This window comes from Sporocytophaga sp., assembly GCF_017745095.1.
GTDB lineage: Bacteria > Bacteroidota > Bacteroidia > Cytophagales > Cytophagaceae > Sporocytophaga.
Map to the genome: position 1 here is coordinate 173,015 of NZ_JAGHZZ010000003.1, position 230,686 is coordinate 403,700.

Consider the following 230,686-nt stretch of genomic DNA (forward strand, 5'->3'; position numbering starts at 1 on the left):
TTAATTGACCCACCGAACATTAAATGTTCGAATAAGTGTGCAAATCCGGTTTTTTCTTCCGACTCATCCCTTGAACCTACATTATACAAAATATTAATTACCGCCTGGGGACTGGATGGATCTTCATGCACAAAAACTTTCAATCCATTATCCAACACAAAACTCTTATATTCTATCATCTAACACTCCTGATTTTAAACAATAACCCTCTTTAATCATTAATGATCATATTTGGGGGCGAAAAATAAAAAAACCTTCCCATTTAATAACAGGAAAATTGCGAATACTTTATTTTTGCTAATCTACTTTTTAAAAATATGAATTTCAATAGGAAATTATATTCCGACGATTTACTGAAAAGCCTTTACTCAGGGCTTTTAAAACCCAGGCTTATAGAAGAAAAAATGCTTATTCTGCTTAGACAGAATGAAATAAGCAAATGGTTTTCGGGAATTGGCCAGGAAGCAATAGCTGTTGGTTCTGCAATGGCGATGGAAAAAGATGAATACATTCTTCCCCTTCATCGAAATCTTGGAATTTTCACCTCCAGGGAAGTGCCTTTGTTCAGACTATTTTCTCAATTCCAGGGAAAACTCTCCGGCTATACCAAAGGGAGGGACCGTTCCTTTCACTTTGGAACAAAAGAACATCACATCGTTGGAATGATTTCCCACCTTGGCCCTCAGCTCGCGGTGGCTGATGGTATTGCTCTGGCCGATTTGCTTGAAAACAAGAATAAAGCTACCCTTGTATTTAGCGGAGACGGAGGAACCAGCGAGGGAGACTTTCATGAAGCTCTAAATGTGGCTGCAGTCTGGAACCTGCCTGTAATTTTCATGATAGAAAACAATGGCTATGGTTTATCTACTCCCAATAACGAGCAATTCCGATTCAAAAGTTTTACGGATAAAGGTCCCGCATACGGTATCGATGCCTTGCAAATTGATGGGAATAACATTCTTGAAGTATATGATGCTGTAAAAAAGGCAACTGCCAGCATTCGCAGCAAACCTCGTCCGATCCTTATCGAAGCTCTTACTTTCAGAATGCGAGGCCATGAAGAAGCCTCTGGAACAAAGTATGTACCTCAAGAACTTTTTGAAAAATGGTCACAAAAAGATCCGGTAGAGAATTATGAAAAATACTTGCTTGAACAGAATGTTCTCACTTATTCTGAGTTACAGGAAGTTAGAAAAGAAATTAAAAAAGAGATTGATGAAGCCTGGGCTCAGGTAGCCAAAGCCCCTACAGCAAGTGCAGATACTGCTGTTGAATTAAGTGACGTCTATGCTCCCTTTGACCAAGTCGTGATCAAGCCATCTTCTGAAAAAAAAGTTAAAAGGAGATATGTAGATGCAATCTCCGACAGCATCAGGGAAAGCATGGAAAAGTATCCCAAACTAGTGCTCATGGGACAAGATGTAGCAGAATATGGAGGAGTATTTAAAGTTACCGAAGGCCTGGTTGAAAAATTCGGAAAAAAAAGAATCATCAATACTCCCCTTTGTGAGTCTGCAATTCTTGGTACAGGATTAGGTTTGTCAATCAATGATTACAAGGCAATTATAGAAATGCAGTTTGCCGACTTTGTAACAAGCGGTTTTAATCAGATAGTTAATAATTTTGCAAAAATTCATTACCGCTGGGGACAAAATGCTGATGTAGTAGTAAGAATGCCAACGGGAGCAGGAACGGCGGCGGGACCGTTTCATTCTCAGTCCAATGAAGCCTGGTTTGTTCATACGCCGGGGCTTAAAGTAGTTTTTCCATCTTCACCTCATGATGCAAAAGGTCTTCTGAATGCATCAATTGAGGATCCGAATCCTGTTCTTTTCTTTGAACACAAATTCCTATATCGTTCTGTTTCAGAAGAAATTCCGGAAAGTTATTATACAGAACCTATTGGTAAAGCCAGAATGGTAACTGAGGGAAATGATATATCCATAATTACTTATGGCCTTCCGGTAATATGGGCCAAAGAAATTGTTGCAAACCTGGGGAATTACACTGCGGACCTTATTGATTTAAGAACTTTATTGCCCTGGGACAAGGAAACTGTAGAAAACAGCGTTAAGAAAACCGGAAGGGCAATTGTTATTACTGAAGATACACTTACAGGAAGTATTGCTTCAGAAATAGCAGCATATATTGGAGAAAAATGTTTTCAATACTTGGATGCACCTGTGGTAAGGGTCGGTAGTCTGGATACACCCGTTCCATTTTCTCCGGCTTTGGAAGAAAACTTTCTGCCTAAAAAACGTATGAAAGAGAAGATCGAAGAGCTACTTCTTTACTAAAAGTGCTAAAGGGTTGCTTTTGAAAGATTTGATTCTTACTTTAGATTTCTTTATTTTATCCTATAATTAAATGGTGAAAAAATTACATTATTTCTCGTTAATAGTTCTTTTTGTCGGATTAATCCTTGGAACAGGATGTAGAAAAAAAGACTATCCATGCCCTGGTTTGGGTAAAAACAACGAGGCCGACTTCAGCATGTTTGATGAAAGCGGAGAAGTGAAAGATCCTAAGCTTGCCAAAAAGAAAAGAGGCAGAATCGATAAAACCACAGGCCTTGTAAACAAGAAAAAACATAAGAGACTTAACGCTCCAAGGAAAACGCATATTTAAATCTTCCTGCCTTGAACTTACTCCGCTCATACAAAATTCAAAAATATCCAAACAGGCGCCTTCTGGTATGCCTGTTTTCTTTGTTGCTGGCATTCAGCATTCCACATTTGGCCTCTTCCCAGAGCTCAGATGGAGGGCCAACAGTTAAAGTAAAACAAAGAACAGGAAAGGGTGATAAACAATCACTTAAGAAGTCGACCAAATCAAAGTCGATTGAAACCAGAGAACAAGGTCCGAGAAGTGGAAATGGGACAGTAAAGGCAAGAGATGGAGGCAAAAAAACCTCACAAAAGATCAATAAGAGTTCTGGAGGAGATGTGAAGCAGTCAGATTCCAGACAACAGGCACCAAGAAGCGGAGATGGAACTGTAAAGGCAAGGGATGGAGGCAAAAAAACCTCACAAAAGATCAATAAGGGGTCGGGTGGAGACGTTAAACCATCAGAATCCAGACAACAGGCTCCTAGAAGCGGCGATGGAACTGTAAAAGCTAGAGACGGAGGCAAAAAAACTTCGCAAGCTATAAATAAAGGGTCCGGAGGCGATGTAAGGCCAATGGAATCCAGACAACAGGCTCCTAGAAATACGGCAGGGACAACAGTTCTTGTTAATAATAAAAAAGACCGTAAGCTGAATAAGCAAATGGCTAAATACCAGGGAGATTTAGCACAACCTGAATCCAGAATGAAACCTCCTATTCATGATAACTATGTAGTAGTTAATCATAAAAAGGAGCGAAAGCTTAGCAAGCAAATGTCTAAATATCAAGGGGACATAGTTCCTGGAGAATCCAGAATGCAAGGACCAAGGAACTCAGATGCTTTAGTGGAAGTAAGAGAAATTGACAGAAAACAAGGTAAGCAGATTGCTAATTACAAAGGAGACCTTGCAAACAATTTTCTTGAGAAACGAACAGCCATGCGTGTGGAGAAGAGCAGGCAGATGTCAAACTATAAAGGCGATATCTTAGTTAGATCTTTAAACCAGAAGGCGAGAAAAATACGGAAGAAGCAAAAGGATATTGCTAACTACCAAGGAGACATTGTTGTAAGAGGAAAGAGAAAAGGAATGCATCCTAGCTCTGTGTACAGAGGCGGCAAGGTTAAAAATTCATACCAGGCCAAAGAAAGATACAGAAAACGCATGTTGAAAAAGTATGGAAGAAACAGTGGTGTTGAAGATGCAAATTACATGAAGAAGAAGGATAGAAAACCTAGACACGATAAAAAAGAAGGCGAAATTTGGTATTAATTATGGAATGGCAGGAATTAAAAGAAGAGCAGCAACTAAACCATATTAAGGATTTATCCTCCGGAGAGCCTGTGGTTATTTTCAAGCATAGTACCAGATGTTCAATAAGTTCAACAGCATTGAACAGACTGGAAAGATCCTGGAAACCAGAGGAAGTCAATGGAATTAAACCATTTTATCTTGACCTGATATCTTTTAGAAATATTTCTAATAAAATTGAGGATGTGTTTAAAGTAAGGCATGAATCACCGCAATTGCTGATTATTAAAAATGGCAACTGCGTGTACCATGCCTCACATATGGGAATAAATTACGAGGAAATTAAGAAACAGCTTTCCGCTTAGTAATTAAATGATACTATCTGCTTAATTGCAGGATCTAAGCTCAATGCAACCGGACAAGTATGAGCGGCGTGTTCAAGTTTTCCTTTGAATTCATCGCTCAGACTTAGGCCAGTAGGGAAAGTAAAGTTTACATGAATTTCGGAAATCTTTCTCGGATTGGCAGTCATAATCTTGGTTACCTCCGCTTCCACTCCATCAATAAGAAGGTTTTCCTTTCTTGCAGTAATTCCCATGATAGTCATCATGCAACTGCAAAGCGCAGCAGAAACCAAATCTGTGGGTGAAAAAGCTTCCCCTTTTCCGTTATTGTCAAGAGGAGCATCAGTAATAATCGTATTACCAGACTTCAGATGAACCGCTTCGGTTCTCAAATCTCCCAGATATTTATTTTTTATTGAAAACATCAGACCAAAACTTGATTTTTAAGTTAAGTTTAAAAATAGAAAATTAATTAAAATGAAATTTATAAAGGTTGTTTTTTATATCCTAATGCTTGTTTCTATCTGTATATCAGAAACAAAGGCTCAGGTGCTGGAACCACCCTATAAAAGGGAATTTCTTATTGGCTTGAATTTTAATACCAATGCCGGATTTATAGGTGGATTAAACGGAAGATATTCAAGATTAAAAAAGAACAATATTTACGAAACGTTCGGAGTCGAAATAGTAAATGTAAAACATCCCAAAGAAGCTAAGTATGCAAGCTCTAACGGCAGCCCTTACGTTCAGCAAAAGAAAAACTATCTCTTTCCTGTCAGATTGCAATATGGTCGAACTATAATTTTATTCCATAAAGCTCCTGAAGAAGGTGTGCAGGTTGATGCAGTTTTTGCCGGAGGACTAACTATTGGAATCCTTAAGCCATACACTATTGAATATGATTATGACTCCTATACTGCAATAGAACCCTATGATCCAGAGAAGCATACCAATACTAACAAAATTCTGGGCACAGGGGGCATTTTCTCCGGTTTTGATCAAATGAAAATAGTTCCTGGATTGAACGTGAAAGCAGGGATAAGCTTTGAGTTCGGAAGTTTTATAAGCAATGTATCCGGCATAGAAATAGGAACTTTGATTGAGGCTTATCCTCAGAAAATGGTCATCCTTGACGACATCAATCATTCCTATCAAAATAAATCTGTATTCACGTCTTTATACGTGACAATATTTTACGGAAGAAGAAAATAGTTACTTTTTACCAAATTAATTGATTCTCTGCATTGTTAGGGAGAAGCAGGTCTGTGCTTAGGATTTGGCAAAAATCTTTCTTATTTTTCGTAAATTTCAAATAGTAATAGAATGGCCGAAGAAGTTGTAAACAACTCAGAACCAACGAGAAAAAGCAAACCCGATTGGTTAAGGGTAAAGCTTCCTGTTGGAAAAGAGTATGCAAAAGTAAGGCAGCTTGTTGATGATCATAAACTTCATACAATCTGTCAGAGCGGAAATTGCCCAAATATGGGTGAATGCTGGGGAGCAGGAACAGCCACGTTTATGATCCTTGGTAACGTATGCACAAGAAGTTGTTCGTTTTGTGCTGTTGCAACAGGAAGACCCACCGAATATGATATCGATGAACCAAGAAGGGTTGCTGAAGCAGTAAAATTGATGACAGTAAAGCATTGCGTGATCACATCGGTTAACAGAGATGAGCTGAAAGATCGTGGTGCTGAGGTCTGGTATCAGACAGTAAAAGCCATTAAAGAAGTTTCTCCTCAAACGACCATCGAAACACTTATTCCAGATGTGAAAGGCAACTGGGAGGCGCTTGAAAGAATGATCAGTGCAGGCCAGGAAGTTGTATCTCATAACATGGAAACAGTAAAGAGGCTGTACAGACTTGTGAGACCACAAGCCAAATATGAAAGAAGCCTTGAGCAGATACACAGAATAAAGAACTTCGGAAAAAGAACCAAGTCTGGTATTATGTTGGGATTAGGCGAAACGGAAGAAGAAGTTTATGAAGCAATGGATGATCTTCTGGCTCATGGCCTGGACGTATTAACACTTGGTCAATATCTTCAGCCTACCAAGATGCACCTGGGTGTTGTTAACTTCATACATCCGGATCAATTCAAAAAATATAAAGAAGTAGGTCTTCAAAAAGGATTTAACTATGTTGAATCCGGACCATTGGTAAGGTCTTCTTACCATGCAGAAAGACATATTTGATGATTATATAAAATGAATGTTGATTTGCTTATTGATTTGTAAATCAACATTCATTTTATATAGATTTCAGCAAACTATTTTCTTATTTAAAGAGCCCTCCAATTTTTTCTGTCACAGAACCCACTCCTCCTATACCGACCTTATTCAATAAATCCCCGCTATCTTTTGCTTGTCCACCTTCTGAAGTAAACTTATCTAACAAAAACGGAATTACTGAATTGCCAATAGACTGAGCTTTAGATTCATCAATACCTAACTTGGAAGCTATAGAAGGAACGAATTTCTTCATAATTGAATTAGAGAAATTCTGTTTTCCTTCCTGATCGCTCTTGCCGTTAAATAAGTTCAACAGTTGATTGCCATTTCCTGATGAGGCCATACTTTGCAAACCTCCTTTAAAAGAGTCTCCCGCAACCTCCATTGTTTTATCCAGCTGTTGAGAATTCAAATTTTCCTTTTGTTGAAGAACCGGTCCTAAATTGTCCTTGGCTAACTTTAAAATCTGATCAATCATATTCTTTCTGCTTTATTATCTCTTCTAAGAAAAACCAGGCTTATTATAATTAGGTTCTTTTTAAGCATAAAGCACAAGGCACAAGGCAAAAAGCGGAAAGCTTATGTATCCTATTTTATACTTTTAGCTTTGTGGCCTTATGCTTTGAGCTTTCGGCTTTGAGCTTTACGCTTTAAAAAAAAAGAGCTACCCTTTCGAGCAGCTCTTCGTGTTTCACTAAAAAATTAACCTTACTGTAACCTACTTAAAAACACTAATTCTTTATAATCCTTGTCGTATAGCTATTCTCTTCATAGGTCACCGTAACAATATAAGTTCCTATTGCTAGCCCTTTACCTATTGGTAATAATTGGCCTTCAAACGTAGTCGTATAAACTGTTACTGGCTTTCCATATACATCATTAATACTAACTGTTGCCTCAGATACCCCATTACCAGCAAAAGGAATAGAAACTAATGTTTCATCATTAAATGGATTAGGCCCTGCAATGGTCATTCCAAGTGCTGCTCTGGCTGCAGAAGGCATAGCTATTTCTTCGCATATAGAGATATTTTTGACATAATTTACAAGCTGTTTATTTGGTTGTCCATTCCAGTTTAGTTTAAGTACCAGATAATAGCTTCCTGTTGAAAGAGCATTAAAGCTAACTGACTTATTTACAAAATCAGATGAAGTAAAATCTCCTTCAATCTTTGCTAATGGCTGCACATTTTCTGCACCATACCATTCAATTGACTTTGCAAACCCTGTTTCTATTGAAGCAATATTAACATCGGCATCATCTTTAAAATCAAATGAGATAGTATAAGATTTTCCTGCTTCCACAGAATGCTTTGCTCCGCTTTCTATGACGTACAGATATGATTGTCCCCATTGTCTCTGAGTTACCTTCAGAGCGTTATTTTCATTACTTGCACCAGCTCCAAGATATTGATCGGTAAACTGATTTCTTACCACAAATTTTGAAGCATCAGGAACTTCAGTAAGTTGACAAGCTCCGCTTGGCAGGCTTGGAGTTGATGCAGGATTGAACTCGACATAGTTAAGGTTAAACTCTGCTGAATCCAGTACTATCTTCATGGTCTGAAGACCAGCTGTAAGCTGAACATTAGAAATTTTCACAGTAGTATACTTCTGCCAATCACCTGTATTTGGTACTGTAACTGGCCCAGAAATATTCACACCATTCATTTCAACATGCAACGTTTTTCCTGAATTCGGAGAAGCAACTCTCACTCCCAGTTCATAGGTTCCTGTTTCTTTCACTTCTACTGAGTAGTTTAGCCACTCCCCAATATCCATGTACCCAATATCATAGCCACCTTCAGAACAACTTTCTATATCTACATATTCATCAGTTCTATACTGGCCTCCTTTATTATCCTTTGTATCGTCATAGTAAGCAATATTCAAACCTCCAAGGTCAAAATTCTCTGCTTCGATTTTTCCAGGGATTAAAGCTGGACTGCCTTTATAAGGAGAAGATACTGTCGGGGATGATGATGTCTTTTTAAATTCAACATAGTTTAAGTTAAACTCTGCTGAATCCATCACTATCTTCATAGTCTGTAGACCCGCTGCAAGTTGAACATTTGAAATCTTCAGAGTTGTATACTTCTGCCAATCGCCAGTATTAGGAATTGTTACAGATCCAGAAATATCCACACCGTTCATCTCAACATGCAATACTTTTCCTGAATTTGGAGAAGCAACTCTCACTCCCAGATCATAGGTACCTGTTTCTTTCACTTCTACTGAGTAGTTTAGCCATTCACCAATATCCATGAATCCGATATCATAGCCACCTTCAGAACAGGTTTCTATATCGACATATTCATCCGTTCTATATTGGCCGCCCTTATTATCCTTTGTATCATCATAGTAAGCAATATTCAATCCACCAAGATCAAAATTCTCTGCTTCGATTTTTCCAGGGATTAAAGCAGGAGTTCCTTTATATGGAGATGATACAGTCGGGGATGATGACTTTTTAAATTCTACATAATTAAGGTTAAATTCTGCTTCATCCATAACTATCTTCATAGTTTGTACACCTGCAGTAAGCTGAACATTAGAGATCTTTACTGTTTTATACTTCTGCCAGTCTCCTGTATTGGGTACTGTAACCGGTCCAGAAATATCTACACCATTCATCTCAATATGCAATACTTTTCCTGAATTCGGAGAAGCAACTCTCACTCCAAGTTCATAGACTCCTGTTTCCTTTACTTCTACCGAGTAGTTTAGCCATTCGCCGATATCCATATAACCAATGTTATAACCACCTTCTGAACAGGTTTCTATATCAACATATTCATCTGTTCTGTACTGACCGCCTTTATTATCCTTTGTATCATCATAGTAAGCAACATCCAATCCGCCAAGATCAAAATTCTCTGCTTCAATTTTCCCAGGAATTATGGCTGGAGTTCCTTTATAAGGAGAAGATACTGTCGGAGATGATATCTTCTTAAATTCAACATAGTTTAGATTAAACTCTGCGGAATCCATTACTATCTTCATAGTTTGTATACCAGCAGTAAGCTGAATATTGGAAACCTTTACTGTTGTATATTTCTGCCAGTCCCCTGTATTTGCTACTGTTACAGGACCAGAAATATCTACTCCATTCATCTCAACATGCAATACTTTCCCTGAATTCGGAGAGCCAACTCTCACTCCCAGTTCATATGTTCCGGTTTCCTTTACTTCTACAGTATAATCCAGCCATTCTCCAATGTCCATGTAACCGATATCATAACCTCCTTCAGAGCAGCTTTCAATATCAACATATTCATCTTTTCTATACTGGCCACCTTTATTATCCTTTGTATCATCATAATAAGCAACATCCAATCCTCCAAGATCAAAATTCTCTGCTTCAATTTTCCCAGGAATTATAGCTGGAGAACCTTTATAAGGTTCTTTTTGAGCAGTGTTTTCCGTAACAATGATTGTGATTGGGCCTGCCTCTGAAGACAAACCTGAATTATCAATTGCTTTTACAGTAACTGTATGAGTTCCTACTGACGCATTATTCCACAATAGCGAATATGGCTCAAGCAATTCCTCTCCGATTTTAACAGTGCCTTCATAATACTCTACCTTTGCAATTGTTCCATCAACATCAGAAGCATCTGCATTGATAGTTATCGTTTTACCTTTGACGAACGTCGCATTGTTAGCTGGCGAAGTTATGACAACTGTAGGAGCTTTCCCATCCAGAGCCTTAACGACAATATTAATCACAGAAGAAGTAGTCGCTGCCCCTTTATCATCAGTCGCTTTTGCTGTTATTGAATAATTTCCTGCAGCAACATTAGTCCAACTGAAAGAATATGGGCTTGATGCATCTTCTCCTATCTTCGTTGCTCCTTGATAAAACTCAACTTTAGCTACAGATCCATCGGCGTCAGATGCATTAGCGGAAAAGGTAATAGTAGCTCCTGCGTCAAATGAGGTATTGGTAAGAGGAGAAATAATTGAGACTGCAGGAGAAAGATTTTCTTTTGCCTGAACAAATATTGTGACGATAGAAGAAGTAGTCGAAGCTCCTTTGTCATCTGTTGCTTTAGCTGCAATTGAATAACTTCCTGCAGCTATACCTGTCCAGCTAAATGAATATGGGCTTGATGAAACTTCACCTATCTTGGTTGTTCCTTGATAAAATTCAACCTTTGAAATAGATCCATCCGGATCCGATGCATTTACGGAGATATTAATCACTTCTCCCTCTCCAAATACAGCATTAGGAACCGGGGTAACAATTGAAACAGTTGGCAATGCATTATCTTTAGCATTAACTGTAAAATTTATTGCAGTAGAAATTGTGGAAGCACCTTTATCATCAAATGCTTTTGCTGTAATGGTATAACCACCCACAGGCACATCGGTCCAACTTATGCTGAAAGGACTTGAAACATCTTCGCCTATTTTAAGGTCTCCAAGATAAAACTCAACTTTAGCTACAGATCCATCGGCGTCAGATGCGTTTGCGCTAATAATAACAGCTTCTCCAACCGTAAATACTTGATTGGAAGTCGGAGCTGTCAATGATACTGTTGGTGAAACATTGGTTTTTTCATTAACAGTAATTGCAACTGAAGATGAAGTCGTTGAAGCACCTTTATCATCTGTTGCTTTTGCTGTAATTACATAAGAACCTACTGCTGCATTTGTCCAGCTGAAAGAGTATGGACTTGTTACATCCTCTCCCAATTTGGTGTTTCCCTGATAAAACTCAACTTTAGCAACTGAGCCATCTGAATCGGCGGCATTAGCACTAATGGTGATCGTTTCTCCTGCTGTAAATACAGTATTAGCAGTCGGAGTTGTCAATGATATTGTTGGTGAAACGTTTGCTTTTTCATTCACCGTAATCATAACTGAAGAAGAAGTTGTTGAAGCACCTTTATCATCTGTGGCTTTTGCCGTGATTACATAAGAACCTGCTGCTGCATTTGTCCAGCTGAAAGAGTATGGACTTGTTGCATCCTCTCCTAATTTAGTTGCTCCCTGATAAAATTCTACTTTGGAAACTGAACCATCAACATCAGATGCATTAGCACTAATCGTAATCGTTTCTCCTACTGTAAAAACAGTATTAGCGGTCGGAGCTGTCAATGATACTGTCGGAGCTACATTTGCTTTTGCATTCACTGTGATCGTAACTGAAGCCGAGGTCGTTGAAGCACCTTTATCATCTGTGGCTTTTGCTGTGATTACATAAGAGCCTGCGGCTGCATTTGTCCAGCTGAATGAATATGGGCTTGTTGCATCCTCTCCTATTTTGGTTGTACCTTGGTAAAACTCCACTTTGGCAACTGAGCCATCGGAATCAGAAGCATTAGCATTAATGGTGATCGTTTCTCCTACTGTAAAAACAGTATTAGCGGTCGGAGCTGTCAATGATACTGTCGGAGCTACATTTGCTTTTGCATTCACTGTGATCGTAACTGAAGCCGAAGTAGTTGAAGCACCTTTATCATCTGTGGCTTTTGCTGTGATTACATAAGAACCTGCTGCTGCATTAGTCCAACTGAAGGAATATGGACTTGTTGCATCCTCTCCCAGTTTGATTGTTCCCTGATAAAACTCCACTTTGGAAACTGAGCCATCGGAATCAGAAGCATTAGCATTAATGGTAATCGTTTCTCCTACAGTAAATGCAGCATTAGAAGTCGGAGCAGTCAATGAAACTGTTGGTGAAACATTTGCACTTTCAGTGCTAAGAGGATTATAAAAATTTCCTGATAGCAGATAAAGATAAAGCGTTTTTAAAGTTTGATTGAAGTACCAGTTTGCTTCGTTAATTCCTTTTAAGTCGGAATAAGAATCATCCAGGTGAGATTGGTTCTCACCACCCATTGCAGCACATGCAAAGGTACCAACGAAGGTACAATTATGTGCAGTACCATAAGCAGAACCATTCTGGTTGTAGCCGTCTTTTACATTTTTGGTACCACCATTAGTTCTTATAAAATCTGAAGTCTTTTTAACATAGGCTTTTGCTTCCGGTGTACCAAACCATAAATAATCTACAGCAATCCTCCATGGCGTCCTAACTGCATCATAGTGGAATTTGGTTCCTCCTGAATAATATCCGCTTGCATTAGAGGAATATGTTCCGTCAGCTTTGCACCAGTCAGAAACAAAACCACCGGCAGCGTTATTTTTTGAAAGGTTTGCGTTGATGATCTCATAACACTTATCAGCTGCTGAGTTCCAGAAAGCTTCGTCATTGGTAAACTTTCCAAATACTCTGAAATATCCTGGAGTAAAGTAAGAAGGATTAGTCAGGTTACTTCCGCCAAACTGATCTCCTGGCTTTACTACTTTTGTACCACTCTCAAGTTCGTGAGTTTTAATTGCTGAGATAAGAGTTTTAGCATCGTTCTGATAGTTAATACTACCGGCACTTCCCCACTGACTATGAGCAACGATGAGTGCCATTGCGGCATCAAATTCCGCATCAGAAGCTCCGTTTGATCCTACGATTGAAGAACATTCGTTTATTTTCCAATGCATAACACCATTGGAATTTCTAAATGACTTATAATAATTCCAGAAACCATCGAAATAAGTTTTGTCGCCGGCATAAGCTGCCATCAACATTCCATAGCCAATACCTTCAGATACTGTTTGATTGGGGGTATCGAATTTCACTCTGTATCTACCATCTCCGCAGGCGGCTGTCCAATTGGACTTCCAGACACTATAGTTAGATGAAGCATCCGAAGCATTTCTGTTTGTTGGCATTATACCATTGGGGTAAATTTTATTTTGGGGGAAAGGCATATTCTGCCCATTTGCATTCCAGACATTCCCCAGAATGGCCAGCGATAAAAAGAGTAAAATTTTTCTTTTCATAGTTTATGTGTTTTTCATGCGGTAAAGAAACTATTACTTAAATGCAAAATCCGAAACCTGAATAAAGCTTATTTCGTATGCACCATCAAATCAAAAATATAAATATTTTGATAAAAAATTATAATTAAAAAACTCAACAATAACCTAAATTGTTAAAATTATAATTATAGCAATATTTTATTTTATTTTTTCAACAGCTTAAATAACTAGAAAAACATAGGGCAGCAGAGTCCTAATCCAGATTTTGTACAAAAATAAAATTCATTAAAAAGTACAACAAAAAAAATTTAGATGCTGTAACACTTATATTGAGATATCACTCAGAGAGGACTTAACATATAAATTACCTGCCATTTTTAAACACTTTGCATTTTTACAAAATCCAGTGCAAATTCAACTATAAACTATTGATTACAATTTCACCTGTAACTTCATGACAATATCATTTGATCTGGATGACACACTAATTCCCGGAACTAAACTATTTGAAACTGAAAAGCGAAATATCTTTCAAACGCTGACAGGCCAGGAAAAAATAAGGTTAGGAACGATCGCTCTATTTAAGGAATTACGCACGAGAGGACATACAATATGTATCTATACAACGTCATTACGGTCAATTGCAGGAATTAAACTAATGTTTTACTCTTATGGAATTCCTGTTGACAAAATAATTAACCAACAAAACATAATATGACACTTAAAGAAAGGCAAACAATGGCTTCAAAGTTTCCTCCTTCATTTGACATAGACATTCATGTAGATGACTCTCCAGGCTTGAAAATTGAAGGGGATAGATTTCAGTTTAAAACGATCATCATTCATGAAAGTGATAAGAATTGGGTGAATACCATTCTGAATAGCTTATAATATTTTTTCAGGGGTATCTTAAATTAAAAAGGGAGGTTATCCAATGGACAACCTCCCTTTATTTTATCTTTACCCTTCTCTTAAAAAGATCTAAATGATTTATTGAACCACTTCTTCATGTGAAGCATAATCTTCAACAGGAAGGCAAGTACAAACAAGATTTCTGTCACCATAAGCATTATCAATTCTGCTCACAGAAGGCCAGAATTTCCTGAGCCTGATCCAATCTATTGGGAATGCTGCTTTTTCTCTTGAATATGGTCTTGTCCATTTATCAGCCATGATTACCTCTGCTGTATGAGGAGCATGTTTAAGTACGTTATCTGCTTTATCAGCTTTTCCGTTTTCAATTTCTCTGATCTCTTCTCTTATCTGAATCATTGCTTCACAGAATCTGTCAAGTTCTTCTTTTGACTCGCTTTCAGTAGGCTCAATCATTAGAGTCCCCGGAACCGGGAATGAAACAGTCGGAGCATGGAAACCATAATCCATTAATCTTTTTGCTATGTCTTCTACCTCAATACCCACTGTGTGTTTGAATTCTCTGCAATCAAGAATAAATTCGTGAGCACAACGACCTTTGGTATTGGTATATAATATTGGATAGAACTTCTCTAGTCTTGCCTTTATATAATTTGCATTAAGAATTGCGTGCTGTGTCGAGCTCTTTAAGCCTTCAGCTCCCATCATCGCGATATATGCATATGAAATTGGCAATATGCTTGCACTACCCCAAGGTGCTGCAGAGACCGCATGAATAGCCTTTTCACCACCAGTTTTTACTATTGGATTTCCTGGAAGGAATGGTTTCAGATGAGCGGCCACTCCAATCGGTCCTACGCCTGGTCCACCACCACCATGCGGTATGCAGAATGTTTTATGAAGATTTAAATGACATACGTCTGCTCCGATATTTGCAGGACTGGTAAGCCCTACCTGTGCATTCATGTTTGCTCCATCCATGTATACCTGTCCGCCTGCGTCATGAATAATCTGGCAAATCTCCTTGATACCTTCTTCAAAAACGCCGTGAGTAGATGGGTAAGTCACCATCAGCACACAAAGATTATTCTTGTATTGCTCTGCCTTACTTCTTAAGTCCGAGATATCAATATTCCCTTTTTCATCACATTTCACAGTAACTACCTTCATTCCTGCCATTACAGCAGTAGCTGGGTTAGTACCATGAGCTGAGCTAGGAATCAATGCTACGTTTCTATGTGTTTCTCCTTTATTTTCATAATAAGCTCTCACTACCATCAGGCCTGCATATTCTCCCTGAGCACCGGAGTTTGGCTGCAAGGATACACCTGCAAATCCAGTAATTTCAGAAAGCCAGGTCTCTAGGTTTGTAAAGATCTTCTTATAACCTTCTGCCTGAGATGCTGGAACAAACGGATGTATCTGACCTATTTTTTCCCAGGTCACTGGAATCATCTCAGTAGTAGCATTTAGCTTCATAGTGCATGAACCTAATGAAATCATGGAATGAGCTAAAGAAAGATCTTTGTTTTCCAATCTCTTAAGATATCTCAGCATTTCATGCTCTGAATAGTAAGAGTTGAAGACAGGATGTTGAAGATAGGATGAAGTTCTTTCTAATCCAGGGAAAGTAATATCTACGTCTACAGAAAGTTTTGAAAGAACATCTTCAACCTTCTTCCCTTTTACTTCAGCAAATACAGAGATTATATCTTTTAATGCTGCAACATCTACAGTTTCGTCAAGCGTAATAAATGTGCTTGTTCCAGAATAACGGAAGTTGATTTCTTTGGTTTCTGCTATCTTCTTTACAGAATCAGTCAGGTTTCCTGTTTCAATCTTTAGCGTATCAAAGAATAACTTATTGGATTGATTGAACCCTAGATCTACAATGTTATTGTTCAGAACTTTAGTCAATCCTGCTACTTTCAACGCTATGTTTTTTAAGCCCTCAGGACCATGATAAACAGCATAGCTTCCTGCTATTACAGCAAGGAGTACCTGCGCTGTACAGATGTTGGAAGTTGCTTTTTCTCTTCTGATATGTTGCTCTCTTGTTTGCAAAGCCATACGAAAGGCATGCTTACCTTGAGCATCCACTGAAGCTCCGATAACTCTTCCCGGTATACTTCTTTTAAATTCATCTTTAGTAGCAAAATAAGCAGCATGCGGACCACCATATCCCATTGGTACGCCGAATCTTTGAGTTGAACCTACAACAACGTCCGCACCAAATTCACCCGGAGGTGTGAGAAGAGTAAGACTTAATAGATCTGCAGCAACACCAACCATTATGTCGTGTTTGTGCGCAGTATCAGTTAGATTTTTATAATTAATAACCTCACCATTGGCATCAGGATATTGAAGTAAAATACCGAAGATATCAGTACCTAAAGCTTCAGGTGTATTTATATCACCAACCTTAAGAGTTATTCCTAGAGGAATAGATCTAGTTTTAAGAACATCTAAGGTTTGCGGGAAGCAATTTTCTGAAACGAAAAAAGTATTTGCATTCTTTTTTGAACCTGCACGGCCCGAATGCATAAGGTTCATCGCTTCTGCAGCTGCCGTGCCTTCATCCAGAAGAGAAGCATTGGCAAGTTCCATTCCGGTCAGATCTGTAACCATTGTCTGATAGTTGATCAATGCTTCAAGTCTGCCTTGAGCGATCTCTGCCTGGTATGGAGTATAAGCAGTATACCATCCCGGATTTTCAAGAATATTTCTCAGAATAACCGGAGGTGTAATACAGCCATAATAACCTAATCCAATATATGATTTGTAGATTTTATTTTCATTTGCCAATGCACCGAAATGCTTAAGAAACTCAAATTCCGTTAGCGGCTCAGGAAGGCTAAGCTCTTTTTTCAGGCGAATAGACTCAGGGATGGTTTCGTTGATCAATTGATCCAGACTTTTAACGCCTATCAGATCCAGCATCTCCTTCTGATTATTTTTAGAAGGTCCTATATGTCTTTCGTTAAAGCCTGATTTTTGGTTAAGGTTAATTTTCATAAACAGGATTCCAATTATGCTTTTCTATGTTGCAAAAGTACTCAATTTTAAAGTGAGATAATAAGCAAAAGAAAAGGGTGTGGATAACTATTACAGGGCCACTTTCCTGATTTCTTACTGATTATCAATAACTAAATAATTACAATGATTTGAAAGAACCTTTTTAGCGTCCTTTCAATTATATTCATTAGTTTCTTTTTTTACGCCATGTCTATAATTAAATTTACCGAATGAACAGATTACTCATTATTTTCAGTCTTTTTACCTTCATGAACCAGGCCTTTGGCCAGGTTGCCACTTATGAAAAAACCATTACTGCCAATGACCTGTCCAAGCATCTTCACATTCTGGCATCTGACAGTCTCGAAGGAAGAGAAACCGGTATGGCAGGCCAAAAGAAGGCTGCTGAATATATTAGAAACCACTTTCAACAACTTGGACTACAAGCCCCGGTAACTACCGACAATGGCCAAAAATCTTATTTTCAGAAATTTATCCTGGTAAAGAGAACCTGGGGGGATGTATATCTGAAAGTTGGAAAGGAAAAGAAAGTCTTTCTTAAAGACTTCTATGCCTACGGAGATATAAAAGTTCCTAAAGAGATAAAAGTTCCCGTAATCTTCGGAGGTTATGGAATTAATACTCCTGAATATTCGGATTACAGGAATAAGGATCTAAAAGGCAAGGCTGTAATAATATTTATGGGAGAGCCTGTAAAAGATGGAAAATCATTGGTAACGGGTACAGCACAGGCTTCTGACTGGGGCAACGATTGGAGGAAAAAAGCTTCAGAGGCTAGAAAACTTGGAGCTCAGGAAGTTTTCATAATTGTAGGGAATAATTTCAGTGATTATGAGACAAGACTGAATCAGCTGAAAAGCCACATCGCTCAGCCGTATCTTAGTTTCTCAGATAAGTTAAGAGGCGGAAGCGCTCTGTTTATCAGCACCAAACTTGCTTCTGAAATGCTTAAAACAACTGAGGAAGAACTTCTGGCCCAGAAGGAAGAAATAGCAAAAGCAGGTAATGATTATAACCCTTCGTTTAAGTCTGCAAAATTTTCATACAAAGCCGATGTCATTGAGTCTGCGGTAGAGACAGAAAATGTACTTGGCTTTATAGAAGGAACCGACAAAAAAGATGAGGTTGTAATACTTACTGCTCACTATGACCACCTTGGCATTGAAGGTGGCAAGACATATTATGGAGCAGATGATGATGGAAGCGGAACTGCTGCACTACTTGAAATGGCAGAGGCTTTTGCACTCGCAAAGAAAAACGGACAAGGACCAAGAAGAAGTATTCTGATAATGCCTGTGACCGCAGAAGAGAAAGGGCTTATGGGGTCAGAGTTTTATACAGATCATCCTGTTTTCCCACTTAATAAAACCGTTGCAAATCTTAATGTAGACATGATCGGAAGGCTAGATGAAGATCATGCCAACAACGAAAACTATGTGTATATCATTGGTAGTGACCGCCTTTCAACTGACCTTCACACAATTAATGAAAATGCTAATAAAAACGGTGTTCAATTAGACCTGGACTATAAATTTAACAGATTTGATGACCCAAACAGATTTTACTACAGATCTGATCACTATAACTTTGCGAAAAATAACATTCCGGTGATATTCTATTTTAGTGGAGTGCACAAAGACTATCACCAGTCTACAGATACTGTAGATAAAATTCTTTTTGAAAAAGCTGCCAAAATTACAAGGTTAATCTTTGCAACTGCATGGGAACTTGCCAATAGAGAGGAAAAAATTAAAGTTGACGGAGGAAAGAAATAACCAATGACGCGAGCTTCATATTTAACAAACTTCAGCAATCCTTCCCTGGCCAGGAAAAGAGCGTCTTATATCAGAGAGATTACAGTCTCAAATCTAGAAAAGCATCTCAAAGACTTTGAAACGAATTTTTCAAAAAAAGGCGGTCATGTAATCTGGAGTACTACATATGATGATGCCCAGAATGAAATCATAAGGCTTGCAGAAAAATTTTCTCTCAAGAAGTTCAACATCTCTTCAAAAGCCGCAGCAAAGCTTCCTCAAAGCCTTTCAGGTAAGTTGGAGAATCTTGGTTTAGAAATAATCAGCAAAAAAAATCCGGTAACAGAAGAAAAACGGCTACTGAGTATTTCAGAAGCCAACTTTCTTATTTCTGAATCAGGAAATGCAATTATTACTGGTGATGCTATAAATTTCTTTGCAGCCGGTCAGGTTACTATACTTATAGCCGACATCAACAAAGTGATTCCTTCAGGAAAGGATCTTCCTCTTTTCCTTGATTTTTTCCATTCCCCTGAGAAGCCACAACCATTTCAAATATTGTCCGGCCCATTATCACCAGCCCAGAGACTTATAGTAATTCTGGTAGATGGTGGTAAAACAGATCTTTTGCCAGATCCTTTAAAAAGGCAGCTTACCTCTTGCATAGATTGCATGCAATGTGTTTCTGTCTGCCCGATAAATCAGGATGGTCAAGTAATACAGTTTCCTGTAAAGTCTATTATAACGCCTGACAAGGTAAATGTACAACATCCTGTTTATTCCTGCACACTTTGCGGAAATTGCAGCCTTGCATGTCCTGTTAAAATAGATCTTCAAACCTTGCTAATAATGAAAAGGAAAGATGTATTTGCGACAGAGTCCAAAAAGAAACATGTCATCGTTAATATATTCAGGTTTGCAATGCTTAAAAGCAATATCAATAATAAAATTGGAGGAAAATTGAAGAAGTTGCTTTTAGGATTCCTTATAAAGGAAACTTGGGGCAAGCGAGGAGGGCTCCCCGACTCAACCCCAAGATCTTTCAACCAGCTATGGAAAGTTGTTAATAATTATTCAACCAGAAAACTATAATACTAATATATGATATTGCCCGTTACAACGCTTTTTTTTTAGATTAATAAAAACATAATCTCGATTATTGTAAAATTTTATTAGTCAAAGTTAAAAGATCATTTTTTAAACTTCCCTTTTGGGGCAGTTTTACCTTTTGGTCCTGCTTTATCTCTCGGCCCTGCGGATTTGCCTTTAACATCTTTTTTCCCCTTCTGCATATTGCTTTTTTTAGCAGAATCCTTTTTTCCTGGAAATTCTTTTCTCGGATGTTTTTTCTCGTGAAATGCACCTTTAAATTCAGGATTGAGTCTCTTTTTAAGATCATCCAATTCCCGATCCATTGTCTGTTTCTCTTCGAATGGAGTTTCTTCTATTATAACTTTATCCGGAATTTCTTTGACAGAAATATTTTTACGTATGAGTTTTTCAATTTGCTCGATGTGGTAAGCTTCATTAGGCAAAGCAAATGTAATGGCAACGCCACTTTCACTCGCCCTTCCTGTTCTTCCTACCCTATGTACATAGTCTTCATAGATAAGAGGTACATCAAAATTGATTACATGGCTCACTTTGGAAACATCTATCCCCCTAGCAGCCACATCAGTCCCCACAAGTATCCTTACATTCCCTTCTTTAAATGCGTCTATTGAATTGATGCGGGTGTTCTGCCCTTTGTTTGCATGAATGACCCTGACTTCCGTGTAAATTTTCCTTTCAATAAATTTGAATACATTTTCTGCTGTTTCCTTTGTCTTCACGAAAATGATGACTCTGGTTAACTCCTGATTTCTTAATAAGTGCCCAAGAAGGTTTATTTTAGTTTTAAAATTGGGAACTTTATATAGTTCCTGTTCGATCGCTTCAACAGTAGTGGCCTGAGGAGCCACTTCTATTTTCATAGGATACTCCAGAAATTCTTCTGTCAATGCTTCAACCTTGGCAGGCATTGTTGCTGAAAACAATAAATTTTGCCGCTTGGTCGGCACCACTTCAAGGATTTGCCTGATCTGGGGCATAAATCCCATATCCATCATTTTATCGGCTTCATCCAGTATGAGCGTCTTAATTTCTTTTACAACAAGCTCTTTGGCCCTGTACAAATCCATAAACCTTCCCGGAGTACCTACGATAACGTCCACCCCTTTCCTGATTTCTTCAATTTGCTGCTTAGAACCAATTCCTCCGAAGACAGCCACTGTTCTGATGTCCGTATATTTTGCCAGCTTTTTAATCTCTTCATTGATCTGGATCCCCAGCTCCCTGGTCGGCGCCAGGATCAATGCTTTAGGATTCATTCCCTGCGCATATTTTATTTTCATCAGCAATGGCAACAGATAAGCAGCCGTTTTGCCAGTACCGGTCTGCGCAATGCCCAGAATATCATGTCCTGCCATAATCTGTGGAATCGCCTTCTCCTGGATTTCAGTCGGTTTTTCATAACCGGCATCTTCAATGGCGCTAAGTAGTTGCTTATTAAGCTTTAAATTTTCAAATAAATTGGACATGATCTATTATAGCAATATTATTGTTGCCCCAAGATGAAGCAGGTTGTATCTTGTGACAAATATTTTCAAGAATGAAAAAAATACTTATCCTCAATGCAAATATAGTAAATGAAGGGCGTATCTCTTCAGGTGATGTTTTTATAGAAAACGGATTTATAGCAGAAATTGGCAAAAACCTATCTTCCAAACCGGCAGATAAAGTAATCGATGCGAAGGGGAAGTATCTGATTCCAGGCGTTATAGATGACCAGGTTCATTTCAGAGAACCGGGTTTAACCCATAAAGCAACTATTTATTCTGAAGCTAAAGCAGCTGTTGCAGGCGGTATTACCTCTTTCATGGAAATGCCTAATACTGTTCCTAATACATTAACTCAGGAATTATTGGCAGAAAAATATGCAAGAGCTTCACAAACTTCCTTAGCCAATTATTCTTTTTTCATGGGTGTTTCAAATGACAACTTAAAGGAAGCTTTGAAAACAGATCCTAGAAATGTCTGCGGATTAAAAGTCTTTATGGGGTCTTCTACCGGCAATATGTTGGTTGACAATGAAAAGACGCTTGAAGAAATATTTAAAAATGCTGGCATGCTCATCGCTACACATTGTGAAGATGAACAAACGATTCTGAAAAACACTGCATTGGCAAAGGAAAAATATGGAGAAAATCCATCTGCTTTTATCCATCCTATTATAAGAAATGAAGAAGCTTGTTATAAATCTTCTTCTATGGCTGTTAGTTTGGCCAAAAAATTTAATTCAAGATTGCACATACTTCATATCTCTACAGAAGAAGAGATTAGCCTCTTTGACAATACCAAACCATTAAGTGAAAAAAGAATTACGGCTGAGGTCTGTGTGCATCATTTGTGGTTTGACAGCAGAGATTATGACAGACTTGGGACCAAGATAAAATGGAACCCTGCGGTAAAAGAAAAAAGGCACAAAGAAGCCCTTTTTAAGGCTATGCTTGATGATCATCTTGATATTATCGCTACAGACCACGCCCCTCACACAATAGAAGAGAAAAGTCAGAACTATTGGAAAGCACCGTCAGGTGGTCCTTTGGTTCAGCATAGTCTCAATGCAATGCTTGAATTTTACAAACAAGGTAAAATCAGTCTGGAAAAAATAGTTGAAAAGATGTCTCACAATCCTGCCATTTGCTTCCAGATAGAAAAGAGAGGATATATCAAGGAAGGTTATTGGGCAGATCTGGCCCTAGTGGACCTAGATACATCTTATGAAGTAGCCAAAAACAACATTTTATACCAATGCGGTTGGTCTCCTTTTGAGGGAGTAAATTTTCATTCTAAGGTTACTCATACCTTCGTAAGTGGAAATCTTGTGTATGAAGAGGGAAAATTTGACGAAAGTAACTTCGGCAAACGACTATCATTCAGCAGAGTATAATTTAATGAAATATTTTATTGGAAATTAAATTTCGTTCTTATATCTTTGCACACCTAAAGTAAAACGGTGGCCATAGTTCAGTTGGTTAGAACATCAGATTGTGGTTCTGAGGGTCGTGGGTTCGAGTCCCATTGGCCACCCTTAAAAAGTTAAAGCGACTCAAAAAGTCGCTTTTTTTATTTTAATCACTTTAAGAAACTAGAAAAGGGTTGCCATTGGCCACACACAAAAAAGCCTTCAATTTTTAAATTGAAGGCTTTTTTGTGTCTTTTTAGGCAAAAAAACAACTTATTTAATTCTCCATTTCATTTATACTTCCAATTTTTCTATTACATTTTGAAGAAACCAGGTAGGAAATTTTTTATCATGATAAGTCATTTCACCTTCAAAGAATTCTGCAACCAATTTATATTCTCTTCCAGAATTGTCAAATATATAGGCTCTTCTGACCAGTTTGATAGCATCAAATAATAAATCAAGAGAAGCAAAATACCGTGACTTAACTTTATCTTCGACAATATTATGCCCACCCTTTTCTACCCTATTATCAATTCTATCCTTATTAATAATGGGAGATTCCGTACATATATAGTATAAATAAGTCTTGTATCCTGCTTTGTTTGCTAAAATAATATCTTCCAATTGGAAGGATGTGACATTACTGTTTCAAACGAATAAGAAACTGCGGATTTAATAAATTCTTGTCTGATAAAAGCTGTAACAAATACTGCTTCATAGGAATTTGTTTCTTTAGGAAGGCTAACAAGAATATTATCTTTAAATTTTATATCAATCTTATACCCTTCCTTTTTTGCTTTCTTTTTAAATGTAGAACTTTTGTTAAAATCCTGAAATGACTTTTTATCTACTTCCAGATTTAATTCTGATAAATTTATAAATCCTTTTTCACGTAACTCTTTTTCTACATTATCAGCATTTAAAAAATAACCTACTTTAAAATCAGCTCTATTAGAAAAATCATGAAATAAAGATGACTTTCCTGAACCATTAGGTCCTGCAAAAATTCTCAGCCGCTTTGATTTAGAAGCCATTCAATCAAATCTCCCCAATAATATTTTTCTTTCCATTGGGTTCCTCCCTGATTATTTTACCTCCCTCCACATAAGTAATGGATAAGCCTAATGCCTTGGACTCTTTAATAGAACGTTCGGCACTTTGCTTACCAACTTCTTTTAAAAATTTTGTATATGAGGTATTAAACCCTTCACCTTTTTTAACAGAATTGCCTTTTTTAGATTTTGGTGCCATAGACTTTAAAACTAGTAAGCTTTGCTAATGTAACGAAAAATCTTCAAGAATGATCTAAGAATCTGCATCAAGTTAAAGAATGAAAAAATCATTATTGTAACTGGGCCTAACTGAAGGTTAAAGCTCGTCATTTACCAATAAGACATTCACATAATTGACGATCTGTATTAATTATTAAACTTTTTCAAAATATTTCCCCCCAAACTGAACGTCCACCCATTCCCCGTGTATCATCCTTCAAAACACTTACTTTTTATTTATGAAAAACTTAAAACTGACCTTTCTTTTACTTACGCTATTAATAAATTCTAAAGGATTTTCTCAATCCAAGCCTGAAAAAGTCCCAAGATACACTCAAGAGATCCATGATAAAAAATGGTATCAGACTCAAGCTGACCTTTGGGAAATTGAAGTAAAAAAAGACCCTAAAAGTGAAGACTCCTGGCTTAATCTTTACACAGCTTATCGTTCATTATGGGTTTTAAATATATATAGCGAAGCCTCAAATAAAAAGGTAACTGAGGTAGTAGACAGAATGGAAAAAGTCATCCCAGAATCTTTTACATTCAACCTAACCAAAGGATGGCTAATGGGATGTTGGGATCCTGCATCAATGAAGTATATACAAAAAGCCTATCAACTACAACCTGAAAATCCAGCTACGTATCACGAGCTCTCGGTCCGATACGAAGTTGAGTTGAACTATGAAAAGCGAAAAGAATTTCATATCAAAATGTTTGAGAAAAGTGATATTTCGCAAGGCTTGCTAAACTACAACTACAATGTTCTTGCATCACTTGAAAAAGATGCAATATTGTTCACAATTGGGGATAACGACACCTATCCTGCTTGGATGATTCAGGATGTGCTTGGATTCAGAACTGATGTAACCATTATCAATACCAGTCTAGCTGGAATAAATGATTACAGAGAAAAGCTTTTTAAAAAAGCAGGCATTTTACAAAACACAGCAAAAACAAATGCGCTGCAAGTCAAGGAACCATTTACTGCCGAAAGCAGAGAAGTCTGGGAAAAATTATTAATAAAAAGCGTGGTGGAAAATTCAGGAAGCAAGCCAGTCTATTTTGCGTTGACAATGGGTAACTCAGAATCCTTCAGTGGAATTAAAGACAAGCTTTATATTACAGGGCTTGCTCTTAAATACTCAGAAGAAAAAATTGATAACATTTCTTTCATAAGAAAGAATTATGAGAAGAAATTTTTACTGGATTATATAAAAGCTAATTTTCAAACAGATAAATCGAAGAACTTCGTTAACTTGATCAACCAGAATTATATTGCCCCATTTACACTTTTATACAAACATTATCGAACAACTGAAGAGGCTGAAAAAGCTGAAGAAGTGAAGCAACTTATTCTAAAAGTGGCCAAGGATGGCAACAGAGAAAAAGAAGTGTCGGAAATGTTAAAATAGCTTTCAATGCATTTTTTCAGAAGCACATATAAAAATCATTCGGATGAAGAGCTTATGCAGCTCATCAAGAAAGGCAAGGAAAAAGCCTTTGAAGAGCTTTTCGAGAGATATAAAAAGAAAATGCATTATTACTTTTATCGGATGCTTAATTATGATTCAGATCTCGCAGATGACTTTTTGCAAGATTTGTTTTTGAAAGTTATAGAAAAGCCCCACTCATTCGAAGAAGGAAGAAAGTTTTCTACCTGGATATACAGCTTAGGGTCAAACATGTGCAAGAATCAATACCGTCGATCCCTCACCAGAAAAGAGGTTAAAGCGGATGATCTTATCACCGAGATATATAAAGAAGATGAAGCTTTTTCATTTCAACTTGACAAAGACCTTTTGGAGAACAACCTGAATGAGGCTTTATCCTTGCTTGATGATGAGTTGCGTGAAATTATCATTCTTAGATTTCAGGAAAATTTATCTGTAAAAGATATAAGCCAGATAATTGGATGCCCCGAAGGCACTGTAAAATCAAGGATTTTCTATACCCTAAAAAAACTATCTGAAAGACTAAAAGTATTCAAGCCATAAAAATCCAGTAATATGAATCATAAAATAAGAGAGTCTGAACTATTGGAACCCTTAATCCAAAAAGACTTTAAAGAGTTAAGCCTCGAAGAAAAGTCATTAGTGCTTCAGCACATTACTGAGGAGGAATTTAATGCTCTTCGAAAAAGCTCAAAAGATTTAACTAGAAAATTTGATCAGGATAGACTACATATCAATCCCGATAAAGAAATAAAAGGCATCCTTATGGAAAAATTCAGAGAGAAAAAACAGAGGAAGTACCTTTTATTTTCTCTTGCTTCAATTCTGAATTACCGCATACCTGCATATCAACCTGCTTTAGCATTTTTAGCATTGCTGTTACTTTACTTCTTCATTAATCACAAGAGTCAGGATAAACTGATTGCTCAATCGCCGGCTCCAATACCTCAAGAGATTCAAGAAGTCAAGCAGACTGAAATTCTCGAAGATATAAAAGACACAATATTTAATACTTCTATTGGAAGAGAATTAGCAAAAACTTTTACACAAGTAAAGGATTCAGTTCATGAAGAAAAAACGATTCAAACAGTTCCACCTTTACCTTCAGCTTCTGCCATTGCTATCTATTCGTTGAAAGATGAAAAAACAGAAGGTTCTTCGTTGAATGAAGACACATTGCTAACTTCCTTTTTTACAATACCTAATTAGTCTCCTGCCAGTATTTCAGTTTTAATAATATAAGGACGGTTCAAATGAATCGTCCTTTATTGTCCCTTAAACTCCTTTATCCTGCTTATCCAATTATATAGTCTGGGCAACCCTGAAATCTAAATTATTGAATGAAAACCAGCCACATAATTGTTCTTATTTAAGTAACAAGAGCTTTAATATACAAGCATATAATATGTCAACATATAATGACATCCTAAATGCAATAAAAGACTCAGATCAATTTATTCTGCTATCAATTGACCAGCACTATCTGTGTACCCTCTGGTCAAGAGGACTCAGCAACTTAACTGGCAAGGAAGAGCATGCCTTTCTGGGAAAAAATATTTTTCAAAGCTTCCCTGAACTTATTTCTTCAGACCATTTTGAAAACTTTAAAAAATGTCTGACAGGTCAAAAGATTGTTCAGGTATTTAATCATCTATCACCTCTTGACATCGATTTCAAAGGTAGTTTTGAAGTTACATATTCTCCTACATATCATAAAAAAGACGAGGAAATTACCGGTTGTCTGGTCCGAATCAAAGTTTTGGATCAAATACTACCGCAAGAGAAGCAGGAATTAAACAAATACAAGACATTCTCCAATAATACAGATGTAGGAATATGGGAAATAGATACAGAAGGTTATACAAGATTTGCTAATCCTTCTATGTGCAAAATCCTGGGAATTAAATCTACGGATGATATTAAAAGAAAAACATATCATTCCTTCTTTACAAAAGAAAGTCTTGAACGAATAACTGAAGAACACGAAAAAAGAACTAGACATATATCGTCCAATTACGAGGCTGAAATAATCGCTAACAATGGAGAAAAAAGGATTGTACTGATAAACGGTGCTCCCTTGTATAATCATTCCGGTACATTCATAGGTTTAATCGGAGCCTTTATTGACATCACTGAAAAGAAAAAAATAGAAGCTGAGTTAATCAATTCAGAACATCGTTTCAGATATTTATTTGAGAAATCATATCGCGCCAACGCTATCTCCAGAGACTTTAAAATTCTGATAGCCAATGAAGCATTTGCTAAAATATTCGGGTATTCATCAATTGAAGAAATTATGAAAATTCCCGTCTATGAGTTATATACAGAGGAGAGTGTACAGATTATAAAAAAAAGAATTTCAAGAATAAAGGAAGGTAAACCAGTGCCCAGTTCTTATGTATCTCAAGGCAGACGAAAAGATGGCTCAATTTTTTATCTTGAAAATGATGTAACATTAATCGAGTTGTCTGACGGAAAGGCGTATTTCCTCTCCCTGAAAGATATTACAGACAAGATAAATGCTCGGAATGCCCTTATAGCAAGCGAAGCGAAGTTTAGTGGAATCTTCAATTCAAACCTTATCGGCATTGCATTTTCTGATGATGATCATAATATCATTGACGCAAATGAGCGTTTCCTGAACATTATTCAATATTCAAATGAAGATCTTAAAACAGAAAAAATCACATGGGATAAAATAACTCCGAATGATTTTAAATTTGATGATGAAATAACCAGTGAAGAATATGCGCAAGACAAATGGCAGGCTCCATATGAAAGGGAATATGTCTGTAAAGACGGAAGTAAAACACCTGTATTGGAAGGAGGAGCAAAGCTAAACGGAATGCTGAATCTCCATGTATCATTTGCTATTGATATTACAGAACTCAGGAAAAGTAAAGAAGAAACCTATAAATTAACCAAGGAATTATCTACATTCTTATACATGACCTCCCATGATTTAAAAGGACCATTGGCTACTATTATCGGGTTAACTATGATTGCAAAGCAGGATATAAAGGACTCCAAAGCTCTGGATTATTTCAAATTAATTGAACGCAGCACCCGTAAACTCGATAACTCATTAATGGGACTTTTGAGAATTATGCAGATCAAAAACAATGAATTTTATTATACTGAAGTGGATATGGGGCGACTTTTAAATGAAGTAATACATGGTTCATACGCTGCAGACTTCACCTATCATGCACAATTTCATTTAACTATTCCGGATGATTTAATAATCACTTCGGATAAAGAAATGTTGAAAACCATTTTTCAAAAGCTCATTGACAATGCACTAAAATACACTCAGCCTTCTCAAAATCCCGAAGTCGATATTTGTATTTACAATTTTGAAAAAAACATTCAAATAATCTTTGCAGACAGAGGTAAGGGAATAAACGAAAAAAATATAGATAAACTATTCGATATGTTCTATAGAGGTGATGTGAACTCCAAAGGCTCAGGACTCGGACTTTATATAGTAAAGAGCATTGTCGAAAAATTTAATGGAAAAATTAAAGCCGCCAACAGAATTAGAGGTGGCGCTGAATTCACAATTGACCTGCCTAAGTTTCGATAAATCAGCTAATTGATGATATCCTCCTACAATTAAACTGCTTTATTTTCAACATTTTTTAGAATGGCAGAAAGTGCAGTAAAATTGTCATTGCTGCCAAGATCCTTTTCCTCTATATTTGACTTATATATTAAAAATAAGAAAATATATGACTCCTGTAACCGGTATAAAAGAAAGACTTATTGCCATTGTTGCAATGCCTGATACAATGCTGATCGACATCGCAGGACCAGCAGATGTATTTAGCAGAGCCTCCATTTTCTTAAAATCTAATGTTCCCGGAAAAGAACCATACAAAGTAATAACCATTTCTCCAGAGCATGGGAGGAAAACGTGTACTTCCCTATCTGGAATCAGTATTAATACTCCTTTCAGCTATAAAGCTATCGAGGAGAAAATAGATACCTTGATCATTGCCGGATACGCTTCCAAAAGTCAGTTCAGACTTAGCAAGGACTTCTATAATTGGCTGGATCAAAACTCAGGAAAAATAAGAAGGATTGCCTCCATTTGCAGAGGTACCTTTGCTTTAGCGGAAGCCGGTCTTCTTAATGGAAAACGCGCCACAACTCACTGGATGGCTTGTAATGAGCTTCAGGCAAAGTACCCTGATATAATAGTAGATCCCGACCCAATATTTATAAAAGAAGGAAAGATATATACATCCGCAGGTGTGTCTTCAGGTATGGATCTGGCCCTTGCTATGGTAGAAGAAGATTATGGAAGAGATCTCGCGCTTACTGTTGCCAAAGAGCTTGTCCTGTTTCTTCAAAGACCAGGTAATCAATCTCAGTTCAGTACAGTGCTTGCTCAGCAGCATACCGAAAGCGGACCAATCAGGGATGTTCAGGAATACATCGCAGAGCATATTAAAGATGAGTTAAAAGTAGAACAACTTTCCGAGCATTGTGCTATGAGTCCAAGAAATTTTGCGAGGGTATTTCTCAAAGAAACAGGTATAACCCCTGGAAAATATGTAGAGAAGGTACGTCTTGAAAAAGCGAAAAGAAGTCTTGAAGACTCTAACCTTTCTCTTGACCAGATAGCAGATAGCTGCGGAATAGGTAGTCAGGATTCACTTAGAAGGCTTTTTCTGAAACATCTTAACATTACTCCTGGACATTACCGCAAAAGCTTTAAGACTGCTTTTAGAGATGCGGTTGCCTAAAAAAACAAAGATTTATTTTCAATATAAACATAAATGTTATGTCTAAGATAAAAATAGGAATCAACGGATTCGGAAGAATCGGAAGGCTTGTATTCAGAGCGGCTATTAAAAGATCTGATGTAGAAATCGTTGCCATCAACGATCTTATTGATGCAGATTACATGGCATATATGCTCAGATATGATTCCACACATGGAAAATTCGACGGAAGCATAGAAGTAAAAAATGGTCAGCTTGTTGTGAATGGTAAAACTATCCGTATCACGGCAGAGAAAGATCCTGCATCATTAAAATGGAACGAGGTAGATGCTGAATATGTAGTGGAATCTACAGGATTATTCCTGACTCAGGAAACAGCGCAAAAGCACATACAGGCCGGAGCCAAACGAGTAGTTCTCTCTGCACCTGCGAAAGATGACACGCCTACCTTCGTAATGGGCGTTAACCACGAAAGCTATACAAAAGATCTTAACATTATATCCAATGCGTCATGCACTACAAATGCGCTTGCACCTATTGCAAAAGTTCTGAATGATGCTTTTGGAATCGTTGAAGGGTTAATGACAACAGTACATGCTGTGACTGCGACACAGAAAACAGTTGACGGCCCTTCTGCCAAGGATTGGAGAGGCGGAAGAGGCGCTTACCAAAATATCATTCCCGCATCTACTGGAGCAGCAAAAGCAGTAGGTCTCGTAATACCTTCCCTCAAAGGGAAACTCACTGGTATGTCTTTCAGAGTACCGGTTGCAGATGTTTCTGTAGTAGACCTTACCTGCCGTCTTGAAAAACCTGCTTCTTATGAAGCAATCAAAAAAGCAGTAAAAGACGCATCAGAGGGTAAGCTTAAAGGCATCTTAGGATATACTGAAGATGAAATTGTTTCTACCGATATTCTTGGCGATGACAGGACCTCTGTTTTTGATGCCAAAGCAGGTATCTCACTTAATGATCATTTTGTAAAAGTAGTTAGCTGGTATGACAATGAGTGGGCATTCTCAAACAAACTCGTAGATTTGATTGCTTATACAAGTAAAGTTAAGTAAAGTATATTTTCTATCTGAATCTCCGGTTTTAATTGACCGGAGATTTATTATTTTTACATTAATTTTTTATCTAGTCTACAAACATGAAAATAGCATACATAATTTTTGAAGGCATTACCTGGCTTGATTTTATTGGCATCTACGATCCATTGAGCAGACTCAAATCACTTAAATATATTCCAGAATTGGAATGGGATATCTGCTCTTACACAGAAAGTAATAAAGATAACTTTGGCCTTGAAATAAAGGCTACTAAGATTAAGAATGACCTTGGAGTTTATGACATTATCATTGTTCCTGGTGGATTTGGAACAAGAAAACTTCAATTCGATACAGACTTTATCAATTGGCTAAAGACTTCAGAAAAAGTAAAAAATAAAATATCCATTTGCACAGGAAGCTTGCTTCTTGGTGCTGCAGGTTTCTTAAAAGATAAAATAGCCACTGTGAATATCCTGGAGTATGAAACCCTTGCTCCCTATTGTAAGACAGTAAGCAAAGAAAGAATTGTTGAAGATGATGACACGATTACCGCTGGAGCAGTTTCAGCATCCATAGACCTTGGCCTTTACCTTTGTAAAAAATGGGCAGGAGATGAAGCAGCCAAGGAGATAAGGAGAAAAATGGATTATCACGGTTGATTAAACCTGCTGCTGACAGAACCATTCTAAAAAGTTGTTTATACAAGAGTTAAACATCTTTAGCAAAAGCTTGTTTTACCGGATAAGATAAGAAATGCCTTGTCTTTTCCCGGGCTATGCTTAGAAAAGTAAGAAAAAAAATCTCGTCCCTTTTGGGCAAACCAGATGAGGAAAGCATTAATAAATTTGAAGAGAAGATCCTTGAAAGCCTTATCACCGCATACATAGATGCTTCTAAAAGAACCCGACAGATTTTTCTTATTCTCAATATCGCTGGTATTATCATTTTCATTGCGGAATTTAATAGGGTTTTCAGCTGGCTTCATTATTTCAGAGAAAACAAAAAGCTTATTAAAGATCCACAGCAGGAATCTTTTCAAAATATCATTTATGACAAATTTGAGCTTATAGAAATTCCTGTTATAGGTATTCAGTTTTCAGTCAGCGACATCATACTTGTTGGCATGCTTGGCTTTGTCGTAATAGCTACCTGGTATTACTTTTCAGCAAGAAGGCAACATCATGTTGTTTCAGAATTGCTGGAGAGATCAAGAAACTCAGACAATTTACATATCAAGAGATATCTTTATTTTGGAATAGTTAATCAATCTGTTTTTCTCACTGGTTCGGATGTTGATACAATAGACTTCAAAAAGAAATCTTCTTATAGAATTGTTGCTCAGATCTTACAGGCCTTTCTCATTATTCTTCCCTTTTCTCTTATCGCTTTTGAATTATTCAGATTATACAATTATGGTGGCTTTTACCCTGATGGCAAAATGTGTTGGGAAATGACTAAAGGTCAAAGGACTGACATTATAGTTCGTTTGGTAATAGGCTTAGCACTGGGATTGTACACTTTCAATATTTGGAATGATATAAGAAAACTGATGAATGCCACCAAGTGGAAATTAAGAGAAATGGGCAGAGAAGCAGAGGCTCCGGAAAAAGGATAATTACGTTACCCCTGCATTCATTACTTTTATTTATTTTCCAGTAACTTCTTCATTGAATCAAGTACCATACCCCAATTCTTTTCTGAATGCTCCCTGGCTTCTTCACTCTGTATATTGTCCTGACTAATAGTCAAACGAACGCTCGATTCTAACTCTTCCAGATCATAAGAGATATTGGCATAATTCTCTTCAACATCAGGAGTGCCTGACATGGAGCTCCAATAAGTATATTTAAAAGTTTCCTCTGGCTCAATGGCAGTAATAATTCCTCCATCTTCGTAAGGCTTACCTTCCCAGACACCTTTGAAAGAAATTCTACTACCCACTTTCCAGTCGGAAGAGGTGTCCGTTCCGAACAAGTATTCTTTAATGATTTTAGGATTAACGAGAGCATCCCAGACAGTTCTAATATCTGTCTTGATTTCAATGGAAGCTTGAGCTATAAGGTCAGTTTTCATTTTTTATTTTCTTTAATTAACTCTGTAAATAAAAAGTGGTTTAGTGACAACCTTATGTCAGCAGACCTCTCTTCCGAATAAAAAAAAGAGCTCCTATGATGGAGCTCCTATGATTTGACAAATACTTTAAAACTATTTCAGATAAGTCTCTGAGTTTTTCTCGAACTCCTTTTTACATGCTGTATTGCAAAAGCCATATATCTTTCCATTAAAATTCAAGGTATCAGAGAGATGACCTTCGATAGGCATTTTACAAACAGGGTCGGTATCCAAGGCTAATGATGATACTTCCATAGTAATTTTTTCCGCCTTCTTTTCAGGGGATGAGCATGAAGAAGTCAGTAAAACTCCTGCAAATAGGAAAAGAGATAGAGATATATTTTTTAACATGATTTTATTTAAAAATTTCAGTTTTGATTTTTAGTCACAATACTAACGAATTTATCAGGAAAAACTTTCATTCTGACTAAACTTCATTAAACCATTAATTATCTGACCATTGCAATAATTAAAGAATGATGTTTGCAATGTTCTAATTCGAAATCCATGAATTATTAAAACCTACCAACTATGGAGTAAAGTTGATATAGCGATGAATTTAATTTCCTTTTACAATTTGAACACAAATCCATCTTTGCTTTGTCAGTTGTACGAATTGATTCAACAGCATCTTGCATCACACAAAGAGTATTTTCACAATGATTCAATCCCAGATTATGTCCTAATTCATGGATTGAAACTTTCTTAATCCTTTCAACAAAAAGCTTCTTATATTTATTGCGTAATCTAAAACTAGAGATTATAGAACTTGAGCCAGGGCAATAGCCCAGTCCAAAGATTCCCCAATCGCCATACTTCTCTTTTGGGGCTTTAACATTTCCGAATACATCTTTTTTAGTTACTGATATATCCTGATCCGTCAATCCTATAATATAGTCAAGAGTATCAGCTTTATTCTCTTTCAAGTATTTTATTAAGACATCTGCTCTATATCTTGGAGATTTAATATTGGTGAATGCTTCTTGTGGTAATGGAGCTGTGGGCAATATGGAAGTCTTAAAGCCATATTTTCTTTGAATAGTTGTTGATATCGTATCAATTATTTTCGAATCAAAGTTGCCAAATGGCTGTATGCCTATTCGAATGCCTTTGTCTTTTGAGCAACTCACCAAAATAACCAATACAAAAACTATTAATTTAATTTTCATTTTTTTAAGACTTTGGTGTTGATAATATAACAAAGTAGAACATATCTCTACTATGGTTTAAGCGTGAAAATACTTGGAGCATGAAGAGAGCAGACGTTTCCTACATAATTATCAAGTTGAATAAATCTTGATCTTTCTCACTGCCAAAAACAATAATTCAACCATGAGCTATCTGATGAATTAATATCCTTTATTGAGAAAAAGCGTAAAAATAAACAATCTTCTTGTAAGATTTTATGGACTAATAAATCAATAAAATACAAATTAATAAGAATATTTTACACTTTCGTGCATTTTATGGTGAGGTACTCAAGCAATATTCTGAAGTTACGAATGGCAGAAAAACATTAAGAGGCACATAAAGTATTGAATATGAATCTGCATCAATATTGGATTATTACTTTTTTGCCAGCTTGATAACCCTTAAATACCATATCTGAACAAATTTTCAATTCAATTTTAGATTTAGTAAATTACAGCTTTAAACTTAAACCCATTTTTATGAAAAAAACATTTACAATTTTATCTTTGATTTTAGGTATCTATACCGTTCAAGCCCAACCTGAAATTAATTCTTTAGTTGTTGTTAAGCCTGGTACAACCATTAAAGCATATGCAAAAGAAGACGCTACTGTTACTCCTGGTAATGCCGGAGCCAATCAAGTTTGGGATTTTTCCGGAGTGACTTTTAACCCTGCGGATTCTGAAACGTCTACAGCATTGGATCCTTCTAAAACGCCTTATGCTTCATCTTTCCCAACAGCAACTTTAGCTGAAACATCTGACAATATAAATTACGCATATTACAAAATGTCAGCTACAGAACAAGTATTACTCGGTAATTATGGTGTTAACGATGAAGGCGAAGGAATGGCTTTAGCTTATACTGACCCATTAACCATAATTAAAACTCCTCTTACTTATGGCGGTACTCAAACAGATGACTATTTTGTTTCTGTGGATATGGGGCTCGGATTTACAATGGATATGTCTGGAAGTATAACTAATGTTTATGACGGATATGGAACATTAAAAACTGTTAACGGAACATACAACAATGTTGTACGCTTAAAATCAACTAAGGTAGATGTTACATCTTTCTTTGGTATTGAAACAACAATTAACTCTGTTACTTATGCATACTACATTCCAGGATATACCAATTCTTTATTCGCAATTTCTGAGATAAAAGTCACTGCAATGGATGAGGAGGAAACTACAAATGTTGTTTATTTATACGATCCATCATTCTTGACATCAAACAAAAATGCATACTTACAAGATCTTAAATTATCTGTAAGTCCAAACCCTGCAAATAACTTTGTAACTGTTGATTTCAAAGACCTTACTTCAGGAAATTACACTTTAAAAATCACTGAACAAAATGGTGCTTCAGTTATGGAAAACAATATGTATGTAATGCAAGGTGATGTACAAACTATAGATATCGCTGAGCTTAAAAGTGGCATGTATTTTCTAGAAGTTGCATCAGAGAATGGAAAGACAGTTAAAAAAATTGTAAAACAATAATTATAAAGAAAATGCCTGTTATTGCATTGTAACAGGCATTTTCCATTTTTCAGAAGAATGATAGTCTTCTATCTATTGAGCTTTTATAACCTTCCTTCGATCTGTATATCCATCGCCAACAAGCTCAACTAATACAACTCCTGGGGTCATATCAGAGATATCCACTTGAATCATATTTGCAGAAGCTGATATATCAATGGTTTTTATATGCTGGCCTAATTGGTTTTTGATTACAATTGAGCTATATTTTTTATTTACTTGGTTTAAGTCAACATTTAATGTATTTTCGATTACAGGATTGGGATACAGACTAACCATGCTTTCCCTTTGAGGACTATTGGTAGACATAATTATTATCTTTCCATCTTGCCTGCAGTCCTGGAACCTATCCAAAAAAATATCTTCAGAAAGCTTCTCAATCCAGAATTGAGGGGGTGCAATGCCAGGCCCACTTAAAAAGCCATACACGGTATCATTTCGTACCTCAAGCACTGTGCTCTCAGCAGTATTGATATCATAATAATTAATAAAACGATAATCCCCAACAACGTCCCAATCATTTATCTTTTCTGTAATTTTATTTACTGCAAAATAAATGGTATCATTTACGGAACCTAAATCTTTTGATTTATTCATCTCGATTTCAAAATCTGGAGAACATATTTTTATAAGTGTACCATCCCATACAGTTATAGTATCTCTTTGCTCTGATCCAATAAGGGTGGAAATCAATTTTATCTTTAAAGAGTGATCATGATTAGAAATAATCTTCCCTTTTGCAATAAACTCTCGATTCTGGATGGATTGACAAAATGAACGGAATTGTAAAGTACATCCTTTGACAGAGTAGTTAATAGTTAGAAGACAAGCAGCGAGAATGGTAAAAATTTTTTTCATACAAATATCAATTTACATTTATTAAAAAGAATCTGATATCTCTTAGACCTCAACTTCAGTTAAAAGTTCCCGCCAGCCACTTCCCTCTGCATATTTTTTAATCACTTGGTTCCGCTCAGCAAGTAATTTTTCCATATATGATTTCAAAAATAAAACATTTACAAATTTACCAAGGAATCCAAGTGGAGATTGAAATTCAAAACGGTCGGTCATTAACGTCTGGCCATTCTTTTTCTCAAAAATATGATCATGCCTGAACGAACTAAATGGACCGCTAACCATCTCATCAACAAAAAAATGGGGCGCATTGTATTCAGTAATCTTTGATGTGAGCTGGAGCCAGAATCCAAAATGTCTGGCCCTCCAGGTTACTGTTTCATGAAGCCCTATAAGACCAGACATTTTTCCTGCAATAACTTTCTCTTCAGATTTTTTTGTTGAAATCTGATGTAGCTCAATGCTCCTTGATAAGTTAAAGCAAACTTCAAGTGGAGCATTGATAGAAGTATGTAGAATAATTAAAGACAAACCTAAATGAATTATGCATCCATCCTCTTTTTGGCTTCAATGCACCATAACAGCTCGTTGATAAATGCGGTAGCTCTCTTATCTGTTCCAGCTTTGTCAACAGGATTACCTTGTTCATCAAATGATTTATCAATAGTTGGTACAGGGAACATGGCTGGAACAGTCCAGGCCCTTATTTTCCACAGAGAAAACTGCAAAGATGTAATTACCTGTGTACCCCCGAAGCTTCCTCCTGATACTGTAGAAATAGCTACAGGTTTTCTATGCCATTCATCATAAAGGAGATCTATAACATTTTTTAAACTTGAAGGATATCCACCGTTATATTCCGGTGTAACAATCAACACTCCGTCTGCATTTTTTACTTTGGAAGCAAAATCAAGCATTTGGGAAGTAGGATTTGGTTGAAACCTGAGACGCTCATCAAAGAGAGGAAAATTATATTCCAGTAAATCAAGTATTTCAACAGAGGCAAGACTATTTGACTCTATAAAATTTTTAAAGTAAAGTGCCGCGCGATGACTTTTTCTGTCTCTTCTTACGCTTGCAGAGATGATGATTATATGTGGCATGATTCAATATTAACAAAAAATATCATCCTTACAAGACTAAAATCTTCCAATAATGAGACGAAGTGACCTATTTAACTTACAATTTAAATGGTTGGTCGGAACCTGCAATATAACCTGAGATATTAGGATTTATCCAAGACTAAAATTCCCTTAACCTAACTCATTTTCAATTGGAAATCAGCCCGAAATTTCTTATTATTGCCTTCATCTATCTACAAAAAGCGCATGATTTTTAATAGCATTCACTTTTTAGAATTTATTCTAATATTTATACCATTATATTACTTTTTCAAGGGAAAGTTAAGATTATGGTTTACCCTGGGAGCAAGTTATTTCTTCTATGGGTATTGGGACTATCGCTTTCTGGCATTGGTCCTTGCATCGACAATATTCGAGTATAACCTTGCATTGTACCTGGAGAAAACGGAAGACGAGAAAAAGAGAAAAAGACTGCTCATTACCAGCATAGTATTCAATCTGATTACATTAGGTTTCTTCAAATACTTCAATTTCTTTATAGAATCAACCAATGGAATATTGGGGTTATTCGGAACGGGGACCATTCACAACACCCTTCATATTATTCTGCCTATTGGAATTTCATTTTATACCTTTCAGGCAATCAGCTACACAACAGACATTTACAAAAGAAAGATAAAAGCAGAAACAGACTTTGCGGCGTTTTCAGTGTACTCAATCTTCTTTGCGAAACTTACAGCGGGCCCGATATTGAGGGCCCACGACTTTTTACCTCAACTTAAAACAGATCAGAAATTCACCTGGGATAATTTTGAAACAGGATTGGCAAGAGTGCTTTTAGGATTTGCAAAAAAAATAATCATTGCTGATTCTCTTGGTTCTTTTGTGGGAACCGCATTTGCATTTCCTGAAAAATACTCATCCCTGTATCTCATCATTGGGATTATATTCTACTCTTTCCAGATATACTGTGACTTTTCCGGATATTCTGATATTGCAATTGGGCTCGCAAGAATACTGGGATATCGTTTTCCTCAAAACTTTAACTTCCCATACCTGGCTAAAAACTTTTCAGAATTCTGGAGCCGCTGGCACATGTCACTTTCCAGCTGGCTGAGAGAATATCTTTACATTCCGCTTGGTGGAAACCGTAATGGTAAATTCAACGCTTACAGAAACCTTATGATCACTATGCTACTTGGAGGCCTTTGGCATGGGGCCAACTGGACTTTCGTAGTCTGGGGCGGATTAAACGGAATATACCTAGTAGCCCAACGTCTTATTCTGCCAACGACCGACAGAATCGCGAAGTTAGTACCGAAACAATTATTCGTTCCTACTGCTATGATAATTGTATTTCTTCTTACTTGTTTTTCAAGGATATTTTTCAGAAGTAATAATTTTGAAGGAGCATTTGAAATGATAAAAGGAATATTTTCTTTCAATGATATGTCATTCAGTCATTTGCCTAATATGTTCGTTATCATCAAAAATATAGGACTGATATCTATCTTAATGGTTCTGGAGTATGTTCACCAAAGCAATGACTTTGAAGAGTTAGTATTAAAATCTCCAACTTTTAAAATAATCGCATTTTCAGTAATCCTTTGGATGATCGCTCTATTCGGTACATTCAGTGACTCTCAATTCATTTATATACAATTTTAAATCGGCATCGAGCAATGAAAGAATCTGTTATTGAAAATACTATCGAGATAAAAGCTCCTTCCATTGAAGTTGAGATAAAATCAGAAGTTGCAAAGAAAGAGAAGAACAGGCTTTGGCTCTATTTAGTGTTAATTCCTCTTATATTCCTGGGAGATCGCGGCATAGGTGCTTTCCTTGAATATCTTACCATGACAAGCAACCTTCGTTATTCTAAGTTATACAATGGCAAAGGTGAGGCAGATATAGTCATACTCGGGAACTCAAGAGGAAACGGCTATTATGAACCTGAGATAAGAAAGATCACTGGCATGACAACACTGAACTTAAGTTATAATGCTTTGCCTGGAGAGATCGGTCAGGCACTTATTGAAGACTATTTTGAAAGATATAAGGCAAAGCTTGTAATTGTTGATGTAAGCCTTGTCATGAAAACTGAAGATCAGGTGATCACTAGCTTCAGGCCCTATATGAGTAAGTCAGAAAAAATATCTGCTCTTATTCAAGACGTCTCCCCTGCAACAGCCAGAGGCTGCAAGATTTCAAGGCTTTATCAGTACAACTCGGAACTCTTCCACAGAGCATTATACTATCTTGGTAAGCAGGAAGGAGATTGGATCCTGAATAAACAAATAAAAGAAGAACTTCTAACACATGATAATCTGGCTGACAGTCTAGATGTAGTCATCAAGCAAGGAGGACTTGACAATTTGAAAGCTATAGCTGAAGTGGCTAAAAAGCATAATACAAAGGTAGAATTCGTGATAGCTCCGTATCATTCAATCTGGCTAAACAAAATCCATAACATCAAGGATTTTCTTGCTGCTATCAAAAATAATACTGGTGTTGAGGTGAGAGATTATTGCCGCTTTACCAATGACAAAACATGTTACTCAGATTACCTTCACCTGAATAAAAAAGGGAGCCTTCTGTACATGAAAAAATTGCAGGATGATGGAGTGTTTGCGCTGAAGTAGTATGTGAAGTCTAAAAATAAAAAAAGAACCTTTCTGCAATCATAATCCAGAAGGTTCTTTTTTATCTACCTCCTGCAATACCTATAAAAGTTCCGGTAGTATAAGATGCTTCTCCATAAAACAGCCAAAGAATTGCATTGGCAACCTCCTCAGGACTTCCAACTCTCAGCATTGGAATTGTTGATTTTATCCTAATCTATTCTCCTTGGTTCACCGCCGCTTTCATGAATATCAGTGTCTATAAACATGTCTTACCGCATTAACTCTTATTCCTTCAGCAGCTACCTCTTTGTAAAGATCAATTATAAAAGAATCAATTGCTCCCTTTGATGTTTCACCCTTTTATCTGGTGGAATTTCATTAATAATAACGTATGTACATCCACCTTGCCTGGAATTCTCTCAAGTGTATAGAGAGCATTAACGAGTGGTTTTTCTTTTTAATCTAGCCATCAACAGAAAGATTTAATGGGAGATAAAATACCTCATTACCAAAACTTCCACCAAGGCTTGCCTAAACTTGCTGAAGAAGGATTTATGATATTAGAGTATCTATAACCCTCCAGCCTTGTTTCAAATAAAAAATCATCGCAACGATCAAGTTGTTCACCAAGGTATTTGCCAGTTATTTCAAATACAAACTCTTCACCTACCTGATCTTCAGTCATTGGCTCATCAGGAAAGTCTTCAAAAAGGTAGGATCGCTTCCCATCTGCAGCAATATGTGATTTGGACAATAAATCAAGTTCCTCTTTCAATGGCTCACCAAATTCAACAAAAGTCCCGCTATCTGCGCTTCCTGCCCTTGAGCGTATCTTTTGCCCATCTTTGATAACAGCGTATCCCCAGAGGTTCACAACGCTATGCAAAACAATAGAACATATTTCGGCATTTGGGAATTTTTCTATCAATACTCTTTCAGCATGTCCCGGTGTTTCCTCGAAAAAATTCATGGGCATATCCGGGGCACATATTATAAGATTGTTTTTATATCTACCAATATATACTTCATTTTCATCCGGATTTATGACCTCTTCCACCGTCTTGTCTTTAATCTTTGACAAATTAGAAAAACCTAATTCAGACAATAAGGATTTATAATCTGTTTCCGTTTTTGAATGAATAATGATTGCAGATGCTTTCCATCCCATATTTTATTAAGTTTTGCTTGTATGAATTATCTTGAAAAATTATATACTCTCATATAAAAATTACGGTAAACAAACGGCAGAATAAATTCATTCTTTGAACCTTATCAATTCCTTTTCTTCGTGCGTGCAATCATATACATCAGTCCTGCTATATTTACCCAATTCTAATGCTAATTGCTTCATCTTTGTATATTTTCCTCTCGCAATTTCCAAACGGTTTTTATCAAGCTTAAGATTTACACTGACCTTAGTTTCTAAAAAAGAAAACATAGGAACGTTTAGCCTGGGTAATTGATATAAGTCATAATTCACTTCCCGATATAAACTTTTATTAAGAGTTAAAGTAACCAGGCTGAAGTTTTTTAATAGTCTCCATCTCCCAAAATTCACTTCTAAAATTTTATAATAACTGCGATATTTTCTATTGATAAAATCCACCTTAGCCCTTTCCTGTGCCAAGTGAAAACAAGAATAAAACAACTCCTATAATTTGTAAAAACAATTCGGGAACCATTATCAAACCTATTCCAATCATCATAGGAATAATAGATAAAACTTTAGTAACTGCTGGGAGTCCGTCTATTTTATTATCGATAACCATCAATCAAAAAAACAGCTATTTTATATCTTTCAAAACTGCTCCCAATCGGTCAAGGTTCTCTTCATTCTTATCGGTCACAAAACCTTTTAGTTTATTACATTCTTCCGGAGTCTTAAAGATCATCCTGAAATAGACTTTTGTTTCACTAACAGATATTGCTTCAAAAGTTGCTTCTATTTGGAACTTTGGTTGAGAGATATGATTCAATACGACCAGACCAGGCTCTTCAATTTTCACAAAAACACTTTCATTAGGGTAGTCCTTTTTATCAGGACCATGCATAACAAATGACCATTTACCTCCGGGTTGGAAATTAAATTCATTAAACGTATTGGCAAAACCTTCAGGTCCCCACCATCTCTTTAAATATTCAGGGTTGGACCAGGCTTTAAATACTTGCTCTCTAGATGCTTTTACAATTCTGACATTTAATACCTCTCTGTCGGGAGAAGACACATAAGTTTCCTGTAATTCTGCCATGTTATTCTGAATAAAGATTTATGTGAATTTAATTAAAAAAACTACAACTGATTTTTGGGGAATATTCATAACCAAATAAAAATAATTTCAGATGCAGCTTTTCAAAGAATTCTAAATTAAAGAAAGTGATTAATCTATGATGTTCCTAGCCAAAGGTTAATAATTGGATAGAATTAATTTGGCTTATTAAAATTTAATTCCAAAGAAAAGAAAAGCGGATGACATTATTATGTCTGTGGCATTACTGAAAAAATAATTTCACTTATTTAAGAGAACCTTAAATAAAAGATTGGATATCAGAACAAAGTTTAAACAACAATTCATTACAAAAAGCTAATAAAATATAACAGAGGAAAAGTCTTTTCAAAAAAATTCCAGATTGTAAAATATTTATTATCATTACGCAAAAAAAATACCTAACAGAAAATGGAAGCTATATCAAAGTTGTTAAAACCCTTTGTTGGAAAGCCCTTAACAGTGATCATCAATGATGAAGATGAAAACCTGCATGTTTTCGACTGGGCTAAATTAGAAAAAGAACACGACAAAATTATTGCAAAGACTAAGGGAATGACTGAAGCTCAGATGAGCGATTTTTTAAGTCATAACGGTAGCGACCTTATGGACATTTATGACTATTACATGGATGACGACTGCATTGAAAAAGTTGAGAATAAAGAATGGGTTCCTTTTGGAATTTTGGGTCTCTCTCACAACATCGATAGCTATGCAGAAATGGGGCATGCTGGTCTCCTTCTATTAGATGTGAGCGGAGATGAAGAAAGTCCTTCTGTTGTTTTATATCTTGATTCTGAAGGAGAGACTATCGCCGATAGCTTTGAAGAACTTGAAATTGCAGAAAGTGATGAAGATGCAGACGAGGACTTTGATGAAGATGAAGACTTTGATGAAGAAGATTTTGATGAAGAGGACTTCGATGATGAGGATTTCGAAGACGAAGATGATGTAAAAAAATAAACAAAATAAGCCGGGTGAATTAATCGATATTCATCCGGCTATTCATTACTGAACTGATAGCTTAACTCTTCTTTTATATATGGAAAAGCTTCTGTCAGTTTAAGTTTACCATTGATATATTGATATACTTTTCTTCTTGTTAATGTTTCGTAATACAAACCATCTTTCCTTACTGTATTAAACAAAGTAATTTCTTCCTTCATAACAATCTCATTTATATTATCTCCATTTAAATCCTTGATATCATCCAGATGAACCTCTTTTCCTAAAGTATCTCCACGAAGAGGATTGGTGAGATATTCGTCTTTAGCCTCAATCCTTGAAGCCAGCGACATAAGATCATTATAGGAATTATCATAGAAGAGTGTATTCAACTTGTAGTTTTGGAAATGAGCTATAACAGTAAGCCACTGACAAAGACCTTGATTACAGTAATCAATATTTACATGTATTTGATTAAGCTTGTTATTCTTATTAAATGATATAAGTTCAAGTCTTCCATAAAAATTCTCAACATATTTGAGTGCCCATTTATTATTTTGATACTTATAGACAAACAGCATCGCATAAGGAATTCCCCAGATAGGACCAGTTGGATAGCTATTTGCGGGGAAGATTAGAGCAAGGCATTCACGAGATAAAGTATCCATAAAATATCCGGGAAACTTCTGAATTGAAATCTGATCTGGCCTTAATGTATCTTCACTTTCATAATCAAATGAAACCATTTCCAAATCTTTGGTCTGATATACTTTAGGATCAAGAAACTGCTTTGAATAATACTTTCTAAAGAATATATTAAGATCTTTATGTATCCTTGATTCAGAAGGAAGGTCGTTATTATTCTGCCCGACAACCATTGATGCCTTTAAGCATACAATAAACAAAACCATAAGAAATTTCAATTCAGACATTCTTTATTTCTCTTCGGTTAAATGTGCATCAAGCTTATCCCCCATCGGCACTACAATTCTGTATTTACCACCATCCTTTAATATTATAGCATTGCTTAATACTTTTTTCTCACCCTTCAAATATACCTTCTTATCCTTTATTTCAAGATCCTTATAATAGTCATCGTTATAAGTGGAAATAAATGTAGAATAACCTATTCCTTGCGGCTCCGAAAATTCTTTAAGCTTACTTAATACAAGCAAAGAAGTAGACCATTCTATAACATTGTTTAAATGAGTAGCTTTAACAAACACAGATTTTTTTGCAGTTTCGGTAACGTATTTATAAATCACCTGCATCAAGTCACCTTTGGTATCGCTGTAGTCTGTAGTGTTCCAGGTAGCACCTCCAGGAGCCCAATGTTTGAGGTGAGCCATCAACCTTACGGATGATGCATTCCAGTTATCTTTATAAGTATTATTTTCCGTATCAACTACGTAAGAAGGATAATTAAATGCACCACTTGTTTGGAGCAGTTGCACCTGTGCATCTGCGACATCCTGACCATATTCTTTCTTTTCACCAAGCTCAATAAAAAAGCTTTGTAATCTTGCGTCAGATCGAATGAGTTGAGAAGCAGCATAAGCCTTTTTGGATTCATCGTTTGCCGTGACTTTTCTATCACTTCCGACCACCACAATGTCATTTCCTTTTATACCTATTCCCACCTGGAGGAAAATATTTTTATACTTTGGATCTTTGGCCAATATAATCTTAAGTAACTTTACAAGAGAACCGCCTGTTGCAAAACCACGGCCATAAGTAAATACCTGCCCATCCCAGGTATTGATGGAAGAATAACCACCTTCTCTCTTCAGCTCAGTATTTATAGAAGTTTTAACGTCTGTATCTTTTTCAGATGAACCTGTAACGGGCGAATCATATAGATTTTTACCTGTATACATATATCCCTTTCCGCTTTTGCTTAATACGTTCCCGCCACCTTTTCCATAAGTCTCAGTATCTGTCCTATCATTAACAGCGCTTCTGTTCGCCTCTATTTTTTTAAATGTCTCCTCATCAACTTCATCAATTGTTGTCCAATCAGTAATTTCAGTGAATGATGCAAAATTCTCTTCTGTGTCCTTAGGCTTATGGAGTAAGTCTTCTTTCTTTAGCCAGCCCCATTGAGTTGAGGAGACCTCAACCTTAACAAATTTCCCACAGGATTCGCGTATTTTAAGGTATTGGGTTTGCGTAAGTGAAACACTTACTCCTTTAGTACTGAATGGACTTGGATAAATTTTAGTACCATCCTTTGACACTCTGTATAACTGATCTTCTATTTCCAGCTTCACCTCAGCCATTTTAGATGTGGAAGTCCAAACTTCTTCTCCTGTACTTTGGATTTTCACTTTACCAATTCCTTTGTCATCTTTGCTTAAAAGTGTAAGCCTTTCACCTACTGGAATCTGTTTTCCTGTAGGCTTATGCGGCGGGGCTTCCTGAAGTACGTTGGCACCCCATGTACTTACTATATATTCAGGTTGTGATGGTTCAACCACTTTCTCTTCTTCTTCCGATTCGAGAGAATGAGCTGCCAGAAAACCAAGTTCATCAGCTTCATTTTCTAAAGCCGGATCATCATTTACAGAAGTGTCTTTTGCCTGTTTTGTCCCTTTTACTCTGCCTTCTCTCTGTTGCACTACATGAGCAAGCTCATGCCCAAGCAGCTCCTGACCACTTGTAGAATTTGGATTGTATTTTCCAGGGGCAAAGTGAATATCTTCCCCTTGCGCATAAGCCAGTGCACCCATAGATGCTGCTTTATTGCCTTCATGTATTTTAACATTGGAAAAATCCGCATTAAAGGCTGCTTCCATCTTACCTTTCACAGCGCGAGGCATTGGATTGCCCGATGTTTCAGAACGAGCAGCAACATTTGAAGTTTCGGCACCTTTCTTCATTTGTATCTCTTCTTCCTGCTCCGCTGACTCCATCATTTGTGCTGGACCTTTCTTCATCTGCAGCTCTTCTTCTTCCTGCTCCGGAGATTCCATCATCTGAACTGGGCCTTTCTTCATCTGCAACTCTTCTTCTTCCTGCTCCGCTGACTCCATCATTTGTGCAGGACCTTTCTTCATTTGAACTTCCTCTTCTTCCATCTCCGGAGATTCCATCATCTGAACTGGGCCTTTCTTCATCTGCAACTCTTCTTCTTCCTGCTCCGCTGACTCCATCATTTGTGCAGGACCTTTCTTCATTTGAACTTCCTCTTCTTCCATCTCCGGAGATTCCATCATCTGAACTGGGCCTTTCTTCATCTGCAACTCTTCTTCTTCCTGCTCTGATGACTCCATCATTTGAACAGGCCCCTTCTTCATTTGAAGTTCCTCTTCTTCCATCTCAGGAGATTCCATCATCTGAACTGGGCCTTTCTTCATCTGCAACTCTTCTTCTTCCTCTTCGGCTGATTCCATCATTTGAACAGGTCCCTTTTTCATCTGAACGTCCTCTTCTTCCATCTCAGGAGATTCCATCATCTGAACAGGCCCTTTCTTCATCTGAAGTTCGTCCTCTCCTTTAGCATCCATCTTCTGAACGGGAGCCATTTGAGCAGGTGACGATCCTTTGTTAGGACTCGCTTTATCCTGAAAAACTTGTTGAGTATTTTTCTTATGGATTTTCATCAGAAATAGTTAGATATCAAAAGAATAACAGTTGAAAATAATTATTTAAGGGGATTTAAGCCAATATACATGGAAATTAACTCCGTTTTCCATTCTGAAAGGTATTTTTCGCTAATGGATTTAGTTTTCATATTTTTTTAACTAAATTTATTGAGTTCAGCGTATAGCTAATTTTTAAAACACTTTTATGAGTATTCCAGGCATAGCGGAAAAAAGCAAACCACAGGCGGTATTGAATTGTGAGGTCCTTGAAAAGGAGTTGATGTGGTTTAAAACTTTTATAGAATACAGGGTTCGTGTACATATAGGTGAGTCCGGACTTGAAGCCTGTTTTCCCGAACCGCCGGAGTTGGAAGAGAGAACATCCTTTTATGTTAATTTTGTAAAGCATTTTAATTTCACTTTTAGTGAAAGGGTGCTCGTACTTCTTGCATTGGCTCCGCACCTGAAGCCTAACATTCTGGATGCTTTTTTCACTAAAAATTCTGACGGCAGGATATTTACTGAATTCGGAGGAAAAATTAGTCCCGCGAATAAGTTTCTGCCAACTGCTGAAACATATATTTTCCTTATTGCCGGAAATGAATTATACCACAGATTAAAAGCTATTGATATATTCAAACCTTCTTCAAGAATGAGGTTTGATAATATCATCAATTTCGTACCTGAATCTGAAGATTCTTTTTTAGATACAGAGGTCAAAATTTCTCAGGAGCAACTTTCCTTTATCCTTTCCGGAGGAGGATACAAGCCAAATTTCAATAGTTCATTTCCCGCAACGCTTTTAAAGACCGGAATGAACTGGGATGATTTGATCATTGCTCCTGAAGTACTTGAGGAAGTCAATGAAATAACAGCCTGGATCAGACATGGCGATGATTTACTAATGAATTATGGCCTCGGCAAAACTATTAAAAGAGGTTACAGAACCTTATTCTACGGACCTCCTGGAACCGGGAAGACACTTACTGCATCTCTATTAGGTAAATCAAATAAACTGGACGTATACAGGATCGACTTGTCAATGGTCGTTTCCAAGTACATTGGTGAGACTGAGAAAAACCTTGCTAATATCTTTGACCTTGCTGAAAATAAAAACTGGATATTATTCTTTGATGAGGCAGATGCTTTATTTGGCAAGCGTACTCAGACGAAGGACGCTAAGGACAGATATGCCAATCAGGAAGTTTCTTATCTTTTGCAAAGAATAGAAGACTTCCCTGGAGTTGTAATTCTCGCCACAAATCTTAAATCAAACATAGATGATGCTTTTTCAAGGCGTTTTCAATCCATGATATACTTCCCAATGCCAAGTCCTGAGCTAAGATTGAAGCTTTGGGAAAGTGCCTTTACTGATAAGTTTGAATTAAGCGAAAAAGTCAATCTTAAAAAGATAGCTTATGAATATGAGCTGGCTGGAGGTGCGATTATCAATATTGTCCGTTATTGCGCATTAATGGCTTTAAACAGAAATTCAAATTTGATCACTGCTGAAGATCTGATCAACGGGATAAGAAAAGAGTTTAGGAAAGATGGGAAGACGTCGTAGTCGTCCATATTAGATATAAAATTATAAAGCCCTCTAATGTTTAAGACATTGGAGGGCTTTATATTTAAATTGAATATGAGGTCGATACCTCCTATTTTTTCTTTCAATGATGAAACCCCGAAACCCCACCAGACACCACAAACTTCATAATCTCTGAACTCGGTGCTTGCACAATCGTAATATGCTCTTTCGGCACAATAAAAAGATTACCCGAGATATTATACGAATGAGGAAAATATACTGCTACTTTATCCGGTAAGTTAATTACATTAAGATCTGTTTGGGTAATAAATCCCAAACGGTAAAATTCAAAATCTTTATTTACTCTAACCATCACTGGTTGACTGAATTTTTTCTTATCTCCCACAAAAGCACCAACCACATCTTTCGTAGATGAATAAATAAGATTGATGAGAGGGAGTTTATAGAGGAAGTTTTCAAAAACAGTAAAGGCCGGTTTGGCAATCAGCGTGGAACCAAGATAGCCTATAATCGTCACTACTGAAACAACGATAACAATTCCCAATCCAGGGAAGAGGTGGGCCTCAAATAATGAAGGCACAAAGTTATCTACCCATCTGATGAATACTACCAATACGTAGACCGTGAAGAATAAGGGAATTACGAATAGTAAACCCTGCAGGAAATATCTAAGAAACTTTTTCATAAGGTCAGGAAGCTGTTCCTGTCTCAGCGAATATATTTTTTATAAAGGTGGCTACATTTTCCATAAGCCACATTGGGGTTGAGGTTGCTCCGCAGATTCCGACAGAATAAGAAGGTTTAAACCAGCTGGGATCCAGTTCAAGTTCGTTTTCTACGAAATAACTTTTATCGTTTTCAGCCTTGCATACGGAATATAAGGCTTTGCCGTTTGAGCTTTTTTTCCCGCTGACAAACACTATTACGTCATGTTCCTTGGAAAACTTCTGCAATTGAGGTTCTCTGTTTGACACTTGGCGACAGATGCTGTCATTGTAATCGTAGTTAACTACTTCTGCTCCCTTTTGTTCCTTCATTTTTTCCTCGATAAGGGCAGAAATCCTATAAAATCCTTTGGTACTTTTGGTGGTTTGGCTGAACAGCGTTACTGGGCGGGAAAAATCAATCTTTTCAAGATCCTCTTCTTTGGTAACAACTATGGCTTTATCCTTTGTTTGTCCGGTTAATCCTACCACTTCAGCATGACCTTCCTGACCGTAAATAACGATCTGGCCTTCCACTTCTTCCATTTTATCAAATGCAGATTTAACTCTGTTTTGAAGCTTTAAAACTACAGGGCAGGAAGCATCAACCAATTCTATATTGTTATTAAGTGCAAGCTGGTAAGTTTCCGGAGGTTCACCGTGCGCTCTGATAAGAACTTTACAATCGCGCAGTTCTTTTAACTGTTCACGGTTAATTACTTTCAGACCTTTTTTAGTGAGGCGCTCTACCTCCATAGCATTGTGTACGATATCTCCCAGGCAATAGAGTTCACCTCCCTGATCCATTTCATCCTCTGCCATCTGAATGGCAAATTCAACTCCAAAACAATAGCCCGAATTTTTATCTATCGTAACGTTCATGTATTTAATTAACTAATTATAATCGAGTTATGGCTTTCAATCATTTTTCCAACCGAAAGATTGATCACAAAATCTACTTGTTCATCAACAGTCATATGAGTGGTATCCAGCACGTAAGCTTCTTCCGCTTTTTTCAACGGGCCTTCTTCTCTGGTAGTATCAAGATGATCTCTTTTAGCGATATTTTCTATGATATCTTCTATTCCGACTACCTGTTTTTTCTCCAATAACTCTTGCTGACGGCGAAATGCTCTAACATGCATGTCTGCCTGCATAAATATCTTTAATTCTGCGGTAGGGAAAACAGCAGTTCCGATATCTCTTCCATCCATTACCAAGCCTTTCTTCTTTCCCATCTTTTGCTGAAGTGCAACCATGTATTTTCTGACTTCTTTGATGGCGCTTACTTCGCTTACATTTTCGGAAATATACATTTTACGGATTTCATCTTCCACATTTAAACCATTCAAATAAGTTTCGCTCCTGTTTGTTTTAGGATTGAAAACAAAAGTGATGTGGATATTTTCAAGCGCCTTATGGATCGCTTTCGGGTCCGTGATATTCACATAGTGTTCGTGAAAATACAGGGTAGTAGCTCTGTACATAGCACCCGTATCTATATAGGCATATCCTAATTTGGAAGCAACTATCTTAGCCGTAGTGCTTTTACCACAAGCAGAGTATCCATCTATTGCTATGATAATTTTCTTCATTTAGTAAATATAAAGTATTGTAGTCACTATGCAAATAGAATTTATCGGTGTTTTTTTACCTAAAATTCGGAACCTTTTAAATTACTATTCCAACAAAATAATTTGGATTTGAGTTTATAGCACCAAAACTAATAACAAACTGAATATCTAATATTTACAACTATATAACAATGTAAATATTTACAAAAAACAAGAGCGATCAACTCAACTCCACATACCATTTAAGCTTTCATTTTAACTGATATAAAACGAAACCATACATTGGCCTTTGAGCAAAATAATATACGATGTAAAATATTTATGAAATTAAACAGGCCAAATAAAATACTCGGTAGATGATTTTTAATAGAAAAGCCCCAGATATGTCTGAGGCTTTTTCCAAATTCATTTCTTTACTTGGTGATGAGAACTTTTTCTATTCCTTGAATTTCCCCTTTGGAATTTACGACTTTGAATATATAAAGACCTTCATTCCAATCTGCTGTAGTAATGGAAGTACATTTATTTTGCAGAATCATTTTTCCTGTGAAATCATAAACATAAACCTCTGATTCTTTATCTGTTCGGAAATAAACAATATCCTTGGCTGGATTTGGATATAAGAATTGTTCTTTTTCGAATTTTTCCTGAACTGAAGCAACTACAGGCACAGTAAAAGTATTGAAAACTGTATTGGTCAAAATCGGCGAATTTTTATCAAACACAATTCCTGCACTATTTTTAATTATATCCCCTTCTTTTAATTCTTTCTTAGGTTCGACCGAAAACCTTATAAAACCATGTCCTTTTTCCTTATCTGTTTTACTATCCGGAAGCATTATCTTTTCAAAATGAAAAGTCACGACTCCCTCTTTAGAAATTTCAGTGATAACTGGATGGGAAGATCCTAAAACTTTAAATGTTGATAGATTTAAATTTAAATCAAGTGTATCATACACTATAACAGTATAAGCTGTATCATTACCTGTATTCTCAAATCGAATCATATAACTCAATGGAGAGTTATTTTCAGTAAGGTGATCTTCACCAACACCTGCAGGTGTTACTGATTTATCGTTAGGGTCAAAAGAGCAGCGAACTATCGAGTTTATATTATCATAAGTTGTACTAACAACTGATTCGTTGGAATATATTTCGGTAATCAATTTAAAATTCAATATCTCTCCCACTTTGTCTCCTCCTGGAAAATGAATTTCAAAAGGTATTAATTTTAAATCAAGAGGTAACAATTCAGATATTTGAAATATGAGTGCATCGGATTTTTTGGATATAGCATCAAGGGAATTGATTTCAGTCAGCGGATCTCCAATTAGAGTCAGCCTTATCAGTTCTATCCCTTTAAAGCCAGTATTTTCAACCCTTATTGATCCCGTCCCTATAGTCTCACAGCGCGGCCATGGCGTAAAGAAATTCGTGCAAATCTCGGATATAGGATTAGCTACTGTAATACCTATTTTATTTTCTCCTGAATTTTGGAAAGTATAGGGTAGTGTTGTAGAAATGTAGTCAAATTCGCTTTGGGCCGGGATTTCCATTGTATATCTCTCCCCCACAGAACCAGCAAAAGAAAAGTTACCATTCCTGTCAGGAAAAACTGTAATGCCGGAAGGGTATATTTTTAAAGGGTATTTACTAACTCCGAACTCATAAGCATCCTGAATTCCATTCTTATTTGTATCATAGTAAATAATTCCTTTAATAATATTCTGGTCTCTGCGCATTCTCCAAATTGTAAAAATTGAATCTTTTCCCGTTGTACTTCTAAGCCAAATATAGTTGCTATCACCAGCGATTCCGTTCAAATTTTGAAGAGGGTTAGGCAAAGTAATGTGGATAGTGTCATCATCATTAATTACAACAACGCTAACAGGCATTGACTTTGTCTGATCAAACTCAATGTAATGATAAAGCTTTTGGCCCTCTGTTTTCTTATATAAGAAAGAGTAAAGGGAAGAGCTTCTTGTTTCTTCAAACTTCAGTTCGTCTTTCGTTAGAGAAAAGTAAATTGATTCGGTTGATGTTGCAGTTGTATATTTTAGTATCAATGTTCCATTGTCAAGAAAAGCATTATTAAGCGGACTTCTTTCATCAAATCTTAGGTTATAAGCTTCATTGTTCCCTGAAAAATCTGCAAAAAATCTTACAAATACTTTTCCGTTACTCACTAACACAAATCCCTTTGAATAACTGCCCTCCTAACGAAGCTATCGGCGCATCAAATGATTGAAGGGTATTGTCAGAATAACAATATACTTTATTCTTCCCGGCTAGATATAAAATTCCACTCGCTGGCAGTAAAGTACCCATGGGAGAATCTGCTGGTAACAGCTTTTCCCAATCGTCCTTAGTATCTTCAAAAACATAAGCTTCACCTTTGTTCATTAAAATAACACTGGCAGGATTGTTTTGCAGGAAAACAGGACCCATTAAAGTCGTCGAAAGCTGACTATCATTGCTAGGATAGAATTTACTGCTATTTGATTTATCAAACCTGATAAGTTTATCACCTTTGCCAATCCAGATATATTTGTTTGTTTGTCTAATCTGCCCAAATGCAGATGAGGAAACTGAATCCCCTCCAAAATATGCTTCAGAATAAAACACCAAATCAGTACCGTTATAAAAGCCAAGGTAATTTGTATATTTCATTGTTCCACCCTCATACCTATAGCCATAATAACTGAAAGCAACTTTTTCTCCGGTTATGGCAAGGGAGACTGCCATTGTATTTGAATTAGCAATTACCGGAAAGTTGGCATAACGGGTAGTATCTGTGCCTTTAATTTTTAGCAATGCATCTTTAGTTAAAGCCCAGACATTTCCATATATATCGGTTTGAGACTCTTCACTTTCCGATCGGGACTTAAACGGGTGAGCGACTTCATCAAATGTAAAGTTCATCCAGGCATTCTCCTGAGCCTTAGCTCCAAAAGCAATTAAAATTGCTAGTAAAAAGTAGATTTTTTTCATTTTAAATTTTAGTTAAAAAAGCATTAGAAAATTTATTCAGATCTAAAATTTTGGCATATTTTATAGATCATTTTTACAAATAATTTCTACCAATAGCCGATAATATGATAGAGCTTTTATACGGATTAATATATTTAGGTGAATGAATTCTCAAAAAAAATACCCCTCATGAGGGGTATTTAAGTTTCGCCATAAAAAGAACAAATATACAGTTACCTTCTATTATGTCCGCCTTTCATTTTTTTACCGCTTTTGGGAGCCCAGGTCTGACTCTTGTGTCCGGAAGAACACGAAATTGCGAAAAATGAAACTAAAAAAATTAATACGACTATTCTTTTCATAAGCCTGTAGTTATTTATGTCCTTTAATATGATTCATTGGTATTTTGTTTAAAACATCAGTCAATCCTTCTATTCAAGTTCAATAACCATATCATCTTGCTCCACCATTGTACCCTCGGGAAGGTGAATGTCTTTAATTTTTCCATTCATCTTTGAAGTAATGGTAGTTTCCATTTTCATAGCCTCAACCACAAACAGCGGTGCATTCTCTCTGACTGAATCACCAACCTTTACCATTACCTGTCCGATTTTGCCCTGCAACGGGGCCCCCACTTGTTTGATTGTTTCTACTTTCTTGTGGGTTGGTCTTGCTACTTTAATGGTATTATCCTTGACCTGCACATTTCTGGTCTGTCCGTTGAGTTCAAAAAATACAGTTCTCATTCCGTTTTCATCGGCTGCAGAACAATACATCATTTTCACAATAATTGTCTTACCCTTGCCCAGCTTGACAAGAATCTCCTGATTGTTTTTTAGTCCATAGAAGAAAGCAAGTGTTGGTATGTTGCTTACATCACCGTATTGCTCCCTATGTTTTGCATACCCTTCGAATACTTTTGGGTACATCTTATAGCTAAGGAAATCCAGGAAAGAGGATGTATTCCCAAACTGTAGTTGAAATGCCTCGAATTCCTTTTCAAAATCAACTGGGGCCAAATGATCATTAGGTCTCTCCGTAAATGGCTTTTCCCCTTTAAGAATGATAGACTGAAGTTTCTCAGGAAATCCACCATACGCCTGTCCTATTTCTCCTTTAAATAAACTTACTACTGACTCAGGGAAAGACAAATACTGACCTCTTTCCATAATGTCCTTTTCTGTCAGGTTATTTGATGTCATGAATAAAGCCATATCACCGACAACTTTTGAGCTTGGCGTTACTTTTATGATATCACCGAACATCTTGTTGACCAAAGCATAATTTTGCTTTACTTTTTCAAACTTCTCGCCCAAGCCCAATGACTCTGCTTGAGGTCTCAGGTTTGAATACTGTCCTCCGGGAATTTCATTTTCATATACTTCAGCTGTACCGGCTTTCAAATCGGATTCGAACGGATAATAAAACTCTCTGACATCTTCCCAATAACTTGAATACTGGTTCAATGCTGGCATGTTAAACTTAAGCTCACGTTCATGCCCTTTCAGCATAGATACTATTGAATTGAAGTTTGGCTGCGAAGTCAATCCTGACATCGATGCTATCGCCACATCAATGATGTCTACTCCTGCTTCCACAGCTTTAAGGTAAGTAGCTGCCTGGATAGCCGAGGTATCATGTGTATGGAGATGTATTGGAATGCTGACAGCTTTCTTCAGTTCTTTAATAAGCAATTCTGCGGAATAAGGCTTTAACAGACCTGCCATATCTTTAATACACAGAATATGTGCACCAAGGTCTTCAAGCTGTCTTGCCATATCAAGATAATACTGTAAAGTGTACTTCTTATTTTCCGGATCAAGAATATCGCCGGAATAACAAACTGCTGCTTCAGCAATACCTCCTGTCCTCTCTTTCACAGCTTTGATACTTACCTTCATCGCCTCTACCCAATTGAGCGAGTCGAAAATTCTGAAGATATCTACACCACTCTCCCAGGTTTTCTCTATAAATTTTTCAATCAGATTATCTGGATAAGCTTTATATCCAACAGCATTGGAACCTCTGATGAGCATCTGAAGCAGAATATTCGGAACCGCTTCTCGAATCAGCTGCAGTCTTTGCCATGGATCTTCATGAAGGAATCTCATCGCCACATCAAATGTTGCTCCTCCCCATACTTCCATGGAGAAAACCTGAGGATGATTTTTTGCAAAACTTTCCGCTACCTCCACCATATTTTTGGTACGTACCCTTGTTGCCAGCAATGACTGATGGGCATCTCTGAAAGTAGTATCGGTAATCTGAATAGCCTTCTGATCTTTCAGCCAATTGACAAGTCCTTGCGGACCACTGTTTGTCAGGATCTGCTTCGTTCCATCAGGATATGGACTGTATTTCTCATAAAATGGAATTTGTGGGGTTCTGAATGTTTTCTTTTCATCCACATACTTCACATCAGGATTTCCATTCACAATTACATTGGAAAGGAACTTAAGCGTCTTAGTACCTCTATCCTGAATATTTTTGATATTCAACAATTCAGGATGTTCTTCTATGAACTTTACAGTAGCATGTCCTTTGATAAATTCAGGATGAGAAATAACATTCTCTAAAAATCCTATGTTTGTTTTTACTCCTCTAATCCTGAATTCTCTAAGTGTGCGGTTCAGACGCTCACATGCTCCCCACATAGTCCGACCGGAAGCAGATACTTTCACCAATAGAGAATCAAAGAAAGGAGAAATTTTTACTCCCGGATAAGAACTTCCTTCATCAAGACGAATACCAAAACCTGCTGCATTTCTGTAGGCAATGATAGTACCATAATCAGGTTTAAAGCCATTGGCAGGATCTTCTGTTGTCACACGACACTGTATGGCAAAGCCATTGCATTTAACATCTTCCTGTCTGGATATATAGATGCAGGTATCTGACAACTTATGTCCTTTGGCAATCAAGATCTGAGAGCGGACGATATCTATTCCTGTTATTTCCTCAGTAATCGTATGCTCAACCTGGATACGAGGGTTTACTTCTATAAAGTATACCTTTTCATCCTGATCCACAAGAAACTCGACGGTACCAACATTATTATACTTTACATGTCGTGCAATTGTAAGGGCATAATTGTAGATCTTTTGTTTAGTTTCCTCTTTCAAAACAGGACATGGAGCCACCTCTACAACTTTCTGAAATCTTCTTTGCACAGAGCAATCTCTTTCATACAAGTGAACAATATTCCCATGGTTATCTCCCATGAGCTGCACTTCTATGTGCTTCGGCCTGTCTATAAACTTTTCAAGGAAAACCGTATCATCTCCAAATGCCTTCAGCGATTCGGCTCTGGCTTCATTGTAAGCCCGTTCAAGCTGACTTTCATCACGGATAACGCGCATCCCTCTTCCACCTCCTCCGGCCGCTGCTTTCATCATTAAAGGATATCCTATACGATGGGCTTCTTTCTGGGCAATTTCAAGAGATAATAAATCTTGCTTACTGTCTTCTATGATCGGTACACCCGCGCTGATAGCAATTTCCTTGGCAGAGACTTTATCTCCCAAAGCTTCCATCACCTCTGGTTCCGGGCCAATAAAGATAATTCCCTCTTCTTTACATCTCCTTGCAAGATTTACATTTTCTGATAAAAAGCCATAGCCAGGATGTATGGCATCTACACTATGTCTTTTCGCAAGTTGAATGATTTGTTCAATGTCAAGGTATGGTTTTAGCGGTTCATTATCTCTTCCGATCTGATAAGCTTCATCCGCTTTATAACGATGCAAAGAATAACGATCCTCATAAGTATAAATCGCTACGGTTTTTATTTTCAGCTCAGAGGCAGCGCGCAAGACACGGATAGCGATTTCACCACGATTGGCAACCAGTAACTTTTCTAATTTCTTTAGTTGACTCATTGAACAGGAAGATTAATAAGTTTGAAAAATTTTAAACTTCTGAATTGACCAGGACAGAAAGAGCAAGCGTCCTTGTTGGGTCATTCAAAAATAATAAAAAAACAATATCAATGCGGACTTAAAATGCTTTTCTTTATAATGATCGAGCTCTTAATAAGGTTTCTTTATAAAAAAAATATGCTGAACTACGAAAAGAATTAATCTTTTTATAATTCAGCATAAACAACTAGTAATATTTCTTTTGAAGAATTTATCTCGCCATTGCAGAAAGCAAATCTGCCTGAGTGATAATTCTCACATCATTCTTTTCATCGCGAACCAGAAGGGCTGTGTTCTCTTTCGTTATTAAGGATGAAAGCACGTCTATTGTATTGTCCAATCCTACAAAAGTAAATGGTGCTTCCATTACCTCGCCTACTGTTAGATCTTTCAATCCAGGGTTTTCAATTAATTTCTTCAGTACCTTAGAATCCGTAAGACTTCCAACGAAAGCATCGCCGTCTATTACAGGGATCTGAGAAATGCCTTTTCCGTTCAGAATTTTCACCGCCTCTCCTACTTTGTCATTTTTAGCTATCGTAATAAGTTTTCCGTTTTTCTGTTCTGCAATGATATCTTTTGCTGTGGCAAAACTACGGCTTTCAAGATATCCGTGATCTTTCATCCACACGTCATTGTAAATCTTAGCCAGATACCTTGTACCATGATCTGGTAGGATTACCACCATCACATCATTATCGGTAAAATGCTCTTTTGCATACTCCAATGCTCCATAGACCGCAGAACCACTAGACCAGCCAACAAACAATCCTTCTTCTCGTGCTAGTTTTCTTGTCATTACAGCTGCATCCTTATCAGTAACTTTAATAAACTGATCGATCAGACTGAAGTCAACATTTTTCGGAAGGATGTCTTCACCTATACCTTCTGTTCCGTAGGGGAAAATTTCATTTTCATCAAACACTCCTGTTTCCTTGTATTTTTTAAATACAGAGCCATAAGTATCAATACCTATTGATTTGATTGAAGAATTCTTTTCCTTCAGGAATTTAGACACACCGCACATCGTACCGCCCGTTCCTACACCGGCAGCAAAATGCGTTACCTTTCCTTCTGTCTGACTCCAGATCTCAGGACCAGTTGTTTCATAGTGAGCTGCTGTATTAGAAAGGTTATCGTACTGATTTGGATAAAACGAATTTGGTATTTCTTTATTCAATTTTGCGGCAACACAATAATAAGATCTAGGATCAGAAGGAGCTACGTTTGTTGGACAAATGATAACTTCTGCTCCAAGTGCACGCAATACGTCAACTTTCTCTTTTGACTGTTTATCAGTAGTGGTAAAAATACACTTGTATCCTTTTGCAATAGCAGCCAGCGCAAGTCCCATTCCTGTGTTTCCGGAAGTTCCTTCTATAATGGTTCCTCCTGGTTTCAGAATACCTGCTTTCTCTGCATCTTCAACCATTTTTAAAGCCATTCTGTCTTTTACAGAATTTCCGGGATTAAAATATTCGACTTTAACGAGTATTGTCCCTTTTATTCCTTTGGTTACTTTGTTAAGCTTTACCAATGGAGTATTTCCTATCGCCTGAATAATTGAAGAGTAGTACATAAAAACTTAAAGTTTGCCTTTGTCAAAATTAGAAATAAGATCTTTGAAACAAAATTTCAGACCCGTATTTCAACAAAGTTTAGGGAAGTTAAGTTTGGGGAAAGCGAAAAGCTTAAAGCGGAAAGCTTAAAGTTAAAAGTGGAAAGTTAAAAGTTTTAGGTAATAAGTTTTATGAATTGGCGGAGTGACTTTCAAATAAATTCGGAATAGATATTTTGTTGCAGTAACTCAACCCGTACTATTTTATTCTACCAGGAAAATCAGCTATTATGTTTAAAGTAAACTTTTATTTCACTTTTTGCTTTAAGCTTTTCGCTTTCAGCTTTATTACTCTGTAGCGCCAGCCAGAAGATAAAGCACTGCCATTCTCACCGCCACACCATTTTCTACCTGATTCAGGATCACAGAATGATGGGAATCTGCTACATCACTTGACAACTCCACTCCCCTATTAATAGGTCCAGGGTGCATGATCATTATTTCTTTGTTAAGAGAATCTAACAAAGATTTATTAATCCCATAATATAAAGAGTACTCCCTCAAAGAAGGGAAATATTTGATGGTCTGTCTTTCAAGCTGGATTCTCAAAACGTTTGCTACATCGCACCACTCCAAAGCTTTCTTAAGATCCAGTTCTACTTTTACATTAAGATCTTTGATGTATTTTGGAAGGAGAGTGATTGGACCACAAACCATTACTTCGGCTCCTAGCTTCTGTAATGCAAAAATATTTGAAAGCGCTACTCTTGAATGCAGGATGTCTCCGAAAATACAAACCTTCTTCCCCTCCACATGACCGAATTTCTCTTTTATCGTAAATGCGTCTAGCAAAGCCTGAGTAGGATGTTCATGAGTTCCATCGCCGGCATTGACAATCTTTGCTTTGATATGCTTTGAAAGATAATGAGGAGAGCCTACGCTGCTGTGTCTCATCACTATCATATCCACTTTCATTGCAAGGATATTATTGACGGTGTCCAGTAATGTTTCGCCTTTCTTCACAGAACTTGATGATGATGAAAAATTTATAACATCAGCAGATAATCTTTTTTCTGCAAGCTCAAAAGATAATCTTGTTCTGGTAGAATTTTCGAAAAATATATTGGCAATAGTGATATCCCTCAGAGAAGGTACTTTTTTGATAGGTCGGTTAATTACTTCTTTAAAATTTCCCGCAGTATCTAAAATTAAATTAATGTCCTCTCTGGTGAGGTCTTTTATTCCAAGAAGGTGCTTAACACTTAAATGCTGCATTGTTAGGTTTTATTAATCAACCAAATATTATCGTCTTTCAATCCTTCTTCCTTTAATTCAACCAATACTTTTTCGGATTCAAGGCAATCGACCTCTACACCGATATAATTAGGCTGAATTGGAAGATCTCTGCTGTATTTTCTGTCTACAAGTACAAGTAGTTCAACTTTTCTCGGTCTTCCGAAAGCAGTCATGGCATCCATAGCTGCGCGGATAGTCCTTCCTGTATAAAGAACATCATCTACAAGAATTACGTTTTTATCCTCAATCAGGAATGGAACCTTTGTAGCATTGGCTTTTAAAGGATTATCCTTTCTCCTGAAATCATCACGGAAGAAAGTAACATCCAGATAACCAATCTTTACATCTTTTTGAAGAATGTCCTGAAGTTTTCTCTGAATACGTTCGGAAAAGCTTACACCTCTTGGCTGTATCCCAAGAATAACAGAGTTGGAAAAATCACCGTGAAGTTCAATCAACTGATGACAAAGCCTGTCGATCGTTATTGAAAGACGTTCGGTACCGATGATGAGTCTTTTTTCCATTTAAAAATTTTTCAAAGATAATAATGAACTGATTTTATTCGAAAAATTATAAGATTTTTATTTCTCGGATAATTCAAGAATTCTGTCAAACTCTTCTTTCTTTACGGGCGTTACAGAAAGCCTTGACTGTTTCACTAAGCTCATGTTTCCCAGTATCTTATCCGCCTTTATCGTTTCAAGGGTAACAGGAGTCTTCAACTTTTTATGAGGACCAAGATCCACTACTACCCAATTGGTATCATCCGTTGTCGGATCCTGATAAAATTCCTTAAGCACTTTTGCGATCCCTACCACTTCCTTACCCTCATTACTGTGATAAAAAAGGACAAGATCTCCTTTTTTCATGGCTTTCAAATTGTTACGAGCCTGATAATTTCTTACCCCGTCCCAGAATGTTGATTTATCCTTCTGAAGCTGTTCAAAGGGATATTTGAATGGTTCTGATTTTACTAGCCAGTGATTCATTTAGTTCACAAATTTCCATTCAAAATTAATCTTTTCCTTTAAACCCAAAAGAAAATCTTTTGAATGGAACCCTAATTCCTTTAAAAACATTTATGAGCGTAAACCTTCATTGGTTTCTCCTCATTTTTATTTTAATTTTGAATTAATGGGCAATCAGGAAATTATCAACATCTTCAAACTCACGGCTTCATTAATGGAGCTTCATGAGGAAAATCCTTTCAAGATCAGAACATATCAAAATGCGGTATATAATCTTGATAAAATCTCCAGCGATTTAGCCGGACTTTCATTAGAAGAACTTGCTTCTCTTGAAGGTGTCGGAAAAAGTATTGCCGGAAAAATTCAGGATTTGAATGCTACGGGTACATTCCCCGAATTATCTTCTTTATTAGCTCAAACTCCAAAAGGGGTCATTGATATCCTGAACATAAAAGGCATAGGCCCTAAAAAAGTACGCAGCATCTGGAAAGAACTTGATATTGTTTCCACAGATGCACTGCTTGAAGCTTGTAATGAAAATAAAATTGCCAGTCTGAAAGGCTTCGGTGAAAAAACCCAGGAAAGCATAAAGAAGGAGTTGCTTTTTGCTTCTGCCCAAAAAGACAGATGGATGTACGCTGAAGCCGAAGCTACTGCTTTGAAGCTTGAAAAAGACCTTGCTGCACTAAATCTGAAAGTATCCCTAGCAGGAGATATTCAAAGAAAAGCTGAAACATTGGACACCATTCAGCTTATTGTGGGAGAAAACCAACCTCAGAAAGTATTTAGTGCATTGAGTGGAATTAAATCACTTGAGCAAAATATAAAGTCATCAGGACCATTTGTATGGAGAGGCAAAGATTTTTTAACCGAGGTAAAGGTTGAAATAAAAATCTGTCCGGAAGAACGCTTCGGTAACTTTGTATATCTGAATTCTTCATCTCCTTCGCATCTTAAAACTGATCTGGGAAATTCTACCAATTTATTTCAGCTTCTGACTTCCAAAGACTTTAAAAATGAACAGGAGATTTTCAGCCACTTGAATTTTCCATTTATCGTTCCTGAGCTTCGTGAAGGATACGATGAAATAGAAAAAGCTAGAGAAAACAGACTTCCAGAACTCATCTCCTACAATGATCTGAAAGGCACACTGCATAATCATAGCACCTATAGTGACGGTGTTCATACGCTTGAACAAATGGCCATGTATTGCAAGGAGCTTGGATTTGAATACCTTGGAATCAGCGACCACTCCAAATCCGCTTTTTATGCTAACGGATTACAAGAGTTCCGCATTACCGAGCAGCATGCAGAGATCGATGCGCTGAATAAAAAATTAGCACCATTCAAAATATTCAAAGGCATAGAGTCTGACATATTAAATGATGGCAGCCTTGATTATGAAGATTCGGTGTTAGCATCTTTTGATTTTATTGTTGCTTCTATCCACTCCAATTTGAAAATGGATAAAGCCAAAGCAACCGAAAGACTGATAAAAGCGATAGAGAATCCTTATACAACAATGCTAGGCCACCCGACAGGCAGATTGTTACTTAAAAGAGAAGGCTATCCCATAGATCATAAGAAAGTAATCGATGCCTGTGCAGAGAATAATGTGATCATTGAAATCAATGCACATCCTAGAAGATTGGATATGGAATGGAAATGGGTAAGATATGCATTGGAGAAAGGCATCATGATCAGCATTAATCCTGATGCACATGAAATGGAAGGATATCTGGATATGCATTATGGAGTGCATGTAGGAAGAAAAGCAGGCCTGACAAAGGAAATGACTTTTAATGCTCTCAGTGTGCAAGAAGCAGAACAATATTTCAATAAAAAGAAAAGTAGCTCTAAGATTTCAACGAATGCCTAAAGTACTGGTTTTACGATTTTCTTCTATAGGCGATATAGTGCTTACTACCCCGGTAGTGAGAAATTTAAAGCAACAACTTTCCGGAGCAGAAGTACATTACTGTACCAAAAGTCAATTCAGAATCCTCTTTGAAGACAACCCCTATATAGACAAGGTATTTTACCTTGATAAATCGTTAAACAACCTGATCGAAGAACTGAAGAGAGAGAATTATGATTATGTCATTGATCTTCACAACAATCTTCGTACGTCCATCATTAAATGGAGACTAGGGAAAAAGTCATTTACTTTTGATAAACTCAACTTCAAAAAATGGCTATTGGTAAATCTCAAAGTGGATGTCTTGCCTCCTGTACACATTGTTGACAGGTACATGTCGACGGTTAAAAAGCTAGGTATAACCAATGATGCAAAAGGACTTGATTATTTCGTTCCATCCAAAGACATTGTCAACCTTCAGAATTATGGACTGGAACCTGACAAGTATATTGCATTTGCGATAGGTGCACAACATGCGACCAAGAGACTTCCTCTTCACAAACTTGTAGAAGCATGCTCTCTCCAAAATATGCCTCTCATTCTTTTAGGGGGAAAAGAGGATAAAACAATGGGAGATTCAGTTGCTGAAGCCTGCAAAGATTTGCCATTTTCAGTTATTAATCTGAGTGGACAACTTTCCTTAAACCAGTCAGCTTCTTTCCTTCAACAATCAAAATTTGTAATAAGTCATGATACCGGATTGATGCATATAGCATCTGCCTTCAAAAAGGAGATTTATTCAATCTGGGGGAATACGGTTCCACAATTCGGAATGTATCCTTATCAAACTAAATATCATGTTCTTGAAAATAATTCTATAAACTGTAGACCTTGTTCAAAAATTGGCTACAAAAATTGCCCTAAGGGACATTTTAAATGCATGAATGAATTGAATCTCAAATATGGATTTGAAGAAATAAAAAAACAGGAAAACCCGGTTTCCCGAGCCTTCCCGAATTAATAACCTTAACTTTCGGCTGCGCACAACCAATTATATAACGGCTGAGAAGTATAAATAATTCACTTACAGTGACAATTTTTATTTTACAAATAAAAAGAGCCTTTGATCTGAAAATCAAAGGCTCTTTCTGCTTTTAAGAATTAAAGGACTTATTGCTTTATAATATTTCCTGAATTAATCATCTTTCCATCATGGAAGAGAACCACATGGTAGAAGCCTGGTGTCAGATATTCTCCAAATGCAGTTTTTCCATTAGAATTTGATTCAAATGCCATTCTTCCCAGCTCATCATAAACCCTAATCATTGAATTCTCCGGTGCGTCAATTACAAACTCAGAAGCCGAAGGATTAGGGAATATCATAAGTTTATTTGAAACAGAGCCTTCGATTGACGCAACAACCTGGCACTTAACATTCTGAGCGTCGATAACTGCATAAACCGGTGTTCTCGCACAAGCATTACCAGCCTGAATCTTAATATCAAAAATACCAGGGAAAGAATTTGTTTTGTCATCCCTTGTATCATCTGTGATATCCATCACTCCAGCGGCATCCATTGTTGAGAAGTTTGCTCCATTGTCAAACCATACCATTTGATTACCAGCAGAAGGAGTGAGCTCATAGTTTCCAGCGCCTGGGACTTCAATTGGTGTTGAGAAATTAAAAGTATAATAAGTATTAAATGGTGTACCACTTTGAGCACCTGTACATGCTACACCTGCAGGAGTATAACTTTTTATAGTAGTTCCATTTTGTTTCAGGTCAAATGTTATTGTAACTAAATCCCCACTATTGCAGCTATAGACAAAAGGTAATACTTTGAGCTGCGTTATTGTGAAGGCTTTTGCAGCAGTAAATCTGATCCCTACAGCTCCTGCATTTTGAGGAGACGTAAGAGTATTGGATGTCGACGACGGGCCAGCGGTAGCTGATACGGAATTGCCATCCTGAACATAATATGTTTTTGATGAAGTAATACTAGGACTATAAGTTAATCCTGTAGCCAGTGAGCTTCCTCCTGTTGAAGCCGCATACCAGTCATAAACACCACTTGTTGCGTTTACTTTAAGATTGGCATTTCCTGATTCGCAAATTGTATCACTTACTACACTCAGCAGTTTGGATGTGATTACAACATTATCTGATTTTGATGTACAACCTGTTGCACTGATTGTTCCGACATATGTTCCTGCCTCAGTTGCAGTATATTTCTGAGCAGTAGCTCCACCGATTGTTTTTCCATCTTTTGTCCAACTATAAGTTATTCCAGCTCCGGAAGTGCCGAGATCCAATATTACAGATGTTTGGCTGCATAGTTCCTGATCAGCGCCAAGAGTGATTGTCGGGAGGACTCCAAGAACTTCAACACTGCCTTCTGTAAACCATGATGTAAGGGAATCAAGTCTGCACTTATAGACCCCAGCCTGAGTGACAGTTAACTTGTTTTGAGTTTTTGATGCAGCTGAGATAACTGTCCCATCCTTGTACCAGGTGAATGTTTTTACATTGTCTACTGCCACTTTTGAGTCAAGCACAATATTTGTCTTGCCGCAGATAGATTGATTTGCACCAAGATCAGGAGTAGTTTTACCAAACTTTGCAGTATTTACAGGATCAAGTTTTGAATTGATAAAAGCAAGGACACCCACAAGGCAAGCATTGTAATCTATCCCACCTTCTGTATGAAGAACATTAACAAGATCATCACTGAAGCTGCCCGCATTTCTGGTTCCTCCCACCATATAGCCAGCTTGTTTGTTTTTTGCAGGAATTGGTAATGTCATTTTTATTGCATCAGTGGGATTATCATCTCTTAAAAATAGATTTCGATGATGTGGATGCAATGGCGATTTTGCTCCAAAACCAACTATAAATGACAAATTAGCTGAATTCTTTCCTAATATATAGTCGATATTATCATATATAAATTTGTGAGGAGTAGCATCTGTTCCGTTCAATTTCTGCCAAAGAGCCACCATAAGGGCAGTGTTAGCATTATAACGAAGGGGCCCCCAACTTGTATTTCCTCCGGCAAACTGGCCATCGGCTTGCACATTTGTAAGGTAACTATTAACAATTGTTCCAAACGTAGATTTTGCATTTGTTCGACCTAACAAGGCTAAATTATAAATAGCTATGTCTCCGTTATTTTCGTAGTCAAAGCCATAAGTTTTTCCTGAAATATCATAGCCAGAGGCATTGTTGGCTGCAATAGTAAATGCAAATGCTTCTGTCTTATAGCTTTCAGTATTGGTTACCCAAAATAATTCAGCACACATAGTAGCATAGTCATCTTTCCAAGTTGCGTTAGCTCCATAAAATCCTCCTTCTCCTGTTGCAGCTGTTCCCGGGTGTGCCTTTGCATAGGTATAAGCAAATAGGGCATGCTGAAAACACAAATCTGCATAAGCAGGATCAAAAGGGCGGTACATTCTTGACATCAAAGCCAGTGTGGCTCCACAAAAAGAGGCCATTGAAGCGTCATTTGGATTTTTATAAACTGGTCTTTGCTGGCCACCTTTATTTACTGCAGAAGTCTGCATTTTAACTGCTGTGACCCATTCTGTATGATCATAATTACTATTGCCCACCTGATAATAAAATGTAGTAGCATTTCTAGTACATTTAATAAAGTAGTCCGTTGCATGTTTTACTTCATCAAGAATATCCGGTATACCATTCGGATCATGCTTTTTTCCTTCCCATGACCAGTCTCCAGCCGTTTTGTATCCGTTATATGTATAGGAATAATAATCATCATACCCTGTTGGAAACTCTGCATATGCCTTAAGCAACATATATGCTGAATAAAACTGAGTCTGACCATATTTTACGTGATCACCGCAATCATGCCAGCCCCCAGATAGGTCATATCCATCGGTATCTTTGTCTTCTGAAAAGCATTTTCCTCTCAGGCTTTCTGAAACTCCTGAAGGCAAATGACCAGAAACAAGCCAGTTGTTCTCACCAGATCTTTGCCCTCCATACATTCTGGTAGTCATCCATAAGGCCTTTTTATAATCCTGAGTAGTAAAACCCTGAGCCTTTACGCTAAGGTTTACCGCAAAGAGGGAAATTGAAATTAATAATACTAATAAAGGTCTATTCATTTCCAAAATTGGTTTTAGTATATAGAATCTAGGCAAAATACCATATTGTATATACTATTTCAATAGGAATTGTAACCTACCGGAAAATAATTGTAAAATTTATATTTATTAATTGATAATTAAGATCTTATCAGAAGGGTCTATCAAAAAAATGAAAATAAAAAACCCGCGTTGCCACGGGTTAAGTTCTTTTGTCTGTGTAAATAAAATAATTTATATTTTCTTTACATTCACCGCGCTAAGGCCTTTTTTGCCATCTACTACCTTGAAAGCAACTTTATCATTTTGCTTTACTTTGTCCTCAAGACCTGTCACATGAACAAAAATTTCCTGGTTTGAACTTTCATCTTTAATGAAACCATAACCTTTGCTCTCATTGAAGAATTTGATTGTACCTGTATTCATAAAATAAGTAATTAATTTCCCTAAAGTTAAAAAAATATTTAATAGATCCCTACAAATCGACAAAAAAATTACATCAAAAAAAATATTTTTAAAGGAGAGACTTTTTTTAATCCCCTCCTTTATTCAGCTTATTTTCAAGCAAAAAGATAATTTTTTCCTTATCTGACAGCTGCTGTTTTAGTAGATCAACCTCCTTTTTCATACGCTCATTTTCCTGTATCAATTGCTCATTGAGATTTTTCTGATCTGATAAAGCCTTCATAATATCCTCTTTTTCAGAAGATTCAGCTCTCCATTTAAAGATATCTTCAACAGTAACTTCTAAAATGGAAGCTATTTTTTCCAGACGATCAACAGTTAGAGAGATCGCTCCGCGTTCAATTTTACCATAAGTTGAATAGTCAATTCCTAGTTGATAGGCTAGATACTCCTGACTTATTCCCTTTTGCTTCCGAATTGATTTTATATTTAGTACAACACCGCTCACTGAATAACAAATTTAAATAATGGAATTATCCTATAACAGGGCATAAAAAGACTAATACAAGAGTTTAAATACCTGAGAGAGTTGCCTTGTAGGCTTTTTAAGCTTCTGATTTCTTTTTATTCCTGTGCTGAATAAAGAACAAATAGTTAAAAATTAAAATTCAGTTAAAAAGCATTGAGGATGATATAGATAAAAAAACGGGTAGATTTCCATCAGAAATTTACCCGTCCTTGTAAAATATGTTAAATCTTTGTAAAAATTACATTGATTTTAGTAAATAAGATTTCAAATTAGAGAAGTCAGAAGTTAATGGAAATGCTTCTTTTTTCTTGTTAACAACCGCCTGAAGACGCTCAGGAAGTTCTATTTTTTTATTAATAATATCTTCAACAACCTCAATAAATTTGCTTGGGTGGGCAGTGGCCAGAAATACACCTGCAAATTTTTCTCCCGTTGTTTTAGCATATTCTTTTAATCCAAGATAAGCAACCGCCCCGTGAGGGTCCATAATATAACCACCAGCTTTATAGACTTTCTCAATTGCCTGAGCAGTTTCCTCATCATTGTATCTTGTTCCAAAGATATCTTTCTTAATCGCCTCAAGATCCTTCCCGTAAAGCTCCACAAGTCTTGCGTAGTTGCTAGGATTTCCGACATCCATTGCATTTGAAATAGTAGCTACAGAAGGACGAGCTTTGAAAATTCCCGTTTCAAGGAATTCCGGTACTACATCATTTGCATTGGTGGAAGCAATATACTTTTGAACAGGTAAGCCCATTCTCTTTGCAATCAGTCCACCACAAAGGTTACCAAAGTTTCCGCTAGGTGTAGAGAATACAACTGGAAGACCTAATGATTTCAGTTTTGCATAAGCATAAAAATAGTAAAATGACTGAGGGATCAATCTGCTTATGTTTATGCTATTTGCTGAAGATAGATTTATTTTGCTGTTAAGTTCTTTATCTAAAAAGGCTTCTTTAACCAGTCTTTGACAGTCATCAAATGTACCATCGACTTCAAGTGCAGTAATATTCTGCCCTAAAGTCGTTAATTGTTTTTCCTGTATATCGCTTACTTTTTTGCTTGGGTACAAAATAGTAACTTTAATTCCTGGCATTCCAAGAAATCCTTGAGCTACAGCGCTACCAGTATCGCCTGAAGTTGCTACCAATATGTGAATTTCCTTTTTTTCCTTTTGAAGGAAATAAGACATGATCTTAGCCATGAATCTTGCTCCAAAATCTTTGAATGCAAGAGAAGGACCATGAAATAATTCAAGAACGAAAATATTATCCTCTACCTTAACAAGTGGAGCGTCGAATGATAGTACATCGTCAATAATCTTTTTCAGATCTGCATCAGGAATTTCATCTCCGATCAAAGTTTTTGTAACCTGAAAAGCAATTTCCTGAAAGGAAAGCTTATCTATGGTATCAAAAAAAGATGATGGCAACTGAGGAATAGATACCGGCATAAATAGACCGTTATCATCAGGCAAACCTTTAAATACAGCTTCTTTAAAAGATACTTCAGCTGCAGAACGATTGGTACTGTATAATCTCATTTTATATTGACAATTTTAGTCCAGTATTTGTGGACCTGAATTATTGATTTTAGAAATATAAACTTCGCTCCCTATATTGATTGAGTTAAGCACTTTTTGCATCTCATTACCTACTTTATGAGCGATTTCTTCTGAAGTACTAAGCGCAAATATTGATGGGCCGGAACCTGAGATTCCACAACCTAGCGCTCCCGCACTTAAAGCTGCTTGCTTCACATCTTCAAAACCAGGAATTAAGATTGCTCTTATCGGCTCTACGATCACATCTTTCATGGATCTTCCTATTAGCTGGTAATCAGAGAGCATTAGGCCTGCAATTAGTCCTCCTACGTTTCCCCACTGAGTAACAGCATCTCTTAGAGGAATCTGTTTCTTCAGTATTTCACGGGCATCTTTCGTCTGAACTTCCACCTGAGGGTGAATGATGGTAGAATATAAATTTGCAGGAGTTGGAATTTTGATCACATCCAGAGGATCATAACTTCTGATCAAGACAAAACCACCCAGCAATGAAGGAGCAACGTTATCCGCATGTGCGCTACCACAGGCAATTCTTTCTCCTTCCATGGCGAATGGGAGCAATTCCTGCTGGTTAAGTGGCATGCCTAATAATTGATTCACTGCAAACACCCCAGCCACTGCACTTGCTGCGCTTGAGCCAAGTCCGCTTCCAAGAGGCATTTTTTTATGCAAGGTAATTTCAATACCTGCATCTGACTGAAGATGGTTTAGAAAACGAGATACAGCAACACCAACGGTATTTTTATCTGCATCTTTCGTTAGTCTCCCTTCGTCACCAGTAATAGTTGTAATCTTTACGCCCGGTGTAGATTTTTTAGTAAGTACTACTTCGTCACCTGGGTTCTCGACCGCAAAGCCAAGCACATCAAACCCACAAGCCACATTTGCCACTGTAGCAGGGGCAAATACTTTTATACTATCTTTCATACTAGACAAAACTTTTCAAATAATTGCTTATGCTGATGATTTCAGCAAAAACGCCGGCAGCAGTTACTTCTGCCCCTGCTCCTGGACCTTTAATAACTAAAGGTCTGTCCTTATATCGCTCTGTTGTAAAAGCGATCATATTATCACTTCCACTTAAGGAGTAGAATGGATGAGTCGTTCCAACAGATTCAAGACTTACTCTTGCTTTACCGTTTTCAAGAGTAGCGATAAACCTTAAAACGTTACCTTTTTTTGCAGCCTCATCTCTTCTTGCGGAGAAAACATCATTGTTCTTCTCAAGTTGAACAAAGAAATCTTCGATGGTCTTAGCCTTTCTGCAAGGCTCAGGAAGGATATTCTCCACATTCACATCAGCAATTTCCAGCTCGTAATTTGCTTCTCTTGCCAATATTAGAATCTTTCTTGCTACGTCCATACCGTTAAGATCATCTCTTGGGTCTGGCTCTGTATATCCTTTTTCCTTAGCTTCTTTAACTACTTCACTGAATTTTGTACCTTCCTTGAATGTGTTAAAGATAAATGAAAGCGTACCAGAAAGGATACCTTCAATTTTCAAGATCTTATCTCCACTGTATTTAAGATCCTTCAGTGTATTGATGACCGGAAGCCCTGCTCCCACGTTTGTTTCATAAAGGAATTTTACCCCATGCTTAAAGGCAGCAGACTGAATCTTTTGATAATCTTTATATAATCCAGAGTTTGCCAGTTTATTAGGAGTAACGATGGAAATGCTTGTATTGAGTATATCTTCATAATGCTCTACAACATCTTTGCTGGATGTAGAGTCCACGAATACTGAATTCTGAAGGTTCAGATTTTTCATTTTCTCAACAAAAGCAGACATCTTCATCTTCTCTCCGTCTTTCTCAAGCTTGCCATTCCAGTCTTTCAGATTAATCCCATTTTCATCTATCAACATCTTCTTGCTGTTCGCAATTCCAATGATATTGATCTTTAAAAGTCTTTCTTTAAGCAATTGAGAAGATTGCTTTTGTATCTGTTTCAAAAGAGTACTTCCTATCAGTCCCAGACCTACCACAAACACATTTAATGTGCGGATGTCAGACAAGAAGAATGATTCGTGCAGAGAGTTTAATGCTTTAGATAAATCATGCTCGCCGATAACAACAGAAAGATTTAACTCCGAAGAGCCCTGAGCAATTGCACGAATGTTAACACCGTTTTTACCAAGTGATGCAAAGAATTTCCCCGCTATACCTGGAGTATTTCTCATATTTTCACCGATAATCGCAATAATAGACAAGTCATATTCCACTATTGCATTATCAATTTTCTTTGCCTGAATTTCGTTGGCAAATTCTTCATTGATCAACTCAGCTGCGTATTCTGCCTCTTTAGGTTCTACTGCAAAACAGATAGAATACTCAGAAGAAGCCTGCGTAATCAATATTACGTTGATTTTTTTCTTAGCTAATGAACCAAACAAACGAGCAGAAACACCTGGCACACCCATCATACCGCTGCCTTGAAGACTTATCAATGCGATCTCACGAATTGAGCTGATTCCTTTAATCAGAAAATCGTTGGCTTTGGTTTTAGCGCTTATGTACGTTCCTTCAAATTCCGGATTGAAAGTATTTTTGATCCAGATAGCAATTTTTTTATTAAAGGCAGGCTGTAATGTCGGAGGATAAATAACCTTAGCACCGAAATGTGACATTTCCATTGCTTCCACATAAGAAATCGCGGGAAGCGTAAATGCTCCTTTAACTTTCTTAGGATCTGCAGTCATGACACCATCAACATCTGTCCAGATTTCAATTTCTTCGGCTCCCAGAGCAGCGCCAAATACAGAAGCTGTATAGTCCGAGCCTCCGCGACCTAATGTTGTAGTTTCCCCTTTAACAGTGGAACTGATGAAACCTGTAATGGCTTGGATTTTTTTCGTAGCCTTAAAATGCTCTTTTATATTTTTATCTGTTGCTTTGAAGTCAATTATCGCAGCACCAAAATTATTATCCGTAACAATCAGTTTACGCGCATCACAAAACTCAGTATCAAGGCCTGATTGTTTCATAAACTCGGAAACAATGTAGGTCGACATTCTCTCTCCGAAGCTTGCAACAAGATCAGTTGTTCTTGGCGAAAGTTCTTTCAGAAGAAATACACCATGCAGAAGGTCTTCAAGCTCATTGGTGAGCATTTTGATATGGGCCACCACTTTGCTCTGTACTTTTATATCGATAAGCGACTTTACCGCATTGATATGCTTATTCTCAATGGATTTAAGAATTGCATGATAGTCTTCATCACTTTCAGCAGCTTTTTTGCTTACCTCAATCAGCTGATTGGTAATTCCCGACATTGCCGAAAAAACTACGGAAAATTCCTGCTTCTTTTTTTTATAAGAAAGTAGAATATCTACTACTTTTCTGATACTATCTGCAGTTCCAACTGAAGTCCCGCCAAACTTTAAAATTTTCATTACCTCTAGATTCCGAATTACAATTTATCCAATAAATAATCGGGCAAAGTTAAGATTTTGAACCTCCCATCCCAAGTTTTTAGTTTTTTTAATTCAAATTCCTGCCAGCCAACTAATAAAATATTTCTTGTAATCAAAAAAATCTCTCTGGGCCACTATATATCGGTGTAGTTTTCAATACTATACAATACGCCTTAACATTAATTATTTTTTTAGAGTTCTTCTATAAGGAGGAAGAATGCGATTGGTCATTTTTAATAGTTATGGAAAAAAAAATACAGCTTTATTTATACATATTTTTTGTAATATCAAATATTGTGGGCTTTAGTGGTTGTCACAGAAAACCGGAAGATGTCGTTAAAAACTATCTTGACTTAACCTACATTGGGTCTGAGCCTGATGATGCTTACGAGCTTATTTCATCTGAAGATCAAAAACTTAAAACAAGAGAGTTATTCATAAGAGAAATAAATAGAAAAAATTATCTAAAGAAAAAACTCCCAAAAAATGTAAGGAAGCAATACAAATATGAAATTCTAAGAACTGAGAAAAAAGCAGACACATTAATAGTATTCACAAAACTATACAAGCCCGATGCAGAGGAAATTATGAGAGAACTAGGCTTTTTTATGTTAAACTCTATCAGTGGAAATGAGGAAAAAATGCCAGATCCTGAAAATGCGCTTTTTAGCCTGATGGAAGAAAAACCGGTAGTAGTTACTTCAGAAGAAAAGATTTTTAAAGTTGTACCTGAAAAAAACGATTATAAAATCTGTCTGAATTTCAGCAAAAAGAAATCAACGAAAAAAAATTGGGTAAAAAATCAAAAACTTGAGGAAAAGATTTCAAAAGCGATCAAAGAATTGCGCTTTGAGGAAGCTCTTTCGCTGCTGAAAATTAAAGATTCTGCTGAAGGTAAGCATATTTCCAAACAGGTATCTGACATTCAAAACATTATGCAACAAACTCTTATGCTGGGACAAACCATGAAGATGGGGAATCTTGAAATAACAGCACTGTCAGCACAGATCAGACCTGTAAAATTTTTATTGGATCACACGCCTGGAGAAAAGTCGAGAGAATTAACCAGTGATGAACAATACTTTATTCTTACTTGCAAAATTGCCAACCAATGTAACCAGGAATTCTTTTGTCCGAAGGAAAAGTTGTCATTAAAAGGAGACATAAGCGTACAAGATAATTTTGGAAACCAGATGCATGAATTGGCCATCCCGGATGGAATTACCACAATTGATGGAAATAACTATAAAAGCCTGCGTCCCGGAGAGACCAGAACCATGGAGTTTATTTGTGAAGTACCCTTAGTCTCACAAGCGGAGCGATTTCTTTGGAAAATTAAATTGAACACAGATAACAGGAACACAGCAATGAATGCATATGTCCTTGTATCTAAAAAAGAGATTCTGAGAAAATAACAGCAAGATGGAAAATTTGAAGAAATCATTAAAGGAAATAAAAATTTAACCAGCTTTTAGGAACTTCAGGTAAAGCAACATTGATAGGTGTTGATTCCAGAGCAACCTTTGTTCATTTTACCAAAGGTATATCGCTTATCATCCTTAGTATACAATTTATACCATTGAAGCTTTATAAAAGACTCGATAGTCCGCAAGAAGAAAGTAATTGATAATGAGAGGATCGTTATTGCTAAAATGTTAATATAAACAGTATTGCGATATTTAGCGTTATATTTTTGTAGATTTTCATTGAACTCTTTTTGAAAAATCTGCATTTTAACTTAAATTCGTGCTTTCTTTCATTAATAAGAAATGGTAAATACTTTTATATATTCTAACCTCATCTCTACTCCCACAACCATGGGTGCAGGAAGAATTTTACCATTCAGGAACCCCAGGCCTTAGGCCGGTATACCTCTTGAATTACCCATGTGGTAATTCTGCTCTCAATTCACTTTACTCATTTTAAAATTTAAAAAGGGCTTTGTAATAATAAGCCAGGGTTAGTTTTATTAATTTATTTATCTGAGCAGAAAAAATGGCTGATTTTATTGTAACTATTGCTGGGGAAAAACATAAAGTTCTTGCAGAGGCAATCTGTAAAGAAATGGAAGAAAGTGCCAAGGCGCGTGGTACCGGTATAGCTAAGAGAAATCCTGAATATATAAAGAAAAAAATGGAAGAAGGCAAAGCCGTTATCGCCACCACTAAAGATGGTAGATTTGCCGGCTTTTGCTATATAGAAACCTGGTCTCATAATAAATATGTAGCCAATTCTGGTCTTATCGTATCGCCGGAATTCAGAAAAGAAGGCCTTGCGACCAAGATCAAAGAGAAGGCATTTGAGCTATCCAGAAAAAAATATCCTGACGCAAAGCTTTTCGGCCTTACGACAAGTGCTGCTGTCATGAAAATCAACTCTGAATTAGGTTACCGTCCGGTTACATTTTCAGAGCTTACAGATGATGAAACCTTCTGGAAAGGTTGTCAAAGCTGCGTAAACTTTCAAATACTGGAAAGCAAGAATTACAAAAACTGTCTTTGCACAGGAATGCTTTACGATCCGGAAGAAAAGAATAAGAAAAAATGGGATTTTGTAAAAAAATCCAAACTCTACGAGCGTTTTCAAAGCCTAAAAAATCATAAGCTTCTCAAAGCTTTAAAGATGTCTTCAAAAGTATTGACTCTTTTTTCTACAGCAAAGGCGACAAATTAATGTCGCCTTTGTCCTGTTTTTAAAATTTATCTTTAAATTTAAAGCTCAATTAAGCATTTTCACTAATGAGTAAGAAAGTAGTACTGGCTTTTAGCGGAGGGCTCGACACCTCCTATTGTGTAAAATATCTTTCAGAAGAGAAAGGTCTTGAGATTCATTCCGCCATCGTCAATACAGGTGGTTTCACAAAGGAAGAGCTTAAAGAAATAGAAGCTAAAGCTTACAAATTGGGCGTAAAAACCCACGTTACCCTTGATGTGGTTGACAAATTCTACAAAGATTGTGTTAAGTACCTCATATTCGGTAACATCCTAAAAAATAATACCTACCCTCTTTCAGTAAGTGCTGAACGTGTATTTCAGGCAACTGCAATAGCCGATTATTGCAAGCAGGTAAATGCTGACTTTGTAGCTCATGGCAGTACGGGAGCAGGAAATGATCAGGTACGTTTTGACATGATCTTTAATATTCTGATTCCTAACGTAGGTATCATCACTCCTATCAGAGACATGAAGCTTTCAAGAGAGGCTGAAATCGAATATCTGAAATCAAAAGGTGTTGTTTCTGACTGGACCAAAGCCGCTTACTCTATCAATAAAGGAATCTGGGGAACAAGTGTTGGAGGAAAAGAGACTCTTACATCAGGTCAATATCTTCCTGAAGCTGCATTCCCTACTCAGGTTACAAAAACTGCTGCAGAAGAAGTAGAGTTAACTTTTGAAAAAGGTGAACTTGTTGGTATTAATGGCCAGAAGCTTTCTCCTGTAGATGCTATTCTTAAATTGAATGACATCGCCGCTCCATTTGGAATCGGTAGAGATATTCACGTTGGTGACACTATCATCGGTATAAAAGGACGTGTTGGCTTTGAAGCTGCAGCTCCAATGGTAATCATCAAAGCTCACCATACGCTTGAGAAGCATACTTTAACAAAATGGCAGACCTATTGGAAAGAGCAACTTTCCGGCTGGTATGGAAACTTTGTTCACGAAGGCCAATTCCTGGAGCCGGTTATGAGAAACATCGAGCAATTCCTTGATGATTCTCAAAAATTTGTTTCTGGTAAAGTGAAAGTATACCTTGCTCCATACAGATTCCATGTTATCGGTATAGAGTCTTCTCATGACCTTATGTCTTCTAAATTCGGAAGCTACGGTGAAATGAACAATGCATGGTCTGGTGAAGATGTGAAAGGTTTCTCTAAAATCTTCGGAAATCAGACGATGATTTTCCACAAAGTGAATAATTAAGCTGGAAGCGAAAAGCTTAAAGCCGAAAGGTAAAAGCTAATAGTGCCTGTGGTGTCGGCTCTTTCGAGCCGACACTTCGTTCCATAACGAAAGAGATGGGATTGAATCAGGTAATCAGATTTAAACGTGTCATGTCGAAAGACCTGACACCACATAAAGTCAGAGGTCATTTATAATAAATCATTTTAAAGCTTAAAGCTAAAACTGAATAAAAACTCTTTCAGCTTTTTGCTTTAAGCTTTACGTTTTTAAAATCATGAAAAAGATTAAAGTAGGAATTGTCGGTGCTGCCGGATACACAGGTGGTGAACTTTTAAGAATCCTTGTCTTCCATCCTTCTGTTGAAATTGCTTTTGTACACAGCAACAGTAACGCTGGAAATCTGATCTCTCAGGTTCATACTGACCTTCTAGGCGTTACTGATCTGAAATTTTCTTCTACACTATCTGACGCAATTGATGTTTTATTTCTTTGCGTGGGTCATGGCGACGCATCCAAATTCCTTGCAGAAAACAAGATTGCATCAACAATCAAAATAATTGACCTTAGCCAGGATTTCCGTATCGCTAAAGAAGGCAACGACTTTATCTACGGATTACCAGAACTTCAGAGAGAGAAGATCAAAAAAGGACATCATATTGCGAACCCAGGCTGCTTCGCAACATGTATTCAGCTTGGTCTCCTTCCTCTTGCTTTAAAAGGTTTGATTCAGGACGAAGTTCATATTTCTGCTATAACAGGTTCTACAGGAGCAGGCCAAAGTCTTTCTGCAACTTCTCACTTTAGCTGGAGAAACAACAACATGTCTATTTACAAGGCTTTTAATCACCAGCATTTAAAAGAAATCAAACAGAGCTTAAGAATACTTCAGCCAGGAATGGATAAGGCGATCAACTTTATTCCTTTCCGTGGTGACTTTACAAGAGGCATATTCGCCACACTTCATGTGAAGTCAACTTTGACTCAGGAAGAAGCTTATGCTATATATGAGAACTATTATGCCTCACATCCCTTTACTCATGTAAGCAAAGTAAATCCGGATCTAAAACAAGTTGTGAACACTAACAATACAATCATCTACATCGAAAAGCATGATAACTATCTGCTGATCGTGAGCATGATTGACAATCTTCTAAAGGGGGCTTCAGGACAAGCAGTTCAGAATATGAACTTATTGTTTGGGCTGGACGAAACGGAAGGATTAAGACTAAAGGCAGCAGCCTTCTGAGTTTTAAGTTATAAGTTGTAAGTTATAAGTAATTATGCAAGACTATAAGGAATTAATAGTGTGGCAAAAAGCTCATAGTTTAACGCTTAAAATCTATAAAGCTACTGAAGTCTTTCCCAAATCGGAATTATTCAATCTTGTAAGTCAATTGAGGCGAGCTGGGGCATCAATTCCTTGTAATATAGCGGAAGGCTGTGGAAGGCGCACCAATGCTGACTTCGCAAATTTTCTGCAAATATCTTTGGGATCTGCTAATGAAACTGAATATTTATTACTCCTTTCAAAGGATTTGAAATACCTGACTCAAGATTTATTTGAAGAATTGAACCAGGAAGTTAATGAGGTAAAAGCCATGCTTATTTCTTTTATTAAAAAGGTAAGGCAAACTACTTAATACTTATAACTTATAACTTACAACTTAAGTATGAAACTATTCGACGTCTATCCTCTCCTTAATGTGGAGCCTGTAAAAGCTCAGGGAATCAAGCTTTGGGACAAACAAGGTAACGAATACCTGGACCTTTATGGCGGTCATGCCGTTATTTCTATCGGTCATACGCATCCACATTATGTAAAAAAGATTACTGAACAGTTAAATAACATTGCCTTTTATTCCAACTCTGTTGTAATATCTGTGCAACGTGAACTTGCTGAAAAACTAGGTAAGCTTTCTGGATACGACAATTACGACCTTTTCCTTGTAAACTCAGGAGCGGAGGCAAATGAGAACGCTTTGAAACTTGCTTCTTTCCATACAGGAAGAAAAAAAATCATCAGCTTCAGCAAGAGCTTCCATGGTAGAACTTCTCTTGCAGTTGCTGCTACTGACGGTAGCTCTATGCAAGCTCCGGTAAATAAAACTGAAAATATTCAATTCCTTCCTTTCAATGATATTGAGGCATTTGAAAAGAACATGAATGAAGATGTTGCAGCTGTTATCATCGAAGGAATACAAGGTGTTGGAGGCGTGCAGATTCCAAGTACTCCTTTCCTTAAAAAGATAGATGAACTTTGTAAAAAATTCAAAGCCGTTTTAATCCTTGATGAAGTGCAGTCTGGATACGGAAGAAGCGGTAAATTCTTCGCACATCAGTATTCAGGAGTAAAAGCGGACCTTATCACAGTTGCCAAAGGAATGGGTAATGGATTCCCTATCGCAGGTGTATTGATCAGTCCTGAATTCAAAGCTGTACATGGAATGCTTGGCACAACTTTCGGTGGAAATCATTTAGCATGTGCGGCTGGTATTGCAGTGCTGGATGTGATTAAAGATGAAAACCTTCTTTCAAATTCAGAAAACATAGGTAATTACCTTATGACTGAATTGAAAAAGGTATCCGGAGTAAAAGAAATAAGAGGTCTTGGATTAATGATTGGTGTTGAACTTGAAATTCCTTGCGCTGGCGTGAGAAATTCACTTCTTGACGATCACAAAATATTCACAGGATCATCTTCTGACAAAAATACGATGAGAATACTTCCTGCTTTAAATATCACTAAAGAAGAAGCAGACTTATTCTTAAAAGCTTTCAAATCTGTAATGTCTAAAATGCTTGTTAAATAAATGAGAAATTTTACCTCTGTTCATGATGTAGATGATGTAACAGCTCTTGTCAACCTTGCACTTGAACTTAAGCACGATCCATTAAAGCATGCGAATCTCGGTCGGAATAAAACCCTTGGCCTGATATTCTTCAACCCAAGTCTAAGAACACGTTTGAGCACTCAAAAGGCTGCTCATAACCTTACTCTAAGGGTTATGGACATGAACGTTGGTCAGGATAGCTGGAATCTTGAGATCAGAGATAATGTGGTGATGGACGGAGATACTAGCGAGCATATTAAAGAAGCAGCTGCTGTAATAGGTCAATATTGCGATATTATTGGTATCAGATCATTCCCAAGCCTTAATGATAAGGATACAGATTACAAAGAAGAAGTTATACAGAAATTTATAACCTATTCAGGAGTTCCAGTAGTAAGCCTTGAATCTGCAACGCGTCATCCGTTGCAGTCTCTTGCTGATTTGATCACGATTAATGAACTTAAAAAAACAGCAAGACCAAAAGTAGTGCTTACATGGGCAGCTCATCCTAAGGCGCTTCCTCAAGCAGTTCCTAATTCATTTGCGGAATGGATGAATCATCCGGCTGCCAATGTAGACCTTGTAATTACACATCCCGAGGGGTATGAGCTAGATCCTAAATTTACACAAGGAGCTAAGATTACCTATAATCAAAATGAGGCTCTTGAAGGTGCAGACTTTGTATATGCAAAGAACTGGTCTTCATATAAGTACTATGGTAATATCATTTCCAAAGATAAAAGCTGGATGATCAGCCCTGAGAAAATGAAGCTTACCAATCAGGCTAAATTCATGCACTGCCTGCCTGTAAGAAGAAATGTCATTGTTTCTGATGCGGTAATAGATAGCCCGAACTCCGTTGTGATCCAGCAGGCTGGCAACAGGGTATGGTCTGCGCAGGCTGTACTGAAAAAAATATTAGAGGATAATTTTTAAAAGTAATAAGCTGAGTTCTTAAAACTTACAACTTATCACTTAAAACTTAACGATGGATAAACTTTACATCATAAAAATAGGTGGCAATGTCATTGACGATGATAAGACACTTCAAAAATTTCTTAGAGATCTTTCTTCATTGAAGGCGAATAAAATCCTTGTCCATGGTGGAGGAAAAGTAGCTACTGAAATAAGTAAGGGTCTTGGTATCGAAGCTCAAATGGTCGATGGCAGAAGGATCACAGATGCGGAGACTTTGAAAATTGTCACTATGGTTTATGGCGGATTGATCAATAAAAAGGTTGTAAGCCAACTTCAGTCAATGGGAACCAATGCAATAGGTCTTACGGGTGCTGATGCAAACATCATGCTTGCCAGCAAGCGCCCTGTTAAAAATGACATAGACTATGGTTTTGTCGGAGACGTTGAAAAAATTGACGCTGCACCTTTGGCAACTTTGATTTCTTCCGGCCTGACTCCAGTTATAGCTCCTCTTACTCATGATGGTAAAGGAAACATGCTGAACACCAATGCTGATACAGTTGCTTCTACACTTGCTGTTGCACTTTCCAAGTCTTTTGATGTAAGCCTAGTTTATTGTTTTGAATTAAAAGGTGTCCTTCAGGATATAAACGACAAAAACTCTGTAATTTCATCTATTGATACTGAGAAATACAGTCAATTGAAGCAAGATGGTGTTATTGCAAAAGGCATGATTCCAAAAATGGATAACTCCTTTGATGCTATTAAAGCAGGTGTTAAGTCTGTAATCATTTGTCATGCCGATGATATTGTTTCTATAGTGAATCAGTCTGTGCAAGCGGGAACGGTTTTGAAAGCTTAAAGCTGAAAGCTGAAAGTTTAAAGTCGAAAGTTTAAAGTCGAAAGTTGAAAGAGCAATTAGCGTTCCTTTGTCATCCTGAGCTCTGCGAAGGATCTGAGTCATGCGGAAACATGCTCCGTGGCCTGTCCCCTGACAGGACACAATTCAGAGCTCATAATTAATTAACGACTATAAGTTTAGTTTAAACAAATAGTAAAGTAGATAACATTAGTGATAGCCTGTCGAGGGACAGGCCACAGTATAGAGAATAAATCATTTAATAAATAAAGTAAAGGCACAATTCCTTTACATTTTAAACTACAAATTTTTATGTTTGATAGGGATAAATTAAAAAAAGACGCTCTGGAGCTACTAAAGGGACTGATAAGAATAGAGTCCTTCAGCAAGCAGGAAGACAAAACTGCGGAATTGTTAAACCGTTTTTTTGAAGACAGAGGAGTCCCGACTCACAGAAAGAAGAACAATGTTTGGGCATTTAATAAAAACTATGATCCAAACAAGCCTACGATTCTTCTTAATTCTCACCACGATACTGTTAAGCCAAATCCCGGCTATACAAACGATCCTTTCGATCCAATTGTAAAAGATGGGAAGTTATTTGGTTTAGGAAGCAATGATGCAGGGGGGTGCCTGGTTTCGCTTATGGCGACATTCATGCATTTTTACGACAAAGAAAACCTGAAATACAATTTTGTTGTAGCTGCTACTGCAGAAGAAGAAATTTCAGGCTTTGACGGACTAGAGCTTGTTTATCCTGACCTTGGCCCTATTGATTTTGCTATAGTTGGAGAACCAACATTGATGGACATTGCTGTTGCTGAAAAAGGTCTTATGGTTCTTGACTGTGTTGCCAAAGGAAAAGCAGGTCATGCTGCCCGTGAAGAAGGTGACAATGCAATCTATAAAGCATTAAAAGACATTGAATGGATCAGAAATTACAAGTTTGAGAAAGTGTCTCCTCACCTTGGTCCGATGAAAATGTCTGTAACAATCATCAATGCAGGTTATCAGCACAATGTAGTTCCTGAAAACTGTACATTCACCATTGATGTCCGTATCACGGAAGAATATAAAAATGAAGATGTACTTCGCATTATAGAAGAAAACATTGAGTCTGAAGTGAAACCAAGATCTGTAAGATTGAGACCATCTTTCATTGATCCTGAACATCCTTTGGTGCACGCTGCTATAAAATATGGCGCGAAACCATACGGTTCTCCTACTACTTCAGATCAGGCCTTGGTTCCAGTTCCTTCTGTTAAAATGGGACCAGGAAATTCAGGAAGATCTCATACAGCGAATGAATTCATCTGGCTGGCTGAAATCGAAGAAGGTATCGACAGATACATTGCTGTTCTAAGTGAATTGGTTGTTTGATTCTAATTATCTGATATTAAAATTTCGTTACCATGAAATTGTGGCAAAAAAGTACAGAAGTAAATAAAAGCATTGAGAAATTCACTGTTGGCAAAGATCGCGAGATGGATATGCTTCTGGCTGAGTTTGACGTACTGGGATCTATTGCACATACACAGATGCTTGAAAGCATCGGGCTGTTAGAGAAGAGTGAATTAAATATCCTTCACAAAGAATTAAAAAATATCTATAGAGAAATACAGAAAGGCCAATTCACTATTGAAGACGGTGTGGAAGATGTACACTCTCAGGTAGAATTAATCCTTACAAGAAGACTTGGCGATGTAGGCAAGAAAATACACAGCGGAAGATCCAGAAATGACCAGGTCCTTCTAGACCTTAAGCTTTATATAAGAGATCAGATCAGGGTTACTGTAGAAAATGTAAAGACATTGTTTGAGCTCTTAATTTCTTTGAGCGAAAAACATAAAAACGATTTACTTCCAGGCTATACGCATTTGCAAATAGCAATGCCATCTTCTTTCGGATTATGGTTTGGTGCGTATGCTGAAAGCCTTGCAGATGACCTTAATATGATGCTGGCAGCTTATAAGATTGCCAATAAGAACCCATTAGGTTCGGCTGCTGGTTATGGTTCTTCTTTTCCTCTTAACAGACAAATGACAACGGATCTTTTAGGCTTTGAAAGCTTAAATTACAATGTTGTTTATGCTCAGATGGGAAGAGGCAAAACAGAAAAGAACGTTGCAGCTGCAATGTCCTCAATAGCATCTTCACTTGGGAGACTTGCGATGGATGTTTGTCTGTATATGAATCAGAATTTCGGTTTCATAACATTCCCTGATGAATTGACAACTGGTTCAAGCATCATGCCTCATAAGAAAAATCCTGATGTATTCGAACTGATAAGAGCCCGATGCAACAGAATTCAGTCATTACCAAATGAGATTAGTCTGATTACTTCTAATCTGCCTTCAGGTTATCACAGGGATCTTCAGATCATCAAAGAAAACTTCCTGCCTGCATTTGAGGACCTTAATAATTGTCTTCAGATTGCAGCCTACATGCTTGGACAAATCAAAGTAAAGAGCAACTTACTTAAAGATGAAAAGTACAAGTATCTTTTCAGTGTGGAGGTAGTCAATCAAATGGTATTGGATGGAACACCATTCAGAGATGCATACAAGCAAGTAGGAGCTCTTATTGAAGAGAATAAATTTAAAGCTCCTGAAACCATTAACCATACGCACGAAGGAAGTATAGGTAATCTTATGAATGAAGAGATTACAGCTTCATTTGACAACATATTTGACCAGTTTCATTTCGAACTTGTGGAGCAGGCATATGAGAAGCTTGTGAAGTAATAAAAGATTTAAAAAAGACTTGAAAGCCCCCGAAATCGGGGCTTTTTAGTTTTGCCCCCTACTTTTTTTCGCCTTCTTTACAACATGTGTTATTACTTACTAATTTTGACTTAATTATAACCTTTACTACTTTTAAAATCTGAATTTTAATCAGAGCTTTTTTACCAGCAACTTTAAACAATTATAAAATGAACAATCAGCTATCCATGAGGTTGGCATTAATATGCCTAAGTCTAATCTTCTTTGCCTCTTGTAAAAGACATTTCACCTTCTAAAGAGGACAATACACAAACAAAACCTGCCTAAAAAATTGTATTAGGACGGAAATTGGAAAACCCTACACTGCCGAAAATATGAGACTCGCATTTTCTAATGTTGCATCTTCATCCAACTCAAGAATTAGTTTGGACGATTCTCCTGTTAGGACAACACACTTGTATTTACGCTTTCTGCCAAAGAACTCGGCAGAATATGATCTTTTGAAATCGGAGGCTTTATCAGATCCCTCCGGATTATGAGATAGAAACTTATGGCAATACATATCAAGATCCTACTATTCCGGAAGGAAATCCAACCTGGCAATATGTGGCGATTGAATATGATTATAATTTCAATAAGGATATCCGGCATGAGATACTTGTTGAGCTCTATTTGCCGGAATCTGACAATAACATTAACCAGAGTATGTCCAATCTACGGATAAATGGAAAAGAATTCGTCGATGCTTTGGTAGATGAAGCAATGATTCATACAAACAACTATGATGATACGCTGCAAACGAATAGTGCTAATAGATCGGCATTTAATCCCAATGGGACTGTAAGAGTTTATGATACCAGATTAGGCAGAATGATTCCCCTTCAAGGTGTAAGAATGAGAGCCAGAAGATGGTTTGACGTAAACGAAGCAGTGACGGATCAGAATGGGTGGTACAAGACAGCAGGATTTAAAAGACCAGCCAATTATTCACTGGTATTTGAGACAGGAAACTTTGATATCCAAAGTGGTACATTCGGGCAAGCAATGATAGATGGTCCAAAGCAGGGTATACTCTTTCTGGTTTCGAAGCTGGATTTCTTAAACATGTTTATGGAAAATCTTCATTACGAGAACAACTAAAAAAGAATAAACCGGCAGGAGTTACGGATAGTCAAATCGATATACTTTTAAATATTTTTTGAAACCATGAAATTCTTTAAACTATTATTTGCTTCTTTAATTTTACTTTTTTCAAATTGTCAAAAAGAAGAAGCTACTTTCAATAAATTCAAAATAACAAACAATTCAGGAGCTGTCATCAGGATTGTTCCAACATCATCATCTAAAGATTCATTAGTCCTTTTAAACAATGAAACAAAGGAAATCGACCTGCCATTTACCAGAGGAATTGGTACCGGCCATAAATTATGCAAAATTTGCAGATGGCAACCCGGTAATTGTAATATTCAATGATACTGATTCAATTACGCATTACAATGACACATTAGGCCATCCTTCAAAGTCCTACAACTTAAATTCTGAAAGATGTTTTTATAATAAAGCCAGCTATCAAAAAGATATTGTAAACAATTCAAAACATCTGAGAACTGTCACATTAAACTATTCATTCAAACAACAAGATTATCTCGATGCAAAAAACAAATAAGGTAAACTAATGACCAAATACCAATAAATGGAGAAGCCCCGAAAATAGGGGCTTCCTTTATTTATCATTTCATAAAGTAATCCATCACTTCAACTCTATCACCCGCTCAACTCCTATTTGCTCCAGGAAATACTCATCATGTGAAACAACAATAAGTGTACCTTCATACTCATTGATAGCTGCTGTCATGATTTCTACGTTTTGAATATCAAGGTTATTGGTTGGCTCATCCAAGACAATTATATCAGGCACTTGACTACTTATAGTCAAACAACAAAGCAAAAGACGCATCTTCTCTCCTCCGCTGAGGACGCCACATGGCTTATCCCAATCATCTTTTGTAAAAAGAAATCTGTTTAGCCTGATTTTGACTTCATGCTCCTGAAGATTCGCCGTATTAAACTTCTGGGCTTGTTCATAGACACTCAAATCATTGCTTATGATGGAATACTCCTGATCGATATAGATAGTTTTACATTCTGCTCTCTGTAAAGTTCCTGTTAAAGGTCTTATTTCTCCTAAAATAATTTTTATAAGAGTTGATTTACCTTTCCCGTTTAGTCCTTTCACCACAAGTCTTTCACCACTTGTTATTTGAAAGCTCAAAGCTTCTTCCCACAAAAGCTTTTGCTCATAACTATGATTGATTTCTTTAGCAGCACAAAGGATTTTCCCTTTATGCAAAGCAGAATTATCAAAGCCAAATTTAATCTTATCGGCCTCAGGCAATTCTTTTCTAAGATCACTTAGCTCTTGTGAGAGCGTACCTGTCTTTTCTGAATGAACACCTTTCGTTCTGGCTGTACTGTTTTCGGCTTTGTTTTTAAATGTGTTCATGGATATCCTTGGAAGGCCAGCTTTTTCCTGCTTTTTCTTTCCTCTTGCATCTGCCCTTTGCTGACGCTCCATAGCTTCCCGCTCTGTTTCTTTTGCTTTCCTTAACTCCTTTTCTTTGCTTTTCAAATCATGATCCAACGCCTGTCTTTCAGAGAGTTTCTGCTCTTTATAGAATTCATAATTTCCACCATATACAGATAAGCCTTTTGCGCTCAACTCTACAACAGTATCAAGCATATTCAACAGCTTCCTGTCGTGGCTTATCACTAATAAAGTTGCTGTACATGATTGAATAAACTCATATAAGAGTGTTCTTCCACTTACATCTAAATGGTTACTTGGTTCGTCCATCAATATAATATCTGGCTGATGGATCAATATTCCTGCGAGAAAAACTTTCGTCTTCTGCCCTCCGCTTAAAGTACCAATCTGCTCTGTGAGTTCTAATCCCTGAATTCCCCAGTGAGCAAGAGCTCCATAAGACCTCTCTTCTATAGTCCAGTCGTCGTTTAGTATGGAGAAATTCAAATCAGTTGCATTTCCTTTGAGAATTTCACTTAAAGCATTCAGCTTGTCTTCAATCTGAAGAGCCTGAGCTATCGTCTGATCATTAAACTGGCCAAAGATCTGAGGAACATAATATGGCTTTGAACTTGTATTCACAAGTCCGGCAGATGGTTGAACAAGACCGGCCATAATCTTCATCAATGTGGATTTACCGGAACCGTTATTGCCAATCAGGGCAATTTTTTCATAGTTGTTTACTGCAAGATTTATTTCATCAAACAATAAATCTTTATTGGGATGTATATATGTGAGATTCTGAAGAATAATCATAACTTCTTTCGTTAAAAGTGGATAATGAGTACCAGGCAGATGCCGGTAGCTATTCGTTTTCCTGAAAGAAATTAATTTTACATAGAGGACTTTATACTTCTTTTATTTCTGCAAATATAATCTTTTAAAAAATTAGGTAAGTATTCCTTCTCAAAATTTTTCAAAAGTGTTATTATTTACGTGCTTTTTATTTCAAGGTTAACGTAATAAATTCCAAGACAGTTCCTCAATTCATTTATTTCAAGAAGAATTATAAATCACTTCATTTGAAGCATTACTCCTCATATAAACATTAATTTCTTCATCCAGTTTTAAGTTTCAATAATGAAATTACTTCCTATGAACAAACGTGATATAAAAGTAAAAGCCGAAGGACAAAAGTCTTCACCTGCGGAATTAGTTGGAGCATTACATGCAGCTTTTGGCGAACATCATGCAAGGGCCGTTCATGCCAAAGGAATAATACTTGAAGGAACTTTTAAACCATCCAGAGAAGCCTCTGAGATAACCAAAGCCTTTCACCTTCAAAAAGAAACAAGTAAGGTAATTGTGAGATTTTCCGACTTCACTGGAATACCTTCTATATCAGACAGCTCACCACTTGCCAATCCGCGTGGTTTTGCAATTAAATTCCAGATGAATGATGGAAGGAGTACAGATATAGTAGGCCATAGTTTTAATGGATTTCCCACAGCCAACTCTGACCAGTTCAAAGAACTTCTCTTAGCAATAGCAACAAGTGGAGAGGGAGCTGAATCCCCCACAGCCTTGGACAAATTCCTTGAAAGCCATCCAATTGCAAAAACATTTTTGACAACACAAAAAAATCCTTCAAGTTATGCGTCTATGAATTACTTTGGAGTAAACTCCTTTAAGTTTACCAACAATGATAATGAATCTGTTTTTGTCAGATATCAATTCCTTCCTGAAAATGGAGAAGATTTTTTATCAAAAGATCAAATGACTCAAATGGGTAATGATTATCTTCAAGATGAGATAAGAAAACGTATTTCTAAAGGAGCATTCCGCTTTCAATTTTATGCGCAATTAGCAGCAGAAAGTGATAAAATCGAAGATCCTTCTATTGCCTGGCCTTCGACAAGGAAAGTAGTACAATTAGGAATTATAGAAATTGAAAAAATCTCCGACAACTCAACAGTTGCAGACAATACACTTGTATTTATCCCCAGCAATCTCCCCGAAGGTATTGAAACTGCCGACCCAATGCTTGACCTGAGAGGGGCTGCGTATCCTATTTCATTCAAAGAAAGAAATTAAGATGTCATACTATTGACATTTAAGAATTTAGATTCTCCCAAAACAAAGAGGCAGCCCATTTGGACTGCCTCTTCCAGTAATGTATCAAGTAAGATGATTAACGGATATCAATATACCATATTTTCAATTTGGCATTGATTGCGTTGTTCATACCGTTGTTATACTTAGCTAACATACTTTTCTTTTGGTTTGCATCACCTGTAAGTTCAGGAACGAAATCATAAATAAGAATTTTTCCATCCACATTTGAAGATGACACTCTTGTATTCAATGAACGACTACGGAAATCATGAGGACTGTGAGAGCCTTTCATGTAATAGGTATTCTGAATATCGGATCCAGATGCTTTGTCAAGCTTCTTAGAAAGGGCTCCTAACTTGCCCATTTTCTGAGATGAAGATGCATCAAGTTCCTGCTCAACTTTCATGACTGAATTTGTGATTTCTATCGCATTAGTATCAACTGTAGCCGCATTTAACTTTGTGAAAAACAGTTTCTCTTTGAAAAGTTTCTCATAAGTAAATTGATACACCAATACTTTCTCTCCGTTTTTCTGTGCAGTAAAACGATATGGGAAATAACCTCTGTTGTTAAGGATATTTGCAAGGTTTAAGCCTTTAGCCTGCCCAACATAAGGCTGATCATTTGGATCAGCAGCAGATCTGATAACAGTTACAGATTCTGGCTTATTTAACTTACGAACATCAGAAAGGACATTGTCTTTTGAAAAATCGAACAACACAAATTCAGAAACAGTAACTGCTTCATCTGAAGATTCACCATTTGACATGTTGCTCACTTTAGTAAGAGTACCAAGCGTTTTGTTTTTTCCACCTGCTAATGCCTCATCACCTCTTCTGAAGTTTTCTGCGATCAATGAGAAGCTACCATCTGCATTTACAGCGATATCCTGAACAAAAGTCTTTGTTTTACCGCCCCAGATTCCATTTGTTGAGTTACCTGCTTTTACTTTAGCTTCAACATCTTTCCAGGTTTTGTACTGATAATTCAATTTTCCAGCCTTATCCACTACTGCAGTAAACAGACCATCAGAAGTTGCATTGTCTTCTCTTGGACCATTGAAATACATACCACCTGTAACTACTTTCCCTTCAGCTCCTAAACGCAGGAATGTTGCATAACCATAAGCCTTATCATCAGCGCTCTTCAGGTGATTGTTAAACAATTGCTTTCCATTAGCCATGCTAAAACCGGCTACGTGATATTCAAAGTAATCAGAATAGTCAGCTGCCAAAAATTCTAAGACATAAAGAACATCTCCCGACACAAGATAGTCAACAGGATAAAGTTTCTTCTTCTCAGGCTCATATGTTTCCATATATTTGCTTTCAAGCTTATCATTGAAACGCTCGATGCTATAACCTACTTTTTTATCTTTGGTATAGTTGATCACTAAAAAGTCTGTTTGCTCTAAAGGAGAGATCATTGCGGGCTTATACAAAAGACGTGCAGGTACATCCTTTTGCTCTTTCGTAGCAAGTTCTTTCCCTTGTCTGTCTAGAATCTTAAAAGTACGAGACTTCTCTTTTGAGTTTGATTTTACAAACATAAAGTTACCGCCATTGTATGCAAGATCTTCAAGTTTGTCTTCCGGTTTCAATTCCAGCTTAATTTCATTTGTGGCTACCAGGTTGTTGTCAAGGATTATCAGCTTTACAACACGTGGCTTTACATTGGTTTCTTCATACTGAACATAATAACCTTGATCATCCAGTTTTTGAACACCTTTAAATCCTGCTCTTCCTACTTTATCTAATTCAATAGATTGTGCATTTAAGGAAAGCGAACTAAAAAATAATAACACAGCGCAACATGCAAGTTGCATTGATTTTAAAAACATTTTTTTCATAAAAAATTAAGTTAAACTTTTATTTTGGTGCAGCAATTTATACAATAAAGTGGTAATATTTAAATTCTCTCAGCTATTCTTTTTTAAAATCAAAAATGCAATAAACAACTACATATCAATACATTAAACAATAAAAAGTTTCAAAACAAACCTTTGCACCTGGTAAATAAAAATTTAAAATTTTTTTTTACTTAAAAATTAGACCAAGCTCTTAAGATTACGTTTAGGCATGTAATTTATTCTCCAATTTAGAAAAACAATAAAACATTCTATTTCTTCCTTCAATAGTCAAAATTTAAAAGGCCATTTTTATTTTTATGGCTTTAAAGTATCCAAATCAATTAATATTAATTCATTAGAAGTACTATCACTATGCTTTGCAAGCACAGGCTCTTTCATTTCCAAATACTCTATAAATTTTAGGTTGTGCTCCATATTATAAGCCTTTGTCAACTCTTCATCTTTTTTAAAAATATCATCCGAATACTTAAATACAAGATATAATGGATAATTAACATAAATATAACCTCCCTTATCCGCAGGCTCGAATATCAGTTCATGAAAGACGACTTCATATATCCCGTCATAGTCCAGATCTTTTATATCCGTCAATTCATTTTGAGTATGCCACATTTCTTTAATTTCATTATCAGAAACTCCAAATAAACTATAACAAGGTCCGGCAAAGTCTCCCATATCTTTTAACAATAAAAATTTTTTATCATCTGCATTTATAAAGATAAATGCTTTGTCTCTTACAAGCTTGTGATGTATAGCTATGGAATCGTCAAAATCAGTAAAAACGGAACATCTACTTGTGAAAACATATTTTTTATCATTCAATAACACTTCGAAAGTATCAACATCATACGTTCCTTTGAGTGTAAAAATATCCTGCTTACCATTTTTGTCCATATCATAGGACGTTTTCGCAAAGACTTTTGATGGAGGTTCAGGAAATTCATCATTCTTTACTTTTGTTGATTGCTTCTCAACTTGCTTTTCCTTTGCGCGATCTCCTGAGCATCCATATGATGCTAAAATCAACAGAACCAAAAGTACATTTTTCATATCTTAAATCAGGACATCTACTACTTAAATTTAATCCCTGACAACTGCTTGATATCACTGATCTCTAAAACATGTTTAGAATAACCTTTCGTAACTGCATTGATCATTGCCTGGCCCACCTGTTCCATCGTTAAAGAAGCTTTTGGGAAAAATATTGGAATAATTGGGATGATAACTTTAAAAATACTTTTCACATTCTTTTGCCCTTTGAATGGTTTCATAAATCCGGGACGGAAATTATAAACAGCTTTAAAAGGAAGCCTCCTTAAATCATTCTCTGTTTTTCCTTTAACCCTTGCCCACATTATCCTGCCCTTTTCAGAACTGTCTGTATGGCCTCCTGAAACAAAATTGAATACTAAATTAGGATTTACACTTACCAGTACTTTGGCAAAATGCATGGTGGTATCATAAGTAATATAAGTATACTTTTCTTCACTCATACCGATTGAGCTTATTCCTGCACAATAAAAGCAACCATCATAGCCAGACAGACTATCCTTGTAATTTTCAAGCTTCATAAAATCAGGCACAATCAGCTCTTCCAGCTTGGCATGTTTTATAGGTGATGGCTTCCGATTGATCATCAACACTTTCTTTACTTCAGCATTTTCAAGACATTCTAGCAGAACACCCTCTCCTACCATACCTGTGGCACCAGTTATAATTACTTTCATAGAATTAATTTGAGATTGAAAGGTTTGTCAAGTTTAAATTACTCATAACTTTTACATTCTTATCATATGACGGACAAAGAAAAAAATTATTTTAAGCAAAGTCCTTTTTGAAAATTTAGTCATTTTAACCCAAACCACTGAATGGAGGTGAAGTTTGAAAAATACTTAAAATATGTAATCTATATAATTAACTCCTCTTTAAGCAAATGGAAAGGCATTTTAAAAAAACGTCACCTCTTGTGCTAAAAAGGTGACGCAAAAACAATTACGTTAATTCAATATTTACTCTACAATTATTTTCTCAGTCAAAATATCTTTGTCTGTTCTTACATTCATAATGTATATTCCCGGAGCTAAATCCTCATGATTTATTTCACTTGAAAAAATAGTACCTGATCTTTTCTCTACAAGGTCAAGAACCGTTTGCCCTATTGTATTTGTCAATTCCAGATTAACATAATCAGAATCTTCAATTCCCGTAACTATTAGATTAAACTTTCCTTTGCTAGGGTTTGGCCAGATCTTTATACTGCCTGCATTTCCTGACTTTATACTTTTTATCTGAGTTTTATAAACAGTGCCATCATTATCTATTTCATTTACTCTGTAATAAACTTCTCCTTCTGTTTTAATATCGGGAAATGTATATGTCAATGGAGTTGAGCTTTCTCCTGCTGCGTTAAGTGTTCCTATCGCATAGAAATCGATACCATTAAATGATTTCTCAACAACAAACTGATTTGTATTCTTTTCAAATGCAGTGATCCAGGTTAAAAGTATTTTTTTATCAGGGCCTTGTTTTACTCCAAAATAAATAAATTCAAGAGGCTGTGTGCAATCCGGAGTAGCCTTTACAGGAATTCTTTCGCAATTAAGATTATATAATATTTTCCAGTTATATAGTCCTCCATAAAAAGCGGATCCAACAGGATTCCCACCTTCTGATGTCCCTGTTATTGTAGCAATAGTACCACCAGCGCCGTCAGCGATGGGATAAGGCGCAGTTGTGGGATTCTCAATTTGTGCATTTCCTGTCGCCCCATTTTTTGCTGTCAGCCTATAAGTACCTGCGGCAGGCACTGTGATTTTAACCGGTACTCTTACTGCATAGATTTGTACTCCGGCTGTCGGATACTTGGGAGTTATGATTCCCATTGCCTGGGCGGCGCTATTAGTTGTACTAAATGCTACACCAGAAGCTAATACACTCGGAGCAGTTGTTCCTCCTGGATTATCCGTCAACTGTATCTGCACTGTTATAGGATCATTAGGATTACTGGTATTCATCCACCAGTAAACTGTAACACTATCTATGATGAAACCTTGCTTAGCTGTGAATGCCGTTTTATATTGATCCAATGATCTGTTGCCATAAGTGCCACTGATTGCAGCTTTTCCCATCGTTGTGTTGTACACAGTTGCATCTTCCACATAATAAGTCATCGCAGTCGAAATCGAAGGGGTTGTATAAGAGGTACCTGTCTGAAGTACAGAAGTACTGGTTGGAGATGCGTACCATTTATAAATAGAAGTAGAAGGACCGGTAACAGACAATTTAGCTGTTCCTGGCGCACAGAAATAAGCGTCTTTAGGGACAGCCGTTTGCAGTGTAGTGATCTGAGATACGTTGGAGATTACTTCACCACAGCCAGGAGTGGGATCATTTGCTATTACTTTATAATATTTGGCAGAGTTTGCTGTATATGTTGGCGCAACCCCAAGAGTTCCTTTAATAGTATCCCATTTGGTACCATTATCTGAAGAAAGCCATTTAAATGTGACTCCTGGTCCATTAAAGCCAGGGTTAAGAGTTATTGAAGGTGGATCACATAATTTAACAGGATTAGGCAATGCCAAAGTATAATTCCCAGTAATCGTAATTACATCAGATTTTAAACATCCGCCTGATCCATTTTTAACACATACAACATAAGTTCCTGCGCTTGTAGCCTTATATGTTGAAGAGGTAGACAACTGAGTCCCTGCACTGTTTTTCCATTCATAGATATAACTTGAAGGTGTTCCGGGATTAAGCGTCAATCCAGCCCCGCCTGTACCACACAAAGTACCAGTAGAAGACAATGCTGGCTGCTGAGTAGAAGCATCTGCAAACGCGCATCCTGGAGTAAAAGTAATGTCATCAAGACCAAAATCTACACCCGTGTTACATGCAGAACCGGTAGTTGTGTTCTGAATACTGATGGATGCAGACGTCACCCCCGGAGGACATTGCCATGTTGCTGTTACTACTTGCCATATCCCCTGAGTGGAAGAAGTTGTAAAAGTACTTCCACCGGTAGTTAGTGTAAGATTATCACCATTGATATCAAAGTTCAATATAGCAAGGTCAGTTGAACTTCCTGACCTATTCAGATTTGTAACATAACATTCGAAATAATACCATGTACCTGGAACCACCGTCACTTGCTGACTCCAGGCATTGATGCCCAGCTGACAAACACCATCTACCATCAGAAAATTATTATCAGAAGTAGGCGAATGATCTTTAATTGGATTTCCGAAACCACTGGCTCCTACATTAAACGCCTGATTAAACCAGTCTGAACTTGGACCTACCCATATCTTTCCCGGATTAGAATAGCACGAAGAAGAAGGGAAAGCATCCGCGCAAGTGAAGTATGTATATCCTCCTGCACCTGCGGGAGTGAAAGTGAAAGAGCCATCATTGCCAGCAGTAAAATCACCGTTTTTAGTGAGGTTCTGCCCATTTTGAATGGTTGTTCCACATGATTGAGTAACCTGAGCCTTTACTGTAATATTTAACAATATTATGCCTGCGGTTACAGCCATTATCAAATAATATAGTTTGAACATAAGTTTGTTTTTCCTTCTAAATTAATATTTTTTCTTTTAAAAACAACAAAATCAATACTTTACAAATGTTCAATATATTTTTAACTTCTTTGTCACCTCTCTTTTTGGCCAGTCATTATTTTTAAAATGTCTCCTTCAGGATTTAAATTACTAACATGAAATTCGCGAGTTTCAATATAATTTTCGTTTAATGAATATGCACGCCCCCTGTAAATCCAATATAGATAATTGCTCCACGAGGCCCTGCTCCTGTCTCAAAAATAAAATGTCTTTCTACAGAATTATGGGATAGAAAATATGCGTTACATTGTCTTCCTGGAAATGATGTTATAACAACTGGTGCTTTAATCAAAAAGTCAAAATTAAATCTTCACCATGAACAGTTTATCGGGGAAAAGAATCCTGAGCATTTTCAAACCTGATGATGAATTTGCTGCGAATTGAAAAAGATGCGAATGAGTGAATTTGCTAAAGTTATGGGTCACTAAAGCAATCTATTAATTAAAAAAGAAAACCCGGGAGTCACTTCCAGGGCTTTCCTTTTTTACCTCGAAATCAGACCAGCATAATCAGGCTCATCAAACTCCAGCTCAACTTCCTTTTGTGAAGGGCAATAATTTACTATAATCGGTACAGTTTTAAATTTGGTCGCATCAATCATGAAATAATACTCTTTATCTATTTCATCATAAATATCTTCAAACACAGCAATGCCCTTCTTCTGATCAATAAGATGCATCACCAGCCTTCTGTCATTGTGAATAGCCCCTGTGAGTTTAAACTCAAATGTTTTATCATTAATCTTTTTGAAACTTAAAATTTTGCTTGCCAGAGGCCCCTCTCCTGTCCAATCAATAAAAGTTGAATCATTAATAGATACCTGATAATGAAACAAAAAATCAGAAGGCTTGTAGACATAAAATTGTCCTTTATACTGCTTCAATGTAATCCATTTCTTAGGAATATCTTTAACATACATCTTAGTCATGGCAATTTTATTTTCTTTAAACCATTCCAGAGAGTTCTCATACGATTCCTTGTCATAAGTGCAAAAATTAAAAACATTGATCTTATCATAATAAATACTATTAATATTTCGATCTATAAAAATTGTATGAAAACCTCTATTTCGTTTCTCTTTTAAGATAAAAATTGTATCTGACTTTGAGTTTTGGGCGAATAGATAAAATGGTAATCCAATAAAAAGATATAGACAAAAAAACTTAAGTAACTTCATATCAGGTGAAACTTGTTGTGTGTTGTAATACTCGTAGTGTTTTTCTTTTAAATCTCAAGAGCTCCAGCCAAAATGTAAAATATAATAACCTCGTTTTTTTTGAATTAAGGTGTCGTCATTAAAATGATCATTTCCGAAACAATAGAATGTATCTACACCTTTGACTTCATAAATATTAAGAATTACCTCATCATTCAGATATAAATTAATTCTCTTTTTAAATTCCATCTTCAAAAGATGGATAAAGTTCAGTCATACTTTCTCTCGAATCTAAACCTGTTTTGTAATTTCTTCAGTATGTCAGCTTTTCTTCCAATACATCATCAAAATTAATTAATGGCTCCAGTACAAGATTTTTCGGATCTCTCAATTTCAAATAATAATTTTCTCCTTTGCTTTCATCTAAATAATAAGGGGTCTGACACTCTTTGAAACGCAGCATATATTCTCTTACACTGTCCGAAATCTCCGAACAAAAAGGTAAATCAATTTGAGTAAAATGATAATATCCTCCACCATTTGGACTTTCATTTGCAACTGCTGCAAACTTCTGTTAATATCTGTTGACAAGGGATTCATATCTTTACTTAAAATTAATTCTTTTCAGGGTAACCATTACTTTGTTTCATAAAATTATTCGGGCTAATATATAATCAAACAGCCATGTTAAAAGTATTAGAGTGATGATCATTGTCTTACTATAATACTTATTAATAAGAACAATAGAAACAATAAAAGTTATTATATAAAATGAAGATTGAATAATATGTGGCCTTAGTAATTCTTGAACTACATATTCAGGGATTAAAGGGTTTTGTAAATTATTATAATGTTCAACTATTCTGGTTAAATGAAAGGATAAACCAATACATAGGATTAAAATTTGTATTCCAATTAACCCTTTGTCGATTGGGCCTTTCTGCCCTCTACGACTCTTTTGATTCAAATACCAAATTATTTTATTTCGGAACTGCATTAAGTATTGATGCCAATTCTATTTTCATTAAAAATCCCGAAAGCATTTCCGGGATTTTTAAACATATTGATTATTCAGAATTGAAAAAGGTAAGTAATAAACAGCCATTAAGCCTTCTTCACAAATTCTGATTTCAAGGCCATTGAGCCAAATCCATCTATCTTGCAATCAATGTTATGATCACCTTCCACTAACTTGATGTTTTTCACCTTAGTACCTGCCTTTACAGGCTGCGGAGATCCTTTTACCGGCAAATTTTTTATTACCACTACAGAGTCTCCGTCTTTTAGAATATTTCCATTCGCATCTTTAACAACAAGGCCCGTTTCTTCTATTTCATTAGGATCCCACTCATGTCCACATTCAGGGCACATCATCAACGATCCACTTAAATACCCATAAGGCGACTTACATTGTGGGCATGGTTTGTTTTCTTCTGTCATTACTTTATTTGATTAAAGTATTGAAGCTAATAAAAAGAATTGAAAGCATCTATTCTTTTTATTTTTTTCACAAGCCTACCCTTCCTTAGGACCATAGCCTTTAGAACGGATCACCTTTTTAAAAGCATTTCACACAAAAGCCTCATACATAATTGTCTCATTATTCTTTTAAAAAATATACCATAGCACATTTATGAAGGATGATATACAAAGGAAGTTCAGAAGCAATAAATTCAACTTACTCACTCTAACTGGCAAGTAATTTCACTCCTTAAATCATCATTTTTCTCTTTAAAATACGGGATTAAATTGCTATTCTTATATCCTGATTAAAGTAATCTAATGCGTAGGGTTTTCATTTTAATTCTTATTTCTTTTACAATAATCTCTTGTTCTGATTCACCGAAAGAAGAAAGAACAATTCCTTCATTTTACTATTGGAAAACGATATTCAAACTAGACGCAGAAGAGGAGAAAGCCATTCGCGCACTTGGCATTAAAAAAATCTACCTTCGTCTTTTTGATGTAGACTGGACGGATAGACCTGAGCCGAAAGGACATCTTATATTAAATGATTCAATCCCCCGATCATTACAGATTGTACCGGTTGTATTCGTCACTAATAAAACTTTATTAAATATTCAGCCGCAAGCTCTTGAAATACTTGCAGATAATATCACAACAAGCATTCAAATTTTCACCAAAAGAAATCATATCACTTTCACAGAACTACAAATAGACTGTGACTGGTCAGATAAAACACGAGACACATATTTCGATCTTCTAAGACTGATAAAAATAAAATTACCCCAGTCCTGCATCCTCTCAGCGACCATTCGTCTGCATCAGGTTAAGTACCGCCAGATCACTGGTGTTCCACCTGTTGACCGAGGAATGCTCATGTTCTATAACATGGGACATCTCAAGCCAAAAGCAAATCAAAACAGCATTTGGAATAAAGAAGATGCCGAATTATATGTTGGTTATATAAAGAAATATCCTCTGGATCTTGACTGCGCCTTACCTATATTCGGTTGGGCTTTGCAGATCAGAGGCGATAAAATTATCGAATTATTAACCAAAGAAACTTTGCCGGACTTTGCCACTCTTGATGGATTTAAGATGAACGATGACAAAACTGTAATTGCTGAAAAATCATTTTATCATCATAACAAATACATTAAAAAAGGAGATATTTTCAGAATGGAAAAACTTAACAGTGAAGATCTGGAAGCAGCAGCAGACATGCTTTCAGGACATCTGAACCAAGCTCATACATCCGTCACACTTTTCGATTTAGACTCTAAAAATCTTATAGATCATGATATTGAACAACTGGAAGAAATTTTTAATTATTTCAATTAGCATAATTACACTTGTTATTATTAATTATCGCTATTTGACTGGTTGTGCGGGAGGAGACTTCTGGGAAATTACCGATAGCTTCTTTGCTCCGGAAGTCATTGAAAACAAGAAATTCCATTCCTTCTTCAGAAGTATGAATCCCATATATGATGGTTATGGTGGCTATCATAAAGTAGATTATATACAACAGTTTGACACTTTGAATGTAGAAGAATGGAAAACCTTTCTAGGTGCGCCAGTGCAAGATAGAGACATACATTTTCTGTTATACAATGCAAAACTGGGTGCAATTGATACGCTAATTTTTTATACAAAAAAATCCGACTTTCCGATTTCCTCCAGACTGAAAGCTAACTCTATAACAAGTGTTTCTGATAAAAATAAGGTAAAAGAATTCCTTTATTATCTTGGCTTTGCTAAAAGGTGCGCAGAATACTGTACCCAAGAAATAACTTGGTACGACGACGATGAAACTCCTGAACCTGACAAGCAAAAGCTGGAAACATTAATCGCCGGAGGAATAAAGCAAGCAAGGCAGGTAAAAAATCAATTTGTGAAGGAACGCTATTTCTTCCAGATAACAAGACTCCATTTTTTCAATTCTGATTTTGGAGAATGCGCTCTTTATTTTGAAGATCATAAAGATTCCTTTACCGTGAGTCCAAGTATGAAGTATAGATCTATGTGCTATGCTGCAGGGGCTTATAGAAAACTTGATCGTCCGGCTGACGCTAACTATTTATATTCCATTGCATATGATCAATGGGATCCGATAAAAGAAACAGCCTTTATGAGTTTTATGCCCAGCGAAGAGTCAGATTGGAATGGTTCCCTGGCACTTTCCAAAAATAAAAGACAAACTGCCGCTCTCTGGCATTTGCTCGGTGTCAAAGAAGATGCCTTAAGGGCTATGAAAATGATTTATATTCTTGATCCTAAATCCGATTTACTGGAGTTATTGCTAGCCAGAGCTATTAACATAGAAGAAGAAAAAATTCTTCCCACCTCCGCTTACTCATTGGATTCTACAGGATACAAAATCGTAGAAGCTAAAATGGATAAGGAATTGCTCAAATTCGTTACCGATATAGCTAATAAGGGCAATACATCCAAACCATGGCTTTGGAACATGTCTGCAGCTTATCTTAACATACTTGAAGGAGATACAAAAAAAGGAGACTCATTTCTAAAAACGGCATCAACACAGGTAAAAAGCGACGATCAGATGGTTATGGATCAGATCAGTGTCATTCGTATCATTTCAAAAATTCAGATATATAGTCCCACAGATAAAAATGAAGAAACTATAACACGCGAACTAAACTGGCTAAGAAATGCCCAAACCAATAATGAAAGACTTCGCAGTTCCAACGCCTATTATTGGGCGATCCGTCGTTTGGCTGAAATTTATGATTTATGGGGAAACAAGGTAGTTGCTTACAGTCTTGACCAATCCAGAACTCCTGAATATCTACGAGATAATGAATTTCTGGAGCAGATGATTACATATCTTAACAAACCGTCTAAAACACCTTTCGATAGCCTGGTGCAGAAAACATATGGACACAAAGTAGATGTTCTATATGATATGCAGGGAGTAAACATACTGTACAGCAACTATAACTTTGAAGAGGCCAAAAAGAAATTCACATTGGCCGGAGCAAAATACCTGGAGTCTGATCCTTTTACAATCCGACTTAAAGATTGCAGGGACTGCGATCAGGCTGAATATGATGGCTCATATGATAACATTAAGTTCATCAATGCAATGATCGATCTTGAACAAAAAGCCAAATCAAATCCTTCAAACGCCTTTGATATTTACTTTAAACTTGCCAATGGTTATTACAATATGACCTATTTTGGAAATTGCAGAAACATATATATCAATGGCACCTTTGATGTGGGCTTGATGTATTTTTACTGGGATTCTGAAAAAGTTATTATAAATAATAATAAAAACATTTTCGACTGCACTAAAGCAGAAGAATACTACATCAAAGCTATGAATGCCACAACTAACAAAGAGCTTAAAGCTAAATGTGCTTTTATGGCTGCCAAGTGTGAGCAGAATGCATTCTTTATTTCAGGTTCATTAAAATACGACAAACAATTCAAAGCAGGAAAATACTTTAAACTACTAAAAGACCAGTATGCATCCACTCAATACTATAAAGAGATTATCAACGAATGTGGGTATTTCAGGTCTTACCTAGAGAGGAAACAAGATTAAGCTAAAAGTGGAAAGCTAAAGTGATTATGCTTTGGAGGTAAAGAATTCTTTCTAATAATTAAAACACAGAGATATACAGAGAACGCTCAACAAACTAAACATAAGCATCGGGATAAATGTAGCATCGCTGAACATGGTCTCTGTATATCTCTGTGCCTTCTTTTTATAACAATTAATAATCAGAAGCACAAAGTGACAACTCACTCCTCATGAATTTCTAACCTCTTTAATTTTAAACACCTTCGTGCCAGCCGGTACCTCCCACTCTACTAAATCTCCCTTCCTATAACCGATAATCGCCGAACCCAGCGGAGCTAATATAGACAGCTTATTTTCTTTAAGATTAGAAACAGAAGGAGGGACAAGTTTAAATGTCATGGTCTTCTTTTCCTTTTCATCAAATATATCAACTTCGGAATTTACTCTTATAACATCTGCAGGAAGACGCTCACCTTCCACTACTTTAGCAGATTTCAACTCAGTACTAAGTTTCCTTAAACTATACTGAGAAAAATCTGATGGAGTATTTTTGATAAGACTTGTAATAAGATCGTAGTCTTGTCTGGATAAAATAATTTCCTTTTTCATAAAAGTCTATTAGTTTAAATTAAAATGTTTAATTGATGCAGATGAAAAGCCCCCTGCTGTTTGAAAATATAAATTGTGGAGGGATTCATGTTTGCCTTTGATATCTCTTTTGTATAAGGAATAAGGCTCTATTTGCCATGTCTCAGTATATCCTCCGAGTTTCATAAATTCAAAACAACTATTTAACAACTCTTCTCTCGCTATGTACTTATCTGAAGTAATATATTTAGCATTCATTAATCTGGAATAAAGCCCTGACGTCTGGAACCATGCGGAAATACCCAGTGCAAAAGATTTATAAAGATCAAATCCTGATGCAATAGTTCCTTCGGCAATAACCTTAACCTCTTCATCCAGCTTGTGCATCCTTAAAACCTTATTAACATTGGCAAAAAAATCATCCCTTTGTTTCCCTTCATTCGCGGGATGGGATAGGAACGACCTATAAAACTCTTCTGAAAGAGTAATAAAATCAGGAATAGTTAATGACTTATTTATTTCATTACAAAGATTTGACAAACAACCTCTACTATATTTTGTAAGCTTAATTCCCACAGGTTTCCCCATAGTAATTCGTCTGATCTTCCAGATAAAGCTTAGTAAATCTTTAAGATTTTGGATACGCATATCCTCACATGAAAAACATGTTAACATTGAAGAAAGATCAATCTCAATCATCTTCACATTAGGCTTCGATGCCGATTGAAGAAATAGTGCCTCATTAAATATTTCATACGACATAAAAGGGCTACTTTTCTTTATTTCCAGCACAATATCATTCCTGTCAACAACCTTCGTAGAAACAGAATTATTTAATTCGAGTTGAAAATAAAAATTACTACTTCTGAAATGGATTACATTCATGAAATATGGCTGCATGCATTGACTGCTTCCGATATGCACTCTTAAATCTTTTTTGCTCACGGCGGAACTATGTCCGGAAACTAACATAAACTCATCAGGCACTGAATCCATGTTTCCAACAGCATCGGGATCAGTGGCTACTACAACTGGAACATCCTTAATTTTCAGATAAGATAACCAGTAATACTTATTTCTCTTATCGGAAAGAAGGCGGAAAGTTAAAGCTTTAACACCACGACTCCACCAATCAGACTTCTTTACAATCAGCTCATGAATATCAGCTTTCCTGAAATACCAGCTTTCAGACATGATGATCCTCTGCATCACCATAACAAGCACTGTTAACAGAACACTAATAACAACAAGTATATCACTTGATATATAAATAGCAATAAAAATGGTAAAAGCTGTAAGGCATACGGCAGCCAGGAAAATAATTTTTTCGACCGGCTCAAGAAATATTTTTTTTAACATAGCTAAAGACGATTAATTAATAATAGAAACAGAAACTCAAACAAGTAACCGAATTCCCCGAACCCTTGTAATAAAAAGAATGGGTCGGGGATTAATTAATAAAGTCTTTAGAAGGCAGGGATAGAAGAAGATTAAATATAATGGCATCATTACATATCGAATCTGCAGGAAAAGCAAGGTGCTTCCCCGTGGCATATTGCGGCAGATTATATGTTTTTAAAAGACCCTCCATTATTAATCAAATCTAGTATATATATTCAAAAGAGGCACACTGTATTTTTACCTATTCATACTCTATGAAAATACTGACCCAATAATAAATAAAAGTGAAAAAATATATTTAGGGAACTATTGAAATGAATGAGGGGCAAAAAGATATTGACAAAAAGAAAACAGGTTCAGATAATAATATCTGAACCCGCAGAAACTATTAACTTAAAAATCTTACTCCTTTATCAATTTTTTCTGAGACATTAACGATCCATCTTCAGAGTAAATCAAAATAGTATATATGCCTTTATTCAGCATTTCCACATTAATTGAAGAACTCCCTAAGCCTTCCATACATATTTGACCTGTACTATTAATGATCATGAATCGATAATTCATGATTCCTTCAACGTTAATTAAACTTTTAACAGGATTAGGAAAAACATCAACGGAAGTATAACCACGACCTCTAATAGATGTAGTAAATGAGTTAACCTTAAATGTACAAGTTCGAATATTATGAAATTTATCCGTTGTCTTAATAGTAACAGTCATACCATCAGCAAAAACTGTTCCTGCAGCAGGAGTTTGCTCTAGCAAAGGATTCTCATCAGTATTATCCGTAACTTCAATATTCTCTCTATAGTCTGGCAATATAGCTGCATCCAGCTTCTGATCTCCCGGACATGTAAATATTGGAGCCTCTGTATCAGGCAATGTTTTTACATCATCAAGCTTATATATCTGTCCGACATTTTCGGATTCATCTTCTTGGTAAAGATATATATCATACGAAGTATTTACTTCAAGACCTGCAATTACTTTGCTTATAACTTGATTAGTTATATTTATATCAATATTACCAAAAGCAATAGAATTTGTTCCTTCAAGGATTATATTGGCATCTGTGATAGTATTTGGATTGCCTTTATAGATGGCATAATGCACTACACCTTTTTCAGATGCTTTCACTTCCAGGTTAAACCCTTGGAAAGTTATATTTGATGCAAGTGGATAGGAAGCAATTAAAGGCTGAGTATAATGATCACCACCGAAAACAACATAAACTGTACCTCCCTCTTCTGTTCCACCGCTACCTACTGCAAAATCCGAATGACCATCACCATTAAAATCCTGATCCCCGCTTATTTGTCTACCTATATTGCTTTGTGAAAGATTCTGAATTCTGAAACCATTTACTCCATTCAGAGCTGCAGGATCAAAGGTTGCATTAGTTGTCTCTTTAGTCCCATAGATAGCCCATACTTCATTACTTTTAGCCACAGCAATAAAATCTCCAATGCCGTCAAAGTTAAGATCTCCTGCAGCTGCTGCAGTTTGACTTATTCCTGGTACCATAAAGCCTTTTACACCATCCAGTGAATTGTCTTTGGTAACCACTGCCGGGAATGGTTTTGAAGAGCCATAAAGGATATTCTGAAACGAAAACAAATCATCAATGCCATCCCCATTGATATCTCCAAGCTTACCAACCCATTTTAAAAAAGATGGTAATTCATAATTGATAATGGCAAATCCATCTGTACCATTTACTTTATTAATATCAATCAAAGGGCTGTAGGGGCCTGGCTTACCAAAAAATACATAAGTTTTCGAAGGTGCATCTGTAGTAAAAGAATTAGCCCATAATCCTACTATGATATCATCATAACCGTCATTATTAATATCACCAGCAGGTCCGACGAGATAAGCAGATCTGGAAGCGTAAGAAATCTCACTTAATCTGAATCCTCTTGTTCCATCTAAAAAAGATTCATCTATTGAAGCAGGAAAATTTCCGTTTTTTCCAAAAAACACCAATGTTTCCCCACTCCAATGAGGGTGGCCAAGCAACATATCTTCTATTCCGTCTCCATTAATATCTCCTGCTCCCCAACATTCATTAACCCCATCAATATCTATGATAAAACCATTATTCCCGTTAATATCATTAACTGTCATAGTTGCCGGAAATGAACCGGCTTTGCCATACAGAATCATTACCTTTTCTTGTTCAGTACCGATTACTAAATCACCAATCCCATCATTATTGATGTCACCAAGTCCTTTCACAAATTTCCCTCTTCTTTCATCTTCAGCAATTCCCTCCACTTTAAATCCGTTGGATCCATTAAGTGTATTAAGATCAAAGGTTGAAGCAAAAGGTTTATCGGACCCAAAAATAATATATGCCGTTCCACCGAGATAAAATCCATTCTTATTTGCATATTCGGATGTCACACAAAGATCGTCAAATCCATCATTATTGATATCTCCAATGAATGCTAGCTCTTCGCCAAGTCTGTCACCTTTGGTGAGACCTTTTATAGAAAAGCCATTATGTCCATTAAGAGACTTCAGATCAAATACTGAAGGATAGTTTTGAGCAACAACATTACTTGTAAAAAATAATAAACAAAGAATGCTTAAATAGGCTTTAAAACGTTTCAAAAACATGATAAAATAAATTAAAATTTAATAAGAAATACAATTTATAATATTAGTTACAGTGAATCAAAGAATACACAAACAATAAAACCACTCTAGACCTAGCCAGCCATTCAATAAGAGTTTAAGTAAAGATTTTTCACTCGACTAATAGGCATAAAACATTATAAATTAAAGAATAATAATCAAAGTATTATTCCTGATTAATAAACAATACAAATACCAATAGGAACGTCAATTATGAATTGAAATTCGTACCAATTCACTCGGACTGAACGGAAAACTGAAAACCTCGGTAATTCAACTAATTGCCTATTAAAAATAAAAAAGGGAAGAATATTAATATTCTCCCCTTTCAATCTAACAATGTACTGAATTATTCCTTCACAATTTTTTGAATATAAATAACGCCTGACTGGCTAGTCGCTTTAAGTAAATATAATCCAGAAGGAATATCTTCAATAGAGATATTCCCCTTTCCTTGAGGAATTAATGAAGATAAGACCGGATGATTGTTCATATCAAACAAAGACACTTCCATATCCTCTTTACTTACATTTTCAATATTCAAAGTATTTTTACATGGATTTGGATAAGCCATTGGTATCATTGAAAAAGCAGGGGATTGACCTAACGAGGTGACTTCACCATATCCTTCATAAATAATCCTGGACTTATAATTCCTCCCAGTTTGACCAATTTCTATTGCACCAACCTCCTTACCTTCCTTAATTGTCTCGGTTAAACTACCATTTGAATTATATGTATTGTATGTCAATTCAGAAGTTATAAACTTCCATGTATTATTCTGCAAAACCTCTATCAAATAACCTGTATCATTGCCTTTTGCATCCACCGGAAAAATATATCTAGTAAAAATCAAAGGCCCACCGCCATAATCTCCCTGTATAATCATGGTAGTATTACCTTGAGCATCAATTGTATAAACTTCATCAACTGAATAATACCACGATTTCGTACTGGTATTATATCCTTCTACTCTTCCTTTTTTTATTCCCTCATTATCTGTCGTGTAAGTAATCCTTTGATCGGATCCATTTTCAATTAGGCCAGAAGAAAATTTTTCTTTTTCAAAATCTATCCAAACCATATTTGAATATTTCTGGTCTAAATGCCATGAATTAGATTGCCATGTATACTTTTCTACCATATTCGGATATTCAAGTGTACTATTAGAACGGGAATAAACGGTTCTTTCAATATTTCCCCAACTAACTCCATCACTTGAGCTGAAGCTCTCAAACTTGGCTAGATATCCTTTAGAATCATAAGTCCGGATTTCTTTATGTGAGGGAATAAAGACATGATTCTTATACAGGTAAGAATAATATTCTGTTTCTTTTCCAAAACTATTATAAGAATACACTTTCTTAGATGCAGTATCTCCAGCGGAATTAAAGTATAGTTCCAAAATCAGGTTATTATTATCATCATATTCAAATTCCATCAAACCATTATACTCCCAACTTCCTGAAGTATAATTCCAATTATAATAATTCCCCTTTCTCGGTTGTCCATCAATTGCCTTTGATATTCCAGCTTTAGCACCTTCTCTCTGGAAAACCAATAATATCAATAGCAAGAGCATTAATAGATTCTTCATTTTTATAAAAATTTGTTTTAAAAAGATATAAATATTTTAAAGTGTAATTTATCACATGCGCCATTGGCTTTCGCCCTTGACAATTATTCTATTAATGTAATCAATAAGGTCAACTTTCTGTCCTTCATAAGAATCAGAGTGGGTTTGAGAAAGCAGAAAAAACTCAGCTATTTGTTCTGCCCCCAATCTTCCTTTAAAATGTAGATAAAGAACTTGTTCAATAAGATCCTCCAAATATTTTTCATAGTGAGCAGCTCTTTCCAAAGCATCAGGATTGCCATTGATAAACAATCTTCTTTCTATCTCTGAAAGATTGTTAACCAAATATGTAGCATCAACCGCAACTTTAGTTTCCATCTTTGAATCTACCTTACCAGTCCCATTACAATAAGCACAACTACCGGGAATCCATTTCAGCTCCTGGTTTAACCTTTTAATATCATCCCAATCTACATGACCTTTTCCAAAACAACGAGGACATTCCATTTGTGATAATCCTCTTTTAAAAATCCGATCTAAAAAATTCATACCATTATTTAGAATTAAAACTTCAGGAATCTAATTTACAATATTTTTAAGGAAAGTTCCAGTATTCCTGAGTACAACACTCATGATTACTTTCTTCCCAAGCGTACAATTACCAGAAAAGCTTCTTTGTTAAACTATTGCACACTTGAATCATTAGATATTTCTACAAATACTTTATCGCATTATTTTTACACGTGTAAAGTTTTATTAACTTACAATCAATGCGTTAAACTCCCACGAAAACCAAAGAGCTCAATCAACAATGAGGCTTTATCTGACAAATCATTTATAAGATGAAAACACTGGAAAAAAATACAATTTCGTTAGAAGGAGATTCCAGTCGATGATCTATTTCCCTATTCCCGCACCTGATATGCGTACTGAACTTTGGACCAAAGCTTTTGGAAAGGATTTTGAGCTTGCCCCCTCCGTGAATATAAAAAAGATAGCAAAAGAGTATGAATTATCAGGAGGTGCCATCACCAATGTGCTTAGATATTGTGGGCTCAAGGCAATCAGTAAACAAGAAAAAATGATTGAAGAAGAAGATATTTATGCTGGGATAAGAAAAGAACTTATTAAAGAAGGGAAAACAATTTGAGTTTAAAAGAAAACCGTTAGACATTATGTGGTTTAAGAAACTCACAGGCCTTGAAGAAACGTCACCGGAAGTTGTAAGGAACAATATCATCGTTAAAGGTAACAACCTTTATTCCAAGGCAAATGGAAGATCATTCCAATTTGGCTCCTTGCAAATACCTTCTCTCAAAACACTAAAAGAGGAAGCTCCGCCAAGGGAAGTATTCAAAGGAAAAATCTCCGTATCTGAAGTAGTTGCCAACGTTCAACAACTTCATTGCGATAGTAATAACCAAAATGCCTTATTCCAGGCAGCATCACAGTTTAATTTATTGGAGATGGTGGGTCCTCATATCACTCCTGAACGCGGTATTGATATTTATGAAAAGGATAACACACAAGGTCCTGCATGTGCAATTGCTTGTGGTGCAGGAACAATCTACAGAAATTATTTTGTACCAGTTAATGGACAAACAGGACAATCTGCCAACTTCCAGATAGACTGTTTGGATCTCATCGGTGAAGCCCTGAACTATAAAGAACTTGAGCTATGGAAAATGAGGAATGGGTATGCTTTATTAACTCAAGATGGACTGTTGCAAATCAACCGTCAAATCAATGAAATGAGCAATTCGGAAAGAGAAAATTTAAAAGAAAAACTCAAAATCGGAATACAATGGGATACAGAAGTAACACTTACTGAACAAAACCAAATTGTATCTCAGGCATACTGTTCCGCTCTTCCTGTTGCGTATTCACACATAGAATCTTTTTATTGGGAAAGCTTTGCAAGAATTATCCTGGAAGCTACCTACGAGGCTACATTATATGCAGCTTTAATAAACCTTGAGAGGACAGATTCCAACAAAGTATTTCTCACTCTTATTGGGGGTGGTGCATTTGGGAATGCACTTAACTGGATACTTGAATCACTTGCTGTTGCTTTAAAAAAATTTATCAGTACCCCATTGGATGTGAAGATTGTTAGCTACGGCAATTCAAATCCATTGATTCAGAAATCACTGCATGAGATCTAATCTGATATTGACTAAAATATTTTTACAATTGCCTTCAAACTGGAAACTAACAACAAACCTTTTCGGGAACGTTTCACCGAAATAGAGTCTAAATAATTAGTACATTTTTCACTTATAAAAATAAAAAACTATGTTTAGGACATTTATTCTTTCACTATTATTCATCGCCCTCACTTTTTTATCCGTTCAAGCCCAGTTTTCACAAACTTATTATACCGATCAATTTTATGAAATTTTTGTGAGTAGCAAAGGAGAGATAGCATCTATTCATGCTGACCTAGATTTTCGTAATGTATTAAGAACAAAGTTTTTAAAATTCAATTCAAACGGCGAAATAACTGACAGAATAGATGTTACAGGTGTCCCTACTCAATTACCTTACTATTGTGTGACAAAAGATGATGAGATAATCTTTAGTACACCGGAAGGAATCAAAATATATAACTTTGACGGAGAACTAGTAAGAAATATTGGTTACAGTACAGTTGGGTATATATTCAAGGATAATGAAGACAATTTCCTAATTGCTAATCCTCAGGAGTTTGATTGTAATTTTATAAAGCTTGACAATTCGGGTAATGTAGTATGGAATAAATTTCTTGAAAACTGCAAACAGATCAGATCAGTAGATACTGAAGATGGATATGTAGTTGCATTACACAAAATAAATGAAGCAAAAACAGACCCCATTCAGTTTATAAAATATGACAAAGATGGTAATGTAGTAGCAACTAAGGAATATAATATTAATGCAGACTTTACAGGCTTCCATTATACTAGTAATGGATTATTTGCTACAACTTTCAATTTACTGATTGCTCTTGACAACAACCTAGACACCCTATGGACAAAATCAATTACTCCAACAATACCAACAAGGTGGATTCAAAGTAAAGCAAATGCAAATGGCATTTACATTCTTTATGATAGTTATAATCCTGCTCCTGAACCTAATTTGATACAAAAACTCGTAAAATATGATTTCAAAGGAAATGTATTAAACGAATATATAAAAGGCTCTACCTTTGCAGAAGAAGTAAGATCTTACACAGTGACGGAAACTGATGATGTATTCATTGTCTTCAGAGCTGCAAGCCCATCTAAGACTCTGCTATTGAAAGGAGATATCGTTACAGGTACAACTTCCCTATCTGAAATATCATTCAAAATGTATCCTAACCCTGTTGCTGAGAACTCAGCTCTCATTATTAATACACCAATCAGTGATGCGACTTTAACAATTTTCGATGTAAAAGGGAACAAACTGAGAGAAGGAATCAAGCTATCAGATAACATTTCAGTAGATCATTCCTTAAAAAGTGGAATGTATTTTTATCAGGTATTAAAAGATTCATCCGTATTAACCTCAGGAAAAATTATAGTAGAGTAGAAAAAGCAATTGGGGCATGCAATGCTATGCCCCAACTACTTTTAATTCTTCTTTAGATAAATCCCCCTACTGAAACTTCTCATACAACTTAGGACAAATCTTTTTCATGCTTTCCTGACTTCCTTCATTCCAATTAAGCTTCAACTGATCATCTGCATCATAAGCATTTAAACCAGCATAGTCTAAATAATCATATATTTCCTTCCCTGTCTTTTGATTAAATGCTATAACAGCCACATTCAAAAGACCTTCAAATTCATATATCTTAATCTCTGAAATCAAATCTCCGGTATTGGCTTCATTTATCAGGTAATCAGGATTTGCCTTTGAGTTATAATATATATCCCTTCCTCTTGATATGATCCAGCATCTGAAATATTCAAAACAATCGTCAGAGCAGCCTCCATTCATTATATAGCCTGCACACCACAAATCTGAATTGTAAGAATCAATAAGTAACTGATGCGTCCTTAGTTTAAAGCCAATAATCTTTTCTGTTGATAGTTTACTAAGTTCAGATATCAGCCACTTTTCCTGGTCGTCCAGACTGGTTGAAGCCTTTATTGATCGGCTTATTATTTTCCAATATAAATTCTCATCAAGCATCTTAGAAGTCTTTGATAGCTTTGTAGAATCATAGCGTATTTCTATAATTTCATTGAACTCTATCTCAGATTCAAGTGAACTTCCTTCTCCTCTCTCCTCTATAACTGCGGGGTTGGTGCACGCAGTTATCGTTGATAATACTGTTATAAAAACATTTATGAAATAAATACCTCTTTTCAAAATTCTGGTCATAAAACTCAATTTTAAAAATAAAGGTATAAAAAAAGCCCTGAAGTAAAACTTCAAGGCTTCATTGTTAAACTTATCACTTACTACCTATTACTTATTCTTGTTAGAATCTACTTCTTCGTAGTCTACGTCAGTAACTCCTCCTGTATCAGTTGGGCCTTGTCCGGCAGCACCACCACCAGCTTCAGGACCAGCTCCCTGAGTTGCACTGTACATTTCCTGAGAAGCAGCTTCCCATGCTTTGTTCAATGATGCAAGAGCAGTATCTATAGCATCTGCATTTCTTGAACCGTGAGCAGTTTTAAGCTCAGCAAGAGCGCTTTCTATAGCAGATTTATTTCCTGCAGAAAGTTTATCTCCGTATTCTTTCAATTGCTTTTCAGTCTGGAAGATCAAAGAGTCAGCAGCATTGATTTTCTCAGCACTTTCTTTCTCCTTCTTATCTGCCTCTTCGTTTGCTTTAGCTTCAGCTTTCATTTTCTCGATCTCAGCATCTGTTAAGCCTGAAGAAGCTTCAATTCTGATCTTCTGCTCTTTGCCTGTTCCTCTGTCTTTTGCAGATACGTGAAGAATACCGTTAGCATCGATATCGAATGTTACTTCAATTTGAGGAACTCCTCTTGGTGCTGGTGGTATTCCGTCAAGATGGAAACGTCCGATTGTTCTATTATCTCTAGACATCGGTCTTTCACCTTGTAATACGTGAATTTCTACAGACGGCTGGCTATCTGAAGCCGTAGAGAACACTTCCGATTTCTTTGAAGGAATAGTTGTGTTAGACTCTATCAGTTTAGTGAACACACCACCCATAGTTTCGATACCAAGAGAAAGAGGAGTAACATCTAGAAGAAGTACATCTTTTACTTCACCTGTCAATACACCACCTTGGATCGCAGCTCCTACAGCAACTACCTCATCAGGGTTAACTCCTTTAGAAGGTTTCTTTCCGAAGAATTTCTCAACTTCTTCCTGAATTCTTGGAATTCTGGTAGACCCCCCTACAAGGATTACTTCATTAATTTTATCTATTGAAAGGCCAGCATCTTTAAGCGCTTTTTTACAAGGCTCAAGCGTTCTCTTGATAAGAGAATCTGCAAGCTGCTCAAATTTAGCTCTTGTCAATTGTCTTACAAGGTGCTTAGGAACACCGTCAACAGGCATAATATATGGCAAGTTGATCTCGGTAGAAGTAGAGCTTGAAAGTTCAACTTTAGCTTTCTCAGCAGCTTCTTTCAATCTTTGAAGTGCCATTGGGTCTTTTCTAAGATCCAAACCTTCGTCTTTTTTAAATTCTTCTGCCAACCAGTCGATGATAACCTGGTCAAAGTCATCACCTCCAAGGTGGGTATCACCGTTAGTAGATTTAACTTCAAATACACCATCACCTAATTCAAGAATTGAAATATCAAAAGTACCGCCACCAAGGTCAAATACTGCGATAACCATATCCTGATGTTTCTTATCAAGTCCATATGCAAGGGCTGCTGCTGTAGGCTCGTTGATAATACGCTTCACTTCAAGACCTGCAATCTGACCTGCTTCTTTAGTAGCCTGTCTTTCTGCATCGTTAAAATAAGCTGGTACAGTAATTACGGCTTCTTTTACTTCCTGACCCAGATAATCTTCTGCAGTAGCTTTCATTTTCTGAAGGATCATCGCTGAAAGCTCCTGTGGAGTATAGTGTCTGTCTCCTATTTTCACTCTTGGAGTATCATTAGGTCCTTTTTCCACAGTATAAGTAACATTTGAAGCTTCTTTAGTCACTTCAGAATATTTCTTACCCATGAATCTTTTGATAGACATAATGGTATTCTTCGGATTGATAATCGCCTGACGTTTTGCAGGATCTCCGACTTTTCTTTCCCCATTGTCAAGGAAAGCAACAATAGATGGAGTTGTTCTCCTACCTTCGCTGTTGGCAATTACAACCGGTTCATTTCCCTCCATAACAGACACGCAGGAGTTCGTTGTACCTAAGTCTATACCAATAATTTTTCCCATAAATAAATATTTTTAAAAGGTTTTTAATTTTCTCTGTTGCTTGGTACTATAACAATGGTTATGCCAACAGGAATTCCGAACTGACAGTATGCCATTCTGACATAAACCTATAAGAAAGGGAAAAAAAAGATGAAAAAAAGGCAAAGAATGTTTCCTTTGCCTGACAAAAAGCTTATTAATGAATTATTTTATTGATGCAGTAGGAACAGAAACCGGTGCAGGAACAAAATCCACCTGAATATCGTGCACTTTTTCATTTCCCATTTTTTTCATATTTATTAATACTTCAGGAGTCTGCCATATTGCATTTTTATCGGTACTGGTTTTAGGCTCACCATTTTTATCAGTTAGAAAAGCCTTTAATTCATCAAAATACCGTATTTGAGATGGCTGGTCCTCCGGATACACATTAAGCTGTATCTTATTTATTTTCAAGTCTTTACCATAAAAATAAGATACTTCTGCTTCTTCAAGCTCATTTACTTCAAAAAGGTAATCAAGATAAGTATCCTCGGTAGAATCTCTTTTGGTATCAGCCTCCAAAGCAATAACCTCATCTTTAGTCATTCCAAAATTTACACCTCTGAAAACCCCGCTATCTGCTTTAAGGATTTTTACCATTTCCGTTCTCAGTGTATCTATACCAGATACAATGGTATCTGTTTGTTCTGGCTGTTCGACTGCCTGCTCCTCTGTTTGAGGTTTATCTTCTGAGCAGGAGAAAAGACAAGTAACGATCAACAATACCCCTACAATACTTCTATAATTCATTTTCTCTAAATTAAATACCCTAAATATTAATACACTGCTATATTAATAAAACTTTGCCAACCGTTAAAGTTTTTGAACGTTAATGAACTAAATCGAACAAATTTTACCATTGTAATGAAATTAACTATCTTTAACCAGTATGTGACTTTTTTAAACTCAATGAAATCAGGACGCTTTTTGTTTATTATTCTTTTATTTCTCTTCTCATGCAATGTAAAACAAGACCATGAACTGGAACCCGATTGGGACGCCCAGATTCTGGGACCACTGGTCAAAGAGGATCTCACAATTAATGAAATTCCCGACATAGACAGTTTTGCCTATGTAAAGACTTTCAAACTTGCGGATTTCGGAATTCCCAACCCTTCAATTGCAGTGAATATCCCTGCGATTCCTTCAACCAATCTCGGCCCCTTTGACCTGGACCTTACAGAAACATTCAAATCTGCAGAAGTCGAATCAGGTGAGATATATTTCGTCCTGACCAATAATCTCCAAGTGGATGTGAACTCAGGCGTAAACGTAGTTATTAGTCAACCTGGCGGAACAACACCAATATTGGTAAATCAAACCCTTAACACTGGTTTACCATCCAATGGGGGTGTCTATAGAATGACTCCTCTGAACCTGAATAACAGGCAACTTTTGCCTAACATGCAGTTGCAAATCAATAATTTTTCCACCAAAAACAGCAATGGAAAAGTTATTATAGACCCTGAAAGGTCATTTAAAATTGAAATTTATATACATAAGTTGAAGTTCAAATCAATCACACTCTCCAAGGGAAATACTTTTAATGTTGAAGAAACTGTAGATTTAAACCTTAAGGGAACAGATATCAATGCTGAATCTCTTTCCGGAAAGTTGTTTACTTTTGCCAACAATGGCATGCCACTAAAATTCAGCCTTCAGTTGTATTTCCTTGATGGCTCCTATACTGTCCTTGACTCCCTATTCAATACCGATCCTTCTATTCAGGAGCCTGTGATTGCGGGCGGAGTGACTGTGACGCCAAGAGAAACCAAAATTACAACTGAGCTTAACGAAGCCAAAGCAAATAAAATAATCAACGCGCAATTCCTTCGAATCAAATTCAATGCTGCCAATCCTCCCGATGTCATCATCAACAAGGATAATCTTTTGAAATTTCAGCTCACCGGGGATCTAAATGTTGCAATAAAAAAATAATTTTTCATGAGAAATCTTTTAACAGCACTGTTTATTTTTTCAACAGGATTATTTGCTTCGGCTCAAAATAATATGGGTACGAGGTATTGCAATTACAATGACCTTAACGCATCCAAATATTCTCCGTCTGAACTTGACCTTGGAAACAAACATGCCCAGATTGGGATCAATAGTTATGTCTGGCTAGGTAATACAGCTTTTGATTATAAGACCGCTAAAGAAATTTATCAAAAAGGATTAATACAGAATCAGGACGTCAATAAAGTTTTATCGAAACTGAATAGTGAAAACCTTTTTGGTGCAGGGCTTGACTTTCAATTGCTGGGAGTTGCAGTCCAATTTAAGACTAAGTCTGAGAAAAAATTGGCCTTTTCTCTAGGCGTAAATGAAAGATCAGGTACAAGCTTTCTATTTGGCGAAAACTTCTTAAAGCTTGCTTTAAAAGGTAACAAGCAATTTGCCGGACAACGTGTAAACCTTGGTCCTGCAAGTTTAAACATAAACTACCTTAGAGAATATGCACTCGGTGCAGCTATTCCGGTCTTTGGAAAGGAAGATGGATTTGGAATAAGAGCAGGTGTGCGGTTAAAGTATCTTACCGGCATAGGATCCATATATATGCGCCCTGCTAACGGTTCAATGTATACGGATCCGGAAGGACGCTTCATAGATTTTGATTTTAACTATAAAGTACAAACCTCCGGTATCGATAATATAAACCTATGGAACTCCAATGGCAAGGGCTATGGTGCGGATGCTGGAGTAACTGTTTTTGTAAATAAATACCTTCAATTTACCACCAGCATATTAGACATCGGAGCTGTGAAATACGATAAAGATGTTACAAGCTATGAGCGGTCAGGACAGGTGAAATATGAAGGATTGATTATAAGCAGGTTTTTCGGAAGCCAAAAATATAGCACAGATACACTTGCCCAGATTTTTGATCCGATAAAAACCAAAGGGGGATCATATAAAACTCCGCTTAGCACAAGGCTTGTTATTGAAGGAAAAATCAAAACTCCAAGAACTTCTAAAAAAGATGAGTCAACATACAATTCTAACACCATCTTCTTTACTTATATTCAGGGATTCCAGAACCTTCCCGGCTCCACAACAAAGTCTTTTTTCAGCATAGGCTACAATCATGACTTTCATAGAGTATTTAACGGTGGTGTTTTACTCTCAGCAGGGGGATATAATAAACAAGCTATTGGAGCTTTCTTCAGCTTCAAATTAGGACAAAGCTTTAAATGGGGATTTAGCTCGGACAACCTTACTGGTTTTATTTTCCCTAATCATGGAAAAGGAGCAGATATCGCAACCAATATTTCAGTTGCCTTTTAAAACACTCAGGCAACTGATCCTGGTTTTTCTTTTATTGCAAGTTGACCGCAGGCAGCATCTATGTCTTTGCCTCTGCTTCTCCTTACATTTACGGTAACACCTTTAGCTTCCAGAAATGCTCTGAATTTCTCGATCCTATCCTCCTTTGCATTCACATAATCTGCTTCAGCAATCGGATTGTATTCTATAATATTGATTTTGCAAGGTATAATTTTACTGAATTCATAAAGCTCACGAGCATCCTCAATCTGATCATTCACATCATGGAATACAATATATTCATATGTGACGCGAGTACCAGTTTTTTTGTAAAAGTATCTTAGCGCTTCCCCTAACGCTTCAAGACTATTGGTTTCGTTGATTGGCATGATCTCATTTCTCTTCACATCATTTGCAGCATGCAGAGATAATGCAAGGTTAAACTTCACCTCATCATCAGCAAGTTTTTTGATCATTTTAGCGACACCTGCAGTGGAAAGCGTTATCCTTTTGGAAGCCATATTTAAGCCTTCCGGAGAAGTAATCATTTCTATTCCCTTCAATACATTTGCATAATTGAGCAAAGGCTCACCCATGCCCATGAATACAATATTCGTTAAAGGAGTATTGTAATGTTCCTCCGCCAGTTGTCTTATCAAAACCACCTGATCATATATTTCCCCGGGCTCGAGGTTTCTCTTCCTTTCCATATAACCTGTAGCGCAGAATTTACAAGTCAGGGAACAACCTACCTGAGAAGAAACACAAGCGGTCATACGATCGTCGGCTGGGATCAAAACCCCTTCAACCAAATTGCCATCAAAAAGCCTGAAACCAACTTTGATAGTTTTATCAGAACTTACCTGTTTTTGAGCAATCGTAACCTTTTGAAATGCAAAACTTTCTTTTAACAAATCACGAGTTTTTATGGAAAGGTTGGTCATTTCATCAAAAGAAGACGCACTTTTATTCCAAATCCATTCATAAATCTGTTTTGCACGAAATCCCTTCTCTCCCTTCTCTTCCAGAAAGATTTTCAGATCCTGAATAGTTTGCTTGCGAATGTCTTTTAAAACCTGAGTATTCATAGGTGCAAAGGTACAAATAATCCCTCTAATTAATTGATCCCAGTTAAAACATATATGGACGATATAAAATTCATATCGAAATTTCAAACAGTTCTACCCAAGAATCCGTTAGAGCCATGTTTTTTCCGAGAATCGAATTGGATTTTTTCTTACTTTTGTATTACCAAATTAAGTCATATGAAAAAAGCATTACTTTTCCTCGCATTTTTATTTTGCGTATCTGCTTCATTTGCACAGGTTACGCTGGGAGTTTATTACTTCCCTTCCAAAACCGGTATTCTGACCAATAACTATGACCCTCAATATGATAGCAAAAACACATTTGCAGGTGGAGCGGGTCTTAATGTGGATTTTAGGCTTGACAGAGCTACAACATTCCAGACAGGTGTATTTTATGCCTCTCATAATCAAAAATTTACATCAGAACTTCAATTTCAACCAACTGATACCGCACGTGTATTAAGTGGAAAAAGAAGACTTGATTATATCAAAGTACCTTTATTTTTAAGAGCATCTCATAAGTTGACTAAAAAAACCGACTTCGTAGTTTATGGAGGTCCTCAATTGGGATATCTTATTAAAGGTGCCGGAGGAAACGTGATATATACAAGAAGAGAAGATGATCCTAATTTGACTAAGTTTTATGATCTGCCTCCTTCTAAAAATGATTACTATAATAAGTTTATCATAGATGCAGCCATTGGAGCGGGGCTTGATGTATATCTTAATCAGCATTTTACATTTAACACAAGTGCAAAATTTGATTTCGGTATTACCAATACCTTAAATAAGAAAGCAAAAACCAATGCGGACGTTCCGGTTACTACCTACGATAATTATAAGCAATTTTATCACAACTATACCTTCGCTCTTTTACTTGGAGTAACTTATCATTTCGGGAATGACCATTTATTGTCGCCTACAATGAGAGGTAGAAGATAGTCAAAGAAGAACTTTCATTGCAAAAGCCGGAATTCATTGATTTGAATTTCGGCTTTTGCCATTTTTACCGCAAGCAAAATCTCAAGACCGCCAAATTAAGACAAATTGTCACAATAAACATCAAAAAAATAAACCGACAAATGACATTTTTTCCTATTCTATAAATTATGCACCAATGGACAAAAGTTTGATGTTTTGGATTTAGAATAAAAGTTAGTTAACCTATGAACTTTAACAATTATACAATAAAGGCCCAGGAAGTCATTCAAAGGGCTACAGAAATCGCCGGAAGCCATCAGCAACAGGGGGTTGAATCCGGACATATCTTAAAGGCCATCCTCGAATCTGACGAGAATATGATTGCCTTTCTTTTAAAGAAACTGAATGTTAACAAAAATCTTTTTGAGACCAAACTGGAGGAGATCATCCGCTCCTACCCTAAAATGAGCGGAGGCAGTCCATTTCTTTCTAATGATGCTAATCAGGCTTTGGTAAAAGCAAGCTCTTTTTTGAAGGAATTTGGCGATCAGTATGTCGCTGTAGAACACCTTTTACTAGGTATTCTCGGCGGAAGAGATAAAACCGCCACCTTGATGAAAGATGCAGGTTTTTCAGAAAAACATCTGAAAGCCGCTATTCATGAACTTAGAGGTGGATCAAAAGTAACAGACCAAAATGCGGAAGCAAAATACAGGTCATTGGAAAGATATTCCAAAAACCTTAACGAACTGGCTAAAGCAGGTAAAATAGATCCCGTAATCGGTAGAGACGAAGAGATCAGGAGAGTACTTCAGATACTTTCAAGAAGAACTAAAAACAACCCTGTCCTTCTTGGCGAACCAGGGGTTGGTAAAACCGCAATAGTTGAAGGACTGGCGCAGAGAATCGTGAATGGTGATGTTCCTGAAAATTTGAAGTCGAAAACTGTCGTATCCCTGGACATGGGACTTCTTGTAGCAGGCGCTAAGTATAAAGGTGAGTTTGAAGAAAGGTTAAAATCTGTAATCAAGGAAGTAACTGATTCTGATGGAGAAATTGTACTCTTTATTGATGAAATCCATACACTGATCGGAGCTGGCGGAGGTGGTGAAGGTGCAATGGATGCTGCAAACCTATTGAAACCAGCTCTTGCGAGAGGAGAGCTGCACGCAATCGGAGCAACTACATTAAAGGAATATCAAAAGTATATAGAAAAAGATAAAGCACTTGAAAGAAGGTTTCAGGCTGTGATGGTGGATGAGCCGGATCTTCAGGATGCTATTTCTATATTAAGAGGTATCAAGGAAAAATATGAAGTGCATCATGGTGTGCGAATAAAAGATGATGCCATCATTGCTGCTGTAGAGCTTTCTAACAGATATATATCAGATCGCTTCCTTCCTGATAAAGCGATTGACCTTATGGATGAAGCAGCTTCAAAGCTTAGAATAGAAATTGACTCTTTGCCTGAAGAACTGGATGAGGTACAAAGAAAAATAATGCAGCTTGAAATTGAGCGCGAAGCTATACGTAGAGAGAATGATAAAGAGAAAGAAGCACAGCTTTCTAAAGATATTGCAGAGCTAACGGATAAGCGAAATGAACTGAAGGCACAATGGCAAAATGAAAAAACACTCATAGAATCCATTCAGAAGGAAAAGGAAAATATTGAGAAATATAAAAATGAAGCTGAACAGGCTGAACGTTCCGGTGACTACGGAAGAGTGGCTGAAATAAGATATGGGAAAATAAAGGAGAGCGAAAAGAATCTTCAGGACCTTCAAAAGCAAATTCAAGAAACGCAGGCGGATGGAAGCTCTATGCTGAAAGAAGAAGTGACTGCTGAAGACATTGCTGAAGTAGTAGCCAAATGGACTGGAATTCCTGTAGCAAAAATGCTACAGAGCGACCGTGAAAAACTGCTTCATCTTGAAGAAGAACTTGGAAAAAGAGTTGCAGGGCAGACAGAGGCTATCCAGGCAATATCAGATGCGGTAAGAAGGAGCCGTGCCGGTTTGCAGGATCCGAAAAGACCTATTGGTTCTTTTATTTTCTTAGGAACAACCGGTGTAGGTAAAACAGAGCTGGCCAAAGCTTTGGCAGAATTCTTATTCAACGATGAAAATGCAATGGTCAGAATTGATATGTCTGAGTATCAGGAAAGGCATTCTGTAAGCAGACTTATAGGAGCTCCTCCTGGGTATGTCGGTTATGAAGAAGGAGGACAGCTCACCGAGACAGTAAGAAGAAAGCCATACTCTGTAGTTCTGCTGGATGAAATTGAAAAAGCACATCCGGATGTATTCAATATACTGCTTCAGGTCCTTGATGATGGAAGGCTTACTGATAATAAAGGTCGTGTTGCAAATTTCAAAAACACAATTATTATCATGACTTCAAATATCGGAGCAAATCTTATTCAGGAAAACTTTGCCGAGATAAATGAATACAATGAAGAAGAAGTAGTTGAAAGAACAAAGATTGAGGTTATAGAACAGTTGAAGAAGTCAGTTCGTCCGGAGTTCCTTAACAGGGTAGATGAGATCATTATGTTCAAACCTCTTTCCAGAAAAGAAATCCGGAAAATCGTAGATATTCAATTTAAAGGTATTCAAAGAAGACTTGAAGAAAGTGGTATTAGAATAGAAGCTTCACCGGAAGTATTGGAGAAACTTGGTGAATTGGGATTTGATCCACAATTCGGAGCCAGACCGCTGAAACGTGTCCTTCAGCGTCATATCTTAAATGAGCTATCTAAAGAAATACTTGCAGGAGCTATTAAGAAAGATGAAGTTGTCGGAATTACTTTGGATGAAAACGGCAATATCCAGTTTCTGAATCTTGAATCTGTAAAACTTTAATTTGTTAAAGAATAGAAATCAAAAAGGCTGCTTACATTTTAAGCAGCCTTTTTGATTTCTATCTAATTTTTAAGAAAGATTAGGTTTACTACTGATTTGCTATCAATTTGAAACAGAAGGCCATTCTCATCCAAATCAAACCTTGGTTTAACATAAATCGTATAAAGCAAAAGCAAGATAAACCTTTGACCTATGTCAGATTTTCCACACTATTTCAGTTTGGGATTTATCAAAATAGCCTACCTGGATGTATTCGTACACATTCTTTTTATAATCGCTTTGTGTGGAATTTATACATTCAAATCGGTTCGCCTTATTGCCACTTATGCGGCTTGTTTTGTTTTGGGATACCTGATTACTTTCATTTTATCCGCATTTGGAATTATAAATGCCCCAGCAAAATTGCTCCCATTCCTTCTTCCTTTGACGACAATAATTGTTTCTGTCTCCAACTTCTTTCTTAAAAAGAACGCATTTACTAACAAATATTCCCCACATAACTACAGATATTTTCTCGCTCTAGCGGGTGGATTGCTCCATGGCCTGGATTTTCCTGCGGTTCTGGGATCAGCATTAGAATCTGATAAATTGTTTCTACCAGTTCTTGCTTTCAACATGGGAATTTTATCTGCTTTGATTTTGACAATTTCATTCTTGCTAATCACAGCATTCATTCTTACTTATTTATTAAGAGTAAATATCAGGGAGTGGAATTTAATACTATCAGGCGCTTGTGCTGGTATTTCAATTTATATTATAATGAATGCTTTTTTCTATACTCTGGTTTTGAAATAGCACAAAATAGAAAGCGTAACTGGGAAGGAATCAATTATTTTCTTTTTGTTTTCAAAACCAACTTAAAAATACAATAATCTAAGAATCAACCTAAATCTAAAAATTAAAATATACATTTTAGCCCTTTACAAGGAATTTCAGAAATCCTCATTTCCATATTTCCCATACTTTTCATTTTCTTCCTTCTTCTTATTTCTAAGACCACCATTACGGGCTGAGTTCAAAAACTGAGACCAGGCAAAAGGGTTCAGCAGACTTAAAGTAGGTTGGAAAAATCTGTTTTCCACTTTTGTAGTTTGCTGCTGCATATAATAATTGTGATTGTTTTTGCTGCTTGCTTCCTGAGTGTAAAGCATTCTTCTCATTACCTGCTCATTCAGATTTTTATGCATGTTATCATAAGAATTGTCATCCAATTTCAGTGAGAGAAAAGCTTCTTTAAATATTTTTTCTGTAGGCCATGGAAAAACTTCGACAGTGGGCAAAATGGAGGTATCTCCTAAAAGCTCGATTACGAGACTCAACTTATTTGTGTCTTTGGGAACAATAAATGACTTTTCTTTAAATCCCAGTGATTTGATTACGATACTATCCCCTCCTAAAGCGGGCATTGAGAAATAACCGAGATAGTTCGTGATGGTCCCCCTTCCGGATTTTGGAGTGTAGATAGTGACTCCAGGAATTCCATATGCACTGTCGCCACCAATTACAAGACCAGAAAGCTGAACAATATTTTTCCCATTTTGCCCCTGTGAAATAAGGGAATAGGATACAAAAAGCAGGATAAATAAAATTCTTCTCATAATTCAAGACACTAAAGGTAACGGAATTTTGCCTGAATAATTATTGCCTAAGGGGAAAATTATCGAACGTTACCCTGCCAACTAACTCTGCTCTTCCAGTATAAATGCGGCAAAGATACAAATAATCGTAGCACAAATCCCGATAACGCCAAGAACATCAAAATTGCATAGCAGGTTTTCCTCAGTGTAAATTATTTTACCGCTTATAGCTGTTGCGGCGCTTCCTGCCAATAGTTGAATAGAAGAATTAATTGTGATAAACCGGCCTCGGTGTTCGCTGGGGAATAGTGAATTTACGAGAGTAAGACCAGACATTTGTCTTGCAGTGGAAAGACACCAGAAAAGAGTGGTCACTAGCAAGGTTGCATTTTTTTCTGTAAACGGAAAAGTAGTTAGCAACAATAAAGGAATTATTGAAACAAAATTAAGAAGCAGAAACACATTCTGTTTCCCAAATTTATCTATAAGATACCCCACAATTGGATTTACAAACAAAGCTGCAAGCCCCCCATAGAAGAACATTAATGCTATTTCTTCTGTAGAAAAATAAAAATTTGTAGAAACAAATGCACTCAGAAACGGCAAAATTGTAGCTCCTCCTGCAAAAGTCAACAAAGACATAAAGATTACCGGCCAAATAAAATTTGCGCTTAATACAACAGATCTTAACTTTCCTGAAACATTTGATCTTGTAATCGTGGATGACTTCTGAGTTTTAGGAAGAAAGAAATATGTAAGAATAATAACTATAAAGTTAATGCACAAAAGCACCATGAAAGGGAATTTCCATCCATAATGATCCGAGAAATATACTGCAGCTGGCACGCCTGCAATTGTAGCCATGCCATTAGCAATCATTACAAAGCTAGTTGCAACACCGAGTTTTTTCAATGAAAATTTCTCTCCAAGATAGATCATCACTAGCGAAGACATTACCCCCCCGAAAGCTCCTGTAAACATCCTTGCCAACATGAAGAAATAATATGTATTCGCGATATAACTTAATATTGATCCTGTTAGGAAATAAAACAAACAAAACAACAAAGCCTGTTTCCTGTCAAACCGATCTATAAAAAATGAAGAAAAGAAGCCTGCGATTGCAGCAGTCAGTGTATATGCGGAAATGATCAAACCGTATTCATCCGGACGAATCTGAAATGATTTCATGATTTCAGGACCAAGGGGCAAAATCACTATGTAGTCTATTACAAAAGTGAATTGAATACACGCCAAAAGGAAGATTAGCGCAATTTCCTTGAGAGTCGTAGAACTCTCATCTTTAGTTGAAAAATCATTTAATGCTACTGGAGAAGACATACTTCAAATTTACATTCAACATTTACGATAAAATGAGGTGATGAGTTAACAGAATTACCCTAATAGATCTCGTCCTTTTTCCTTTTTCTTAATTGAATCCTGTTAACCTTTTCCGGAACAAAAGTACTCATCCAGATATACCTATCTTCGGACTTTAAAAATAAAGAATATCTACCTGATTCCCACGCATTAAATTTAAATTTACCATCTTTATCCGTCTTTATTATTTCTTCTTCCCCGGTAAGTTCATTGGACAAGATTAAAGAATCCTTAGAAGATGGATGATCCAGTGTATCAAGCAATATACCTTCACAATCCTTGTATTTCAAAGGGGCAAGCTCAAGGGTAATGTAAGTCAACACTGAACCCTTTCGTTTTCGTTGAACTGGTTCAAGCTTATATATGCCCTTCACTCCTTTATATTCAGCATAAAAAATATTGGTGGTATCCTTATTAATTTCACACGAGAATTCTCCCATATTATTTGTCTTTATAACTTCAACAGAATCATTGGAAAAATCAAAGACTTTCACCATACAATTCTTTACCATTGAAGTATCTTTTATCACTCGCCCCTTAACAAAGGATTTTTTAACCTTCTCCATTGTTATTTTATTTCTTACAAGATTCTCATACCTCGAAGAAAAATAAAGTTCCGTTTGCGATACCTTATAATCATCCTTTACAGCCTCCACCATATAATGCCTCCCGGGCATGAGGTAGCAAGAGAATGTCCCCTTATTAGAACTCTTAACAACCCATTCAACTTTTCCGGTTTCTGTATCAGAAATTTTTATAGTTACTCCTTTTAAAGGAAGAGCTTTTAGTTTATCAAGCATTACGCCTTCATATTTTATCTTATGAATAATAATCCTGTATATATCATCTCCTCCTGATTTTTTCCTGTTACTGGAGAAAAATCCTGTAGAAGTATTATCAGTAAGTATAAGGGAAAAGTCGTCTTTTGAGCTATTTAAAGGGGCTCCAAGGTTTATAGGTTTGGAGGCATGATGCTTCAAATCAACAAAAAATAGATCAAGTCCTCCGATGCCTGGCAATCCATTAGATGAAAAATACAAGCAACTATCCTTTGACACAAAAGGAAACATTTCATTTCCTGAGGTATTGATGGCTGTACCCATATTTTCTGGCATCATCCATGCTCCATTATGGAAGATACTTCTGTAAATATCAGTTCCTCCGTAGCCTCCAGGCATGTCTGACACAAAATAAAGGCAACTTGTATTTTTATCAAAGAAAGGATGACTTACTGAATAGCTTGGATTATTAAATGGTAGACCTTCAGGTTTAGTCCATTTTCCATTCTGATCCTTTTCAGCATAAAACAATTGTAGTCGCTTAGTATCTTTTCCAACTGCCTTTTCATTTTTGGAAAAGACAGCTCTTCTTCCATTTTCAAAAAATGTAATCGGACCTTCGTTTAGACCGGTATTAAAGTCTGTAAATTTTTGCAGCTTCCCAAATCCCGAATCGCCTGCAAATTCAACATAGTACAAATCAAGAAAGTTACCCTGATCGGCTGCATCAACATTCTTTACAAGCTCAATAGTTTTTCTGTTAGAGACAAACACAAGACCTTTCTGATAAAATGATGGGCAATATTCTGATGCATTTGAATTTATAGGAAGTTCCTTTACACTGTAAAATAAAGAATCTCTAAAGAAAGTATCATAAGCATCAAGGCCTCTCCTTTTGGATTCAGCTATTGCCCTCTTACTCAGACTTTCTTTACTATACAGATCATACCAAATTTTTGCCTCATCCTTTTTTCCATTGATTACCAATGCTTCTGCAAGATGCAGCTTGTAATCGGCTAGGTTAATAATGGCGTTATTTCTTTTAAACCCTTCTTTATACCAAAATTCAGCATCAGTAGTATTGTTAAGTTTCCAATAACACTCGCCTATCTTAAATCTAATATCAGCATTTCCAGTGTCCTTCTTAGCAATACGCTGAAACATCTCTCCGGCTTTTAAATAAGCTTGCTTCGCATAAAGATCTTCTGCCAGCTTCAGGTCATTTTTAAAGTGTGCAACTATGTTTTTGTCCTGACTATAAAGGAGTGATGTTTTTGATAGCAATACAACAGCAACAATCAACTTCAGAAAAGCCTTCATCATTAAAAATATCTTGGTGTAACGACTTTAGTTTTTGTATATGAAAAAAGATAACTAATCATAATTTCATGTGAGCCAGTGTTAAATCCGGACAATTTGGAAAGGCTATGATCATAAGAGTACCCGAAGCTAAGCTGGTCATTAGCATAAACCTGAGCCAGGAATATTAACGAAGTTTTACTTCTGTATGAAACCCCAAGCCAAAGAAATTCCTTGTAAAGAAAATTAGCATTATAATCTATCTGAACAGGAGCGCCTTCTATATATTTTATAAGTGTACTAGGTTTAAACTTCAGGTTCTCATTGATGTCAGTAACATAACCTGCTGTAAAAAAGTAATGATTCTTTAATTCCATTCGATTGGCGACATATTTTGAAGCGAGGAAATTGCTTGCCAAATAGGGAACAGAAGCACCGGCATAAAACTTTTTTGAATTGTAGTAAATTCCAGCTCCAAATCCAGGAGTAATTGTATTATAATCTTCCTGCTGCAAAGTGGGGTCATTAGCCGCTTTGTAAGTCAGATCGCTGTATCTTGCAAGATAATTGGAAGCCCCGGCCTGTAGACCAAATGCCAAAGTTGATCCTGAAGTAAAATGTAACCTATAAGCATAAACTACATTTAATGTAGTTTGTGTAAAAACAGAGATATGATCATTGGTAATCAATGCCCCCAACGCCATCTTTTCTTTGCGTATAGGTGCATGTGCTGAAAATGTAAGTGTCGAAGGTGCTCCTTCAACTCCACTCCATTGTTTTCTTCCTGTAGCAGTAAAGTTTAAAGCTTCACTGGAGCCGGCATATGCCGGATTAATCGCAAGCCCATTAAACATGTATTGCGAATACAACGTAGCCTGCTGGGCTTTGGTTACCCAAGACATCAAAATTAAACTTACCAGTAATATACTTGACCTGACCACGTGTACTTAACTTAATTCTTTATCTTTTTATAACGACATATCCAGTTGAAGGCTTTTTGCCTTTTCCCCAATCCAGATTATAGAAATAGGTGCCATCTGGCAATGTGTTATCATTTCCAAGAAGCATACCCGTGTTTGCTGTACCTTTCCATACTTTAATGTTATTATCATATCCGTTTGCCTCATAAACAAGATTCCCCCAACGATTGAAAATATGGACTTTGTTATCCGGGTAAGCCTCAATACCGTCAATAAACCAGGAATCATTGATACCATCTCCGTTAGGCGAAAAGGAAGTGTATATCTTCATTTTCAAAAACTCCCCAAGGTAATATGCTTCTGAAGTTCTTTCCGGACACGTTCCTGATTTCACAACTGCTCTGTAAAAATTATCAATTGACCTTATTGAAAATTTGTATAAAGAATCTGTGCTTACCATTGGTGCATATGTAATTCCATCATTGCTGGACTCCCAACGTACTATATCTCCTGTATAATCTTCAAGCTTAAGCACACCTCCAGAAGCAGTGCTGTCTTCTAATAGCAATGTACCACCTATTGTCATAGGAGAATTATCAACAGATAAGATAAATGCATCTGAAGTATCTGCAGGACAATTACCATTTTGCACAATTATTTTATATCCGGTAGGAGTTGAAATGTTGTTATACTCCAATTCCTTTTCTCCGGAATTTTTTGCAGATGCTGTTATAAAATTATTTCCTGAAACCAGCCACGATTTAACAGTTCCTTCAACTCCAACTGCTGTAATAGTACCAGAATTGGTCCCATTACATACTACTGTTGCTGGTGATTCCAGCGTACCTGCTATACTAGCCGGATTAACTATGGCTTTGACTTCAACCTTAGGACTTTCACAATTCTCATCAAAAGAAGAAACGAAATAGGAAGTACTCGCAATCAGATTACCTAAATCAAACTCTTTACCTGTGCTAATTATTTCCTGACTATTAGTTCCATACCAGTTAAAAAGTCCTGTGGATCCAGAGGCCTGTAGTTTTACCTCGCCGGCTCCGCATCTTGATACATCAGCAGTAAAAGGAACAGCTGGGATAGTATCTACTTTTACAGTTACAGGTACACGTTCGCTCTTGCATCCGTCCAAACCAACAGCTACGTTCATGGTCATAGTCGCATTTGCATTGATTTGATATTCTGCACCGGAATACTTGACTTCACTTGAATCCGGAACGAACCACAAATATTCTCCATCTGTAGGAGCTCCGGAAGCTACCAATGTGACAGTTTGCGCCCCGCAGATTTTTAGATCTTCCGTTAGAGGAACTTCCGGCTTGATTTTTATAACTGCCTTCACTGCAACCCTGGTTGCGTTTTCGCACCCCTGAGACTCTGATGTAACATAATATGTAGTATCCTTTTCAAGATAGGAAGTCACAATTACTTCTCCTGTACCAGCACTTAGCCCTCCTTCACTTGCTTTGTACCATAAAAGGTTCCCTGTGTCCCCAGTGGCATTGAGTGTTACCCTTCCAGGACCACAGCTGAATCCATTTTCTGGAACCGGAAGTTGAGGGAATGGTTTTACAATAGCTAAAACATCGGTTTTCTCAGAGCTTTCGCATCCATTAAAATAGGAAGCAACTGCAAATACCGAATTCTTTGTTATATTAATTACTAAAGTATCATTATGCTCATTTACAAGTTCTATTCCTCCATTATACCAAATGAATGAATCTGCTCCTGATGCAATTGCCCTTAATTCAACGTTACCACCTCCGCAAATCGTATCATTTATAGTAACTGGTTTGTCAGGTAGAGATTTTACTATAGCAGTAACAATAGTTCTGGTTGAACTAGAACATCCCTCCGTTTCCGAAGAAACGTAATAAGAAGTGGTAACTGGTAAATTAGTAATACTAAACGTCTTACCTTCATTAATCGATATTGAACTTGTATCTGAACTATACCACTTAAAGTTTTCTGCAATACCTTCCGCTTTTAAAATCATCGCCCTTGTATTAATGCATGCGGAATCTGAAATCGTTATCGGTGCTTCAGGCAAGGGCTTCACATATGCTGTTACTTCTGTTTTATCACTTTCACAACCAATAACATCCACAGAGCTCACATAAAATTTAGTAGTAGCAGTTATAGAAGGAGTCTTATAATCTGCAAGAGTAGTATCAACAGGAATATCAGTATCTGAATTACCAGTATACCAGTAATACTTATCCGGAGAATTTTTAGCCGAAAGAAGGACACTGCCTTTTTCACACACGGAGTTCTCTACCCCTTCTGGTTTTAATGGTAAGGGATTAATAGTTACATCTACTTTCGTCTTTTCCTGACTTTCACATCCCTTTGCAATAGAGGTAACATAGTATGATCTATTTTCCGTTACCGAATTTACTTCCAGCGTATCATTGTGATTTGCAAAAGGACTTCCATTTTCTGTTTCATACCATTTATATTCATCAAAACCTGAAGCTGAAAGGATTACTGGACCAGGCCCACATCTTTCGCTTCCTATAGCTACAGGTTTAATAGGGCTAGGATTTACAAGTGCTAACACCGGAGTTCTGCTACTTTTACATCCCTTGTTATCCAGAGAAGCTACATAATAGGTGTATGTAGAACTTAAATTTACAGTTAAAGAATTGCCGGATCCCAGAGAGTCGTTACCAGCTAAAGATGCATACCATATAAAGTCTTCGAAATTACCACTAGCCTTTAGTATTAAAGTGGTCTCACTATCACAAATTGTATCACCTACAGTTAATGGCTCATCTGGTAAAGGATTTACCAATGCTGTAACAGGTACACGCTCACTTTTGCAATTGTCCTTTTCTGCCAAAACATAAAAAAGTTTGGAAGCAGATAAAGAATCGGTGAGATAATCAGGGCTATTTTTAAGTTCTACTGTACTCGTTTCAGTTTCATACCAATAATAGCTACCAACAGAGCCTGAGGCGGATAAAGCCACCTTTCCCCCTCCACATACGGGGGATACATTAGTTTGAGGAGCAGGAGGAATGGAGTTCAGCGTGACAGTGAGAGGAGTTTTTACTTCACTTGCACATCCGTTAAGACTCGATTCCACATAAAATGTGGTAGTCTGGGAAATACTATTAATTGTAATAGACTGATTCTCTTCCAATAAAACGTCCTGACCATTGTACCATTTGTAAGACTCCGGAGATCCGGAAGCAGAAAGTGTCATGCTTCCAGCAACACACGTCGCTGTATCTTTAGTTGTTGGAGCAGGCGGCAAGGGTTTAATGAATGCCTGCACCAGCGTTTTGGAACTTGCACATCCTGCGCTATCGGAAACGACATAAAATACAGAGTCCGATTTTACATTCAGAGCTTTGTAGATTTGTTCATTACCCAGTAAAGAGTCTTTACTGGTATACCATAAATAATTTTGAGAAAGACCGGATGCTGAAAGATCTATTGGACCTGGTCCGCAGCGATATTTAGGAACCGAAACAGGAGCCTCCGGATTTTTAGTAAAAGAAACTGTTACTTTTGCCCTTTCTTGACTTTCGCATTTCTGACTACTAATAGAAGAGACATAATAAGAAACAGTTGAAGAAATTGATGATAAAAATTTATCTCCCTCATTCACAGCCATTGAACTATCATCATCTTCTTTATTATACCAACGATAAGTATCTGGGCTTCCTGAAGCGATAAGAGTTACACTATGCACACCACAGATGCTTGTATCCTTTACTGTAGGAATTGGAGGAACTGGGTTTATAGTAACAAATACAGGTTTCTTAATACTTTCACAACCATTTACTATAGATGAAACATAGAATATAGAATCTGAATCTATAATTCCTGTGGGCAACTCCTGCTGATTTCCTATTTCATTATTTCCGGTATCATACCATTTAAATGTTCCTGCAGAAGCTGATGCTATAAGTTTCACTGATCCAGGGCCACAATTAGCCGTATCTTTAGCAGTTGGTTCATCAGGAATATCCAAAATAAGAGCTTGAACCTGTGTTCTGTCGCTGCTTTCACATCCCTTATCACTCACAGCACTAACGAAAAAATTTTGAGTAGCACTAATATCCTGCGCTGTAAAAACTGCTCCGGAATCAAGCTTTATCGCTGATAACGCATCAGAATACCAGTAATAATCAGAAGCTCCGGAAGCCAGTAAATCCAAATCTCCTCTTCCACAGCTAGAGTCACCTACTGCAATAGGCTTGGACGGTATCGGATTGATAGTTGCCAATACGCCTACCCTACTACTCTGACATCCATTCTCCTGTGAAGCAACATAATAAGTTTGATTCGCACTGAGATTTTTCGCAGCATAGCTTTCTAAACTGTCCAGTGCAGAACCTCCATTTTCAGATGTATACCATTTATATTTATTTTCTAATGATCCTGTTGCAGATAGAACAACATCTCCAGGACCACACCTTGAACCATCAATAGGAGTAGGTTCTCCCGGAATTGCTTTAATAGTTGCAGTAACCTCTGTTTTGGCTGCACTATAGCAACCAAGATTACTTTTTGCAAGAACATAAAAATGAGTGGTAGTAGACAAGGACTGAGTTTTATATTTAGCACCGCTAAACAAAGAATCACCATTTACATCTTTTGAATACCAAATAAATTCATTTGCCCCTCCAGAAGCTTCAAGATCAACTGTTCCCGGCCCGCAATTAGAGCCGTCTTTTACAGTTGGTGAAGAAGGGAGTTGGTTTATGATCGCATTTATTTTTGTTCTTCCATCACTTTCACAGCCATAAATATTTACAGATGACACATAATATTTAGTATTCGTTAAAATCGAGTCGGTAGTATAAGTTGGCAAGATTCCCTGAACAACAGTGCTTATAGAGTCAAGATACCATTTGAATGTCGAATTAGGCAAAGATGCAGAGAGCACTATACTTCCCGGTCCGCATCTTTCCCTATCAATTGCAGAAGGCAGAGAAGGTTTTGGAAGGATATTTGCAAAGACATCAACTCTATTGCTCTGGCAGCCATCTTCCTGAGAGGCTACATAATAAGTCTGGCTATTGGTTAAATTTTTGGCCGTAAATATTTCCAGGCTGTCAATTGGAGAACCGCCAATTTCAGAAGTATACCACTTATATTTATTTTCCGATGAGCCTTTTGCAGAAAGAACAACATCTCCCGGACCACATCTTGAGCTATCGGTAGTAGTTGGTTCTACAGGAATTGCTTTAATCGTTGCCGTCACTTTTGTTTTATTTGTACTTAAGCAGCCAAGACTACTTTTGCCAAGAACATAAAAATCCGTAGTACTAATAAGTGACTTTGTTTTATATTTAGTACCAGTAAATAATGAGTCTCCATTTACTGCTTCTGAATACCAAATAAATTCATTTGCGGATCCGGAAGCTTCAAGGTCGACTGGTCCCGGACCACAGTTATAACCATCTTTTACAGATGGTGAAGAAGGAAGCGGATTTATAATAGCGTTAATCTTTGTTCTTCCATTACTTTCGCAGCCATCTGTGCTAAAAGATGCAACATAATATTTAGTATTCGTTAAAATCGAATCCGTATTATAAGTTGATAAATTTCCCTTAACAGAAGTACTTGTAGAATCAAGATACCATTTGAATGAAGTCGTAGAAGCTGAAGCTACAAGTGTAACTCTTCCTGGACCGCACCTAGCCACATCACTTCCGGTTGGCAATGCCGGTTGAGGAAATATAGTTGCAACTACAGGAATTCTGCTGCTCATGCAACTTAGAGAATCCGAAGAAACATAATAGGTAGTAGTTGAACTTATGTTAGGAGTATATGAGGCTAAACTTGAAAGAATTGCCAGATCCGTATTATCTTTATACCACTTATAACTACCGGTCACTCCTGATACGGAAAGATTCACTGGCCCTGGTCCACAATGTGTTCCATTTACAGCTATAGGCAATGCCGGAATCTTTTTTACTTTTGCCAAAACTTCTGTCCTGCTTCCACTTTCACAACCTTCAGGGCTCATTGCACTTACATAAAAGGGGGTAGTGGCCGTTAAACTCGGAGTAGTATAGGAAGCTGTAGTTGTCTCAACAGTTGCTGTTCCAGATGTTTTATACCATTTATAACCTGATGTCGAACCTGTAGCTTTTAAAGTGACAGGTCCACCTCCGCAAATTGAATCCGGAATCCCAATCGGGCTTGAAGGACGTGTATAAAGATTTGCGGTTACCTTAAGTCTTCCACTCTCGCAACCAGAAGCCGAAGCTGCAACATAGTAAGTTTTAGTTGCGGTAAGATTAGGAATAACAAAATTGGAACCATAAGATACAGGGCTTCCTTCCGAAGAAACATCATACCATATATAGCCTCCAGTAGAACCACCTGCCGATAATATAATCTCTCCGGGGTCACAAATGAATTTATCCGTTGCTACCGGTATCACAGGGGAGTTGGTTATACTTACATTCACGACTGTTCTTGGAGTACTTTCACATCCGTTGCCATCACGTGAAGTAACATAATATTGTCTGTTGGCTTTTATTTTAGTAAGTGTTGTATAAGAAGGTCCCCCTGCAAAGGATGTTGCAGTTACATTATCGTCATACCATCTGTAATCACTAATACCTGCAGGACCAGTAGCTGTAAGTGTTACAATTGCCGAGTCACAAAGCGGACTTGGAGAAAATGTCGTAGTGGTTGGCTGGGCCGGCAAAGCATTTACAATAACATTAATAGGTAGAGATGTCGCAGTACAACCGGCGGAAGTAGTAGCCGTAACGGTATAGGTTCCTGAAGTTGTAACAGTGATAGCATTAGTTGTCTGCCCCCCCGGAGCCCAGACGTTGGTAGTTGGATACTCGGATGTAAGTGTAACTGATTTACCTTGGCAAAAGGTTGTAGCACCAATTACTGTTACTGTGGGTTTCGGGCAAGAAAGGAGGGTAAATATACCAAATGATGACACTGCGGAGGAATTCTCAACAAATCCTGCGGATGCATTTCCACTAGTGTTTGGCCCCCCTCTTCCAAGGTCAATCCATTGAGCTTGCCAATTAGTTACTTTATATGTAGCATATTCAGAGACACCGCAACTTGTTGAAGAATAAGATAACTTCACTCTAGTAGAGTTTGAGCCTGCATCTCTATTTAAAGTCCAATATTCGCATTGACTTACGTCAAATAGTAGACCTGATGCTTTTGTGGTGAAACTATATGTTGGTTGAGGGGCTGGCCCTTTAATATATTCTGCAGTAAATGTACTTCCGGTAGTTGTCGGGGAAATCCCCAGTGGCCTGTATCTACTACTATCACCAATCGGAAAATCAAATGTTCCTGCATTGATTTTCTGAACAGGACCATCAACAAAACTAGCGTCAGAAGCTCCGGAAACGGTTGCACTTGGTCCGACTACCATTTTGTTTGTTGAAGTAGAAATAAAATATCCTTTTGTGAAAGAAAGTAAATTATTTACACGCACGGTGGTAAGTAAAGTATCCCTTCCCTCTTTATTTATTCCAAGATTGTTGAATGTTTCAGGACTTGATGCTGTACATTGAGTACACTTGATCTGATTTTTTCCGCTACCGGTAAAAAAGACTGTACTTGAACCTTCATTAAAACCTACAGCAGGAGGCGTACTAGTATTGTTCCAGTCCTTCGCTACGTGGATAGTGGACGTCATAGCATTTACCAAACTATTGGTATTCAGATTAAAATTTCCATCGATTTTTATTTTTGCTGAATTAAAATCTGCATTTGAAGACGCGGTGCAACCAGAACAACCAATATCAATATCTTCCCTTACAATTAAACTATCACTGTTGTCTATTATATATGAAACACCATTTCCGGGAATCCGATTGCCATTAATTTTCAGATTACGACAGGTAACTTTACCCTGTTGTTTAATTTGAGTTCCATTTGCCTGCGCCATAATAGAACAGTTGTAATTATACCCAGGAAGATCCTGTGCTTGTGCTCCATTAAAAATCAGATGAGAAAGAGTAATCACACTTCCGTTTGTGATAGACAATGGATTACTATCATATAAATAAATATTTCTTAAAGGAGCGTCCAGTGTTCCTCCATTAAATGTTAAAAGCCTGCCCACTCCAAAACCACTGGTCAATTTAATCGTATTTTCAGGCGAAGCAATACTGAGATTATAAAACCTTCTATAAGAAGTATCGGCGGCAGCATTTGTTCGGATTGTTGCGCTACTTGTTATCACAACCGTTCCTTGCCTATAAAGAAAGTGATCTGTTGCTTCATTGTTATTATCAAAAAAAGCATGACCACTAAGATTGCTGCCTGTCAAAGTCATGGTACGACCATCGTTTACATCGCCTGTAGAACTTACATCAAATGTTTTACCAGCATCAATATATAAGCTGAGAAGTCGAAAATTTCCAGAACTGGAAGGTCTAAGAGTTATATTCACACCGCTTGGTCCTGAAACTTTAAAATTCGGAAGAGTATCATTGGGAAATGGAGTAAATGTATAAGATTCAGCTACTGAGGATGTGGTCGTTCCGAATTGAACTGTTCCTCCTGATGAATTAACAGTTCCATTAGTACCGCATACAGCAAAGTCGGATCTGTTTAGTCCATTATTATGTCTTCCAATAGATATAATTCCTCCTGACATACTAAATGAACTGTTAGCAACATCAGTAATTCTGAAAGTTTCCCTAGTTGGTCGAGAGGAACCTGTATTTAAAGTTACCGTTCCTCCAGTCATGTCAAATTGGAAACGAGAAGTATTATCATCAGCAAAGGAATTTATCCCTTGAAATGAATTTAAAAATCCTCCTGTAATATTAATATATGGAATATTTACAGATTGCCTATATCTCAAACTATTAGGAGAGTTACCATTTGTATTCCCAACATTAACAATCCCCCCCGTAATTTCTAGTCCACCTTCAAGCACAAGTTCGTTTCCGCTAGGAGCAATATTTAAAGTACCATTTCCGACTCTAACAATAGTATTGGTATTAATAGTAAAATTTCCGGATCCGGGAAGATTCAAAGTCTGGGCGTTATTATGAAAGTAGGTTCCCTTAGTAAGTGTCCAGGCTCCTGAATTAAAGTTTGTAAAAAACTCAGGAGCCTGAACTTCAAAGGCTACATCTTTTGTATCCTTGTTCATTACAATACTATATAGATTCCAAACCCCGCCGCCAGATACTACTGTATTAGTATTACCATTGAAATGCATAACGACATTGCTTGTAGTACTCTTCCAGAAATCAACCGATCCATTATTGGTAAATGATCCTGCAACTTTAAGTATATGTTGTAAAGTCCCCGCTACCACCTGAAAAGTTCCTCCGGAATTTACAATTAGATTTCCGTAAACTGTCAAATCACTGGCTGTAGATGCTGCAAAACTCAGATTTCCCCCATTATTTATCGTAAGATTATTTACAGTAACCGTTGAATTGAGGATAACTGCAGCACAAATAAATACATTGTCGGTAGACTGGGGAATTGAGGAAGCTGTCATTGAACCACCACAAGCATCGGTTACCCAATTTGAAGGAGTTTCCCAATTCCCTCCCGAAACAAAATAAAAGTTTGCCCCTCTTGCGTTGGAAACAAGAAAAAAGAAAATAAGAAATGCCAGACCGACTGGCTTCGATATTTTAGTACATACCAAAGCTTTCATGCTTGTATGATTATTTTCCAATCAGTTAAAATGTGACTTAAATATAAATATTTGAAAATAATTAAGATCTGTATTGAGCTAGTCAGTACAGATCTTAATATTTATTAATCAGTTCATGGAATAGCTGAAGTATGCCCCATCCCAGTTTCCGAGCCTGATTTTAATTTAGAACCAATTCAGCAGTTTTTTTAAATTCAAGTACGAAAACAGACCCCTTATTCAATTCGCTTTCTACTTTTATAATACCGCCAAGTCTTTCAACATTGTATTTGACTATATATAAGCCAAGACCTGAACCTGCTGAGTTTTCGCTTATTTTATAAAACATATCAAATATCTTAGGCAGATGCTCGGGCTCAATCCCCATCCCGTTATCCTCAAATCTGAACTCAGTCTTTTCATCATCTGAACTGGCACTTATTTTAAGGTATTTATCGCCTTTGCTGTTGTCAGCATATTTGATCGCATTCTCCACAAAATTCTGAACTACAGAATAAAACAGGTTATAATCAGAAGTGAAGTCGATTGTATCAGGAATATCAATATCAATATTTACATTTCCATATCCCTCAATGTTTTTATAGCTATTCACTACCTCCTGCACCAATCCGCCTACATTAATTTTTGAGTTATTAATTTCAACCTTCTTCGCCTTCGATAGGAACAATAGATCTGAAACCAGCTTATCCAGTTTGGTAATACTCTTATGAATGTGTGTAAATAACTCCAATGAATTTTCATCTTTCACACTGGTAAGCCCCAGTTTAGAAAGACCAAGAAGTGATTTCAAAGGACCTTTGATGTCATGAGACGCTTTGTACACAAACATGTCTAGCTGCTGATTCTGCTCCTCTATCATAGCTTTCTGTTTATCACTTTCTATTAATTTCTCAGACAGCGTATCTTTAATCTTACCCAATTCTTCATTGGATATTTCAAGTTGTCTTTTCTGCCTTCTCATCTTCCTTGCAATTGAATAGAATACCACAGCAAGCAATAGTAAGGCAACTGCAATAATACTGGAAATTATGATCGTTCTTTTGGCCTTCTTCTCTGCCTGTATTCTCTGCCTCTCAGCGGCCTGAAGTTTCTTTATCGCAATGTAATTGATAGAATCCTTCTGCATGATGATAAACTTAAGGCGCTCAATAAAAGACATTGTCTTTTCTTCGGCCTTATTGTAGGCAAGAGAGTTTTCAATAAGAGATCTTTCAAGCTTACCTACATATTTCTGTAATTCCTGTCTTTGTTCATCGGTCAGATTTTTCTCATTTCTCAGTTTGTTGGTTATATGATCAATCTCATCCCTGATTTTGGTATTGCTTTCAACTAGTCTCCTGCGCTCTTCAACTATTTCAGCAGATATCTTTTCAAACTCTTCTTTATACTGATCAAAAATTAAAGAATCCAACTGCTCCTGGGTTAGAGTCATGATGGTCTCAATAGTCATTGTGTCTTTAGTATTGTCAGCTAAAATAGTCTTTGGCTGTTCAACAACTTCAGGCTTCAAGGTTAATACATAAATCTGTTCCTTTTCCGCGAAGTTTATTTTATCGAGGTTATAACCATCAACAATGAAATCTTCAGGGACAAACCTCTTTTTAGGAATTCTGGCAATTCCCTTTTTATCAGTGTGATATTCCTCCCCGGCATATTCAAGTATGTGACTTGCCATAACGGAGCCGGAATCATTTAAAAGTTTTACGACAAGTTCCTTTAGGAAATATTCATTCTTCTTAACCCTTATTTCAATTTCTTTATCTTCTTCGTAAAAAATAAATTCATCAATGACAAAGCCTGCTTTGTCAAGAACAACCTTAATAGGCATTTCAAGCTCCTTAGCGGGCCTGAATTTGAATATTCCGGATTTATTAGTTAAAAAAAATCTGCTTCCTTCGATTGAGACTTTAGCAGCTGAAACAGGTTTATCCTTCTCATCAATCACAACAACTTTTACGGAATCCACGGGCAAGGCATATACATATCCAATACTGCCTATAAGTGAAATCAGAAAAGCTATCAAAACAATCTTTCTCATCTTAAATTTCAGGGTCTTCTCTTTCTTTACCTCTTTACGTAATTTCTAAATGCTAGATACATCAAAAAATAAATTTCTGCTAGTCAACTTTTTATATTTAATCGAAAAGATCATCGTTATATTCAATTAGCGTCCTTTTATTTAAATTTGTATTTTAAAATTTATGATTCGTCTTAAACATTTTGACCTCAAAATCGGCGCCGAAATATTCAAAGCCTTCAGCGACGAATCCAGAATCCGGATCATGAATCTCATATTCAGGAATAAAGAAATGTGCATTTCAGATCTGGAACTCATTCTTGATTTTACTCAAACCAAGACCAGCCGTCAATTAGGTACCCTTAAGAATTCCGGAGTGCTGAGATACAAGAAGGTAGACCAGTGGGCATATTATTTCATCAATGAAACTTACTATGAAATAATTGCTCAGCTATTTACTTTTCTTGAAAAAGACCCATTGCTTCTTAAAGATCAGGAGGAATACAGAACGCTCTACTCCAACAACGAACTTGCAGTCAGGAAATTACACAACAAGCTAAAAATATATCACCTGCCTGAACTTTAGAAGACAAATTTTATTTATTTTATTGATTATCTTCCACAAAAAATAAATTTCTAAAAAAACAACTCCTAAAACAGGATTATACCGGGATGAAATATAAAAAACATATATTTATTTGCACCAACCAGAAAGAAGAAGGAAAAAAATGCTGCGGCGAAAAACGCGGAATGGAACTGGTTGAAGAATTCAAAAAACTTGTAAAAGACAATAAACTCAACTCTGAAGTAAGAGCTCAAAGAGCCGGATGTTTTGACGTTTGCGCTTTCGGTCCAGCAGTAGTGGTTTATCCTGAAGGTATTTTTTATGGCAATGTTCAACCTGAGGATGTTAAAGAGATATTTGAAGAGCATATTGTAAACGACAGGCCAGTAGAGCGTCTTAAGTTAAACTTCTAAATACTTTATGAATCACCTGAAACACATTTTTTTCGATCTGGACCATACCTTGTGGGATTTCGATAAAAATTGTTTTGAAACATTAACTGAGTTGTATGAACTGCATCAGATGCATTCATTCAACTCCTTCTCCTGTAATGATTTCTTTGAAGCCTATACGGAGATCAACGAATCTCTCTGGAAAGACTATAATGCAGGCATTATAACAAAGGAAATCATCAGGGATAAAAGATTTATTCTGACTTTTAATAAATTAGGGCTTTCTGAGAAATTTGTTCCTGAAAAAATCAATGAACAATTTCTTTCTATTTGTCCTGCCAAGGGAAATGTCTTTCCATTTGCCCTCGAAGTTCTTGAATATCTTAAAAATAAATATCAGCTACATATAATCACCAACGGTTTCAAAGAAACGCAGCATATAAAGCTGGAAACCTCAGGGCTTAGCAAATATTTCCCGATTGTCATTAATTCAGAAATCTGCGGATTTAAAAAACCTGATGTGAAGATTTTTGATTATGCATTTAAAGTAACCAGTGCAACCAATAGCGACAGCATTATGATCGGTGACGATTGGGATGCTGATGTAACAGGAGCAATGAATGCAGGGATGGCTTATATTTGGTTTAATCCTAAACAAAAATCCAATTCATTTGTACCTGAAAACGAAATTGCCTGCCTAAGCGAGCTTTATAAAGTTTTATAAAACCTTATACTATGGAAACCTTTGATCTTGAAAACTACATTGCTATTAACGAAAGCGTCTATGACTACGAACCCGGCTCTCCGGAACGAGCGCGATTGATAGAGGCAATCAAGGACGCAAGAGCCAAGGTAGTGGACATTCCGATGATTATCGGAGGCAAGGCCTTTAAAACCGATACGAAGAAGAAAATTTCTCCTCCTCACGATCATCAACATACACTCGGTTATTTTTACGAGGGTTCAAGCGATCATGTCAACAAGGCTATAAAATCTGCCATGACAGCGAAGGAAAGCTGGGCAATGAGATCTCCTGAAGAACGTGCTCAGATATTCCTTAAAGCCGCCGACTTAATCTCTGGTCCTTACAGGGCAAAGCTAAACGCTGCTACCATGCTGGGGCAATCCAAAAATGTCTACCAGGCAGAGATAGATTCTGCCTGCGAAATGATTGACTTTTTGAGATTCAATGTAACTTTCATGCAGGACATTTATAAGGTCCAACCTTTTTCCCCTGAGGGTGTAAAAAATCATATCGAATACAGACCACTAGAGGGTTTTGTATTCGCACTTACTCCTTTTAATTTTACAGCAATAGCCGGTAATCTTCCGGCAGCGCCTGCTTTGATGGGGAACACGATAGTTTGGAAACCTGCCTATACTCAAATATATTCTGCAAATGTTCTTATGGAAATCTTCAGGGAAGCGGGTCTTCCTGATGGGGTGATTAACATGATCTTTGTAGATGGACCTGTAGCGGGAGAAGTAATATTTTCTCACCCTGATTTCGGAGGTATTCATTTTACAGGCAGTACAAAGGTATTTCAGACTATATGGAAAACGATAGGAGAAAATATCGGAAGATATAAATCTTATCCCAGAGTAGTTGGTGAAACCGGTGGAAAGGATTTTGTAATAGCACATTCTTCCTGCAATACAAAGGCACTCACAACTGCACTTGTGCGAGGGGCTTTTGAATACCAGGGACAAAAATGTTCTGCGGCATCCAGGGCTTACATTCCTGTAGAGTTGTGGCCAGAGGTAAAAGGCTTTATGGCAAAAGACCTGGCTGAAATTAAAACAGGACCAGTAGAAGACTTTACCAATCTTATCAATGCGGTGATTGATGAAAAAGCTTTTGACAAAATAACTTCATTTATCACAAAGGCAAAGAAGAGTGATGAAGCTGAAATCGTCTTTGGCGGCACGTTCGACAAATCGAAAGGATATTTTATTCAGCCAACGGTGATTCTCGCCCAAAATCCAAAATATGTAACCATGTGCGAAGAGATCTTCGGACCTGTACTTACTATTTATCTTTATGAAGGCAGCAAGTATGAGGCCATACTTGAAACTGCTAATTCAACATCACCTTATGCACTCACAGGCGCTGTGTTTGCTGAAGACAAGAATGCAATTAACCTTGCCAAAAAGGTCCTTTATAATGCCGCAGGTAATTTTTACATTAATGACAAACCTACAGGAGCAGTAGTAAATCAACAACCTTTTGGAGGCGCAAGGGCTTCAGGGACCAATGATAAAGCAGGTTCTATGCTTAACCTTGTTAGATGGGTTTCTCCAAGAGTGATTAAGGAGAATTTTAATCCGCCGATAGATTATAAGTATCCATTTATGGAGGAGAAGAATTAAGTTAGTTATTCTCATTGTATATAAAACCTTATGTGTTCAACACCAGTAACATTATAGTCTAATGTACTATTTTGTGTAAAAAAATTTCCGGCAGTATATTTGTTTCAGAATCATTTTTAAAACTAATCTCATGAAACAAATACAAACTTTTTGCTTATTACTTTTCTTATTCATTTTTAATTCAATACTGAGCAAAGGTCAAGACGACAAAAAAGGGCTTTATATTGGTATAACCGGATCGCCTGATTACTGCAACCTCAGAGTTAGTGGGAGCGACAAAGATTTTATTAACTCATTTAATGATATGCAGTCATCTAAAATGAGTTATTCCGGAGGTATAGGATTATTATACAGGATAAATAACTTGATAGCGATAGAATCTGGCTTGTTATACTCTAATAAAGGATTTACATTAAAATTCATTACCAGGACTATCGATCCCGATCCCCTTTATCCAGATGGTTCGACAATAAAAGACCGTTATAACTTTCATTATCTGGATATTCCTCTAAAAGTGAATATTTATTTATTGAAGAAAAATGTTCAATTATTTGTGTCAGGAGGAATTGCCGGTAATATATTACTTGATGTCAAAGAAGTTACCAAAATTCAGAATCGAAAATATGTTTTCGATAACACTTCCTACTATAAGTCATTCGGAGTTAGCATGCTTGCATCTGTAGGAGTGGATCTGCCATTAAGTCCAAAAACTTCAGTCAGAATAGAGCCTATATTTCGAAGAAGTTTAACGCGGGCTAATAAGGATGGAGAAGTAAAATGGTATTTGTATAATACAGGTCTTAATCTAGGTCTTTACTATAAACTATAAAAAAAAACATTAGTCAGACTCAAATGAGTCTGACTAATGTTTCAAGCCCCATACCTCTTGATCCTTTAATCAAAACAGTAGAGTCCTTTAGTTTATTTTTTTCTACAAACTTTTCCAACTCAGCTTTCTCCGAAAAATATTTTGCTGATTTAAATTCTTCTGAAGCATACTGCATCATCTTGCCACAAAGAAATACAGAATCAAATTGAAGAGATCCTATAAGCTTCCCTAAGTTTCTATGTTCTCCTTCACTTTGTTCTCCCAATTCAAACATATCTCCCAATACCATAACCTTCTTATTTGAAGTAGACATTGCTGCAAAGTTTTCTATAGCTGCTTTCATACTAGATGGATTAGCGTTGTAAGCATCTAATATGAGAGTAAGATCTTCCTTCTTTATTACCTGAGAACGATTGTTTTCAGGATTATAAGAGGCAATAGCTTCATTTGCCGCATCAGCAGGGACCTTAAAATACTTTCCTATACAAAGCGCTCCGGCAATGTTGGGGAAGTTATAAGCACCCAAAAGCTGCGTATTTACAATTGTGCCATCCTCTGTCTTAAAACTTATAAAAGGTGAGGCGTCTATAAGTGAGCATTCATAAAAGTTACCTTTGTTTGGATAAGTAACAGGAGCTGAAAACTTTGAAATGCTTTTCAATATTTCATCATTAGTATTAAGGAAGATATTTTTTCCAGACTTCAATAGATAATCATACAATTCTCCCTTTCCCTTTTTAACACCTTCCTCACCTCCAAATCCTTCCAAATGCGCCTTCCCTATGTTGGTAATCAAACCAAAGTCTGGCTCTGCAATCTTGCAATATCCTTCAATTTCTTTCTGATGGTTGGCCCCCATTTCTACTATTCCCAATTCAATGGTTTCATCCATAGCAAGAAGTGTGAGAGGAATCCCTATATGATTGTTTAGATTGCCTCGCGTTGCATAAGTTTTATATTTTTTAGCAAGCACTACATTGACAAGCTCTTTAGTCGTTGTTTTTCCATTTGAGCCGGTTATCGCAATGATTGGTATACCCAATTGCTTTCTGTGAAAATTAGCAAGCTGCTGCAATGCTATCAGTACATCCTCTACAAGGATAAATCTGTCATCCTTTCTGAATTGAGCTTCATCAATCACTGCATATTTTGCACCTTGCCTCAAGGCTTCTTCAGCAAAAGAATTACCGTTAAAATTGGGACCTTTAAGGGCAAAAAACATGCAATCCTTTTCGATCTTCCTTGTATCTGTAGAAACAGAACTTGTTTCTTTATATTTCTGATAAATTTGATTTATTTCCATATCTTCTAACAAAACTAAAAAGGCAAGTTAGGCAAAAACGGGATTTAAAATTACTTTGTTTTCAATTTGACAGGGATTTAGCATTAAAAAAATATATCAATATAAAAACAATGCATTGGGCTAAGTAAAGCGACTGATTTAATGATAAACAGGATCTCCAAAAGCTCATAATTAAGTTAGGTTCACCATGAATACAATTATATTCTTTTCAATTTCTTCTGGTCAGGATTTTCAATATGAAAATACATTACTAACCAGCCTTAAAGAACAATTCTCCTCTGCAGCTTTTTTTGATTTTGACAATTACAGTGACACCATACTATATGGTTACTTTTCGAAAATTCTAGAGGAGAATAAGAAAGAGCATAAAAATACTTTAGTAATTATACAGGCTTTGGACAATACTTCTAAAGGAGTTATTCCCTTCTGCGAGACATTGCTGAGATCAAAAGAACATCTTTCAGTGAGTCTCATTGGAGAACATGCAATCGTTGAAAAAATGCTGACCACTTTGAAATCTTTCATTAAAGTTAATAATCCTTATGATCAGGATTTATTTGCCTTCATTCAAAGCTCAAGCTCAAATGAATCGGCATCTAAATGAGCAGGGAATTTTTGTCTGAATGCATTTAAATGCTCTGCCTTTAATGTTATGGTTTTAACCTCCTCATGATCATGAAACTCTTCAATATATTCTCCAACAGGACCAATCACTGCGCTATCTCCTGAATATTCCAAATCTTTTCCGTCTGTCCCTATCCTGTTTACTCCTGCCACATAAGATATATTTTCGATTGCCCTTGCCCTTAAAAGAGTCTTCCATGCTACATTCCTGGCTGCTGGCCAGTTTGCAACATATATCAAAAGGTCATATTCATTTTCTTTATTCCTGCTAAATACAGGAAATCTAAGGTCATAGCAGACTAAAGGAAAAATTTTCCAGCCTTTTATTTCTTTGATGAGTTTTTTGGTCCCAGCTGTGTAAACGTTGTCTTCACCAGCCATTCTGAAAAGATGCCTTTTGTCATATACATCATAACTGCCTTCTGGCTCCATCCAGATCAGGCGATTATAGAATTTATCTCCCTCCTTTATTATAACACTTCCGGTAATGACAGCTTTCTTTTGCGCAGCCATCTGCTTCATCCATTTAAAAGTAGTCAGGTTCATTGGTTCAGCAAGTTCTGCCGCATCCATTGAAAAACCAGTGGTAAACATTTCCGGAAGGATAATAAGATCAGATTGATCTTTCATCTGCCAGAGCTTTTCTTCTATCATAGCAAGGTTAGCCCCACTGTTTTTCCAGAAAAGAGGTGTTTGAACAAGAGTTATCTTCAGATCCTGCATAGCTTTTTAGCGGCTTTTTCAAGGGTTTCATCTTCTTTAGCAAAGCAAAACCTTATTATGCTGTCATCTTTTTTGGTGTGATAGAAAACTGAAATCGGTATACAGGCAACACCAAATTCTCTTGTAAGTCTTGCCGCAAAATCTACATCTGACTCTTCAGAAATATCTCCGAAGTTCATCAATTGAAAATATGTTCCTGATGATGGTATTCCTTTAAACCTGGAACCACTCATCAAATTCAGAAATAAATCTCTTTTTCTTTGGTAAAAATCAGGCAGGCCAAGATACTCTTCTTTTTTCTCCAGAAAATCAGCTATGGCATATTGCATGGGTGTAGGGACACTGAATGTGTTGTACTGATGTACCTTTCTGAATTCAGCCGAAAGATGCTCTGGTGCAATACAATATCCCATTCTCCATCCGGTAGTATGATAAGTTTTACCAAAAGAACTGATCACGAAACTTCTTTCTTGCAATTCCGGATATTTCAGAAAACTATGATGTTCAGCTTTGTCAAATATTATATGCTCATATACTTCGTCGCTAAGTAATATGATATCCGTATCTCTGGTAAGTTCCGTTAAAGCTTTAATGTCTTGTTTTGATATTATTGCTCCCGTAGGATTATGCGGGGAGTTTATTATAATCAGAGAGGTTTTCCCAGTGATCTTTTTCCTTACGAGCTCCCAGTCTATTTTGTAATCAGGATATTGTAATTCAACAAATACAGGTTTGCCGCCAGAAAGCTGAATTGCAGGGATATAACAATCAAATGCTGGTTCGAAAATGATCACTTCATCTCCTGGCTTTACAATCGACGTAATAGCTGTATAACATGCCTCCGTTGCTCCGCAGGTGAGTGTGACTTCCTTATCCGGATTCACATTGGCTCCATACAACTCTTTAGACTTAAGAGCTATTTTTTCTCTTAAGGTGTGAATACCCATCATTGGAGCGTACTGGTTGAAGCCCTTTTTCATGTACAAGGTGACCAAATCGACCAATTCGTCTGAGCATTTAAAATCCGGAAAACCTTGAGCAAGATTAATAGCATTATAATCTCTTGACATCTGAGACATTATTGTAAAAATTGTCGTACCGATGTCGGGTAATTTGGATTCCGGACTTTTGGTGATCATGTTATTTTTTTACTGGAAACTTCATTTTATAAGAAACATCTACAATACCCTTACTGATATTAGTAAGCTTATTTTTCATAAGTCTCTTTTTGATTGAAGAAAGATGATCTACAAACAGAACACCTTCTATGTGATCATATTCGTGCTGGATTATCCTTGCTCTGATTCCCTCATAAGTTTCTTCATGCTTTACCCAGTTTTCATCAAAATAGCGAATAGTTAACTGAAATGGTCTGAAAACCTCCGACCTGACTCCTGGGATACTCAGACAACCTTCATCGTATGGCCAATCTTCACCTGTTTCTTCTAGAATTTCAGGATTTATGAAGGCTTTTTTGAAATCATCTAATCCCTCTTCCATCGGACTTCCGTCAACTACAAATATTCTTTGATTAAGCCCAATTTGCGGACCAGCCAACCCAACTCCGTTAGCGTTATACATAGTCTCAAACATATCAGCAACTAATTGCTTCAAATCAGTTCCTTTTTCAAAATCAACAGCCCGCTTCTTCAGTACCGGGTCACCGTATGCTACTATAGGGTATATCATAAATTATTAATGCAAAAACAAATATAACCAAATCCATCATAGAATTCCCTGGGAAATTCTTTTTAGAAAACAACAATTTATAAATTTTAAAAATTCTCAATTGAAGTTGGTGGTATACTTTGCATAAAACAAAGCAGGCAGTCGGGAGAAGACTGCCTGCTTTAGCTACTTTTTTACCTGGGGACCTTGCGATTAAAGTAAACTTGAATCTTCAAATTTTGTTTGAGAAAATAGCAAGATTCAACCTTCAAATTAAATAATAAATCTGAAGAAATTCAGAATAGTTCCCTTATTTTCCTTTTTTAATAGATATATAGTTTAAAAAAATCGACAGTCGACCTGAACAATCATAAGTTTTTTTTGCATTTTTGGAATTATAATAAAGCATATAGAGTTTATAGATAATGCTATCCAAAAAGACAAGATACGCTATCAAGGCCCTCACCAAACTAGCAAAAGAGTTCCAGAAAGGACCGATTCTTATTAGTGACATTTCAAAAACTGAACGTATTCCTCAGAAATTCCTAGAGGCTATACTTCTAGAGCTCAAAAATGCGGGCATTTTAAATAGCAAAAAAGGAAAAGGCGGTGGCTATTATTTAATAAAAAAACCTGAGGAGGTAGATCTTGCTAATATTATTCGTTTGTTTGACGGAGCCATTGCACTTCTTCCCTGTGTAAGTATTAAATATTATGAAAGATGTGATGAATGTGTGGATGAAACTTTATGTGGATTCAGAGACATTATCAGAGAAGTAAGAGATAATACTTTAAAAATTTTAAAAGAGAGTACCTTACAAGACATCATCCAAAGAGAAGACAGTTTAAAAGTTTAAATTTTCCTTATTTCTAAAAGAAAAAAGAGGCAGCCTGAAATTTCAGACTGCCTCTTTTTTTATATCCACCTCAAGACTATTTCAAGCTCTATATTGAAGAAAAGCCCGATTAACAATATAATGGTTCTCCATTTTGTTTATGCATGTTTTAAACTATAAGGGTGATATAAGACCTCTTTCAAGTTTTTATGATTTACCAAAAACTCCTGAACAGAGAGGCAGGTTGCCCTTATCTTAATATGATTAGCTTTTACAAAATCGAGTACATAATTCAGGAGAATCTCTTTTCCAGATTCATCCATTTCAGTAGTCGGGGTAGTGGTGTAATAAAAATCCCAGAATTTATGCCCCAGCATTCTATAGCTAGTTGAAAATTCCTTTCCATCGAAGGTGAGGACAAATTTATGCTGGATATGATCGTGAATTAATTCCATAGAAGATTGATATTTTTAGTTCCGTTATGTAAGTTATAGGCTTAAGTTCCCTTCGTTTTCTCCCAAAACATTAAATAAATTTTGTTAGTTCGGCGTGACTCAAATCCTCATGTTGTGGTATTTTTCAACGGATTTTTCTGTCAGCTCAAACTCAAAAACCCTCATAAACAACACCATAAAAAGTTGGCATATTTTTCTAATATCTGTTTGTCATTAATTTATTTATTACCCTTAAAACCTTTAATTATTATGAAAAAGTTAACTGCCCTAGCTTTCGTTGTTGCATTCTCTGGTGTTGTATTTTTAAGCAAAGCTCAGAATAGCGGAAGCCTTAAAGGACAATCAGGTATTTTAACTGATACAACTAAGAAAGAACAAAAAGCTAAGCCTGTAGCGAGCAATCCTGAGGTAAGTGACACAACTAAGTCTAAAAAATAGTTTTTTAAGTCCCCCTTTAATTATGATTAAATAAAGTCATCCATGGATGGCTTTATTTTTTTCATTAAAATTAGTTTTTTTCCGAATGAATACTTTTCATGCATCTCCCCAAATTGTATTAAAACTCCACAGATTGTGGTTTTTTTCCACACATTAAAATTCGATTAGAAATACAACAAACTGACTAATAGATTCTTATAATTATGGCACGCTTTTTCTAAAGTAGTACAACAAGGCCTTTAAAATAAATATCCAATGCTGGCATCAAGTGTAGTTGCAGCCTTTTCGTTTGGAACTATGTTAAGAAGAATTCAAGTGAAAGAGAGCTATAAGAAACAGCAGATTATTTTAAAGTGCAATATTGAACCCAAAGAAGTTAAAGTCAGACCAGAAATGGTGAAGGCTCAAAGATAATTTTTTTAGTCCCCTTTAATTATGATTGAATAAGGCCATCCAAAGTGATGGCTTTATTTTTTATCAGACACAAGAGAGGAAAAAATTAAGTAACTTTAAACTTGACCAATCTTCATCTACTATGGATGCCAAAAAATTTAAATCATCCATTCGTACAAAAATTCTTTTAGGATTCGGGTCGGCAGTTATAGTCGCGTTAATTGCCGGAATCATCGTATTTCAGTCTTTTAAAGACCTTACATATTCTCTAAACTTCTTATCAAAGCCAGACACTAAGATCATAAAGCTTAATGATATCCTGGCCGACCTTTCCGGCATAGAAAACAATATTAGAGCTTATTCTGTAACCAAAGACAGTACATATCTTGACCATTATTCCAACTATTGTAAAGAAGTTGAAAATGATCTGGACTCTCTTAAAAGCCTCAGTCAAGCTCTAAGTGTAGAAGAGGCAGATCTTAACAACATGACTTTTTTATGGGAAGAGAAAAAAAAGCATCATCAGAAACTAATAAAGCTTTTTGAAAAAAAACCAGAAGCAAGCATACCTGCCAGCCTTCTTCGTAAATTATATGCAAATCCTGACAGCCCGCAATATATAGTTACAAAGAAAATAGTTACCACTAAAATCATTCAGCAAGCAGCACCAAATGAAGAAGCGGCAGAAAAGGAGCTCGAAATAAAGGAAAATGAAGCAGGTAAAAAATCTTTGTTGAGTTCTGTAAAAAAAATTTTCCGAAGAAAAGTAAAAGAAGATACGCTCCCGGTAATCTCCCAAACCCCTACTGTATTCAGGGAAACCAATACTATTATTGATACTATTAAAAATGAAAAGGAGCCTAGGCTCCAAAAACAAGAGACAGTAGTACAAATAATTTCTCATCTCAAAAATGAAGATTTAAAATCTCAGCAATTACTTGCACAAAATGAATCAGAAATTATTGAAAATGACAATTTACTCATTGAAAAAATTCGTGAAATCATTATAAACCTGAAAAACAAAGAACAGAAACGAACCGATACAAATATTACTAAAGCAAAAGGAGTAGTAAAAGAATCTCTGATAAAGATATTTTCATTGGGCATTATAGGTATTGTCTCCATTTTGATTTTCAGCTTAATGATTATGGGTGATGTTAAAAGAAGTAATTTTCATAAGAATCAACTTATGGATGCAAAGACACAGGCAGAAGACCTTGCCCGCACAAAAGAACTTTTCCTTGCAACCATGAGCCATGAAATCAGAACACCTCTGAACTCTATCTTGGGTTTTACAGAACAGCTTTCTCAGACTAACTTACTTAACAGACAGAAATATTTTCTTCAGGCAATCAACAATTCCACCTCGCATCTCTTGCTGCTGGTAAATGATATACTTGATATTTCAAGAATAGAGTCAGGGAAGATAGAGTTTGAAAAAACTGTTTTCAATCTAAAAGATATCATTGAAAATGTTTATGATTCTTTCTTTTTAAAAGCTGCAGAGAAAGAGCTCTTATTTTCCTTTAATGATGAAAATATTAATTACCCATTTCTCAATGGCGATCCCTTAAGATTGAAACAGATAATTTACAATCTGGTAAGCAATGCTCTTAAATTCACAGAAGAAGGCAAGGTTCAGTTACATTGCTCAGCTTTGGCTCTGGAAAACAATATCTGCAGAGTAAGTATAGTTGTTACTGATACCGGTATAGGAATATCTCCTGACAAGATAAATTCCATCTTTGAATCGTTTAACCAGGGAGATTCAAGCATTACAAGGAAATTCGGAGGATCTGGCTTAGGACTCGCTATTTGCAAAAAACTAGTGGAAATGCAAGGAGGACAAATCAGTGTTAAAAGCGAACTGGGATCAGGGTCAGAATTTCATTTCTTTATTGATTATGAGATTTCCGCAGAGGAGTATATCCAAGTTACAAAGCCCAAGTTTACTGCTTTCAACAGCTTTAAGGATCTGAAAATACTGATAGCCGAAGATGATGAGTTTAACCTATTGCTCTTTCATACCATTATTTCAAAATGGAATATGAAAGCCAAACTTGTGTCTAACGGAGAGGAAGCCTTCTCTGCTGCCCTGCTGGAACCATTTGACATTATCATTACAGATGTGCATATGCCTGGTATGAGCGGTTTTGATCTTGTAAAAAAATTAAAGAGTCATAAAGACCTGAAAAATATTCCTGTTATTGCCACTACTGCCAATGTAGTAAAAGATGCACTCCAGAAAGCCCAAAGTAGTTTTGATGCAGTAGTTCTTAAACCTTTCAAGGAGGATGAGCTGGCTGAGGCAATTTATCAGTTTATTCCGCATTCAGAAAAAGAGAACCCAATATCTAAAGAAGAGGGATTAACAGACAATCAGGAAAACATTCTTGAAGATTTTATTAAGTTTTCTGATGGAGATATACAAGCTCTTTCTGTAATGATAGATACCTTCATTCAATCGGCCTCATCACAGATAGAAAATCTCGAAGGATATTCAAAAGATAAAGATTGGGGAAAAATAAAATTCGCTGCTCACAAAATGATTCCTGGCTTTGGCCACTTGAAAAATCAGGAACTTACAGAGCTACTCAAAGAACTTGAAAACTACCTTGAACTAAAAGAGCGTCCGGATGAAATTTTGGTAGAGGAAATGGTAAATAAAATTCATTACAAAGGGAAAAAACAAATAGATAATTTACTTAAAGAAAAGGCAAAATTGATCCAATCTTAAATCTCTATATTAAAAAGTTTAAGTTTATTATAGAGTGTCTTTCTGTCTATATTTAATATTCTGGCAGCGCTCGATTTATTATATTTAACTTTTTCCAGGACGCTGAGAATGTACTCCCTTTCCTGTTTTAGACTTGCAGCCTTCAGATCATATCCTCCAAAGGTATGTTCAGAGGAAATCCCCGATGCAACTCTCAATTCATAAGGAATAATTTCAGGAGACACTTCAGATAGACCAGCAGAATCCGTCATCAAAACGGTTTTCTTTACGACATTTTTTAACTCTCTTAAATTTCCCGGCCATGAATATTTTACCATTATATCCATTGCTTCCTTTGAAAAACCTTCAACAGATTTTCCCAATTCTTTATTAGCATCCTTCATAAATTTGAGTATGAATCCTTCTATATCTTCCTTACGTTCTCTAAGAGAAGGTACTAAAACTGAGAATTCATTTAATCTATGATATAAGTCCTCACGGAATAAACCTTTGGCTACCGAATCTTTAAGGTTGTCGTTGGTTGCTGCTATAATTCGAACATCTATATCCTGGCTCTTTCCTGCCCCTACTCTTCTTATCTGTCTTTCTTGAATTACACGAAGCAACATAACCTGAACTTCAGTGGACAAATTGCCAATTTCATCAAGAAAAATGGATCCGCCATCTGCCAACTCAAAATGGCCCGTTTTATCAAAACCGGCACCAGTAAATGCCCCTTTGACATGACCAAACAATTCACTTGGACCCAGTTCCGCAGACAATACTCCACAATCAATTGCTACAAAAGGTTTTTTACTTCGTTTACTCCTTGCATGAATTAACCTAGCAGCAAATTCTTTTCCTGTCCCGCTTTCTCCATTAATAAGCACTGAAAGATTGGTAGGAGCGACAAGTTCTATTGCTTTTAATGTTTCAAGAGATGACTTACTTTTCCCATAATGGTAAAATGATGTATCCCCTATCGTTGATGTTTCTTTGACAGCTTTATCTTCAGACTTTAAAGCTGATTGAATGGCTACAATCAATTCATCTGTATTAACAGGTTTTGTAATATACTCATAAGCGCCAGACTTTATTGCTTTTACAGCAGTTCTGACATCTACAAAACTTGTCATTAAAATTAAAGGGAGGTCTGGTGTCAGATTTTTTATCTCCTTAAGGAGCTCAAGACCATTGATATCGGGCAATCTTAGATCTACCAGACAAAGGGAAAAAAGTGTTTTTTTTATAGTTCTAAGGGCATCAGAAGAAGTGCCCACAGAAGTAACTAAGAAATTATTCTTGGTAAGAAATGTTTCCAGCATTATGCGGAACACAGGATCGTCATCTATAACCAGTATGTGTTTCAAACCAATTATTAGTCTTTAATGATCTTTAAATTTAAAAAAAAATATCAAATTAGGAAAAGGTTAAGACACTATAAGCATAGCACTTTAAATCGAAATCACTTAACCTCCTGATATAAGATACGATAAGGCTTTTTACATATTGTATTTTGTCAATAATCTTTTAGGAATTGGCCGGATTTTTAACAAAAATTTTAACAATCAAATCCCTGAGGGTACATTTAAAGTATCTATCTGCTTTTTTATAAAATACTTCTATGAGAACACAATTACTTCTGTTTGCATTGTTTTTTACTTCGCTAAATCTTTCTGCCCAACAAATTGAAAATTCAAATTTTGAAATTTGGGTATTTGATGACAATTCTGGTAGAAAAAAACCTAGTGGAAATTGGATGGCATCTACAAGTTGTTTCAACCCTGAAGAAGTCTGCTCCGGTTTCATTCTAAAAGATGATCAAGGGAAAACTGGAGCTGGAGCACGAATTATTGGAAGAGGTCTACTCAAGTATAATGCGCCCTTTTCTGCAAAGCCATCCAAAATATCTTTTTGGTATAAGGGCAATGGTGGGAAAATTGATGTAAATGTACTTTCATTAGAAACATATGAGGCCGTGAACCCAAGTGATATCATTGGACATGGCAGCTCCTTTTTAGTTGACGCAGGTTCATTTACTAACATAGAACTTCCACTAACTTATGATAATCTAGAAGAAGCTAAATCGATACAAATAGAATTTGCAGGACAGAACAACAGCGATTTTTCTTTTGACGAACTTGAACTTATTTATGAGGTGAATGCAATAACTGATATAAAGATCGCTGAAATTTTAGGAAGTAATATCGTAACCTCTTCACTGATTCTAAAGAATAATGTAGATGAGCTTTCTGTCTATAATACTTTCGGAAAGCGTCTTCTTTCAGCTACCCAGGTCCGGGCTATTGATATAACGAATTTACCGGAAGGGCTCTATATCGTGGTTTTGAGAAAAGACAATTTTATAGGGACAATTAAAGTAATAAAAAATTGATCTGCCCGGCAATAAGGTAAAACCACTTTTGATTCCAGAAATAGCAGGACCCTATAATTAAAATAATGGAGTTGCAGGTCGAGCCTTGCAACTCCAAAATACCCGGAGACAGTTTTTTTAAGATAGATTTGGTTGTCCGTTGTTCTCTGGTAGTTCGTCAACTTTATTTTTCCTTCTTCCTGTAAAAAACTTCCAGATAAAAGTTAAAGCAGCTCCGATACCAAGAATAATTACTTTACCAAACTTTGCCAAAATTCCGAAGAATCCAACTTTCGCAAGGACTTTTCCTGCAACCAGCCCTCCAATTCCATAAGCCGCAACTTTATCCATTTCCGGATTAAAGTCAGAATATTTATATCCTTCCGTAAACTCAACACTCGCAAGCACCTTATCGATATCTTTATTAATGGCTCCAAGCTGAGACATGCCTCCTATAGCATTAAGCATCAGATATCCTTTTCTCCCTAATATCCTAATATTGTAATTTAGCGTGTTCACCCCTGTGGCACTGTCTCCAAACTGGATTTCTTTTGCCCAATGAAGTTTTTTATTTTCTGCATCATAATAAGGTTTTGCAGCCCAGCCAATCAAATGTATAGGTTCATAGCCACCTTGAACGCGTCCGGGATTGGCAGATTCCGCATCCTTTTTCATTTCTGTCAACAACTCATCGTAGTCAATATCTTCTGCATCATCATCGTCTATATGTCCCTCTTCGGAATATTCTACAGAAATTGCCCAGCTATCCGGATGCATTGGACCCATATCTTCAGGAAAAAGCAATCCAAGAATGGTAGGATCTTCCGGATTGCCCCATAAAGAATGTAATACATAAATACTTTGTTCTGCATCGAGAAATTTAAAACCTGCCGGCACTTTTATCGTAGCATAATCTTTAATTTTCACCAGACCAGTCTGATATTTAAAGCTATTTTCAAGACTGTCAAGATAAAGCATGGTCGAAAGTGTGTCTTCCATCGCCTCTTCCTCTTCTTCCGGAGAAATGGAGAAGGTCAGAAAGGGAAACAAGAAACAGATAAAAAAAAGAAAGTAAAGTTTTCTCATAATGGATATGTTTATAAAAATGGTTTACGAAAATTCATGATGCACAAAGGAGAAAAAATGTAAAAAGTTAATCTCTGAGATTAAAAGGAACTGATTTTCACCCAAATACAGAGATTTGCAAAAATAATTTTTCCCAAACAAAATTGGGCTATTGTCAAATTTTATTTTCTATTGACTGTAAATATTTTGAGTTCAGATCATAAAGATATTTCCCTAAAAATCCACTACCTGCAGCAGATGCTACGTGCCAAAGCCAGTGAGTTCCCATCGGCAAAAGGGTAAAGTTTCCGGAATCCGCTCCCCTAAAATAAAGAGCCAGAATCATTAGCAGACAAGATAAAATTAAATCTGTAATGCCCACAAATTTAGTTTTTATCAATAATATCAAGCAAGGCAAAAATATCATTACTCCGGTCACAAAATAATTCAGATTAATAAGGTCATGGCCAGAAAGTTTTACAAGCTTATATACAAAAAGTCTTATCAGAATAAATGGAGCCATGGCAAGAGCTATTTTCCACCACGTCTTTAAAATCCTGTACCAGAAATATACACTGACAGAAAATGTCAGCAATACAATCGGAAGAACATCCAGCTGAAGTAAAAGAGAAGAAGCTCTGAAAGCATGAAACAGAGTGCTTCCTAGTCCTCCCAAAAATAGGAGTGGCAGACAAAAAGTAAGAAATGCATGCTTTTTGTAATTCCCCTGAATCCTTATGAGCCATATAACGACGGGAATCAGAAACGCCAGTGAAGAAAGTGCGTTCCAAGGTTCAGCAATAATGTTGCTCAGGTTGGTTTCTGCATAAACCGGACCTCCATCCGACAATATTTCGTGAAAGTTTGGCAAAATATTTAAGTCCTTTAATTATTCAGAATATTAAACATTAATCCTGGAAAGATTATTTCCTTTTTATTAAATTTCCTTACGATTATTTTTTCCAACGGGCTATTTTACGGCATTTTTCCATTTATTTTTAATCTAATTAATTATAGACTATTGAAAAACTCTGTCTATCCTTAAATCCATTTCTTAATTTAAAAACACATATTTTGATTTGCCTAAAGCATTTTAAATGTCCAATCCCAGTTAATTTTAAACAGCACCTCTGCTTTTCAAATCAATATTTTTAACTTCACAGCTGTAAATTGGTTTGACCCGATATTGAAGTTTCACTTAAAAAAATTCTTTCATGTGGCAGGAAAAAGACAACAAACTGGAACAGACCTTTACTTTTAAAAACTTCTCCGAAGCTTTTGCCTTTATGGCACGAGTGGCACTTGTGGCGGAAAAAATGGATCATCATCCGGACTGGTCCAATTCCTGGAATAAAGTACATATTCAGCTGACCACACACAGTGCGGGAAATAAAATAACTGAAAAAGACAGAAAACTTGCCGAAGCTATAGATCGGCTTAATAATTAGATGGAAGAAAAAGAGGGAAAATTAATTTTAGTACCCACCCCAATAGGCAACCTTGAAGATATTACTTTGAGAGCCTTAAGAATTCTTAAAGAGGCTGATATTATCCTTGCAGAAGATACCAGGACAAGTGGCCACCTATTAAAACATTACGAAATTAATAATCGACTCCAGAGTTATCATATTTTTAATGAGCATAAAGCTGTTGAAGGTATAGTAAATAAAATAAAAGAAGGTCAAATTGTAGCACTCATTTCTGATGCTGGTACACCTTCTATATCCGATCCTGGTTTTTTACTAGTAAGAGAATCGCTTAAGCATGGCATAGATGTAGAATGCCTTCCCGGACCTACTGCTTTTGTACCGGCCTTAGTCAAATCAGGACTTCCATCAGACAGGTTTACCTTTGAAGGTTTTCTTCCACATAAAAAAGGAAGACATACCCGTCTGCAAAGCTTGATTCCCGAAGAACGCACAATGATTTTTTATGAATCTCCTCATCGTTTATTAAAAACTCTTGAGCAATTCGAAGAAGTGTTTGGACCGGAAAGAAAAGCTTCCGTATCCAGGGAACTTACAAAATTATACGAAGAGACAGTGAATGGAACTTTGCAAGAAATAAAGCAACATTTTTCTCAAAAGACAGTGAAAGGCGAAATTGTAATGATTGTTGCGGGAAGAGAATATGAATAAAAAATAAGGATTGGATAATTATTTATTTTTATAATTATCCAATCCTTCTGAAACAATAGATTTAATTATTCAGGATCAGATCCTCCATACATTCAATCCACATCGGATGATTGTTCAGGCTCTCCACCAACTGCCAATGCTCTCCTCCATGCTCTTTAAACATATCTCTGTATTCAACGCCACCTTCGATAGTTGTTTCCAAACAGTCTGCAACAAATGAAGGAGAAAATGCCAATACCCTTTTTACTCCTTTCGCTCCCAGCTCTTTTATAAGATCATCTGTATATGGCTTAATCCATGGAGTCTTCCCTAGTCTTGATTGAAATGCAACTGAGTAAGTCCCTTCTTCAAGACCAAGTTCCTTCACCAAATGACGTGTTGTTTCATAGCATTGCGCCCTGTAACAGTAATAATTCTTGGAATGGTATTTTGAGCAGCATTTATCGTTCAGCTGACAATAACTCTGCACTGCTGATTTTTTAATTTGTCTTTCAGGAAGTCCATGGTAAGTAAAAATGACATGATCAAACTTATCCTTTTCCAGATATTTTCTTCCGATTTCAGCAAAGCCCTTAATGAACAATGGATGATTAGGAAAATTTGCTACGATTTTAATTTCCGGAATAACTTCCCATTTATTGATGTATTCCATTGCTTTTTCCACGGCTGAACCTGTAGATGCGCTGGCATATTGAGGGAAAAGAGGCAGAATCACAATCTTTTCAAAGCCCTTCCCTTCCATTTCTTTTACAGCCTTTTCTATCGATGGGTTTTGATACCTCATTCCAAAAAAAACCTGGAAATTTTCATTCAACTTCGCCTGTAAAAGCTTTTGAGCTTCAAGACCGTAAGTTAATAAAGGTGACCCTTCATCTGTCCATAGTTCCTTGTAAACTTTTGCAGATTTGGGCGCTCTGAAAGGAGCAATTATAAAATTAATCAGGAACCAACGGTTAAGGAAAGGAATATCAATTACCCTTCTATCCATCAAAAACTCCCTTAAATATTTTCTGACATCGGGAACCGACGGACTATCAGGTGTTCCCAGGTTGATTAGGAAAACTGCTGTTTTCTTTACTTTATTCATGCGGCAAAAATACTAAAAGCAGGGAATTTCGAAGGATTTTATTCCCATCCCATAAAAATCTCTTCTGCTTCCAAAAAAAATTGCTTTCAATTGTTTTATTCAATTTCAGGGCTTAACAGCATTTTACTATCTCAGAAAATAAAGGAGACCATTTCGCGAGATGTTCCCGAGATATTCAGGGGGCTCCACGGAAGTCCCATGGGAGTCCCTGAGGTGCTGGGAGAACTCCCGGCTCTTCCGTGGAAAAATCACTCCCATCTGTGGGGGCCCACTGATTACCTGTGGGTGCTTCCAGAGCGACCGTGGGTATTTCCGGACACCTGTGGAAACTCCGTGTTCTTCCGTGGAATGTTCCGAATCCTGCGTGACACTCTATAAATCTCTCGTGGGAACCCACTGACCATTCGTGGGAACTCCTCAAAATCCCTTGAGAATATCCAGAGCTTCATTAGACACTCCTGAGTCATTTCTCCTTCCTTCCGAATTTCTGATAAAGAGAAACTTGTCCTTCCAGCATTTTCCGGAACTATTAATTTAAAGGAGAAGTCTTATGTAGGGAAAGCTGAAGGAAATTCTTAACAGATTACTATGAAAAATCTGTAAAATTGAATTTCCTATAATACAAATCATTTACATATCTTTGCAGCTATGGAAAAAGTAAGCGCGCAGGTAGAAAACACCTTTAAAAATATCATTTCACACGCAAAAGAATACGGATTTGTATTTCCTTCAAGTGAAATCTATGACGGACTTCAAGCTGTTTATGATTACGGACAAAATGGAGTTGAGCTAAAAAACAACATCAAAGCTGCATGGTGGAAAGCCATGACTCAGATGAATGATAATGTGGTAGGTATAGATGCTGCAATATTCATGCATCCGACTACATGGAAAGCATCAGGTCACGTAGACGGCTTTAGCGATCCGATGATCGACAACAAAGATTCCAAAAAGAGATATAGAGCTGACGTCCTTATTGAGGATAAAGCAGCGGAATATGAAAAGAGCGGAGATAAAGCCAAAGGTGATGCTTTAGTGAAATCACTTGCTCGCCTTCTTGAAGCAAATGATCTGAAAGGCGTACAGGATCTTATCATAGCAGAAAAAATAAAATGCCCGGTATCTGGAACATCTAACTGGACCGAAGTAAGACAGTTCAACCTAATGTTTTCAACTCAGGTTGGTGCAGTTGCTGATGATTCAAGTACCATTTACCTTAGACCTGAAACAGCTCAGGGTATATTTGTAAACTTCCTGAATGTTCAAAAAACCGGAAGAATGAAAATTCCTTTTGGTATTGCCCAGATCGGTAAAGCTTTCAGAAATGAAATTGTTGCTCGTCAATTTACCTTCCGTATGAGGGAATTTGAACAAATGGAAATGCAGTTTTTCATTCGTCCGGGCGAAGAGATGAAATGGTATGAAGAGTGGAAACAGGTGAGATTGAAATGGCATAAAGCGATCGGCTTACCTGAAGGCAAGCTGAAATTCCACAATCATGAGAAGCTTGCTCACTATGCTAATGCAGCGGTAGATATCGAATATGAGTTTCCTTTCGGATTTAAAGAAATTGAAGGTATCCACTCCAGAACAGACTTCGATCTTGGCAATCATGAAAAATATTCCAAGAAAAAGCTTCAATACTTCGACAATGAACTGAATAAAAACTACGTGCCATATGTAGTTGAAACTTCAGTCGGAGCAGACAGAGCATTCCTGGCAGTACTTTGCAATGCATATACAGAGGAAACAGTGGGCGAAGGCGAAAATCAGAAAGAAAGAGTTTATCTGAAATTACACCCGGCATTGGCTCCTGTAAAAGCAGCTATATTCCCTCTTGTTAAAAAAGATGGTCTACCGGAGAAAGCTCAGGAAATCTTCAAAGAGCTTAGAATGGATATGAATGTTATCTATGAAGAAAGAGATGCAATCGGAAAAAGATACACTCGCCAGGATTTGATAGGAACTCCATTCTGCATTGTAGTAGATTATGACACATTGAATGACAACATGGTGACTATCCGTTACCGTGATACAATGGAGCAAGAGAGAGTTCCGATCAGCGAATTAAGAAAGAAAATAAGAAAAGCCACTTCATTCAAGAGAATTCTTGAGCAATTGGTGTGAAAATAATTAGGTAATACGTTTTAAGTGGAAGGGAGGCATTTAATGCCTCCTTTTTTTATTATTACGCAATTAACCAAATACCTGTAGAGACGCCATGCATGGCGTCTCTCTATCTGCCTCCCATAAAAATTATTTATCCATAATTATAGTCACATTTTATTCCAATTCCTGAAATTTTCACTTGAAATGAGCATTACTTTCAGCAAAATCTAGATTATAGCACATTATCACGATTTGAGACGCCACACATGGCGTCACTACAGAAAACCCGCCAAAACTTCACTTTTCGACCAAAAGTTTCTCCTTTTCATAGAATAGAGTTAAATTATATCAGATTAAAACAAGGTTAATTCCAAAAGAGCATAGATTCGAATTTAAAGTAGCTTTTAAAAGAGATATCAGCTTTAAGCATTCAGCTCTTTTCAGCTTTTAAACAAAAACTCGCGTCTGCGGGTCTTATTAACTTAAAGGTTTAAGACTTGGAAACATATATAACTGTTACCTTTTATATACTAGGCATCGCAGTATTTTTATTTGGTACGTTTAGTCTCGGCTTGTATGCACTTATCATAAATCCTTTCCTGGAGACAGTCAGCATTAATAAGAGACTTACAAGAAAACAGCGAGATATTCTTCTTAAAAACTTCAAATATTATAGAGATCTATCCGGAAGTCAGAAAATTGATTTTGAGAAAAGAGTACGGAATTTTCTTATTCATAAAGAATTTATTCCCAAAGGGATTCCGCAGGTTACAGAAGAAATGCAAATACTTATAGCAGCTTGTGGAGTTCAGTTGACTTTCGGCTTTGCACCGGTAAGATTTGTAAGCTTTCCTAAAATCCTGATATACCCTTCACACTATCTTTCTTCAAATGGCAAAAGGCACAAAGGCGAAGTGAGCCTTAGCGGATTTATAGCTTTTTCATGGGAAGACTTTCTATATGGTTACAAAAGGCCTGAAGATGGGTTCAACCTGGGATTGCACGAAATGGCTCATGCATTAAAGATTGAAGATGCTCTTCATCATCCTCAAGAAGAAATACTTGATCATGAAAGCTTGAAAGAATGGGGAAAAATAAGTCGTCAGGAATTAAAGAAAATTAAAACGAGCAAAACCAGATTTCTCAGACCATACGCTTTTAATAATGAAGATGAGTTCTTTGCTGTATGTGTTGAATATTTCTTTGAAAAACCCGAGGAGTTCAAAATGCAGCTTCCAGGACTTTATACATCACTTTCAAAATTACTGAAACAAGACCCAGGCAAGGCGCTTCAGAATGCGAAATTCTATTTCTATCCTCCGGAAAACAGAAAGCTGATGCTTTTGCTTAATCAGGCAATAAAAGAATTGCCAAACCTTAAAACATTAAAGGCTAAAGCTTCTTTTACCAAAAGCCTTTTTGTAAAAGGCAGGAAAATTAGTTAAATTTATACAAATCATAAAAAACTTGTATTTTTGTGATTAATTCTGAACAATCTTCTAAAAAAAGGCTTGCAATCTTAGTCCAATTTCAACCGGATATATTCAGATTAGAAATCTTCACAAAGTTGCCAACATTAAATATTTTAAAATAAATTATGGGTAAATCTCAAGAAACATTTAACAAAAAAGAAGTAGAAAAGAAAAAACAACAAAAGAAGAAAGAAAAGGAAGAGAAAAGTAAAGAACGTAAAGCTCATTCCAATAAAGGTCAAAGCCTTGAGGATATGATGGCTTATGTTGATGAAAATGGCAACATTACATCAGTTCCTCCTGACCCGAATAAAAAGAAAACAGTCATTAATCAGGATGATATACAGATCGGTGTAGCAAGAAACCTGAATCGTGATGAACCAAAACCTTTGAGAAAAGGTAAAGTAACCTTTTTTAATGAGTCCAAAGGATATGGATTTATCAAGGATCTTGAAACCCAGGAAAGTATATTTGTACACATCAATGGCATAAAAGAACCAATAAAAGAAAACGACAGAGTTACTTTTGAAACGATAAATACTCCAAAAGGCCTGAACGCTGTAAGCGTAAAAAAATCATAAATCCGGTTTTGAGATATTTACCCAACTGCTTCTACTTTGCCGGTTTAGGCGTTCAGATTTATTTCCCTGAGAAAAGAAAAGTACAATCAGGCTTGAATTTTGCGGATGAGCTGCTCATAAAAATGTTTTATGAGTAAGCTTTTTCAGCTAGTGTTACTACTACTATTAGGTATCAGCTGTTCTGTATTTGGCCAGGGCCAATCTTCAGACAAAATCAAAGTTTATATCTCTGGAAATAAAGAGAACAATACTCCAAGCACTTCCAGCGGCACTGTATCTGGTGGAACTTTGATCAACGGAAAACTATTCCCTTTTCAGGGAACCAATTACCAATACTTTGATACTACCAGTTATATCAACAACCGCGCATTCCTAAATGATAAGATAAGAACTGTTGTGATAGCTTCTTATAAGCATCTAGAGAAAGAAATCCCGGATAGAAAATTTTTCATCATGGAATGCAGTAATAAAAATGGTGGTAAAATTTTCCCACACAGAACACATCAAAATGGCTTAAGCATAGATTTTATGATGCCTTTAGTTAAGGGCAATAAGGTTTTTTATGGGCTCGATACGATAGGATCAAGCCATTACTGGCTTGATTTTGACAATGAAGGCAAATACAGCGGAGACAAGAGCATTTCCATTGATTTTGATCTGGTTGCCCAACAAATTCTCTCCCTAGAAACATCCGCAAGAAATAATGGATATAAAATTCAGAAAGTAATTATCAAAACTGAATTTAAAAGTCTTATTTTTGCCACCCCTCACGGGAAAAAACTAAAACAAAGTAATATTTACCTCGTCAATAGCCTTACCCCTTTGATTAATAGTCTACATGATGATCATTTTCATATAGATTTTGAGATCCTGAAATAAAGCGTTTGAACGGTTTTAAAATTTAATTACAGTAAAAGAAAAAAATGTAAGCACATTTTGAACATTTTACCGTTGAAAATGTTTTTAATTTCATAAATACATAATAATGCAAGGAACAGTTAAATTTTTTAATAACTCAAAAGGTTTTGGGTTTATTAAATCAGCAGAGTCCGGTGAGGACATCTTCGTTCACTCTTCAGGTCTTATAGACGAGATTCGTGAAAACGATCAAGTTAAATTTGATCTAGAAAAAGGTAGAAAAGGCATGAATGCCGTGAACGTTCAATTAGTAAACTAAGAAATCCCCTTAAAGGAATATATTCTTTAAAGCTTTAGTAATTGTAGGAGAAGACCAACCTAATAAGTTGGTCTTTTTATTTTTATTAGTATAAATTTTCCATTGGACTACCAGAAGCAGTTCTTTTTTGATTCTCAAACAATTAACATTGGCCATACCGAATCTCTCGCCCACATTTGGTTGCAACCTCTTATTTATTTTTCTTGTCTGTGTAACTTTTGTAACTGAGGAATATTTTAATTCTCTCTTCATTAGCATAAAATTTTCAACTAACCATATTTATTATGCTAAAAGCTATTCCAAAACTACTGCCGGAAAGCAATCCTACGGCTCTGGCAAAAAAATTTCTCTTATCCCTTTCAATCTTCAGTGCTTTCTCTCTCGCAAATGCACAGAACAAAGAAAATGAAGGAACATTCGTTGGTTCCGTATCTGAATTTCAACAACAATTGAAGTCGGCTAACAAGAAAAGAAAAAATAGTCCAACTTTACTTCCATTGTCTAATGGCAAGAAGCTTACAGTTGATATACATTACGACAAGATATCAGGTACCTCTAATACAATTGCAGGTAAAATTAAAGACAATGCAAAGTCTACCTTTAACCTGACATTCGAGGAAAATAATCTGAAAGGTGAGGTACTCATACTTAATGAGAAAAAAGCTTATGAGTATTATACTAAAAATGAAAATGTGTATGCAAAAGAAGTCGATATAAATAAAGTTGTTTGTATAGAAACGCCAGTCCCTGCAGAGGGTGGCCCTCAAACTTCTTCATCTTTTGTAGCTCCTTTTGGATCATACGTATACAATTTACAAAGCCTTCCTTCTTCAGAATATGTTGTATACCTTGACTTCGACGGACAATATGTCGTTGATCCATACTGGAATGGAGGCCTTCCCATAGATGCATTACCTTCCGAACTTAATGAAACAGAAATAGAACAAGCGTGGAGATTAATAAGTGAAGATTACAGACCATTTAACCTCAACATCACCACCGATTCCGCAGTGTTTTTAGCTACTCCAATAAACAAAAGAGTACGGGTCATATTCACTCCGACCAACGATGCTGCTCCGGGATATGGAGGGTATGCCCGCATAGGTTCTTTTCCTATGAATGTTGATACCCCATGTTGGGTTTTCTTAGCAACTTCAAAATATGCTGGGGAAGCCGGTTCCCATGAAATAGGTCATACATTAGGATTATATCACGATGGGGTGAACAATCCATATGAGGAATATTATGGAGGACAGGGAAATTGGGCCCCGATCATGGGTGTAGGTTATTCCAAAGATCTTGTACAATTCAGCAAAGGCGAGTACAACAATGCCAACAATTCATATCAGGACGACATCAATATTATTACTTCATATAATGGATTTTCATTTAAAACTGACGAAAGTGGTAATATACCTTCTTTGGCAAAGCAGCTTGTTTATAGCAGCTCTGGCTTTGTTTCTTCGTCAGACAACAATGGTGTCATAGAAAAGAGAGATGACGTTGATTATTTCTATTTTAATACCTTAGGTGGAAGCGTGAAGATAGCTGCAAATCCTGACCCATACTATCCTAACCTTGATATTTCCCTTACACTTAAAAACTCTGCAGGCAATACAATAGCAGTATCTGATCTGGAAGGGCTAAGTGCTTATATCGATACATTGGTACCTGCAGGAACTTATTTCCTTATAGTAGATGGCGTTGGTCATGGGGATCCTGCAATTGATGGATATTCTGATTTTGGTTCGCTAGGATACTATTCTCTGGTAGGAAGTATAAGCAACTCCGTAAATAACAAAATACCTACAATTTCTATAACATCTCCTTCAGAGGGCGCTGATATCCTTATCGGAACTCCTATCACTATTTCAGCTATTGCGAGTGATCCTGACGGTACTGTAACCAGAGTTGATTTTTATGACGGAGCAACATTACTCGGCTCTGATATTAATGCACCATATTCCTTTGTGTATAGCAATGCTCCGGGTGGAACCAGGATATACAAAGCTATAGCTTTTGACAATCAAGGAGGGCAAAATTATTATGAAATAACTGTACTTGTTGCCCCACCCAATCAGCTGCCTACGGTTTCTGTGACCTCTCCTATCAATGGTGCTATTCTAGATCCGGCAATTTCTACAGTAGTAACAGCTAATGCTTATGATAATGACGGAACAATTACTGCTGTTTATTTCTATAAAGACAATACAATAGTTGGTGTTGACTATACTGCTCCTTATTCAGTCTATATCGATACTTACATAGCTGGTATTTATAATATAAGAGCAGAGGCTGTAGACAACAGAAATGGCCGCACTTTTTCCGCCGTTAATTCATTTACAGTAAAATCATATGGATTGTCAGGACCTTCGTGTGCGATTAAAGGAATACCTTATAATTTTCGGGTTTATGCAGAATATTCTAATCCTGTAAACATCACTGCATACACCAATTCGGATGCAACCATTTCTTTTGATTATTATGACAGAAGATACTTCGATGTTACGTTCAATCAATATGCCGCTTCATCGGTAACGGTAACTGCTCTACTAAGCTATACGGCTTACCCTTACAATGTAGAATATACTAAAGTGATATCTACAAATGGTTGCGGTACAAGGGCCTCAGTGATGGCTATTCCACTTCCAGACGCAAGTCAGACTGCTGTTTCATTGGATACAAAAGAAACAATTTCATCTTTCAAAGTGATCGATATGACAGGTAGAGAAGTAGCTTCAGGAGAAGGACAGAATGTTACTGAAGTTATTGTGGGAGAAAATCTAAAAAACGGAATCTACATCGTAAACATTATAGCAGAAAGCGGAAGCTATATACACAAAATAGTTAAATAAAGTTTTACCAATTTAATTAATTCCTGAAAGGGCTTTTTGTAATGAAAAGCCCTTTTTTTATTCCAACAAACAAAATTATAAATTACTGTTTTTGAACAAGTTTAACGAAAGGAATATGAGACAAATTCTAACTCAAACATTTCTAATTTCTTTTTTCTTAAATAAAAAAGATAGGCTCTGAAAGATAGCACAGAATTCCCTATCTTGAAGGAAATCTTTATGGTCTTGGCGGCTTTATTTATAATTATATTTCTGATTACAACATGTATCTTTCTATATGAGACAATAGGAGGTAAAGTATTGAGTCTTGGAGAATGGATCTTAACAAGGTTTGTAAAACTTAATCCCATCCAGATTCATATTTTGGAATTCAACTTTCGGTACTATCAAAGGCTTTCTCCGGAAAACAAATTAAAATTTCAAAGGAGGGTAAAGTTTTTCCTGTTAAATAAAAGATTTTACCCTCAGGGAGGCATGAATATTACCGAAGAAATGAAAATTATGATCGGTGCCTGCTTTGTTCAGCTAACCTTCGGACTTCGTCCCGTTAAGCTTAGACATTTCAGTCGGTTCTATATTTATCCAACACGATATTTTTCAAAAATCACCAACTTACAGCATGTAGGTGAAGTGCAAACTGACGGAGCTATTGTATTGTCATGGCAGCATTTTCAGAAAGGTTATGAAATTCCCGATGACGGCCTGAATGTTGGCCTTCACGAAATGGCACATGCCATAAAACTTGCAGACATGTTTGACGATGACGATGATTTTGAAGGGAATAGCCTTTTTGACTATAAAGATCTTGTGCGTTTTTTCAAGATAGGAAAAAGTGAAATAAACGAGATCAAGAAAGATAAAACCCATTTCATCCGCAAATACGCGGCAACAAACATTGAAGAGCTATTTGCTGTTTCTATAGAATATTTTTTCGAAAAACCCGAAGAATTCAGAATAGAAGTTCCACAGCTATATCAGATTCTTGTACAACTTTTAAAACAGGATCCAACCAATTCAAATTCTGTAGAATTCAGAGAAAATAAAAAAAATGAAAGTACTAATTGACGTACTACTACTAAAAATCAATAATTTAATCTCACACCGACCCAGTTATTTTAAATTTCCCTTTCATTTATCTTAAAAGTTATTTCTTAAAAGATATGTGCATTGCATAAACGCACCATTTTAACCGGAAAATGGTTAAAAATTATGATCAATTCTGACCAAAAAGCCCATTTAATCTAAAATTGATTACCTTTGCGGTTCTTCAAAACTTGGTTATATATAACTGATCCCGAAGATGTAAGAGTATGCAAAATCCAATAATCGGACAAATGCATTTATTTACAATGAGTTGCTGTTTTGCAGCACATTGAAAAATGCCTGAAAATACAGGTAAATGTCAGGCTCCTGAATTATAATTTTTAAGAATTAAAGAAATAATTAACAAAGTGAAGTACAGGGAATACAAGAACGTCGATCTTGCAAAAGTAGGAGAAGAAGTACTTTCTTACTGGAAGCAGCACAAGGTTTTCGAACAATCCGTAACGAGCAGAGAAGGTGCTCCAAGTTTTACATTTTATGAAGGGCCACCTTCTGCAAATGGTACTCCCGGTATTCACCACGTAATGGCAAGAACCGTAAAGGATATTTTCTGTCGCTATAAAACATTAAAAGGATTTCAGGTAAAAAGAAAAGGAGGCTGGGATACGCACGGCCTTCCGGTAGAGCTTCAGGTTGAGAAAGAACTTGGTATAACCAAAGAAGATATCGGCAAAAAAATATCTGTAGAAGAATACAATCAGAAATGCCGCGAAGCTGTGATGAAGTATAAATCGCAGTGGGATGATCTTACTGAAAAGATGGGTTATTGGGTTGACCTTGACAATCCTTATATCACATTTGAAAAAGAATATATAGAGTCTGTATGGTACCTATTGAAAGAGCTTTATAAAAAAGGCTTTTTGTACAAAGGATATACCATTCAGCCATACTCTCCTGCTGCGGGTACAGGACTTAGTTCTCACGAGCTAAATCAACCAGGCACCTATAAAGATGTAAGAGATACATCGGCTGTTGCTCAGTTTAAAGTAGCGGATAGCTCTAAAGAAAAAGTAAAAAGTCTTCTAGGGATATCCGATGCAGAAGTGGATCAGACTTACTTACTAGCATGGACGACCACTCCTTGGACGCTTCCTTCAAACAGTGCACTTGCAGTTGGTGAAAACATTACCTATGTAGCTGTAAAAACATTTAACCCATATACGTTTAAGCCAGGTATTGTTATCCTTGCGAAAGATCTTGCAGGAAAATACTTCAATGCTAAGAATGCAGAGTTGAAGCTGGAGGACTTTAAAGAGGGAGATAAAAATATTCCTTTCCAAACTTTAAAAGAAGTTAAAGGAAAAGAACTTGTTGGTATCAGATACGAACAGCTTCTGCCTTATGTGCAACCGGAAGAAGCAGACAAGGCCTTCAGAGTAATACCTGGAGACTTCGTTAGTACTGAAGATGGTACAGGTATCGTTCACATTGCTCCTACTTTTGGTGCAGACGATGCCAGAGTTGCAAAACTTGCAGGTGTACCTGCAATTACCGTTAAGGACGAAGAAGGTAATCAATTACCACTTGTAGATAAAAGAGGAAAATTTGTAATTGAAGTAACAGATTTCCCTGGAGAATTTGTAAAAGAAGCTTACCTGTCTGAAGCTGAAAAAGAAGAAGAGAGAAAGAAGCAAGGCCGCGACAAATATTTATCGGTAGACGAAAGATTAGGTATCAAACTTAAAACTGAAAACAAGGCATTTAAGGTTGAGAAATACGAGCACTCCTATCCACACTGCTGGAGAACAGACAAACCTGTTCTTTACTATCCGCTTGATTCCTGGTTTATCAAAACAACTGCTGTAAAAGACAGACTTGTTGAGTTGAACAAAACCATCAACTGGAAACCAGCAAGCACTGGAACCGGACGTTTTGGTAACTGGCTTGAAAACCTTGTAGACTGGAACCTTTCCAGATCGAGATATTGGGGAACTCCCCTTCCTATCTGGAGAACAGAAGATGGTAAAGAAGAAAAATGTATCGGTTCCCTTCAAGAACTGAATGAGGAAATCCAGAAAGCAAATAAAGCACTTAACATCACTGCTGGTACTCTGGCTCAGAAAGAAAAAGAATTTAACACAAAGATCTACAATCTTAAATCGATTGAAGATCTACACCGTCCTTATGTTGATCAAATTGTACTAGTGAGTGAATCTGGCAAACCGATGATCCGTGAGACAGACCTTATAGATGTGTGGTTTGATTCAGGTGCTATGCCTTATGCACAGTGGCACTATCCATTTGAGAATAAAGATGTATTTGACAATAACTTTCCTGCAGATTTTATCGCTGAAGGCGTTGACCAGACAAGAGGATGGTTCTTTACATTGCATGCAATAGCAGTGATGTTGAATGATTCTGTTGCATTTAAAAATGTAATAGCCAATGGTCTTGTATTGGACAAAAACGGCGCTAAGATGTCCAAGAGAGTTGGAAACGTCATCAACCCGTTTGAGACCATCGGTCAGTTCGGACCAGATGCGACAAGATGGTACATGATCGTTAACGCACCTCCATGGGACAACCTGAAATTTAATATTGACGGGGTAACTGAGGTTCAGAGAAGATTCTTCGGGACGCTTCAGAACACTTATTCCTTCTTTGCTTTATATTCAAACCTTGACAACTTTACCTTTAAAGAAGCAGAAGTTCCTTTAAACAAAAGAACAGAAAGCGACAGATGGATCATTTCAAGGCTTAATACTCTTATCAAAAAGGTGGATGAAGCCTATGCTGAATATGAGCCAACCAAAGCGGGTAGAGAGATCCAGGACTTTGTTGTTGATGATCTGAGCAATTGGTATGTACGTCTTAACAGAAAACGTTTTTGGAAAGGCGAATACAACGAAGATAAGATAGCTGCTTATCAGACACTTTATACTTGTCTTTTGACGATTGCAAAACTATCTGCATCTATAGCACCTTTTTATTCCGAGAAAATATTCCTTGATCTGAATGAAGTAAGTGGAAAAGAGAAAGTTGCAAGTATTCACTTGAGCAAGTTCCCTGTTGCTGATGACAAACAGATTGATCTGGATCTTGAAGAAAGAATGTCATTGGCACAAAGGATTTCTTCGCTTGTTCACTCTTTGAGAAAAGGTCATACAATAAAAGTAAGACAACCACTTTCAAGATTGTTGATCCCAGTATTAAATCAGGAATACAAAAACAGAATAGTTGCCGTTGAAGATCTGATCCTTTCTGAGGTTAATATTAAGAAGATCGAGTATATCGAAGATACATCAGGAGTTGTAGTTAAAAAGATCAAGCCTAACTTCAAGAAACTTGGAAAAGAATACGGTCCGAGATTGAAAGAAGTTGGAGCTGCAATCTCTGCAATGACCCAGGATGATATTCAGAAGCTCGAGAAAGAAAATGCTTTCAAAATAAAGCTTACCGGTGATATTGTTCAGATAACTTTAGAAGATGTAGAAATCTCTTCTGAAGATATTCCAGGATGGTCTGTGGCAAGTGAAAATGGCGTTACTGTAGCCCTTGATATTATCATCACAGAAGAACTGAAAAAAGAAGGTATTGCCAGAGATGTTGTGAACAGAGTGCAAAACATGAGAAAAGACATGGGCCTTGAAGTTCAGGACAAAATCAAAATCACTATTCAGAAAAAAGATGAGCTTATAGATAATGCTTTGCTGGCAAACAAAGAATATATCTGCAGTGAAACCCAGGCCTTATCTCTGGTGCTTACAGAAAATCTGAAAGATGGCAAGCTTGTTGATATGGACGAGCATCAGCTTGTAATGAAAATCGAACTTTAAAAACTATTAAGAGGCATGGCCCTTCAATATAAATACTTTAAGTACTACTTCCTGACTCTGGGAGTTATCGCGCTTGATCAGATCGTAAAGCTTCTGGTTCATTTCAAAATGGACTTCGGCTATCCAGGCCAGATCCATATATTTGACGACTGGTTCAAGCTATACTACACTACTAACCCTGGTATGGCTTTCGGCTTTGAATTAGGTTCTCCTTATGGAAAGCTTGTTCTGAGTTTATTCAGAATCATCGCCATGATTGCTATTTCAGTGTATTTATATCGCCTGGCCAAGAAAGACATGGCACCAGGATTGCTTTGGTGCATCGCTCTTATTCTTGGTGGTGCAATTGGAAACGTAATAGACAGTACTTTTTACGGAGTATTTCTGAACAACGCTCCTGACGGTGCAAGCACACCTTGGTTTCATGGACAGGTAATAGACATGTTCTATATTGATATCTGGGAAGGCAGACTTCCTGAATGGATTCCGATATTCGGAGGAGAGCACTATGCATTCTGGCCTATTTTCAATATCGCTGATGCAGCTATCTTTGTTGGAGTATGTATTATACTGATTTGGCAGAAAAAGTTCTTTAAAGATGCCGGTAAAGAAGAATCTTTGACGGAGAAAGCGGAGAATTAAACGCTGAAAATATTTTAATAAAAAGCCCTGGAGGAAATTAACTTCGGGGCTTTTTTATTGAGGTTGGTTAAATCCCGCAAATTTTTAATTATTTTTATAAGATATGTGCGAGGCTCTATATCTGTGGATAGCTAACACTCTTATGACTTGCACCAGCAACAAACCTAATACAAAAAAATGGAATTCAGATATTTTAAAGGACCTAAAGAAGATATGAGCCAACTAATAATTGGAACTCATATTTGTTCAATTTGTAATAAGGAAAGTAATGAATGCTTTTCCCTTGAATATACTCTTACAGATAAATTTAGTCAAGAAGAAACTGCAGATAAAGTAGGATGTTCCGATTGTTTAAAAAAGGGAGAATTTGAATTTTGGCATGACACAGAGTATGGTATGTTGGATGAAAATGGCCTAAAGAAAGTTTATAAACATAACATGGCAAATCCTCCTTCTGTAGACAACAAAATTTTAGTTGAATTAAGAAGAACACCACAGATTGTTACATGGCAACAAGAACTATGGTTAACCCACTGTAATGATTTCATGGTTTACAAGGGAACTTGGACTCCTGAAGATTTTAACAAGTACAGCAAGAATAGCGATGGTAGGCAATTATTCCTTGAAATGACAGATGATGAATGGAATCACTTATGGGACGAATCATTAGAAGAAGGTGAGGTTGAACTAAAGGAATGGTATGCAACTTATTATGTTTTTGAGTGTAGCCATTGTGGAAAGCTTAGAGGAAATTGGGATTGCGATTAAGTATATACAACCTTCCAGCAATTAGGTTTCGTTTGGCTGTCCGAGGTGGAATTCATCAAGCTTTGGAATATGCTTACAATAATGATATTCCCCATGACGATCATCTGCTGTCAAGCGCTTGCAACCATAGTCATCAGGCTAAGCGTGTCCTCTTTTCAGAGGAAGTTCCATATTTTTATAATGCCCACGCCGGACTCCAGCTGTTAATGTAACTTCCAATTGGTTCGACAATGCCGAACCAATTGGAAGAATACGTCTAATCAATTTGTTCGAACTGATGCCAAAAGGACAATCTACACATTATCTATCATTCCGTAATTGAATATAATCCCGAAGGGATTTAATATTTATAGAAAAATGTTAGTGTATTGATGCGACCCCATCGGGGTCGTATGATATTTCCAGGTATTATTATCTATAAACATCCGACCTCTACGGGGTCGATTTTGGGGATAATCTATACCAACTCCTTCGACTTCTTCTCAAACCTATAATACAGCAATACCGCAGCAACAGTAAGCCCTATTAAAAGTCCATACCACACTCCTTCAACACCCATATTAAGCGGAAATGCAAGTAGATATCCTAAAGGCAAGGCTATAACCCAATACGCCAGCAAGGCAATAGCTGTAGGCATCTTCACATCTTCCAATCCACGGAGGGCTCCAAGGTAAACAACCTGAATACCGTCAGACAATTGAAAAAAAGCACTGATCAATAAGAGCGATGCAGCCATTCTACAGATAGGCTCTTCATTGATATAAAACCAAGGAAGCTCATGTCGGAACAGCACAAACACCAAAGCACAGAAGCTCATGTAAACCACTACAAGGTGAAATGCAGCTTTTCCTGCATTTCTAACTGCATGATAATCTTTTCTTCCCAATTCATTTCCAACACGCACAGTCGCTGCAGCTCCTATTCCAGTTGCACCCATATAACTTACCGCTGCCATATTTAATGCAATGTGATGCGCAGCCATTTCCGATGCACCCAACCAACCAATCATAATAGCAGCCATTCCGAATGCTCCTGTTTCAAAAGCAAGCTGTGAACCAACAGCAATACTTACCCTGAACAATCTTTTAAATTCTTGAAAGGAATAGTTAATCTTTTGCATTCCTTTGATGAAAATATTGGTTCGGGAATATTTGATAACGAATATAAAAATCGTCACGGCCATGAATATCCTTGAAATAAGCGTAGCTATAGCCGCGCCGTTTGTTCCAAGCTTTGGAAATCCATAGTGGCCATGAATCAATAAATAGTTAAGCGAAAGGTTCAGAACATTGGCAATTACAGTGATATACATGGCCTGTTTGGTAATCGCAAGACCTTCAGCAAATTGTTTCCAGATCTGAAATAAAATCAAAGGAACTAATGACCAGACAAGAATTTTAAAAAAGGGGATTGCCAGTGAAACCACTTCCTGTGGCTGTTGAAAATATTGTAAAAGCGGAGCCGCGAATAGCAATGCTCCTGCAAGTATTATGGCCGCTATTATATTCAATACAATACTGTGCTTCAGAACCTTTCTGATTTCTTCTTGATTCTGCTCACCATCGGCTTTGGCTACCAAAGGTGAAATTCCATAGGTCAGGCCAATAGCAAACATCATAAATGGGACGAATACACTGAAGGCAAATGTCGCTGATGCAAGTGGAATACTGCCTAGCGAACCAACCATTATGCTATCTGCCACCCCTACTGCTATATGTCCGAACTGACTCAAAACTACCGGGTAAGCTATTCTTATTGTGTCTTTATACTCCTTGAGGTTATCCCTGAACCAACCGCTGAAAATCATATTTATATTTGAAAGGCTGCAAAATTAAGATTTGCATATAAAGAAACGTCTAAAAATCGATTAAAGTTTATAGCGATCATTAACAAGAAAAATGTCTTATATAAACCTAAAAATTGTATTAAAACATTGGTCAGCACTAAGCTACAGCATTTATCTCCTTCATTTTGCCTTTGAAAAAGAATAATTCACCAAGGAATGATATCCCTATTCCCAAAGTATAAGCAAGAATATCGCTCCACAAAAAGGCAAAACCAAGGATAAGGGCGCCAATTCTGGTATGTCTTATTTCATCAATCCAAGGGGCGTGATAAAACTGACTTATTTCGATACAATAGCAAAATGCCAATGAAAGCATTGCAATAAAGGACAAGCTGCGTCTATTAAAAATAAAGGCTATACCAAAATAAATCATTGCAGCCCAGATAGCGTCACCCAGGTAAACATTGATCAAATCAGGCAAATAAGTCTGCCACTTCCTTGCAGCCAAACCCAAACTAATGAGAGCTATGATAATACAGAAATACAAAATTCTATTCCGTTTCATAATTATTTCTTGCGCCATTTTATAACTCCTTTCAAAAGCTTACCAATTTTATTAAACCTCTGTAAGTCTTCCCTTATCATTGTAGTAGTCATTCCATCCAGCTGAAGGTTCCTATTTTCAGGATCTTCACTGAATTGTTCAGGATATACAAGCATGAAGTTATTCTTTTCAAAATGTCTTTGCAAAATTTTAGGAATAGAATCCATAAAGATTGTATGTGATAAAGTGGCCTTTCTTGCAGTAATAGCAATAAAAAGATCATCCTCATTTATTTGACCGGAGAAAAATGGAAAATCATCCCAATCAGAAAAGCCCTTATAATCTGCCTCTATTCCTGGCTTACTTTCATTTACTGCTTTTTTCAAATGTTGTAAGGACTCTGATACGCCAAAGAAAATCACTTGACTGTTAATCTGTTTGGATAACTTTTTCACCATATGAACCCATCTTTTGAAACCAATCTCCAATTCCGCATTTGGAGGAACCATTACGAAGATTTTACTAATCGTATTTAAAGGCTGCAGTGTACGGGATACTACGATCATCTGGTCGGTCCGTTCTACAAGGTTTTCAAGCACAGTACCAAACAGCTTTTCAGTAGTTGTATTCTTTTCATGCCAGCCGATAATAACCTCAGTAATCATCAGCTCTTTTACTGCACGGGCTATTCCGTTCGCAATATTCAAATCTATCCTGGAAACAACCTCTAGTTTATTCTCTGCTGAAGCGGCATGCTTGATGGCCCTTTCCACCATCTTCTTATTTTGAATGAGCTTGTCTCTAGCTTCCTCATCATCGTTCACAACTGAAACCGCATAGATAGGCTGTGACTTATCCGATTCCTTTAACATTGCAGCCATATCAATTTTAGATTCAATGCTTGCAGGATTTGTTATCGCTATTAATATTCTTTCTTCAATTTCGTTATATTCTTCTCCACCTTTAGATTCTGCTATTGCCAACTTCCTCCCTGCACTTTCCGTGACAAATGAGCTGACCATACAGGTAACAAGAATAAGTAGTATGGTTCCGTTAAGTATAGCTTCATCAAATAGCTTCAAGTCAAAGCCCACAAGTATTACAGCAAGGGTGGCTGCTGCGTGTGAACTGCTTAATCCGAATATTAAGTTTCTTTCTATAGATGAAAACTTAAATATCTTCTGAGTGATAAATGCCGCAGCCCATTTGCTAAATAATGCAAGTACAATTAATACACCTGCAACAAAAAGAGCCTGATAGCCATTGAACAATACTTTTACATCTACTATCATTCCCACGCTGATAAGGAAAAAAGGGATAAACAGCGTATTGCCAATGAACTCAATTCTATTCATCAATGGAGATGTATGAGGAATCAGTCTGTTGAGAGCGAGACCGGCCAGGAAGGCTCCGATAATAGGCTCTACGCCAGCAACCTCTGATAAAAAAGCCGCAGCGAATACAATGCCTAATACAAAAATGTATTGCGCACCGCCGTCCCCCTGAACATTTTTAAAAAACCACTTGGTAACTTTTGGAAAGACAAAGAGTACTACAAATCCAAATATTACCAGAGAAATAGACAGCTTAACCCAGAAGGCAGTGTCAAGGTTACCACTTACAGAACCGGTAATAACTGCCAACAATAACAATACCGCTGTATCCGTAATGATAGTACCTCCAATGGCAAGGGTAACCGCTTGCTTTTTGGTAAGACCGAGCTTACTTGCTATAGGATAGGAAACCAGGGTATGAGAGGCAAACATACTAGCAAGCAAAACAGAACCTTGAATATTCAAATGGAGGATATAATAAGAAACAAACGTGCCTAATGTTAATGGAATGAAGAAGGTAAACCCTCCGAATATCAAACTTTTATTTCTGTTCTTTTTAAAATCATTCAGATCTATCTCCAGTCCGGCGAGGAACATGATATATAATAGCCCAACAGTACCAAAAAGAACAATGCCCGAATTTCTCAATAAAAGATTAAAACCATTGGGACCAACAATCACACCTGAAAGAATAAGCCCTATGATGCCTGGTATCCTGAACTTCTTAAGTACTAAAGGGGCAAAAAATATGATAAACAATACCACTGAGAACACTAATACAGGGTCTTTAAATGGCAATGAAATATCAAATAAAAACATCATAATTTTTCACTTAAAATTTAACATATAAATTCTACTAGACCTTCTTCCCTCCGCTCTTTAAATCCTCCAATGCTCAAGAAGGACAAATACAACAGACATCATGCCAGATCTGGTCTGTAAAATGATGAAGTTATTAGAATAAGATTAGAATTACTAAATTCAGCACTGACCTATAAAAGCACAAGTAAATAAAATAGTTTTATTCATTGAAAAAATCTATAAAAAATTAAAAAAATATCTGATCATGTTAAGAAACATGATCAGAATTTAGGACATGGAAGTCTTTTGTATATTTTTCTTTTTAGTGGCAGAGGATAAATGTACGTAAGGTTAAATTCATGAGAGCCACCAGTGCGAGTATTATTCAGCTTAGATATAGTAAAATCATAACTATAAGAAACAACTAATCTGTTTATCCTCCAGCCCAAAAGCACTACCATGGATTCATTATTCTGAAGGTTTCTTTCATAATGTTTTATAGGAATGCCTCTATACCAGAATCCCAGCATCAGATCTTCGCGCATTCCGTAAACACCAAGGTCCAGCTGATCGGATTTACCTTGCATCTTATAATAAAAAGTCGGAGTCAGAGTATACTTACTGGTTTTATTTGCATTATTTACCCCTCCACCATCAAATTCTATTTTATAACCTCCTACAATTCCAATTTTTACAGGCAATCTGCTTACTTCATTGTAAAAAGACTGATTGGGATTATTGATATGATGTGCGGAAATTCCGAGCCATAGGTTATCCGAATATAGAACTGTTCCAGCTGAAAGATCAAAGAAATTCTTTCGATTCATTCCAAAATCTTCCGAAGTGCCAAGGCCTGAATATCCACCATCTGTATACTGATCCGGAAATGTCAACTGAGCATAGTTGATATTTCTTGAAACATATGTTCCCTGCAAACCAAACCTCATTGAAAATTTTGATGAAAAATCTACTTCCTGAGCATACTGAAGCGCAATGTCTGTAGAGCTTATTGTATTTGCGCCTTGCCAATCCTTCATGACTATTAAACCGATTCCACCTTTTGTTTTCTTGATGTAGGTATCAAGGCTAGCAGAAGACGTTATATATTTAGCTTCAAGTTTCGGCCATTGAATTCGCTGATGCAGTACTCCCCTCAGATCATGAGTACTTCCTGCGAATGCGGGATTCAAATATAAAGTATTAGCATAAAACTGAGAAAATTGAATATCCTGAGCTGCTGCATTATCTATGACAACAAGCAAAATTACCACTGTAATCAATGCCCTCAATGATAAATACAAATATCTTACGACCAACTTCATTTTGCTTAAGATTATTATCTAACAATTGTAACGCTTCCTTCCATTTTATAGGGACCTTTGTATTCTTCAGAATCACCCTCATAAGTAATCACCCAGGGATAAACGCCTATAGGCATAGGCTCTCCTCTGTATTGACCATCCCATACCTCATTCCGATCTCTGCTTTCGAAAATTATTTCTCCCCATCTATTAAAAATCAACATTCTAAAATTTGTAAAATTTGCACCAAAGACATCATAAGTGTCATTTTTCCCATCCTTATTTGGGGAGAATGAGTTGGATATGTATAGCCTCGGAGGACACACTTCACGCACATCAGTAGCATCTTCTATGGTACAACCCGATTCATTGGTGATTAAAACAGAATATTTTCCAGGCAATGCAACATTTATTGACCGGCTCGTGTCGCCTGTCCCATACCAGAAGTATTTTTTTCCTGGTCCTGCTGTAAGCTCATAGAATTGAACGCCTTCCTTGCAAAATTTCACTGATTCAGGAAGTGACCTGGTGGGCGCTGAGAATGCTTTTACTGAAACAGATTTTTGATCGTAACAACTTCCTATTTTAACTGAAACCTTATAGTTTCCGGCAAAAGAAGCATTATAAACAGTATCATGAATTTCCGTAAGCTGACCGTTTTCATACCAAGTATACTCAACTGGAAGACCCATAAAATTATATGTATTCTTGACAATAGGATCCAGCACAACATCTTTACCTGGGCAGATTCCTGTATCTTCTGCTATTATCTTTGGTATCGGGATTCCTACCAGCACGAGACTGTCTTTGTCCATGCAGCCATGACTATCCTTTACCTCTATAAAAAATCTTTGAATTATATTGGAAGAAATTGCCTCGATAGATGAAGCAGTAGAAGGTAATTTTATTCCATCAATGGTCCAGATATAAGAGACATTTTCAATCTGATTAGCAGATAAAACAACTTTTGTATTTTCACATTCAATAATCGAATCAGCCATAGTCAAAGCCGGAGGAGCCCATACCACAGTCTTTCCGGAAGCCTTGCAATTCCCGTTTTGAAAATCTACTTCATAAACTCCGGATTCATTTATATTAATAACAGATGTGTTTTTGTTAAGCAGAACCACTCCATCTTTTTTCCAGATATAAATTCCCGCAAAAGAAGATGATTGAGGAAGAGCATTGAGCTTTAAAGTATCGCTCAGGCAAATGTCTGGCGGAAGACTCAATACAGGACCAGAATTCACTATGAGCCTTACCGTATCAGAAGCAGAACATCCTTTATTATCTTTTCCAACAAGAATAAATGTACGGTCTCCGGAAGAAGTAACTTTCAGTGTAGCCGCATTACCAATTACTATACCTTTTTCATCTATCCATTCATAAGAATAAGAAGGAGAAGGAGAAGGAGAAGATTTTGCTTCGAAGATAGCCACATCACCTGTACAACTATTTAAATCATCACCAGCGCTTATATCAGGCAATGGATTAACCGAAATTTTAATTTCATCAGAAACAGATATACATGGAGCTGCTCCCTCTGCCCTTAAGCTAAGGGTTATGTCACCAGCCTTCTCATCTGGTTTTATCCTGTAATAGGTTTGCGCTTTTGTATCATCTGAAAAGCTGCCTTTCCCCCCAGTCCATTTTAAGCCAGTAGCATTCAAACTACTTCCGGATAGGATAATAGAGTCTTTATCTGCACAAACAGAGATTGGCAAACCTGCTTCAACAGTGGGTGCATGCTTATAGATAATCTTAATATTATCAAATACCTCAGGGCATGGTGAAGCGTTCGCAGAAGTAAGCCTTAACAGAAATGAATTTGATTTTAATTCTGCAGCAGAAGGTGTATATGTTGTTGCAAGTTTATTCTTATCCCCAAAAACACCATTACCTCCTGACCAAATGCTACCTGTAACATTTTTAACAACACCAGTGAGATTAATAATTTTTGTCGTTTCGCATAAAACAAGAGAATCACCCGCCTCTGCTTCAGGAAGCTTTTTGAAAAGGATCAGCATGGAATCTATTGCTGAAGGGCAATTAACCTGAGCATCTGATCTTAAATATAATTTAACAGATCCGGAATTTCTTTCCTCCGCTGTAGGTGTATATTCAGGGGTTAGAGCAACTCGAGAAACATTAAACACACCATTACCTCCTGTCCACTGAGCACTTGAGGCATTTGTTAAAGTGCCACTAAGCTGAAAAGTGGAAATGTTTACACAAACAAGAGTATCATTAATCTCACCTGGTTTATTTCTAGATTCTGCATCAACTTTGGGAAGAGAGACTAAATAATCAACTTTCTCCTTTACCATTCGGGCATACCACCAGGTATTGATTGTTTCAGGACATTCTTTTTTGCAATCGTCGGTTCCTCTGTCTTTCCATTGATGACAACCAGCAGCATTGGAACATCCGGTCAGGTTGGCAAGTCCATCAATTGCAGTTCCTCCTTTGAGTTGACTATCATCCCAAAATAATTGAGGCTTGGGGCCTATCGGTCTTACAAGATCTACAATGTAACCATTCTTATGGTGCTCAACGTCATACAGCGGAAGATGCGTTATTCCATTCCCATAGCTTAATTCTACTTCAACAGATGCTCCAGGAGGGACAATATTTCCTTTGCCATCTCTTGTATTCCATTTAATACAATTCTGCCCCTTTACCACGGAAGCTGAGATTATTCTATCCGTGGTATTGGATTGATAACCATCCTGGCCATTTATATCCAGCAATACCTCAATATTTCCAGGCTTATCTACATTTATATTGATGCATCTATTATCAGGATCACAACCACTTATAAATGGCTTTTGCAAAAAATTACCAAAGGTGCCTGTTGGATAACAAGTAGGATCAGGGTCATTAAGAAAAATTTTATACTCTGGATAAGTTACATTCCCTACTCTACTGACTCTGTCATTAATAGCGATTCCGGTACTTGTGCACCCTTTGGAATTTGCGCTGATAGTAGCACCGAAAGGCTGTATCCCATTGAAATCTATAGATGTAACAATACTATCCGTTGAGAGCACATACATCTTTCCGTTAAAAGCATAGTTAGCGGCGGTTGTATTGATGTCCCAAGTATAAGACCATAGCCGTCCAGGCTTGGCTATATTCCCCTCGGCTACAGTTATATCAAACAAATTAAAGTATCTTTTGGAATCTGTTTTAGTTGTCGGAGAAACAGGATTAAATTCTATATAATAATCACCATCTGTAAGAGACGTATATGACAAAGCATTATAACCACCAGCAGATAATTGTAAAGGACCAGCCACCGCCTGATTGTAGTTTGCAATAAAACCAGCACCAGAGGCAGGTATTAATGTTGGCCCCATCACCACAGTGCCATCCGGACTTTTAAGCTTGAAGTAAACGTCTTCATCCGGTTGATTAAAACCGAAATAAATAATTTCACCAGCTTTGCAAATGTGAATATTAAGTCGGTTTTCCTTTGGAGCATCGTACGTCATAAACAATCTTGAACGATCGAATATCTGAACAACTCCATGATCAGTGGATTTAGGCATTAATTCCTTTGTGCCTTCAGCCAATACAGTAACTATGGATAAGACACAAAGTAATATAAATGCATATACCCACTTGCCCCTATCAAAAAACAAAAGACGAAACGGATATTTGCTTATCATACCTATTATATTTTACAGACTATAGAACTAGTCAGTAAAAATATTATTGCCAACAATTTATTTACCCATTCAGAGTTACAGGATGTATTTAATATGGAATTGTATTAATAAGAACATTAAGGAGAATAATTTGCCTGTACCTAATAAAAAAAGGATTAATAAGAATATTAATCTGAACCAGAACAGAAAATTGATTGACTATTGCATTCGCAAACTGTGCAATACATTTTAAAAAAAATCCTGACAGGTGACAAAGGATCAGTAAACTGAGGCTTGTCATCTGTCAGGGGCAAAAAATCGCAAAGTAAAAATTAACCAATAAAGGTTCCAGGTAAAAAATTAAAATCTTATTTAATAAATTGATAACCCTATATCAATAAATGATTTTCCCTCATTCATGCTTATGCCTTCTAAAGATTCCTTGTGCGCCAGATATCTGATAGCATTTAGACCAGGCATAAAAAAATAGGCTCCCCCTACAACTGTTACAAAATTCTTTTGCAACTCTAGTCTTTTTCTAAATGGATGATCAGGAATAGAAAATGTTTTACCATTTACAGGAAGACTAGCAACCAAGGGATCGGGATCATTATATAATCCTAGAAATTTGGGGTTATTTATCCAATTTTGCTGAATGAATTCAAATTGCTGAGAAATGTCAGCATTAAAACAAATGAAGTTCAGGCCCCTACTGCCTTTATCTCCAGAAGAAGCAGCTATTGCATCTTTTATGAAGTCCTTCATATCTTGAGCATCACTTATTCCCGTACCGTATGATCTGCCCCTGCGTATGATTCTATGATTGCGTACCGCCTTCAAAGATTCTTCAGGTTTATCCTGGATCATTGAATCACGGGGATTAGACCTTCGTACATGAGATGCGAAAGGACATTTTAACCCATCAGGGTCTTCCTTTACAAAACCACGGATATTTTCATCTTTACTTATAAAAGATGTACCATCTGGCATGCGGCCTACCATTTTAGACGCAATGTATTCGGCATCCATCTCCATTATGTTTGATGCTTTTGCTTGCTGGTCTGCATAGCTCCAGAAAGCACTTACATCCTGCTCCAGTTGCCTGAAGACAAGATAGGTGCCATTCTTCCCAAAATCACTTTTAAACGAAGCATGTGAGTCCGATTTACAGGGTGAAAGGTATTTACTTTCGGACTTTACAAGAGGACTTCCAGATTTCTCATCATATTCATTTATACAACCTAAAAGAACTTCTCCATCTTTCAGTACATCTTCACGATGGATATCCCAGAATTTAGCTTTACCACTATGTTCATTATCTGGATGCCTGTTCAGATAATGGTTTAAAAAACCTTCTGTAGTGACATCAGTAATTCCATCGCGAAAGCCAAAATGTTCTTTTTCTCTGAAAGAAGAATCTACTCTATAAGCAAGGTTAATATGAGCACTATTAAGTTCAAGGCTATCTATTTTCCTTTCAAGAGCAGCAGGGTCTTTTCCAAAGACCATCAAAAGCATATCAACAGCACTATCCTCCTTTTCATTTCCCCATTTCCAGTTTGAAGGATCATTTTGTTCAAAGTCTCCAAGAATTTTTTGCCTTGCTATCATTCCCTCAATGAAAGGAATAGAGAATGTATGCAATTCATCATTATCAACGCCAAGCTTTACAAGCCCTTCTTTTGTGAAAGCAATATTTAAAGCGCTCTCTCCATGACCTTTATCTAGGGTTTGAATAAAATTTAAATTATGCTTTAACCATTTTCTAGTTTCTTCAATAGCTTCATTCTTAAATCTGCATAACAAGTATGCCGAAGATTTAAGGTCTCTATAGCCCAGATAAATGAAGGATTGAATATCTTCAACTTGAAACTGTGAACTAGTAGTATTATCCGTCATAAGATTCATGTATTAGATCAAGCAAACAACTTTAACCATTGATGAAACTCGGCAGCATTCATTTTTTCCTTTTGTATGCCATCAGAGATAGATGCATTTCTCAATTTATCTTTCATTACAACATCCGTATATCCGGAATACCAGAACGGGCATTCTATCTGATTCTTTCTTACCAAAGGCTTAAATGATGTACCTGAAGAAGCTCCCCCTCCAAAAGCAAAAGAAACTTTAGGATACCCTCTCATATTGGAAAAATTGAAATTGATAGCCTGCGCTCCCCTGTCAATAAAGTCACTGATGTAGCTTTCCCATGTACCGTCATAATCACTTAAAAAAAGGCAGTGAAATATTTTTTCCTTCTTGTTCCCTGGATGAATAAATTTATTAGGAATAATGAGCCATTTTACAAAATGAATACTCTCAATCCCTGCAAGTTTTCCGGTTCGCTTACGCCCTCCAGAAAACCTGGCAATACTGAGTGATACTTGAAACTTCCAATACCATAACCATGTTGGAGAATTTTTCAATATACCATGAACACTTAATTGATTTTGAAGTACATTATTCTCTTCCTTACTTATTTTCTTATAATGATCATAATTAACCTTCGACGGTTTTGCATTCCCCTCCCTCATGATAAACTGTCGGTATAAAGAAAAAAGTATTCCCACTGGAGCGAATGTAATAACAAGTACCAAACACACTAAAAGTCTCCATGTCAATTTTAAGGCCCATACCGCTTTATACCATGGATGAGATTTATAAGTAGTCTCCTTGTATTTTCTTCGAATGAACTCAGCTTTCTCTGGAAAATCCGAAGGATCAAGCATACTTAATTCCCTTTCAACTTCAGAACGAAGATTTCTTTCATCTATAATCCTTTTAACCGACCAGCCTGGCTTTCCTACCCAGAATAAAGACTCCGTAACTGCATTCGAATTTATATAGCTAAGAAAGGCTTTGCTATCAGATTCACTTGAATATCCATAGCAAAGCGAATAGACCTTATCTATAAAGCTCCCAAGTAATTTATAGAGATTTAGCAGAACAGCTTCTTTATCTCCATCAAAATTCATTGAGAATACCAGATAACTCTTTTCCAGATCAGGTTTGGAAGAACTTTCAAACTCATCAAGGACAATATTTTCTCCTGTGATCAGAAACCATCGAAAAAAATGAATATCTAAATTTAGGGATCCTGAAACCTTTTTCATTCCCAATTCAAGCAATGCTTTCAGTCCCTCCTCCCTGCCATGCATTATTTCCGTAACAGCATTGAAAGACTTTTGACTTGACAATTTATAATCAATGTCTTTCATACCAATTTCAGGTCTTTCTCTTTACTCTCCTTCTTTAACTGGCGTTCGCGTATATTTCTTCTATACTCTGAAAGTTTCTCATAAATAACATGTCTTGCCCAGTTCATTGCACCAAAATATTTATGTTCGGGAAGACTGTTTCCGACATTGAATTCCATATCTTGCCCTTCCTGCACTCTTTCCTTGGTATCAAATACCTGCTTAGGAATTCTGATTGTGGCGACATGGGTCAGAGGTCCATTCCAATCAATAACAGGATCTTCCGGTTTGGTATCATCACTCGTCTGAAACTGAAGATAAACGTCAAGAATAATCTTTTGACCAAACTGCAGACTCTGAAATCTTTTCTTCATAACATTTTTCAGATAATCTTCATGATCAGGATCAGGGTAGTTCAAAAATTCATATACTTCTTTAGGTTTAACAACATATTTAACAAGCGTATTCTCATTTCCAAATGTGTATGCAGTCTGACTGTAAAAAGGAATATTAAAAAGGTCCACTGTTTTCTTTCTTGATTTAAGAGCCATTAGGGCAATATAGGGCCAGGTTATAACACCTAAAAGTATCATCAATCCACCACTGAAAAGAAACTTAAGTCCGTAATACGTTTGCTTAACTGTTCTTGATCTGAAATGAGGAGAACTTCCTAGTAAGAAATCCTGATTCATTCCTCGATCCTTGTGAAAGACGCGCACAGCAAGGGTCCTCACATCCTTCTTGAGCATTTTGTTTTTTCTGTAAGCACTTGCATAACGCATTTTAGCGACAAACTTCTCGCCAGGATTTTCAAATAAACCAACCCTTAACTCCTGAGGAAGGTTAGTATCAACAACAAATTCAGCTTCAAGGAATCCATGCATCATCGGGCTGAATACCCTTCTGGAATAATCTTGCTTAGATAAGCTGCATAACTCTTTTTCCAGCAGTGCTACGAGTTTGTAGGTATACTTGATATCATCTTCTGTATACTTTTTTTTCTCGTCATCTCTTAAGTATTCCTCTTTGCTTTCCATTGTTAAGTAACGTTAAAGGTTCGAATGAAAAATTTTGCTAAATAGATTTCAAAAATTCATCTTTTTTTCTTCTGGATATATCGATACAAGTTTCGTCTGACATTACTGCAATTCCGGATTTCCCTTTAATATACCTGACTACATAATTGCTGTTTATAAGGTGTTTGTTGTGTACTCTTATAAAATCATATCCTTTAAGTTTAACCTCATATATACCCAAAGTTTTTGTAGTCAGATATTGACCTTTTACAGTAAAAACTTCAGTATAGTTGCCACTTGCTTGAAATCTTATTATATCAACAATGGGAACCACATAAAAACCTTCGCTATCGGGAATTCTGATTCTTCCTTTGGAAATAAGAACATCAGGATCAGCAGATGCTTTCTTTTCACAGACGCGTTCAACAGCCTCAATCAGTTTGTCAACCTCAAAAGGTTTTAGCAAATAATGTATGGCTCCATTAGAGTATGCTTCAGGACCATATTCTTTATGTGCAGATATTATTACTACGTCAAAGTTTCTGGTAGCTTTTTTCAGTAATTCAAATCCTGAAAGCCCAGGCATTTTTATATCGAGAAAAATCAATTCGGGAGATAATGTTTCAATCATTTTCATCGCCTCCAAAGGATCAGAGGCCGTACCTGAAATTTCAAGATCTTTACAGTGCTCCTTAATCAAGTCACTCAGTATATCTATTACTTCCTCCTGATCATCGATTATGAGTGTTTTAATTTTCATTTGTTTGTTTCATTAAATCAGAAAATGATTCTCGCAGCTTACCACATTCTGTGTAAAGCAAACCGGTCAAAGCCTCAGTATTCTCAAACACTTCTTCAGTCTTTTTTAGCTGATCGTTAAGGTTCTTGATATCAAGCGCATTTAAAACATTGTATATACTATGTATAGTCAATGCAAGAGCTTTAAAAGCTATCTTATTGATATTATCAGAAAAAGTCTCAGTATATAATTCTAGTTTACCAATGTGTTTGTTCAGATGTTTGTTAAAAATATCCCGATCCTGGAAGATGGATGAAAGATAAGGAAAGGCACTGCCTTCATCATCATGGATCAATTCAGTCAGATCATCATCGAGCAACTCAGAATGTCCGATTAATTTACAAATTGCTGACACTAGCTCAGCTGCATTTACCGGCTTGTATACTACATCATTCACTCCTGCCTCTTCAGCAAGTATATCTTTTTGTTTAAAAATATGAGCCGTAAGTACAAGAACAGGTATCTGGTTTTTAGGAAATGACAAACTCCTTCTAATGAACTTACACAAATCTGCTCCACTCATTTCAGCCATTTTCAGATCAGTAACCACGATATCATAATCATGATTCTTAATCATTTCAATAGCTTGAAAGCTGCTGACAGTCGAAGAGACTTCAGCTTCTCTTTTCTTCAGAATCTCTCCTGCCAGTTCAAGATTTAAAGGTTCATCATCTACAAGTAAAATTCTCTTTCCTCTGAGAATGCCTGAATTAGTATTAAATGTTTTTCCTCTGCTCTTACCTGAAAGCCATTTAAGTTTTATATTAAATGTAAAAACAGAACCTTTATTAAAAGCGCTTTGAACCTTTATATTCCCATCATATAACTTGATCAATTTTTGTACTATAGCTAATCCTAATCCACTTCCGCCATAATTTTTAGAGATATTGCTCGAGGCTTGCGTAAACTCTTGAAATATCACATCAAGCTTATCCTCTTCAATTCCGATTCCTGTATCTGACACTGAAAATTCAAGGTAAATGAACTCTTCTGAAACTTTCACCGTGCGGACATCTACTTCTATTTTTCCTTTATGAGTAAATTTTACTGCATTGCCAATAAGGTTGATCAGGATCTGATTCAGCTTGTTTTTATCTCCGCAGATATCATGAGGAACTGAAGGATCCATATTAAAAATAAACTCCAGTCCCTTGTTTGTAATCATGTCATGAAACATGAGCCGCACTCCCATCATTAGTTCATGAAGATCAAAATCTTCTTCAACAAGCCTTATTTTGTCTGAACCGATACGCGCAGAATAAAGGATATCATTAATAAGAGACTGTAAAGTACTTGTGGCTGTTTTAATTTTCCTGATATTGTCATGCAAAGGCCCGGAAGATTTGTCCAGCATAAGTAAATCAGTAAACCCAAGAATCACATTCAAAGGAGTAAGTATTTCATGGCTCATTAAAGAAAGGAAATCTTCTTTAACTTTTAATGATTCCTCAGCCCTGTCCCTTGCTTCTTTAAGTAATGTATTCTGCTTAAAAATCTCTTCTCCCTGCTTGGTTAAAAGTAAATTGGCATCCGTGAGCTCTTTGGTTCTTGCCAGTACCTCTCCTTCCAATGCTTCATAAAATCTCGAGTTTCGTAAAGATATGGTCAATTGTCCAGACAATATTTTTAAAAATTCAGTAGTTCTTGCTGAAAATATGTTTGCAGTGAGATTATTCTCCAGATACAACATACCTTCCAGCTTACCTTGATCAATCAGAGGGAATACAATAATGCTTTTTGGCTGGAATTTTAAAATATACAGATCCTTACTGAACAGCACATCGGTGCACGCATCTTTAAGAATAACAGTTTCCTTTTTTCTTGACGCAAATCCTATGATTCCATCCGGGAATAATTCATTGCGATTGAACACTAATCCGCTGGTATCGACTTCATATTTATCCATATCACCAAATGCAACCAGCTTCAATTTTTCCGGAGTATTGATAAAAAATCCAGCTTTATGAGCCCCTCCGTGCTCCATAATAATTTTTATAAGCTTCCTGAAAAGTTTTTCCTGAACAATCTCTTCAGAAAGAACTGATGCAGATTTCAAAAGACTATGCAAAGTAAGCTTTTCATTTTCCAAAGAGAATAATTCCTTTGTGTCCTGAAACTTAGTATCTGCACTTTTGCGCAATGCACTTACTTTAGATTTTGCTCCCCACAGACTGTAAAGATCAATGGCCTTTGCAAGGAAGCTTTCATAAAAAATATAGTTTTTGGATCTGTAATAAAATTTAGCCAACAGTTCATAACCCAGCGCTTCTTCATTAAGGTATCTGTTGCTTTTAGCAAGCTCTATAGCCTTTTGATAACATCCTATCGCATCTTCAGGCCTCCCTTTTAACTTCAGAAGTTCCGCTTTTACAAGATAATATTTATGAAGGCCATTCATCGGCGCATTATCAGCGATGGCTTTCAACTTTTTGAGGTTTGAATTCAAAGCCCCCAATAAGACTGATTTACTGTTATAGCCAGAAATTTCCAATGCTGCGGCAATACTCAGAGAATCATAAAAATAAAAAATGAGATTGAGCGAACTCCCTATTACATTCGACAACCTCATCTTCGCTTCATGCGCGTGTCCCCTTGATTCATTTATGTTACCAAAAAGGTAATGCAGGTACATCTTGCAGAGATGAAATTCAAAAAGTGATGTTTCAACTTTCTCCGAGTATAAAAGACTTAGCATCTCCTTCTCATTAAAAAACTCGCCTTTAAATTCGAGAGGATTTGCGTCATTGCTGATCAGATTAACAACAGTCTGAGTATATATCCCATGCTGAATGATGGGCATCTTATGTTTTATACTCTGAACTATACTAAAATTATCCAGCATTATCTTCTTCAACTCATCCAATTGAAGGCCGCAAAAAAAAGCATTGAAATTATATACAAAAATACAATAAGCAGAATACTCCGTATCTCCAGTTTCTAATCCTATCTCAGAACTTTCAGCTAGAGGTTGAAGAGATTCGCGTAAATGATGCTTCCAGTGCATCACAAAATTATGCATTAAAAAAACAGTCTTACATTTCAGAACATTATTTCCATGTTTCAGCAATAATGGCCCTGCAGAATTTCCAATTTTATAACCGAAGTTGATTTTACCCAATCCACCAATGAGCAGAGAACCGAAACTTGCACATATAAACCCTGAATATTCACAGTGCCCGTTTCTGATTATCAATTCAAATGCTTTACAGGAAAGTAGTGCATATAAGTTAGGGTCTGAATTATAAGCAGCCGCCCCTACAGAACAGATGATTCTTATTGCAGAATATATTCTTTCATCATTCAGATGATGCTTATCTGTTAAGAGGTCCTCTCCGGAAATTTTCAGATAGGCTACCACCTTCACAAGTTCCGCAAGTACCTTTAGTTTGTTAGGCGTACCTGGTATTTTAATATCAAGCATCCCCAATACATATAAACCTATATCAATTGCTTCCCTCAACCTTGATTGGGCGATATAGGCCAGGATGCGAATTTCATATACCTTTATCTTTTTATCCTGAAATTCATAATTAGCAAGAATTTCTTCTATTGCTATCTCCATCTCTTCAAAATTCCCTGTGAGATAAGCAGCTTCTGCATATAGTGAATAAATATCTGCAGTATGAGGCGCATTGACCTTCCATTTGTCGGTAAACAAAAGTAGTGTTGCATTTCGGGAAAATTCATAAAAAGGCTGAAACGCCGCACTGGTCTTCATTTTCTTTGCAGCTTTGTAATTCTGCTGAGAGAGAAAAAATTTTTCATCTTCATCAAATACAAGTTGCATTGAAAAGTTATAGTGGTATACCAAATCCAATAGATGACTTTCCAGCTCTTCAGAGTTCATTCTTGCTTTGAAGCTTCTGGCAATCTGCAGATGCATTTTCTGAGGATCTGTTATCAATGCATTGGCAGCTTGTTGAATGCCATCATGGGAAAAGCGGTAATCATTGCCTGATTTGATAAGCAGGTTTTCTTCAAAAGCCATATCCAGCTTGCTTTTTATCCTTTCGAGGGACATCGGCAGGATAATCTGTAATATGCGAGGATTAAATTTACTTCCAAGGCAGGATGCTATCTGTAACAACCGGCTTGTATCATCCGGCAATCCTTTTAATTTTGATTCTATAAATTTTACTGCATTGTCAGAAATTTTGATAGACTTAATTTCGTCCAGATCCCAAACCCACTTTTTATCAAAGCATAATAACTTCTGTTTAACAATGGACCTTAAAAATTCACTTGCAAAAAAAGGATTACCTGAAGTCTTTGCATATACTACCTGAGCAAGGCTGGCAACTTCTGTAACGGGAAGGTTTAAAGTCGTAGCCACATATTCTTCAATCGCAGTATTGCTTAAATCTGCAATGGGGATCAAGTGGTACTCCTCATTAATTTCACTCAGTTTAAAAAGTAAATTGTTTCTTACCTCTCTTGGCTCTTCTTCACGGACTGCCCCAATGAATATTATATTATTGATATCCTTTTCACTCAACACTTCCATCAAAAGATCAAAAGAAGATTTATCCAGCCATTGAAGGTCGTCAAAGAAAACAATCACTTTTGTCACATCAGCAGAAATAATTTTGAAGAATTTTCTCATTGTATAAGAAAATCTTTTTCCGCTTTCTGCCATTGGCAATGTTGTCACCTCTTGTTGTTTGCCTATAATCAATTCAAGTTCGGGAACAAGATCTGTAAGAACCTTGCCCGAACTTCCAATCTGGTCCCTGATTTTTGAACCATAACTTTTTATGACTGATTCATTTTCCCTAAGGACTGCATTAACAAAATCTGTGATAATCTGAATGAAAACAGAGTATGGATAATTCTGATCAAACTGGTTGGATTTAGCCTGGAGAAAAAATCCAGATTGAATATGTCGTTCATGAATATGCTTGATAAGACTGCTCTTCCCACTCCCTGACATACCTGAGACCAGGCATATTACTTTCTCTCCATTACTTGCCTGTTCCAGTAGATTCTTAATTTTATTGATCTCTGTTTCACGGCCAAACAATTGATCTGGCAACTTGAGTACTACATCATGGCTTCCAATTAAAAAAGATTCTATAAATCCGTTTTTCAATTCATTATGACATCTTTCAAGATCATATCGTAGCCCAATAGCAGTTTGATATCTACTTTCCTGATCTTTACTTAAAAGCTTTTGGACGATCTGTGACAAGGATTCAGGAGTACCATTAACCAATTCATTTAGAGGAACAGGCCTTTTGGCAAGATGAAAATGTATCATCTGATATGGATCTTCCGAATAAAAAGGACTCACCCCGCTGAACAACTCATAAAACATTACTCCCAGAGAATATAAATCACTTCTGTAATCAGCCAGTTTACCTACTTTACCTGTAAGTTCTGGCGAAATATAACTCAGGAAAGTGGAGTCATTTATTCTACTATTGTGCTGATTCTGCTCACTATAAAAAGTGGCATTTGAAAAATCAAAGATCCTTGCTTCTTCAAAATCAGCAGACAATAATATATTATATGGTGCAAAATGATTGTGTATGATTTTATTGTCGTGAATTTTCTCAAGGAGCTTTGAGAGGCTAATGCATATTTTAATCTTTTCAGCAATATTGGTAGAGGCAAATAAATTCTGAAGTAGCAAAGTTAGTCCATTAAAGTACTCCAATACTAAAAGTACTTGGCCATCAGCCTCATCTATAGTTGGTAATGAAGATTGAGAACCGTCTACCAGAGAAAAAAAATCCAGTTCTTTACTTCTTTCCTTTGGGGCCAAAGCATTTCGTTGTAACAAAACACGTTTGTTATCTTTAATTCTGCATGCTTCCCAAAGAGAGAAATTAAAGGAAGCATGAATAAGTTTTATGTCCTTATAGCCCAAAATATCCATAGATTTTTTTCAGATAGAAAATATTAATACCGAAAATAAGCTGGTTTATACAATACAAAGCATTATATGAAACCAACTTTTCTCGTCCCCCTGAATATTTTATTAGAATACACTAAGAATTTTATTCAAGTAATACCAGTTATACGTCTCCCCTTCATATAACTGGATATACTTTTGAACAAAAAGTAAAATCGGATATTGAAGTACTTCAAAGATTAAACAAGGAATTCTTATGCAATCAAAATTTTTGTACGCAGTGGCACATAAAATCTGACATTAATTTCCCGCTTTTAAGTGAGATTTCAAAGATATATTTACGATTTTTAAGAATCAATACACCTAAAAATCAGACAATTACCAGGTAATAAACTATAATATCCAGTTATCTCCCATACTGAACCAGATAATAAATCTGGGTTGAATCCGAATAAAAAAATGCAGGTAATATTATTATCAAACTTATATTATAAATGTATTTAGAATATAAAAACGGAAAATAACAATGCTCACCAAAGTGGTACCTATAACCCCAAAAAAAACAATAATTCCTTTTGCCTTAAGTATTAAACCCTTATCTTTCCAATGTCAGTATTCAATCGCATGTGCGGTATCGGGTTTGGTCCGAAAAGAGAATACACCATCTTTATAAAGTTGAATAATGAGTCTCTCGTATGTTAACTGTAGTTATTAGAAGGAGCACTTCTGTTTATCACTGGCCGAGCCTGGCTCGTTTGGGGTTCTCAGAGTTTCTTTGAAAGGCGAAAGTGAGTTATAGAACATATTTCTCCCTAAAAGATGTCTTTTTTTTCATTTAATATGATTGTTCTGGCTGGACTGACCGGTACAGGCAAAACCCTTTTATTAGAACGTTTTGCACAATACAATTATCCAATAATTCATCTTGAAAAGCTTGCAGGTCACAAAGGATCTGTTTTTGGTGATCTAGGTATCGACTCACTTCCGCCTGATCAAAAAACCTTTAATGCTTCCCTTGAACTAGTTTATCAACAATACAATGCCTCTCCTATAGTTTTTACTGAACATGAAGCTCCTGCTATCGGCAAACGGCGAATTCCTGAATGGTTCTACAATCTGATAGAAAATGGATTTATCATTTACATCGATCTGCCTAAAAGTGAACGAATAAAACTATTAAAAAAAGAATATGGCCATTATGACCCATATCTTGTTAGCAAAGCGGTTGATAAATTAAGCGACAGAATTCCTGCAGTAATAGTAACCAAGTTAAAAGAATATTTATTCCATAATGATTTTGACCAGTTTACTGATTGCATTTTGAATTATTACGATCAATCTAATCATTATGTGACTATCCGGAATAAAGCTAAAATTTTGCTTGAGTTCCCTGAATTTAATCCTGAAGAAATAACAAGCAAAATTTTAAATATGCTTAAACAATTCAACTTTCCTGTTCTTTAGGAACAGCGGTCACAGTATCGTATTGAAGACCACTTGAACCTTCTCCTCTGCCAACTTGCTTTCTATAACCATACCAATTAATTACAGATCCATTGTACCACCTGGTTCTCTGGAAAGTAGCCTTTAACTTAACTCCTGCTCTCGGAACTTCTTCTTCATGTATAAAATAGGGGGTTACCTGAACATCATCTAAACCTATTCCCTCTCGCATTAATTGAGTTCTGGGTCTTATATGCGTATATTCTCCTTTAAATAGTCGTGGCATAGATGCCCGCTGTAATTGAATTTCGCGGTTGCTGCCAGACTTGTGAACAGGCAAAAAAGGTATCCAGTTTTCAGGCACCGAATTCGCAAGCATATAATTAAACATAGTACCCTGCACTTGGTCAACAACTTGAGGTGCTCCTCTGAATTTATTAAGTTCCTCCGAAAAGATATTCGCAAAACGATGTCCGTCCAAACTACTTCCAAGGCTATCTGGGATTTTGGATTCTATTGCCCACACCGTATTGGTCATTTCATCTCTCAATAAATGTACTTCTTCTATCGGTTCGCTTTCCATGTTTTTAACAACTACAGGTGGTATAAATAATCGAGTATCAGCGGGCACTTTTCTATCTCCTTCATTACTTATAGTGCTTAAATTATACATACCCCAACCTGACCAGTCATCCGTTTCCCCCTGAATTGCCGATGTTACAAAAGTTTGTTCTCCAAAAACATCTGTTACAACTATACCCTTTACATCACAAATGCGGCCAACAGGAACCCGATACGGTACGAGGAGCCAGTCATTATTATAAAGCAAAGCATATTCGGTAAATATAAGTTTTGCAATATCTGTTGTTTGAGCGTTAATATTACCAAAGTCCACTTTACCATTTTCAAACTGCCACCACCTTGAATTAGGTGCTCCTGAAAATTTAGCCTCTGTTGGAATTATACTAATAACTTCTTTTCTGTATTTCATTAACTCTTCTGAAGTAGCATTGCCTGAAATGCCTGGCACACCTTCTGATTTGTTAACATCAAAATTATACCAGTCCAGATCTCCGGAATAATATTCCGTAGCTCTGACCACAGTATTGGTACCATCTTCAGATGGCACCGCACAATCAAAACTATATTCAAGTTGATTAGGAACCCATGAGCTGGAAACATTAACATTATAATTTTTTGGTATCCAATTAATATAATCACTAATTGCCTTATTTAGTAACGAGAGATGCGAAGGATTATCTTCAAGTAAAAGAGTAATTGTACCATTAAGATCACTGACAAACGCTTTATATAGTGAAATTCCATCAAAGTATCTGTTTGCTGAAGCATTTACAAGAGAGTAATAATTTGAATTGCAAAAAGCCTCAGTTTTATCAAATATTTGTTTATTGGAATCCCCATCCAATATTGATTGAACGGGTTCAATAGGACACATTTTCTTTAACTTGCTTTTGTAGACCTTTCTACTGAAATCAACTACTCCCCATTGAGAGGCAAGCTTTTCAAGGATATTCAGAAAGATCATACCTGATTCTAGTCTGGATTTAAAATCAATTTTTTTAGGTATACTCTCTATTCGTTCCTCCAAGGGGGTAAAATCAGAGTAAGCTTCTACACTACCATCAGCAGTTTTCAATTTACTAACAGATGTAGTATGCATTAATATTTTGGAGAAAATAGCCGATCCGGTGTCTTCACCCTGAAACTCTCCAAATTGCCATTGTCTGGTTAACATCCACAATGGATCAAACACTCCACATTCCAGTACATTATCAAACTCAGATGTTCTGGGTCTTGGTTCCAGACGGTTCCATGCCCTGAATGGTTCACATGAAACAGTATCTACTCTTGCCATCTGTTTATTCTTGTTTAGTTTTTACATTTGAAAAATCCATTACCACCTGTACCCCTAAAGGATTATTTATTTCATCGGCAATTTGAGGAGGCACAACTTCTGCAGCAATGGCTGGTAAAACATGATTTAGAAATGAATTATCCAAGTGATCCGGTTCAACGGCTCTGTTCTTTGCTAATTCCATTGTATCGATAATTGTATATACTAAATCATCCCACTCCCACTGATTGGTTATACTTGGAGTAACAGCAAGCAATACCGATTGGGGAGCGGAAGCATTCGGCTGATTATAATTAAATACTATTCCACTCGTAACTTCTTTATCCGGTATTACTTCATGCCATTCGTCAATTATTAATCCGCAAACAGGCACAAGGCCTGTTACATTTAAAACAGCATCGTTAATTAGGATTAGTGATAGCTTATCTCCATTTGCTATATAATTGGAGGGATATTCCTGCCCCATCCAGAAATCTCCTGGTTGATATGGAAGTTGAACAGGCTCAATTGTAGCTGACGAATTATCATATATATCTGCAATCTGTCTCCACATTTGAACATCATACATTTTCTTTCTTACCCTTGATATACTTCCAACCCATTCTTCAATTGCCAATAAGCCTTGGTGTCTTGTAATTCTGGAGTCGGGGGCAAGGGTTAATTGTTTGACAATATCTGTTGTATCATATGCTGTGAACTGTGGAACTGCATGAAACGTTTTTCCAAAGATCACTTTTGCTAATTCTCCCAGTTTTTCTATTTTAATCTTTGCAACCGGATAAGCTGGCAATTTATCCTCAAGCTCCCTTGCTGATTTTCCTCTGGTTAATGCCTCTTTATATTTTAAAATAAGGTGTTGGAGAGCAGCCTGCTTTTGAGAAAATATATTCGTCTGATCTTCCTTCTTCAGAGGAAAAGTTACAGACAAGGCATTTGGAATACCAAGAAAAAAAGCATGATAAAGTAAGTTAAATATACTGTCGTACTCCTGATCTGTTAATTCCACATCAGCTATTGCGACGTCACCTTTGAGAACTGCATCTACTATAGGTTCGTTCTCTACAGTACCAATAAAGGTTCTGAGAGATTGCAAGCCTATATCAATTCTCTCTTCAAATTCCGGAAGATTAAAATTTCCCGGATTCTGTCTATCGGATTCATCATTTGCCATCTGTAGATCATTAGACCCACAATATCTGGAATTCCCAAACATGTTTACGATAGGCTTTATAAGTAAAAATATTTCGGCTATACTTCTGTCTTCTGAACTCCAATCTTCCCCGCGTTCATTTGTATCCAATACAACAGCATTAGAATATTCATTTCTAATCCGTCTATATAAACTAACCAGTAAGTCCTTCAATTCTTCCTCTCCTCCAGGCAAACAGAAAAGATCTATTGGTTGAATCCCTAAAGAAGTTAGATCAAATCTCTCTCTTGTAACGGTCCCTCCATTTTGGATTACAGAAATAAGATATTTAATTTTTGAAGCCTCTCCAATGCTATCTCCCAGCCATTTATTAAAAGAGGGTTCGGTTTGATATCTTATTGAATTAGTCGACTCCCAGCCATTAGGTAAAACAGAAGGACTTATAGCAGCAAAGTTTAGTACAACTCTCTGTGTGACAACAATCCCAGTTCTATTGGTTTCTATCACTTGAGGATCCGGAATATTTTTCCCTTCACCCAAGGCTGACAGAACTGCAGCAGCTCTCACGTGATTGCCTTGTACCATTTGATAAACACTTTCTGATATTGCAATATCACCAAGTGCATCATATGCATCTGCCATCCGATCTATCTCATCAATTATAGCATTGTATATCTTATCTTTATTATCGTCGGTTGTCAGGGCGTTATCTATAGCAGCTTTAATTTTAGCAGGAAGAGCAGCAAAATTATTTTCTTTTAATGAGTCTCCTACTGTTTTGTCATTCAACTGGCCGGGAACAGGTTCAAGCCATTTTATTACCTCATAGACTTCATCAAGTATCATCGAGCCATTTACTACAAGACTGACATAGGCAGGAATATTACCGGTGGTTTCGTTCACTTTTTGCTTAAGCGGAAACGCTTTTCGGAAGGGCTGAATAAACTTGTCAAGTTCTACATCTTTAAATTTTTCATGGAGTCCTCTTTCAAACTGGAAACCAAGTAATGCACCAACCTCCTGACCATTTCTTATTCCTTCAATTAACTGCATAGCCATTCTGACTCTGGCAGAAGATAGATTAACAGAAAGACGATTCTGCACATTCTCTTCTTCAGTATTATTTTTATATGCATTTCTTAAAACTGCAGCCGTTATTGCCTGACTAATAGACGGCGCATGTATTAAGCCATCATTATCCTTATCTATGTAAACGGGAATTTCAGGTTTTAATTTAAAGTCTGCCAAGTTTGCAGTTTGCGTATAAAGATCTTTTTCGCTCCTTTTAAGGTTTTCAACATAGCCATAAGCCCCCAGAAAAATTCCATTTTTCTGCAAACTTCTTTGCTTCTGAAGACGCTGATGAACAAGACCAAACAACCATGAATCCAAACGATAGCTACATAAGCCAAGATGTTCTGCTAACAGGATTTCAAGGCTTGCAGTAGGAATGCGTTTCAAACAAGAAACAGCATCCCTTACATTCTTTAATTTATTAAAGAAGAGTTGATGACTACTATTATACAAAGAAGGATTTACTGATCTGACCTGATCCAGATAATTGGCAACTGAATAATGCCGTCTTAAATTGATATGATTTAAAAATGAATTACTGTCATCCAGCTTTAATACTCCCGATGTACGAAGATCTGAAAGATTTTTAAACAGATAGTGCCACTTGGTTGTATAATGATTTTTATAACTATTATTCTCAAAGGTCCTGCTAAAATAATTAAACCTGTTTCCGGCATCTCTTCTTTGTATTTCGGACAGGATTCCTTCACTCTGCAAAATAGTAAGAGCAGTTTCCTGATATGCTTGTAAAATAGATTGTCTGAGAAGAGTAAAAAGTAATGTATTGGATGGGAATTTTACAGGATCACTAAAGTCATTTGATCCAAGCATTCCATTTGCTGTTGAATTAATAAGCCAATCAATATATGTTTGATTGCTATCTTTTAGATTGCTTAAAGGAACAGAGTCCGAACCTGCTACCAAGTCGACTTTATTGCCATTGACAAGGTAATTTAAATTCATCATCCTTGAATTAAAAATCCGGGAATAGTCAAACTGATCTCTTATTCGCGAATAAGACACATCTTCAGCTTTCCATGGGAAAGTAGTGTTTATATCAAACTCATCCGGAAAGTTGAATGAAGGATAAAAATTCCCTTCCAACATTAACTCTTTGAATCGACTCATTAATCCTATAGGTCCAAAAGTATCTTCAGCATTGAAGTTAGCATCATTTGTATTAGGACCTTTAGCGATATTTATACTGTAGCGGTAGAAATAATCCTGAGAAACTGCATTTAATCCAAGCATTTCCACAAAGCGCTGCTGAGCATTTCCCTTGTGTAAATTCCCTGAATGAATCACCTTAGATTCTCTCAGTCTTGTCCATTCTTCATTTAATAATTTTAATAGGTCATGAAGTCTCAGTTCAAAACGTTGTTGGAGTTTATTTTCCACAGGAACAGATAAGGTTGCCCACGGCTTAACCAAATCAAGTTCTGCTTTTGTCAGAGAAGGCAAACTGTCATGAAGCTGTAAACGGGAAAATGCCGTAGTAGCCATTATTCCATATGGTTGCATTCCAATCCTTATAGATGGAACAATCCCTCTTCCGGAACAATAATTGGTAAAGAAATTTTCTGTACGTCTGATGTTGTCATAAGTAAAAATACGATCAAACATTTCTTCCATAAAATGCCCGATTGTAGCATTCCATAAACTTTTATTAATGGCGAAGGAATTGGCAATTTCAAGATTATCCGCATTGCCAGCATACTGAACGATATCATTGCTTATCCCAAGCGCATCACATAAGTATTTTCCATCTGTTTTATTGAACGGATTGATTTCATTTGAATCATATTTGACATTTTTTATTTCTATGTCAAATCTGTTTTCAAGGTCACTTTCAGGAGAAAATCCAGACTTTTTATTTTGAGTATTATTGGTAGGAGTTCCTACTTTAAGGAAATCCAGTCCATCCACACTATAGGTATGATTGTTAATCAATTGCTCCAAAGCTTTCTGACTGGCGATGGAGTCAGAATTTTTAACTCCTAAAACAATTACTTTTTCAAAACCCTGATCATACTCATCCTTGGTAATAGTTAACTTAATACCCATCCCCTTCTCTAAAGCCTGTGGAAAGTCAGTCATCCACATTAACCCTTCATCAATGATCATATTTCCAGAACTGTCAATTCTATAAACAGAATTATCTTCCTCTTCAAATTTTGAAGGATCCAAACCGACCTGAAGATTTGCAGGTACAGGTTGCCCCACTGTTATATGTGAAAAGCTTCCTGCATTCTGTGTGATCAAGACAAACTTATCAGGAAGACATTGTGCCGTTGGCGCTTTTGTCCAGTCTTTTTCTTTTATTAATACTTCAGGATAGGTTAATGGATTCTTTAAATTATCAACAAACAACCTGTGATCAACAGATATAATTTGCTGAACTTTTGATTGAATGGAATTAAAAGTCGCAACTACTGCTTGTAAGCCTGCTAAGGCGCTTTGTAAGATGCTGATTTCCGCTGATGAAAGGGATTGTGCTTTGGAAATAAGTTCATTCAGAATAGATGCAATCTGCACAAGCGATACTTTCAGTTTATCAATCAGATAATCTTGTTCATTAACAGTAGAACTCAGCTCTGACTGCAAGTTCTGCAGGCTATCATTAACAATAGCAAATAGATTCCGGTCCTTAAAAGATTTAAAAATTGCGAAAGGAGTCTGATCCAGCTTTACCAATTTCAAATTTTCTGTTGCGGTTTTACCGATATTTATAGCATCGACAGTGTTTGAAGAAGGCTTATTTTTAAATATAGTAACATTAGCAGCAACATTACGTGGATCCAGACTTCTCGCTACCCATGATGCTCTTTTTGTTCCAAGAGCAGTACATAAGGTTTTCCATGCAGCTATTTCCAGATCCTTGTCATCACTTGCGGCCCAGTATACTTTCCAGAATTGTTCACCTGCCTCTTTTTCCTTTTGGGTAAGCTTTTCTTCATGAGTATCCATATGAATATCATCCGGATAAATTCTTACCCATAATTCATGTGAAGGAATAGGTGCTTTCGGAAGATAAACCGCTTCTGGAAAATTCCTTCCCTGACCAGCAAACGCTCCGATGATATCTTTTGCCTCCCTGCTAAAGGATGACACTAAAGACTTCCCAATGCCTTGAGAATTATTTTTATGTTGATATGCATTGATCTTCTCCTCAGAGGAGCCCAATTCATTCGAAATGGCCGAATAAAGGTTTTTCAGCAATTCTGTATGCCCTGATTTTTCCTCTGCAATTGGGACTCTTATCGTATCAGCAAATTTCTGTATACGAGGATTAAGGTCTTTCTTAAATCTCTTTAAAGTTTCATATTTAACCTGTTGGCCCAAATTAAACTTTTTTATTTTAATCAAAGTCTTGATCCCCTGAAAATATAGATCTCCGGAAGGTATATTCTGAGGCCTTGGTAAACTATCAAGAAAAGAAAGATATTCGGATTCAAATGCCCCTATCAAACGTTGAGTTTCATTAATCTCCGGCTGAATCTTACTTTCAACAAAAGACTTCCATGTCCTGTCTTCATGTATTTCCGGAATTTTTCTTGAAGCTGTATCAAGTTTTATTTTTATATCAGCAAGCAATTTCTTTATACGGTCTCTCTGATTATTTTCAATGCTTTTAATGGATCTGACTTCTTCTCCTGCACCTATAAAATAAAATTTAGCATTCTCCAATACAGTAAAAATATACCTGCTGAGATCTTTTTTATTTTTAACATTTATATATGGGATGCTGCTGCGCTTTGTAAACCTTCCGATTTGAGAATCAATAGCCACTAATGAATCAATAGTTGCTCGGACATCCTGAATGAGATCTGTTCTGGCAAGTCCAATGGAAGCAAATGCTTTTTCCAATGCATTAAATTGTTTCCATAAATTTGACATTTCCCCTATATAACTTGCCCCTGAATTAAATGCCAGGATTTGAATATCATCCTTAATATCTGCAGCCAGCTGTTTCAGCCATCCCTTTTCTTTTATAGTAATGCTGCTTAAATTTTTAAGATTGTCAATAAGACTTGAAATATCATCCGTAACAGAACGGATACTTCCGCCATTTACATTTGACTGAGTATTAATTATCAATACCTGAAGGTGCGCAAGCCCTTCCAGAATACCTTCTATAGTTACCTTCACCTCTTCTGCCTGCTGCTTTTCGACCTTCATAAATCGAGTTTCAATCCTCACAGGAAAAAGCAAAAAAGGAATAGCATCATTTTTCATATTGACACTGTTCCTGATGTCATTGATGCGTGGATCTTCAAACTGGGCTATGATCTGATTGGACATATATTGTTTCAATTGAGATGCTTTAAATTATTCTTTCTCGGGAAGCATTTCTGCAGCATGTCTGGCAAAAAGTACAGGGTTTTGAAAAAGTATAGAAGCCATATCTGCGGAATTTATTCCCCATTTAGGCTGATTGGTGTTATTGGTAGGGGAAACAGACTTTGCAAAATTAATATGATAGGTTTCCAAATCCTTTTTTGAATTGACAAGATGCTCCCATGATAAATCATTCCAGGTATCTGGTTGCCCCTGCGGCATTATATCAGTATTCCCATGTTCATCGGTAAAATCATCCAACCCAAATCTGATCTGTCCAGGACGCTCCTTTAGTATAAAAAACCAACCTGGATTTTTATTATTTGCATCAGAAGGATTGTTGCTTTCAATTCTCTCTCCTCTGGCGTCATCTTCATTCAGGTTGAACCCAAACAGAGATATATCAGGCATGATCTCTGCCTTAAACAATGGAAATTTGGTAATTGTAGAATTTATCCCACCTTTCAACTTTCTTGGCTTTGAAGGATTCTCAGAATTGTATTCTGCCTGCTGGGCATATACCATAGTATTCGGATACTTTTTAAATAAATCCCCCCTTATTACCAGCACCAAATTTGCACTCGTAAGCCTTGGATTGTGAGAACCTAAAACACCTTGCCATTCATGGATCTTTTTTATGTCAAGCTTAGATTCTTTATCCATTTCAGGATCCGGATCTGCAAATAAATTATCTTCTATATTCCAGAATTGTCTGAAATAAGAACCCCGCTGATCAGTTGGGTATTCCCTCCACAAAAGCTCTCTAGACATTTCATGATTCATCCCTGCCATAAATGCTTCAATAAATGGTTGATTGTTCTCAAGAATTGTAATTGAGTTTGGAGGTAATTTATCTATGTTAGGAAGGATAAAATTTTTAGAGATTTCCAACAAGTAGGTATAGACTGCCTCAGGAAACTCCGGATAAACCATAATAGGCTTAAGCTCTGGCAGAGGTACATAATCTGAACCCATCCAGATTTTGATTTTAGATGCAAGTTTATTCTTAAGGGTCGTACCCGGATCTATCTTTTCATAAATGTGAGCAGACATATTTTCTAGGTCGCCAAATTGCTCTACAGCTTCTACCTTTGGCAGCGAATCCATTTTTTCAGAAAATTTCCCGAATAAATCCACCAGTGACTTTATTTCCTTCCCTGTCACTATTGACTTTACATCAATAGTATTAATATCGGAACTATCCTTTAAAATAACTTCTCCATAACTTTTCGCGTGAATACCTATCCCAAATATTTCTATAAACTTATTATTTTCAAATATTACCAATACTTGTCCATCTGCATTTTTCTGCAAGGGATAGTTTTGAATAAGCTCTAAAAGATCTTTCGTTGCAGGAATTATCTCTGGATTATTTACAACCTTGCCATTCAATGCAGCGATTAATTCAACCTTTAATTTTGAGGCATTGGCAAAAACTACTTCTTCCTCAATAATTTCAATTAATAAATCCTTAGAAAGATTTGAAACATTATTGTTGTAATCTGTAAGTAACTTGTTTGCCAGTTGCTCAACATCTGTTGTAAGCAAAGCACCCTCTGGTTTCTTTTTTAAAGTTGCAGCCCGGACTGCTTGCTGATCCCCTTCATCAATATTAAATTTAGTAAGAATTGATTCTGACTTTATCAACCTTGATGTATCAAGTGTTATTGCCTGATTCATCGCTGCCACATAACTTGCTTTTTCAATTTTATTTTTGGGTCTTGTTATCTTTCTGAATGCAGCTGATTTCGATGCATTAGGAATCCTGCTTTTACTGAACTCCTGCTGCACAGTAAAAGAATTACCAGGACTTTTAATCAGGTACTGAACTGCATTGGTAAGTATAAGCCCACGATTATCGTTGGCAGAAAGCATGTGTTTTTTGAGGAGAGAGATATTAACATATTTGGCATGAAGCGATTCTTCAATCTTTTTATTTGCTTCATTTACCTTATCGACTTGCTGCCATGCTCGGTTCATAAAGTCTTCCTGATACTTTTTTACTACTGTGGTTCCTAAACCTGCAGCTGCTCTATTCCTAAAATCGAGGTTCAATTGTTCAATCCATTGTGGGTTCTTCGAAGCTCCAAGTCTTTCAACCAATGCGTGCCACACACCATATACAGGAGGGACAACTAATGGGTCGTCATTTAGATTTGTTACATTGTAAAATGGATGAGGTGAATTGATTACTGCATTTTTATCAACAAGGTCAGCTGATAAATTGAGGAGATCTCTTAGCTTATCAATTGTATTGATGTCATTTCCATTATTCGTAGTATTATCATTTTCTTTGGCAGGCCAAGGATCAGACTTAAAATCCGGGGGAGAAAGTGCTGCTTCCAAGCCTATGACCTTTGTCCCGTTGTTCTGAGGAGACAAGTTAAAACCGGGACTCTGGATGTCCATGGGCATTTTTCCAGATTCCGGCTTCATGATTATAGGTTTGAGCATCGAAGCGAGACTTTCAAAATCGCCATAATCAGCAGTTCTAAAGGCCCATTGATAATAAACAGGAAAATCATATGGTCTCTTGTCTGAAGCAGGCATGCTACCTTTTCTCCATGACTCCTGCTGAGCTTTGATTCCTGTTATTTTAATTCCAAGCCCGGTCAGCCTACCTGCTTCAAAAGCTGGTATCACAAACGCAGAATAACCCGTATTCTTTTTCAGCTTCCTTGCACATAGAAGCCTTGAAACTGCCGAATCAGGATTGGCATTGACCTTCTCATTCACTTCTTGTTGAGGTTGTGCAAGATCATTTAAATTATTATTGATTTGAACATGAGCATAAGCCCATGTATCTTTTTCACTTGGAAAAGCATTATCAAAAGCATCCTGATTTATTGAAATATAAGATAACCCAGCAGGATTGGGTTTGATGGTGAATTCATCTTCTTCAAGAACAACAAGAGCAAGCCAGGGTCTGAGCTTAGTATTGGCTCCTGAAGAGGCAGCATGCGCAGGCGTATATCTCCATAAAAAATCCTCTTCATAAAATTCAATATATGGAAGCCCGTTCACTTCATAATTGCTAACTCCATGCTTAGGTTCAGTTCGAACGATCGCTTTCTGACTAAAATTCTGAACATCGCCTGGCCCGACAATTTGTATAGATTTGTTAATATGGTTGCTTAGAGTTACATCATCCAGGCCTTTATATTTAACTTCAAGTTCAGCCTGAAGTGAAGCTCTTTCGATGGCTATTCCTTCGGAGTTACCTAAAGTATCTGCTTCACTTATTCTGGCAGCTACTCCCTGTCTTACCCAGGGTAAAAATGAAATATTTGCAATTGGTGCCATATTAATTCAATTAAAAAGTTAAATGATACTCAGGAACTACACTAAGCTTTCCTTGCATTTCAGGAAGATTTTTTAAAACCATCTGTAACATGTCGTCTGCTTCGGCCTGACTCCCTCCGGAAAAATTATGGGCATCGAATTGAGTTAAGTTTGTGTGATTAATGATTACAAACTTCTCCTCCTCGACCACTGTGGAATTTTTAAGTTTAAAATCTTTTTGTTTTCTCTCAACAGCCAGGGCCGACTTTCCTGCCGCCCCTCCTTTGGCCATTAAAACAAACCAGCTCATGTCCAACTGAACCGAAGGTAATGTTTCAGGAAATGGATCAAAATCAGAAACCTTAACTTCATAATTTACTTCCCTATTAATCCCATAATTAACAGTAAGAGTTGAGGTATCCGAAACTTGCACTCCCCCTTTCTCCTTGGTATATGACGCTGATGTTAATTTATCAGCATCTGCCAGTTCTTTAAAGGATGCAGGGGCAAAAGATTCCTTGATTTCTTCAAGCTGCATCGACTGGTCTCCAAGCTTAAAGTATCCGATATCAGCGTGTTTTATATCAAGTGGCTTATTATTTCCAAACTTATTTATTTCCAAATTCAGAGGTAAAACCGTTTGACTTATTTTAAGCGCGCCAAAAGGCTGCAGAACAATTTTCCCTGGCACTTTAGGTATCTCACTTAAAGCGACCAGATCTATGCGATTGGCAGGAAGAGCAGCAGTCCAGTTTTCATCAATCGTCAAAGCTTCCAGTACTTTTGGTAATACAGCAATGCTTGGTTCAATTACCTGAGATGCTTCCCCCCATGTGACATTAAAGCTAACCTTAACAGTAAAGAACAATATGCTAAAGGAGGCTGTGCCACGTGCGTTCCATGGAGTGGGTCCGGACAATTCGAAGTCGAGATTTATGGAAAGTAAAGTTGTTCCTCCCATTTTAACTTCAAGGCCTGCTGCTATATGTGCTATAAATTTGAACGGTGAGAATTGGAATAGCACATCAAATAGAAGGAAGCCAATTACTTTAAATGAGGAAACCTCAAACTTGAAATCTATTTTGGCACCAAATTGAATTGTATTAGATGTTACTGCGAAATAGGCAGTCAAAACAAGGTTGGGATTTCCACTGAGGATTGTCAGCGTTAATCTTTTTAATATTGGTACATTTAATTCTTTCGGTGGATTGAATGCAGGGTGGAAACCTCCCACCGACATTAAGAAGGCCTTTGTACCTCCCCAGTTCAATCTTAAAGCCATGTCACCTTCCAAGGTGAAGGTCAGGATCTTCGAATTATAAATACTTGCATCAAAGGACAAATATCCTTTGTCAAAATCTATTATACCTATAAAGTTTACCTGAAGCCTCAGTATTGGGGCATTTTCGGTGGGTAATACTACTTTTAAAACTCCCAGAATTGCTAGTCTGACAGGATTGGAAAATTCAATGGCCACTCCAAATTCAATACTTACAAGCGTAGGAACTCCCCAGGTAATTCTAGCCATCAGACCAATCATAAACTGGTCTTTCTGAATAGGGAAAATACCTTTAATCTGAGGAAGCAAGGTATTCATATTCTCCACCACATTTTCAGGAAACAAAATATGATCTAAGGCATCATTCTTTACTCCATCCTTTAATGCCTGAACATTAATGGTTCTGTGTATACCAAGCATCCCTCCAAGCCCATTGAGAAAGAATCCCATGCCAAGAGCTATACCCGGTGTAAATCGGGCACTGATAATTATCAGAAGAGAAAACCCCTCTGTACCATCTGGCATCTTGGTATTAATTATCCCTATTGCTCCTACTTGGATGGTATTCTTAATAGAAAGTTCAAGAGCACCAGAATACTCACCATTATCCGGATCCAACCTCAAAAAGCCTGCACCTTTCACAACACCAGTATCAATTGAAATACCAATTCCTTTGGGAGGCCTGAACCCTATGTCAAACCTTAATGGGCCCAAATTACCAGAATTGTTCTCTGCAAGAGAAAATTCTGCAGTAATACCCATATCCAGTACAGCGACAGCAATAGGACCTAAAGAGGCATTAATGTTCGCCCCCAAACCGATTGGAATTTTTCCATCTTTAGGTTTAACTCCAATAGTTATTCCATTAAAATCAACAAGTCCAAGTTGAAGATGAAATGGAAGGTCTATTTCAAGTGCACTGCTTCCACTTATATAAAAGCCGGAATCACTGTTCACGCCCAAAAGCAGATCAAAATCTGCCTCCAATTTTGTAGCGGGAAGAATATTTTTAAGAAACCCATCAGCGCTTGATGGATCAATGATGATTTTACATTTATTGATTGCGGCTTCAACCTTAAATTTTCCTGTAGCATTTTTTTGTTCCGCATTCCATTCAAATTTTGCTCCAGTGTTAAGCAAAAACTCTCCTACTTCAAATCTGCTTCCTCCTGTTTGTCCGAGAAGGATGTAAGCTTCAGAAGTTTCTTTTTTTACAGTTAGCTTTAGAGCCACTTCCCCTGAAAGTGCAAGGTCTGCACCAATAGGTGGTATAAAAATTAAATTACCATCAGGTTTAATAGTTAATTGGGTTGTCGGAGGTGGATTAAATTCCACTTTGTAATCAACTTTCCATCCTTCGCCGTCAAATGTTTGGAGGCCTGTACTTAAATTATTCTTTACCTTAATTGCAAGACCTTTGGTATCCATATCAGCGGTTGCTTCAGCAATAATAAGATCCAGCTTGTAGGGCTGTTGATTATCGAGAAAAATGACGGGCAAATTTAATTTCGATAAAATGCTTTCCAGTTTTTCAAATAAATCACTTCCATCAAATTCATCTGTACCCCACTTATAAAGATCTTTCATTTGATCTCCCGGGCTGCTTAACCAGCTATTAAATTTGCCGAAATCAAAAGAAGAAACAGTATAAGGCAGATTATTAGGATCAACGGCCCCCTTGTTAAACTCATCTACATTCATTACTCCAAGGAATTCAAGTAATGAGCTTACCCCTGTAAATCTTTCCAGATACCTTGCCAGAAGATAGTTTAAAATCTTTTCTGGAATATTATCTGCAACTTCATCCAACAGATCAGGAATATTTTTTATTGCACCTTGGATTTGGCTAAAATTGTCGAATATAATTTTTATTTTCTTTAAAATCGAATCAACTTTGCTTACAATATCTGAAATGTTAAGAGGTTCATCATTAATTTTTTTAAAGAGTTGTGCAGATTCTTCAATCAGGATCTTGACATTACTGATTGTGGTTTCAATCGGAGCACTTATCTCATTTACTTGCTCAGGAGTTAATCCAATTCCAAGTTCTGCAAAAAATATACTTGCCTGACTTCCCTCCAAACGATCTTTTAAAGGCTTCAAAACTTTTGTAAGTTCAAGAACCAGTACTTCCAATGTGCCTGTTTGGTTACTCATACACTTTCCTCCACGGTCAGTCGGTTAACAAAATCTTCAAGGTGCGTACAGTCTTGCACCAAAGTCATGACTAGATTTTCATATTGTGTTATAGTTTTTCTTAGCTTACCAGACCCTTCCTTTTTAAGTATTTCTTTCATCGAAGTAAGAAGTGTATGAAGAGAAATTCCTTTAATCTCTTTGGAGGTTCTCTCCTCGGAATCATCAGATGTATTACTTAAAAAATAAGAAACAAAGGCAGGTCCTTGGTTTCTTTGCCAGGCCACTGTTACAGGCCTTCTTCGGTTTATCAACCCAACAACTTCTTCACGACAGGATTCAAATGCATGATAGAATTCACTGCCTCTTTCATTTGAAAGCAGTTTTAATTTTAAAGACACTGCTCTAGTTTTACCTAGATTAAAGTCGCTTGGAGAATCGGTGGAAAGCGCACGATTCTTAGGATCAGTGGATGATTTGTCGGCAATAAGAGTAATTTTGAGTTTATCTAAAACTGGATGAATATGACAAGCATATGCTTGATCTATTTCCCGTTCCATTGAGTATATAAGTCCCAGAACATTCCCTTCCCGATTTACAATTACCGACCCTGAATCGCCTTGTAAGGCAAATCTTTTCTGAATATTGCATGATTCATAATCTACACCGACAACACATATTACCCTTTCTTGTCTAAAAGACTTTCCATCTAATTTTTCTAAGGTTGCTCCCACACATTTCACCTTTCCTTTGGTTCTTCCGGTAGCTCTTCCAACCTTCCACACAAAATAGTCCTTAGCTTTTGGTGGTTGAACTGAATCATCGATTAAATCAACCCTTTTCATTCTGGCAATACCTTTGACCGCATTGTTACCATCGGTATCGTTGTATCGGAGATTGTTGATTTCATTTTTATCACTAAAAGAAACACCGAAATTTGTATCACAACAGGAAGAATAACATGTGTCCAATTTTACAGTAGCACAATCAATATAATAATTCTCATTTATTCCATTTGAGGACGTAGGATCTTCAGGATACTTATATGGGTAATTATTTTCCATACCCAGATTATTTATGCTGCCAACAACATAATTTTCTTTACCTTCAATTACAAGTGTACCATTTTCCATCTTCATATCTGGTTGATAAATTGTATCATTCAAAGATGCATCTCCACCATGTGCGACTACATGATTATTTGTTAAAATTACAATATTGTCCTTTGATGAATTTCCATTAATTCTTCCAAAACATCCAAGGGTACCTAGATTCCAATTACTTCCTTTTAGATCAGTAATTGTAATCCCACCCTTCAATGGCCTTTGCTGTTTTAGATCATCGCAAGCTCTTAAGGTGGATGTTGGTAAAACCAGCACGTCCGTTTTAAATCCTTTTATCTCAGAGGGAATAATTTCATCAGGAGGTATTTCTTCTTTGTTCTTTTTTTCAAGTACATAAACCCTAAAAGCAACTTCATCAGTTAGGTCTCCCGAGGTCTCTTTGATTCCAAACCCAACACCCACTACACCTGGGATTTTCTTTAGCTCATCTTCAGTCTCCTTATGAAGACGTGCAAGTTCTTCCTCTGTATACCTCATTTTCCTAATCTCCTTTTTTTTAATGATAATTAATCGTCAGTATTTTCCCAGACCAAACACTTCTATACATTCAAGCATCTTGCAGACATAGCATTTATTTATATCATCGCGTCTGAAGTCAGTCGATTAACAAAATCTTCCAGATTATTACACTCTTGTGATAAGGTCATTACTAGATTTTCATATTGTACTATTGTTCTCTTTAGTTTCCCAGATCCTTCCAGTTTAAGTATTTCTTTCATTGAATTAAGAAGTGTATGAAGAGAAATACCTTTTATCTCTTGGGGGATTACCGGTACAGGATCCGATGCGGTATTTACAAAATAAGAAACAAAAGCAGGTCCCTGATTTCTTTGCCAGGCCACTGTTACTGGCCTTCTCCGGTTTACCAGCCAAACAACTTCCTCTCGACAGGATTCAAATGCATGGTAAATTTCACTACCTCTTTCATTTGAAACCAGTCTCGATCTTAAAGTTTCCGCTCTTGCTTTTGCTATGGAAAAATTGTTTGAAGTATCTGATGAAAGTACACGGTTATGCGGATCAGGAGATCGCTTGTCAGAAATGAGTGTAATTTTGAGTTTATCTAATACTGGATGAATATGACAAGCAAATCCCTCCCTCTGATCAGCGAGATTTCCACCATACAAAAGTCCCACAACATTCCCGTCCTGATTTACAATAACTGATCCTGAGTCACCACGATCAGAAAACTTTCTAGCAGCATTACAGGGTTCTGAATCTGTACAAATTATTATCATTACCCTATCTTGATGCAAAGGCCTTCCATCCAGCTCAATTTGATTTGAATCAACTTGAATCACCCTTCCTTTAGTCCTTCCAGTAGCTCGTCCAACCTTCCATACAAAATAATCTTTCGCTCTCGGTGGTTGAACTGAATCATCTAATATATCCACTCGCCTTACTCTGCCAATACCTTTAATCGTATTATTTCCATCGGTATCGTTATATCTAAGGTTGTTGATTTCATTCTTTTCACTGAAAGAAACACCGCAATTAGTGCCACAGCAGGTAGAATAACAGGTGTCAATTTTTACTGCCGCACAATCAACAAAATAATTTTCATTCTGTGCGCTGGCATCTTCAGGATACTTATATGGATAATTATTTTGCAATCCAACATCGTAAATTTCACCTATCGGATATTTTTCTTCAGGATTATATGTAGCATTTCCATTAACCATTGTAAACTTTGGTTGATAGATTGTATCTCCTTTTGCTCCCCCGTTCCATGTGACTACATGGTTATTGGTAAGGAATACTTTATTATTTTTTGATGTGCTGCCATTAATTGTTCCAAAACACCCAAGGGTACCTCTATCAATCAATCCTTGAGCATTCTCTCTAAAATTGACAATTGTAATTCCCCCAATTAATGGATCATAATGGTTTAGATCATCACAAGCTAATGAGATAGGTTTAGGCAACACCAGCACATCTGTTTTAAATCCATTTATTTCAGAAGGAATAATTTCTTCAGGAGGTAAATCTTCCTTGTTTTTCTTTTCGTGTACATAAACTCTAAAAGCAATTTCGTCGGTGAGATTTCCAGAGCTTTCTTTGACTCCAAACCCGACGCTTACTACACCTGGAATTTTTTTAAGCTCCTCTTCTGCTTCGCGATGCAGACGAGCAAGTTCTTCCTCTGTATACCTCATCTTATTCAGATCTTCATTTGGATTGACTGTTATTTATGCCAGAGCATTTTCTTGAACTTTTTTTAAAAACCCTTCAATCGAGTCCAGTTCATATGAGTACTGCAACAGATCTATTAAATGTTTTTCAATATGCTTTTGCAGCAATTCGCTTCCTTCTTCTCTAAGCACTGCTGCAATTTTTATAATCAGGTCTTGTCGTGAAATATCTCTGACCTTATTAGGAATAATATATGAAGGGTTATTCGAACTATTCAGCAAATGGGCAACAAAAGAAGGACCTTGCACCCTTTGCCAGGTTATCTTTACCTTTCTGTTATGGTTTATAAGATGTATTATTTCTTTCTGGTGCATTTCAAACAAAGTAATTATAAGAGTACCATTTGAACTTGCCAGTAACTTCTTCTTTATGTCACTGTCTATTCCTGCTTCTCTAGCAGGCTGTTGCTCCTGTAATTTTGATCTGACAGCTGGAGTACTTTCAAGAATAATTTCAAGGCCGGCATTTGCAAGTGCCTCAAGTACTTTATCAATGGGTATTGCAAATGTTACGTCATATTCGCTGTGAAGCTCCGAATCTCCTCCCCACAATAATCCAACAATATTATTATGCTCATCAATTATAATGGAACCGGAATCTCCTGCATCTGAAAAGGCTAATTTTACTCCATTAATTTTATAAGTTTCATCATCAGTAGGGTATATTAGGATTTGATTTACTTTATCACTGGCAGGGGCTCCAATGCTTGAAATAACTCCTTTTGTAAGACCTGAAGTGCAGCCGACTTTCAGTACCTGGCTACCTATCACTGCCATAGCGGTATTGTTTACAATTAATTCTTCCTCAAACATACCGTTATTAAGAATACAGTCAACGACAACATTGCTGCTGATTTTAGCAATGGCACAATCAACCTCAATGGTATTTATTCCCGGATTTAAAATTTCACCGATTATACCTTCTGTATATGCGCAGCAGCAGCAACAAATATCTTCTAAATCTGGCTGTCCAATTTTGTCTCCTCCATTTGCGCCATTGGAATATAATACATGCTCGTTGGTAAGAAGAACGAGGCTATTGTCACTGGCAAGTCTTCCAAACCAACCAAGTGTTCCTATTTCACCCTTTCCATTGCCAATCTGAATTCCGCCCTGAATGGGACTATGCGCTTTGGGGTCCGATCTTGCTTTACCTTTCGGCACCTTTAAAACATCTGTTTTCACTCCCCTGATTTCATTCGGAATTATTTCTTCAGGGCTTAAAGAATTAATATCTTTCTTGTTCTCTACAAAAACCTGAAAAACTATCTCATCCGTCAGCTTACCTGATTTTTGCTTTAAACCTATCGCTACATTAATAACTCCGGGAGTTTTCATCAACACCTCTTTAACCTCATCAAAGATTCCCAATAGTTTTTCCTGTTCTTTTATTCTTTCTTCACGACTTTTCATAAAAAATTCTTTAGTGATACTTCAGATGTAGAATTGTGATATTGAAATTTTTTTGAGATAAAAATCGGCCCAAAAACTTCAAAAAAAATTAATAATCAAACAATTGCAATATAGTTAAATATAAAAACCAAGCAACAAAATGTAAAAAAAAATCTTAATTTACCCAATTAGGAAAACAGGATGCTTCATTAGTAAAACTAAGCCTTACCACAATAAATTACTAGTAAATCTGAGCAAGACGATCATTATATATTTTTAAGATTTATACTACTATAAATAAAAAAGGCCTTGCAATACTAAGTATTACAAAGCCTTTATAACTCTATTGATTCCTGTGATCTATGTTATTATCTATGATGATGATTTAAGCAAACTTCTACCGAAGGCAAAATTCTTGAACAAATATCGATTCATAAAAATCTACTTTATCAATTTTATAATCAGATAACCTACTTGATGCCAAAGCTGCATTATATCCATTGGCAATTTGCAACTCTTGAACAAACCATAGTTTATCATCATACTGTACATTACTATCTTTTACAGAAAGCTTTTCAAGAGGTATTGAAAAACCCCTACCATCAGCCTTGATTACGCTTTCCTTTATTGTCCAGTACTTATAAAACTCTTTTAAAGGATAACTCGCTTTATTTATTTCATCCCACTGATCAGAGTTCATTACATTTTGGAAATTATTAAGATCTAAATTTTTGTTTTCCTCAATATCAATACCTAATCTGATATTTTTTCCAATTGCGCATATAACGAAATTGCCAGAATGGGAAATATTAAAATCCAGGTCAGGCAATGACAAATGAGGACGCTTAAATGCTCCGTATTTCACATAATTCCAAATGTCTCCTTCTATATTATATGTCTTTAGAGCTTGCATTAGAAGCAATTTCCCAAACAAATGACAATGTCTGTCCTGCCATCGAATATAGCGTGAATTACTCTCCTGCAAATCCTTCGGTAATAAGGCTAAATAATCAGAATAAAAGCCTTCATTCAATGGTTTTCCAAAGGAGGTAAAAAATATATTTATCAAGGTTATTACTTTAATTCCTTAACTACTAAAGTTATTTAACCGCTTTAATTTCTCTTAGATCAAAATACCCATTATAGTCCTTCATATAAACGGCCGCACGATGACCGAATAAAATCATAGCTTCTGTTCTGGTTTCAAGCTGTGATTCATAAAAGTCCGATTTGACCTTTGTTCCTATTGGATTAGATTTATTCCATTGGTCCACTAATTCTTTTGCAGTAAGCAAGCCTGCTTGACCTACTAATGGTTTTTCCTCTTTTGGTTGTGCAGCTTTTGTAGTGTCTAGTTCTTCTACTTTTATTTCTAAAGAAACATCAATACTTTTTTCTTTTAAAGCTGCAATCTTCAAATCATAATCTTTTTTAATCGCTCTAACCAGCTTTGTTAATACATCCCCCACACCAAGTTCTTCAAATTCTATTTCTCCTTGATTTAACAAGTAAGAAATACTATCAGTCCATCTTACACAATTAGAGATTTGACTAGTTAAATCATGAGCGATCTTATCAAACTCATATGGTTTACCAGTAACATTTGCTATCACAGGGATATTTGGTTTAGAGAATTTTGTTTTCTTCACCACTTTTTCAAACTCCTTTTCGGCATCTTTCATATAGCGAGAATGAAAAGCTCCACTGGTATTGAGTGGAATAAACATAGCATTTGCATTTGTAAAATGCGGTTGTGCGTTGTTAATATCCTCTTTCAAGCCTGAAATAACAATTTGGGAAGGAGAGTTAAGGTTAGCAATATCTATAGTTGAAAGATTTGCATCCGTAAGAATTTTGCGGATCTGTTCATCAGATGAATTTAGAATAGCAGCCATGCCTCCTCCTTTTGCCTGACTCATCAACTCTCCCCTCTTTTTAACCAACTTAAGGCCATCTTCAAAGCTTAATACTCCAGCTGCCTGTAAGGCATTATATTCACCCAAACTATGACCAGCTAAAAAATCAGGGGGTGCTCCTCCATCTTTAATTTTCTTCTGATAAGACAATGCATTGACAACATACAATGCTGGTTGCGTATATTGCGTCTGATTCAATTTTTGCTCCGGGTCATTCAGACAAAGTTCTTTGATTGAATACCCAAGTATTTTATCAGCTTTTTTAGTCAATTCCTGAAACTCATCAAAAAGGTTTCCACCCATTCCTTTTATTTGTGAGCCCTGCCCTGGGAATACATATGTTCTCTTCATTTTAATCAAAATTTTCGGTTATGTTTTTATATTCTCAATCTCGCTTTAATACAATAGATGTATTGATGCCTCCAAAGCCAAAAGAGTTACTCATGGCAATGTCTATTCTGTGATTAATTGCTTCAGCTCCGCAGAATTTTAAATCATTACAAATCGGTTCTTCCAGATTTTTATTTGGATGAAGAAATCCTTGCCTCATTTGAATAACTGTAGCTATTGCTTCTACAAGACCTGCCGAATACAGACAATGGCCAGTCAAACCTTTAGTAGCATTAAGCCTTAAAGCAGCAGTATGCCCTCCAAATACATCACAAATAGCATCAGCCTCTGTCTTGTCTCCCAGAGCTGAGGAACTCCCATGGGTATTCAAATAATCAACCTCTGAAGCTGATAATCCTGCCTGATTAAGGGCTGAAAGCATGGCTTTTACTTCTCCATTTTTATTCGGATCAGAAGAGCTATTTCCATCAAGGTTTATGGAACCTCCTTTGATTTCCGCAAGAAAAGGAGCTTCCCTTTTTGATGCACTAGCTAAGGATTCAAGAATGATGCAAGCACTCGCTTGACCATAAATAAATCCTTCATGCTGTTTATCAAAAGGCCGACAAGCTTTTTCTGGTTGATTAATATATTTCTTACCACCCATTGCTCCAATGTTGATGAACCCTTGGATATCCATCGGTGACAAATCAGCTATAGTACCTACCACAACGCAAACATCTGCGAAGCCTGAATGTACAAGCTGGTATCCTTTAATGATACCTACATTCCCGGTGGCAGAAGCACCTCCAACTACAAGACCTTCTCCATTGATCCCGAATAGTTCACTTAAAACCCCGACCTGATTTGTCTCCAAAAATTCAAGGGCATATCTAGGTGATAAATACTCAGGATTCTCTCTGAATTTCTGGATCAAATCATACTGAAAGTTTTGTGTGCTATTCTGGCCTGCTACTATTAATCCTATTCGTTCTGATTGTAATTTACTTTGAAATAATTGAGCATGTTGCCAGGCTTCCAAAGCAGATATAATTGAAGCTTGGATAGCAAAAGGAGCTCTCCTTCCAAGGCGTTTAGCATTGACCAATTTTTCTTCAGGAACATCCTGAAAACGGTTTAGAAGTTCTAAAAAAGAAAAGTTTTGTAGTTCGGCAGCAATGTTGACAGATATCTTTGGTTCCTTCTGGCTTGTCGAAAGTCTGATTCCTGATTCACCCTTCATTAAAGCATTACAGAATGAGGAAATATTTTCACCTATAGAAGATACGATCCCCATTCCGGTTATCCCAATTTTATTACTAGTCATCATCTATCTCTGTTGATAAAAAGCTAAACATTAAATAGTGAACTTTGCAACTTCGTATGATTGCAATAAATCGTTAATTTATTTAAGTTCTACTTTACCCACATTTTCAGATAACACTTTAACCAAACCCTCAATATTGCTGACTTGAGCAAAACTCATCAAAGGTAATTTGATTCCCAATTCTTCCATTGAAATCGTAACAACTTCCATTCGATCAATAGAGTTTGCGCCTAATTCCTTTAGGTTTTTTTCGATGGAAATCATCTCTGGATTAAGATCGGGAAGAACCTCCATAATAACATTCTTCACTACTTCATAAACTTGTTCTGTTGCCATAATTTACTCCTTTCTTACTTATAAAATTGTTATATATTAAATTGCTTGTATGCATTAACTAGGCTAAAAAATATTAAACCTAAGTCTGTCCTACATGAGTGATGCAAATACTTTCAATAGCTCATTCAGTAATATGGTCATTCGCCTATCTAAAAGTATTCTTAAAATTTCACTTAATTATCAATTGCGTAACAAATCTCGATGAACATAATTTTAGCAAACGGCGCTTGCATAATTTTGGACATTCGACTGATGTTAATGAATGTTCATTTGAAGAGATTCCTTACCTTATGAATAATTACCGGAAATCAAATAAACTTAACTTGTTTTGCACATGTCTCATTCGATATGCGGCAAAATCATTTACGTTTTTGAATTGCAGATAAATATTGCATTTTAATAACTCTGAAAATTTCTGTCCGGGAGGTTTATCATAGACATGGCCAGGGAAAATACGTGTATCTGGCTTTAAGAAACTGCGTAGCTGATTTAAGCTGTTAAACATATTATGAGCAGCAGCCATATCCGGACATATGCCACAACCTTCTGCAAAGAGGGTATCACCGCTAAACAAATTATTTCCTACCAGATAACAAGTACTTCCAGGAGTATGACCAGGTGTTAAAATTGGCAATATCCTTATTTGCCCAACAAACCATGGAGTCATGTCTATTCCTAATAATTGCGGCTCCGAATATCCAGAAAAAGCTATCTCCTTATTTGACATCCAAATCGGACAGTTGTATTTATCAGCCAACGGACGAGCTAAGTCCACATGGTCCGGATGAGAATGAGTAAGCAATATTCCACTCAGACTTGATTGGGTATTCATTAAAGCCTCCTCTACCTTCTCAATATTCCAAGCCGGGTCAACAATAATTGATTGTTTGCTATTATTATCAACCACCAAATAGCTGTAACTTATAATAAACATATGTGTCATTCTCAGAACAACAACCTGTGTTTCTCCAACATTCCCTGCATCTATATAATTTACATCCATTACAAAATAATCAAGGTTGCTTGCCTTATAGAATGATACCGTTAACTGAATTCGAATATTCAAATTGCGCTTAATGGATTCGAATTAAAGTAAGGTTTTATCGATCTTCCCCTTTGTTACATGGGACATAGCCAAATTTACAGATGAAAGAGACTTAAATAAATTAGCAATTACGTTCATCTGAATTAAAAATATTATACTGAGGCGCCGAATGGATTCGAACCACTGAACAAGGTTTTGCCGACCTTTCCCTTTCCTCTTGGGTACAGCGCCTTAAAAAAGGTAATAGCAATTAAGATAAAATCCTAGTTACATTTATCTCAACTAAAAATATTATGCTGAGGCGCCGAATGGATTCGAACCACTGAACAAGGTTTTGCCGACCTTTCCCTTTCCTCTTGGGTACAGCGCCATTTTTCATTTTTATATTTAACAATGGAAATAAATTCTATCAAATTACATTTTCCAATAAAGAAGTTTTCAATTTTTCAATCGCATTCAAGTCTCTCCCAAATTGATTAATCATTTGAAAAGAAACAGAACCTGAATTAGACGGAAGCATGTACTTAACAAAAGTAGCAAGTGTTCCACTTGGGCCAGAATCGATAAACACATAATCACCCTTCTCCAGAATCTTATCGACAGTTTGTTCAAAATTAACCGGGAAGCGAATTACTTCCCATAAATAATCTTCCTTCAACTCTTTTATAACTTCATTTCGTGATGCAGATATAATCGGAACACTAGCAGAGGAAAACTTTATCTTCTTTACAACTTGCTTAAACTCCTCTTCGATCGGATCAATAAGTTCAGTATGGAACCCATATTTCACAGGTAATACCTGGGATATTATATTTATATTATTTAAACACCCCTGAAGATTCTGAATAACATGAGGTAGCCCACAGACCACAAAATTCTCCTGAAAATTTGTTCCTGTACACCAGCACTGTTCAAACAAATCAGGGGACTTGGCCATGATAGCTTTTGACTCCATAATTGCTAGCATAGCGGCACTCTGCGTTCTTTGTTCAGCTAACTTAGCGATATCAACAACTAATTGAATACCGTCTTCCAGCGAAACAGAACCAGAAATAACGCTAGCAGTTAACTCCCCAAGACTATAGCCTAACAGAAAATCAGGTTGAATTCCCAGTTCCTTAAGTACTTTAACTTGACAGTACTCAATACATAGCAAAGCTGGGTTAGAATAAAGAAGGCGATCAAATGGTTTGCTTTTCCCTTCCTTTCCATAAAGCACATCCACTAATGAAGTTTGAATTAATGGAGAAACAATTTCATTACAATGGTCCATCCAATACCGGAACTGTGCATTATTCTCATAAAGTTCTTTTCCCATTTGATAGTATTGAGAACCTTGCCCCGAGAACATAAATATGACTGGTTTATTCATCATAAAGAATCTTAAGTGCTTTGTGTCTGCTTGTATGTCTGATATACTTCTCAATCTACTTCCGAAAAATAACAGAATTATTATTTCAGAATTTAGTACTATGTTGAACAGCAATTACAACTTTTCCTCCTGGATGTCCTGTCCCATAATGCTGAAGAGCTTTTGCAGTCTCGCTTAATGGATAACATCTATCAACAACCGGTTTTATTCTCCCGGCTTCTATAAGCTCTTTAACAAAAAGTAAATCCTTAGCATTTGGATTAACAGCCCAACCTCCAACAAGCTTTTTACCATCTCTTTTGAATACCATTGGCCCAATGAGCATGTCCTGGAAAATCCTCGTAACAGAAGGTCCTCCAGCGCTAACGTAAACACCATTTGGCTTCAAGGCTCTCTTATGATCAAAAATCGAACGATAAGCAATTGCAAAGATAAGGTCATATGTCTGTCCGTTTTTTGTATAATCCTGCTTGGTATAATCTATCAAATGATCTGCACCAAGTGTATACAACATATCGAAATTCCTTGAACTACAAACACCCGTCACTTCCGCTCCAAAATACTTGGCAATCTGAACTGCAAATGAACCTATACCACCTGATGCGCCAAAAATTAAAACCTTTTGACCTTTCTGAATACCACCTTTATCACGAAGTGCCTGCAAGGCTACAAGTGATCCCTGAGGTACAGCCGCAGCTTCCTCAAAAGATATGTTTACTGGCTTAGGAACTAACTCATGTTCTGGAACAGCGGTGTATTCGGCATAAGCACCGAAAGCAGTAGAAACACCAAAAACTTCATCACCTGGCTTAAACTTAGTAACATCTTTACCGACCATTACTACACGTCCTGAAATATCACTCCCAGGAATTTTAATTCTGGGTTTAACTAATCCGCTATCCAAGAGACGGACAAAGAATGGTTTTCCCTCAATAATCATCAGATTATGAGTAGTGGCAGAAGATGCGTGCACTTCTAACAGAACTTCATTATCTCTAGGAACAGGCTTTTCTACTTCTTCGAGCTTGAGCTCTGAAAGTCCATACTTTAAACATGAGATCGCTTTCACAATTTTTCTGGTTGTTTTTAGAATTAACTATATAATACCCCTCTACTCTTTTGCATTGGGATAGATGCTACCAAATATTATTGAATTAGTAACATCAAACTATAAGTAAATTACTAACTATACAAAAAATGAAAGCTTAAAGTTAAACCAGGCAATAAAAAATTCAAATATTTTCTATTTTAATTTCAAAGAAGCTATTCGTTGTTACACCATATATTATTTCATTTAATATCGAAGTATTTAGTAATATTAATTGGCCTTAGCACTCTTATATTTATCTTTCTTTAATAGATCCCTAACCATATTCATATTATAGCTCCATACATTTGTCAAGACCACATTCTTTACGAAATAAGGTATATTTCCTCCAATATCAGCATCAGCAATTACCTCGAAATCTACTTCTCCATTAGGAAGAGGTGTGAGCTTATAAATGTCATTCATAATTTTCACACGTTCTATATTTTCTATAGGATGCGTTTTTGCAGGAGCAGCCAATACATTTACTTCAACTGCTTTAGTTTTCGGATCTTGAGAATGATGCATTTGCAAAACGAAATCTCTCGTACCAATTGGAAATGGTAAGTCTACTTTGTATGAATAGTATGCACTATAAAAGGTCCCTTGTTCTACTTTTTCAAACATCTTCCAGTCTTTTATGCCCAGGTCCTGAACTGTAGCATCGCTCTTCAAAAAGTAAAGAATATCGTCAATGCTCGATTTCAGTCTCATTTTTGCTTTTACCTGCTTCAAACAAGAACCGGGAGTTTTTAATGTCCAGATTTTGATTCCATTTTCATCTTGTACGAGCGTCCATTCATTTGAACCCGAATTCGTCCATAAAATATGTGAAATAAATAATACTACCGTAAGCGCTATCACACTAATCAATAAAAATTTCTTAGTTCTTCTTGGAGGCTTCTCTTTTAGATCGTTCTTTTTCATTTTCGATTATTAATGAAATAAATTTAAAATTATAAACTATAGTTAATCATTGTGGATGTATCGACTTCTAATAGACTTTATTAGTCTTTAATCAATTTTATTAACTGTTTTGAAGTGAAACAAAGTCTTCACTCGGGACTATCTTTTAGATAAGTTATGTTATATCACCATAATTAATTCTACTTGCAGAAGGAGTAGTCACTGAAGGTTTTCCTCCTTTCAACAAAAGCCAAAAGGCAAATGAAATCTCCCCAAAAAATGACGGAATACCTACAACTGCTCTAAACAGTTTTTCATACTTTTTATAATCTGGCAAAAGAAAGCTTGCAAATGAGTTGATCAGAAAACCGAAAGCTACTATCATAAATAAAATCCCCAGGATTCTTGGAACATAGCTTGACTTAAGAATTAAGTAACCAAGGATGAATATATGAATGCCAAAAAAGACAAACCCGATTCGCCATCCATATTTAAATGCATCAAGATATAGCATTACCTGAGCATATATCTGACTTTTTCCAAACACCGCTGAGTAGTCACCATTCGTTAGGATATGTAAAATGTTAATCTTGTTAATCAGCACCACAGAAGATATAACCATATAAATCATTCTAAGCCAGGCCGCGAGTATAGCGAGGTTATTATTTACCTGTTTCAAAAAAACATAAAGTGCCCATGCTACTATCAAATCACACACATAAATAACTATATGATGGCATATCTCCACGCGAAATAACATTTCATTCGCTAATATATTGTGCGATGTTTTTACTGCATCACCTGGTACGATAAATCTCCGGCGGATAATAGCTTCAACGATGATGGCTACTGCGAACATGATTAAATATGTACACCCAGCAATTATAGCTGGTTTTCGGGAAGATATTTCTTGTTTATCAATTGTCATTTTGAATGCTCTTATTAATAAATTAATAGTACTACGTTTTCCTAGTATTGATATTGAATTCTAAAATTAACTTGCTTTTGATCGGCATACATCAACAGGATGTTTCTTTTATCCATTACATCAGGATAACCTATTAAGAGGGAAAGATTCACTTTATCATTCCACTGATATGTAGTTGTTAACATATGCAGAAAGGATGGATAATATACTAACCAAAGTGTCATCCAGTTAACAGACAAGTTTTCATTTAAAAACCTCTTGGTTATGTTCAGTGTCAAAGTACTATAATTCCTTGGAAAAATCTGTAACTTATCGTTCCAACCAACTATATGACTATTTGCACCTTCCAGACTGGCATTGAACTTTGATCCACGGGAATAGTTCAATGCCAATGATGCATCAACAACATCTTTCTGTTCAATGCTAATAGCGTTCTCCCTAACAGCATAAAAATTCCGAGGAGATTTCCATGCTACTTCGCCCTTGAACAAAAATGCGCCTTTTGCATGATTCAGGGTCATTCCCACCAATTTACTCCTTTGCTTTCTGACAAAGAAATCATTATCCATCAAATGAGCAGCTAAAATGCTGAAATCGCTATTACCAAAGGTCTTTTTCCATTTCATTCCATATTCAAAATCATTACCATTTATTCTCCGCTTTGGCGCTTCAATATTTCGCAACATTTCAATGCCATATGCGCTTCCAACTCTGGGATATTCATTATATGCCGGTATAGGAATAAAAAAGAAAGTCCAATCACCAATCTTTGAGAATTGATCCACTGTAATCATTGGTTGACCAATCCGGGATTCTTCCGGCGCGACAAAAAATAATTCTGAATAATTCCATGGACTTATTACATCCGTAATGGCTGTAAAATCTGATTCACCCAAGACCAAGAGTTGAATACCTGCTTTTATACTGGTTCGACCAAAACTAGCTTGCAGAAAGGCTTCCCTGGTTCTTAATCTAAACCAAATATCCTTATCTCTGGCTTCTGCTTGATGGTCATTGCTCCAAAAGGCCAATAATTTTGAGTCGTACTGAAAATACAATAAATTTTTAAAGAAGAATTTAGAGTATTCTAACCTAATTGCTGTTCGATTCTTTATAAACCTTGTCGGAGATTCAATTTTATAGGAAGCTTCATGCATCAATGTTAACCTCATTGGTGTAAGTACATTCCTGGACCAAAAGGAGGCGGAATCCGATCCGTCTCCAATTGGTTCAAGACTATATATTAAACCAGCATCGCCAGATGTTAAACTAGTATCATTTACTATCAAACTACTATCACAAGGAGTCTGCGCAACCACAATAGTGTATAGAAAACAAAGTGAAATATTAAAAAAAATACTAGCTACCGACTTCAAAATTGATAAATAAAATTAGGTCTAACAAAAAACTAAAACATGCATACTCCAGACTATTTCATGTAAGTACGAAACTTTGCTAAGTTCTTTTCCCTGAAAGCAAAGTCTGTAAGACTTCTTTGAGTCAAAAATTCATCCGAAGCTTCCATGTTATATGCAACTGATATCAATCTTAATTCAGTTACTCTTCTCGAAACAAGATTATTCATAGTGGTGACTCTCACTACCCATACTTTGTCTATAAGCTCAACACCTTTTCTGTTCAACTGCTTACAGAGCTTTCCTCTATGGTCATAAAGATCTTCTTTCAAAACGAGTAATCTCTCTTTGTCAATCCATGATGTAATTTTTCCATATTTGGTCTTTTTGGCACGCAATGCAGTAGGTACTGATTCTATAACCCAAACTTTCCGGTTATCGTAAGTTTCTTCTCCGATAAGTTTGTATGTATAGTCTTTAACTTTTCTACTGCTCATATCCTCAACGGAAAATTCAGATCCAAAAAAGCTTCCGCTCTCATCGCTATCTTCACTGCTAGACACCAGACGTTTAACTTTTCCGATTGCTGACAAATACAACCAGGTATCATTATCCTTACCTGCTTCCAGATTCTCATAAGTTAACATACCAATACCTTTATCCTTAGATGGTTCAAGCACAACAGCAATGGATCTTGTTTCATTACCATAATGCTTTTGGGCACTTTCCAAAACTGATATTCTAGGATTTTCAGAGCAGCTCAAGCTTCCCCCTTTTATTTCATATTTGCAAGTAGTTAATTTAATCTTGGTGATAGATGTTTTATAAGATTCTCTGCTCACACTATCAACTCTACTGATTATCTTTAATGCATCCTGTGTTGAAGCTGGAACTAAAGCAGTAAGACTAAAAACTGATAAAATGATTACAAAAATTATCTGAAATGATTTCATATTTTTTATATTGATTTTCTATGCTCCTATTAACTCTTTGTACTGCTCTTGATTGGATTCGAACTTTGTTCCTTTTTTCTGGAAGTTTAATTTAAACACCATAATTAATGCAGGAAGCAAAAACAGGTCACACAACAAACCTGCGAAAATGGCCAGAGAGCCAAACTTTCCGACGTTAGCAGTCCCAGTACTTTCTGCAATGGACATTATACCAAATCCAAGTCCTAGAATTAAAGAAGTAAATACGATTGCCTGACCTGACTCCTTCATCGTATGCTTCAAGGCCCTCTTTATATTCCCATCTTTCAAAACTTCAAGTCGATATTGACTAATAAAAGTTGAAGTGTCATCAACTGAAACACCTATTATAACTGGAGCTAACATCATTGTGAAAAAATCCAGAGGCACTTCGAACCAACCCATTATACCGAAGGTCAGTACAGAAGGAATTAGGTTTGGTATTATTGAAATTAAGCCCGCTTTAAATGACCCAAAAACCAACAATAAAATAATACTGATAACAAAAAGAGCTAAACCAAAACTTTTAAACTCATTTTGTGTAAGATAATCAGCAGTCTTCATAGCCAGTGCAAACCCACCCGTAACAGAAACGAAAGTATCCGGATACTTCTTTTTGATTTTACTCACAGCCTCATGAATATCCTTTTGCATCTCATCAAATACTCTGGTATATTCGTATGAGCCATAAGTGTGCAATGTTACCGAGATATTTGCTTTTCTGTAATTATCATCAATCATCCTTCTACGATCATCCGGATTAGCATTATTAAACAAGAAGAGTGTTTGAGAAAGTTGTTTCTCGTCAGAAGGAATAATATATTTATCTGCCTGTCCCTGATTTAACTTTTGATACGAATCCTTTACAACATTAACTATAGACGAAGTCGTCACTACATACTTGGTATATTTCTTTTCAAACTTTTGTTGTAGCTCATCTATAACTTTTAATACTTGTGGGTCCTGAAGACCATCATCTTTTCCCAAATCAAGGTAGATTGCAATACGCGAAGAGCCAGACATTTTCTCATCAACAATTCTGACATTTTTATTCCATCTGGAATCTTCAGGGAAGGTATCGGTTAAGCTGGTATCTACTTTTACCATTGAGGCACCTATTATGCAAATAACAAATACAGATAAGAATGAGATGATAGGAAGGATTGGTCTTTTTTCTACAGCTGGAATAACCTTATCCAGTGATTTTTGTAGAGAAAGAGCAAAATTCGGAACAATACGACCAATAAAGCTAAGCTGTTTCTTGTCGGTCTTTTCAATCTTTGGAACTGGAGGCCATAAATCGAGCATTAATGGAAGTAAGAAAATTGACAGGAACAGAGCCAGAAAAATACCCAACGTAGACATCCATGCGAAATTTTGAATAGGAACCAGGTCGGAAATATTTAAGGCCAATATACCCGCCATGTTTGTAATGGCCGTCATAAGCATTGGAGCTCCTGTGCTTTTATAAGTATGTCTAAGTGCAGAGCTATGATCATGATTCGTCTTACGATAAAACATGTATCCAGACATCAAGTGAACCGAATCTGCTATACCTACAGTAAGGATCAGCAAAACCGTTAGGATTAGAAAACTTGTAAAAGGTAAACCCAGTAGAGCTGAAATACCTAGAGTCCAGATTGTAGTTAAGAAAACAATGAGCATTCCCCAAACTACGGCAGATAATGAACGGAACAGGAACCATAACAGGACTATTATGATGACAAATGCAGCCAAGTATAACATTCCCATTTCTGCCACCATTATGTTTTGATACTCTGAGCCAGCAGTATTTCCAACTGCATAATATTCCAGATGATTTGCATATTCAGGTTTGTCAATAATCGCTTTTATTGCATTGTTCAAAGCGGTATAGTCTGCCATATCTGTCGGTTTGAAGCGTGGCGTTTCTTTTTTTGCCGAAACATTGTCTTTTAATTTTGAACCATCCATCACAATTTCCATATCAGCAGCAACCGCCTGATCCGCCTGCACATCCGAATCCTCAGGGATTGCACCAAAATCCGTTTCAATATACATTCCTCCATACTTCAGGTCCTTTGAAAAATATTGTAGAGGAAAGCTTCTTTGTGCTTCTGCAGTTTTTCTGATCTGATCTAGCTCTTCCGCTGATGTTGGGATTGTACTACTTACTA

The 230,686-nt window shown here is 36.6% G+C and carries 172 protein-coding genes, 3 tRNA genes and 1 pseudogene (2 of these 176 cut by a window edge); 75 read left to right on the forward strand and 101 right to left on the reverse strand.

The features are described 5' to 3' along the window. Window positions 1–179, reverse strand: the 5' end (the start) of a protein-coding gene (locus J7604_RS05950) for a pitrilysin family protein (protein ID WP_293892544.1). The gene continues 1,075 nt to the left of window position 1, outside the view; only the first 179 of its 1,254 coding nucleotides appear in the window; it begins with the start codon at window positions 177–179; its stop codon lies beyond the left edge, outside the window. 138 nt (window positions 180–317) lie between these two features. Here J7604_RS05950 and J7604_RS05955 point away from each other — a divergent pair, with 138 nt between their 5' ends. The 4 genes from J7604_RS05955 to ytxJ all read left to right on the forward strand — a co-directional run bounded on the left by J7604_RS05955 (window position 318) and on the right by ytxJ (window position 4,222). After that, complete coding sequence (locus J7604_RS05955; RefSeq protein ID WP_293892547.1) at window positions 318–2,297, forward strand: dehydrogenase E1 component subunit alpha/beta; 1,980 nt, start codon at window positions 318–320, stop codon at window positions 2,295–2,297. 70 nt (window positions 2,298–2,367) lie between these two features. Then, window positions 2,368–2,628 (forward strand): hypothetical protein, encoded by a 261-nt coding sequence (locus J7604_RS05960; protein WP_037576486.1) that lies wholly within the window; start codon window positions 2,368–2,370, stop codon window positions 2,626–2,628. 11 nt (window positions 2,629–2,639) lie between these two features. After that, window positions 2,640–3,878, forward strand: coding sequence for a hypothetical protein (locus J7604_RS05965; RefSeq protein WP_293892554.1), 1,239 nt, complete (start codon window positions 2,640–2,642; stop codon window positions 3,876–3,878). 2 nt (window positions 3,879–3,880) lie between these two features. Then, entirely contained in the window at window positions 3,881–4,222 is a 342-nt protein-coding gene (gene ytxJ / locus J7604_RS05970) for a bacillithiol system redox-active protein YtxJ (protein WP_293892557.1), read from the forward strand. Here the strand turns inward: ytxJ and J7604_RS05975 are convergent. Beyond that, entirely contained in the window at window positions 4,219–4,626 is a 408-nt protein-coding gene (locus J7604_RS05975) for an OsmC family protein (RefSeq protein WP_293892560.1), read from the reverse strand. The genes ytxJ and J7604_RS05975 overlap by 4 nt on opposite strands. A gap of 52 nt (window positions 4,627–4,678) precedes the next feature. Between J7604_RS05975 and J7604_RS05980 the strand changes: the two genes are divergently transcribed. Further along, a complete protein-coding gene (locus J7604_RS05980; RefSeq protein ID WP_293892563.1) occupies window positions 4,679–5,413 on the forward strand; it encodes a hypothetical protein in 735 nt (244 codons plus the stop codon). Window positions 5,414–5,524: 111 nt separating this feature from the next. Then, window positions 5,525–6,397 carry a lipoyl synthase gene (lipA, locus tag J7604_RS05985; protein WP_293892566.1) on the forward strand — a complete coding sequence of 291 codons (873 nt, stop codon included), beginning with the start codon at window positions 5,525–5,527 and terminating at the stop codon, window positions 6,395–6,397. 82 nt (window positions 6,398–6,479) lie between these two features. On the opposite strand, the gene J7604_RS05990 is transcribed toward lipA, so the two are convergent. Together J7604_RS05990 and J7604_RS05995 are read right to left on the reverse strand one after the other, a co-directional pair. After that, window positions 6,480–6,911, reverse strand: a complete 432-nt coding sequence (locus J7604_RS05990; protein ID WP_293892569.1) for a hypothetical protein — start codon at window positions 6,909–6,911, stop codon at window positions 6,480–6,482. A gap of 253 nt (window positions 6,912–7,164) precedes the next feature. Continuing rightward, window positions 7,165–13,281: a glycosyl hydrolase family 8 gene (locus J7604_RS05995; RefSeq protein ID WP_293892572.1), complete on the reverse strand. Its 6,117-nt coding sequence runs from the start codon at window positions 13,279–13,281 to the stop codon at window positions 7,165–7,167. Between the two features lie 433 nt (window positions 13,282–13,714). Here J7604_RS05995 and J7604_RS06000 point away from each other — a divergent pair, with 433 nt between their 5' ends. Both J7604_RS06000 and J7604_RS06005 read left to right on the forward strand, forming a co-directional pair. Beyond that, entirely contained in the window at window positions 13,715–13,978 is a 264-nt protein-coding gene (locus tag J7604_RS06000; protein ID WP_293892575.1) for a hypothetical protein, read from the forward strand. Next, complete coding sequence (locus tag J7604_RS06005; protein WP_293892578.1) at window positions 13,975–14,151, forward strand: hypothetical protein; 177 nt, start codon at window positions 13,975–13,977, stop codon at window positions 14,149–14,151. The genes J7604_RS06000 and J7604_RS06005 overlap by 4 nt, the downstream gene beginning before the upstream one ends. Before the next feature lie 99 nt (window positions 14,152–14,250). Here the strand turns inward: J7604_RS06005 and gcvP are convergent, their stop codons facing one another. Further along, on the reverse strand, window positions 14,251–17,148 hold the full coding sequence (gene gcvP / locus J7604_RS06010) for an aminomethyl-transferring glycine dehydrogenase (RefSeq protein ID WP_293892581.1): 2,898 nt from the start codon (window positions 17,146–17,148) through the stop codon (window positions 14,251–14,253). Between the two features lie 230 nt (window positions 17,149–17,378). On the opposite strand from gcvP, the gene J7604_RS06015 reads away from it, so the two are divergent. Both J7604_RS06015 and J7604_RS06020 read left to right on the forward strand, forming a co-directional pair. Beyond that, complete coding sequence (locus J7604_RS06015) at window positions 17,379–18,944, forward strand: M28 family peptidase (RefSeq protein WP_293892584.1); 1,566 nt, start codon at window positions 17,379–17,381, stop codon at window positions 18,942–18,944. Window positions 18,945–18,947: 3 nt separating this feature from the next. Further along, the gene (locus J7604_RS06020) at window positions 18,948–20,015 is read left to right on the forward strand and encodes a 4Fe-4S dicluster domain-containing protein (protein ID WP_293892587.1); all 1,068 of its coding nucleotides are present in this window, start codon (window positions 18,948–18,950) and stop codon (window positions 20,013–20,015) included. A 98-nt stretch (window positions 20,016–20,113) separates the two neighbouring features. Here the strand turns inward: J7604_RS06020 and J7604_RS06025 are convergent, their stop codons facing one another. Beyond that, window positions 20,114–21,502 carry a DEAD/DEAH box helicase gene (locus J7604_RS06025; protein WP_293892590.1) on the reverse strand — a complete coding sequence of 463 codons (1,389 nt, stop codon included), beginning with the start codon at window positions 21,500–21,502 and terminating at the stop codon, window positions 20,114–20,116. A gap of 71 nt (window positions 21,503–21,573) precedes the next feature. Here J7604_RS06025 and J7604_RS06030 point away from each other — a divergent pair, with 71 nt between their 5' ends. Further along, entirely contained in the window at window positions 21,574–22,914 is a 1,341-nt protein-coding gene (locus J7604_RS06030) for a dihydroorotase (RefSeq protein WP_293892593.1), read from the forward strand. A gap of 66 nt (window positions 22,915–22,980) precedes the next feature. Then, window positions 22,981–23,054, forward strand: a tRNA-His gene (locus J7604_RS06035). 169 nt (window positions 23,055–23,223) lie between these two features. Here J7604_RS06035 and J7604_RS06040 read toward each other — a convergent pair. From J7604_RS06040 to J7604_RS06050, 3 genes are read right to left on the reverse strand one after another with little or no spacing between them, the layout of a single operon-like run. After that, window positions 23,224–23,556, reverse strand: a complete 333-nt coding sequence (locus J7604_RS06040) for a hypothetical protein (protein WP_293892596.1) — start codon at window positions 23,554–23,556, stop codon at window positions 23,224–23,226. Next, a complete protein-coding gene (locus J7604_RS06045) occupies window positions 23,538–23,966 on the reverse strand; it encodes a hypothetical protein (RefSeq protein ID WP_293892599.1) in 429 nt (142 codons plus the stop codon). The genes J7604_RS06040 and J7604_RS06045 overlap by 19 nt, the downstream gene beginning before the upstream one ends. Before the next feature lie 4 nt (window positions 23,967–23,970). Further along, a complete protein-coding gene (locus J7604_RS06050; RefSeq protein ID WP_293892602.1) occupies window positions 23,971–24,183 on the reverse strand; it encodes a hypothetical protein in 213 nt (70 codons plus the stop codon). A gap of 259 nt (window positions 24,184–24,442) precedes the next feature. Between J7604_RS06050 and J7604_RS06055 the strand changes: the two genes are divergently transcribed. The 8 genes from J7604_RS06055 (at window position 24,443) to J7604_RS06090 (ending at window position 33,051) form a co-directional block, all read left to right on the forward strand. Next, complete coding sequence (locus J7604_RS06055; RefSeq protein WP_293892605.1) at window positions 24,443–25,618, forward strand: hypothetical protein; 1,176 nt, start codon at window positions 24,443–24,445, stop codon at window positions 25,616–25,618. Window positions 25,619–25,624: 6 nt separating this feature from the next. Further along, the gene (locus J7604_RS06060) at window positions 25,625–26,200 is read left to right on the forward strand and encodes an RNA polymerase sigma factor (protein WP_293892608.1); all 576 of its coding nucleotides are present in this window, start codon (window positions 25,625–25,627) and stop codon (window positions 26,198–26,200) included. Window positions 26,201–26,212: 12 nt separating this feature from the next. Continuing rightward, window positions 26,213–26,866, forward strand: a complete 654-nt coding sequence (locus J7604_RS06065; protein ID WP_293892611.1) for a hypothetical protein — start codon at window positions 26,213–26,215, stop codon at window positions 26,864–26,866. Window positions 26,867–27,062: 196 nt separating this feature from the next. Further along, a complete protein-coding gene (locus J7604_RS06070; protein WP_293892614.1) occupies window positions 27,063–29,243 on the forward strand; it encodes a PAS domain-containing sensor histidine kinase in 2,181 nt (726 codons plus the stop codon). A gap of 145 nt (window positions 29,244–29,388) precedes the next feature. Continuing rightward, window positions 29,389–30,408, forward strand: a complete 1,020-nt coding sequence (locus J7604_RS06075) for a GlxA family transcriptional regulator (RefSeq protein WP_293892617.1) — start codon at window positions 29,389–29,391, stop codon at window positions 30,406–30,408. 38 nt (window positions 30,409–30,446) lie between these two features. Then, entirely contained in the window at window positions 30,447–31,454 is a 1,008-nt protein-coding gene (gene gap, locus J7604_RS06080) for a type I glyceraldehyde-3-phosphate dehydrogenase (RefSeq protein WP_293892620.1), read from the forward strand. Between the two features lie 83 nt (window positions 31,455–31,537). After that, complete coding sequence (locus J7604_RS06085) at window positions 31,538–32,095, forward strand: DJ-1/PfpI family protein (RefSeq protein WP_293892623.1); 558 nt, start codon at window positions 31,538–31,540, stop codon at window positions 32,093–32,095. Between the two features lie 116 nt (window positions 32,096–32,211). Beyond that, complete coding sequence (locus tag J7604_RS06090) at window positions 32,212–33,051, forward strand: hypothetical protein (RefSeq protein ID WP_293892626.1); 840 nt, start codon at window positions 32,212–32,214, stop codon at window positions 33,049–33,051. Between the two features lie 26 nt (window positions 33,052–33,077). Here J7604_RS06090 and J7604_RS06095 read toward each other — a convergent pair whose 3' ends face one another. The 3 genes from J7604_RS06095 to J7604_RS06105 form a co-directional block, all read right to left on the reverse strand. Then, entirely contained in the window at window positions 33,078–33,509 is a 432-nt protein-coding gene (locus J7604_RS06095; RefSeq protein WP_293892629.1) for an SRPBCC domain-containing protein, read from the reverse strand. Between the two features lie 132 nt (window positions 33,510–33,641). Continuing rightward, window positions 33,642–33,899 carry a YHS domain-containing protein gene (locus J7604_RS06100; RefSeq protein WP_293892632.1) on the reverse strand — a complete coding sequence of 86 codons (258 nt, stop codon included), beginning with the start codon at window positions 33,897–33,899 and terminating at the stop codon, window positions 33,642–33,644. 164 nt (window positions 33,900–34,063) lie between these two features. Beyond that, the gene (locus J7604_RS06105) at window positions 34,064–34,717 is read right to left on the reverse strand and encodes a matrixin family metalloprotease (protein ID WP_293892635.1); all 654 of its coding nucleotides are present in this window, start codon (window positions 34,715–34,717) and stop codon (window positions 34,064–34,066) included. 501 nt (window positions 34,718–35,218) lie between these two features. Here J7604_RS06105 and J7604_RS06110 point away from each other — a divergent pair. After that, window positions 35,219–36,247 carry a T9SS type A sorting domain-containing protein gene (locus tag J7604_RS06110; RefSeq protein ID WP_293892638.1) on the forward strand — a complete coding sequence of 343 codons (1,029 nt, stop codon included), beginning with the start codon at window positions 35,219–35,221 and terminating at the stop codon, window positions 36,245–36,247. A 72-nt stretch (window positions 36,248–36,319) separates the two neighbouring features. On the opposite strand, the gene J7604_RS06115 is transcribed toward J7604_RS06110, so the two are convergent. Genes J7604_RS06115 through J7604_RS06125 form a run of 3 tightly spaced genes read right to left on the reverse strand, consistent with a single transcriptional unit; the run spans window position 36,320 to window position 38,244 of the window. Beyond that, window positions 36,320–37,144, reverse strand: coding sequence for a T9SS type A sorting domain-containing protein (locus J7604_RS06115; protein ID WP_293892641.1), 825 nt, complete (start codon window positions 37,142–37,144; stop codon window positions 36,320–36,322). Window positions 37,145–37,186: 42 nt separating this feature from the next. Next, on the reverse strand, window positions 37,187–37,672 hold the full coding sequence (locus tag J7604_RS06120; protein ID WP_293892644.1) for an SRPBCC family protein: 486 nt from the start codon (window positions 37,670–37,672) through the stop codon (window positions 37,187–37,189). An 11-nt stretch (window positions 37,673–37,683) separates the two neighbouring features. Beyond that, the gene (locus J7604_RS06125) at window positions 37,684–38,244 is read right to left on the reverse strand and encodes an NADPH-dependent FMN reductase (RefSeq protein WP_293892647.1); all 561 of its coding nucleotides are present in this window, start codon (window positions 38,242–38,244) and stop codon (window positions 37,684–37,686) included. 225 nt (window positions 38,245–38,469) lie between these two features. On the opposite strand from J7604_RS06125, the gene J7604_RS06130 reads away from it, so the two are divergent. Together J7604_RS06130 and J7604_RS06135 are read left to right on the forward strand one after the other, a co-directional pair. Next, complete coding sequence (locus tag J7604_RS06130; RefSeq protein ID WP_293892650.1) at window positions 38,470–39,891, forward strand: MBOAT family O-acyltransferase; 1,422 nt, start codon at window positions 38,470–38,472, stop codon at window positions 39,889–39,891. Window positions 39,892–39,905: 14 nt separating this feature from the next. Next, window positions 39,906–40,865, forward strand: coding sequence for a hypothetical protein (locus J7604_RS06135; protein WP_293892653.1), 960 nt, complete (start codon window positions 39,906–39,908; stop codon window positions 40,863–40,865). Window positions 40,866–40,926: 61 nt separating this feature from the next. Here J7604_RS06135 and J7604_RS27030 read toward each other — a convergent pair whose 3' ends face one another. From J7604_RS27030 to J7604_RS06150, 4 genes are all read right to left on the reverse strand, one after another. Next, complete coding sequence (locus J7604_RS27030) at window positions 40,927–41,037, reverse strand: hypothetical protein (protein WP_367113553.1); 111 nt, start codon at window positions 41,035–41,037, stop codon at window positions 40,927–40,929. A gap of 315 nt (window positions 41,038–41,352) precedes the next feature. Further along, window positions 41,353–42,015: a hypothetical protein gene (locus tag J7604_RS06140; protein WP_293892656.1), complete on the reverse strand. Its 663-nt coding sequence runs from the start codon at window positions 42,013–42,015 to the stop codon at window positions 41,353–41,355. 87 nt (window positions 42,016–42,102) lie between these two features. Next, entirely contained in the window at window positions 42,103–42,285 is a 183-nt protein-coding gene (locus J7604_RS06145) for a hypothetical protein (RefSeq protein ID WP_293892659.1), read from the reverse strand. A gap of 346 nt (window positions 42,286–42,631) precedes the next feature. Continuing rightward, entirely contained in the window at window positions 42,632–43,096 is a 465-nt protein-coding gene (locus J7604_RS06150; RefSeq protein WP_293892662.1) for an SRPBCC family protein, read from the reverse strand. 426 nt (window positions 43,097–43,522) lie between these two features. Here J7604_RS06150 and J7604_RS06155 point away from each other — a divergent pair, with 426 nt between their 5' ends. Further along, entirely contained in the window at window positions 43,523–44,074 is a 552-nt protein-coding gene (locus J7604_RS06155; RefSeq protein WP_293892665.1) for a hypothetical protein, read from the forward strand. A 38-nt stretch (window positions 44,075–44,112) separates the two neighbouring features. Here J7604_RS06155 and J7604_RS06160 read toward each other — a convergent pair whose 3' ends face one another. Together J7604_RS06160 and J7604_RS06165 are read right to left on the reverse strand one after the other, a co-directional pair. Then, window positions 44,113–44,988 carry a hypothetical protein gene (locus J7604_RS06160; RefSeq protein ID WP_293892668.1) on the reverse strand — a complete coding sequence of 292 codons (876 nt, stop codon included), beginning with the start codon at window positions 44,986–44,988 and terminating at the stop codon, window positions 44,113–44,115. 3 nt (window positions 44,989–44,991) lie between these two features. Then, window positions 44,992–47,658 (reverse strand): DUF4157 domain-containing protein, encoded by a 2,667-nt coding sequence (locus J7604_RS06165; RefSeq protein WP_293892671.1) that lies wholly within the window; start codon window positions 47,656–47,658, stop codon window positions 44,992–44,994. Between the two features lie 187 nt (window positions 47,659–47,845). On the opposite strand from J7604_RS06165, the gene J7604_RS06170 reads away from it, so the two are divergent. Further along, a complete protein-coding gene (locus J7604_RS06170) occupies window positions 47,846–49,207 on the forward strand; it encodes an ATP-binding protein (protein WP_293892674.1) in 1,362 nt (453 codons plus the stop codon). A gap of 103 nt (window positions 49,208–49,310) precedes the next feature. Here J7604_RS06170 and J7604_RS06175 read toward each other — a convergent pair whose 3' ends face one another. The 10 genes from J7604_RS06175 to J7604_RS06220 form a co-directional block, all read right to left on the reverse strand. Beyond that, complete coding sequence (locus J7604_RS06175; protein ID WP_293892677.1) at window positions 49,311–49,874, reverse strand: DUF502 domain-containing protein; 564 nt, start codon at window positions 49,872–49,874, stop codon at window positions 49,311–49,313. Window positions 49,875–49,878: 4 nt separating this feature from the next. Then, window positions 49,879–50,775, reverse strand: a complete 897-nt coding sequence (locus J7604_RS06180) for a 4-hydroxy-3-methylbut-2-enyl diphosphate reductase (RefSeq protein ID WP_293892680.1) — start codon at window positions 50,773–50,775, stop codon at window positions 49,879–49,881. 8 nt (window positions 50,776–50,783) lie between these two features. Beyond that, a complete protein-coding gene (cmk, locus tag J7604_RS06185) occupies window positions 50,784–51,488 on the reverse strand; it encodes a (d)CMP kinase (RefSeq protein WP_293892683.1) in 705 nt (234 codons plus the stop codon). 392 nt (window positions 51,489–51,880) lie between these two features. Next, entirely contained in the window at window positions 51,881–53,653 is a 1,773-nt protein-coding gene (locus J7604_RS06190) for a T9SS type A sorting domain-containing protein (protein ID WP_293892686.1), read from the reverse strand. After that, on the reverse strand, window positions 53,646–54,458 hold the full coding sequence (locus tag J7604_RS06195) for a hypothetical protein (RefSeq protein WP_293892689.1): 813 nt from the start codon (window positions 54,456–54,458) through the stop codon (window positions 53,646–53,648). Before J7604_RS06195 ends, J7604_RS06190 begins: the two co-directional genes overlap by 8 nt. Before the next feature lie 410 nt (window positions 54,459–54,868). Then, complete coding sequence (locus tag J7604_RS06200) at window positions 54,869–58,315, reverse strand: pyruvate carboxylase (protein ID WP_293892692.1); 3,447 nt, start codon at window positions 58,313–58,315, stop codon at window positions 54,869–54,871. 250 nt (window positions 58,316–58,565) lie between these two features. Further along, the gene (locus tag J7604_RS06205; RefSeq protein WP_293892695.1) at window positions 58,566–59,933 is read right to left on the reverse strand and encodes a cystathionine beta-synthase; all 1,368 of its coding nucleotides are present in this window, start codon (window positions 59,931–59,933) and stop codon (window positions 58,566–58,568) included. Window positions 59,934–60,260: 327 nt separating this feature from the next. Continuing rightward, window positions 60,261–61,187, reverse strand: coding sequence for an aspartate carbamoyltransferase catalytic subunit (locus J7604_RS06210; protein WP_293892698.1), 927 nt, complete (start codon window positions 61,185–61,187; stop codon window positions 60,261–60,263). A 2-nt stretch (window positions 61,188–61,189) separates the two neighbouring features. After that, entirely contained in the window at window positions 61,190–61,732 is a 543-nt protein-coding gene (gene pyrR, locus J7604_RS06215; RefSeq protein WP_293892701.1) for a bifunctional pyr operon transcriptional regulator/uracil phosphoribosyltransferase PyrR, read from the reverse strand. A 57-nt stretch (window positions 61,733–61,789) separates the two neighbouring features. After that, window positions 61,790–62,197, reverse strand: coding sequence for an EVE domain-containing protein (locus J7604_RS06220; RefSeq protein WP_293892704.1), 408 nt, complete (start codon window positions 62,195–62,197; stop codon window positions 61,790–61,792). Between the two features lie 145 nt (window positions 62,198–62,342). Between J7604_RS06220 and polX the strand changes: the two genes are divergently transcribed. Together polX and J7604_RS06230 are read left to right on the forward strand one after the other, a co-directional pair. Beyond that, window positions 62,343–64,055: a DNA polymerase/3'-5' exonuclease PolX gene (gene polX / locus J7604_RS06225; RefSeq protein ID WP_293892707.1), complete on the forward strand. Its 1,713-nt coding sequence runs from the start codon at window positions 62,343–62,345 to the stop codon at window positions 64,053–64,055. Continuing rightward, window positions 64,048–65,055 carry a glycosyltransferase family 9 protein gene (locus J7604_RS06230; RefSeq protein WP_293892710.1) on the forward strand — a complete coding sequence of 336 codons (1,008 nt, stop codon included), beginning with the start codon at window positions 64,048–64,050 and terminating at the stop codon, window positions 65,053–65,055. The genes polX and J7604_RS06230 overlap by 8 nt, the downstream gene beginning before the upstream one ends. Window positions 65,056–65,204: 149 nt before the next feature. Here J7604_RS06230 and J7604_RS06235 read toward each other — a convergent pair whose 3' ends face one another. The 6 genes from J7604_RS06235 to thrA form a co-directional block, all read right to left on the reverse strand. Next, on the reverse strand, window positions 65,205–68,165 hold the full coding sequence (locus tag J7604_RS06235; RefSeq protein ID WP_293892713.1) for a glycoside hydrolase family 9 protein: 2,961 nt from the start codon (window positions 68,163–68,165) through the stop codon (window positions 65,205–65,207). Between the two features lie 213 nt (window positions 68,166–68,378). Then, window positions 68,379–68,570, reverse strand: a complete 192-nt coding sequence (locus J7604_RS06240; protein ID WP_028981406.1) for a cold-shock protein — start codon at window positions 68,568–68,570, stop codon at window positions 68,379–68,381. A 106-nt stretch (window positions 68,571–68,676) separates the two neighbouring features. After that, complete coding sequence (locus tag J7604_RS06245) at window positions 68,677–69,057, reverse strand: helix-turn-helix transcriptional regulator (protein ID WP_293892722.1); 381 nt, start codon at window positions 69,055–69,057, stop codon at window positions 68,677–68,679. Between the two features lie 259 nt (window positions 69,058–69,316). Next, window positions 69,317–70,621, reverse strand: a complete 1,305-nt coding sequence (gene thrC / locus J7604_RS06250; RefSeq protein ID WP_293892725.1) for a threonine synthase — start codon at window positions 70,619–70,621, stop codon at window positions 69,317–69,319. 15 nt (window positions 70,622–70,636) lie between these two features. Then, window positions 70,637–71,569, reverse strand: coding sequence for a homoserine kinase (locus J7604_RS06255; RefSeq protein WP_293892728.1), 933 nt, complete (start codon window positions 71,567–71,569; stop codon window positions 70,637–70,639). A gap of 1 nt (window position 71,570) precedes the next feature. After that, window positions 71,571–74,036 carry a bifunctional aspartate kinase/homoserine dehydrogenase I gene (thrA, locus tag J7604_RS06260; RefSeq protein ID WP_293892731.1) on the reverse strand — a complete coding sequence of 822 codons (2,466 nt, stop codon included), beginning with the start codon at window positions 74,034–74,036 and terminating at the stop codon, window positions 71,571–71,573. Window positions 74,037–74,299: 263 nt separating this feature from the next. Here thrA and J7604_RS06265 point away from each other — a divergent pair, with 263 nt between their 5' ends. The 13 genes from J7604_RS06265 to J7604_RS06325 all read left to right on the forward strand — a co-directional run bounded on the left by J7604_RS06265 (window position 74,300) and on the right by J7604_RS06325 (window position 86,959). Next, window positions 74,300–75,472: a hypothetical protein gene (locus J7604_RS06265; protein ID WP_293892734.1), complete on the forward strand. Its 1,173-nt coding sequence runs from the start codon at window positions 74,300–74,302 to the stop codon at window positions 75,470–75,472. A 580-nt stretch (window positions 75,473–76,052) separates the two neighbouring features. Next, on the forward strand, window positions 76,053–76,730 hold the full coding sequence (locus J7604_RS06270; RefSeq protein WP_293892737.1) for a GNAT family N-acetyltransferase: 678 nt from the start codon (window positions 76,053–76,055) through the stop codon (window positions 76,728–76,730). A 65-nt stretch (window positions 76,731–76,795) separates the two neighbouring features. Next, window positions 76,796–77,980, forward strand: a complete 1,185-nt coding sequence (gene argG, locus J7604_RS06275; protein ID WP_293892740.1) for an argininosuccinate synthase — start codon at window positions 76,796–76,798, stop codon at window positions 77,978–77,980. Between the two features lie 256 nt (window positions 77,981–78,236). After that, a complete protein-coding gene (argC, locus tag J7604_RS06280) occupies window positions 78,237–79,208 on the forward strand; it encodes an N-acetyl-gamma-glutamyl-phosphate reductase (RefSeq protein ID WP_293892743.1) in 972 nt (323 codons plus the stop codon). Between the two features lie 34 nt (window positions 79,209–79,242). Beyond that, the gene (locus J7604_RS06285; RefSeq protein ID WP_293892746.1) at window positions 79,243–79,602 is read left to right on the forward strand and encodes a four helix bundle protein; all 360 of its coding nucleotides are present in this window, start codon (window positions 79,243–79,245) and stop codon (window positions 79,600–79,602) included. Between the two features lie 30 nt (window positions 79,603–79,632). Continuing rightward, window positions 79,633–80,772 carry an aminotransferase class III-fold pyridoxal phosphate-dependent enzyme gene (locus J7604_RS06290; protein WP_293892749.1) on the forward strand — a complete coding sequence of 380 codons (1,140 nt, stop codon included), beginning with the start codon at window positions 79,633–79,635 and terminating at the stop codon, window positions 80,770–80,772. Then, window positions 80,773–81,729 (forward strand): N-acetylornithine carbamoyltransferase, encoded by a 957-nt coding sequence (locus tag J7604_RS06295; RefSeq protein WP_028981397.1) that lies wholly within the window; start codon window positions 80,773–80,775, stop codon window positions 81,727–81,729. 52 nt (window positions 81,730–81,781) lie between these two features. Beyond that, window positions 81,782–82,573 (forward strand): acetylglutamate kinase, encoded by a 792-nt coding sequence (gene argB, locus J7604_RS06300; protein WP_293892756.1) that lies wholly within the window; start codon window positions 81,782–81,784, stop codon window positions 82,571–82,573. A 309-nt stretch (window positions 82,574–82,882) separates the two neighbouring features. Beyond that, window positions 82,883–83,950, forward strand: coding sequence for a M20 family metallo-hydrolase (locus J7604_RS06305; RefSeq protein WP_293892759.1), 1,068 nt, complete (start codon window positions 82,883–82,885; stop codon window positions 83,948–83,950). A 32-nt stretch (window positions 83,951–83,982) separates the two neighbouring features. Continuing rightward, complete coding sequence (argH, locus tag J7604_RS06310) at window positions 83,983–85,314, forward strand: argininosuccinate lyase (protein WP_293892762.1); 1,332 nt, start codon at window positions 83,983–83,985, stop codon at window positions 85,312–85,314. A gap of 353 nt (window positions 85,315–85,667) precedes the next feature. Beyond that, window positions 85,668–85,832 (forward strand): hypothetical protein, encoded by a 165-nt coding sequence (locus J7604_RS06315; RefSeq protein WP_293892765.1) that lies wholly within the window; start codon window positions 85,668–85,670, stop codon window positions 85,830–85,832. A 166-nt stretch (window positions 85,833–85,998) separates the two neighbouring features. Next, entirely contained in the window at window positions 85,999–86,433 is a 435-nt protein-coding gene (locus J7604_RS06320) for a hypothetical protein (protein WP_293892768.1), read from the forward strand. Between the two features lie 229 nt (window positions 86,434–86,662). Beyond that, window positions 86,663–86,959 carry a hypothetical protein gene (locus tag J7604_RS06325; RefSeq protein WP_293892771.1) on the forward strand — a complete coding sequence of 99 codons (297 nt, stop codon included), beginning with the start codon at window positions 86,663–86,665 and terminating at the stop codon, window positions 86,957–86,959. An 84-nt stretch (window positions 86,960–87,043) separates the two neighbouring features. Here the strand turns inward: J7604_RS06325 and abc-f are convergent, their stop codons facing one another. Continuing rightward, window positions 87,044–88,633 (reverse strand): ribosomal protection-like ABC-F family protein, encoded by a 1,590-nt coding sequence (gene abc-f / locus J7604_RS06330; protein ID WP_293892774.1) that lies wholly within the window; start codon window positions 88,631–88,633, stop codon window positions 87,044–87,046. Window positions 88,634–88,957: 324 nt separating this feature from the next. Here abc-f and J7604_RS06335 point away from each other — a divergent pair, with 324 nt between their 5' ends. After that, complete coding sequence (locus J7604_RS06335) at window positions 88,958–89,911, forward strand: catalase family peroxidase (RefSeq protein ID WP_293892777.1); 954 nt, start codon at window positions 88,958–88,960, stop codon at window positions 89,909–89,911. Between the two features lie 97 nt (window positions 89,912–90,008). Here J7604_RS06335 and J7604_RS06340 read toward each other — a convergent pair whose 3' ends face one another. From J7604_RS06340 to J7604_RS06370, 7 genes are all read right to left on the reverse strand, one after another. After that, the gene (locus J7604_RS06340) at window positions 90,009–91,781 is read right to left on the reverse strand and encodes a DUF6770 family protein (protein ID WP_293892780.1); all 1,773 of its coding nucleotides are present in this window, start codon (window positions 91,779–91,781) and stop codon (window positions 90,009–90,011) included. 315 nt (window positions 91,782–92,096) lie between these two features. Next, a complete protein-coding gene (locus J7604_RS06345; protein WP_293892783.1) occupies window positions 92,097–92,852 on the reverse strand; it encodes a hypothetical protein in 756 nt (251 codons plus the stop codon). 20 nt (window positions 92,853–92,872) lie between these two features. Next, window positions 92,873–93,529 (reverse strand): NAD-dependent epimerase/dehydratase family protein, encoded by a 657-nt coding sequence (locus J7604_RS06350; protein ID WP_293892786.1) that lies wholly within the window; start codon window positions 93,527–93,529, stop codon window positions 92,873–92,875. Window positions 93,530–93,811: 282 nt separating this feature from the next. Further along, complete coding sequence (locus J7604_RS06355; RefSeq protein WP_293892789.1) at window positions 93,812–96,340, reverse strand: T9SS type A sorting domain-containing protein; 2,529 nt, start codon at window positions 96,338–96,340, stop codon at window positions 93,812–93,814. A 568-nt stretch (window positions 96,341–96,908) separates the two neighbouring features. Beyond that, window positions 96,909–97,601, reverse strand: coding sequence for a hypothetical protein (locus tag J7604_RS06360; protein WP_293892791.1), 693 nt, complete (start codon window positions 97,599–97,601; stop codon window positions 96,909–96,911). 54 nt (window positions 97,602–97,655) lie between these two features. Continuing rightward, a complete protein-coding gene (locus tag J7604_RS06365) occupies window positions 97,656–97,829 on the reverse strand; it encodes a hypothetical protein (protein ID WP_293892794.1) in 174 nt (57 codons plus the stop codon). A gap of 855 nt (window positions 97,830–98,684) precedes the next feature. Beyond that, window positions 98,685–99,020 carry a zinc ribbon domain-containing protein YjdM gene (locus J7604_RS06370; RefSeq protein WP_293892797.1) on the reverse strand — a complete coding sequence of 112 codons (336 nt, stop codon included), beginning with the start codon at window positions 99,018–99,020 and terminating at the stop codon, window positions 98,685–98,687. Between the two features lie 342 nt (window positions 99,021–99,362). Between J7604_RS06370 and J7604_RS06375 the strand changes: the two genes are divergently transcribed. Together J7604_RS06375 and J7604_RS06380 are read left to right on the forward strand one after the other, a co-directional pair. Beyond that, window positions 99,363–100,385, forward strand: a complete 1,023-nt coding sequence (locus J7604_RS06375; RefSeq protein WP_293892800.1) for a hypothetical protein — start codon at window positions 99,363–99,365, stop codon at window positions 100,383–100,385. Next, window positions 100,342–102,618, forward strand: coding sequence for a hypothetical protein (locus tag J7604_RS06380; protein WP_293892803.1), 2,277 nt, complete (start codon window positions 100,342–100,344; stop codon window positions 102,616–102,618). The genes J7604_RS06375 and J7604_RS06380 overlap by 44 nt, the downstream gene beginning before the upstream one ends. A gap of 207 nt (window positions 102,619–102,825) precedes the next feature. Here the strand turns inward: J7604_RS06380 and J7604_RS06385 are convergent, their stop codons facing one another. The 5 genes from J7604_RS06385 to J7604_RS06405 form a co-directional block, all read right to left on the reverse strand. After that, window positions 102,826–103,206 carry a GreA/GreB family elongation factor gene (locus tag J7604_RS06385; RefSeq protein ID WP_293892806.1) on the reverse strand — a complete coding sequence of 127 codons (381 nt, stop codon included), beginning with the start codon at window positions 103,204–103,206 and terminating at the stop codon, window positions 102,826–102,828. A gap of 9 nt (window positions 103,207–103,215) precedes the next feature. Beyond that, on the reverse strand, window positions 103,216–104,544 hold the full coding sequence (locus J7604_RS06390; protein WP_293892809.1) for a hypothetical protein: 1,329 nt from the start codon (window positions 104,542–104,544) through the stop codon (window positions 103,216–103,218). Between the two features lie 444 nt (window positions 104,545–104,988). After that, window positions 104,989–107,205, reverse strand: a complete 2,217-nt coding sequence (locus tag J7604_RS06395) for a T9SS type A sorting domain-containing protein (RefSeq protein ID WP_293892812.1) — start codon at window positions 107,203–107,205, stop codon at window positions 104,989–104,991. Between the two features lie 373 nt (window positions 107,206–107,578). Continuing rightward, the gene (locus J7604_RS06400) at window positions 107,579–108,826 is read right to left on the reverse strand and encodes a T9SS type A sorting domain-containing protein (protein ID WP_293892815.1); all 1,248 of its coding nucleotides are present in this window, start codon (window positions 108,824–108,826) and stop codon (window positions 107,579–107,581) included. Window positions 108,827–108,877: 51 nt separating this feature from the next. Then, window positions 108,878–109,354 (reverse strand): hypothetical protein, encoded by a 477-nt coding sequence (locus J7604_RS06405; RefSeq protein ID WP_293892818.1) that lies wholly within the window; start codon window positions 109,352–109,354, stop codon window positions 108,878–108,880. Between the two features lie 343 nt (window positions 109,355–109,697). Between J7604_RS06405 and J7604_RS06410 the strand changes: the two genes are divergently transcribed. The 3 genes from J7604_RS06410 (at window position 109,698) to J7604_RS06420 (ending at window position 112,360) form a co-directional block, all read left to right on the forward strand. Continuing rightward, a complete protein-coding gene (locus J7604_RS06410) occupies window positions 109,698–109,955 on the forward strand; it encodes a hypothetical protein (protein WP_293892821.1) in 258 nt (85 codons plus the stop codon). A 25-nt stretch (window positions 109,956–109,980) separates the two neighbouring features. Next, a complete protein-coding gene (locus J7604_RS06415) occupies window positions 109,981–110,970 on the forward strand; it encodes a hypothetical protein (RefSeq protein WP_293892824.1) in 990 nt (329 codons plus the stop codon). Window positions 110,971–111,100: 130 nt separating this feature from the next. Next, on the forward strand, window positions 111,101–112,360 hold the full coding sequence (locus J7604_RS06420) for a T9SS type A sorting domain-containing protein (RefSeq protein WP_293892827.1): 1,260 nt from the start codon (window positions 111,101–111,103) through the stop codon (window positions 112,358–112,360). 66 nt (window positions 112,361–112,426) lie between these two features. Here J7604_RS06420 and J7604_RS06425 read toward each other — a convergent pair whose 3' ends face one another. The 3 genes from J7604_RS06425 to J7604_RS06435 all read right to left on the reverse strand — a co-directional run bounded on the left by J7604_RS06425 (window position 112,427) and on the right by J7604_RS06435 (window position 115,927). After that, window positions 112,427–113,158: a DUF4240 domain-containing protein gene (locus tag J7604_RS06425; RefSeq protein ID WP_293892830.1), complete on the reverse strand. Its 732-nt coding sequence runs from the start codon at window positions 113,156–113,158 to the stop codon at window positions 112,427–112,429. Between the two features lie 87 nt (window positions 113,159–113,245). Next, on the reverse strand, window positions 113,246–115,156 hold the full coding sequence (gene dnaK / locus J7604_RS06430; protein ID WP_293892833.1) for a molecular chaperone DnaK: 1,911 nt from the start codon (window positions 115,154–115,156) through the stop codon (window positions 113,246–113,248). 183 nt (window positions 115,157–115,339) lie between these two features. Further along, window positions 115,340–115,927: a hypothetical protein gene (locus J7604_RS06435; protein WP_293892836.1), complete on the reverse strand. Its 588-nt coding sequence runs from the start codon at window positions 115,925–115,927 to the stop codon at window positions 115,340–115,342. Window positions 115,928–116,041: 114 nt separating this feature from the next. Between J7604_RS06435 and J7604_RS06440 the strand changes: the two genes are divergently transcribed. After that, complete coding sequence (locus tag J7604_RS06440; RefSeq protein ID WP_293892839.1) at window positions 116,042–117,115, forward strand: hypothetical protein; 1,074 nt, start codon at window positions 116,042–116,044, stop codon at window positions 117,113–117,115. A gap of 6 nt (window positions 117,116–117,121) precedes the next feature. Then, window positions 117,122–118,462 carry a DUF5723 family protein gene (locus J7604_RS06445; RefSeq protein WP_293892842.1) on the forward strand — a complete coding sequence of 447 codons (1,341 nt, stop codon included), beginning with the start codon at window positions 117,122–117,124 and terminating at the stop codon, window positions 118,460–118,462. A gap of 5 nt (window positions 118,463–118,467) precedes the next feature. Here the strand turns inward: J7604_RS06445 and rlmN are convergent, their stop codons facing one another. Beyond that, complete coding sequence (rlmN, locus tag J7604_RS06450) at window positions 118,468–119,529, reverse strand: 23S rRNA (adenine(2503)-C(2))-methyltransferase RlmN (protein ID WP_293892845.1); 1,062 nt, start codon at window positions 119,527–119,529, stop codon at window positions 118,468–118,470. A 177-nt stretch (window positions 119,530–119,706) separates the two neighbouring features. Between rlmN and J7604_RS06455 the strand changes: the two genes are divergently transcribed. The 3 genes from J7604_RS06455 to J7604_RS06465 all read left to right on the forward strand — a co-directional run bounded on the left by J7604_RS06455 (window position 119,707) and on the right by J7604_RS06465 (window position 124,106). Then, the gene (locus J7604_RS06455) at window positions 119,707–120,471 is read left to right on the forward strand and encodes a porin family protein (RefSeq protein WP_293892848.1); all 765 of its coding nucleotides are present in this window, start codon (window positions 119,707–119,709) and stop codon (window positions 120,469–120,471) included. 224 nt (window positions 120,472–120,695) lie between these two features. Beyond that, the gene (gene clpB / locus J7604_RS06460; protein WP_293892851.1) at window positions 120,696–123,311 is read left to right on the forward strand and encodes an ATP-dependent chaperone ClpB; all 2,616 of its coding nucleotides are present in this window, start codon (window positions 120,696–120,698) and stop codon (window positions 123,309–123,311) included. A 192-nt stretch (window positions 123,312–123,503) separates the two neighbouring features. Further along, window positions 123,504–124,106 (forward strand): HupE/UreJ family protein, encoded by a 603-nt coding sequence (locus J7604_RS06465; RefSeq protein WP_293892854.1) that lies wholly within the window; start codon window positions 123,504–123,506, stop codon window positions 124,104–124,106. Between the two features lie 137 nt (window positions 124,107–124,243). Here J7604_RS06465 and J7604_RS06470 read toward each other — a convergent pair whose 3' ends face one another. The 6 genes from J7604_RS06470 to J7604_RS06495 all read right to left on the reverse strand — a co-directional run bounded on the left by J7604_RS06470 (window position 124,244) and on the right by J7604_RS06495 (window position 140,950). Further along, on the reverse strand, window positions 124,244–124,909 hold the full coding sequence (locus tag J7604_RS06470; protein WP_293892857.1) for a carboxypeptidase-like regulatory domain-containing protein: 666 nt from the start codon (window positions 124,907–124,909) through the stop codon (window positions 124,244–124,246). Window positions 124,910–124,990: 81 nt separating this feature from the next. Further along, window positions 124,991–126,226, reverse strand: coding sequence for an MFS transporter (locus J7604_RS06475; RefSeq protein WP_293892860.1), 1,236 nt, complete (start codon window positions 126,224–126,226; stop codon window positions 124,991–124,993). A 59-nt stretch (window positions 126,227–126,285) separates the two neighbouring features. Beyond that, window positions 126,286–128,367, reverse strand: a complete 2,082-nt coding sequence (locus J7604_RS06480; RefSeq protein ID WP_293892863.1) for a hypothetical protein — start codon at window positions 128,365–128,367, stop codon at window positions 126,286–126,288. Then, window positions 128,367–129,284 carry a type IX secretion system membrane protein PorP/SprF gene (locus J7604_RS06485; protein ID WP_293892866.1) on the reverse strand — a complete coding sequence of 306 codons (918 nt, stop codon included), beginning with the start codon at window positions 129,282–129,284 and terminating at the stop codon, window positions 128,367–128,369. The genes J7604_RS06480 and J7604_RS06485 overlap by 1 nt, the downstream gene beginning before the upstream one ends. A 19-nt stretch (window positions 129,285–129,303) precedes the next feature. Continuing rightward, window positions 129,304–138,912 carry a gliding motility-associated C-terminal domain-containing protein gene (locus tag J7604_RS06490; protein WP_293892869.1) on the reverse strand — a complete coding sequence of 3,203 codons (9,609 nt, stop codon included), beginning with the start codon at window positions 138,910–138,912 and terminating at the stop codon, window positions 129,304–129,306. Between the two features lie 160 nt (window positions 138,913–139,072). Further along, a complete protein-coding gene (locus tag J7604_RS06495; protein WP_293892872.1) occupies window positions 139,073–140,950 on the reverse strand; it encodes an ATP-binding protein in 1,878 nt (625 codons plus the stop codon). Between the two features lie 163 nt (window positions 140,951–141,113). On the opposite strand from J7604_RS06495, the gene J7604_RS06500 reads away from it, so the two are divergent. From J7604_RS06500 to J7604_RS06520, 5 genes and pseudogenes are all read left to right on the forward strand, one after another. Continuing rightward, complete coding sequence (locus tag J7604_RS06500; protein ID WP_367113554.1) at window positions 141,114–141,515, forward strand: ArsR/SmtB family transcription factor; 402 nt, start codon at window positions 141,114–141,116, stop codon at window positions 141,513–141,515. 62 nt (window positions 141,516–141,577) lie between these two features. Continuing rightward, window positions 141,578–141,907, forward strand: a pseudogene (locus tag J7604_RS06505) (ferredoxin); the annotation flags it as partial. A 7-nt stretch (window positions 141,908–141,914) separates the two neighbouring features. Next, window positions 141,915–142,610 (forward strand): YjjG family noncanonical pyrimidine nucleotidase, encoded by a 696-nt coding sequence (locus tag J7604_RS06510; RefSeq protein ID WP_293892875.1) that lies wholly within the window; start codon window positions 141,915–141,917, stop codon window positions 142,608–142,610. Window positions 142,611–142,621: 11 nt separating this feature from the next. After that, on the forward strand, window positions 142,622–144,256 hold the full coding sequence (gene pruA, locus J7604_RS06515; protein ID WP_293892878.1) for an L-glutamate gamma-semialdehyde dehydrogenase: 1,635 nt from the start codon (window positions 142,622–142,624) through the stop codon (window positions 144,254–144,256). A gap of 130 nt (window positions 144,257–144,386) precedes the next feature. Continuing rightward, the gene (locus tag J7604_RS06520) at window positions 144,387–145,085 is read left to right on the forward strand and encodes a porin family protein (protein WP_293892881.1); all 699 of its coding nucleotides are present in this window, start codon (window positions 144,387–144,389) and stop codon (window positions 145,083–145,085) included. A 19-nt stretch (window positions 145,086–145,104) separates the two neighbouring features. On the opposite strand, the gene murF is transcribed toward J7604_RS06520, so the two are convergent. Next, window positions 145,105–146,388 carry a UDP-N-acetylmuramoyl-tripeptide--D-alanyl-D-alanine ligase gene (murF, locus tag J7604_RS06525; RefSeq protein ID WP_293892884.1) on the reverse strand — a complete coding sequence of 428 codons (1,284 nt, stop codon included), beginning with the start codon at window positions 146,386–146,388 and terminating at the stop codon, window positions 145,105–145,107. A gap of 187 nt (window positions 146,389–146,575) precedes the next feature. Between murF and J7604_RS06530 the strand changes: the two genes are divergently transcribed. Then, the gene (locus J7604_RS06530) at window positions 146,576–146,992 is read left to right on the forward strand and encodes a hypothetical protein (protein ID WP_293892887.1); all 417 of its coding nucleotides are present in this window, start codon (window positions 146,576–146,578) and stop codon (window positions 146,990–146,992) included. Here J7604_RS06530 and J7604_RS06535 read toward each other — a convergent pair. Genes J7604_RS06535 through def form a run of 3 tightly spaced genes read right to left on the reverse strand, consistent with a single transcriptional unit; the run spans window position 146,956 to window position 149,424 of the window. After that, window positions 146,956–147,735, reverse strand: a complete 780-nt coding sequence (locus J7604_RS06535) for an amidohydrolase (protein WP_293892890.1) — start codon at window positions 147,733–147,735, stop codon at window positions 146,956–146,958. The genes J7604_RS06530 and J7604_RS06535 overlap by 37 nt on opposite strands. Further along, window positions 147,723–148,874: a methionine aminotransferase gene (locus tag J7604_RS06540; protein WP_293892893.1), complete on the reverse strand. Its 1,152-nt coding sequence runs from the start codon at window positions 148,872–148,874 to the stop codon at window positions 147,723–147,725. The genes J7604_RS06535 and J7604_RS06540 overlap by 13 nt, the downstream gene beginning before the upstream one ends. A 1-nt stretch (window position 148,875) precedes the next feature. Then, the gene (def, locus tag J7604_RS06545) at window positions 148,876–149,424 is read right to left on the reverse strand and encodes a peptide deformylase (RefSeq protein WP_293892896.1); all 549 of its coding nucleotides are present in this window, start codon (window positions 149,422–149,424) and stop codon (window positions 148,876–148,878) included. Window positions 149,425–149,828: 404 nt separating this feature from the next. Here def and J7604_RS06550 point away from each other — a divergent pair, with 404 nt between their 5' ends. Beyond that, window positions 149,829–150,260, forward strand: a complete 432-nt coding sequence (locus J7604_RS06550) for an Rrf2 family transcriptional regulator (protein ID WP_293892899.1) — start codon at window positions 149,829–149,831, stop codon at window positions 150,258–150,260. Window positions 150,261–150,397: 137 nt separating this feature from the next. On the opposite strand, the gene J7604_RS06555 is transcribed toward J7604_RS06550, so the two are convergent. Then, window positions 150,398–150,694, reverse strand: a complete 297-nt coding sequence (locus tag J7604_RS06555; RefSeq protein ID WP_293892902.1) for a hypothetical protein — start codon at window positions 150,692–150,694, stop codon at window positions 150,398–150,400. Window positions 150,695–150,943: 249 nt separating this feature from the next. On the opposite strand from J7604_RS06555, the gene J7604_RS06560 reads away from it, so the two are divergent. From J7604_RS06560 to J7604_RS06570, 3 genes are all read left to right on the forward strand, one after another. After that, window positions 150,944–151,132, forward strand: a complete 189-nt coding sequence (locus J7604_RS06560) for a hypothetical protein (protein WP_293892905.1) — start codon at window positions 150,944–150,946, stop codon at window positions 151,130–151,132. Window positions 151,133–151,387: 255 nt separating this feature from the next. Continuing rightward, a complete protein-coding gene (locus tag J7604_RS06565) occupies window positions 151,388–151,546 on the forward strand; it encodes a hypothetical protein (protein ID WP_293892907.1) in 159 nt (52 codons plus the stop codon). A gap of 121 nt (window positions 151,547–151,667) precedes the next feature. Continuing rightward, the gene (locus J7604_RS06570; RefSeq protein WP_293892909.1) at window positions 151,668–154,262 is read left to right on the forward strand and encodes an ATP-binding protein; all 2,595 of its coding nucleotides are present in this window, start codon (window positions 151,668–151,670) and stop codon (window positions 154,260–154,262) included. On the opposite strand, the gene J7604_RS06575 is transcribed toward J7604_RS06570, so the two are convergent. Further along, window positions 154,259–155,611 carry a sigma-54 dependent transcriptional regulator gene (locus tag J7604_RS06575; RefSeq protein ID WP_293892912.1) on the reverse strand — a complete coding sequence of 451 codons (1,353 nt, stop codon included), beginning with the start codon at window positions 155,609–155,611 and terminating at the stop codon, window positions 154,259–154,261. The two genes, J7604_RS06570 and J7604_RS06575, sit on opposite strands and share 4 nt — an antisense overlap. 254 nt (window positions 155,612–155,865) lie before the next feature. On the opposite strand from J7604_RS06575, the gene J7604_RS06580 reads away from it, so the two are divergent. After that, entirely contained in the window at window positions 155,866–156,636 is a 771-nt protein-coding gene (locus J7604_RS06580; RefSeq protein ID WP_293892914.1) for a T9SS type A sorting domain-containing protein, read from the forward strand. Between the two features lie 117 nt (window positions 156,637–156,753). Here the strand turns inward: J7604_RS06580 and J7604_RS06585 are convergent, their stop codons facing one another. Together J7604_RS06585 and J7604_RS06590 are read right to left on the reverse strand one after the other, a co-directional pair. Beyond that, window positions 156,754–157,701 carry a DUF2167 domain-containing protein gene (locus tag J7604_RS06585; protein WP_293892917.1) on the reverse strand — a complete coding sequence of 316 codons (948 nt, stop codon included), beginning with the start codon at window positions 157,699–157,701 and terminating at the stop codon, window positions 156,754–156,756. Window positions 157,702–157,855: 154 nt separating this feature from the next. Continuing rightward, window positions 157,856–158,551, reverse strand: coding sequence for a ceramidase domain-containing protein (locus J7604_RS06590; RefSeq protein WP_293892920.1), 696 nt, complete (start codon window positions 158,549–158,551; stop codon window positions 157,856–157,858). Window positions 158,552–158,894: 343 nt separating this feature from the next. Here J7604_RS06590 and J7604_RS06595 point away from each other — a divergent pair, with 343 nt between their 5' ends. Then, the gene (locus J7604_RS06595; protein WP_293892923.1) at window positions 158,895–159,128 is read left to right on the forward strand and encodes a 4a-hydroxytetrahydrobiopterin dehydratase; all 234 of its coding nucleotides are present in this window, start codon (window positions 158,895–158,897) and stop codon (window positions 159,126–159,128) included. Next, window positions 159,129–159,818: a 16S rRNA (cytidine(1402)-2'-O)-methyltransferase gene (gene rsmI, locus J7604_RS06600; RefSeq protein ID WP_293892926.1), complete on the forward strand. Its 690-nt coding sequence runs from the start codon at window positions 159,129–159,131 to the stop codon at window positions 159,816–159,818. It begins immediately after the preceding gene. A 61-nt stretch (window positions 159,819–159,879) separates the two neighbouring features. Here the strand turns inward: rsmI and hemH are convergent, their stop codons facing one another. Further along, a complete protein-coding gene (hemH, locus tag J7604_RS06605; RefSeq protein WP_293892929.1) occupies window positions 159,880–160,905 on the reverse strand; it encodes a ferrochelatase in 1,026 nt (341 codons plus the stop codon). 648 nt (window positions 160,906–161,553) lie between these two features. On the opposite strand from hemH, the gene J7604_RS06610 reads away from it, so the two are divergent. The 5 genes from J7604_RS06610 (at window position 161,554) to J7604_RS06630 (ending at window position 166,244) form a co-directional block, all read left to right on the forward strand. Continuing rightward, window positions 161,554–163,032, forward strand: a complete 1,479-nt coding sequence (locus tag J7604_RS06610; RefSeq protein WP_293892932.1) for a glycine--tRNA ligase — start codon at window positions 161,554–161,556, stop codon at window positions 163,030–163,032. Between the two features lie 479 nt (window positions 163,033–163,511). Further along, entirely contained in the window at window positions 163,512–164,459 is a 948-nt protein-coding gene (locus J7604_RS06615) for a zinc-dependent peptidase (RefSeq protein WP_293892935.1), read from the forward strand. Window positions 164,460–164,611: 152 nt separating this feature from the next. After that, entirely contained in the window at window positions 164,612–165,067 is a 456-nt protein-coding gene (locus tag J7604_RS06620; RefSeq protein ID WP_293892938.1) for a cold-shock protein, read from the forward strand. Window positions 165,068–165,196: 129 nt separating this feature from the next. Then, a complete protein-coding gene (locus tag J7604_RS06625; RefSeq protein ID WP_293892941.1) occupies window positions 165,197–165,946 on the forward strand; it encodes a penicillin-insensitive murein endopeptidase in 750 nt (249 codons plus the stop codon). Window positions 165,947–166,049: 103 nt separating this feature from the next. After that, window positions 166,050–166,244: a cold-shock protein gene (locus J7604_RS06630; RefSeq protein WP_028981335.1), complete on the forward strand. Its 195-nt coding sequence runs from the start codon at window positions 166,050–166,052 to the stop codon at window positions 166,242–166,244. A gap of 9 nt (window positions 166,245–166,253) precedes the next feature. On the opposite strand, the gene J7604_RS06635 is transcribed toward J7604_RS06630, so the two are convergent. Beyond that, window positions 166,254–166,496, reverse strand: coding sequence for a hypothetical protein (locus J7604_RS06635; protein WP_293892944.1), 243 nt, complete (start codon window positions 166,494–166,496; stop codon window positions 166,254–166,256). A 32-nt stretch (window positions 166,497–166,528) separates the two neighbouring features. Between J7604_RS06635 and J7604_RS06640 the strand changes: the two genes are divergently transcribed. The 5 genes from J7604_RS06640 to J7604_RS06660 all read left to right on the forward strand — a co-directional run bounded on the left by J7604_RS06640 (window position 166,529) and on the right by J7604_RS06660 (window position 175,389). After that, window positions 166,529–169,099 carry an Ig-like domain-containing protein gene (locus tag J7604_RS06640; RefSeq protein ID WP_293892947.1) on the forward strand — a complete coding sequence of 857 codons (2,571 nt, stop codon included), beginning with the start codon at window positions 166,529–166,531 and terminating at the stop codon, window positions 169,097–169,099. Between the two features lie 204 nt (window positions 169,100–169,303). Beyond that, a complete protein-coding gene (locus J7604_RS06645; RefSeq protein ID WP_293892950.1) occupies window positions 169,304–170,164 on the forward strand; it encodes a zinc-dependent peptidase in 861 nt (286 codons plus the stop codon). Between the two features lie 386 nt (window positions 170,165–170,550). Beyond that, entirely contained in the window at window positions 170,551–173,979 is a 3,429-nt protein-coding gene (gene ileS, locus J7604_RS06650) for an isoleucine--tRNA ligase (protein WP_293892953.1), read from the forward strand. Window positions 173,980–173,994: 15 nt separating this feature from the next. Further along, complete coding sequence (locus J7604_RS06655) at window positions 173,995–174,621, forward strand: lipoprotein signal peptidase (RefSeq protein ID WP_293892956.1); 627 nt, start codon at window positions 173,995–173,997, stop codon at window positions 174,619–174,621. A gap of 177 nt (window positions 174,622–174,798) precedes the next feature. Then, entirely contained in the window at window positions 174,799–175,389 is a 591-nt protein-coding gene (locus tag J7604_RS06660) for a CbrC family protein (protein ID WP_293892959.1), read from the forward strand. A 457-nt stretch (window positions 175,390–175,846) separates the two neighbouring features. Here J7604_RS06660 and J7604_RS06665 read toward each other — a convergent pair whose 3' ends face one another. From J7604_RS06665 to J7604_RS06710, 10 genes are all read right to left on the reverse strand, one after another. Continuing rightward, the gene (locus tag J7604_RS06665) at window positions 175,847–177,196 is read right to left on the reverse strand and encodes an MATE family efflux transporter (protein ID WP_293892961.1); all 1,350 of its coding nucleotides are present in this window, start codon (window positions 177,194–177,196) and stop codon (window positions 175,847–175,849) included. Between the two features lie 136 nt (window positions 177,197–177,332). Next, on the reverse strand, window positions 177,333–177,758 hold the full coding sequence (locus J7604_RS06670) for a DUF2809 domain-containing protein (protein ID WP_293892963.1): 426 nt from the start codon (window positions 177,756–177,758) through the stop codon (window positions 177,333–177,335). Further along, window positions 177,743–179,875: a cation:proton antiporter gene (locus tag J7604_RS06675; protein WP_293892966.1), complete on the reverse strand. Its 2,133-nt coding sequence runs from the start codon at window positions 179,873–179,875 to the stop codon at window positions 177,743–177,745. The genes J7604_RS06670 and J7604_RS06675 overlap by 16 nt, the downstream gene beginning before the upstream one ends. Before the next feature lie 260 nt (window positions 179,876–180,135). Continuing rightward, window positions 180,136–181,176: a type IX secretion system membrane protein PorP/SprF gene (locus J7604_RS06680; protein WP_293892969.1), complete on the reverse strand. Its 1,041-nt coding sequence runs from the start codon at window positions 181,174–181,176 to the stop codon at window positions 180,136–180,138. Between the two features lie 14 nt (window positions 181,177–181,190). Next, on the reverse strand, window positions 181,191–184,826 hold the full coding sequence (locus J7604_RS06685; RefSeq protein WP_293892972.1) for a gliding motility-associated C-terminal domain-containing protein: 3,636 nt from the start codon (window positions 184,824–184,826) through the stop codon (window positions 181,191–181,193). 351 nt (window positions 184,827–185,177) lie between these two features. Then, on the reverse strand, window positions 185,178–186,704 hold the full coding sequence (locus tag J7604_RS06690; RefSeq protein WP_293892975.1) for a hypothetical protein: 1,527 nt from the start codon (window positions 186,702–186,704) through the stop codon (window positions 185,178–185,180). A 17-nt stretch (window positions 186,705–186,721) separates the two neighbouring features. Next, complete coding sequence (locus J7604_RS06695; protein ID WP_293892978.1) at window positions 186,722–188,023, reverse strand: hypothetical protein; 1,302 nt, start codon at window positions 188,021–188,023, stop codon at window positions 186,722–186,724. Continuing rightward, entirely contained in the window at window positions 188,020–189,039 is a 1,020-nt protein-coding gene (locus J7604_RS06700; protein WP_293892981.1) for a hypothetical protein, read from the reverse strand. Before J7604_RS06700 ends, J7604_RS06695 begins: the two co-directional genes overlap by 4 nt. 37 nt (window positions 189,040–189,076) lie before the next feature. After that, window positions 189,077–189,778, reverse strand: a complete 702-nt coding sequence (locus J7604_RS06705; RefSeq protein WP_293892984.1) for a LytTR family DNA-binding domain-containing protein — start codon at window positions 189,776–189,778, stop codon at window positions 189,077–189,079. After that, window positions 189,768–195,695, reverse strand: a complete 5,928-nt coding sequence (locus J7604_RS06710) for an AAA family ATPase (RefSeq protein WP_293892987.1) — start codon at window positions 195,693–195,695, stop codon at window positions 189,768–189,770. Before J7604_RS06710 ends, J7604_RS06705 begins: the two co-directional genes overlap by 11 nt. A 795-nt stretch (window positions 195,696–196,490) precedes the next feature. Between J7604_RS06710 and J7604_RS06715 the strand changes: the two genes are divergently transcribed. Beyond that, window positions 196,491–197,135 (forward strand): hypothetical protein, encoded by a 645-nt coding sequence (locus J7604_RS06715; RefSeq protein ID WP_293892990.1) that lies wholly within the window; start codon window positions 196,491–196,493, stop codon window positions 197,133–197,135. Here J7604_RS06715 and J7604_RS06720 read toward each other — a convergent pair. From J7604_RS06720 to J7604_RS06820, 21 genes are all read right to left on the reverse strand, one after another. Then, window positions 197,116–198,990 carry a hypothetical protein gene (locus J7604_RS06720; protein WP_293892993.1) on the reverse strand — a complete coding sequence of 625 codons (1,875 nt, stop codon included), beginning with the start codon at window positions 198,988–198,990 and terminating at the stop codon, window positions 197,116–197,118. The genes J7604_RS06715 and J7604_RS06720 overlap by 20 nt on opposite strands. A gap of 4 nt (window positions 198,991–198,994) precedes the next feature. Next, window positions 198,995–205,516 carry a hypothetical protein gene (locus tag J7604_RS06725; RefSeq protein ID WP_293892996.1) on the reverse strand — a complete coding sequence of 2,174 codons (6,522 nt, stop codon included), beginning with the start codon at window positions 205,514–205,516 and terminating at the stop codon, window positions 198,995–198,997. A gap of 27 nt (window positions 205,517–205,543) precedes the next feature. Then, window positions 205,544–208,855: a hypothetical protein gene (locus tag J7604_RS06730; RefSeq protein ID WP_293892999.1), complete on the reverse strand. Its 3,312-nt coding sequence runs from the start codon at window positions 208,853–208,855 to the stop codon at window positions 205,544–205,546. Between the two features lie 10 nt (window positions 208,856–208,865). Further along, complete coding sequence (locus J7604_RS06735) at window positions 208,866–212,270, reverse strand: DUF6603 domain-containing protein (RefSeq protein ID WP_293893002.1); 3,405 nt, start codon at window positions 212,268–212,270, stop codon at window positions 208,866–208,868. Then, window positions 212,267–213,850, reverse strand: a complete 1,584-nt coding sequence (locus tag J7604_RS06740; protein WP_293893005.1) for a hypothetical protein — start codon at window positions 213,848–213,850, stop codon at window positions 212,267–212,269. The genes J7604_RS06735 and J7604_RS06740 overlap by 4 nt, the downstream gene beginning before the upstream one ends. Window positions 213,851–213,948: 98 nt before the next feature. Then, the gene (locus tag J7604_RS06745; protein WP_293893008.1) at window positions 213,949–215,529 is read right to left on the reverse strand and encodes a hypothetical protein; all 1,581 of its coding nucleotides are present in this window, start codon (window positions 215,527–215,529) and stop codon (window positions 213,949–213,951) included. Window positions 215,530–215,562: 33 nt separating this feature from the next. Next, window positions 215,563–216,978, reverse strand: a complete 1,416-nt coding sequence (locus tag J7604_RS06750; RefSeq protein ID WP_293893011.1) for a hypothetical protein — start codon at window positions 216,976–216,978, stop codon at window positions 215,563–215,565. A gap of 376 nt (window positions 216,979–217,354) precedes the next feature. Next, a complete protein-coding gene (locus J7604_RS06755; protein WP_293893014.1) occupies window positions 217,355–218,026 on the reverse strand; it encodes a 4'-phosphopantetheinyl transferase superfamily protein in 672 nt (223 codons plus the stop codon). A 31-nt stretch (window positions 218,027–218,057) separates the two neighbouring features. Continuing rightward, a complete protein-coding gene (fabD, locus tag J7604_RS06760; RefSeq protein ID WP_293893017.1) occupies window positions 218,058–219,224 on the reverse strand; it encodes an ACP S-malonyltransferase in 1,167 nt (388 codons plus the stop codon). Window positions 219,225–219,258: 34 nt separating this feature from the next. After that, the gene (locus J7604_RS06765; RefSeq protein ID WP_293893020.1) at window positions 219,259–220,533 is read right to left on the reverse strand and encodes a beta-ketoacyl synthase N-terminal-like domain-containing protein; all 1,275 of its coding nucleotides are present in this window, start codon (window positions 220,531–220,533) and stop codon (window positions 219,259–219,261) included. 75 nt (window positions 220,534–220,608) lie between these two features. Continuing rightward, complete coding sequence (locus tag J7604_RS06770; protein WP_028981315.1) at window positions 220,609–220,866, reverse strand: acyl carrier protein; 258 nt, start codon at window positions 220,864–220,866, stop codon at window positions 220,609–220,611. A gap of 298 nt (window positions 220,867–221,164) precedes the next feature. After that, the gene (locus J7604_RS06775) at window positions 221,165–221,932 is read right to left on the reverse strand and encodes an MBL fold metallo-hydrolase (protein ID WP_293893027.1); all 768 of its coding nucleotides are present in this window, start codon (window positions 221,930–221,932) and stop codon (window positions 221,165–221,167) included. Window positions 221,933–222,071: 139 nt separating this feature from the next. Beyond that, a tRNA-Cys gene (locus tag J7604_RS06780) sits at window positions 222,072–222,142 on the reverse strand. 68 nt (window positions 222,143–222,210) lie between these two features. Beyond that, window positions 222,211–222,281: transfer RNA gene (locus tag J7604_RS06785), tRNA-Cys, on the reverse strand. 39 nt (window positions 222,282–222,320) lie between these two features. Next, complete coding sequence (locus J7604_RS06790) at window positions 222,321–223,286, reverse strand: acyltransferase domain-containing protein (RefSeq protein WP_293893030.1); 966 nt, start codon at window positions 223,284–223,286, stop codon at window positions 222,321–222,323. An 82-nt stretch (window positions 223,287–223,368) separates the two neighbouring features. Further along, window positions 223,369–224,352: an NAD(P)-dependent alcohol dehydrogenase gene (locus J7604_RS06795; RefSeq protein WP_293893033.1), complete on the reverse strand. Its 984-nt coding sequence runs from the start codon at window positions 224,350–224,352 to the stop codon at window positions 223,369–223,371. Between the two features lie 249 nt (window positions 224,353–224,601). Beyond that, window positions 224,602–225,297, reverse strand: coding sequence for a hypothetical protein (locus J7604_RS06800; protein ID WP_293893036.1), 696 nt, complete (start codon window positions 225,295–225,297; stop codon window positions 224,602–224,604). Between the two features lie 154 nt (window positions 225,298–225,451). After that, entirely contained in the window at window positions 225,452–226,204 is a 753-nt protein-coding gene (locus tag J7604_RS06805; RefSeq protein WP_293893039.1) for a DUF4386 domain-containing protein, read from the reverse strand. Between the two features lie 41 nt (window positions 226,205–226,245). Next, window positions 226,246–227,580, reverse strand: coding sequence for a hypothetical protein (locus J7604_RS06810; protein WP_293893042.1), 1,335 nt, complete (start codon window positions 227,578–227,580; stop codon window positions 226,246–226,248). 53 nt (window positions 227,581–227,633) lie between these two features. Beyond that, window positions 227,634–228,512, reverse strand: coding sequence for an outer membrane lipoprotein-sorting protein (locus tag J7604_RS06815; protein ID WP_293893045.1), 879 nt, complete (start codon window positions 228,510–228,512; stop codon window positions 227,634–227,636). A gap of 18 nt (window positions 228,513–228,530) precedes the next feature. Beyond that, window positions 228,531–230,686, reverse strand: the 3' portion of a protein-coding gene (locus J7604_RS06820) for an MMPL family transporter (protein WP_293893047.1). Its footprint extends 436 nt past the window's final position; the window shows 2,156 of its 2,592 coding nt (coding positions 437–2,592); the start codon falls outside the window, past its right edge; the stop codon is at window positions 228,531–228,533.

Excerpts from the sequence above, each read along its gene's own strand:
- J7604_RS05955 (WP_293892547.1), top strand. The coding sequence starts at position 318 with ATGAATTTCAATAGGAAATTATATTCCGACGATTTACTGAAAAGCCTT.
- J7604_RS05960 (WP_037576486.1), top strand. The coding sequence starts at position 2,368 with ATGGTGAAAAAATTACATTATTTCTCGTTAATAGTTCTTTTTGTCGGA.
- ytxJ (WP_293892557.1), top strand. The coding sequence starts at position 3,881 with ATGGAATGGCAGGAATTAAAAGAAGAGCAGCAACTAAACCATATTAAG.
- J7604_RS05975 (WP_293892560.1), bottom strand. The coding sequence starts at position 4,626 with ATGTTTTCAATAAAAAATAAATATCTGGGAGATTTGAGAACCGAAGCG.
- J7604_RS05980 (WP_293892563.1), top strand. The coding sequence starts at position 4,679 with ATGAAATTTATAAAGGTTGTTTTTTATATCCTAATGCTTGTTTCTATC.
- lipA (WP_293892566.1), top strand. The coding sequence starts at position 5,525 with ATGGCCGAAGAAGTTGTAAACAACTCAGAACCAACGAGAAAAAGCAAA.
- J7604_RS05990 (WP_293892569.1), bottom strand. The coding sequence starts at position 6,911 with ATGATTGATCAGATTTTAAAGTTAGCCAAGGACAATTTAGGACCGGTT.
- J7604_RS05995 (WP_293892572.1), bottom strand. The coding sequence starts at position 13,281 with ATGAAAAGAAAAATTTTACTCTTTTTATCGCTGGCCATTCTGGGGAAT.
- J7604_RS06000 (WP_293892575.1), top strand. The coding sequence starts at position 13,715 with ATGACAATATCATTTGATCTGGATGACACACTAATTCCCGGAACTAAA.
- J7604_RS06005 (WP_293892578.1), top strand. The coding sequence starts at position 13,975 with ATGACACTTAAAGAAAGGCAAACAATGGCTTCAAAGTTTCCTCCTTCA.
- gcvP (WP_293892581.1), bottom strand. The coding sequence starts at position 17,148 with ATGAAAATTAACCTTAACCAAAAATCAGGCTTTAACGAAAGACATATA.
- J7604_RS06015 (WP_293892584.1), top strand. The coding sequence starts at position 17,379 with ATGAACAGATTACTCATTATTTTCAGTCTTTTTACCTTCATGAACCAG.
- J7604_RS06020 (WP_293892587.1), top strand. The coding sequence starts at position 18,948 with ATGACGCGAGCTTCATATTTAACAAACTTCAGCAATCCTTCCCTGGCC.
- J7604_RS06025 (WP_293892590.1), bottom strand. The coding sequence starts at position 21,502 with ATGTCCAATTTATTTGAAAATTTAAAGCTTAATAAGCAACTACTTAGC.
- J7604_RS06030 (WP_293892593.1), top strand. The coding sequence starts at position 21,574 with ATGAAAAAAATACTTATCCTCAATGCAAATATAGTAAATGAAGGGCGT.
- J7604_RS06045 (WP_293892599.1), bottom strand. The coding sequence starts at position 23,966 with ATGGCTTCTAAATCAAAGCGGCTGAGAATTTTTGCAGGACCTAATGGT.
- J7604_RS06050 (WP_293892602.1), bottom strand. The coding sequence starts at position 24,183 with ATGGCACCAAAATCTAAAAAAGGCAATTCTGTTAAAAAAGGTGAAGGG.
- J7604_RS06055 (WP_293892605.1), top strand. The coding sequence starts at position 24,443 with ATGAAAAACTTAAAACTGACCTTTCTTTTACTTACGCTATTAATAAAT.
- J7604_RS06060 (WP_293892608.1), top strand. The coding sequence starts at position 25,625 with ATGCATTTTTTCAGAAGCACATATAAAAATCATTCGGATGAAGAGCTT.
- J7604_RS06065 (WP_293892611.1), top strand. The coding sequence starts at position 26,213 with ATGAATCATAAAATAAGAGAGTCTGAACTATTGGAACCCTTAATCCAA.
- J7604_RS06070 (WP_293892614.1), top strand. The coding sequence starts at position 27,063 with ATGTCAACATATAATGACATCCTAAATGCAATAAAAGACTCAGATCAA.
- J7604_RS06075 (WP_293892617.1), top strand. The coding sequence starts at position 29,389 with ATGACTCCTGTAACCGGTATAAAAGAAAGACTTATTGCCATTGTTGCA.
- gap (WP_293892620.1), top strand. The coding sequence starts at position 30,447 with ATGTCTAAGATAAAAATAGGAATCAACGGATTCGGAAGAATCGGAAGG.
- J7604_RS06085 (WP_293892623.1), top strand. The coding sequence starts at position 31,538 with ATGAAAATAGCATACATAATTTTTGAAGGCATTACCTGGCTTGATTTT.
- J7604_RS06090 (WP_293892626.1), top strand. The coding sequence starts at position 32,212 with ATGCTTAGAAAAGTAAGAAAAAAAATCTCGTCCCTTTTGGGCAAACCA.
- J7604_RS06095 (WP_293892629.1), bottom strand. The coding sequence starts at position 33,509 with ATGAAAACTGACCTTATAGCTCAAGCTTCCATTGAAATCAAGACAGAT.
- J7604_RS06100 (WP_293892632.1), bottom strand. The coding sequence starts at position 33,899 with ATGTTAAAAAATATATCTCTATCTCTTTTCCTATTTGCAGGAGTTTTA.
- J7604_RS06105 (WP_293892635.1), bottom strand. The coding sequence starts at position 34,717 with ATGAAAATTAAATTAATAGTTTTTGTATTGGTTATTTTGGTGAGTTGC.
- J7604_RS06110 (WP_293892638.1), top strand. The coding sequence starts at position 35,219 with ATGAAAAAAACATTTACAATTTTATCTTTGATTTTAGGTATCTATACC.
- J7604_RS06115 (WP_293892641.1), bottom strand. The coding sequence starts at position 37,144 with ATGAAAAAAATTTTTACCATTCTCGCTGCTTGTCTTCTAACTATTAAC.
- J7604_RS06125 (WP_293892647.1), bottom strand. The coding sequence starts at position 38,244 with ATGCCACATATAATCATCATCTCTGCAAGCGTAAGAAGAGACAGAAAA.
- J7604_RS06130 (WP_293892650.1), top strand. The coding sequence starts at position 38,470 with ATGATTTTTAATAGCATTCACTTTTTAGAATTTATTCTAATATTTATA.
- J7604_RS06135 (WP_293892653.1), top strand. The coding sequence starts at position 39,906 with ATGAAAGAATCTGTTATTGAAAATACTATCGAGATAAAAGCTCCTTCC.
- J7604_RS27030 (WP_367113553.1), bottom strand. The coding sequence starts at position 41,037 with ATGCTGAGAGTTGGAAGTCCTGAGGAGGTTGCCAATGCAATTCTTTGG.
- J7604_RS06140 (WP_293892656.1), bottom strand. The coding sequence starts at position 42,015 with ATGGGATGGAAAGCATCTGCAATCATTATTCATTCAAAAACGGAAACA.
- J7604_RS06145 (WP_293892659.1), bottom strand. The coding sequence starts at position 42,285 with ATGTTTTCTTTTTTAGAAACTAAGGTCAGTGTAAATCTTAAGCTTGAT.
- J7604_RS06150 (WP_293892662.1), bottom strand. The coding sequence starts at position 43,096 with ATGGCAGAATTACAGGAAACTTATGTGTCTTCTCCCGACAGAGAGGTA.
- J7604_RS06155 (WP_293892665.1), top strand. The coding sequence starts at position 43,523 with ATGGAAGCTATATCAAAGTTGTTAAAACCCTTTGTTGGAAAGCCCTTA.
- J7604_RS06160 (WP_293892668.1), bottom strand. The coding sequence starts at position 44,988 with ATGTCTGAATTGAAATTTCTTATGGTTTTGTTTATTGTATGCTTAAAG.
- J7604_RS06165 (WP_293892671.1), bottom strand. The coding sequence starts at position 47,658 with ATGAAAATCCATAAGAAAAATACTCAACAAGTTTTTCAGGATAAAGCG.
- J7604_RS06170 (WP_293892674.1), top strand. The coding sequence starts at position 47,846 with ATGAGTATTCCAGGCATAGCGGAAAAAAGCAAACCACAGGCGGTATTG.
- J7604_RS06175 (WP_293892677.1), bottom strand. The coding sequence starts at position 49,874 with ATGAAAAAGTTTCTTAGATATTTCCTGCAGGGTTTACTATTCGTAATT.
- J7604_RS06180 (WP_293892680.1), bottom strand. The coding sequence starts at position 50,775 with ATGAACGTTACGATAGATAAAAATTCGGGCTATTGTTTTGGAGTTGAA.
- cmk (WP_293892683.1), bottom strand. The coding sequence starts at position 51,488 with ATGAAGAAAATTATCATAGCAATAGATGGATACTCTGCTTGTGGTAAA.
- J7604_RS06195 (WP_293892689.1), bottom strand. The coding sequence starts at position 54,458 with ATGAAAAAAATCTACTTTTTACTAGCAATTTTAATTGCTTTTGGAGCT.
- J7604_RS06200 (WP_293892692.1), bottom strand. The coding sequence starts at position 58,315 with ATGAGTCAACTAAAGAAATTAGAAAAGTTACTGGTTGCCAATCGTGGT.
- J7604_RS06205 (WP_293892695.1), bottom strand. The coding sequence starts at position 59,933 with ATGTACTACTCTTCAATTATTCAGGCGATAGGAAATACTCCATTGGTA.
- J7604_RS06210 (WP_293892698.1), bottom strand. The coding sequence starts at position 61,187 with ATGCAGCATTTAAGTGTTAAGCACCTTCTTGGAATAAAAGACCTCACC.
- pyrR (WP_293892701.1), bottom strand. The coding sequence starts at position 61,732 with ATGGAAAAAAGACTCATCATCGGTACCGAACGTCTTTCAATAACGATC.
- J7604_RS06220 (WP_293892704.1), bottom strand. The coding sequence starts at position 62,197 with ATGAATCACTGGCTAGTAAAATCAGAACCATTCAAATATCCCTTTGAA.
- polX (WP_293892707.1), top strand. The coding sequence starts at position 62,343 with ATGGGCAATCAGGAAATTATCAACATCTTCAAACTCACGGCTTCATTA.
- J7604_RS06230 (WP_293892710.1), top strand. The coding sequence starts at position 64,048 with ATGCCTAAAGTACTGGTTTTACGATTTTCTTCTATAGGCGATATAGTG.
- J7604_RS06235 (WP_293892713.1), bottom strand. The coding sequence starts at position 68,165 with ATGAATAGACCTTTATTAGTATTATTAATTTCAATTTCCCTCTTTGCG.
- J7604_RS06240 (WP_028981406.1), bottom strand. The coding sequence starts at position 68,570 with ATGAATACAGGTACAATCAAATTCTTCAATGAGAGCAAAGGTTATGGT.
- thrC (WP_293892725.1), bottom strand. The coding sequence starts at position 70,621 with ATGAGATTATACAGTACCAATCGTTCTGCAGCTGAAGTATCTTTTAAA.
- J7604_RS06255 (WP_293892728.1), bottom strand. The coding sequence starts at position 71,569 with ATGAAAGATAGTATAAAAGTATTTGCCCCTGCTACAGTGGCAAATGTG.
- thrA (WP_293892731.1), bottom strand. The coding sequence starts at position 74,036 with ATGAAAATTTTAAAGTTTGGCGGGACTTCAGTTGGAACTGCAGATAGT.
- J7604_RS06265 (WP_293892734.1), top strand. The coding sequence starts at position 74,300 with ATGGAAAAAAAAATACAGCTTTATTTATACATATTTTTTGTAATATCA.
- J7604_RS06270 (WP_293892737.1), top strand. The coding sequence starts at position 76,053 with ATGGCTGATTTTATTGTAACTATTGCTGGGGAAAAACATAAAGTTCTT.
- argG (WP_293892740.1), top strand. The coding sequence starts at position 76,796 with ATGAGTAAGAAAGTAGTACTGGCTTTTAGCGGAGGGCTCGACACCTCC.
- argC (WP_293892743.1), top strand. The coding sequence starts at position 78,237 with ATGAAAAAGATTAAAGTAGGAATTGTCGGTGCTGCCGGATACACAGGT.
- J7604_RS06285 (WP_293892746.1), top strand. The coding sequence starts at position 79,243 with ATGCAAGACTATAAGGAATTAATAGTGTGGCAAAAAGCTCATAGTTTA.
- J7604_RS06290 (WP_293892749.1), top strand. The coding sequence starts at position 79,633 with ATGAAACTATTCGACGTCTATCCTCTCCTTAATGTGGAGCCTGTAAAA.
- J7604_RS06295 (WP_028981397.1), top strand. The coding sequence starts at position 80,773 with ATGAGAAATTTTACCTCTGTTCATGATGTAGATGATGTAACAGCTCTT.
- argB (WP_293892756.1), top strand. The coding sequence starts at position 81,782 with ATGGATAAACTTTACATCATAAAAATAGGTGGCAATGTCATTGACGAT.
- J7604_RS06305 (WP_293892759.1), top strand. The coding sequence starts at position 82,883 with ATGTTTGATAGGGATAAATTAAAAAAAGACGCTCTGGAGCTACTAAAG.
- argH (WP_293892762.1), top strand. The coding sequence starts at position 83,983 with ATGAAATTGTGGCAAAAAAGTACAGAAGTAAATAAAAGCATTGAGAAA.
- J7604_RS06315 (WP_293892765.1), top strand. The coding sequence starts at position 85,668 with ATGAGACTCGCATTTTCTAATGTTGCATCTTCATCCAACTCAAGAATT.
- J7604_RS06320 (WP_293892768.1), top strand. The coding sequence starts at position 85,999 with ATGTCCAATCTACGGATAAATGGAAAAGAATTCGTCGATGCTTTGGTA.
- J7604_RS06325 (WP_293892771.1), top strand. The coding sequence starts at position 86,663 with ATGAAACAAAGGAAATCGACCTGCCATTTACCAGAGGAATTGGTACCG.
- abc-f (WP_293892774.1), bottom strand. The coding sequence starts at position 88,633 with ATGATTATTCTTCAGAATCTCACATATATACATCCCAATAAAGATTTA.
- J7604_RS06335 (WP_293892777.1), top strand. The coding sequence starts at position 88,958 with ATGAAATTACTTCCTATGAACAAACGTGATATAAAAGTAAAAGCCGAA.
- J7604_RS06340 (WP_293892780.1), bottom strand. The coding sequence starts at position 91,781 with ATGAAAAAAATGTTTTTAAAATCAATGCAACTTGCATGTTGCGCTGTG.
- J7604_RS06345 (WP_293892783.1), bottom strand. The coding sequence starts at position 92,852 with ATGAAAAATGTACTTTTGGTTCTGTTGATTTTAGCATCATATGGATGC.
- J7604_RS06350 (WP_293892786.1), bottom strand. The coding sequence starts at position 93,529 with ATGAAAGTAATTATAACTGGTGCCACAGGTATGGTAGGAGAGGGTGTT.
- J7604_RS06355 (WP_293892789.1), bottom strand. The coding sequence starts at position 96,340 with ATGGCTGTAACCGCAGGCATAATATTGTTAAATATTACAGTAAAGGCT.
- J7604_RS06360 (WP_293892791.1), bottom strand. The coding sequence starts at position 97,601 with ATGAAGTTACTTAAGTTTTTTTGTCTATATCTTTTTATTGGATTACCA.
- J7604_RS06365 (WP_293892794.1), bottom strand. The coding sequence starts at position 97,829 with ATGGAATTTAAAAAGAGAATTAATTTATATCTGAATGATGAGGTAATT.
- J7604_RS06370 (WP_293892797.1), bottom strand. The coding sequence starts at position 99,020 with ATGACAGAAGAAAACAAACCATGCCCACAATGTAAGTCGCCTTATGGG.
- J7604_RS06375 (WP_293892800.1), top strand. The coding sequence starts at position 99,363 with ATGCGTAGGGTTTTCATTTTAATTCTTATTTCTTTTACAATAATCTCT.
- J7604_RS06380 (WP_293892803.1), top strand. The coding sequence starts at position 100,342 with ATGATATTGAACAACTGGAAGAAATTTTTAATTATTTCAATTAGCATA.
- J7604_RS06385 (WP_293892806.1), bottom strand. The coding sequence starts at position 103,206 with ATGAAAAAGGAAATTATTTTATCCAGACAAGACTACGATCTTATTACA.
- J7604_RS06390 (WP_293892809.1), bottom strand. The coding sequence starts at position 104,544 with ATGTTAAAAAAAATATTTCTTGAGCCGGTCGAAAAAATTATTTTCCTG.
- J7604_RS06400 (WP_293892815.1), bottom strand. The coding sequence starts at position 108,826 with ATGAAGAATCTATTAATGCTCTTGCTATTGATATTATTGGTTTTCCAG.
- J7604_RS06405 (WP_293892818.1), bottom strand. The coding sequence starts at position 109,354 with ATGAATTTTTTAGATCGGATTTTTAAAAGAGGATTATCACAAATGGAA.
- J7604_RS06410 (WP_293892821.1), top strand. The coding sequence starts at position 109,698 with ATGATCTATTTCCCTATTCCCGCACCTGATATGCGTACTGAACTTTGG.
- J7604_RS06415 (WP_293892824.1), top strand. The coding sequence starts at position 109,981 with ATGTGGTTTAAGAAACTCACAGGCCTTGAAGAAACGTCACCGGAAGTT.
- J7604_RS06420 (WP_293892827.1), top strand. The coding sequence starts at position 111,101 with ATGTTTAGGACATTTATTCTTTCACTATTATTCATCGCCCTCACTTTT.
- J7604_RS06425 (WP_293892830.1), bottom strand. The coding sequence starts at position 113,158 with ATGACCAGAATTTTGAAAAGAGGTATTTATTTCATAAATGTTTTTATA.
- dnaK (WP_293892833.1), bottom strand. The coding sequence starts at position 115,156 with ATGGGAAAAATTATTGGTATAGACTTAGGTACAACGAACTCCTGCGTG.
- J7604_RS06435 (WP_293892836.1), bottom strand. The coding sequence starts at position 115,927 with ATGAATTATAGAAGTATTGTAGGGGTATTGTTGATCGTTACTTGTCTT.
- J7604_RS06440 (WP_293892839.1), top strand. The coding sequence starts at position 116,042 with ATGAAATTAACTATCTTTAACCAGTATGTGACTTTTTTAAACTCAATG.
- J7604_RS06445 (WP_293892842.1), top strand. The coding sequence starts at position 117,122 with ATGAGAAATCTTTTAACAGCACTGTTTATTTTTTCAACAGGATTATTT.
- rlmN (WP_293892845.1), bottom strand. The coding sequence starts at position 119,529 with ATGAATACTCAGGTTTTAAAAGACATTCGCAAGCAAACTATTCAGGAT.
- J7604_RS06455 (WP_293892848.1), top strand. The coding sequence starts at position 119,707 with ATGAAAAAAGCATTACTTTTCCTCGCATTTTTATTTTGCGTATCTGCT.
- clpB (WP_293892851.1), top strand. The coding sequence starts at position 120,696 with ATGAACTTTAACAATTATACAATAAAGGCCCAGGAAGTCATTCAAAGG.
- J7604_RS06465 (WP_293892854.1), top strand. The coding sequence starts at position 123,504 with ATGTCAGATTTTCCACACTATTTCAGTTTGGGATTTATCAAAATAGCC.
- J7604_RS06470 (WP_293892857.1), bottom strand. The coding sequence starts at position 124,909 with ATGAGAAGAATTTTATTTATCCTGCTTTTTGTATCCTATTCCCTTATT.
- J7604_RS06475 (WP_293892860.1), bottom strand. The coding sequence starts at position 126,226 with ATGTCTTCTCCAGTAGCATTAAATGATTTTTCAACTAAAGATGAGAGT.
- J7604_RS06480 (WP_293892863.1), bottom strand. The coding sequence starts at position 128,367 with ATGATGAAGGCTTTTCTGAAGTTGATTGTTGCTGTTGTATTGCTATCA.
- J7604_RS06490 (WP_293892869.1), bottom strand. The coding sequence starts at position 138,912 with ATGAAAGCTTTGGTATGTACTAAAATATCGAAGCCAGTCGGTCTGGCA.
- J7604_RS06495 (WP_293892872.1), bottom strand. The coding sequence starts at position 140,950 with ATGAGAAAGATTGTTTTGATAGCTTTTCTGATTTCACTTATAGGCAGT.
- J7604_RS06500 (WP_367113554.1), top strand. The coding sequence starts at position 141,114 with ATGATTCGTCTTAAACATTTTGACCTCAAAATCGGCGCCGAAATATTC.
- J7604_RS06510 (WP_293892875.1), top strand. The coding sequence starts at position 141,915 with ATGAATCACCTGAAACACATTTTTTTCGATCTGGACCATACCTTGTGG.
- pruA (WP_293892878.1), top strand. The coding sequence starts at position 142,622 with ATGGAAACCTTTGATCTTGAAAACTACATTGCTATTAACGAAAGCGTC.
- J7604_RS06520 (WP_293892881.1), top strand. The coding sequence starts at position 144,387 with ATGAAACAAATACAAACTTTTTGCTTATTACTTTTCTTATTCATTTTT.
- murF (WP_293892884.1), bottom strand. The coding sequence starts at position 146,388 with ATGGAAATAAATCAAATTTATCAGAAATATAAAGAAACAAGTTCTGTT.
- J7604_RS06530 (WP_293892887.1), top strand. The coding sequence starts at position 146,576 with ATGAATACAATTATATTCTTTTCAATTTCTTCTGGTCAGGATTTTCAA.
- J7604_RS06535 (WP_293892890.1), bottom strand. The coding sequence starts at position 147,735 with ATGCAGGATCTGAAGATAACTCTTGTTCAAACACCTCTTTTCTGGAAA.
- J7604_RS06540 (WP_293892893.1), bottom strand. The coding sequence starts at position 148,874 with ATGATCACCAAAAGTCCGGAATCCAAATTACCCGACATCGGTACGACA.
- def (WP_293892896.1), bottom strand. The coding sequence starts at position 149,424 with ATGATATACCCTATAGTAGCATACGGTGACCCGGTACTGAAGAAGCGG.
- J7604_RS06550 (WP_293892899.1), top strand. The coding sequence starts at position 149,829 with ATGCTATCCAAAAAGACAAGATACGCTATCAAGGCCCTCACCAAACTA.
- J7604_RS06555 (WP_293892902.1), bottom strand. The coding sequence starts at position 150,694 with ATGGAATTAATTCACGATCATATCCAGCATAAATTTGTCCTCACCTTC.
- J7604_RS06560 (WP_293892905.1), top strand. The coding sequence starts at position 150,944 with ATGAAAAAGTTAACTGCCCTAGCTTTCGTTGTTGCATTCTCTGGTGTT.
- J7604_RS06565 (WP_293892907.1), top strand. The coding sequence starts at position 151,388 with ATGCTGGCATCAAGTGTAGTTGCAGCCTTTTCGTTTGGAACTATGTTA.
- J7604_RS06570 (WP_293892909.1), top strand. The coding sequence starts at position 151,668 with ATGGATGCCAAAAAATTTAAATCATCCATTCGTACAAAAATTCTTTTA.
- J7604_RS06580 (WP_293892914.1), top strand. The coding sequence starts at position 155,866 with ATGAGAACACAATTACTTCTGTTTGCATTGTTTTTTACTTCGCTAAAT.
- J7604_RS06585 (WP_293892917.1), bottom strand. The coding sequence starts at position 157,701 with ATGAGAAAACTTTACTTTCTTTTTTTTATCTGTTTCTTGTTTCCCTTT.
- J7604_RS06595 (WP_293892923.1), top strand. The coding sequence starts at position 158,895 with ATGTGGCAGGAAAAAGACAACAAACTGGAACAGACCTTTACTTTTAAA.
- rsmI (WP_293892926.1), top strand. The coding sequence starts at position 159,129 with ATGGAAGAAAAAGAGGGAAAATTAATTTTAGTACCCACCCCAATAGGC.
- hemH (WP_293892929.1), bottom strand. The coding sequence starts at position 160,905 with ATGAATAAAGTAAAGAAAACAGCAGTTTTCCTAATCAACCTGGGAACA.
- J7604_RS06610 (WP_293892932.1), top strand. The coding sequence starts at position 161,554 with ATGGAAAAAGTAAGCGCGCAGGTAGAAAACACCTTTAAAAATATCATT.
- J7604_RS06620 (WP_293892938.1), top strand. The coding sequence starts at position 164,612 with ATGGGTAAATCTCAAGAAACATTTAACAAAAAAGAAGTAGAAAAGAAA.
- J7604_RS06625 (WP_293892941.1), top strand. The coding sequence starts at position 165,197 with ATGAGTAAGCTTTTTCAGCTAGTGTTACTACTACTATTAGGTATCAGC.
- J7604_RS06635 (WP_293892944.1), bottom strand. The coding sequence starts at position 166,496 with ATGAAGAGAGAATTAAAATATTCCTCAGTTACAAAAGTTACACAGACA.
- J7604_RS06640 (WP_293892947.1), top strand. The coding sequence starts at position 166,529 with ATGCTAAAAGCTATTCCAAAACTACTGCCGGAAAGCAATCCTACGGCT.
- J7604_RS06655 (WP_293892956.1), top strand. The coding sequence starts at position 173,995 with ATGGCCCTTCAATATAAATACTTTAAGTACTACTTCCTGACTCTGGGA.
- J7604_RS06660 (WP_293892959.1), top strand. The coding sequence starts at position 174,799 with ATGGAATTCAGATATTTTAAAGGACCTAAAGAAGATATGAGCCAACTA.
- J7604_RS06665 (WP_293892961.1), bottom strand. The coding sequence starts at position 177,196 with ATGATTTTCAGCGGTTGGTTCAGGGATAACCTCAAGGAGTATAAAGAC.
- J7604_RS06670 (WP_293892963.1), bottom strand. The coding sequence starts at position 177,758 with ATGGCGCAAGAAATAATTATGAAACGGAATAGAATTTTGTATTTCTGT.
- J7604_RS06675 (WP_293892966.1), bottom strand. The coding sequence starts at position 179,875 with ATGATGTTTTTATTTGATATTTCATTGCCATTTAAAGACCCTGTATTA.
- J7604_RS06680 (WP_293892969.1), bottom strand. The coding sequence starts at position 181,176 with ATGAAGTTGGTCGTAAGATATTTGTATTTATCATTGAGGGCATTGATT.
- J7604_RS06685 (WP_293892972.1), bottom strand. The coding sequence starts at position 184,826 with ATGATAAGCAAATATCCGTTTCGTCTTTTGTTTTTTGATAGGGGCAAG.
- J7604_RS06690 (WP_293892975.1), bottom strand. The coding sequence starts at position 186,704 with ATGACGGATAATACTACTAGTTCACAGTTTCAAGTTGAAGATATTCAA.
- J7604_RS06695 (WP_293892978.1), bottom strand. The coding sequence starts at position 188,023 with ATGAAAGACATTGATTATAAATTGTCAAGTCAAAAGTCTTTCAATGCT.
- J7604_RS06700 (WP_293892981.1), bottom strand. The coding sequence starts at position 189,039 with ATGGAAAGCAAAGAGGAATACTTAAGAGATGACGAGAAAAAAAAGTAT.
- J7604_RS06705 (WP_293892984.1), bottom strand. The coding sequence starts at position 189,778 with ATGAAAATTAAAACACTCATAATCGATGATCAGGAGGAAGTAATAGAT.
- J7604_RS06710 (WP_293892987.1), bottom strand. The coding sequence starts at position 195,695 with ATGGATATTTTGGGCTATAAGGACATAAAACTTATTCATGCTTCCTTT.
- J7604_RS06715 (WP_293892990.1), top strand. The coding sequence starts at position 196,491 with ATGTCTTTTTTTTCATTTAATATGATTGTTCTGGCTGGACTGACCGGT.
- J7604_RS06720 (WP_293892993.1), bottom strand. The coding sequence starts at position 198,990 with ATGGCAAGAGTAGATACTGTTTCATGTGAACCATTCAGGGCATGGAAC.
- J7604_RS06725 (WP_293892996.1), bottom strand. The coding sequence starts at position 205,516 with ATGTCCAATCAGATCATAGCCCAGTTTGAAGATCCACGCATCAATGAC.
- J7604_RS06730 (WP_293892999.1), bottom strand. The coding sequence starts at position 208,855 with ATGGCACCAATTGCAAATATTTCATTTTTACCCTGGGTAAGACAGGGA.
- J7604_RS06735 (WP_293893002.1), bottom strand. The coding sequence starts at position 212,270 with ATGAGTAACCAAACAGGCACATTGGAAGTACTGGTTCTTGAACTTACA.
- J7604_RS06740 (WP_293893005.1), bottom strand. The coding sequence starts at position 213,850 with ATGAGGTATACAGAGGAAGAACTTGCACGTCTTCATAAGGAGACTGAA.
- J7604_RS06745 (WP_293893008.1), bottom strand. The coding sequence starts at position 215,529 with ATGAGGTATACAGAGGAAGAACTTGCTCGTCTGCATCGCGAAGCAGAA.
- J7604_RS06750 (WP_293893011.1), bottom strand. The coding sequence starts at position 216,978 with ATGAAAAGTCGTGAAGAAAGAATAAAAGAACAGGAAAAACTATTGGGA.
- fabD (WP_293893017.1), bottom strand. The coding sequence starts at position 219,224 with ATGAAGAGAACATATGTATTCCCAGGGCAGGGCTCACAAATAAAAGGA.
- J7604_RS06765 (WP_293893020.1), bottom strand. The coding sequence starts at position 220,533 with ATGATGACTAGTAATAAAATTGGGATAACCGGAATGGGGATCGTATCT.
- J7604_RS06770 (WP_028981315.1), bottom strand. The coding sequence starts at position 220,866 with ATGGCAACAGAACAAGTTTATGAAGTAGTGAAGAATGTTATTATGGAG.
- J7604_RS06790 (WP_293893030.1), bottom strand. The coding sequence starts at position 223,286 with ATGATGAATAAACCAGTCATATTTATGTTCTCGGGGCAAGGTTCTCAA.
- J7604_RS06800 (WP_293893036.1), bottom strand. The coding sequence starts at position 225,297 with ATGAAAAAGAACGATCTAAAAGAGAAGCCTCCAAGAAGAACTAAGAAA.
- J7604_RS06805 (WP_293893039.1), bottom strand. The coding sequence starts at position 226,204 with ATGACAATTGATAAACAAGAAATATCTTCCCGAAAACCAGCTATAATT.
- J7604_RS06815 (WP_293893045.1), bottom strand. The coding sequence starts at position 228,512 with ATGAAATCATTTCAGATAATTTTTGTAATCATTTTATCAGTTTTTAGT.